Source organism: Sphingomonas sp. LM7, assembly GCF_002002925.1.
Classification (GTDB): Bacteria; Pseudomonadota; Alphaproteobacteria; order Sphingomonadales; family Sphingomonadaceae; genus Sphingomonas.
In genome coordinates this window covers 1,302,478-1,533,163 of record NZ_CP019511.1, presented here as the reverse complement: position 1 = coordinate 1,533,163, position 230,686 = coordinate 1,302,478, and the positions used below count along the sequence as shown (strand labels likewise).

Genomic DNA, 230,686 nt, shown 5'->3' with positions numbered 1-230,686 from the left:
ATGCCGGCGAACTCGTCGCGCAGGGCGCGATCGGCAAGGTGATCCAGACGGTCAATCTCGCCCCCCACCGGGTCAGTGCGCCCAGCCGCCCCGACTGGTTCTGGGACAAGGCCCGATATGGCGGCATCCTCACCGATATCGGCAGCCACCAGGCCGATCAGTTCCTGTTCTACACCGGCTCGACTTCGGCGCAGGTCGTCGCCGCGCAGACCGGCAATCTCCACTGGCCCGACAAGCCGAAGTTCGAGGATTTCGGCGACATGATCGCCACCGGTAACGGGGGCACCGGCTATATCCGCGTCGACTGGTTCACCCCCGATGGCCTCCCCACCTGGGGCGATGGCCGCCTGTTCCTCGTCGGCACCGAAGGCTCGATCGAGCTGCGCAAATATGTCGATGTCGCCGGGCGCCCGGGCGGCAACCACCTGTTCATCACTGACAAGAAGGGCGTGCGCTATATCGATTGCTCGAAAGTACCGCTGCCCTTCGGCCCGCAATTCGTGACCGACATCGTCGAGCGCACGTCGATCGCACAGGACCAGGCCCAGGCGCTCCTCGCTGCCCAACTGGTCCTCACCGCCCAGAAAAACGCCACCCGGCCGAAGCTGACGTGACGGCGCAGCTGAAGCTCCGCTCCCTGCTCGCAGGGAGGGGCTGGGGGTGGGTGCGCGCGTCTGCGCCCCAAAAGAACTCTCCCGCATCTCGTCAAAACAGCCACGGTCGAGGCATCGAGCTTCGCCCGCGGCTACCCACCCCTAACCCCTCCCTTGCCGGGATGGGGACACTGAATGTCCATACGGTATCGGGAGACAGGCAATGACCCTCAAAACTACCCGACGCGGCATCCTCAAGACCACCGCAGCAATAGCTGCCCCGATGATCGTCCCCGCCAGCGTGTTCGGCAAATACGCCCCCTCCAACCGCGTGGTGATCGGCGCGATCGGCGTCGGGCGCATCTCGCGCATCCACGACATGAAGGAAGTCCATAAGCACGCCGACGCGCAGATCGTCGCGGTGTGCGATGTCGATACCGTCCGCCTGGGTGCGGGCAAGGAGCTGGTCGATGCGCGCTACGCCGCGAGCACCGGCAAGCCCTATTCCGGCACCAGGATGTACCATGATTATCGCGAGCTCCTCGGCAACAGGGAGATCGACGCGGTCATCATCTCCACCCCCGATCACCAGCACGCCCCGCAGGCGGTCCACGCCGTCCGCGCCGGCAAGCACGTCTACCTCCAGAAGCCCGCTGCGCTGACCATCGCCGAGGGCCGCATGATGGCCGATGCAGTCAAGGCGAGCGGCAAGGTCCTCCAGATCGGCTCGCAGCAGCGCGGGCAGGATCCCTGGCCGCAATTCCACCGTGCCTGCGAGCTCGTCCGCAACGGCCGCATCGGCAAGATCCGCCATGTCGAGGTCGGGTTGCCCGGGGATCCCTCGGGGCCCGAGGCGCCGCCGATGCCGGTGCCGTCGAACCTCAATTACGACGCGTGGCTCGGCACCACGCCGGAGATTCCGTATACCGAGATCGGCGTCCATCCGCAGGATTCGTTCGAGAACCGTCCCGGCTGGCTGCGGATCGAGCAATTCGGCGCCGGGATGATCACCGGCTGGGGCTCGCATCATATCGACACCGCCCATTGGGGCATGGGCATGGAGCATAGCGGCCCGGTCGAGATCTGGGGCAAGGGCGCGTTCCCCACCAGCGGCCTGTGGGACGTCCATGGCGCGTTCGAGACGCATGCGCGCTACGCCAACGGTACGACGATGACGGTGTCGGGCGCCTTGCCCAACGGAGTGAAGTTCATCGGCGACAAGGGCTGGATCTTCGTCACGCGCAGCGGATCGGTGACGCCGTCGGACCCGAGCGGCCCGCAGATCGATCCGCTCCAGGCGAGCGATCCCAAGATCCTGACCAGCGTGATCGGCTCGAACGAGATCCATCTGCTCAAGGTCCCCGAACAGCACCGCAACTGGCTCGACGCGATCCTCACCGGGGTGCCGGTCAGCGCGCCGGCCGAGATCGGCCATCGCGGCTGCTCGACCTGTCTGCTCCACTGGACCGCGATGAAGACCGGGCGGCGCTTGAAATGGGACCCGAAGGCCGAGCGTTTCATCGGTGACGACGCTGCAAATGCGATGCTCAGTCGTCCACAGCGCGCGAAGTACGCGATCTAGCCGCGTCCGTCCGGTCGACATTACCCGTAGCGAAGGAAGACTCGCCGGCCCGGCGCGTGGCAACTTCGGCATGCACATGTTCCCCGTTTTCTCTAAGCGCCCCGGACAACGTGTAAAAAGGGAACGCCCATGATCCGCACCGGAATTATCGGCTACGGCCTCGGCGGCATGGCGTTCCACGCGCCGCTGGTTGCGGCCGTGCCCGAGCTCGATCTCGCCGCGATCGTGACCTCACGCCCGGACGCGGTCCACGCCCGCCATCCCGCGGTGCAGGTCGTGCCCGATGCCGCCATCTTGCTCGCCGATCCGGCGATCGAACTGGTCGTGGTCTCGACGCCCAACGACACCCATTTCGCGCTGGCCAAGGCAGCGCTCGAAGCCGGCAAGCACGTCGTGGTCGACAAGCCTTTCGCGAACACCGTGGCCGAGGCTGAGACTCTGCGTGCGCTGGCCGAAGCGCAGGGGAGAATGCTCAGTGTCTTCCATAACCGCCGCTGGGACAGCGATTTTCTGACCGTCCGAAAGCTGCTCGACGAAGGCGCGATCGGCGACGTCACGCTCTATGAAGCACGCTGGGACCGCTTCCGCCCCGCGCTGCGCGAGAGCTGGCACGAGACCGCGGGTCCCGGCGGCGGGGTGCTGATCGACTTGGGGCCGCACCTGATCGATCAGGCGCTCGCGCTGTTCGGCCCGCCGCAATCGATCACCGCCGACATCGCCGCGCAGCGCGAAGGTTCGCTGGTCGACGATTATTTCGAGCTGACGCTACACTATGGCCGGATGCGGGCGATCCTCTCCTCGGCAGCGATCGTCCCGTCGCCACGCCCGCGCTTCGCGATGCACGGGACCCGGGCCAGCTTCGTCAAGCACGGCCTGGACCCGCAGGAAACTCAGCTACGTGGTGGCGGCCGCGCCGGCGATCCCGGCCACGGCATCGAAGACCCGGCCAATCACGGCGCGCTGGTTGCGGGCGACGGGACCGGCAGGGCGATCAAATCCGAGCGCGGCGACTATCGCCTCTTCTATGCCGGCATCGCCCGGGCGATCGCGGATGGCGCACCGCCGCCGGTGACGCCTGCCGATGCGATCGCAGTCATCAGGATCGTCGAACTCGCCCGCCAGAGCGCTCGCGATGGAAGAACGTTACCGTTCTGATATACCCTCGCTCTGGCATTTTACGTAGGTCTCACAGTGCGCTAACTGGTCTATACGGGGACGTTTCCGCGGTCGTGGCCGCAGCTTAGGATTCTTTCATGCTGAGCCTTCTGGTTGCGTTGTCGACCGGCAGCTATGCCCCGCATGGCGCATCCATGGCGTGGCGATCCGACCTGCTTTGGGGAAATACCGCCGCCGATGCGGTCCTCGCGCTTGCTTATTTCTCGATCTCGCTGGGGCTTGCGGTACTGATCCGGCGACGCCGTGATTTCGCTTTTGGCTGGATGTTCTGGTGCTTCGCGCTGTTTTTGATGGCGGGCGGTTTCGTACATCTCATGAGCATCTTGACTTTGTGGCGCCCTTTCTATGCTTTAGAGCTAGTCATTAAAGGCGTGACCGCTGCCGCGTCTATCGCGACGGCGATCGCGTTGTGGCCGCTCGTCTCGAGGGTGATTTCAATGCCTTCCCGCACTCAACTCGCTGCTGCGAATGCCGAACTCGAGTCGCTGGTCCGCGAGCGCGACGCCGCGCTCGCCGAATTGCGCGACCATATCGACCAGCGCGGCGAGCTCGAGGCAGCGCTTCTCCAATCCCAGCGGCTGGAGGCAGTGGGTCATCTCACCGGCGGCGTCGCGCACGACTTCAACAATCTGCTCCAGGCAGTTGCCGGCAATCTCGAACTCATCGCGCGCAAGCCCGACGACATCGATCGCGTGGTCGGGTGGAGCGCGAGCGCACTCAACGCCGTCGAGCGCGGCCGCTCGCTCACCAGCCAGCTGCTCGCCTTTTCGAGCAAGCAGCGCATGGACATCGACTCGGTGCGGCTCGGCGAACTGGTGAGCGGGGTTAAGGACCTCATCGAGCGCGCGGTCGCGCCGCTGGGCCAGGTGCGGATCGAGCGGATCGATCCCGGCCTCAATGTCGAAGTCGACTCGCTGCAGCTCGAACTCGCTCTGCTCAACCTCGCGTTCAATGCCCGCGACGCGATGCCTGAGGGCGGGATCCTGACGATTGCCGTCGAGCGGCGAAGCGGCGCGATTGCTCCTGATCTGCCGGCGGGCGACTATGTCGCGTTGACGTTGTCCGACACCGGCGTCGGCATGTCGCCGGACGTGCGTGCCCGCGCAGCCGAGCCGTTCTTCACGACCAAGGGCCCCGGCAAAGGCACCGGTATGGGACTCGCCATGGCCTCGACCGTCGTACGGCGGTCAGGCGGATCGCTAGCGATCGAGAGCGAGGAAGGACAGGGCACCTCGATCACGCTGTTCCTGCGGATCGCCACCAGCCAGCCCCGGCGCATCGTCGGTGACGACGCCAAGTCCGACGTGCGGATCGATTTGACGGGCTACACGATTGCGCTGGTGGATGACGATGCTCAGGTCCGCGGTTCCCTTCGCGATACCCTGATTTCGGCGGGCGCGACGGTTGAGGAAGCGGCTGAGGGCAATGCCGGGATCGAGCTTGTTCGCCGCGTGAAGCCCGATTTGCTCGTAGTCGATTTCGCCATGCCCGGGATGACCGGCGTCAATGTCGTGCACAAGGTGCGCGAAGAATATCCCGACATGCCCGTGGTGCTGGTCACCGGCTATGCGGACTCGGAGAAGCTCGATTCGCTTCCCAGCCCTCAGGTTGTGGTGTTGTGGAAGCCGTTCGAGGCGCAGGAATTGCTACGCAAAGTCGCCGGACTCTTGGGCCGCTAAGGCAGCGCGCGGCGCAGTTCCTCGATCCACGCCGTCGCCACGCTGTCCGACGGCGCACGCCAGTCGCCGCGTGGGCTGAGCGCACCACCCGCCGAAACCTTGGGACCGTTGGGCATCGCCGAACGCTTGAACTGGCTGGTCTGGAAGAAGCGGAACAGGAAGCGCTCGAGCCACTGCGCGATGGTCGCGAGATCATATTCGTTGCGTTCCCTCTCAGGGAAGCCGACCGGCCACAGCCCTGCGTCCCGGTCCCGCCAGGCATGCCAGGCGAGGAACGCGATCTTCGATGGCCGCAGGCCGTGGCGCACCACATAATGGAGGAAGAAGTCGTTGAGTTCATAGGGCCCGATGCGTTCCTGCGTGCTCTGCATCCTGCCATCGGCATCGGCGGGGACGAGTTCGGGCGAAATCTCGGTATTCAGGATCGCGGTCAATATCTCGGCTGCCTCGCCCGCGAACTGACCGCTGCTCACGCTCCAGCGGATCAGATACTGGATCAGCGTCTTCGGGACGCCGGCATTGACGCCGTAGTGGCTCATCTGGTCGCCGACGCCGTAGGTGCACCAGCCGAGTGCCAGCTCGGAGAGGTCACCGGTTCCGATGACGAAGCCGTTGCGCTGGTTTGCCAAGCGGAACAGGTAGTCGGTGCGCAGCCCCGCTTGGACGTTCTCAAAGGTCACGTCATAGACCGGTTCGCCGTCGGCGAAAGGATGGCCGATATCGTCGAGCATCTGGCGCGCAGTCGGCCGGATGTCGATTTCCTCGCCGCTGACGCCCAGTGCGTGCATCAATGCCCAGGCATTGGCCTTCGTCGCGTCGCCGGTGGCGAAGCCGGGCATGGTGTAGCCGAGAATCTCCGAACGCGGGCGGCCCAGCCGGTCCATCGCCTTGCACGCAACGATCAGCGCGTGCGTCGAATCGAGCCCGCCGGAGACTCCGATGACGAGGTGCTTGCTGCCCGTCGCGTCGAGCCGCTTGCGCAGCCCCTCGACCTGGATGTTGAAGGCCTCGTAGCAATCCTCTTCGAGCTGCGCCGGCGTGTTCGGCACGAAGGGAAAGCGGCGGAGCGGGCGGACCAGCCCGCGATCGGCCATGTCGGGCTGGTGGGTAAAGGCAATGCGGCGGAAGCGCGTCTCGGGATGGCCGGCATAGCGAGCGCTGTCGTTGAACGTGCCATTGCGCATCCGCTCGAGCCGCAGACGCTCGAGGTCGAGATCGGCGCAGACGACTTCGGTGGTCAGTTCGAACCGTTCCGAGCGGGCGAGCAACTCACCGAACTCGTAGATGAGCCCCTGGCCGTCCCAGGCCAGATCGGTGGTGCTCTCGCCGGGGCCCGACGCTGAATAGAGATAGGCGGACAGCGTCCGCGCCGATTGCGCGGCACACAGCAATTCGCGCTCGCGCCCCTTGCCGATGACGATGTTCGAGGCCGAGAGGTTGCACAGCACCAGCGCGCCGGCCAGTGCGCCGTCGGTGGAGGGTGGGGTGGGCGCCCAATAATCCTCGCAAATCTCGATATGGAAGACGAAGTCCTCCAGGTCGGACGCGGCGAAGACCAGATCGGCGCCGAACGGCACTGTCTGTCCCGCAACGGTGATGTCGAGCCCGGTCAGCCCCTGTCCTGAAGCAAACCAGCGCTTTTCGTAATATTCGCGGTAGTTTGGCAGGAACTGCTTGGGAACGACGCCGAGGATACGACCGCGCGCAATCGCGAGCGCACAATTATACAACCTACCGTTGCGGCGCAGCGCCGCGCCGACGAGCAGCACGGGCCGAAGCTTCGTGCTCGCCTCGACGATCGCCGCAATCCCCGCTTCGGTCGCGTCGAGCAGCGCGTCCTGCAGGTGCAGATCGTCGATCGCATAGCTGGTGACGTTGAGTTCTGGGAAGACAAGCAGGTCGGCACCCTCCGCATCGCCTTGCTGCGCCAGCGCGACCGCGGATGCGGCATTGGCGGCCGGATCGGCGACCGTCACCGAAGGCGTGCACACGCCAGCGCGGATCATCCCCTGGCGGGGGAGTGCATAGAAGGGGTGAGTCTTCGTCATCGCCGCGCCTCCGCAAGCATTTCGAGCCCGACGCGCAGGCATTCGATGCGGGGGAGCGTTTCGGTCATGAAAGGGTCCTAGTCCGGGGCGTGGCCGAGTGCCAAGCCCATCGGACTCGCTTTCGATCCGGGTCAGACCTTGGCGGAATAGATCATCCGGCCGGGCCCGAGCCGTTCGAACACCTTGGCGAGCTCGTTCTCGCCCACGGCGAAGCAGCCCTGGCTGCGGCCAAGCTTGCCGTGCTTCGCGATCATGTCGTTGTTCGAATACCAGGCCGAATGGACCACGATCGCGCGATCAAAGGCATTGTTGTTGGTCGGATCGAGCCCAAGCAGCCGCTGCGAATCGCCGTGCTTGCCGACATAATAATCGGCGGTCAGGAAGGCGCCTTCGCTGGTAGCTTCCGAATTGATCATATTCGAGAAGCTGTGGAGCAGGCCGGTATGCTCGGGATCCGAACCGATGCCGTGCGCGACGAGGAAGCTCTGCACTTCGCCGCTACCGAGGTTCACGATGTGAAAACGCGGGCGATAGGACGGCGTCGCGAAATCGGCGATGGCGATGCGATCGTGCGAAGGCACGCGGATCGAGTGCCGGTCGAGCGCAGCGACTGCGCGCTTGAACAGTTCGGGACGAATATTGCCCGGCGCCTTGGGATTGGCCTTTACCACCTGCGGCGCGGCCGGGATCGGCGCGACTGTCGGCACCGGCACGATGGGTGCCGGCCCGCTCGCAAGATTCAATGTCCGCGTAGCGCAGGCCGAAACCACTGCGCCGCTGGCCATAACAAGCGCTGACTTCATCAGCGCGCGGCGCGTCTGCGCCGAATCGAGATTTTCCGTCACTGGTTACCCGCTACCCGCTTATTGTGCCCTGGTTGTACCAGAGCCTAGTTTCATATGGGGTGAACATCCGCCCTGAGTGGTGCAACTCACCGCAATCGCTACCCATTTCACCGAGTTGGAACCGCGGATGTTGAAACAAATCCGAGCTTCGACGCAGCGAGCCGACGATTCGCCCGGACAGCCGAAATGGGTTAATAAAACTTTAAGATCGTGAGAGCGGGCTGCCGCCAGCAGAGGAAAGACGAGCATGACCCTTGGCGCGCGCGCCCTGTTTATGCTGGCGGTGCTGGCACTGGTTCTTGCGGTGCCGGCAGCGGCCCAGCCGCTCGCCACCGCCAGCCAGACTCCGCTCCCAAGCCTGAAACCGGGCCAGTCGATATGGTTCGAGACGCCCGAGCTGATGAAGGCGAGCACGAGCGCACGCGCGCCCGTGCGGATCGTCATCGCGATCCGGCAGCAACAGGCGCTGGTCTATCGCGGCGACAGGCTGGCAGGGATGACTACCGTATCGACCGGTGCGCCGGGCTATGAGACGCCGCTTGGCGAATTCACCATCCTAGAGAAGAAGGTGTTCCACCGCTCCAACCTCTACAGCAATGCGCCGATGCCTCATATGCAGCGGCTCACCTGGGGCGGGGTAGCGCTCCACGCCGGACCCTTACCGGGCTACCCCGCGTCGCACGGCTGCATTCGCCTGCCCAAGGCGTTCGCGCGCGAGTTGTTCGACCTGACGTCGAAGGGCGGCGCCGTGCTGGTGGTGGACGATGTGAGCGACGCTCCACTGTATCTGCCGCTGACGCCGTTGCTGACTGTCGATACCCACAGCCTCGGCACCTCTGCGACCAGCTATACGCCGCAGGCCGCGCCACTGCTCGTCGCGGACACGCGAAATTTGGGCGGGGAAGCCTATAACGTCCTCACGATGAGTGGCGATGTGGCGGCGGACGAACCTCGTTCGCGGGCCGCATCATGGGTTACGGGACCCGAGCAGGCGATCGAGGGAGCTGCACGGCGCGGCGCGCGGTAGCTTGAGGACTTATCAATTGCGAGTGCGCGTATAATGAACCGGCGTCCCGGGCGCGGGACATCAACGGTCACACCAAGTCAGACTATCTTGGATGTTTTCGCGGGATTGCCTGCGATGTCAAAGAACCTGCGGCTAGGCCACGCTTCACGCAAACAGAGCGAATCCTACATCGCAAGCGCTGGACGACTTGAGCCGGCGGTTCGCCGCCGGAGGCAGCGGGACCCCGGCTCAAGGCCTGGTGACGAGGAAGAATAGAAGTACTCAACAAGGCTCGTCATCCGGTAGTGTCGCAGTTTGAAATTAGCGCCTGAAATGAAAAGCCCCGCCGAAGCGGGGCTTCTTTAAAAGGCGGCCACTTTCTCTCTGACGCGCTCGTGAAGGCTGGTCCGAAAATCCCTGCCGTCACATTCCAGTATATCATTGGCCACGCTTACGACGGCGGCACCAATCGCAATCTCTTTAGAGATTTTATCATGCTTGTAGAGCCAGAGAGATACGTCAGACCAATCCCATAAGGGGCTCGCCGTAGTAACACGGGCTCTAGGTGCCGGAAAACCTTCGCTTCTGTGGCCCTTGAAATAGTTGGTCATTGCAGCCCGGCTCATATCTGACCGCGCCGCTATCTCGGACAAACTGACGAGAGGATCAGGCTCCACGCGCTCAACGACGGCGCCAGCCGTACGGCAATTATCCACCGCCGACCCGATAGCCTCCTCTAAAGACTCCGCCTCGCGGCAGAAATCGACCAGAATGTGCCCTTTCTGAAACGAAACTAGCGCGTCGTCACAGCCTGCATCGTAAAACTTGGCTTCAAAAGCCTCATCTTGCGGATCAAGGCCGGTGGCAATGACTGTAAATTCATATGTTTCCATCATCTGCCTCCTCGTTCGCGTTCTGGTGCGGGCATCGATCTACGGCCCGCGAAATTTGTTTCGCATGGGTCCCGCCGTTTCGCGGCGAACCGTTTATTCCGAATTGACACCCGTCACGATCGGCCTGAGCGCAACATGCGGCCCCAGTGGCCTTGCATGCGTATCGTCCAACCTAAGCCTTCCGCGTACTGGACCGCGCCCTCGACCTCTTTGTCGGGATGCTTCGGCCTAGCCAGCGTCGCCTCCTAAAAGTAGTGCACTGTGAACATCTGTCAACACCTTTCGGTTCCCCCTTTAGGACGCGACGGTGAAGCGGAGGTTAATGGCCCATCACTCCCCCGCGTTTTTTATACGGCCCGCGCGGTTTAATTGCGGGTGCGAGCGCGTCAATCTTTTCCACAATATCCTCGATCGACCAAAGTCGATCGGTGATCCCCGCCGCCATCGCGGGCGACATGCGTAGCGTTTTATGGATGCGGCAGAAGTTGTAGAAGGCGAAGTAGAGCGCCAGCGCGTGAATGTGGTTCTCCAGCTTCTTCGAGAAGGCGTTGGTCAGGCGCGTAAACCGGCGCATGCCCATCCGCATATTGAGGTTCTGGCGCTCAACGTAGCTGGTCGAGATGTGCTTTTCGTCCGGATTTCCCTCGCGGCGAACCTTCTTCGCTCCAATGCACTCAGCCGGGCTGTAACGGCCCGGTGCGCTGATTGTCGGGCCGTAGAGCTTCACAAGCTGCGCGTAGTCCACGTCGCCGCCGAATGCGCCTTCAACGGCTTCCAGATATGCGCGGTGGCCATCGGTGGTCAGCTGGACGCGGTTGGCGAGGCGGGCGCGAAGATCGTCCATCAGCTCGATCGCAGCGCCGCCCGAACGATCGCCCACATAGTAGGAGACAATCAGCTTTGTGTCAGCGTCCAGCGCTGTCCACGTCCATACGTCGCCAGCGCCTTCCGGCTTGTCCTTGAACAGCTTGGCAGTCTTCTCTTTGGCGTAGCAGAACGACCAAATCTCATCGCACTGGACGCGGCTCGCCTTCACGTTGCGAACCGTCTCATCGTGGATCGCCAAGCAAGCTTCCCCGGCCTCAACGAGCAGCTTCGACACCGTGTTGATCGACACGTCGGCCACGCGGCTGATTGAGCGCATGGACGAGCCTTCGCAGAGCATCGCGAGGATTTGAGTGCGCTTGGCGAGAGGGAGCTTGTTCACACGCATTTGATATGAACTTTTATGCTTAGGGTCAAGCGCAATCGTCATGCTTGCATCTCCAATGCAGCAAGCATATATGCTTGCGACAGAATGGCAGCAAGCAGGAAACACCATGGCTAGCAAAACGCCTCAATCCGCAGGTGGCATCGCGAGAAAGAACAGTCTCACCCCGGCGGAGCGCAGCGCCATCGCGCGGCGCGCGGCGCTGTCGCGTCATAACCACGGCCTGCCGAAGGCGATCGCGGAAGGCGAGTTGGTTATTGGGGGCGTGGTTCTCTCGTGCGCGGTCCTTGACGACGAACACAACACTCGCGTGCTGACACAAAACGCCTTTCTCAAGGCGATCGGACGCCACCCCTTCGCATCGGGCGGGACTGGATCAGCGATCGACGAAACAGCCCCATTTCTGAGAGCAAACAACCTAAAACCCTTTATTTCCGAAGAGTTAGAGCGATCGACAACTCCGATGCTTTATCTGCCTCGCAACCCCACTTCTGGTGCCGGAGGCATTGGCTACGGTTACTCCGCCACCCTCCTTCCTGAAGTGTGTTGGGTTTATCAGGACGCCCTTACGGCTGGTAAATTGCTCAAGAGCCAGGTTCACATTGGGGAGGCGGCGCGGAAATTCCTGAAGGCGCTGACTAACTATGCGATCGAGGACTTGGTGGACGAGGCCACCGGCTTCGCGGACCAAAAGAAGAGGCGAGCCCTCGACAAGATCATCGAAAAATACGTCCGTCAGGACGCGCAGCGGTGGGCGCTGATGTTCGACATCGAGTTTTACCGGCAGATCTACAGGTTGAATAACTGGGTCTTTGACCCGGCCAAGACCGCCCGGCCCGGAGTGATCGGTACATGGACAAACGATATCTACGATCGGCTAGCCCCCGGCGTACGCCCGGAGCTTCAACGGCGGGTGCGGCGGAATGCCAAGGGCAAGCCCACACAGAAGCTAACCCAATATCTGACCGACGAGGACGGCAAGCCTGAGATGAAACGGCTTCTGGAGGGCGTGATTGTCGCGATGAAGCTTTCGTCCGACTGGGACGATTTCAAGCTCAAGCTCGACATGCTTTATCCAAAGTTCGGAACCACGCTCCAGTTGCCGTACGATCCGATTAAGAGCCTTCCGGCTTCTTAGACCACCGCTTAGCCGCCGCCGCTTGAGCAATCTCGCGGCGGCGCTCCGGCGCCATATTTTCCGCCCGCTTCTTCCCGCCCAAGCTGCCAAGCTGTGCGGCGGCGCTGGATAGCTCTTCCCGCTCGTCCTCGATCTCGCCAGTGGCGATCTTACCGATCATCACAGCGAGGCCGATGGCGTCGGCTGGGCGCTTCTCTCCCCGAGGGCCTTTAGGCATCGAATGCACCCCGCTGATTGCAGTAGTGGCAGCGACCAGTATCGTAGCCCTGAAGGTCGCTCATGTGCGCCTCAGCCTCAGCTAGGGTGATGCCGGGGCTTGGATGCGCTGGATACCAGCGCGTTGGGCCGCTGCCCTTGTCTTGGTTCTCTTGCCCTTGCCCAAACCGGCAATGGTCGCACTCACCAGAATGAACACGAGCGCGCTTGCCGGGCGGTATGATCTTGACGAAAAATGCCACGCTTGCCTCCATGCTTTCCGCTAAGCATACAGGGAGCAAGCCGGGGAAACCACCGGGGAATTGGGTTCGCTATTTCCCGCTAAATTCAAACTGCGACACTACCCGTCATCCATTGCGCTTGACTGCCTAATATGCTGAGGATCTCGCGACCATCCGTATGTGCTGAGCGTCTCGTTTTCCAGGCAATTGATGCAGCCGACGGATACGCAACGCCGACGCGGCGCGAGCCACATGGAGCCGTCGAAGGCGTTTACTGAAAGTGCGCCTAGATCGATCCGACATTGTCAAAGAGCGGACGGCAAGGCCGGCCGCCCGAAGCAAACAGACGAATCCTGCATTGCAATGGCGCAATTTGGGCGAGCGCGGTCAGCGGTTGCGCATAACGCGAGCAAAAGGGCCCGCTAAAGAAGTGGGCCCTTTTGCTCGACCGGCGCGAGGTCGGACCCGTACCGCCGGACTGGCGATCGCGCGATCCGACCTCGACAAAGCCTAGTTGTTCGCCTTGGTCTCGACGGTGGTCGTCGTCGTAGTGCGCGGTGCGGCGGCGGTGCCGGGTTTGCGCGTCGTGCGCTTCACCGTGGTCTTCTTGCTCGAATAGGAGCGCGCGGCCGGCGCACTCGTCGTGGTGGTAATCGTCGTGCTCGATTCGCGCGCTGCAGCGGCTTCGGCTGCAGCTAGCGTGGCTGCCTGCTGCGCGGTCGCGGCCTGCTGGCTCGCGGCAGCTGCCTGGTTTTGGGCCTGCACGGCTGCATTTTCGGCAGCGGCGCGTTGCTCGCGCTCGGCTGCTGCATCCTGCGCCGCAGCGCTTGCTGCCGCTTCGGCGGCGAGGCGCTGTTCACGCTCGTTTGACGCCTGTGCGGTCTTGTTGCTTTCGGCCTGGTCGAGCGCCTGATCGGCGAGCGCCGACGCGCGGCGTGCCTCGTTGATCGTCGAATCGCGGTGATCGCGCGCAAGCTGGTCGCGCGCCACGCGCAGCGACTCCTGCGCGCGCGCCATCGTATCGGAGGCGTGGGTGGTCGCGCCGGCCCGTTCGGCAGCCTCGACCTTTGCGGTGGCTTCGGCCACGGCGGTGCGGGCCCGGTCGATCCGGCTCTGTGCCAGCGACGGGGTGGCGGTCAGCAGCGCGGCGATACCGGCGCCCTGCATCATCATTTTCATCATTCGCATTTTTGCAACTCCTCGTTGCCCCGGCCCGCGAACGGACCCGCCGGGCAAGGGTTGCTCACACGACGACGAACCGGGGCGTGCTACCGACGAAGCGTGCTTTGGGCTGCGATAATGCGTGCGATTGCCGCGTCGAGCGTGGTGTCTTCCTTGACGAAGCAGAAGCGGACAACCTTGGTCACCGGCGCTTCGGCGTAGAAGGCCGAGACCGGGATCGCGACGACGCCCGCGTCGATTAGCCGCTCGCAAAAACTGCTGTCGTCGAGGGCGATTCCCGATGCTGCGAGATCCACCGACAGAAAATAGGTCGCGGCGCTCGGCAGCACGTGCAGCCCCGCTTCGGCGAGCCCGGCAGCGAGCCGGTCGCGACTGCGCTGGAACCGATGCCGCGCCGCCTCGACCCACGCATCCTGCGTCGCGAGGCCCTCGGCCACCGCCCATTGCAGATTGGGCGGGGTGGTGAAGGTGAGGAACTGATGTGCCCGGGCGATTACGCGGGCGAGCGGCGGCGCTGCACACACCCAGCCGACCTTGAAGCCGGTCAGCGCGAAGACCTTGCCGGCGCTGCCAATCTTGACCGTGCGCTCGCGCATCCCCGGAAAATCGATCAGCGGCAGATGGCGTGCGCCGTCGAAGGTAACATGCTCCCAGACTTCGTCGCACACTGCTACCAGATCGTGCGCGACGCAGAACTCGGCGAGCTTCGCCAGATCGGCGGCGCTGGACATCGTCGCCGCGGGATTGAGCGGGTTGTTGAGCAGCAGCAGTCGCGTGCACGGCGTGACGGCGGCCTCGAGCGCGGCGAAATCGATGCGCCAGTGCGGCGGTTCGAGCCGGACGAAACGCGGGATGCCGCCGGCCTGACGGACCAGCGGCACATAGGCATCGTACAGCGGCTGGAAGAGCAGGACCTCGTCGCCGGGCCGGATCAGCGCGAACAAAGCTGCGGCCAGCGCCTCGGTCGCCCCAGAGGTGACGATCACTTCCTCCGGCGTCAGGTCCAGCCCCTGATGCCGGGCATAGTGATCGGCGACCGCGCTGCGCAGCTCGGGCAACCCGGCCATCGGCGGATATTGGTTGGGCTTTTCTAGGACGGCGCGCGCCGCAGCGTGCAGCACGGCTTCGGGGCCGCGGCCGTCGGCGAAGCCTTGACCGAGGTTGATCGCGCCGGTCTCACGCGCCCGCGCCGACATCGCCTCGAAGATCGTCGTGCCCATCTGCGCATAGAGCGGGTTCATGTCGGGCTTCTGACGGCTTGCAACCAACCACGCAACCGCCGCATTAGCGGCTCGTTGACGCATGGTGAATCAGAAGGAAGACCATGACCAGTACCCCGCCGATACCCGCCGAAAACAAGTCTCCCTATCCGATCGAGGAAGCGTCTCACGATCACGCACAGGATAATGAGACTGTCGCCATCGTGCGCGAAATGGCCGCGGCGAAGCAGCGCCGCGCTTCCGGACCCAATGCGCGCCAGCTGGGAATCGGTGCCGCCGTCGGCATCGGATCGGCTGCGATCGTCGCCGGCCTGCTGTATTGGCGCGGGAACCGCAAGGACGGCAAATAAGGCGTATCCCAAGGCATAGGTGACGCCGGCGCGCGCGGCGCCTAGGCTCGCGCTTGCACGATGGAGGCATGCCGAATGTCCGAGGATCAGCCGCCCGACGATAGCAAGCTCACCCGTTCGAAGCGGGGTTGGGCCGAACAGGGCAAGTTCCTCACCGGCCATGCCGTTTCGACGCAGGTCGACCGGCTGCCGCCCGGCCAGCATGTGGTGGGCGACTGGCCGGTGCTCGATCTCGGCCGCCAGCCCGATGTGGCGACGGCGCGCTGGCAGCTGAAGATCGACGGGCTGGTCGAGCGCCCACTGACGCTCGACTGGGCGGCGTTTCAGGCCATCCCCCAGCGCGAGCGCATCAGCGACATCCACTGCGTCACGACCTGGTCGCGCTACGACAATCGCTGGCAGGGCGTTTCGACGCGCGACCTGCTCGATCTGGTCCAGCCCAAGGACGAGGCGGCGGCGGTGATGCTCCACGCCTATGACGGCTATACCACCAATCTGCCGCTCGCCGATTTCGCCGCGAAGGACGCGCTGCTGGCGCACCACTGGGAGGGCCAGCCACTGGCGCGTGCGCATGGCGGGCCGGTGCGACTGGTGGTGCCGCATCTCTATTTCTGGAAAAGTGCCAAGTGGATTTCGCGGATTGAATTGCTTGGCCGCGACCGTCCCGGCTTCTGGGAGGTCAACGGTTACCACATGCGCGGCGATCCCTGGACCGAGCAGCGCTATTCGGGCGCCTAGAGGCGCTGCGAGTTGGTCGCGGACAATTTGCCGCTGGGCCTATCGCCCGGGGGGAAGGTGCCGCGCTAGCCGCCCGGGCGAGCGGTGCGGGCCCGCATCTCGCGCAGGTTGACCGATTTCGGGCTGGGCTGGGCGTCGAGTATCGCATCGAGCTGCGCTTTCACCGCGGGTTGCTCCGCCACGATGTTGTGCGTCTCGAGCGGGTCGGCGAGCAGATCGTACAGTTCATAGTCGCGCGCGCCGGTCTGCTCCTGCGTCCAGCGGACGAGACGATAGCGCTCGGTGCGGATCGCCTGGCCGATCCGGTTGGAGCGGTTATACGCGTGATAGGCGTAGTTGCGCACGCGGGCGGCGGGATCGTGCAGCACCGGCGTCAGATCGGCCCCGTCCATCGGCTGCGGCCCCGTTGGACGCGCCAGTCCGGCAAGTGCGGCTAGGGTGGGATAGATGTCCACTGTCTCGGCCAACTGCGTGGTCGCTTTGCCTGCGCCGATGCCGGGGCCTGCGAACAATAGCGGCAGGTGTGTCGCCTGCTCGTAATTGGTGTGCTTGGTCCAGATCGCGTGGTCGCCGAGATGATAGCCATGATCGCCCCACAGCACGACGATGGTGTTCTTCGACAGGCCGGTGCGATCCAGTTCGGCCATCAGCTTGCCGATCTGCGCATCGACATAGCTGACACCGGCATAATAGCCGTGGATCAGCGTGCGCTTGAGGCTTTCGGGATACTGCGCCTCGCGGGTCTGGTCGTCGATCGGGGCATAGGCGTTGATCTCGCCGCCGACCTTGCCGGCAAAGGCGGGCGCGCCCTCAGGCATGCGCTCGAATGCCGGTAGCGGCAGCTTCGCGCGATCGTACAGGTCCCAATAGCGCTTGGGCACCGAGAAGGGCAGATGCGGGCGGGCAAACCCCACCGCGAGGAAGAAGGGCTGGCCCGCGTTGCGCAGTTCGCCCAGTCGCGCGACCGTCTTCGACGCGACGCGGCCGTCACCATAGGCATCGTCGGGCACATCGGGAGATTCCCAGGCGATGCCGCGCTTGAGGCTGCGGGCATATTCCCAGACGTCGCCCTTCGGGATTTCGAACTCATTGAACAGCGCAGCCTCGCGCGTCCTGCCGAGGGCCTTGCCTTCGGGGGAGGCATATTCAATTACATGGTCCTTATACGGTGGGGCGGACCAGCTCTGCGGATCGCCGATCGTGTTGTGGCCGATATGGAAGGTCTTGCCGATGCTCTCGGCGCGGTAGCCATGGGCCATGAAATATTGCGGCAGCGTCACCGTGTCGGGCAGGTAATCGCGCAGATTCTGGCCGAAGTCATAAATGCCGGTGGTGGTCGAGCGCGCGCCGGTCATCAGGTTGATCCGGCTCGGCGCGCACACCGCCTGGTTGGCATAAGCGAGCAGGAACCGCGTGCCGCGTGCCGCAAGCCGATCGATATTGGGGGTGACCGCAACCGGATCGCCAAAGGCATGGATCGCCGGCTTGAGATCGTCCACGAGGATCAGCAGGACGTTGGGGCGTTCCGCGGCGACGGGCGCGGCTGACACCGGCCGCGGCGCCGCATCGCGCGCGACCGTGCAGCCCGCGGACAGCAGCATCGACGCAACCGCGCAGGCCGCGCCGAGCCGGCGGGCGGCGCCGGAAAACCCCCATGCGGTGCCATGAAGCGAAGCCTTGGTAATGCGCAGTCGCATGGACTCTCCCTTTCCCGGTGCGAAAAGGCAGTGCATTGCCTGCGCGGCCGCCTCCCACAATTGGAACCACTCAGGCTCGTGAATATGCGCCATCGAGCGATGGTTATTTAGCATATAAATACACGATCCATTTGATAGATAAATCATTTTAAATAACCGCATGCGGATTAGGCCATGCGAGCCCATGACGGCTATTTCCGCGATCGAACCGATGGCCGCTGCCCTGGCTGCACAGTTCGGATCGACGGAAGACCATGCCGCAACCGCTGCCGCCTGTGACGGCCTTTCGCGCTCCGGACAGCCTCTGTCGATCGGGTGCGATGCGGCGACGGCCTTCCATCACGTCGTGATCGCAGCTTCGGGCAACATATTCTATCGCGGCATCGGCGACGCTGTCGGCGCCGCGCATCGGGTGCTGGCGCGGCACACCGTATCGGCCGCCCCAGCTGGCCTTATCCGATACCCTCGGGCCGTGACCGGCGCGATCGAGATGCGCACGCCCGAACGCGCGTCAGGAGATGTCAGCTGGAGCGGGTGTTCGAACCGATCGCGGGGCGGCCGGCCGCGGCGTGATCAGTCCCGGGCGGGGGACCTGTCGATATAGTCGAGCACGTCGCCGATGAGCTTCGCCATGGCGTCGCTCGCGGCCTCCGGCTTTCCCGCGGCGATCGCATTGTAGACCGCCGCATGGTCGTCGATGCACGCCTTGCCACCCGCCTGGCGGTTGGTGATGCGGATCGAAGTGCGCAGCGCGGTGGTGACGATGTCGCGAAACTGCGACAGGAACGGATTGCCCGAGGCGCGCAGGACCGCGACATGAAAGTCGATATCCGCCGACAGCGGATCGCCATTGCCCTCGGCCGCTTCGCGCATCCGGGTGAGGCCCGACAGGATCGCCGTGACCTGGGCCGGCGTTGCGCGGCGCGCGGCATAGGCGGCCGCCTGTGGCTCGACGGTATAGCGCAGTTCGTTGAACTGTCGGAGCAGCGCGCCCGAAAGCTTCTGTTCCATCAGCCAGCGCAGCACATCGATGTCGAACAGGTTCCAGCTCTCTTCGGGCTGGACGAAGGTCCCGATCTTCGGACGCGCACCCAGCAGCCCCTTCGCAGTGATCATCTTGATCGCCTCGCGCGTGACCGAGCGGCTGATGCCGTGTTCCTTGCTCAAATCGGCTTCGGTGGGGAAGGGGCGGCCTTCGAACTCGCCGCGCACGATCGCACTCCCGACGGCATCGACAAGATTCAACGTCAGCGTCCGACCGAACTGGTTGCCGCTGTCCAGTTCGTCTTTCGGCCTGGTCGCCATCGCCTTGCTTTTCCCTATTGGCGCCCACCCCGCCGGGCGCGTGGCCGGTGCTAGCGGAAAACGGTGGCAATGAACAACGCTGCGCTAGACAGGCGAACGCGCCGCCCTTTCGGGCGACGCGCTTTGCTCTTCATGGAATTGTTCCGCTGAGGTTGCAGGGGGCCATCTCCCTGGTCGCCCCGGCCCGCCTCAACCTAGAACCGGAAGCGCACGCCCAGGCGATATACGGTCTCGAGGAAACGCGTTTGCCATGGATAGGTGTCGCCCGCGGCGTTGAACTGGCGCGCATTCGTCGCGGCGGTTCCGAGGACGTTGGAGATGCCGAACGAGAGCGTGACGTTCTCGACCGGCGTGAGCGTGCTCGACAGATCCAGCACGCCACGGCCATCCTCCGTCACCGGCAGCGTCGGGATCGGTGCGCCGGTCGGCAGCGCCGGATCCGCGACCTGGCTGTAGACCGACGTGAAGCTCGAGCGATGGTTGTAGGCGACCCGCGCCGAGAAGAAGCGGTTCTCGTAGAATGCCGACAGATTGACGAGATGCTTCGAGACGCCCGCGATCGGCTGCATGCCGGGCAGCGTCACCGCCTGCGTCGGCGGGAGTTCGGATTCGTGATCGATATAGGTGTAGTTGGCGAGCACGCCGAAATCACGCGTCCAGCTGGGAAGCCAGGGCGCGCGGAGGAACGTGCGGAAACCCGCCTCGATTCCGCGGATGCGGCCCTTGCCGCCATTTTCGGGGCGCGTGATGTTCAGCCGGCCGAATTCGGGATCCTCGACCTGCGTGAGCGTGGTGTTGATGAAGCCGATCACGTCGCGGTTGAAGGCGCCCAGCGTGATCGAGCCGCTCCGGCTGAAATAATATTCGAGTGACGCGTCATAGTTCTTCGACTGGATCGGCTGGAGGTTCGGATTGCCGCCGGATGCAGTGCGGATGCAGTCGATGTCGGTCGGGTCGGTGGAGCAGATGCCGGGTGCCAGGCCCAGCGTTAGCGACGGATTGAGACTGCCGAAGCCCGGCCGGGTACGCGTCTCGGTGAAGGCAAGGCGCGCCTGGAGGTCCCGGGCCAGCTTGGCGCGCAGGCTGACGTTCGGCAGGAAATCGTCATAGACATTGTCGCGCGAGATCGGCGTGAGCACCACGGTGGATCCACCAGCGCCGTTCGAGATCGTCGAGCGGGCGATGCCGTTGATCGTGTTCTCGGTGCGCACTGCGCGCAGCCCGATCAGGCCGTCCACCGGCACGCCCAGACTGAAACTATAATGCGCCTGCGCGTACGCTGCGTAGCCCTTTTCGCTGCCGGTATAGATCGGATCGCCCCAGCCCGGGCGACCGATGGCCCTGCCGGTCAGCGTGCGCAGATAATCGGCATTGCCGAGGATGCTGTCGCGCGTCGGGGTCAGCCAGGTGCGGACCGAATCCGCCTCATCGTTCTTGAACCCGGCCTGGGCCGATTCAAAGTCGAGCGGAAGGACCGAGAAGAGCTGGTTGGCCGGGGCGTTGGTGACGCCGGTGGAATAACTGTAGGTGTCGGCGGTGCGGCGGTTGAAGCGAATTCCCGCCTGCAGCTTGTCAAAAACGAAGCCGGGCAGGGCATATTCGGCGTCGAGACGCGCCTGGATGTCGCGGCCATGATTGCGGTTACCGCTCTCCGAGGTGCTGGTCAGGCGATAGAGCGCGGGGTTGAACAGGTCGAAATTCGACAGGGTCACGGTCGCGCCGCCGACACCCATGCCGGTGTCGAAGTTGAAGGTCCGGGTCGGCTGGGTGGTGAAGGTGTAATTGAACGCGAAGGCGTTGAAGCTGTAGGTCGAGTCGGTCCAGGCGACATCACCGGTCACCTTCAGCCGGTCCGCCTTCCAGATGAAGCCGCCGCCGAACTGATAGGTGTCGGTCTTGGCGCGGGTCGCCTGCTGGGCGCCGGTCGGCAGGCCGCCGGCAGTTGCGGTCATGCTGCGGATCAGGTTGCTGTCGGGATAGAGCTCGATGTTGGTCAGCGTCGCGGCCTGGCCACTGGCGATGTTGAGGTTGCGTGACTGGCCCTCGCCGCGGAAGCCCTGGAACAGTCCGTCGAGGTAGAATTCCAGCCTGTCGCTGGGACGCCATTGCAGCGCCGAATGGACCGACGGACGCCAGCGATCGGCATTGGCATAGTCGATGTTGACGAACGACGGATAGCGCAGCGCCGTCCCGATATAGCCGGGAATGTTGTTGCGCGTGAGGATCGTCTGGCTGGCGTTGCGCGCGGAATCGAGGAAGTTGACGTCGGCATAGGAGCCTTCGACGAGGAAGCCGATCTCGCCGATTCCGGTCGACCAGCGCTTGCTGACGAGCAGGCTCGTATCGAGTCCGATCTTTTGCGACTGATACCAGTGGACTCCGTTGACCGCGCCGGCGATGCGGTCGCCATTGAAGTCGAGCGGCATGCGCGCGCGGACATCGACCAGGCCGGCCAGGCCCGCCTCGACGAGGTTGGCGCTGCCCGACTTGTAGACGTCGATCCGGGCGATGCTGTTCGACGGGAAGTCCTGCAGCGCGACCGAGCGGCCCTCGGCGGTGAAGATCTCGCGGCCGTTATAAGTGGTGGTGAGGTCCGGCAGGCCGCGCACGCGCACGCCGGCGGCTTCGCCGTTCGAGCGATCGACCTGGACGCCCGTGATGCGTGCGAGCGATTCCGCGGCCGTCACGTCGGGCAGCTTGCCGATGTCCTCGGCGACGATCGAGTCGATGATCTGATCGGAATCCTGCTTGATCGCCTGCGCGGTCTCGAGGCTGCGGCGGATCGCAGTGACGATGATGTCGTCGGATGCTTCGGTGCCGGATTCGACCAGCGCCGGCTCCGCTGCAGGCATCTCCTGGGCCGCGGCATTTGCCGTCACCATGATCAATCCAAACGCCGACGTCGTGGCCAGCAGCCTATATGCCTTACGATCCAACACCGGTTCCTCCCCATTATGTTATGACAATTGACGCATTTCAATTATCATATTAATCCGTGTTGACAAGAGGGTGTCGACGACTGGGTCGAGCGGTGCAAACCTCGATTGGGAGAGACAGGTGAAGGCTGCGTTCAGTCGCCGCGGGGCTCTGCTTGCAGGCGCGGCCGCGTTGGTCGCGCCCGGCGCATTCGCCATCGCTCAAGCTGTGCGCAAGCCCAATATCCTGATCCTCTATGCCGACGATCTCGGCTATGGCGATTTGAGCTGCTATGGTGCGACCCGGCTGCGAACTCCCAATCTCGATCGGCTTGCGGCGCGGGGCACGCGCTTCGAGAATGCGCACTCGCCATCGGCGACCTGCACCCCGTCGCGCTACGCGCTGCTCACCGGTGACTATGCATGGCGCGCATCGGGCACCCAGATCTTGCCGGGCGACGCCCCGGCGCTGATCCGGCCGGGCCGTTTCACGCTTCCCGCAATGCTCAAAAAGGCGGGCTATGCGACCGGGCTGGTCGGCAAATGGCATCTCGGACTCGGCAACGGCAAGGTCGACTGGAATGGCGAGATCACGCCGGGCCCGCTCGACATCGGTTTCGACTATGGCTTCTTCATGCCGGCGACGCTCGACCGCGTGCCCAATGTGCTGATCGAAAACCGGCGCGTGGTGAACCTCGATCCCGGCGATCCAATCCGAGTGGATTATCATATGAAGGTCGGCGACGAGCCGACCGGCGGCGAGCATACTGCATTGCTCAAATTCCGCGGCGATCCCGAGCATTCGAACACGATCGTCAACGGCATCGGCCGTATCGGCTATATGGCCGGCGGCCATGCCGCGCGCTGGAACGATGAAGAGCTCAGCGACGTCCTGCTAGGCAAGGCCGTCGACTTCGTCACCGCGCAGAAGAATGGTCCGTTCTTCCTCTATTACGCGCTCAACGAGCCGCATGTGCCGCGCGCGCCGCATCCGCGCTTTGCGGGAAAATCGGGACTGGGATCGCGCGGCGACGCCATTCTCCAGCTCGACTGGACCGTCGGCGAGCTGGTGCGCACGCTAGAGGGGCTGGGCATCGCCGACGACACCCTGATCGTGTTCAGCAGCGACAACGGCCCGATCCTGTTCGACGGCTATGAGGATCGCGCAGTCGAGCTGGCCGACGGCCACAAGCCCGCGGGCCCCTATCGCAGCGGTAAATACGCGATCTACGAGGGCGGTACGCGCGTGCCGATGATCACCTGTTGGCCGGGGCATGTGCGTGCGGGCCATGTTTCGCGTGCGATCGTCGATCATGTCGATCTCGTCGCTTCGTTCGCTGCGCTGACGGGGCAGGGCCTGCCGCACGACGGCGCGGTGGACAGCTTCGACATGCTCGCGCCGCTGCTCGGGCAGAGCGATCGCGGGCGCGACCATGTAGTCGAGGATACCAAGCTGATGGTCACCACGGGAACCACCGTGGCGAGCAGTGGCGCACGCATCCTCGCGCTGCGCGCCGGCGACTGGAAGCTGATCCGCGGCAGTGTCGGGCCGCATGCATTCCATGGCAACGCGATCGGCACCAGCCCGCGCGACCAGCTCTACAACCTGGCGAAGGATCCCGGCGAGCGGAACGATCTGGCAGCGACGCTGCCCGATCGCGCGCGAATCCTCGCTGCCAGGCTCGACAAGATCGAACGCGACGGCCGCAGCCGTCCCTGAACCCGAAGGAAGAATGATGCGGAAGCTTATCGGAGGATGTGCGGCGCTGGTCTGCGTGGCGGGGCCGGCGCTGGCGCAAGGCGCGCTCGGCGCGAACTATAACGAGCATTTCGAGGACATCGACTATCGCGATCTCGAAAAGGCCGATGCCGGCTGGGTCCGCCTGTTCTTGCCGATGCCGCAGCTCGATCGCGGCGCTGCCGCCGGGCATGGCGCAGTGAAGGCTATCCTCGATGCCGGCGATCGCGGCTACAAGACGATCCTGACGCTCAAATTCCCGTATAACCGCGGTGATTTTCCCAGGGCCGGCACCCCCGAGTTCGAGCGCGAGATCACGCGCGTCGACGCAGTGCTGCCTTTGGTGATGGGCAAGGTCGATATCCTGGTGATCGGCAACGAACCCTATATCGAAAGCCGCGAGCAGGACCGCGATCTCGACCTCAACGGCTTTTACGAGGCGATGGCGGCGCGGGTGATCGCGTACCGCACGGCGCATTGCGCCGGCGGCTGCAAGACGCATCTCTACATGGGCGCGCTCAACCGGCTCGACCTCAAGCAAAACCAGACCACATCCACCGAGCGCTGGATGGCGTTCGTCAAGGCGACCCCCGAGATCGACGGGGTCAACATCCACCCGCATATTCCCGCGATCCAGGCATCGAAGCCGTTCCTAGACTATATCCTGCCGCGGATGCGCCCCGAGCAGAAGTTCATCGTCACCGAATTCTCGCTGGTCTGGTGGTGGCAACAGAACATGAAGGGGCAGGTGCCCGCGGCCTTCGCGGAGAAATATGGCGCGCCGCGCACCGCGCAGAACTGGCAGATCATCAAGGCCGCGCTCGAAACGCCGTTCCCCAAGGCGCAATGGGACGAGTTCCTGGCGCAGAGCCCATGGTTCGAGGCGCGGAAACACTATCTGGCCAACCAGATGAAGATCTTCCGCGACACCGGCCGGCTCGCGGTCGCGACCTATGGCTTCAAGCAGGGCAGCTCGATGTCCGCCGCCTGGGGACCGGAGAAGACGCCGTGGCTGCTCAACAGCATCTTCGCGCCGTCCACGGTGCGAAAGAATGCCGACGGCACCGCCGCATTCAACTACGCCTGGATCGACGATTTCAAGGCTTTGCAGAAGAAGTGAACGCCATGCGCCTCTCGTTTCTCGCCCCCGTGCTCGCGTCGCTGCTCGCCATGCCCGCGGCGCAGGCACAGGCGCCTGCCAAGGGCGTTGCCGACGATATCTTCGCCGATCATCCCTCGATGGACCGCAATGCCGTGGTGATGCCGGGGGCGGACGCGAAACCGGTGACGCCGTTCTTCTCCGAGCGACCGATCGGCGACGCGTCGATCGCGCGGACGGCGGAGGGCGGATGGGTGCTCACCGGCACGACGCTGCGCAGCGGCGCGCGCCATGGTGTAGAAATCTGGACCTCCAGGGACGGCAAGACATGGAAGGGCTGGGGGCCGGCGAGGATTGCGGGCGACGGCATCGTGCCCGGCGACGTCTCGGAACGCTATCTCGCCCCGTCGGTGACGGTGGCGGGCGGCACGCTGTATCTCGCCTTTTCGGACAAGACCGGGTGCGCGCGCATCGCCATCGGCAAGGCGGCCGATCCCGGCGGGGCGTTCACGGCCTCACCATGCCTCGTCGAGGACGCGTCCGACGTTTCGCTGTTCATCGATCGGGACGGCGCCGGCTATCTGCTGTGGGGCGGCGGCACGATCGCGAAGCTGGGGGCGGGATTCCAGAAGCTCGCCGAAGCACCGCGCTTCCTGAAGCCCGACCAGACGCTGTTCGCCAACCACCCCCCGGTGGGCAAGGACTGGCCGGTGCGGACTCGCGTCGGCCGCACCGGCGCGACGATGTTTCGCGACGGCGACAGATATGTAATCGCGGCCAGCGAAGTCACCGGACGCATGCGCACCGCCACCGAAGACCTGTTCATGGCAGAGGGGCCGACGCCCTATGGCCCGTTCTCCATGCGCACGCTGGCGGTGCCGCACACCGGTCGTGGTTCGGTCGTCCGCCTCGACGATGGCACGCTCGCAGCGGCGTATAATCCCAAATGCGACGATGGTTTTGCGTTGTTCTGCGAGCAGATTGGCCTCGTCTCGCTCGATCGCGCGCCCGACGGACGGCTGCGCCAGGCGGCGTCGGTGATTACCGAGGACAGCGCGGTCGCGGCGCGCAAGCCGCTGATCGCCAGCGAGTCGATGCGCGATCCTTCGGTCACGCTCGGCGGAGACGGCTTTTACTACCTCGTCGGCACGCTCGATGGCTATGGCTATCACAAGCCCGATGGCGGCGTAAAATTGTGGCGCTCGGCCGACCTGAAGCAATGGGACGATCTCGGCTTCGTCTGGCGCTGGGAAGGCATGGGCTATGATTTCGGCAAGAACATCGCCGAACTCTGGGCGCCCGAGATCAAATGGGTCGCACGCGACAACACCTATTACCTCGCTTTTTCGGTGATGGAACGCGGCGTCGGCGGGAAGACCTGGCTATATCGCTCGACCAGCGGCAAGGCCCAGGGCCCCTACGCCAATGTGACCAAAAGCTATCTGGTCAAGGGCATCGACGGCTTCCCGTTCGAGGACGACGACGGCCTGTATTTCCTGTGGGGCGGCGGCAGCATCGCCAAGCTCAACGCGGCGCGCAACGGCTTCGAGGGCGACGTGCGCAAGCTGGTCGATATCGACGGCGATGCGGTGGGTTATGAAGGCAATGGCCTGATCAAGGTGAACGGGGTCTATTTCCTCACCGGCGCCGAATGGCACGGACCGCTGCGCACCCATGGCACCTATGACATGATGTACGGCACGTCGAAATCGCTGTTCGGCCCGTACAGCCAGCGCCGGATGGGAGCGCCGCATGGCGGCCACGGCACCGCCTTCGCCGACAAGCAGGGCCGCTATTGGTACACGATGTTCGGAAACGACCCGACTGCGCCGTGGCGGATGAAGTTCGGGCTGGTGCCGATCGATATCGGCGATCCGGCGTCGATCGGCGTTCCCCGGATCGGCGCGGCGCGATAGCGGACCCTCGTCAGCGCAACAGCGGCGACGCGGCCACCGCCTCCACCATGTGATCGATGAAGGCGCGGACCCGGCGTGGCACCGGGCCGCCGCCGACATGGACGGCGCTGATCCGTTCAACGTCGCGCGGCGTGAAGCGTTCGAGCAGCGGCACGAGGTCGCCGCGCGCGATATCATCCGCAACGTGCCAATGACCGAGCCGCGCGATCCCGACGCCGGCAAGGACGAGCTGGCGCAGCGTCTCGCCATTGTTGACCTGCACGCTGCCGCCGACGACGACTTCGCTGTCCTCGTCCTTTTCGCGGAACGGCCAGCCAATGCGCGAGCGCCGGAAATTGAAGGTCAGGCAATCATGATGACGCAGGTCGGCGGGCGATGCCGGCATGCCACGGCGGGCGAGATAGTCGGGTGACGCACAGACAATGCGCCGGCTCTCGCCCAGCTTGCGGCTGAGCAAGGCGCTGCTCGGCAGATCGCCGGTGCGGAAAGCAAGGTCGGCCTTTTGCGCGAGCAGATTGACGATGTCGTCGGTGAAGCTGAGATCGATCGTGACATCGGGATGGCGCGCAAGGAAAGCCGGGACGGCAGGCGCCACGAACCGCGTCCCGAACGGCACCGAGGCGTTGATCGAAAGCCGTCCGCGGATCGCGCCGCCACTCACGGCCTGTTCGGCGCTGTTCAGCTCCTGCAGCACGCGCGTCGCCGCATCCAGATAGGCCTGGCCTTCGTCGGTGAGCGTTAGCGCACGCGTCGTCCGGGTCAGCAGCCGGCTGCCCAGCCGCGCTTCGAGCCGGGCGATCAGCTTGCTCACTGCCGAGGGCGTAAGGTCGAGGCTGCGCGCGGCCGCCGAAAAGCCGCCTTCCTGCACCACGCGGACGAACACTTCCATCTCGCCCGAGCGCTCCATGGCAATGCGCGCCATTTGATCCTCATGTTCACAGATATTGTGCCGTTTTGATCCATAGTGGCGCACGCGCGCAATCCCTAATTGATCGTCATCGACATCAATGGAGGTTCGCCATGGACTTGAAGATCGCCACCAAGAAAGCGCTGGTCACCGGATCGACTGCGGGCATCGGGCTGGAGATTGCGCGCAAGCTCGCGACCGAAGGGGCGAGCGTGATCCTCTCCGGGCGGGACCAGGCGAAGCTTGACCAGGCAGTGGCGAGCGTGCGCGCTTCGGGCGCCCGCGATGTCGAGGGCGTGCTTGCCGACGTCACCACGGCCGAGGGTGCCGACCGGCTGGTCGCCGCGGTGCCCGCAGTCGATATCCTGGTCAACAATCTCGGCATCTACGAGAGCAAGCCTTTCGCCGAGATCGCGGATGCCGACTGGCAGCGCTATTTCGACGTCAACGTGATGAGCGGCGTGCGCCTCTCGCGGCATTATTTCCCGCAGATGCTGGCGAAGAATGACGGCCGCGTGATCTTCGTCTCCAGCGAGACCGGGCTCGCCGTCGATCCCGGCATGATCCACTATGCGATGACCAAGAGCGCGCAGCTTTCGATCGCACGCGGGCTTGCCGGACTGACGCGCGGCACCGCGGTCACGGTCAATTCGGTGATGCCGGGGCCGACGCGCTCGGACGGGGTTGTCGAGTTCCTCAAGAGCGTGGCGAGCAATCCTCAGGCGACTGCCGAGGAAGCCGAGGCGGAATTCTTTGCCGGTGCGCGCTCGGCTTCGCTGCTCCAGCGGATGATCGAGCCGGAAGAGATCGCCAACATGGTTGCCTTCCTCGCCAGCCCGTTGTCGTCCGCGACCAACGGCGCCGCGATCCGCGTCGAGGGCGGACTGATCAACACGATGGCGTAACCGCTATCGTGCAGGCGCGAGACCGGTTGCGTTCGCTCAGCTGCGCACGGTCTCGCGCACCGTTTCCATCGAGATATAGGTCGAGGTGCTCGCGACATGCGGCAGGCTCGAAATGCGCTCTCCCAGCACGATCCGGTATTTTCGGATGTCGGCGGTGCGGACCTTGAGCAGATAATCGAAATTGCTCGCGATCATGTGGCATTCCTCGACTTCGGGGATGCGGCGGACCGCGGCGTTGAATTCCTCCAGTGCCTTTTCGCGGGTGTCGGACAGCTTCACTTCGGTGAAGGCGACATGGTCGAGCGCGAGCTTGGCGGGGTCGATCAGCGCGGTGAAGCCGATGATGACGCGCGAATCGATCAACCGCTTTAGCCGCTGCTGGCAGGGCGTCTTGGACAGGCCAATGCGCTGGGCGAGTTCGGTCACGGTGATCCGCCCATCCTCGCGCAGCACCTGGAGGATCTTGCGGTCATATTCGTCCAGATCGACTGTCATATCGCGGCTTTCCAATACTATCGACTTTTAAACTGCCAAATTTCGACCGGATCGATAGCCCTTTCCGATAAACTAAGACAGATCGACTTTTGCAATTATGCTAGGACGGGGGCATGCCAAAGCACACTCCCTTCGCCGCGTTCGCGCCCTCTAACCTTCCCCAATCGCCGTTGCGCGTGGCAATCACCCAGGCGTATCGCCGGCCCGAGCCCGAATGCCTCGCGCCGCTGCTCGAAGCGGCGACGCTGCCGGCGGTGACTCGCGCCGACGCCGAGAGCACCGCGCGCGCACTGATCGCATCGCTGCGCAAGGAAGGCACCAAGAGCGGCGTCGAGGCGCTCGTGCAGGAATACACGCTATCGAGCGAAGAAGGCGTCGCGCTGATGTGCCTCGCCGAGGCGCTGTTGCGTATCCCCGACGACGCCACCCGCGATGCGCTGATCCGCGACAAGATCGCCGATGGCGACTGGCGCGCGCATCTGGGCGGTAGCCGCTCGCTGTTCGTCAACGCCGCGACCTGGGGGTTGGTGGTCACCGGCAAGCTGGTCGACAGCGCCGACGACAAGGGGCTCGGCGCCGCGCTCACCCGGTTGATTGCCCGCGCCGGCGAGCCGGTGATCCGCCGCGGCGTCGATCTCGCGATGCGGATGATGGGCGAGCAGTTCATCACCGGCGAGACGATCGCCGAGGCGCTCAAGCGCGCACGCAAGGAAGAGGCGCGTGGCTTCGGCTACAGCTACGACATGCTCGGCGAGTCTGCGGCGACCGCGAAGGACGCCGCAAGCTATTTCGACGATTATACCCAGGCGATCCACGCGATCGGCAAGGCAGCGGCGGGGCGTGGCATCTATGCCGGCCCCGGCATCTCGATCAAATTGTCGGCGCTGCATCCGCGCTATGCGCGCGCGCAGGCCGATCGGGTAATCGGCGAGCTGCTGCCACGCGTGCAGGCGCTGGCGGTGCTGGCGAAATCCTATGACATCGGCTTCAACATCGATGCCGAGGAGGCCGACCGGCTCGAACTCTCGCTCGACCTGCTCGAATCGCTGGCGACCGATCCGGCGCTCGCCGGGTGGAACGGGCTCGGCTTCGTCGTCCAGGCCTATGGCAAGCGCTGCCCGTTCGTGATCGACTGGATCGTCGATCTGGCGCGGCGCGCGGGGCGGCGGATCATGGTGCGGCTGGTCAAGGGCGCCTATTGGGATGCCGAGATCAAGCGCGCCCAGGTCGACGGGCTCGCCGACTTCCCGGTCTATACGAAGAAGGTTCATACCGACGTCGCCTATGTCGCCTGCGCGCAAAAGCTGCTCGCGGCCAAGGACGCGATCTTCCCGCAATTCGCGACTCACAACGCGCTGACGCTGGCGACGATTTACCAGATCGCCGGGCCTGACTTCGCGATCGGCGATTATGAGTTCCAGTGCCTCCACGGCATGGGCGAGCCGCTCTATCGCCAGGTAGTCGGCGCCGAGGGGCTGGGCCGGCCGTGCCGCATCTATGCGCCGGTGGGGACGCACGAGAAATTGCTCGCCTATCTGGTCCGCCGGCTGCTCGAGAACGGCGCGAACTCGTCCTTCGTCAACCGCGTCGCCGATCCGGACGTGTCGATCGACGAACTCGTCGTCGATCCGGTCGAGGCGGTGCGCGCGATGCCGCAGCCCGGCGCCAAGCACGACGCGATCGCGCTGCCCGCCGATCTCTATCCCGATCGCCGCAACTCGAAGGGCATCGACCTTTCGAACGAGATCGCGCTCGCCGCGCTCAGCGAGGCGCTACAGGAAAGCGCCGCAGTGAAGTGGCGCGCCGAGTCCGGCGACGGCACCGAACGCCAGGTGCGCAATCCCGCCGATCATCGCGATGTCGTCGGCAAGGTAGTCGAGGTCACGCCCGCGGCAGCCAATGCCGCGGTGGCGCGCGCTGCGGCTTCTGCCTGGCCTTCGGTGCCGGTGGAAGCGCGCGCGGCGATGCTCGAACGCGCTGCCGATGCGATGGAAGCGCGGATGCCGGTGCTGATCGGTTTGACGATCCGCGAGGCGGGCAAGTCGGCCGCCAATGCGATCGCCGAAGTGCGCGAGGCGGTGGACTTCCTGCGATACTATGCGGTGCAGGCGCGCGCGCTGGGCGCCAAGTCGCCGCTCGGCCCGGTGGTGTGCATCAGCCCGTGGAATTTCCCGCTGGCGATCTTCACCGGCCAGGTCGCCGCAGCCTTGGTCGCGGGCAATCCGGTGCTTGCCAAGCCGGCCGAGGAGACTCCGCTGATCGCTGCCGAGGCAGTGCGCCTGCTACATGAGGCGGGCGTCCCCGCCGATGCGCTCCAGCTCGTTCCCGGTGATGGCGCGATCGGTGCTGCCCTGGTCGGCGCGCCCGAGACCGCGGGCGTGATGTTCACCGGCTCGACCGAAGTCGCCCGGCTGATCCAGAAGCAGCTGTCCGAACGCCTCTCGGCCGAGGGCAAGCCGATCCCGCTGATCGCCGAGACCGGCGGGCAGAATGCGATGATCGTCGATTCGTCCGCGCTCGCCGAACAGGTCGTCGCCGACGTGATCGCTTCGGCGTTCGACAGCGCGGGCCAGCGCTGCTCGGCGTTGCGCATCCTCTGCCTCCAGGAGGAAGTCGCCGACCGTACGCTGGCGATGCTCAAGGGTGCGCTCGAGGAACTACGCGTCGGCAATACCGAGCGGCTCGCTGTCGATATCGGCCCGGTGATCACTGCCGAGGCCAAGGCCAATATCGACAAGCACATCGCGGCGATGCGCGCGCGCGGCCACCGCGTCGAGCAGCAGGGACTGCTGCCCGAGACCGCGCACGGCACCTTCGTGCCCCCGACGATCATCGAACTCAACAGCATCGCCGATCTGGAGCGCGAAGTGTTCGGCCCGGTGCTCCACGTCATCCGCTACAAGCGCGACAGGCTCGACGCGCTGATCGATGCGATCAACGCCACCGGCTATGGCCTGACCTTCGGGCTGCACACCCGACTCGACGAGACGATCGCGGAGGTGACCGGGCGGATCAAGGCGGGCAATCTCTACATCAACCGCAACGTCATCGGCGCGATCGTCGGGGTGCAGCCGTTCGGCGGGCGTGGGCTTTCGGGAACCGGACCCAAGGCGGGCGGGCCGCTCTATCTGCCGCGGCTGGTGCGTGAAGTTGCGAAGGCGCCGAAGGGCTCGGCGGTGGTCGATCCGGCGCTCGCGGACTTCGCCGCGTGGCTCGACAAGGCGGGTGAGAAGCACGCTGCGATGCTCGCGCTCCAGCTCGACGCGGCGTCGCCGCTCGGCAGCGAAGTCGAGCTTGCCGGGCCGGTCGGCGAGCGCAACCTCTATGCGCTCCACCCGCGCGGCACGATCCTGCTCGCGCCGGCGACCAAGGCGGGGCTGTTCCACCAGCTCGCTGCGGCGCTTGCGACGGGCAATGATGTAGTGATCGAAGGCGACGCCTCGGCACTGGCCGATGCGCCGGCGAGCGTGCGTGCACGAATCCGCAAGGATGCCGGGCATCTCTCGGGTGCACTGGCCGAAGGCGAGGGAGAGCAGGTCAAGGCGTTGCTCGGAAGGCTCGCGGTCCGGCCGGGTGCGGTAGTGCCGGTGCAGGCCGCATCCAGTGAGGCGCTTGCCCGGCCCGACGCCTACAGCCTCAGCCTGCTGGTCGAGGAAGTGTCGGTGTCGATCAACACTACGGCGGCGGGTGGCAATGCCAGCCTGATGATGCTGGGGTAAGGCCGGGTCGGCATTGCGGGTTAAGGACGAGTTTCAACAAATACCTCGTCACCCCGGCCTTGTGCCGGGGTCCACAGTGCCGCGCCGGCTGAACGAGAGCATCTAGGCTGGCGCTTGCCTCCCGGTGGACCCCGGCACAAGGCCGGGGTGACGGTGGGAGTGCGGCCTATTTCGCCCGGGGCAACAGCACGATCATCGCCGCCGCGATCAGCCCGCCGAGCCCCATGACCAGCGACACGGTGAGCAGTCCGCTGCCGCTCGCGAACAGCGCCCCCGCGACCAATGGGCCGGCAGCCGAGCCCCCGCGACCGATGCCAATGACGAAGCCGGTGCCGCTGGCGCGCAGGCTGGCGGGATAGGTCTGCGCCAGCAGCGGGTACATGCCGACCACCCCGGCGTTGACGAAGAAGCCGGCGCACGCAACCGCCAGCGACATCGCGGTCAGGTCGCGCATCCCCAGCCCGAACACGCCTATCGCGGCGAACCCAACCAGCATCGCCCCGCCGACCAGCGGGCGCAGCGGCAGGCGCTGGCTCGCCAGCCCGATGGCCAGCGCGCCCAGCAGGTTGCCGACATTGGCTGCGACCAGCACGCGCCCGGCCTGCGCCGCGTCGAACCCCATGTCGACGACGATCTTGGGCACCCATTTCTGGATGTAGTAGAACAGCGTGATCTGGGCGAAATAGGCGAGGGTCAGCAGGATCGTCGGGGTGCGGTAGTCGCCCGAGAACAGCGCCAGGATCGACGGCCGTGCCTGGACCGGCGGGGGCGCGGGGAGTTCGTCGATCGGCGCGCGGCCGATCCGGGCGAGGGTGCGATTGACCGCGGGCAGCGCGTTGGCCGGGCGCCGGGCGATCAGCGAATCGATCGATTCGGGGAGCAGGAACCAGGCAAGCGGCATTGCGACCACGGTCATCGCGCCCCCGAACAGGAACACCGATCGCCAGTCGCCGCTCGCCGCGAGCAGCGCCGACGCAACCAGTCCGCCGAGGATCGCCCCGGTCGAATAGCCGGCGATGTTGAGCACCGTATTGAGCCCGCGGCGCCGTTCGTTGGAGAATTCGGCGACCATCGCGCTGGTCGCGGAGAGCATGCCGCCGATCCCGAGCCCGGTGAGCAGCCGCACGACCGACAGCATTACCACCCCGGTCGCCTGCGAGGCGGCGAGCATGCCGACTGCCATCACGCACAGGCAGGCGAGGATCGTCGGGCGCCGCCCGATCCGATCGGCGACGTTGCCGATCAGCACCGATCCGGCGGCCATGCCGAATAGCTCCATCGACAGCACGACGCCGAGCATCGCCTTGTCGATCTGCCACTCGGCGGCGATCCCGGGGGCGGCGAAGCTGATCGCCAGCACGTCGAACCCGTCGAGTGCGTTGAGTGCGATGCACATCGCGACCACGGCGATCTGCGCCCAATGCATCGGCTGCGCGGCGAGCGTCGCGCGCACGTCGGTTTGCTCGGTCATGATGTTCCTCTCCGGAGGGACCCGTGCCTGCATGGGCCGGGCATTTTGGTGTTCAGGCTTTGAGTGCGTTCACATGCCGCGCAAGGATGGCGGCGAGGGCAGGGCGCTGCGCGAGGCAGCGCGAGGTCGGGCCGACCACGACGATCGACAGCCGCCGCGCGGGGAGCGTCAACGGCATCGCCACGCCGGCAAGGTCGGGCGTATATTCGGCGTTGCTCTGATGATAGCCGCGCGCCGCCGCCTGCGTGAGGTCGGCCTCGATCCGCTCGGGGGTCATCGGCGTCGTAACCGAGTAATCGGTGAAATCGATCTTCCGATAGAGGTTGGCGCGTTCCTCGCTCGGCATCTGTGCGAGCAATGCGCGGCCCGCCGAGCTGGCATGTATCGGCACGCGATCGCCGACCCGCGCGAAGTATCGCACCGGCTGGCGCGACTCGCGCACCGCCACGAACATCGCGAAGGTGCCCGCCGGCGCCGAGATCGCCACCGTCTCGCCGGTCTCCGCCGCGACGTCGCGGAGCAGCCGTTGGAGCTCGCCCGGCAGTGGATCGCCATGCGCGACCTTCTCGGCCAGCTCGAGCCAGCGCGGGCTCGGATAGTGCCCGCCGCGCGCATGCGGCTCGTAAAGATAGCCGAGCCCCGCCAGCGTGCTCACCAGCTTGAACGTGCTCGATCGCGGCCAGCCGAGATCGTCGGCGATCTCCGCCGCGGTCGCCGGCCGCTGCCGCTCGGCGAAATATTCGAGGATCTGCAGCGCATTCGCCGCCTGCCGAACGATCAGGTTGGTCATCGCCCATCTAGGCCACGGTCAACGCGCGGTGAAGCCGCCATCGACCGGCAGCGCCACCCCGGTGACGAAGCTCGCTTCGTCCGAGGCCAGCCACAGAGCCGCATCGGCGACTTCGCCGGGCTTGACCAGCCGCCCCATCGGCACCGCGCCGACCACCTTGGCCTCGTTCGCCGCAGCCTCGGCCGGATCGCCGTTGCGCCCGGTGAAGCCGAGCTTCATCGGCGTGTCGGCGAGGCCGGGGCACACTACGTTGACACGGATATTGTCCGCCGCCAGCGCCAGCGCGAGCGATTTGCCAAGCCCGACCACGCCGAACTTCGCCGCCGAATAGATCGGGCTCATCATCGACCCGACCAGCCCCGAGATCGACGAAGTGAAGATGATCGAGCCGCCGCCGCGCTTGCGCATGTGCGGCGCGACCCGGCCGGCGCCCAGGGCCGCCGACGTGATGTTGAGGTCGATCGCCTTGCGATAGGCAGTCATGTCGAGATCCTCGACCGACGCGGGGCCTGGCATCCCGGCATGCGCCCACAGGATATCCGCGCCGCCCAGCGCCGCGACCGCCTGGTCGATGCTGCCCAGCGCGCCTTCTTCGGTCGAAAGATCGGCGGCGAAGACATGGACGCGATCCCGCCCGAATTCTTTCGCCAGCGCGTCGAGTGCCTCCGGGTTGATATCGATCGCCGCCACTTGCGCGCCTTCGCGCACGAAGCGTTCGACGCCGGCGCGTCCCATCCCCGACGCGGCGGCGGTGACGATGGCGAGCTTGCCCTGCAGGCGCATGGTTCTGGTCCTCAGTTCGCGAAGGGATCGGCGAATTTGCCGGTGGTCGAGACGATCGTGGTCTTGGTCTCGAGATAGTCGTCGAGCGCATCCATGCCGTTCTCGCGGCCCCAGCCGCTCGACTTCACCCCGCCATAGGGGGTGGACCAGCGGATGTAGCGATAGGTGTTGACCCAGACCATGCCGGCCTCGATCCGCGCGGCGACGCGATGCGCGCGCCCGACATCGCCGGTCCACAGCCCCGCGGCGAGTCCGTAGGGCGTGCCGTTGGCGATCGCGACTGCCTCGTCCTCGCCGTCGAACGGGATGATCGCCGCGACGGGTCCGAAAATCTCCTCCTGCGCGATCCGCATATTCGCGCCGACGCCCGCGAACACGGTGGGCTCGACGAAATAGCCGTCGCGCTCCAGCCGCGTGCCGCCGGTAACCAGCTCTGCGCCCTCGTCGTGGCCGATCGCGACATAGGACAAGGTCTTGTCGAGCTGCTGCTGGTGCGCTTGCGGCCCCATATGCGTCGCCGGGTCCATCGGATCACCGACCCGCACCCGCCCGGCATTGCGCCGGAACCCCTCGACCACGCGGTCATAGATCGGCCGCTCGACCAGGATACGCGATCCCAGCGCGCAGCTCTGCCCGCACAGCGCCCAGGCCGAACCCGTCGCGGCGTTGAGCGCATTCTCGATATCGGCGTCGGCAAAGAGGATGTGCGGCGCCTTGCCGCCCAGCTCGAAGCTGAACTTCTTGAGGCTGTCCGCGCCGGTCTTGAGGATCGTCTTGGCGGTCTCCCCCTCGCCGGTGAACGCAATCTTGTTGACGCCCGGATGCGCCACCAGGTGTGCGCCCGCGGTCACCCCGTCGCCGGGGACGATGTTGACCACGCCGGGCGGGAACCCCGCTTCCTCGAACAGCCGGCCAAGCGCCAGCGACGAAGCCGGGGTCTGCTCGGCGGGTTTGAGCACCATGGTGCATCCTGCCGCCAGCGCCGGACCGAGCTTCCACGCCGCGGCCATCAGCGGCACGTTCCACGGGGTGATCGTCCCCACCACGCCCACCGCCGAGCGCGTGGTGAAGGCATGGACGCTGTCGTCCATCGGGATCGTGCGGCCACCCTGCTTGTCGGCGAGCGAGGCGAACCAGTGATAATATTGCGAGTGCATGCCGATATCGCCGCGCGATTCGCGGATGGCACGACCATTGTCCTGCGTCTCGATCGCCGCGAGCGCATCGACCTGCGTCGCATAGAGATCGGCGAACTTCCGGATCAGCGCGGCGCGCTCCCACGGCGCCATCCGGCCCCACCGTCCCTCGAACGCCTCGCGTGCCGCGGCGACTGCGCGGTCGATGTCCTGCGGCCCGCCATAAGCGACGTCGCCCCACGGCTTGCCGGTTGCCGGATCCACGCTCGGGCGCACCCCGCCGTCGATCGGCGCGACCCATTCGCCGCCGATGAACAGCCGGTCGAAACGATATTCCACGCCCACTCTCCGATTTCTATTTGTGGACATAAGTGTCCTCATATGGAAATCAGTGTCAACGAAAATCGGGAGGATCGCCGTGCTGCCGCTGTTGAAGGGTATCCGTGTCGTCGAAGTGGGCGCGGTGGTGCTCGGGCCCTATGCCGGGCAGATCCTTGCCGATCTCGGTGCCGAGGTGATCAAGGTCGAGCCGCTCGAAGGCGACATCGCCCGGCATGCGCATCCGCAGGGCGCCGGCGGCGGCGCGCTGTTCGTCAACAACAACCGCAACAAGCGGATGCTCGCGATCGACCTCAAGCGCCCCGAAGGGCAGGCGGCGCTGGCGAAACTGCTCGGCACCGCGGACGTCTTGTTTCACAATATGCGCCTCGACGCGGCCGAGCGGCTCGGGCTCGACCCGGAGGCGGTGGCGGCGATCAATCCGCGGATCATCCATTGCTCGGCGACCGGGTTTGGGCGCGGCGGGCGCTATCGCGATCGTCCGGCGTTCGACGACATCATCCAGGCCGCGAGCGGGCTCGCCGGACTCGGCGCGCTCCAGGGCGGGACGCCGCAGTTCGTCCCGACGATCGTCGCCGACAAGGTCGCGGCGCTTCACGTGGTCTACGGCATCCTCGCAGCCCTGGTGTCGCGCGAGCGGGGCGGGGAAGGGCCGTTCCGCGTCGAAGTGCCTATGTTCGAAGCGATGGTCGCGTTCGTGATGAACGAACACCTCGCCGCCGCGACCTTCGCCGAAGAGGGCGCGCCCGGCTATCCGCGCTTGCTCTCGCCCGATCGCCGGCCGTTCCGTACTGCCGATGGCTGGATCGCAGTGCTGCCCTATACCGAGGCGCAGTGGCGGCGCTTCTTCGAAGAGATCGGGCGCGGCGACGTGGTGGCGCAACCCTGGTTCGCCGCGCCACAGAACCGCCAGGCGCATATCGGCGAACTCTACGCGATCCTCGCCCAAAGCTTGGCCGCGCGCACCACCGGCGCATGGATCGAGGCGCTGGAGGCACGCGACATCCCGTGTTCGCGCATCGCGATGCCCGCCGATCTGCTGACCGATCCGCATCTGGCGGAGATCGGCTTCTTCGACGTGCCCGAGGGGTTCCCGGAAGGCGTGTACCGCGCGCTGCCGCAGCCGGTGTTGTTTCCGGGCATCGCGACGACGGGCGATGCGCCGCCGCATGCGCTCGGCGCGGACAGCCGCGCGGTGCTCGGCGACTGCGGCTATGACGAGGCGGCGATCGACGCGCTCGTCGCGGCGGGGGTGGTGGGCGGCTAGCTACCCGGAATCCGTTGCATCTTACCCGTCGCCCGAGTGGCGGGCCGGCGCGCAAGGCGATTGTATCGGTCTCGAACCACAAGGGGAGAATAGGATGTCCAGATTGCTCGCCACCAGCGCTCTTGCGCTCTGCCTGTTGGGCGCTTCGCCCGGGTTCGCCCAGGCGCAACCGCCGGCGCCCGGCTATGTCATGCCCGATACCGAGACTTGGGAGCTCAAGGGCGCGGACGGGTATCCCTACCAGATATTCGTGTCCAAGCCCGCAGGGCCGGCGCCTGAGGGCGGCTATCCGGTCCTCTATGTCCTCGACGGGAATGCGATGTTCGCGGGCTTCGCGGAAACGCGGCGGATGCACGAATATATGAAGGCCGATCCCGGCAAGACGATCGTCGTCGGCGTCGGCTACAAGACCGACAAGGCCTATGACATCCGCCGCCTCTACGACCTGACCGGCGGTCCGACCCCGCCGCCCTGGGATGTCGAGCTCGGCAAGGCGCCAACCGGCGGCTGGGACAAGTTCCTCGATTTCCTCACCGGCCCGTTGCGGTCCGAACTCGACCGCCGCTACACGATCCATCGCGGCCGCCAGTCGCTGTTCGGCCATTCGCTGGGCGGCCTGTTCGCGATCCACAGCCTGTTCACCCGGCCCGATGCGTTCCACACCGTCATCGCCGCCAGCCCGTCGCTGTTCTGGCACGACCGCCTGATGCAGAAGGAGGAGCGCGAGTTCGCGGCGCGGCTCCAGTCGGGCAAGATCGACAAGGTCGGCCGGCTGATGGTCGTGTGGGGCGAGCGCGAGGAGACCATCCTCGAGCGCTGGGACGCCGAGGCATTCGTCCGGCGGATGGAACCGCTCTCGGCTTATGGTCTTCGCACGCGCCACGAAGCCTATGATGATGAGGTCCACATCACCGTGCCGAGCCGCGCGGTGACCTCGACGCTGCGCTTCGCCTTTACCTGGCCTTGAGGGGGACGAAGCGCAGCGCGGCATAGGCCAACGCTGCGAACAAGGTCGCGTCGAGCGCCGGCACGCTGGTCAGGGTCAGGCCCTTATACGCGCCCAGCGCGCCGACCGCGATCGATGCGGCCCAGACACCCAGCGCGTCCCAGCGAAAGACCGGCAGCGCCAGCAGCGAGTCTGCGGCGTCGGCGCGGCGATAGCGCGTCCAGCTGTCGATTACATAGATCGCGGCGATCGGCGGGATGATCAGGCCTAGGAACAGCACGAACGGGATGAACGCATCGAGGATGCCCATCAGCGCGAAGATCGTGCCGAGCACCCCGCCGACCACGGTGAACACCCATTGGCGCACCCGCGGGAAGGTGGAGCTAAGCGACAGGCTCGACGAATAGAGGTTGAGCGCGTTGACCGTCCAGGTCGGCAGCACGAGCAGGAACAGCACCGGCGTGCCGAAGCCGAACTGGACGATCAGCTTCATGATGCTGGTTTCCTGCATCGCCAGCGCCGGGATCGCTGCGGCGGCCATCATCAACGGGATCGCCACCGGGAAGGAGAGCGCCATGCTCGCCACGGCGCCGCGCGGGGTACTGGTGAATCGCGAAAGGTCGGGCATCGTCGCCACCGCGAGCATATAGGCGCCGAGCAGCGCCGACAGCGCGATGCCGAAATGCATCGGCTCGGCGGCGGTGGCGGGCGGCGCCGTGACGAAGCCGCGCGCGTTGACCGAAGCGACCACCACTGCGATCAGGATCGCGCCGAGCACGGGCACTGCGACCATTGCCAGCCGATCGAGCGCGCGGAAGCCGATGATCGTGGAGCCCGTCATCAGCACTGCACCGAGGATGACGAACGCCGTGAAGTTGCCGGCCAGGCCATTGGCCGCGGCCGCCTCGACCAGCGCTTCGCCGAAAAACGAGGCGTTGACCCCGAACCAGCAGAAATGGATCAGCGCGATCACCGTGTTGATCGCCGCCGCGCCGCCGGTGCCGAACGAGCGGCGGACCAGCAGATAGGTCGAAAGCCGGGTGCGGACGCTGGTCACCGCGGTGAGCGATCCGGCGGCGCAGAGCAGGAGGCCGGCACAAAGCGCGGCGAGGACCGCCTTGGAGAAGCCGAGCGCCAGCGCATTGTGCGCGCCGTTGAGGAAATCGGGCAGCCCGATCGAGAAGCTCGCGACGATCAGTCCGACGCGCCAGCCGGGGATGGTGATCCCGTCCGGTACTGGGGAGTGGGCGTATTCGTCGTTCGCTTCGCTGCTGCTCACCCATTCCCCCAGTCATTGAGTGTTTCGATCGGCTGATAGGCTTCGGCAAGCCCGAAAGCGCCGGGGCCGACGATCGCCAGCGCGCGCTGCGTGCGCAGCTGTGCCGGTGCCGCGGCGCCGACGATCTTGACGCGCTGGCCGAAGCGCAGCCGTTCGGTGGTGATGCTGTCCGCTGTCTCGCGGTCCATCACGGTGATGAGATCGGGGACCATCGCGCGGACGACGCCATCGACCCGGGCGATGAGGTTCTCGTTCTGGAACTCCATCTCCATCCGGCCCTGGCCGTTGAACCCTTCGATGATCACCCGCCCGACCGAGAAGCCGCCGCGGGTCTCGCGCTCGAGGTCGACGATCTTGCCGTCGAACAGCGCGCCGGCATGCGGGTAGAGCCCGGTGTCGCGCAACGCGACGTAGAGCGCTACGAAAGGATCGTCGCCCGTCGCGCGTGCTTCGCGCACCGCCTTGCCGATCGCGATGGCCGCGGTGATGCTGCCGCCGATCGCGTGCTGCTTCGCCTGGCTGCCGCTGAGCGGATATTCGACCATGTGGGCAGTGCCCCCGAGTTCGACCGAGAGTTTCCGGGCCTGGCGCTCATGCTCGAGATTGTCGGACGTCTCGATCACCGAGAGCGAGCCGCAGGACGAGGTGACGACCGATGGGCAGGCTGAGAGCCCCTCGATGTTGAAGATCGCCATCTGCGATTCGGGGAAGGCGCGGCCCATGCCGTCGGCATCGACCACCGGAATGCCGAGCTCGGCTGCGGCGAGCAGCGGGGCGAGGCCGTTGCCGCCGCCGATCTCGATCGGCATTACTGCGTCGATCGGCTTGCCCATGATCTCGGCGAGCTTGCGCAGGCCGTTCAATGCCTCGCGGCCATTGGGCAGCTTCTCGACCGAGACGGTCGGCGCGCCGATCCAGCCGCAGGGGACGACGAGCGCATCGTTGGCTAGGCTATCGAGCGAAACGAGGTCGAAGGCGCCGCGCCGCGCGATCTCGGCTTCGCCGAGCAGCCGCGCATAATAGGGATCGCCGCCGCCGCCCGAGCCGAGGAACGCGGCGCCGGTGGCGAGATCGATCAGCGCTTCGCGGTCAATGCGATTGGGTTGCATAGGATTCCGTGTTTTCCTGGCGCAAAACATGCGCATTCTCGGCCAGATCGGCGACAACCCGCACCCGAACCTGCGCAGCGCGGCCGGGAAGATAGCTCAGAAAGACCTCTTCGAGCTCGACGATCTCGACGCTGTCGGGCACGCCGCCCGCCGCGATCACCTGCTCGCGCGCCTGCCCGCGCAGCCGGTCGAGCGCGGCATCGCGCGGCTCGCGGTCATAGGATACGACCTGCTCGATCTGCGCGCCCACCTGCGCGATCGCCGCGCCAACTGCGTTCGCAACTGCAGCATGCGGCGGCCGGATCACCTGCGCCGCACCCGGAATCGTATCGGGAATCAGGAAGTTGCCTCCGCCGACCGCGAGCAGAACCGCATCGCCGCGGCTGGTCTTCATCCGGTCGATCGCTTCCTCAATCATCGCCTGTCCGCGCGTCCAGACCGCGTCGATCACCGGCTGCGAGAGGGCAGGGAGCTTGGAAGGGTCACCGAACTGCGCGCGGTCGGCAGCGACGGCGATGTCGCTCGCGGTCAGCGTGTCGCCGCCGAACACCCGGGCCTGCTCGACGATGCGGAAGCCGACCGAGTCCGGGCCGACGCTGAAGCTGTCGTTGTCGAGTGCCTCGGCTTGGTACTGCGAAGGATCGAGATGGATGCGCGTGCCGCCGCCCAGCCCGATCGCGAGGATGTCGGGCATGCGGAAGTTGGTGCGCGCGCCGCCGATATCGACCGCGACCGAGGATTCGCGCGGGAAGCCATTGGCGAGCACGCCGACATCGGTGGTGGTCCCGCCGACATCGAGCACGATCGCGTCGCGCACCCCGGTGAGGAAGGCCGCGCCGCGCATGCTATTGGTCGGGCCCGATCCGATCGTCAGTACCGGATAGGCTGCGGCCTGCTGCGCCGAGATCAAGGTGCCGTCGTTCTGCGAGATGTAGAGTGGCGCCTGCACGCCGATCTCGACAAGCGCCCGCTCGAACGCCGAGACGACGCGCGCCGCAAGGCTGCCGAGCGCGGCGTTGAGGATCGCGGCATTCTCGCGCTCGATGAAGCCGATCCGGCCGATCGCATGCGACAGCGTGATTGCAGCTTCGGGATGCTCTTCGTGCACCAGCACTGCGGCGCGCTCTTCCATCGCCGAATTGACCGGTGCGAAGACGCTGCTGATCGCGATTGCGTTGACGCCCTTGGCGCGAAGTTCGCGGGCGGCGGCGCGGACTTTGGTTTCGTCGAGCGGCGCAATTTCGCGACCATCGACTTCATAGCCGCCGGGGAGGAGGTAGACATGGCTGCCGATGCGACCGGCGAGGTCGGTGGGCCAGCCGGTCATCGGCGGCAGCGCTTCGCCTGAGGGGCTGGCGAGCCGGAGGATGCCGACCTGATCGAGCTTGTTGCGCTCGACCAGCGCGTTCGTAAAATGCGTGGTGCCGACCATCACCGAGGCAATTGCGCCGGCTGCGACATCGGCCTGCGACAGGACTTCGGCGATCGCCGCGGCGACCCCCGAGCCGACATCGGCCGTAGTCGGCTGCTTGGTCCAGGCGAACACCGTCCCGCCGTCCATCAGGACGGCATCGGTATTCGTCCCCCCGACATCGACACCAATCCGCACGAACTCAGCCCCTTAGGATGCCCCCTGAATGTCGTGAGCTAAGGACCGGAAGCCCGGCCACGCAACCTGCCGAACGGGTAAGACGTGCCCATGGACGGGTAAGGTTGAGACACCCGCCTCCGGACCCTATAGCTTGACCGCAGCAGGGTAACTGGACCGGAAAGCAGGTTCGATTGAAGGGCAACTTCGTTTGGACGAACTGATCCCGACCAAAATTGCGCCACCGATCTGGATGGGCGACCAGATTCGCCGCGACGCCTTGCTCGCGCGGCTCGATGAGGCGCTCGCCCGCCGGCTGACGCTGATCCACGCCCCCGCCGGCTACGGCAAGACCAGTCTGCTCGCGCAGTGGCGGGCGCGCTTCGATGACGATGCGTTGCTCGTCGCATGGCTTTCGCTCGAACGCGACGATTCGGACCCCGATCGGCTTGCCCAATATATCGCGCTGGCGCTGAGCGGCGTAGAGCCCGGCGAGGCGGTGGAGGAAGGCGACCGGATCGCTGCCGGCGTGCCTTCGCGCGCGGCGCTTTCGGTGATCATCAACCGGATCGCGCGCGAGAAGCGCCCGGTGGTGTTGATCCTCGACGATCTCCATTCCGCCGAAAGCGCGGGCGTCACCGATTTCCTCCAGTCGCTGATCCGTCATGCGCCGCGCAACTGCCATTTCATCATTGCCTCGCGCGACTATCCCTGGCTCGGCCAGTCGGTGCTCGCGGCTGAAGAGCAATTGCTGGAATTCACGTCCGAAGACCTAAAATTCTCGATGAGCGAGGCCGAGGCGATGCTTGCCCGGCCCGACGGCGCACAGCTGGGCGGTGATGATGTCCGCAGCCTCATCGAGCGCACCGAAGGCTGGCCGATCGCGCTGCAGCTGACGTTCCTTTCCCTGAAGCGCGGGATGGACCGCCGCCGTTTCGTCGACGGGTTCAGCGGGTCGAGCACCGAGCTGGCGCGCTACCTGTCCGAACAGGTGCTGATGTCGCTGCCCGAGGACACGCAGGAAGTGGTGATCCGCACCGCGCTGCTCGACCGGGTGACCGGCGAGGCAGTGAACCTGCTGTGTGATCGGCAGGACGGCTGGCTGATGCTCGAACGGCTCGAGCATCAAGGCGTGCTGCTCACACCGCTGTCGCCCGAGCGCGAAGCCTATCGCTACCACCAGCTCTTCGCGGGCTATCTGCGCGAGCGGCTGGCGCGGCGCGATGCAACCGAGCTGCGCATGCTCCACCGCAGGCTGGCCGAGTGGTTCGCCGGGCGCGGCGAGGCGGCCGAGGCGGTGAGCCATGCGATCCAGGCCGATGACGACGCGATGCTTGCCGAGATCGTCGAGACTGCGGGCGGCTGGCGGCTGATCCCGCAGGGCGAGCAGGGGCTGATCGAGCGCGCGCTGGCCAAGCTTCCGGCGGCAACGGTCGATGCGCGTCCGCTGCTGGTGCTCGCCAGACTGTATCTCGACATCAAGTTCGGGCGGATGGAAGCGGCGCGGGCGGAATATGACCAGCTGGTCGAGCGCGCGGAGAGCGCGGACACGCCGCCCGACCTGCTGACCGAGATCCGCGTCGTCGGCGATGTGCTCGCCGAATATGAGAATGTGCCGATGACGTTCGAGGATCTGCTGGGGCGCGAGGCGTTGCTTCGCACGCTACCGGCGGACGATCACCTGGCACTCGCCAATGTCAGCGAGTCGCTTGGCGCCAAATACTATGAAGGCGGCTGGCTCGAACGCGCGATGGAGCCCACGCTGGCGGCGCGCGCGCATTATCAGGCGCTCGGCTCGCCCTATAGCGACATGTTTACACGCTTCCACGAAGCCCGCATCCGCTATGCGCAAGGCCGGCTGAAGGAGGCTGTCGCCGTGCTCGCAGTGGCCCGCGTCGAAATCGAGCGCAACTTCGGCGACCGCTCCGATCTCGCGGCCAATTGCGCGGCGTTCGAGGCAGAATTGCTCTACGATCTGGACCGGGCAGGGGAGGCGGGCGCGCTGCTCGAATGGGCCTTGCCGCACATGGAGCAGTTCGACGGTTGGGTAGATGTCTATGCCGCCGCCTATTTCACTGCTGCGCGCGCCGCCGCGAGCGCGGGGGCGCTTGACGAGGCGCGGGCGCTGCTGGTCCGTGCCGGGCAGGTGGCCGGGCGCCGGCGATTGCGCCAGCTGGAATTGCTGGCCGGGGTCTGCGAACTCGAATTGCTGCTGCTCCACGATGACGGCATCGAAGCGGCGCAGGCACTTGCCGAGCGAATCGGGCTCGACGCGCTGGCGGATACGATGGTGGAGGAGTCGCCGCTGTACCGTCCGGTCGCCGTCGCCGCGACCTTGTGCCGGGTTCGGCTCGCATTGATCGAGGGCAGGCAGGATGCCGCGCTCGCCGAGCTGGCCGCGATGGAACGTTGGGCGCGCGAGCATGGCGCCGGTAGGCTCTTGATCGAGCTCCATCTGCTCCAGAGCTATGGCTGCCGCGAGGCCGGCGACACCGCCCGGGCGCAGGCTTATTTCGACGAGGCTGTGGGCACTGCGATGTTCCAGGACATCGTCCGGCCGTTCATCGATGCGCAGCGCTTCGTCCGGCATGGATTGGAAGAGGCGCTGGCCGCGGCACCGCGGGTAGATCGTTTCCGCGCGCAGTTCCTCAGGAACCTCGCCCGGGCGCTGGCCGGCCGCCGCCCAGTCGCCGCAGCGCCTGCGCCGGACTGTCTCAGCCACGCGGAATCGGCGATCCTGCTGCATCTGAGCCAGGGCTATTCGAACAAGGAGATCGCGCGGCTGATCGGAATGTCGCCCGATACCGTGAAATATCGTCTCAAATCGGTGTTTCGTAAGATCGGTGTCACGAAACGGCGCGATGCGGTGCGCGTGTCGCATGAGCGCGGGCTGATCGCAGCCTCCGACACGGTGCCGGCAGCCTGAACGGCGCCGATTGCCCCGCGGTGCCCGCCGCCTTACCCATCTTTACCCGGCCCTTACCCTGAAAAGCGCGTGACGCTTTCCGCTCCCAGCATGTTCAATGGGGTGCAGGATTTTGGAACCATTTTCCGACGCCGAACCACCTACAGGGCAAACCCGGGGCAGGTGAGCGTCTTTTGGACAAAGCGGGGGTTTGCACATGGCACAGCGACTGGTTTCGGGAATTTCGAGGACGCGAAAGCTCAAGCGGGGGCTGCTCACTGCCTGCGCGCTGGTCGCATGGACCGGGACGGCGATGGCGCAGGACGCCGACGATGCCGAAGACATCATCGTCACCGGCGAGCGCGCGCTCTCGGGCACCAAGACCGATACGCCGGTGACGGAAATCCCGCAGTCGGTAAGCGTCATCACCGCAGAGGACTTCCACGATCGCGCCGCGGTCAATCTGCAGGACGTCATCCGCTACAGCGCGGGTGCCACCAGCGAACTCAACGGCGTCGATACCCGCGGCGACTTCCTCGCGGTGCGCGGCACCGGTGCCGAGCAGTACCTCGACGGCCTCAACCGCATGCCCGGCTTCATCTACGGCGGCCGGATCGAGATCTTCACCGTCGAGCGCGCCGAGCTGCTGCGCGGGCCTTCGTCGACGCTGTACGGCGGCGGCGGCGCGGGCGGCATCCTCAATTCGATCAGCAAGCGTCCGCAGGAGACCTTCGGCGGCGAGATGGGCATCATCTACGGCACCGACGACTACAAGCAGGCGCAGATCGACGTCACCGGCCCGATCGTCGATGGCGTCTCGGCCCGCCTTGTCGGCATGTACCGCGACGCGGACCTGCAGCAGCCGGGGCAGAAGAACGACCGCATCACCGTCATGCCCGCGATTACCCTGCGGCCCGGTCCGGACACCGAAGTGACGTTCATCGGCCTGTACCAGCGCGACAAGCTGGGCAGCCAGACCTATCTGCCGACCAGCAAGACCATCGACGGCAGCGGCGCGACCAAGATCTCCGATGATTTCTACCTCGGCGAGCCGGACTATAATCACACGAACTCCAGCCATTATGCGTTCTCGCTGCTGTTCTCGCATCGCTTCAGCGACAATCTGGCGTTCAACAGCCGCAACCGCGCGTTCGAGCAGGACACCGACTATCAGGAAGTGTTCGGCTATACCGGCTTCGGCGGCGCTTATGCCGATCCGGGCCGTACGATCGCCAACCGCGCCTGGTATCTGAACCGTGCGCAGTACACCGGCCTCAACAGCGACAATAACCTGGTGCTGAGCTTCGGCACCGGACCGCTGGAGCACCAGATCCTCGGCGGGTTCGACTATACCGAGTTCCGCGAGAACAAGCAGGAAGGCTTCGGCCAGGCGCCGGGGCTCAACCTCTACAACCCGGTGTATGGCGTGCCGTTCGCCTCCGGCGTGGGCTGGATGACTGACACCAAGAATTCGCAGACCGGCTTTTATTTCCAGGACCAGATCCGCGCCTGGGACCGCGTCTCGCTGGTGTTCGGCGCGCGACACGACAATGTGCAGTCGAACGTGAACAACGTGGAGCTGGAAGCCAACAAGGCTTGGACGTTCCGTGCCGGCATCATCGCCGACGTGGTCAAGGGCGTGTCGCCCTATTTCAACTATTCGGAATCGTTCCTGCCGGTGTTCGGATCGAACTTCTTCGGCGTGGCCTATGTGCCGCGGACCGGCCGCCAGTATGAAGCAGGCATCAAGTTCCAGCCTTCGTCGCGGATGCTGTTCACGCTCGCGGCGTACGACATCAAGGAACAGAATGTCCTGATCGCCGATCCGAACGAGCTGCAGAACTTCATCCAGGGCGGCTCGACTCGCTCGCGCGGCATCGAGGCGGAAGCAAATATCAAGCTGCCCGGGGATTTCGATGTGACCGCCGCGTACAGCTATACCCGCGCGGAATATCTGGTGGTCGATGGCCGCCTGCGTGGCGACCGGCGGGAGAACCTGCCCGAGCATCAGGCATCGGCTTGGGCATCGAAGCGGTTCGATCTGGGCGGTGATCTCGGACTCAAGCTTGGCGCCGGTGTACGCTACCAGAGCGACAAGGTCAGCTTCGACCAGACCTATCGAGTCGATCCGGTGACGCTGGCCGATGCGATGGCCGAGCTGAGCTATGGCAAATGGTCGCTGTCGGTGAACGGTGCCAACATCTTCAACGAACGAGTGTACACGAACTGCAGCTACGGCGGCGCTCCCGTGAACGAGGGCTATTGCTACCTCGGCAAGGACCGCACCGTCCTCGGCACGTTGCGCCGCCGCTTCTAGTCCGTATCTGAGCCGGGGCGCCGCATGGGTGCCCCGGCTTTTCTTTCTATCTGGCAGGACTGTCCCCACTTATGCTTACCCGACATGCTCGCACAGCAGCCCTCGGCCTGATCCTTGCCGCCACTGCGGGTTGCGCGACGGTCGGACGCGACGCGACGCCGGCGGTCACGGCGGACCTGATCCTCACCAACGCCCGTGTCTATACCGTCGAAGAGGGCCAGCCCTGGGCCGAGGCCGTGGCGATCAAGGACGGCAAGATTCTCGCGGTCGGATCGGCCGCCGATCTCGCAGCCCGCAAGGGTGAGGCCACCAAGATCGTCGATATGGGCGGCAAGTTCGTGATGCCGGCGTTCGGCGACGCGCACGCGCACCCGATCTTCGGCGGGATGAGCCATGCGCGCTGTTCGCTCCACGCCGGCAAGACAGTCGAGGACTATCAGCGCCTCATCAAGGCGTGCGTCGAAAAGGCACCGGGCAACGGCACGATCTTCGGCTCGGGTTGGAACCAGACTTTCTTTCCGCCCAAGGGCATCCCGAACAAGGCGATCCTCGACGCGGTCTCCAAGGATCGTCCGCTGATCTTCGAGTCCGACGGGCACACGCTGTGGGTGAACTCCAAGGCGCTCGAGCTCGCCAAGATCACCCGCGACACGCCGGATCCCAAGAACGGCACGATCGACCGCGACGAGAAGGGCGAGCCGATCGGCGCGCTCGAGGAATCGGCGATGGCGCTGGTCGAGCCGCTGATTCCCGCGCCGACACCCGCGGACCTCGAAGGGGCGATCGCCTATACCGCGCAGTTCTTCAACAGCCTGGGCATCACCTCATGGCATGACGCCGCCGTCGAGTGGGACAAGGACGGCACCAGCAAAGCGCTCGACGCCTATAAGGCGGTCAAGGACAGGGGCGGGCTCACCGTCCACACTGCGATGGACTGGCGCTGGAACAACGATCTCGGCTTCGACCAGCTGGCCAGCATCCTCAAGCTTTCCGCCCGCGCGAAAAATATCGGGCTCACCGCCAACGGCGTTAAGTTCTTCATCGACGGCGTCATCCCGCAGCAAACCGCCGCGATGCTCGCGCCCTATGAGGGCACCGACGTGAAGGGGGCAACGCAGATCGCCCCGGATACGCTGACCCAGGCCGTGGCGGCACTGGATGCCAAGGGCATGCAGTCTCATTTCCACGCGATCGGCGACGCCGGCGTGCGCCAGGCGCTTGATGCCGTCGAACAGGCCCGCAAGCATGACGGGGTGCGCGACACCCGGCCGATGATGTCGCACATGAACGTCATCGACCCGGCCGACCAGCTGCGCTTCGGCAAGCTTGGCGTTGCCGCGATCTTCCAGCCGCTCTGGGCATGCGACGAAGCCTATATGCGGCTGACGATGGAGCGGATCGGCCCCAAGCGCTCGAGCTACATCTATCCGGCCAACAGCATCCGCAAGGGCGGCGGGCTGATCGCTTATGGTGCCGACTGGTCGGTCGCTTCGGCCAATCCGCTGGAGGGCATCGAAGTGGCGGTGACCCGCGTCGCACCGGGCGGCAATCTGTCCCCGCTGAACGCCGGCGAAGCAGTGACGCTGGAACACGCCCTGCGCGCCTACACGCTCAACGTCGCCTATGTGAATCATCTCGAGACGCGGACTGGTTCGATCGCGGCGGGCAAGAGCGCCGACCTGATCGTGCTCGATCAGGATCTCTTCCGTATCCCGGTCACGAGGATCCACCGGACCAAGGTGCTGCTCACGCTGTTCCAGGGACGCACCGTCTTCGGAAGTCTCGACGGCACAGCACGGTGATCCGCACGCCAGCCGGTCCACTTTCCCGGATTTCGGTCGTAGGCTGGCGGGCTCGTAACTGGCGCGGGGAATGACGATGCTGAGCCGCAGGCAATTAATCGGCCAGGGCGCTGCGATGGTGCTGGCAGGGCCTGCGCTTGCCGCCGAGCGCAGCCTCGATCTCGCGCTGGTCAATGCCCGCGTCTGGACCGGGGAGGGCGCGTTCGCGACGCTGTCGGCAGTCGGGGTGATCGGCGACCGCATCGCGGCGATCGGGGCAGGGGCAGTGCGTGCGCGCAGCGGCAGCGGCACGCGCGTTGTCGATCTGCAGGGGGCATTTCTGATGCCTGCATTCATCGACAACCACAGCCACTTCCTCAAGGGCTCGCGGACGCTCACCCAGCCAGATCTGCTGTCGTCGAAGGATCGCGCCGATTTCGCTGCGCGCCTGGGCGCTGCAGCCAGGGCGCATCCGGACCGCTGGATCCTCGGGGGTGGCTGGGACGAGCAGCGGCTGGGCGGTGAACTGCCGACCAGAGAATGGATCGACGCGGCGACCGGGGACACGCCCGTCGCGGTGCCGCGTACCGATCTGCACATGTATCTGCTCAATTCGGCGGCGATCCGCGCGGCGGGGATCACCCGCCGCACCCCCGATCCCGCCGGCGGTGTCATCGGGCGCGACGCCAAGGGCGAACCCAGCGGCATCTTCAAGGACAATGCCAATCTCCTGTGGCAACGCGTGCTGCCGCCGCCCAGCGAAGCGGCGAACGAGGAGGCCCTGCGCCACGGCATCGCGCACGGACTTCGCCACGGCGTGGCCCAGGTACATATTCCCGAGATCGAATGGGAGACGCATGCCAGCCTTCAAAGCCTGCGTGCCAGAGGCGAGCCGGGCATGCGCTTCTATTCGCTCGTGCCGCTGGCCGATTGGGAGAAGATGGCAGCGATCGTCCGCGAGCAGGGCCGCGGCGACGACTGGCTGCGCTGGGGCGGCGTAAAGGCTTTGGCGGACGGCTCGCTCGGCTCGCGCACTGCGCTGTTCCGTCGGGACTATGCCGATGCTCCGGGCCAGCATGGCGTGCGCGTCACCAGCCTGGCGGACCTCCGCCGCTGGATTCTCGGCGCCGACAAGGCCGGGCTTCACGTCACCACGCACGCGATCGGGGACGAGGCGAATGACGACGTGCTCGACATCCTCGGCGAAGTGGCGCGGATCAATGGGCCACGCGATCGCCGTTTCCGGATAGAACATGCCCAGCATTGCCGACCTGCCACGATCCCGCGTTTCGCCAGGCAGAAGGTAATCGCCTCGGTTCAGCCCTATCACGCGATCGACGATGGCCGCTGGGCGGTCCAGCGGATCGGGCCGGAGCGGCTGGACGGCACCTATGCCTTCAAGTCCTTCCTTGACGCAGGCGCGACGGTGACCTTCGGGTCGGACTTTCCGGTCGCGCCCCTCGATCCGCTGACCGGCGTGTTCGCCGCGATTTCGCGCGAGACGATCGACGGCGCCAATCCGCGGGGCTGGTTGCCCGATCAAAAAGTGAGCATGATCCAGACGCTGACAGCCTATACTGGCGCCAATGCCTATGCGGGCTTTCAGGAGGACCGGCTTGGTGCGATCCGCCCGGGCTATATTGCCGACCTGACGGTGCTCGACGCCGATCTCTTCACGGTCGCGCCGGACGCCATCCCGAAGGTACAGGTCCTGCGCACCCTTGTCGGCGGACGCGAGAGGTTCGGTCCCGATGCCGTTTGAGTTTTCGTCGAAGAAGGTCACCCGATGAGCCGCTATGCACCCCGCCGTCCGGGCGACGTCGCCCGTTTCGTGCGCCGCGAGGTCCTCGGCCTCGTCACCACGCACGATGCGGATGGCTTTATCTCGACGCCGCTGCCGCTTCTCGTCGAAACGGACGATGCCGGCACGATCCACACGATCATCGGCCATTTCGCGAGGGCCAATCCGCATGTCCCCCGCGTCGAGGCTACCCCGCGGGCGCTGGTCAGCTTCATGGGGCCGCACGGTTATATCGGCCCGGCCGCGGTCTCCAAGCCGGGCTGGGCGCCGAGCTGGAACTACCAGCTCGCCCAGTTCGAAGTCGATATTACGCTGGAGCAGGACCAGGGCGACGCGGCGATCCGCGCGCTGGTCGAGGCGATGGAGGGCGGCGCCTGGGAGCCCGAACAGATGGGCGAACGCTATGCGCGCCTGGTGGCGCATGTCGTCGCGTTTCGCGCGCGGGTCGTGCACCAGATTGCCCGCTTCAAGCTCGGGCAGGACGAGGATCGCGCAACCTTCCACGAAATCGTCGGCGCGCTCGGCGACAGCCCGTTGGCGCGCGCCATGATCGAGCAGGCCGGGGACGTGGACGCGTTCGTAGCGGAAAGCTGACTCGTGTCGCCGGTTTCACTTCTGGAAGGGTAGCGCGGGCAACGCGATCGTCATGTCGCCAATCGGCTGACCTGCAAGGAAACCGCCGAGCAGCGCGCGCAGCTTCGGGCTACCGAACAGGCTGAATTGGTGCGCGGCGTTTTCCACGACGACGATCCGGGCATTGGGCAAAGTCGCCGCAATTTCCGTTGCGTTTGCAATCGGGGTTCTCACATCGAGATCGCCGACGAGAAGGAGGACCGGTATCGCGCTCCGCACCGGCGCGCGAAACGTCGTTGGCAGCGGTGCAATTTGCCACGCATCCGCCAAGTCGATGCCGGGAAAGTTGATCGCGTTGCCGAGCAGTGCGGACTCGGCTTGGTGGGCTATCCGCGCGCGCCGTTGGTCGCTGGCGCCGGATGCGAGGTCCATTGCCTGCTTCATCGCGGATTGAACGCCCATGGTGGCGCGTGCGGCATGGACGAGCTTGGCCATCGTCCGATAGTCGCCTGCAACCATTTGCCGAAATGCCGCGGGCATGCCGGCCAACGCGCGCGGATCGCCTATCGCCTGGGCGACGACCAGTTGCACGTCAAACTTGCCGATCTGGATCGTCCGCTCGGTGCGCGTCGCGGGGTTGGCGATTGCTACCGCTACGGGTGCGTGCGAGAGCGTATCCAGCACCTTGCGCATGTTGCCGATCAGGTCGGGGGCCGCGGCCCTGACGGCGATCCGGGCGAGCACCTCATCGACCTGCGCCGGCGATTTCCAAGTGTGGTCGGGACCTTCGGGACTGACGAGGACCATCCGCGCTACACCCTCCGGATGTCGCCGCAACATCACCAGCGCGAGGTGTGAGCCATAGCTGCGGCCCCAGACGATCATCTTGCCATATCCGAGCGCCTGGCGGACCGCATCGACATCGTCCGCGCTCTCTTCGCTGGTATACGCCTGAAGCGTGATGCCCTGCGCCTTCAGCCGGGCTGCTTCGCGGCGTGACGCTTCGCGAATCACGGGCAACCATGCTTCGGGCGATCCGGACTGGTCGAGCGGTAAATCGTACCGGACATCCGAAGCCAGGCTCGGGCGCGACGCGCCGGTCCCGCGTTGGTCGAAACCGACGACGTCGCCACCCATCAGCTCGAGCCACGCTGCCCCGCCTTGCCGGGCGAGGCTGAGCACTTCGTCCACGCCGGAGTCGCCCGGCCCGCCGGCAAGCAGCATATGCGCTTGTCCCGCGGCCTTGCTTGGCCGCCGCACGCGCACCACAGCGAGGTCGATAGCGCCCGATGGCTCGCGGCCGGTCCGCCGCTCCGGGACGTGTAGGATAGCGCGGGTGACGGCTAAGACAGTTCCATCGTTCGCTGCCATTGAACGTTCCTCGACGTCCCGCAATTGAGCGGCGGCGGGCATGGCGAGCGTGGCGAGCAGCAATGCCCCAAGGACAAGCAACTTCATCGCACAGCATGCCCGAGGCGCGCTTCGAGTTCCGAGCGGCGCAATTCGAGCGCCCGGAAATTTCGCTTCGCCCGCACCAGCAGGACAATCGCGACGAGGAGCAGGAAAACTCCGGATACGGTTGCAGCGTAGCTGGCCTGGCTCTGCAGGGTCGCGGCGACACATGCTGCGCCCACCGTGAATGCCGCTGCCGCAGCCGCTGCGATCCGGCCGGCGACCACGCGATGGTTCAAGAGCAGCGTGCGATGTGCCGCCAGCACCCACACGGCATACGCCCCCCAGGCGAGGTTGATGAGCAGCAGCCCGCCCAGAGCGGCGGTGGTCCGCATGGGCAGGCCGCTCTCGGTGGCGAGCAGCGAGCCAAGCACCACGCTCGCGCCGATCGCCACGAGCAGGAGCGCCAGATGCGCCGCTCGCGACCGGAACGAAATCTGCACCTGCGCGATCAGCAGGCCCGCGGCGACCGTCGCTTCAGTGTCATTCCTCATTGTGCATTCCTTCCGACATTGATTGGCGCAGCATTCCGCGCGCTCTGAACAGGCGTGATTTGACGGTTCCGACAGGCACGGCCTGAACCTCGGCGATCTGGAGAAGCGACAGGTCCTCGAGGTAAAAGAGGGTCAGCGTCTCGCGCTCGACTACCGGCAGGCTGCCCAACTGGGTTTCGAGAAGCTGGAGGCGTGTCTCAAAGGAGGCCAGCGCTTCCGGATCTGGCGCATCCGCCTCCTCATCGAGCACGTCGCGTTCGCCATATCGGACGCGCAGGCGATCCATCAGGACATGGTGCGCAACTCCGAAGAGCCAAGCACGCAGCTTTACCCCGTCGCGCAGGCGCATGATCCCGCGCAGCGCGCGCAGCCATACTTCCTGCGCCACGTCCTCTGCGATGTCGTGGCCGGCGACGCGCTGGACGTGCCGCAGCAACGGCCCCGACCAGTTCCGCACGAGTTCGTCGAATGCAGCGGGCTCGCCCAGCTGGCAGCGCACCACCAGCAGTTCGTCCCGCAGCCGGTCTTCACTATCGATCGTTTTGCCCACGATTCCTCCGTCTCTCCACGTTAGTCGAGGAAAGACGGAAAAGGTTCACGGACGGCGGCTTCAGTCCTGTAGCGTGACCGTGCGGCTGACTCGCTTGGTATCGGTGCTCCGCGTGCGCAGCTCCACCGGGCCCCGCACCGCTACCGGCCCGGCATAGATCTGCCATGCATCGCCGACGGCGCGATATTCGATGCGCAGGTCGGGATATTCGGTATTGGCCTCGAGCTTGCCATCGGCGATCCGCGCGCCTGGCGGCGTCACCCGCCACGCGATGCCTAGCCGGTCGAGCAGCGCGAACTGGACCGGCATACGCCCGGTGAACCCACGCCAGTCGGTCAGGATCGCGGCGCGATCGACGCTCGGATCTTCGAAGTTGTAGCTCTGGCCCGGACGATAGGCTGGCTCCCATGCCGGACGGTGCCACGCCCGCTCGGCAAAGGCGATCAGGCGCGGGAACAGCTGATAATCGACGCCGGTGTCGGTGCGCGTCGTCTCGCTCCACAGTTGCGCCTGGAGGCCGGTGATCGCGCGACCGTCGGCGCGGGGCGTCTTGTCCTCGATCGTCTGGGGCCGGGACTGCGTGTCGCGGATCAGCGCGGCATTGGCGGGAAGATTGTCGGTCATGAACCCGAAGACCTGGATCGTATCGACGGTGCGCGACGCCCAGTCATAGCCGCCCTCCTGCGCGTGCGGCACATAGGGCATGTCGAGATAGCCGATATCGGGCACCGACAGCACCACGTCCCAGCCGCGATTGGCCTGGACATGCGCTTCGGCCACGCCGCCGGTGAACAGCGTGCCCCAGATGTTGGTCTGCACTGCCTTTGGCATGTGCGCCGGATCGGTGTGGCCCAGTCCGTCGCTCCAGCCCGCGACCTTGAGACCCTTTGCAGCCAGCCCCTGCGAGACTCGCTCGATGAAATAGGCGCCGAGCCCTTTCGCGTCGCGGCCGGTGGAGGCCATCAGCGGCTTGCAGGCGGGGGATTCCGACCAGGCGCCGGCGGTTTCGTCCGCGCCGATGTGGAAGGTCTTGAGCGGCGCACCTGCGGTCTTGTGCATCGCTGCGATCTCGCCGACCGCGGTGTCGAGAAAGCGATAGGTCTGGTCGATGCAGACGTTCAGCGTGTTGTCGTCGTAATTCTGGATGCTGCGATAGCGCGTCGTGTCGCCGGGCTCGACGAGCCGATAGGCTTCGGCCTCCGCGCGCTTTCCGGCCGCGGCGAGCTTCTTGTAGCGCACTTCCATCGAACGGATCGCGGCGCGCGAATGGCCCGGCATGTCGAGCGACGGGATGACTTCGATCTGGCGCGCAGTGGCGGCGCGCACGATCTGGACATAGTCGGCCTGCGAGAAATAGCCGTTGACCGGTCCTTTGCCCTCGGGACCCGCGCCCAATTGCGGCAGCAGGCACGTCTGTTCCGCCGGGTCGTGGCAGCGTTTGGAGCCGATCTCGGTCAGTTCGGGCAGCGCCTTGATTTCCAGTCGCCAGCCTTCGTCGTCGGCGAGATGAAGGTGCAGCTTGTTGAACTTGTACGCTGCCATCGCGTCGATCAGCTTCAGCACCTCAGCCTTGCTGTGGAAATTGCGCGCGAGATCGATGTGCAGCCCGCGAAAGCCATAGCGCGGGGCATCCTCCACCGAGAGCGGCCGAAGCAGCCCCTTGTCGAAGAGCGCCTGCTGGGCGAGCGAATGGAGCGCATGGCTAGCACCGGCAGCGTCGGCCGAGACGATCGTAATGCCGCTACTGCTGGCGGACAGGCGATAGCCCTCCGCAGCGACGCCGGCCTTGGGATCGACGCGGATGTCGAGCCGCGGACCGGTCCCGAGATTCACGCCGGCGCGCGCCAGCCCGGCAAGCGCGGCGTTCACGTCCGCCCGCGCCACACCCGTCAGGCGCAGCGTCACGCCGCCGGTCAGGTCGATCGGCTTGCCCGACAGGATCTTGGCTTTCAGCGGCGTGGGCAGGATGGCGATGTCGGAAGGCGTGGCGGTGCCGCGCGCGGCAAAGGCGTCGAACGCACGCTCGGGTGTCTGCCACAGCGTCCGATCCTCAGGGCCGCGCGTGGCGAGCTTTGCTTCGTTCGTCATCGGCGCGACGAAGGGTAACCTCTGGAGCCCGGTCTCCGGGTCCAATACCGGTCGCGTCGCCTCGATCACGCGTGCCTGGACGCCGTTCCCGGCGATATAGAGGTTGGGCATCGGAAATGCCGTCGAGTGATGCCCGCCAATGCCCCATAGTTTTACCGTGTAGCGCTTGCCGGGCAGCAGCGCGGCGCCGGGCTTGAGCGTCAGGCGGTTGAGGTCGCCGTTGACCAGTTCGTTGCGGAAGACGTCGCTCTCTACGACCGGTAGCCGGTTTACGAAGCCAAAATAGAGCGCGAAGCCGCCGGATCCGAGATCCGCCGGCAGCTGAGCTGGCATGGTCAGCGTCAGGATGGTCAGGAAGCAGCCTTCGGCCCCGGGCGGGCAGGTAGCGGGCCGATTATCGACAATCTCGTATCGTAATCCGATGTCACGGGCGAACGCGTCGATTTCTGCCTGCGAGAGCGGAGTGGGGGTGCTGGGATCTGAGGCATGTGCCTGCGGCGCCAGCATCAACAGCGGGGCGCTCAGTAGCAGGCTCAGGAAGGCAGGTTTCCTTTTCGGCTGCATGCGGCAAACCCTCCGGGACGATTATGGACCTAATTGATCATATTTTTGTCATGACAAATCAAGCCGGTCAAGCGATGCTGTAGTTGCCCAGCTACGGAGGGGACAAGGAGATAACCATGCCACTATCGCGCATCGCCCACGTCATTGGACTTATATTGGTATTGTTGGCTCTTTCGCCGAATGCGCAATCTGCAACAAGGCCGGTAATGGTCGGCTATTTCCCCGCGTTCAAGGGGCTGGATGCACGATTGGCGACCACCCCGATCGACCACTACACGCATATCAACATCGCGTTCGCCAATCCCGACAATAGCGGCGCACTTGTACGGGATGGCAAGATGGCGTGCATGTCCGGCGGTTCCGACGGGAACGTCACGGTCGGGGCGCTGCGCGACGCGGCGAGCCGGTTGCGAGCCAAGGGCGCCAAGGTGCTGTTGTCGGTGGCCGGAGGCGTGATTCCGCAATGCTCTGGCAATTGGGCGGCGCTGCTGGGCCCGGGCAAGCGTGACGCGGTACAGGCGGCGTTGCTCGCGATCGTCGATGCCGCCAGGCTAGATGGCATCGATATCGATATCGAAGGCGAATTGCTGACGAAGATCGATCGCCAGCGTGATTATACGCCGTTCGTTGCCGCACTATCTGCCGCACTTCACACCAGAGGCAAGCTTCTGACCGTCGCTACCGCCTCTTACGAAGGCGGGATGATCCCGGTCGCCTCGATCCCCTATTTCGATCTCGTCATGCCGATGTCGTACGATGCGATCGGATCGAGCTGGGGCCAGCCGGGCACCGAGCATTCGACCAAGGCGCAGGCGGCGCGCGACGTCGCCCTATGGCTAGCGCGTGGGGTTCGGCCCGAACGGCTGGTGCTCGGCGTGCCCTTTTACGGCTATGGTTTCGGCAGCTATGCGCCCGGCAATGGATTTGCCGAATTGCTGGCCGCGCACGGCAAGGCCGCGCTGGCGGGCGATGTGATCGGCAAGGCGTGTGCGGGATGCGACTACATCACGTTCAACGCGCCCGACACCATCAGGCGCAAGTCCGAACTGGCCCGGGCGCGGGCAGGGGGCGTCATGGTCTGGGAAATGACGCAGGATACGCCGGACCAGTTGCTCGGGTCCACTATTGCGCAGGTCCTATTTAGGCGCGCGCAGCGGTCGCGAATTGACTAGGGTATACCAATATAACATCAGAGACGACGCATAGGAGAGGACCACCGGTGTCATTGATCGAGAGCATCGGCCGCCTGCAGAAGGACGATCCGACCCCGCTCTACCTCCAACTGCAAAAAGGGCTCCGCAACGCGATCGAAAATCGCTTGGTGAAGGCCGAAGCCGCCATCCCGACCGAACGCGACCTGGCCGAGGAATTCGACGTCTCGCGCATCACCGTGCGCAAGGCGGTCGACGGACTGGTGAGCGACGGACTCCTGTCGCGTCGCCGGGGCGCGGGCACGTTCGTGGTCGCGCCGCGCGTCGAGAAGAGCTTCTCGCGGCTGACCTCTTTCTCGGAAGACATGGTCTCGCGCGGACGGCGCCCGCACAGCGTATGGGTAAGCAAGACCGAAGGCGCCGTCACCCCGGAGGAGGCCCTGTCGCTCGGACTGTCCCCGGGAACCTCCGTCCACCGTTTCCACCGCATCCGCTATGCCGATGATCTGCCGATGGCGCTGGAATATTCGACGATCCCGGGCTATTGCCTGACCTCGCCTGACGCAGTGGGGGCGTCGCTCTACGAAGCGCTGGAGGCGGCGGGACATTTGCCGGTGCGCGCGTTGCAGCGGCTGCGCGCGGTCAACTTCACCGCCGAACAGGCAGAACTGCTCCATGTCGCTCGCGGCGATGCCGGGCTGTTCATCGAGCGTCGCGGTTTCCTGGTCGACGGCCGCGCCGCCGAATATACCCAGAGCTATTATCGCGGTGACGCCTACGACCTGGTCGCGGAGCTCAGTAGCCGCTGATCAGGACGCGCAATGGCCGGCGAGAAAGGCTGCGTGCGCGGGCATTTCCGCCAGCCCCTCGGCGAAGCGCTGGCGCAGCACGGTCAGGCGGCGGTCGAGTTCCTGGGCGGGCAATGCGTCGGCGATGGGGTGACGATCGCGGGGCCGCAGCCCCTGTCCCCACAGGATCGCGAACCAGTTGGTCTGACCGAAGAACTCCGCGGGCTCGTTGAGGATGTTTCCGCTGGTGCGGAACGCATCGAGGCGCGCGGACAGGCTGTCGGGCAATGGCGTCGCGCGGACATCGCGCCAGAATGGTGATTCCACACCTGACGAGACGGCGTAGTGCGCGAGCACGAAATCGCGCATCCGCTCATATTCGAGGATGCTGTCGGCATTGAACCGATCGACTACGGCCGGATCGATTCCGTTGCGGGGAAACAGCCCGAGCAGCCGGATGATCCCGGTCTGGATCAAGTGGATCGACGTCGATTCGAGTGGTTCGAGGAAGCCTCCGGCAAGCCCCAGCGCGACGACATTGCGGTGCCACAGCTTGTTGCGATGCCCCGCGGTGAAGCGCAGCTTGTTGGGGGAGGCGAGGGGTTCGCCATCGAGCCGCGACATCAGCAACTCCGCTGCCGCGTCGTCGTCGAGATACCGGCTGCAATAGACATAGCCGTTGCCGGTGCGGTGCTGTAGCGGGATGCGCCACTGCCACCCGGCCTCGCGCGCGGTAGCGCGGGTGTAGGGCGTGATCTGACCGGTGCTCGCACAGGGCATCGCGACTGCGCGATCGCAAGGCAACCAATGCGACCAGTCGCGATAGCCGGTTTCGAGCGCGCCTTCGATCAGCAGGCCGCGGAACCCCGAGCAATCGATGAACAAGTCTCCGTCGATGCGCGCACCGGACTTGAGCGCGATGCTGGTGACATGGCCGTTTTCGCTGTCGAGCGCGACATCGACGATTTCACCTTCGATCCGCGTGACGCCGCGGCCCTCCACGCGCTCGCGGAGGAACCGGGCATAGAGGCCTGCGTCAAAGTGGAAGGCGTGATTGACCGGCCCGTGGCGCGTTTCGCGGGCAAAGCGGCCCGCGCTGGCTGCCTGCGCTTCCATATTGTAGTGCCACGGATCCTCGATCCCGGCTTGCTCGATATGGCGCAGCCAATGGTGGTGGAAGCCGATGCCGGACATATCGACGCCGAAATAGCCGAAGGGGTGGAAATAGCGTTGGTCCGCGCCGTTCCAGCCGACGAATTCGATGCCAAGCTTGAAGCTGCCCTTGGTGGCGCGGAGGAACTCGTCTTCGTCGATCCGCAGCAGCCGATTGAATTCGCGGATCGAGGGCACGGTCGCCTCGCCGACGCCTACGATGCCGATCGCGTCGGATTCGATCAGCGTGATGCGATGGTCGGTGCCGCCCAGCGTGTGGGCGAGCGCCGCTGCGCACATCCAGCCCGCCGTTCCGCCGCCGACGATCACGATGTCTCGGATGCCGGGCACCGTCATTGCGACAGCGCCTTCGCCAGCGCGGCTTCGTGTGTGTCCATCGCGGTTACGTCCGCGCGGATCGCGAGGAGCTGATCGCGGAAGTCCGCCATTGCGTGCTGCTCGTCGACTCTGTCGATCTGGGAATCATAGGATCGCGGCATCAGGCCGTGACCAAGCAGGCAGGCCTGCCATTCGTCCGGCGCGAAGCTTTCCTGATTATATTCGCTGATCATGCCGCGGGCGCCAAACAGGCCGATCCTGGCATCGAGCTGGGCGGAGCGCGGACGGGCGCGAGCGGCGCCCCAGAAGGGCTCGTCGCGCAGGTTGAGCGCGTAACGCACGGCCTCGAAGTCCCGCAGCCGCGCGTGCCAGGCGGCGAGTTCCTCGTTGTAGATGTCCGCCTCGGGCATCGCATCGCTGCGGACCGGGAACAGCGCGACGAGGTGCGTGATCGCGATCTGGAGCCGGTGGAGACCGGTTGCTGCCAGCGGCTCGGAATCGCTGGCGAGCGCCACGACATTGCCTGCCCAAGGACGCAGGTTTTCGCTGGCAGTCAGCGGCAAGAACAGCGGTTCCGCAACGAGTGGCACGCCAAGCAGCGTCCTGGCTTCGTCGTCGGCCATCTCGGCGCTGTCATAGCAAACGACGACAGCGGTGCGATCCTGCAACGGCATAAGCGCCGACCAGCCAGCATGATGGGCGACGACGCGGCCGTAGAGCGGCAGCGGGCGAAGCGGGGGGCCCGACGCCAGCATCAGCCGGTTGCAGCTCGAAATCGAGGCATCGGCGAGACCGCTATCGCCGAACGCGGACCGCACTGCCTGCGCTTCGCTGGCATCAACATAGAGATCTCCCGCCACCGAACGACCGTCGGACAGCCGGATCGCGGAGACCGCCCTACGCCCGATGACCGCGGCCGGAGAGCGATCGGGGGTGATCGTCACGCCCGATCGCACAGCCTGCGCCCGCAGCAGCGCCGCATAACCCGCCGCGTCTAGGTGGTAGCCATAGGCCGTCGCCGATACCCCCGGCGCATCGGCGGTACGAATACGCCCGCTGCGCGCCGCGACGGCCTCGCGGCTGAAATGCTCGAACTGCGCCGGCAGACCCGCCTGCCGCGCCTTGATCCAGAATTGCATGAACGGTTGCGTGGCGACCGGGCGACCGACGGGACCGTAGCAGTGCAGGAAGTCGTTCTCACCGCCGCCAAAGCCGAGATATTGCCGGCCCAGCGTCAGCGTACCGCGACCGGCGCGCAGCACTTCGGCCTCGCTCAGGCCGAGCAGCGTATGGAAGGCGCGCAGGTTCGGCAGGGACGCCACGACCTGATGTGCCGCTACCTCGCCGGGAGTCTCGATCCACTCGACTTCCATCCCGTCGCTGCCAAAGGCGCGGCGCAGCGCGATCGCCGCCATTGCCGGCGCGATGCCATGGCCGATGACGACGACGCGGCGAAGCTTCATGCGGCGGGTCCGGCTGGGCAATAGCGCGTCACCATGGCGGTATGATCGGGCATCGCACCTGCCGCGGAGGCGATCACCGCGCGTAGTTCGTGCATGCGTTTGGCGAGCACTGCGTCGGGTATCAGGTCGGCGATGACGTCATGCGCTGCGGGCTCGACGCCCTGGCCGATGAACACCGCCTGCCAGCTCGGCGGTCCGAACAGCCCGTCTCGATATTCGCGGATGTGTCCGCGATGCCGGAAACGCTCGATCTTGTCGGCAAGGCTGTCCGGGATCGGCATAGCGCGGCAATATCGCCAGATTTCGGCATCGTCCCGCTCGGTGGCGTGATAGTGTAGAATGAGGAAGTCGCGGATGCGGTCATATTCGACATCCATCACGCGATTATACTCGGCTGCGAGCGCAGGATCGATGCCGCGCCGATCGGGCAGCAGCGTCAGCAGGAAGGCGACGGCCATCTGGACGAGATAGATGCTGGTGGACTCCAGCGGCTCGAGGAATCCACCGGCGAGGCCCATCGCGATAATATTATGGTTCCACGCCTTGCGCCGCTTGCATGCCTTGAACCTAAGCGGCCGCGGATCGGCCAGGGGCGCACCATCGAGCCGCGACAGCAGCAGCGTCGCTGCCTCGTCGTCGGACAGGAAGGCACTGGCATAGACATAGCCGTTGCCGGTGCGGTGCTGGAGCGGGATCCGCCATTGCCAGCCGGCTTCGACTGCAGTCGAGCGCGTATAGGGCGTCAGCGCACCGGCGCGCTCGCACGGCACCGCCATCGCCCGGTCGCAGGGGAGCCAATGCGACCAATCCTCGATCCCGGTTGCGAGCGTCTGTTCGATGAGCAGGCCGCGAAAGCCCGAGCAATCGACGAACAGGTCGCCCTGGACGACATCGCCCGCTTCGAGCGTCACCGATGCGATATCGCCGCTTTCGGGATGTTGCGCGACTTGGGTGATCTTGCCTTCGATCCGCTTGAGCCCGCGTGCCTCGGCCCAGCCGCGCAGATAACGCGCGTAGAGCGAGGCATCGAGATGATAGGCGTGCGAGAACGCGGATCTGGGATCCGCGGGGTCGCTCGCCGCGAAGCCGAAGCGGTTCTGCCATGCCATGACGATCGGCAGGCAATAGTCGGACAGCGGCCCGGCGGTCTCTCGCGCGCGCAGCCAATAGTGGAAGAACTCGGCTTCGCCGATCGGGCGGCCGAAATTGCCGAAGGGGTGGATATAGCGGTTGCCGATCTGTCCCCAGTCGACGAACTCGATGCCCAGCTTGAAGGTCGCCTGGGTCGCCGCCATGAATTCGGCTTCGTCGATGCCGAGGAAGTCGTTGAAGTCCTTCATCTGCGGCAGCGTCGCTTCGCCGACGCCTACCGTGCCGATCTCCTCGGATTCGATCTGCCGAACGTCGTACCGCGCGGGATCGAGCTTGCTGGCGCACGCCGCCGCGCACATCCAGCCCGCCGTGCCGCCGCCGACGATTACGATCCGGAAGGGTCCCGCCATTACCCGGTTCTAGCAAATGTGCCGGCGGGGGCCAGCCACGGCCGGCCCCCGGGGCGGATCACATCGTGAACCGGATGCCGGCCTGGATGCGCCGGTCGTTCTTGAACCAGGCATTGGGTTTGAGCAGCCCCGTATTGTCCACCTGCTGATACAGGATCGTGTCGGTGCCCAGCAGGTTGCTGCCCTGCAGGCTCAATTCGAACTGCGGGGTAAGCCGCCAGCGGATCGACGCATCGAGATACCCCGTGGCATCCTGCCAGATCGGCAGGCCGACGCAGCAATCGATCGCGGTCACCAGGTATTTCGAGCGCCAGTTATACGCGACGCGTGCCGAAATCGGCCCCTTTTCGTACATGCCGACAAGGTTGTAGCTGTGCTCGGAAATGCCTTCGAGTGCCTTGGCTTTCACGGCAGTGGCGTCATAGCTGACGCCGCCGCCCGCGGTTCCGCCTGCGGTCTCGTTGGTCAGGTTGATCGTCTCGATGCCGTTGTTCGAGACATAGGTGTAGTTCGCCTGGATGCCGAAGCCGCTGAGCAATCCCGGCAGGAAGTCGAAGAAGCTCTGGAAGGCGAATTCGGCACCCTTGATCGACGCGCCGTCGCCGTTCATCGGGCCGGTTACCAGCACATTTCGTGTCACGCCGTTATTCGTGACGCCGAGATTGTAGGTGCCCGACTGGATGTAGTTGTTGAACTTCTTGTAGAAACCGGTCGCAGTGAACGATCCGGCGCGCGCGAAGTAATATTCCAGAGTCAGGTCGAACTGATCGGCCTCGATCGGCTTGAGCCGCGGGTTGCCCGCCTGGCCGCGATAGCTCCAGTTATACCCCACGATCGTCTGGCCATCGGGACCGAAGACGATGTCCGGGTTCGAACGATCGGTGAGGCTCGGCGACAGCCGGGTGATCGTCGTGAAGTTGCGCAACAGGCCGACATCGGGCCGCGAGATCGCCCTGGAATATGCGACGCGGCTGAGCAGCTTGTCGGTCCAGTCGAGCTTGAGGTTGAAGCTCGGCAGGAAGTGGACATGGTCCTCACGCGCGGTGTTCGCGACGCTGCCGCCGGTGCTGAAGGCGATCTCGGCAGGTGTGGTGACGCATCCTGCACTGGCAGTGGGCAGGCCGGTATCCGGATTGGTGCCGCGCTCGCACAAGAGCTGGTTGGCAGTGAACGGCGTGGCATAGCTCAGCGAGCCCGCGGTCTCGTTCACCGTGAAGATCAGGCGACCTCCGACATTGCCCGAAACCCCGACGCCGCCGATCTGCGCCTCGCGGCCGCCGAATTTGAGCATCGCATAGCCCGCTGCAGTGGTCTCGCTCAGCTTGAGGATGTCGCCGGGCAGATAGCAGCCATAATCGCCTTCGATCGTCTCGCCGGCCCGGTAGCCCGCATTCGAGCAGACCGGATAATAATCGCCGACGCCGATGGTGGGACGGCCGAGCGCGGCGCCCAGCGTTTCGCGGTTCTCCAGCTTGTCCATGTTGAAGAACACGAATTCGCGACTGTCGATCTGATTGCCGTTGAAGAAGTCCGACCCGAAGGTGAAGTTCGTGGTATTGCCGGCGGGATATACCGGGCGGTCCGTGTTGAAATAGGGCGCCTGGGTATAGGTCCAGGTATTGGCGATGTTCGCCCAGTTATAGGCGCCCCAGCGCACCGTCTGGTCGCGATCGGCATAGCGGGCGCCGAGCTTGAGCGAGCTGAGCCAGGTCGAATCGATATCATATTCGACATCGGCGCGGAGCGCGAGTTCATGGCCGTCGCTATCCTCGGTGTGATCGGTGATCGCGTAGTAATAGTAGTTGTTGGGGTTGGTGATCCCGCCTGCCGACAGATTGATGTTGTCCGCCACCGCCGGATTGATCTGCAACGTCGGATACTTGCCTGTCGCATCGACGAAAGTGTTCGCATAGGTCCGAGCGGTGACCGAGGCATTGTAGTTGTGAACCTCTGAATCGACATATTGCGCATCGAAATTCAGGTGGATGCGCTCCGAGGCGTCCCATTTGAAGTTCAGTGCGAAATCCTGGGTGTACTGCTTGTTCTTCAGTGCGTTCGCGGCAGTGTCGAGCTGTGGCGCGCGCTGCGGATTGGTGCAGCCTTCCCAGGAATAGCAACGGTTGAAGAATGCCTGGCCGCTCGAATTGACGCCGAGCCCGAGATTCTCATTGCCTTCGCCGACATAGGGGCGCGGCGCGGACCACGAGCCCGAGGTGAAATTGCCGTCATCGTCGAAGGTGAAGGGGGCAGTCCCCTGGAGCGGCTGGATCAGGCTGGCATCGCTGAACACATAGTCCGTGGGACGGCCGTAGAGCTCGAGCGCGCTCGCGCCAGAGGAATAGATCGCATATTCGCGCCAGCTGTTCTTGTATTGCGAGCGCGTATATTGGGCGGTCAGCTCCTTCGAGCCGTCCTCCGAACGCCATTGCAGCGCCCCTGAGATGCCGATGCGCTTACGGTCGTACAAATTGTCGCGCATGTAGATGCCGTTGGGGATGTACGTCGTGTCGGTGCCGAACGTGCCCGGCGCGAAGATCGCGATGCGATCATATTGAATGCCCTGGCTCGCTGTCTTCACGTGACTGTAGGCAAGGTTGAGCATCGCGCCGAATTCGCCCGCGCCGGTGTTCCAGCGCTTGGTGATCACGCCCGAGAGTTCAGGGGTGATCTTGCCGGCGATGTCGCCGTAATTGCCGATTACGCCGAGTGAGATCACGTCCTTCTCGGAATCGAACGGAAGGCGCGTACGCAAATTGATCGATCCGGCGATGCCGCCTTCGATCAGGTCCGCCGTCTGGTTCTTATAGGTATCGATTCCGGTGAGCAGCTCGGGGGAGATGTCCTGCCAGCTGAGTCCGCGCGAGCTGTTTGCCGAGAAGGTGTCGCGGCCGTTGAACTCCGAGCGAACCTGGGGAAGGCCGCGGACGATGACGCCGGAGGGTTCGGCGGAGAAGTGCGAGGTGTCGTCGGTGCCGGCGAAGCGCACGACGGTGATGCCGGGAACGCGCTGGAGCGCCTCGGCGACCGACTTGTCGGGGAAGGAGCCGATGTCCTCGGCCGTGATCGAATCGACCACCGTGTCAGAGTTACGCTTGCGGTTCTGCGCCGAATCGAGGTTTTCGCGCAGGCCGGTGACGACGATGTCGTCTTCGGAGTCGGCAGTCTGTGCTTCCTGTGCCCAGGCCGGTGCGACCATCGCGGCGGATATCGCCGCGCAACAGGCGGTTTCGCGCAGTTTCTTGCTTACGAACGATCCAAGTGACCCCTTGCGTGCCATGCCCTGTTTCCCCTTGTCGCCGTCGTTTGCGGCTTGTCCCCTGGCGCCGTCGATAATACCAATCCGACTTAACGCATGACCAATAGACTACATATCTGCGACAGTGTCTATACGGGTCGACGAGGCAAACTGGAGGGGCGACGATGGGCGGGAAAGCGAACATATCGGGCACCGGGCGGCAGCGGTTGCTCTCGCTGGATGTCCTGCGCGGGCTTACCGTAGTCGGCATGATCCTGGTCAATTCGACTGCGGCGATGAAATATGGTGCGGAGGCGCAGGTGTTCCCGCTTCTGCTGCATGCGTCGTGGGATGGACTCGCGCTCGCCGACCTTGTCTTCCCCGGCTTCCTGATGATGGTCGGCGTCGCCATTCCGCTGGCGCTTGGCCGGACCAAGCAAGGGGGCGAGCCGGCGGACAAGAACGCGATCCTGTGGCGTGCGGCGCGGCTGTTCCTGCTCGGGTTCATCATCTCCAATCTGTACTGGTTCGCCGATTCGTCTTCGGGAACGTGGCGCCTGTTCGGCGTCCTCCAGCGGATCGGCATGGTCTATGCTGCCTGTGCGCTGCTGTTCCTCGCCTGCAGCCCCAAGGTGCGCCTGGCGATCCTTGCCGCGATCCTGGTGCTCTACTGGCCGTTGACGCTGCTGCCGGCGCTGGACGGCCTGCCCAATGACATCTGGGTGCGTGGACATAATTTCGTAGCGTCGTTCGATCGGGTGCTGCTGGGCGGCGGCGGCCATAATTATGTGAAGGGGCCCGAGGGCTATGATCCGGAAGGGCTGCTCGGCACGCTTCCGGCCATCGCGCACGGGCTGATCGGCGTCGCGATCGGCGAATATCTGCTGCGGCGTTCCGCCGGTTCGGCGCGGACACTGGCGCTGGCGGGCGGGGGTATGCTGGTCGGGGGAATCGCCTGGGGCTTCGTCTTCCCTGTCGTCAAGGACATCTGGTCGAGCAGCTTCGTATTAGTGACCTGCGGGCTCACTACGCTGGCGCTGGCGGGGCTCCATGCCTGGCTGGACCGCGACCGGGAACTGCGCGGCGCGACGCGGGCGTTCGTTATTTTCGGCACTGCGTTCGGCATCAATGCCATCGCCGCCTATGCCCTGCACGAATTCACTGCGATGGTGCCGACCTGGGACCTGATGCTGGTGCCGTTTCGGGCGCTGCGCGGACCGCTCGGTGATCCCGCTGCGGCGCTGGTGCCGGTGGTGTTGTACATCGCGCTGATTTTCGTCTGCGTCGATTATCTGCGGCGGCGGCAGTGGATCATCCGGATCTGATGCGAGGCTGATAGTACCTTTAAGATACCTATTGTGCCATTTTTAAATACATTCTACGCCATTCCATGGTTCGGGCGGGCTGAATGTCCGTACGGAAAGGGGCTCCGCCACGTGAGGATCGACAGCGCATGCAGGCCGCGCGGGGCAGCGGTCGACCCCGTTCCGGTCGCGCGGGCGCTTGATCGTGCAAAGAAGCCCTCCCTCAACAGAGTGACTTGCACGAAATGAAGATCAGCGTTGCTAACGGCAATGTGGTGGCCGGTCGTACCGTGCTGGATGCCGCGACCATCGCAATCGTTGATGGCAGGATTTCCGCGATCGAGCCGGGTGTGTCCGGCGAGCTCGATATCGATCTCGACGGCGGGTGGCTGGTCCCGGGCTTCATCGACGTTCAGGTCAATGGCGGCGGTGGCGTGTTGTTCAACGATGACATCAGCGTCGACGCGATCGCGGCGATCGGCGCCGCGCATGGCCGCTTCGGCACCACTGCCTTCCTGCCGACGCTGATCAGCGATTCTTCGGAGCGGATCGCGGCCGCGCTGGACGCCGCCGATGCCGCGATCGCGGCGGGCGTACCGGGCGTCGTCGGCGTCCATATCGAGGGCCCGTTCATCAATGCCGCCAAGCGCGGCATCCACGAGGCCGACCGGATCGTCCCGATCGACGCGGCCATGGTCGAACTGCTGTGCAGGCCGCGGGCAGGGCGCGTGGTGCTGACCGTCGCACCCGAGATGGTCGCGCCAGCGTTTCTGCGGACGCTGGTTCGCCACGGCGTCCTTGTCTGCGCGGGGCATACCAACGCCACCTACGACGAAGTGCGCACGGCGGTGGACGCAGGCGTGACCGGCTTCACCCATTTGTTCAACGCGATGTCGCCGCTCACGCACCGCGCGCCCGGCGCCGTCGGCGCGGCGCTCGACCTGCCGGGCACATGGTGCGGGCTGATCGTCGATAATGCGCATCTCCACCCTGCGACGGTGCGCATTGCGATCCGCGCCAAGGGGGTGGACCGCATCATGCTGGTGACCGACGCGATGCCCAGCGTCGGGACCGACCAGGCTGCTTTCGTGCTGCAAGGCAAGCGCATCCAAGTGCGCGACGGCGTGTGCACCTATGAGGACGGCACGCTCGCCGGCTCGGACCTCGACATGGCAGCGGCGTTCCGCAACACGGTTTCGATCACGGGGCTGGCGCCCGCCGAGGTTGTGCGCATGTCTAGCGAATCCGCGGCGGCATTCCTCGGCCTCTCCGCGACTCATGGTACGCTGGCGCCGGGCAAGCGTGCCGACTGGGTAGTCCTCGACGCGGACCTGGCGCCCTGCGTGACGTGGATCGGCGGCGTGCCGATGTTCGCCCCGGCGGAGCTGGGCGTAAAGGCGACGGCATAGTCTTCGAGCCAGCTTGCGACCTTGCCGTGATCTCCTGTGCTGGGCTGTCCCTTACAGCGCGTCGAGTTCGGCCAGCGTCACCACGCGCCTTTCGCGTGCGCTGATCTCGGCGGCGGTGCCGATCGCGACGGCGCGCAGCCCGTCCAGCGCAGTCACTTCGACCGGCCCGTCGCCCCGCACTGCACGGGCAAATGCTTCATGCTGGTGGAAGGTCGCGCCGTGGTGCGAGCCCGCCGCCATGGCGACTTCATCTACCGCTACGGGCGTGCGCTCGACTTGCTTGGCGGCGCGGAAGGGGACGCGCGGCGAGAAGATCAGGTCGCCCGGCGGGACCAGCACGTCGAGCCGCGCCTTGTCCCCCGTCACCGAGATTTCTTCCTGGTGCTCGACACCCTCGGCGAACATGCACAGATCGAGCATCGCGCGCGTGCCGTCGGCGAAATCGACCACGGTGAAGCTATTGTCGATGATATCGGGACTCTCGCCGCCATAGCGCTCGTCCCGGTGGTTCACGTCGATCGCGCCCGAACAATAGACGCGCACGGCCTCGCTCCGGGTGATAAGGCGCATCAGATCGAAGAAATGGCAGCATTTTTCGACCATCGTACCGCCAGTATTGCGCGCGAAGCGATTCCAGTCGCCGACCTTGGGCAGGAAGGGGAAGCGGTGCTCGCGCATCGACACCATGTGCAGCGCGCCAATGCGACCGCCATGCACCTGGCGGACGAACTCGGCGACCGGCGGCATGTAGCGATATTCCATGCCTGTCCAGAACGGCGCGGCGTGGCGTTCGGCCTGTTCGACGATCCAGCGCGCGTCCGGAAGCGTCGTCGCGAGCGGCTTTTCGCAAAGGATCGCAATGCCGCGTTCGAACAGCGGCGCGAGCACGTCGCGATGCGTGTTGTTGGGCGAGGCGATGATCACGGCGTCGATCTCGCCGCGTTCTGCCAGCTCCCCCGCGCTGCGGAAGCGCGCGGGCCGCTCGTCGCCCAGCGAGGCGTCCGCCCAGCCGAGCGACGCCTCGACCGGATCGGCGATCGCAGTGATGCGTGCGCCGGGGATCAGCCGGATGTTGCGGATATGCTCGCAGCCCATCATGCCGGTTCCGACCAGCCCGTAGCGGATTGTCTCAGTCATGCTGCCTGTGCCAAGGGAGAGGAGACCGGCCTGTCACCCGAACGCCCGGACCCCACAAGATCGAAAAGCTTGTGCGGCCCAAGCGTCCAACTTTGAACGAGGACGATTTGTCCCTGCCTCCTTGCGAAGTGAGCTGGTTTTCGGCGCTGTGCGACGACGACTATGAGTTTCTCGGTGTCCCCGATACGCGGCTGCAATCTAGCTGGGAGCATTGCCGCGACATCGTGCTCCAGGCCGATTCGCTGGGCTTCGACAATGTCCTGCTCCCGTCGGGCTATGCGCTGGGGATCGACACGACTGCCTTTGCTGCCGCGATCGCGACCTGGGTCAAGCGCATCCGGTTGCTGATGGCCGTGCGGATCGGCGAGAGCTGGCCACCTCAACTGGCGCGCCAGATCGCCACGATCGACCAGATGCTGGGCGGGCGGCTCGCCGTGAACATCATCTCCAGCGACTTGCCGGGCGAGGTGCTGGAGAGCGCGCCGCGATACGCGCGGACGGTCGAGGCAATGTCGATCCTGCGCACATTGCTGAACGGCGAGGCGCTTGATCACGAAGGCGAGTTCTGGAAGCTCAAGCTCAAGCCGCCGCGGATCGGCACCGTTTCGGGCCGCGCTCCGCAATTCTATTTCGGCGGATTGTCGGACCCGGCGCGCGATGCGGCCGCCAAAGGCGCCGACGTCTATCTGATGTGGCCCGATACGCTGCCCGGCATGCGCGCGATCATCGCCGACCTGCGCGAGCGGGCGGAGCGGGAAGGGCGCAGTCTGCGCTTCGGCTACCGCGTACATGTGGTCGTACGCGAGACGGAAGAGGCTGCGCGTGCCGCTGCCGACCGATTGATCTCGCGGCTGGACGGCGACACCGGCGCGAAGATCCGTGCCAACTCGCTCGACAGCGGGTCGGCAGGCGTGCGCCGCCAAGCCGAGCTGCGCGAAGCCTCGGGCGGCGAATATATCGAGGACAATCTGTGGACTGGTATCGGCCGCGCGCGATCGGGCTGCGGCGCGGCGATCGTCGGCGATCCAGATCAGGTACTCGCCAAGCTGGAAGCGTATCGCGCCGAGGGAATCGAGGCGTTTATCCTGTCGGGCTATCCCCATGCAGCCGAGGCCGATCTGTTCGCGCGTCACGTATTGCCGCGGCTCGATCACCGGCCGCTTGGCTGACGGCGCGCGCAGATCAATCTCCATCTATCTGGTGGGAGTTGATAGATTTTCTTGATTGGGCACGCGGGCCTGGGCCGCCTAGCATCGCGGGATGAGCTATCAGCGCCAGTCGTCCCAGTTCGCGGAGCAGGGATTTGCCGTTTTCGAGGGCGTCCTGACCGGCGATCTGCTCAATCTGCTGCGCGAGCAATGCGACGGCTTCGTCACGCGTGAGGATGCGCGGATGGACGCGGCGGGCGTCGATACGCTCGGGATAAGCCATCGCGGAAAGCGCTATTTCGCCAATGAATGCCAGCGCGAGCAGCCTGCGCTGCGCCGCATGCTGTTCAGCGAGGCAATGGCGAATATCTGCCGCGCGACGCTGGGCGACACCGCCTATTTCTTCTTCGATCAATATGTCGTGAAGGGGCCGGAGGGCGGGCTGCCGTTCAGCTGGCACCAGGATTCGGGCTATGTCGTCGGCAATGGCGGCCCGTCTGATCACTTGCCCTATCTCACCTGCTGGTGCCCCCTCGACGACGCCACGCTCGATAACGGCACGGTGCGCGTCGTCCCCGGCAGTCACCGCGCAGGAATCCTGCCCCATGCGCGGCGCGCGGCGAGCAACGATCTAGCGGTCGATGTCGACGAAGGCGATGCGGTCGCGATCGAGGCGCCCGCGGGCAGCGTCGTCGCCTTTTCCAGCCGCACGCTGCACGCGACCGGCGCCAACCGGACCGATCGCGCGCGGCGAGTCTATCTCGCCCAATATACCGCCGAGGCGATGCTCAATCCGGGCACGCGGCAGCTGCGCCGCAACGCCATCCCGCTCGTCCAGGGCGGACGCCAGGTGACGTTCGCATGAACCTGTCTCCCGCACGCCGCTGGGTGCTGTTTGGGCTGGTGCTCGTTGCCGGCATCCTCAATCTGGTCGATCGGCAGATCATCGCCGTGCTCAAGCCGGTGATCTCGGCGGACCTGGGCTGGAGCGACAATGACTATGGCACGCTCGCCGCCTGGTTTCAGGGATCGGCCGCGGTCGCGTTCCTGTTCACCGGTTGGATCGTCGACAAGGCCGGAGTGAAATGGGCCAACCCGCTGGGCGTCTTCACCTGGAGCCTCGCCGCGATCGGCCATGCCTGGGCAGTCACCATGGGCCAGTTCACCTTTGTCCGCGCCGCGCTGGGCGCGACCGAAGCGATGGGCACGCCGAGCGGGATCAAGACGATCGCCGCGGTGTTCCCGCCGCATCTGCGATCGACCGGATATGGCATCTCCAACGCAGTCGGCAGCATTGGCGGCATCGTCGCGCCATTGCTGATTCCGCTGCTGGCGGCAGTCTATGGCTGGCGCGCGGCGTTCGTGATCGCGGGACTGGTCGGCGTGATCTGGGCCGGGGTGTGGCTTATCGTCGTCCGCGGCGTGAAGTTCGCCGACGGCAGCGGCGAGCCGGCTGCGGCCGCCGACACGGTCTATGGCCCGATCCTGCGGGAACGCCGCACCTGGGCGATCGCGTTCGCCAAGGTGCTGTCGGATTCGACCTGGTGGCTGATGCTGTTCTGGATGCCTGATTTCTTCCATCGCCAGTTCGGGCTGACCGGCACCCAGCTGGGGCCGCCACTGGCGATCGCCTACACCGGCGCGGCGATCGGCGCGCTGATCGCGGGAACGTTGGCCAGCCGGTTGCTGGTCCGCGGGCGCAATCTCGACCGCGTCCGCAAGGGCACGATGCTGGTCGCCGGGCTGGTGGTGCTGCCGGTGCCGCTCGCGCTCTATTCCGGCGATCTGTGGAGCGCGACGCTGATCCTCGCGCTGACCATGGCCGGGCACCAGGCCTTTTCGACCACGCTGTTCGCAGTGATCGCCGACGTCACCCCGCGCGCGAAGGTCGGCCGGGTCACGGCGTTCGGCGCGTTCTGCGGCAACCTTGGCGGGATGGCGATCGCCAAGATCGCCGGCGCGGTGCTGGCGGCGGGGCTCGGCTACCTGCCGTTGTTCCTGTTCGCGAGCGTTTCCTATCTGCTCGCGCTCGGCTGGATTCAGCTGTTGTTGCCGCGCATCCGCCGCGCAGAGAACGCAGCGGATCCCATCGAAGTAATCGCGGCGCATTGAACGAAAGGCTGCACGCATGACCGACCCTATCGATCGCCGCGGCGTGCTGCTGGCAGGATCCGGCGGCGCCTTCAGTCTCTACAGCTGGGCCGCGGCTGCGCAGGACGTGCCCCGTCCCAAGGCGCTCAGGCGCACCGGCGCGCGCCCGCGCAACATCCTCGTCGTGCTCACCGACGATCATCGCTACGACGCGATGGGGTTCATGAAGGCACAGGATTTCGGCGAGACCCCGACGCTGGACCGGCTGGCGCGCGAAGGCGTGCATTTCCGCAATGCCTTCGTCACCACCGCGCTCTGCTCGCCCTCGCGCGCGTCGATCTTCACCGGGCTCTATGCGCATCAGCACCGCGTGGTCGATAACAACCATCCGATTCCACCGGGCCTGACTTTCTATCCCGAATATCTCCAGCGCGCCGGATACGACACGGCGTTCATCGGCAAATGGCATATGGGCGCCGAGACCGACAAGCCGCAGCCCGGCTTCGATCACTGGGTGAGTTTCAAGGGGCAGGGGACGTATCTGCCCGGCCCCGACGGGCTCAACGTCAATGGCCGGAACGTCCCGCAAAAGGGCTATATCACCGACGAGCTGACCGACTATGCGCTCGACTGGATCGGCAAGCGCGATCCGAAAAAGCCATGGATGATGCACCTTGCGCACAAGGCGGTGCATTCCGAATTCATCCCCGCCGAGCGCCACAAGGGCCGCTATGCAGACGCGACCTTCCGCTATCCGGAGTCGATGAAGCCGGGCGTCCCCGGCCGGCCGATATGGGTCGAGAACCAGCGCAACAGCTGGCACGGCGTCGATTATCCCTATCACGGCACGCTCGACGTCGCCGATTACTACAAGCGCTACATGGAGACGCTGCTCGCGGTCGATGAAGGCCTTGCACGAATCATGGATCTGCTCGCGGAGCGCGGCGAGCTGGACGACACGCTGATCCTCTACATGGGCGACAATGGCTTCATGTTCGGCGAGCACGGGCTGATCGACAAGCGCGCCGCCTATGAGGAATCGATGCGCGTGCCGATGATCGCGCGCTGCCCCGCGCTGTTCGGCGCCGGGACCGTCGAGCAGGTGGTCGCCAATATCGACGTCGCGCCGACGATGCTGGCCGCCGCCGGGCTCGCCGCGCCCGAGCATATGGAGGGCGCCTCGATGCTGCCGCTGGCGCAGGGCAAGCCCGTGCCGTGGCGCAAGGAGCTGCTCTACGAATATTATTGGGAGCGCAATTTCCCCCAGACCCCCACCGTCCACGCGCTGCGCGAGGACCGGTACAAATACATGCACTTCCACGGCATCTGGGATCTCGACGAGCTCTACGACCTTGCCGTCGATCCGCATGAGACCGACAATCTGCTCGCGCGTCCGGGGCACGAGGACCTTGCCGAGCGGATGAGCAAACGGCTGTTCGCACTGCTCCAGAATACCGACGGTATGGCGATCCCGCTCAGCGCCGACGCAGGCGAGCGCAACGCGCTGCGCGATCCCAAGGGGCCGCAGGGCGCGCCATTCCCGCCGCCGTTTCTGCGGCTGCCCAAGCGCTGACAAGCCACGGCACAGGCGGGGCGAAGCAAAAGTTGATTCTCCTATTAATCCGATAGGATATGTTGCTCCCGATCTCAGGGAGTGAACATGCTACAAGAATCGAAAGTCGCCTATCGTCCGCTGCGGCTGGCCCTGCTCGCCGGTGCCGCGCTCGCCGCCATTGCCCCTGCGCATGCGCAGGAAGCCCCCGCGGCCGCGACGGCGCAGAACAATGATGAGATCGTCGTCACGGCGCGTTTTCGCGAGGAATCGCTGACCGACGTGCCGATCGCGATCACTGCACTGGACGGCGATGCGCTGGCCGCGCGCAACCTCAACACGCTGCAGGACATCGCCCAGACCGTCCCGACGCTCGATTTCCGTTCGGGCTCTTCGAACAAGGACCGTTCGACCTTCATCCGCGGCATCGGCACGATCACCACGTCGCCCGGCGTCGAGCCCTCGGTCGCCACGGTGATCGACGGTGTCGTGCTTGCGCGCCCCGGCCAGTCGACGCTCGATCTGCTCGACATCGAGCGCGTCGAAGTGCTGCGCGGCCCGCAAGGCACATTGTTCGGCAAGAACGCGTCGGCCGGCGTGATCAACATCGTGTCGAAGGCGCCCGCGGCGGCGCTCGGCTTCAATGCCCAGCTCGGCTATTATGAAGGCGACGAATACCGCGTTCGACTGGGCGCCTCGGGTCCGCTCGGCGACGATTGGGGTTTTGCGGTCACCGGGCTGATCGGCGGCTACAAGGGCAATGTCCGCAACGTCACCACCGGCGACTGGGTCAATGGCTATGACCGGCAGGGGGTACGCGCCAAGCTGGTCTACGAGCCCGCGCAGAACCTCAAGTTCACCCTCGCGGGCGATTATGTCTTCACCTACGAGAACGTCCCGACCGGCGTGTTCGCCGCCACTTCGCGGGTCGCCTATCCGACGGGCGCGGTAACGACCAATCCCGGTCTCGCCGCGGTTCTCGCAGGATCGGGGATCGTCGCGGGCCCGAACAATACCGAAGTCGCGCCGAGCTTCGACGCCGATGTGCGCGACAAGAATTTCGGTGCGTCGTTCACTGCCGAGATCGGCCTGGGCGAGCACACGCTTACTTCGATCACCGGCTATCGCGGCTGGAAGAACCGCCAGCATCAGGACTGGGATTCGACCGGCACGCTCACGGCGGCGATCGCCCGCGGCGAGGATCTCGGCACGGTCGACTCCGACCAGTTCTCGCAGGAGCTTCGCCTGACTTCGCCCAAGGGCAAGCTGATCGACTATGTCGTCGGGGTTTATTACTTCAAGACGATCGCGCGCGAGCGTTATCAGCGTGACGTCACGCGGCTGGTTGCCGGCGCGCAGGTCTCCGATCAGGGCGTCGCCAATTATCGCACCGATCTGACCAATTACTCGGTGTTCGGCGAAGCCAATGTCAACTTCACGCCCGAGTTCCGCGCGATTCTCGGCGGCCGGCTGATCCATGACGATCTCGAATATCGCCATGCCCGGGTGGCGACCACCGCAACCGGCGTCGCCGGCATCCGCCCTAACTATGCGAGCAGCGGCAAGACCGACCGCACCGACTATAGCCTGCGCGCGGGGCTCCAGTACGACATCAGCGACCGGCTCAACCTCTACGCCACCTATTCGCGCGGCTATAAGGGGCCAGCCTACAACGTCTTCTTCAACATGCAGGCGTTCGACGTCGATCCGCTCGCTCCGGAGACGTCGAACAGCTACGAAGCCGGCCTGAAGGGCGCGACTGCCGATGGCGCGGTGAGCTTCAGCCTTGCGGCCTATGTCACCAAGTTCAGCGGGTTCCAGGCCAATTTCCAGGACACCTATCTCGGCACGCTGGTCACGCGCCTGATCAACGCAGGCGATGTGTCGTCGCGCGGAGTCGAGGGCGACCTGACAGTCCGGCCGATACCGGGGCTCAAGCTCACCAGCGCGATCGCCTATAACGACGCGCATATCGATCGCTTCCTCTGCCCGGCCTCGGCCGGGGGCGCCTGCGCCAATGTCGATGGCCAGCCTCTGCCCTTCGCGCCAAAGTGGAAGATCCATGTCGACGCCGCCTATCGCGTGCCGCTGACCGAGACGCTTGGGCTCGATCTTCAGACCGATTTCAGTGCCAAGGGCGAGACGCAATATGCGATCACCCAGACGCCCGATACCGTCCAGCCCACCTATGGCATCTGGAATGCGTCGATCGGGCTGGTGAGCGATACCGACAAGGGCTGGGAAATCCGCGCGGTGGTCAAGAACATCGCCAACAAGCATTATTCGCCGTTCATCGCCTACGGCGCGGTAGCCGGCGTCTCGCGCTTCGTGCCGCGCGACAATGACCGCTATTTCGGTGTGAACGCCAACCTCAACTTTTGAGTAAAGGGGGGCGGGTGGGTCTCGGCTCGCCCGCAACACCCGTAGGCGCTGGCTCGAAGTGAGCGCCCCCAGCGGGCCCCTCACGCTTCTCGCCCCGGAGACGGGAGCCCGACAGGGGCCGTGACCGTTCCTAACTAGGCCGGGCGATGCCGCAGCTTCGCTGCCGTCGCACGCGGACAGGCCTGCTTCGTCGAGCGGCGAACTTTACGCCTTCTTTATGCGGGGGCCGATCTTACCCGTGGAACCTTAATCGCCGTCCGCCCCACATCGCATGCCTCAACGACGAGGGAGTGCGACCGATGACGGCGATACTGCGCCGGCTTGAAAGCGGCGAACGCTGGTGGGCGGCCGGGGCTCTGTTGCGCAGCTTCGGGCTGGCGATGCTGGTCGCAGCCCTAACCGCGGGCTGCTGGGTTTGTCGTTCCGTCGGGCATTTGCCCGCGCATCCCGCCACTCCGTTCGAATTCGCCGGCGCGACGACCGTCGCGATCGGCCTGAGCCTGGGCTCGGCCTTCACCTTCGAGGGCGCGGGCCTGTTCCGCGCGATCCCGGTGCCGCCGCGTGCACGCGTATTTCCTGCATGACGAGGAGTTTTCCGTGACCGATCTGCTGTGGCTGGCGGTGCTGGCGGGCCTGAGCCTGCTGACCTTCGCCTATGTCCGCCTGTGCGACCTGGGCTGAGCGCCATGACGCTGCACCTCGCGCTCGCCGGGCTCACTGCGCTGGGCCTCCTCCTCTATCTCGTGGCCGTGCTCGTCCGGCCCGAGCGCTTCTGATCGGATCGGACCAATGACCATTCAGGGCTGGGCGATGATCGCCGCCTTCGTCGCCATTCTCGTCGCATCCGCCAAGCCGATGGGGGCGTGGCTGTTCGCGCTTTACGAAGGGCGGCGTACACCGCTGCATATCGTGCTCGGCCCGGTCGAGCGCGGTTTCTACCGGCTCTCGGGGATCGATCCGCAGGCCGAGATGGGCTGGCGCCGCTACGCGGTGCACCTGTTGTTCTTCCAGATCATGCTGCTGCTGTTCACCTATGCCGTGCTGCGGCTGCAGGGCGTCCTGCCGATGAATCCGCGCGGGCTGCCCGGACTGGCCGCCGACGGCGCAATGAACGTCGCGATCAGCTTCACCACCAACACCAACTGGCAGTGGTATTCGGGCGAAGTCGCGCTTTCGAACTTCAGCCAGATGTTCGGTCTTGTCATCCACAATTTCCTGAGCGCGGCGACCGGCATCGCCGTGGCCTTCGCGCTGTTCCGCGGCTTTGCGCGGCGTCAGGCGAGCGGCATCGGCAATTTCTGGGCGGATATGACCCGGGCGACGCTCTATCTGCTGCTGCCGATCTGCGGGGTCTATGCGGTCTTCCTGATCGCCAGCGGCGTGCCGCAGACGTTCTTGTCGTCGGTCGACGCGACCACGCTCGAGGGGGCGAAGCAGACCTTGGTGATGGGCCCGATCGCCAGCCAGGAAGCGATCAAGATGCTCGGCACCAATGGTGGCGGCTTCCTCAACGCCAACAGCGCACACCCGTTCGAGAACCCCAACGCGCTGACCAACTTCGTCCAGATGCTGTCGATATTCCTGATCGGCGTGGGCCTGACCAACACGTTCGGGCGCGCGGTGGGCAACCAGCGCCAGGGCTGGGCGATCCTCTCGGCGATGCTCGTCCTGTTCGTCGCAGGAACCACGATTGTCTATTGGCAGGAAGCTGCGGGAAATCCGGTGCTCCACCAGCTCGGCGTCGCCGGTGGCAATATGGAGGGCAAGGAGACCCGCTTCGGTATCGCTGCCTCGGCGCTGTTCGCATCGGTGACCACTGCGGCGTCGTGCGGCGCGGTCAATGCGATGCACGACAGCTTCACGGCGCTCGGCGGCATGATCCCGTTGTTCAACATGCAATTGGGCGAAGTCGTGATCGGCGGCGTCGGCGCGGGCATCTACGGCTTCCTGCTCTTCGCGATCCTTGCGGTGTTCGTCGCCGGGCTGATGGTCGGGCGCACCCCCGAATATGTCGGCAAGAAGATCGAGAGCCGCGAGGTCAAGTTCGCGGTGCTGGCGATCGCGGTGCTGCCGCTGTGCATCCTCGGCTTCACGGCGCTGGCATCGGTGTTACCTGCGGGGCTGACGGGGCCGCTCAACAAGGGGCCGCACGGCTTTACCGAGATCCTCTATGCCTTCACCTCGGCGACCGCGAACAACGGATCGGCGTTCGGCGGCATCACTTCGGGTACGCCCTTCTACAACGGCCTGCTCGGCGTCGCGATGTGGCTCGGACGGTTCTTCGTGATCGTGCCCGCGCTCGCCATCGCCGGGAGCCTCGCCGCCAAGAAGCACACCCCCGAATCCGCCGGATCCTTCCCGACCACCGGACCGCTGTGGATCGGCCTCCTCGTCGGGATCGTGCTGATCGTCGGCGGGCTCACCTTCCTCCCCAGCCTCGCGCTCGGACCGATCGCCGATCATCTCGCGATGATCCACGGCCAGCTCTTCTGAAGGCCCCTGACATGACCACTGCATCCTCGATGTTCTCGACCAGCCTCGTCGTCCCCGCGATCGGTGACGCCTTCAGGAAGCTGGCGCCACGCCAGCTGGGGAAGAACCCCGTGCTCTTCACCACCGCCGTAGTGGCGCTGCTACTCACCGTGCTGCTCGGGATCGGCGGAGAGGCGCTCTCCGTGCCGTTCCAGCTCCAGCTTATCGTCTGGCTGTGGCTGACGGTGCTGTTCGGCACCTTTGCCGAGGCGCTCGCCGAAGGGCGGGGCAGGGCGCAGGCGGCATCGCTGCGCGCGGCCAAGTCCGAGCTGACCGCCAAGCTGCCCGACGGCCGCGTCGTCCCCGCTGCACAGCTCCAGAAGGGCCAGGTCGTGCTGGTCGAAACCGGTGACTTGATCCCGGCCGACGGCGAAGTGATCGAAGGCGTCGCCTCGGTCAACGAAGCGGCAATCACCGGCGAGAGCGCGCCGGTGATTCGCGAGGGTGGCGGCGATCGTTCGGCGGTCACCGCGGGCACCCGTGTCATCTCGGACTGGATCAAGGTCCGCGTCACGCAGGAGCCGGGGCAGGGGTTCCTCGACCGGATGATTGCGTTGGTCGAAGGTGCCGAGCGGCAGAAGACCCCCAACGAGATCGCACTGACGATCCTGCTGGTCGGTCTGACGATCATCTTCCTCATCGCCGTCGCGACGATCCCGGGGTTCGCCAGCTATGCCGGCGGCAGTATTCCGATCGCGATTCTCGCGGCTTTGCTGATCACTTTGATCCCGACGACGATCGCCGCCTTGCTCTCGGCGATCGGGATTGCGGGGATGGACCGGCTGGTGCGTTTCAACGTGCTCGCCAAATCGGGCCGCGCAGTGGAAGCAGCGGGCGATATCGATGTGCTGCTGCTCGACAAGACCGGCACGATCACGATCGGCGACCGCGCAGCGAGCGAATTCCGCCCGCTGGCCGGCGTGACGATCGACGAACTCGCCGGTGCCGCCTTGCTCGCCAGCCTTGCCGACGAAACGCCCGAGGGCCGATCGGTGGTGACGCTCGCGCAGGGCAAGCATGCGGTTGCCATGCGGGCGCTGCCTGAAGGCGCCGAGATCATTCCGTTCACGGCTCAGACCCGCATCTCGGGCGTGCGCACCGGCGGCAGCCTGATCCAGAAGGGTGCCGTCGACGCGGTGCTGCGCGCCAATCCCGGCGCCGGTGTGAGCGCGGCGGCCGCCGAGTTGCGCAAGATCACCGATGAAATCGCACGCTCCGGCCAGACTCCGCTGGCGGTGGCACAAGACGGGCGGCTGCTCGGCGTGATCGCGCTCAAGGACGTGATCAAGGCCGGCGTGCGCGATCGCTTCGCCGAATTGCGCCGGATGGGGATCCGCACGGTGATGATCACCGGCGACAATCCGCTCACCGCCGCGTCGATCGCGGCCGAGGCGGGGGTCGACGACTTCCTCGCCGAGGCGACTCCCGAGGACAAGCTCGCCTTGATCCGCAAGGAGCAACAGGGCGGACGCCTCGTCGCGATGTGCGGCGACGGCACCAACGACGCGCCCGCGCTCGCCCAGGCCGATGTCGGCGTGGCGATGAACACCGGCACGCAGGCCGCGCGCGAGGCGGGCAACATGGTCGACCTCGACAGCGATCCGACCAAGCTCATCGAGATTGTCGGCCTCGGCAAGCAATTGCTGATGACGCGCGGCGCGCTGACCACCTTCTCGGTCGCCAACGATGTGGCGAAGTATTTCGCGATCATCCCGGCGATGTTCGTCGTGCTCTATCCTGGCCTCGGCGTGCTCAACGTGATGCGACTCTCCAGCCCCGAGAGCGCGATCCTCTCGGCGATCATCTTCAACGCGCTGATCATCCCGTGCCTCGTCCCGCTCGCGCTGCGGGGGGTGCAGTACAAGCCGATGGGCGCGGGGCCGCTGCTGGCACGCAACCTCGCCATCTACGGGCTCGGCGGTCTTATCGCGCCGTTCATCGGCATCAAGGCGATCGATCTCGTCGTCGCCGGCCTCCACCTCGCCTGAGGACAGACACATGCTCAAGGATTTCACCACCGCTCTCCGCCCGGCGATCGTCATGACGATCCTGTTCGCCGCCTTGCTCGGGCTCGCTTATCCGGCGGCGCTCACCGGGATCGGCCAGACGGTGTTCCCCGCCCAGGCCAATGGCAGCCTGATCCGCGAAGGCGACCGGGTGATCGGCTCCGAACTGATCGGGCAGGGCTTCACCGGCCCGGGATATTTCCACGGCCGGCTCTCCGCCGCCGGATCCGGCTACGACGCTTCGGCTTCCGCCGGCTCGAACCTCGGCCCGACCAGTCAGGCGCTCGCCGAGCGGGTCAAGGCCGACATCGCCGCAAACGCCACATCACCAGCGAATTCGGTCCCCGCCGATCTGGTGACGACCTCCGCCTCGGGGCTCGACCCCCATATCGGCCCCGAGGCGGCCTTTTATCAGGTCGGGCGCGTCGCCGCGGCGCGAGGACTGTCGGAAGTATCCGTGCGCGCGCTGGTGCAGGAACATGTCGAAGGCCGGCTGCTCGGCTTTCTGGGTGAGCCCCGCGTCAACATACTGCTTCTCAATCGCGCCCTCGACAGGCTGGCCCCGGGAGGCGCAAAAGCCGGCCGGTGAGTTCGCATCCCGATCCCGACAGGCGACCCGATCCCGAAGCCCTTCTGCGCACCGCCGCGCAGGAGGGCCGCGGGCGTTTGAAGGTATTGCTCGGCGCCGCCCCCGGTGTCGGCAAGACCTATGAGATGCTGACCGAGGGCGCGGCGCGGCGGCGCGGCGGTGCCGATGTCGTGATCGGCGTGGTCGAGACGCATGGGCGCGCCGAGACCGAGGCGCTGGTCCATGGCTTCGAGATCGTGCCCCGGCGCGGCGTCGAGTATCAGGGCCGCACGCTCGACGAGATGGACCTCGATGCGATCCTCGCCCGGCGGCCGCGGCTCGTGCTGGTTGACGAACTCGCCCACACCAATGCGCCGGGCAGCCGCCACGACAAGCGTTACCAGGATGTCGAGGAGCTGCTCGCGGCGGGGATCGACGTTTATGCGACGGTCAATATCCAGCATCTCGAAAGCCTCAACGACATCGTCGCCTCGTTCACCAAGGTGCGGGTGCGCGAGACCTTGCCCGATCGCGTGCTCGAAAATGCCGAGATCGAAGTCGTCGATATCCCGCCCGACGAGCTGATCGAGCGGCTCAAGGAGGGCAAGGTCTATTTGCCCGAAGAGGCGACGCGCGCACTCGGCCATTTCTTTTCCAAATCGAACCTGTCGGCACTCCGCGAACTGGCGCTGCGTCGCGCGGCGCAGGCCGTCGATGCGCAGATGCTCGATTATCTGCGCGCGCATGCGCTGGCGGGCACCTGGGCGGGCGGCGACCGGCTGGTCGTGGCAGTGAGCGAGCTGCCCGGCGCACCCGAACTGGTGCGCGCCGCCAAACGCATCGCCGATGCACTGCGCGCGCCGTGGACCGCAGTGCATATCGAAACGCCGCGTGCGAGCCGCTTCGGCGATGCCGAAAATGCCCGGCTCGCGGCAACCCTGCACCTCGCCAGCCAGCTCGGCGCGCAGGTCGCATCGGTGCCCGCCGAGACCGTGCTCGACGGGCTGACGCGGTTCGTTGCCGATGCGCGGGCGACGCAGCTGATCGTCGGGAAGTCGGCGCGTTCGCGCTGGTTCGAGTTTCTCCACGGGTCGGTGGTCGACCGGCTGGTGCGCGGAACGCCGGGGGTGGCGGTCCACGTCCTGCCGATGGCGGAAAATGACGCGCCGCGGTCCGTGCCGCGGCGAAAGCAGCGCAGTGGCTGGGGAAAGCCCGCGGGCTATCTGGTCTCGCTGGGGCTCACCGCGCTGGTCACCGTGATCGGTGCGAGCATCTTCGCGGCGGGCAGCATCACCAATATCGGCCTGCTCTATCTGCTGCCGGTGATGGTCGCGGCGACGCGCTACGGCGTGCGTACCGGCGTGGTGACCGGGTTGGCCTCTTCGCTGGCGTATAACTTCTTCTTCATTCCGCCGACGCGCACCTTCACGATCCAGGATCCGCAGAACATCCTGACGCTGCTGGTACTGATGGGCGTCGCAGTGGTGAGCAGCCAGCTCGCCGCGCGGGTGCGCGATCAGGCGATGCTGGCGCAGCGCAGCGCCGGGCAGAACAGTGCGCTCGCCGGCTTCGCGCGGTTGCTGACCGGGGTGAGCAAGCGCAGCGAACTCGGGCAGGTGCTGTGCGCCGAAGTGGGGCGCCTGCTCGACGCGAACACGGTCCTGCTGCTTCCGGTCGATGGCCAGCTCGTGCTGAGTGCGGCGTTCCCGCCCGAGGATCGTCTCGAGGTGATCGAGCAGGCCGCGGCGCGCTGGGCGTTCGACCACAACACCGCCGCGGGCCGCGGATCAGATACGCTAACGGCGTCCGAGTGGCTGTTCCAGCCGATCTCGGCGGGCGGCGCGGTGCTGGCGGTGATGGGCCTGGCACGACTGGATGCCGGCGCCCCGGTGCGTTCGGACCAGCTTCCGCTGCTGCTCAGCCTGCTCGACCAGGCATCGCTGGCGCTTGAACGGATCGGGCTGGAGGCCGAGATGGCCAGCGTCACCCAGCTCAAGGAGCGCGACCGGCTGCGGGCCGCGCTGCTCTCCTCGGTCAGCCACGACTTGCGCACGCCGCTAACGACCGTGCTTGGCATGCTTGCCGAGATGCGGCCCGCATCGGACGAGCAGGAAGCGCAGCTGATCGCGGCGCGCGGCGAGGCCGAGCGGCTCAGCCGCTTTGTTGCCAATCTGCTCGACATGGTCCGGATCGAATCGGGCGCGCTGCACCAGTCGATCGAACCGGTCGATCTTGCCGAGGCGGCGGCGAGCGCGGTCCATGATCTGCGCCGCATCCTCGACGGCCATCCGATCGGGCTCGACATCTCTCCCGATCTGCCCTTCGTCTCGGTCGATCCGCAACTCTTCCACCATTGCCTGATCAACCTCCTCGAGAACGCCGCGAAATATGGCGATCCGGGGGCGCCGATCATCATCGCCGCGCGGCGGGAGCCAGGCGGGCTGACGCTGCACGTGCTCGACGAAGGCCCGGGCCTGCCGCCGGGCGAGGAGGCACGGATCTTCGAGACCTTCACGCGGATCGAGGGCTCGGACCGCAAGGGCGGCACCGGGCTGGGCCTCGCGATCGTCAAAGGGTTTGCCGAGGCGATGGGGCTGTCAGTCTCCGCTTCGAACCGCAGCGATGTCTCGGGTGCCTGCTTCACCATCCGGGTGCCCGAAGCGCGCCTCAGCAAGGGATCGTCCGGCGAATGAGCCAGAATGCCAAATTGCTGGTCGTCGACGACGAGCCGGCGATCCGTCGGCTGCTGGCCACCAGCCTTGGCCGCGCAGGCTATCGGGTGGTCGAGGCCGGCACTGCGCGCGAGGCGATGACGGCGGTTCAGATAGACAAGCCCGAACTGGCGCTGCTCGACCTCGGCCTGCCTGATCGCGATGGGCTCGAACTCGTTCCTTTGATCAGGGCGGCAGGGATTGCGGTGATCGTTATCTCGGCGCGCGATGCGACCGACCAGAAGGTCACCGCACTCGATCTCGGCGCCGATGACTATGTGACCAAGCCGTTTGACACCGAGGAAGTGCTGGCCCGCGTTCGTACGGCGCTGCGCCATCGCCTGTCGGCGGAAGCCGAAGCGCCGGTGGTCCGCATCGGCGATGTCGAGATCGACCTCGCCGCGCGGTTCGTGCGCAAGAACGGCGTGGAAGTGCACCTCACCCCGAAGGAGTTCGGCTTCCTGTCGCTACTCGCGAAGCATCCGGGCCGGGTCGTCACGCATGTCCAGTTGCTGCGCAACGTCTGGGGACCGGGGCACGAAAAGGATGTCGAATATCTGCGCGTCGCCGCGCGCGGCGTTCGCAAGAAGCTGGGGGACGATGCGGCCGGCTTGTCGGCGATCCGCAACGAGCCCGGGGTGGGCTACAGGCTGATGCCGTAGGTCGCCGCCACTGTCCGGGTCCGCTTGCGCCGGATATTCAGGCTTTCCGCAGGCGCTCGTCCACGACGCGCTCCAGCACGGTCAGCGGCATTGCACCTTCTAGGAGAATGTCATGGAAGGCGCGCGGATCAAATGCCGCACCCTGCTTCGCCTTCACCTTGTCGCGCAGGCGGATCCACATGGTGTGCCCGATCTTGTAGCTGCATGCCTGGCCCGGCCACACCGTGTAGCGGTCGATCTCGCCCTGGCTGCGGCCGCGGGCGATGCCCGTGGTCGCCATGAAATAGTCTGTCGCCTGCTCGCGCGACCAGCGCTTGTGGTGCAGGCCCGAATCCACCACCAGCCGCGTCGCGCGAAACAGCAGCGACTGGAGATAGCCGACCTGTCCCAGCGGATCCCGGGCGTACATTCCCATCTCGTCGGCCAATTGCTCGGAATAAAGCGCCCAGCCTTCGGTATAGGCATTGAAGTCGGCACGGCGCCGGATCAGCGGGATGTTCGGCGATTCCAGCGCCAGGGTCACCTGCAAATGATGTCCCGGCACCGCTTCGTGATGCGTCAGCGTCGCCAGTCCGAATTTGGGCCGATCGAATGTGTCGCGCAGGTTGATGAAGTAGATCGCCGGCCGCGATCCATCCAGCGAGGCGTTCTGATAGTAGCCGCCGGGCGAGCCCGCCTGGATAGCTTCAGGGACGCGTCGCACCTCGACCGGCGCCTTGGGCAGCGAGCGGAACTGCTCGCCCAGCCGCGCCTGCATCGCCACGACTTGCGCACGGAGCGCCTCCAGCAGCGCCTCGCGGCCCGGATCGGTATTGGGGAAGAGCTGGTCGGGCCGTTTGTTGAGCGCCACTAGCCGCTCGCCGACCGTTCCATGCGCCATGCCCTGCGCCTTGAGGATGGTATCGATCCGCGCGCCGATCTCCGCGACCTGCTCCAGCCCGAGCTGGTGGATTTCGGCGCCGGTCAGGCTGGTGGTGGTCGCCGCCTGTGCCGCCGCGCTGTAATAGGCGTCGCCATCGGGCAACCGCCACACCCCGGCGTCGTGGCCAGCCTTGGCGCGCAACTCGGTGACCAGTGCGCGCTGTCGGTCGATCGCCGGGAAGATCTGCCCGGCGACTATCCGTTGCGCCCTGGCGAGGCGGTCAGCGGGCAACTTCGCCGCCGCGAGCTTGGCGGCGAGCGAAGTGACCATCACTGTGTTCGCAGCAGCCGGATCGCGCATCGCGGCGATCTGCTTGAGCGTGGTGTCGAGGATGTAGTCCGGGGCGAACACGCCGCGCGCCGCGTCGTCGCGCTGCCGCGCGGTGTCATTGTCGATCGCCTTCGGAAATGCTTCGAGCCGAGAAAGATAAGCATCGGCATCCGCAGCATTTTCCAGCCGGTGCTGCGAATCGAGGAAATCAGGAATGTCGCGATAGGCGCCGCCGAGCTGGCTCAGGACATAGGGCGAAAAACCGTCGCTGTTCGATCCATAGCGAAACCGTGCCGCCGCGGCGATGTTGCGTTCGAGCTGATAGGCGACGACTTCCTGGTCGAGCCGCGCCGCGGTGGACAGTGTTGCGGGCGCGATCGCGCGCAACTCGGTCAGCTCGCGCTTGGACCGTGCTGCCGCCCGCGCCATGCCCGCCGCCGAATTGTCGGCCAGCTTCGAGCGCAGCGCCGCGCGTGGACCGGTATCGAGCCCGAGCCGAGTTGCGCCTTCGGGATCGTCGTTCAGCCGATCGTAGAAGAAGCGATCGAGCAGTGCCGACAGTTCCTTGTCGGACGCAGCCTGGCTACGCGGCATGGCGGTGGCGGGCAGCGCTGCAGTTAGCGATGCCGCGCTCACCCCGTTCAGAAACGTCCGACGATCCACGATAGTCTCCCGGTTCCAGAGCCTAGCGGCCCTGCTTTTCCCACCAATAGGCGCCGCGCTTGGCAGTGCCGGTCGCGACTTCGTCCAGCGTGGCCGCGTCGTAGAGCCGCCCGCCGAGCATCACTCGCGACACCTTGTCGCTGTTGCGGATGTCCGCGGTGGGATCCGCGTCGAGCACCACGAGGTCGGCGAGCTTGCCCGGCTCCAGCGAACCGATATCGCGCGCCATTCCCAGCGACTGCGCAGAGACGATCGTGCCGGCACGCAGCGCTTCAAGCGGAGTCATGCCGCCGCGGACGAACGACCACAGTTCCCAATGCGCGCCAATGCCGGCCTGCTGGCCATGCGCGCCGATCGAGACCAGCACGCCGCGCTTGGCGAGCTTGTTGGCCTCGCGGGCATTGTCGTCGTCGACGAAATTGTCCTCGGGCGCCTTGATCCGCCGGGCATTGTCCGCGAGCAGAACTGTGGGCGGGGTATGCGCGCGCAGCAGCGGGTGGGCATAGACGTCGGTCGCCTGGCGCCAATAGGGATCGCCGGCGAGGCCGCCATAGCTCACCACCAACGTCGGCGTGTAGTTGGTCTTGGTCTGCGGGAAGAACTGCAGCACGTCCTCGTAGAAGATATCGAGCGGGACATTGTGCTCGAGCGTCGAGTTGCCGTCGGCGACGATCGTCATGTCCATGCCGAACAGCGATCCGCCCTCGGCAACCACCTGCATGTTCTCGCGCCGCGCCGCCTCGACCACCTGCTGGCGCTGCTCGCGGCGTGGCTGGTTGTAGTTCTTGACGCTGTGCGCTCCCTGCGCCTTGAGCCGGCGGACATGCGCGAGCGCATCGTCGAGGCTGTCGATCTGCGCATAGACGTCGGCCGCCTTCGCGCCATAGACGATCTCGCCAGTCGAGAAGATGCGGGGCCCGAGGATAAGCCCGGCGCGCTGCATCTCGGACGCCGCGAACACTTCGCTCGACCGATTCGACGGATCATGGATCGTCGTGGTGCCGAGCGCGAGATTCTGGTGCAGCGACCAGTTGTTCTGCGGAATCAACTCGTCGCTGCCCGCGGGGCCGTGGGCATGGGCATCAACCAGCCCGGGGATGATCGTCTTGCCGACGACGTCCACCTGGGTCGCGCCGGTGGGGATGGGCGTCGAGGCGCGCGGGCCGACCGCGACGATGCGGTCGCCGCGGATCACCACGACGCCGTCGTCGATAATCCCGCCCGCGGCATCGGCCATCGTCACCACGCGCGCGCCGGTGAGCGCCACCGTGCCGCTCGGTTTGGCCGCCGCCACCTCACGTGCCAGTGAGATACCGTTGGCCGGCGGCACGAACTTCGGCGCGTCCTCGCCGCGCGGCGCATTTGCGAAGAACTGCGCGGTGTCGGCAGTGTAGAGCGTCGGCCCCAGGCTCCAGTGGAGCCGCCTGCCGTCATTCGACCAATGGATGTAATCCGCGCCGCCTGCGCTCACCCGCGTGACCGGCATCGCACTGGCATCGCTCGCCAGCGCGACCGACTGGTTGCCCGGCATCAGCGGCGCGACGAAGGCGCCGTAATTCTGGCGGAAGGCGACATATTCGCCGGTGGGCGAAACGATATAGTCGGTGACCAGCTCACCGCTGGCATGGACGCGCTTGTCCTTGCCGCCCAGATCCGTGCTGACCAGCTCGCGCTCGCCCTTCTCGCCTTCGCCGATCATGAAGATGCGGTCGTTGGCAGTGCCGAACTGCGGCGCGGCCATCCCCTTGGCGACGCGGACTACATCGCCGCCCGTAGCCGCGACGCGGTACACGCCGGGATCCTGCGACCAATTGGGGCTGGTCAGGTTGCCGGCGCCGACCCGCTCGAACACGATCGTCTTGCCGTCGGGCGAGAAGCGCGGGCGGGCATAATGGCCCGGCTGGCTGGTGACGTCGTGCGGGGCGCCGCCGCTCGAAGCGACAGCGCGGATGCGGCCGAGACCGGCATCGCTCCAGCCGACGAACACGATGCTGCGCCCATCGCGCGACCAGCTCGGGAACAGCTCGAAGCCCTCACCACCGCTGGTCAGCCGTTTCGCCGCGCCGCCGGCCACCGGCTTGACCCACAGCTTGCCGAGACTCTCGAACACCACGCGATCGCCGCCGGGCGAGACCGATGCGAAACGCGGCATCGCAGTGGTGAAGCGATCGGGCGCTACGGCGATCTGCGGATGCGGCGCGTCGATCACACCGCGGGTGTCGTTGACCGTGAAGGGAATCTCGCGCGCATTCGATCCATCGGCATCGATGCGGCGGATCTTGCCCTTGGCCCAGAACACCACCGACTTGCCGTCGGGCGTCCAGGCCATGTTGGGATAGACGCCGGTTACGGCCCAGGTCTCCTGCACGTCCTGATCGAGATCGTCGTAGATCTTGCGCTCCTCGCCCGAGACGAGGTCCTTCACATAGAGCTTCGAGCGCGTTGCCTCGCGGCGGACAAAGGCGATCTTCTTGCCGTCAGGGGAAGGGGTAGGGCGCACTGCGCCGCCGGCGCCGGTCACTGCCTTGCTGACGTCGCCGGTGTCGAGATCGTAGCGTTCGATGTCGAACAGGTCGGTATTCGAATCCTGGGCGTATTCGAAGATCGGACCGGGGGTTACGTTGCGGGTGTAGAAGATCGACTTGCCGTCATGCGCGTAGATCGGCTCGCCCAGTTCCTTCTGGTGCGTTTCGTTGGGGCGCTTGACCAGCATCACTCCGCCGCCGCCCGAGACGTGGTAGAGCCAGACTTCACCGGTGCCGAGCGAGCGGCCGGTGGTGAAATGCTTCTTGGCAGCGATATAGCGGCCGTCGGGGCTCCAGCTTGGCTGGTTGAGGAGGCGAAACTCCTCCTTGGTCACCTGGCGCTTGTCCGAACCGTCGCGGTTCATCACCCAGATATTGTCGCCGCCGCCGCGATCCGAGGTGAAGGCGATCCGCCGGCCATCGGGCGAGAAGCGCGGCTGGACTTCCCAGGCGAGCCCCTCGGCGATGCGCGTCGGCGTGCCGCCGGTGATCGGCATCGTGTAGAGATCGCCCAGCAGCGCGAAGGCGATCATCGTGCCGTCGGGGCTGACGTCGAGGTCCATCCAGCTGCCTTCCGAGACGCGGATGGGAATCTCGCGGATGCTGGCGCCGGTGGGCGCGTTGACGTCCCATTTGGCCGGCTTGTCGGTCTTGGCTGCAACCGCGGGCGCGGCAACCGGGGTGGCGGCGGCAGGGGTGGGCTGCGGCTGCGGCGATTGCTGCTCGACCGGACGGACGATCGCATCCTCCGGCGCCTGGGTCTCCTGCACCGGCTTTTGCTGTGCGGGCGGAGCGATCTGCGCCGCCGCCTGATGAGCGGCAAGTGCAACCAGCGAGACGAGCGCGACCGCGTAATGCTTCATGAATTCCCCTGTTTCTCGAACTGCGGTCACTATCGGCGGGCAAGCCGCGCGGCGCAATCGGCAAGCGTCTTGATTTGCGACCGATACGGCTGCGCAACCACTGGAGAGAATATGCGTTGAGCGGCAAACGACATCAGGAGCGACCATGACTCACCAGCCGCCGGTGCCCGAAGCAAATACGTCGCCATATCCGCTTCACCCCGATCCGATTCCGGAGGAGCAGAAGGCCGCTACCGCTGCCGCGGAGGCTGCCGCCGAGGAAGAGCGCGAAAAGGCCGAGGCCGGCAGCGGGATTTCCGCAACGGCGATCGGGATCGGTGCGGCGATCGGCATCGGCGCCGCGGCGACGGTCACCGGCCTGCTCTATGCACGCCGCCGTTCGGCCAAATCGGCCCCGGTAGCGAAAGCGAAGCCGCGCACGAGCAATCGCAAGCCCGCCGCGCCCGCTCGTCGCGCGGCGGCGGCCGATGCGCCCTATGAAGCGCGGTACTTCGCGCGCAAGCACGGCATCAGCGTGGACGACGCGCGGGCGATCCTCAAGGAAGCCGGCCCGGACCGCGCCGCGTCCAACGCACTCGCGGCGAAGCGCAAGAAGGGCTGATCCTGCTACGCGATGTGCGGGATCAGCGATCCAGCATGTCGCGGACCTTGTTGCCCATGGCGCTCACCGCAAAAGGCTTGGTGATCACTTCCATACCGGGCGCGAGCAGGCCGTTACCGACCGCCGCATTTTCGGCATAGCCGGTGATGAACAGCACCTTCAGATCGGGACGCGTCACGCGCGCGGCATCGGCGACCTGCCGCCCGTTCAACCCGCCCGGCAGGCCGACATCGGTGATCAGCAAGTCGATGCGCCGTTGCGATCTAAGCACTTCGAGCCCGGTTGCGCCGTCGATCGCCTCGATCACCGAATAGCCGGCTTCTTCCAGGACCTCGACAATCAGCGCGCGAACCGGCGCCTCGTCGTCGATCACCAGCACGGTCTCGCCATGGCCTTCGGACGTATTGAGCGGATGATGAGCGTCGTCGGGACTGTCGAGTTCCCCGATGAAGCGCGGCAGATACAGGCACATGGTGGTGCCGTCGCCGATCTCGGAATAGATCCGCACCTGGCCGCCCGATTGCCGGACGAAGCCGTGGATCATCGACAGGCCAAGACCAGTGCCCTGTCCCAGCGGCTTGGTGGTGAAGAACGGATCGAACGCCTGGGCGATGACATCCGGCGTCATCCCCGTGCCGGTATCGGTGACGCAGAGCGAGATATATTGCCCCGGCGGCAACTCGCGCTCCTTTGCAGCGCGGTCGTCGAGCCATTTATTCGCAGTCTCGATCGTCAGGCGGCCATTGCCCGACATCGCATCTCGCGCATTGATCGCCAGGTTGAGCAGCGCATTTTCAAGCTGCGACGGATCGACTCGGGTGAGCCACAGACCGCCCGCGCCGACGACTTCGACTTCGATGCTCGGGCCGACGGTCCGGCGGATCAGGTCCTCCATGCCGCCGACCAGCGCATTGGCATCGACCGCCCGGGGATCGAGCGTCTGGCGGCGCGAGAAGGCGAGCAGGCGCTGGGTCAGTGCCGCCGCGCGGCGCGCGGCACCTTGCGCACTGGTGATATAGCGATCGAGACCTACCGTGCGCCCCTGGCCCAGGCGCAGTTCGAGAAGTTCGAGATTGCCGGCAATTCCAGCGAGCAGATTGTTGAAATCATGCGCGATTCCGCCGGTGAGCTGGCCTACTGCTTCCATCTTCTGCGACTGGCGAAGCGCCTCCTGCACGCCCAGCAGCTCCTGTTCGCGCGCCTTGTCCTCGGTGAGATCGCGGCCAACTGCGATGAAGTGGACGCCGCCGGGCTCGGGCGAGACGGTCCAGCCGACCGGTGTCCAGACGCCCTCCGACGACAATATCCGGTTTTCGAAGCGCGTCGGCTCGCCGGTCCGGCCCATCTCCTGAAGCGCTGCGAGTACCGTATCGACATTCTCGGGATGGATGATGTCGGCATAGGGATCGGTGAGCAGCTTCTGCTCGGACCAGCCCAGCAGCTTGGTCCAAGCCGGGTTCACCGCGAGCAGATTGCCGTCATAGTCGGCGCGTGCCAGCAGGTCCTCGGCGAGTGACCATAGCCGGTCGCGTTCGCCGGTGCGTGCCACAACTTCGGACGCGAGCTTCACGTTGAGTTCGCGAAGCGCTTCTGCCGCCTCCGCGCGCAGCCGGGCTGCCTCGGCGAGGCTTTCGGCGCGCCGGCGTGCCGCATGGTGCGATTCGGCGCTGTGCAGGCCAGAGCCGATCTGGCCGGCGAGCAGCCCAAGATATCCGAGATAGTCGTCGTCGGGCAGCAGATGGGGGTTTAGCCCGACCAGGATCGCGCCCCGGGCGTCGTCCGCGCCCTGGCCCTCAAGCGGCAGGATGGCGGCGTGTTCCGGCGGTTTCTTCCACGGGCCGGTTGGCAGCGCAGACACGCCCGCCAGCGAGACCACGCCGCCGTTGCGGAGCGGCCAGCGCGCTTCGGCGTCGAGTCGCATCGTTTCGGGTAAGGCGGGGTGCGGGCCTTCGAGACCGGTCCTGCCAATGATTTGAGCAGTGTCGCCGTCGAACAGCCAGGTGACGCTGAACGGAGCGTCCTGCGGGTTGCTAGCGAGGGCGGCATGCGCGGCGGCGAAGACTTCGGGCGGCGTCTCCGCTGTGGTCAGTTCGGTTGCCAGCAGGCGCAGCGATTCGAGCCTGCGGCCGGTGATGACTCGATCGGTTTCCTCGACCACGGCGCAGAGCAGTCCGCCGACCGTACCGGCATCGTCGAAGACCGGGCTGTACGAGAAGGTGTGATAGGTTTCCTCGGCATAGCCGTTGCGCTCCAGCAGCAGGAGCAGCGCTTCGCTCCACGTGGCTTCGCCCTGTTCGTAGACCTGGCGGATCAGCGGCTCGATATCCGGCCAGATCTCGGCCCAGAGCTCACGCGTCGGCTTGGCCAGCGACGCGGGGTGCTTGGACCCGAGCGTCGGCCGATAGGCGTCGTTGTAGAGAAACGCGACCTCGTCGCCCCAGCCAAGCCACATGTCGAAGCGGCTGGTTAGCAGGATGCGAATGGCAACCTTGAGGGCTTCGGGCCATCCCTCAACCGGGCCGAGCGTCGTCTTCGACCAGTCCGTTGCGCGCATCAGCGCAGCCATCTCACTGTCGCCGACGAATATCGCTGGAACGGCAGGACCCGGATTCATGCGTTCTTGCTCCGCGGATGGAGCGAGCCCGATAACAGGATTGCTCAGCGGTTCTAGCGGAAATTGGCCCTGTCGAACGACTTAGCACGGACTCTACGCGCCATCGCCACCCGGCACCGTTGCGTTCGGAAGGTGCGGGCTATCTGCCCCGCGTGCCCCGTAAGGTGTTCAATACCGCCAGCGCGGCGATGCCGACGAACGCGGCGCTGGCCCAGGGGCGCGCCTTGGCGAAGCTCTTCGCCTTTTCGGTGAGCGGAGCATCTCCGGAAAAATGCGTGCGAAAATCGTCGGTCAACGCAGTCTTGCCGTTCGATGTTTCGGTCCCGCTCGGGTCGCTCATGAACTATCTCCGCCGGGCGCGGAGTGCGCCGGTGGTCCATCAACGCGCGAAGGGCCGCACGGTGCCCATAGTATTCCGTCGGACTGCGCTAGGGACGACCCGGTTCCTCGATCGCGTTGGGCACCTCGGCGGTTGCACGCTGTTCGATCAGCGCGCGAAGCTGCTTACGAACGGTGGTCCCGCCCAGATGGGCATCGACATTGCTGAAATTCTCCGCCGTGAGCTTCCGGCGAATCTCCTCGATGTCCCGGCAGCTGCTCCCACGCGCAAGCTCGAAGGCGCGCTCCATAAGTGTTTTTCGTATCATCCGCGCATCCTAGGCGAGGCGAGGCTCGCCGTCACTGATGCATAATAAGGCCAGTCCGGGAAGCCCGGCGCAGTCCGCCCGCGCGCCATTAGGTCCGCCCCCTATCGAAGCATCTCGCTATATCGACGCGCCTGCCTGAGACGCTACGCTCCCCAGCGCATATAACATTCACTCATAAGAGAATTAGTATTGAAAGCCGTCCGGCTTTGCGTCATCTTCCCACCATCGTGCCGAAGAGCGCGTGCAAGGAGAGCGAGCTTGGGGAGGAATCCGATGACGAATAGTGCGTGGCGGCTGGGCGCTTCGGCGCTGGCATTGATGTGGTGCGGCGTGGCGCTCGCACAGACGGCGCCCGCCCAGGATGGGGCTGGCGAAACCGAGGCGGCGCAGGACGAAGGCGGCGAGATCGTCGTCACCGCGCAGCGCCGCAACGAAAACCTGATGACCACGCCGATGGCGGCATCGGTGCTGTCGGGCACCCAGCTCGATCATAAGGGCGTCGCCAATGTCGACGCGCTGCAGTTCGCAATGCCCAGCATCGTCGTCAACAATTTCGGCCAGGGCAACGACTTCAACGTCCGCGGCATCGGCAAGGCCGAGCACAACACCCAGACCACCACCGGTGTGATCACCTATCGCGACGGCGTGCCGACCTTCCCGGGCTATGTGCAGGGCGAGCCCTATTACGACGTCGCCAACATCCAGGTGCTGCGCGGACCGCAGGGCACGATCGTCGGCCAGAACGCCACCGGCGGCGCGGTGTTCGTCAATACCAACGATCCGGCGATCGGCGGCGGCTTCCACGGCTACGTCAATGTGAACTACGGCAATTACAACGATGCAGGCGTGCAGGGTGCGGTCAATCTGCCGCTCAGCGATACCTTTGCCGCGCGCGTCGCGCTCTATAGCCAGCGCCGCGATAGCTTCTACAACATCACCGGCCCGGGCGGCGCGCCATACCAGTTCGAGGAAGGCAAGGTCGGGATCATGGCGGGGCGGATCAGCTTCCTGTGGAAGCCGACCGACCGGCTCTCGCTGCTGTGGAAGACCGATGTCGGCCATCTCGACATGGGCGCCTATCCCGCAACGCCGTTCGCGACGCATTTCGAGACCCTGCCGGGCACCAACACGCCCAATCCGAACCATCGCGACTTGTTCGACGTCCAGTTCAACACCCCCCAGGCGGCGCGCGACGAATTCGTCCGCTCGATCCTGAAGGGCGAATATGAGTTCGGCGGCGGCGTGAAGCTCCGCACGGTGTCGAGCTATCAATGGGCTAACACGATGTACCGCGCCGATCTGGACGGCACGGCGACGGGGATCAGCACCTTCTACGACAGCGTCGACGAGCAGCAGATCACTCAGGAAGTGAATTTGATCTCGCCCGACAACCAGCGCTTCACCTGGCTGCTCGGCGCGTTCGGGCTGTGGAACGACTATTATTTCCGCAAGCCGTACCAGTTCATCATCGACACCGCCTATCCGTTCAACCTGCCGGCGGCGCAGTATAAGCTGCAGGGCACCAATCCGACGCGCTCGCTTGCGGCATTCGGCCAGATCGGTTTCAATCTCACACCCAATCTGAAGATCGAGGCGGGCGGCCGCTATACCGCAAGCCGCTCCACCAATCATATCGATGTGATGCAGTACGGCGCGTATATCCGCCAGGATCAGACGGTGAAGTCCGACAATTTCTCGTACAAGGTGTCGCTCGGCTGGAAGGCCGGCGAGGACCAGTATCTCTATGCCTTCGTCGCGACCGGCTTCCGTCCTGGCGGGCTCAACGTGCCGGTCGGCCTCGGACTTCCTGCGCCGTTTGAGCCGGAGGAAGTCACATCGTACGAAGCGGGGTGGAAGGCCAATTGGGCGGACGGCAAGGTGCGCACGACGCTCACCGGCTTCTACAACGACTACAAGAACTTCCAGGTAATCATCGGCTATCCGACCTTCCCGACCTTCGGGATCGAGCTCAACGTTCCAGGGAGCACCAAGATCTATGGCGGCGAAGCCGAAGTGGAATTGCGCTTCGGCGGGCTGACGCTGGATGGCGGCGTCAATGTGCTGCGCAGCGAACTCGGCACTTTCTTCGCGACCGATCCGCGCGCGGCGAGCGTGCTGCCGTGCAATCCCAATACGGGCCCGGCGAGCGTCTCGTGCCTCAACCTGGCGGGCCGGCGGCAGACCTACGCGCCGAACCTCACCTTCAATCTGGGCGCGACTTATGATCTCTTGCTCGGCGACGGCGACAAGATCACGCCGCGCGTCAATTTCGGCCATGTCGGCGATCAATGGGCGACCTTGTTCCAGAACCCCGCCCGCGGCGACCGGATAGAAGCCCGGAACATCCTCAACGCTCAGTTGGCCTGGCAGCACGATACTTGGACGGTGACGCTCTACGGCACCAACCTGACCGATCAGCATTACCCCGCCGCACTCAATAGTGGGCTCTACTTCGCCGGGCCGCCGCGCCAGTACGGCGTCAAGTTGCTCAAGCTTTTCTGAGTCTCCCTCGGCCGTCGGATGCTCCCTCGTCCGGCGGCCAGTTTGTATCCTCTCGTGACGATGGTTTCATGCAGCCCTACGGCCTGACGATAGACAAATTCCTCGATCATGCCGCCAAATGGTTCGGCGACCGCGAGATCGTCGAGGCCGATGCCGGGCGAGTAGTGGCGCGCTTCGGCTATGCCGAACTGCGCGACCGCAGCAATCGCATGTCGGGCGCGCTCGCCGCGCTCGGGCTGCAGTTCGGTGACCGGGTCGGCACGCTCGGCTGGAACACCCGGCACCATCTCGAACTCTATTACGCGGCGATGGGGGCGGGGCTGGTGTGCCACACGCTAAATCCGCGACTGACGCCCGCGCATCTCGCGGCGATGATCAACGAAGCGCAGAACCGCGTGCTCGCAGTCGCGGCGGACCTGCTGCCGCTTCTGCGCGAAGTCGCGCCGCTTTGCCCGACGATCGAAGCGGCCGTGGTGATGGATGCCCTGCCCCCCGATACGCAGCCCCTCGGGTCGCACCCTGCGCGTATCTGGGCCTATGAAGCGCTGCTCGCCGAGAAGGGCGCGCCATACGTCTGGGGTGCGTTCGACGAGAATGCGCCGGCAGGGCTCTGCTACACGTCCGGCACTACCGGCAGCCCGAAGGGCGTGATCTACACCCACCGCTCCAATTATCTGCACACGCTGCGTGTCCTCCAGGCCGATGCGATGGCGATCACCAGCCGCGACGCGGTGCTGGTCGCGGTGCCGATGTTCCACGCCAATGGCTGGGGCCTGCCCTTTGCCGGGGCGGCGGCGGGCGCCAAGCTGGTGCTGCCGGGCCGCACGCTCGACGGAGCGAGCCTCGCCGCGCTGATCCGCGACGAAGGTGTGACGATGGCGGTCGGGGTGCAAACGATATGGCTCGGCCTTGCCGATCACCTCGACGCCGCGGGGGGCACGCTGCCTTCGCTCGAGCGCGTATTGATCGGTGGATCGAGTTGCCCCGACGCGCTGCTCCGCAGGCTGGAGGAGCGCCTGGGCTGCAAGGTGCAGACCAGCTGGGGCATGACCGAGCTTTCCCCCACCGGCACGGTCGCGCCGCTGCACGCGCTGGGCGACTCGCGTGCCTCGGGCCGGCCGCCGATCGGGCTCGACCTCAAACTGGCAGACGCGGAGGGCAATGCGCTGGTCCCACAACGGGGTATTCTCGGCCATCTCAAGGTCAAGGGGCAGAGCGTGATCGAGCGCTATTTCCTGTCAGAAGATTCCGCGCTCGATGACGAGGGCTATTTCGACACCGGCGACCTCGCGATGATCGATGCGGAAGGAAACCTCACCATCTGCGGCCGCGCCAAGGACTTGATCAAGTCGGGCGGCGAATGGATCAACCCGACCGAGATCGAAGTCATCGTCGGCGCGCATCCGGCGGTGCGGCATGTCGCGGTGATAGGGCGCTCGGACGTTCGATGGGGCGAGCGCCCAGTGCTGATCGTCGAGACCGACGACGCGCAGGATCCCGGCGCGCTGCTCGGGCTGCTACGGGGCAGGGTGGCGGATTTCTGGATCCCGAGCGAAGTCGCCGAGATCGCCGCGATGCCGCTGGCGGCTTCGGGCAAGATCGACAAGCAGCGCCTGCGCGCGGACTATGCCGAGGGGCGCATCGCCGGAGTCAGGGTAGGGCGTTGAACCATTCCCCTCCCTGCAAACAGGGAGGGGAGCTTTGATCGCCAAGCGCTATTCGCAACCCGCCGCCTTCCCCGGCAGTTTCGGCGAGGCCAGCCCCACGTTCCAGTTCCAGGCAACGCCCGCAGCCCGCCGCCGGCACACTACCGCCTCATACTGGTCGTACATCCCCGGCATCAGCCCGGCCTTCGCCTGCGGAGTATGGGCAATGTGCAGGTAGTTGCGCTTGTCGCCATAGGCCGGCCAGCCCGGCCCGGCCGCGCCGCTCTTCGCGAAGTTCGCCCAATAGCGCATCATATTATCGGACAGCGACCGATCGCTGTCAGGCACTTGGGGCCAACGCGGTGGCGTGCCGTCGAACGTGCCGAACACGTACGGAATCTCGCTGGCGTGGAAGGCGTGGAGCCCGGCCTGATCCATCGCCGGATATCCGTGATCGAACAGATAGAGATAGGATGGCTGGCCCAATGCGGTCTGCTTGCGCGCCAGCCGCTCGGAGGTCCAGCCGTAGAGCGCGTCGCGCGTGGTCGCGAGGGTGCTCTCCCTATAGTCGGCCGCCGGATAGAGCTTCAGGAACGCATCGGCGAAGTCGCCATAGCGTTCGCGGATCGCCTTCTCATAGTCGGCCGCGCTCTCGGGCGCCTTGGGCGCGAGCATCATCAGCGAGCGGATCTCGCCCTGGTTGAACCCGGCGAGGACCGGCACCGGCGCCTGCTTGCCCTTGTCGAAACTGGTCACCATCTGTTCGGGCAGCACCAGCCCATCGACCGCGCCGAAGGGGAAGAAGCCGAGCTTGGCGGCGCTGTCGGTGATCTTCTGCGCGTCCATCCCGCGCAGTGCCGCCAGCGTCGGCGCTTGCACCCCGGCGGAGAGCATCTGCCCCACTGCCTCTGCCGAGGGCGCGCCGTACGCGCTCTTCTTGAGCTCGGGCATCGCAACCATGTACGCGCTCTGCGCGATCGCCTTCGCGAACATCCCGCGCGCGAGTGGCGATTCCATCAGGAACAGCACGCTCAGCCCGCCCGCGGATTCGCCCGCGATGGTCACATTGGCAGGATCGCCGCCGAACGCCGCGATATTGTGCTTCACCCAGGCGAGCGCGGCCATCTGGTCGAGCAGCCCATAATTGCCCGATACCTTTTGCGGCGACTCCAGGCTCAGCGCCGGATGCGCCAGCCAGCCGAGCACGCCAAGACGATAGTTGATCGACACCACGATCATGCCCTGCTCGGCGAGGCGCTTGCCGTCGTACATCGGCTCGCGGCTCGATCCCGTGACCAGCGCACCGCCATGGACCCAGAAGAACACTGGCGCCTTTTTCGCATTCGCAGGCGCCCAGACGTTGAGCGTCAGGCAGTCCTCGCTGACCGGCAGCGGCTCGGCGGGCGAATAGACTGACGGAGTCTTGCTTTGCGGCTGGACGCAGGCCGGACCGAAATCGGTGGCGGCGCGCACGCCTTTCCACGGCTGCATCGGTGCGGGCGGACGCCAGCGCATCCCGCCCACCGGCGGCACGGCATAGGGAATGCCCTTGAAGCTGCGGATGCTCCCGTCGAGCGTGCCCTGCACCGATCCCGAAGGCGCAGCGACGGTCGGCGCCTGGGCGAGGGCAGGGGATGCGCCCAGCGCCAGCGCGGCAAAGGCGGCGGATTGGAGCAGCTTCATGCGGGGACGACCTTTCCGGCGGGAGTCTCGGCGCGGAGGATGCGCGCGAGCCAGAGGAACAGTGCGATGGCGATCAGGTAGAAGGGCGTGAGCGTGAACAATGCGGTCTGGAGCGAGTGAGTCGAGCCCTGCGCCTTGAACCAGTCGCTCGCCGCGCCGACCCAAGTCGGGCCGAGACCCAGGCCGATGAAATTCATCACCAGCAGCAGCAACGCGCCCGAAAGCACGCGCTGATCGGGGCGAACCTCTTCCTGCACCAGCGCAACCGAGGCGGAGAGGTAGAAGTAATTGAAGAACATCACCACAGTCAGCAACGCCAGCGCGAGCTGCCAGCCCGGCGCCCAGACGAACGCGACATAAAAGGGCAGGGCGATGGCCAGCGATACCGCCGGTGCAATAGCATAGCCGGTGCGCGAAACGCCGGTCAGCCGGTCGATCACGCGGCCCGATACGACCATGCCGACACCCATGCCGAGCGCCACTGCCAGCGCGTACCAGAGCGCGATCTGCTCGAGCGTCATCCCCTTCTCGCGGATCAGGAACAGCACCGCGAAATTGCCGAGACCATAGGTGACGAACTGGGTCGCGCCGCTGCCCAATGCGGCGAGCATCAGCACGGGATGGGTGAAGAACATGCCCACCGTGCCCCAGAACGGCGCCTTGGCCTTGGTCAGCACAGGTCCGGTATCGGTGGCGCCGCGCTTGGGCTCGCGGACGATGAACGGCACGACGGCCGCGGTGATGATCCCGATCACGCCGATCGCGATGAACGCGTCGCGCCAGTCGAACGCTGCGGCGATCGAAGCGCCGAACGCGATGCCCAAAGCTGCGCCGATCGGCGGCCCGAGATTGTAAATGCCGAACGCCGTGCCACGCTTGCCCGGCGGGAAAGTGTCCGAGATGATCGCATAAGAAGGCGGCACGCCGCCTGCTTCCCCGAACCCGACCAGCATCCTCGCGACGACGAGCTGGGGGTAAGTCGCCGCGAACCCGCACGCCATCGTCGCGCCGCTCCAGATCGCGCAGGCGAGCGAAAGCACGCCGACGCGGTGCGTGCGATCGGCGAGCCAGCCGACCGGAATCGCGATGAAGCAATAGAAGAACGCGAAATACAGCCCGCCGATCAGCCCGAGCTGGCCATCGGTGACTTGGAGCGAATCCTGAATCGGCTTGGCGAGGATGCCGAGCAATTGCCGGTCGAGGAAATTGAGCACATAGACGAAGGTGAGCGTGACGAGCACGATCCATCGGCGATTGCCGGGGGCCTCAGGTTCCACGCATCCTCTCTCTCGGCGGTTATGTCCGCCGTTGCCGCCATCATGCGGGCGGGCCGGTCGCGCTGTCAACACACACTATCACGCGTGTGAATATCCCTGCCCGGGCTTGACGGTCGCCTCGTCACACCGGATGGAATGACGGGTGACGGAAGCAGCCAAACCCATTCGCCGGTCGCGCAAGGCCGAGCAGCGCGCCGAGACGATGGAGCTGATCTACGATGCTGCCGAGGAGCTGTTCTCGCAGCACGGTCTGTACGGGGTGACGCTCAAGGACGTCGCCAAGCAGGTCGGCGTCCACCACACGCTGCTCAATTACTATTTCGCCGACAAGAAGGCGCTGTTCGACGCGGTGTTCGCGCGCCGCGCGGTGGTGACCAGCGAACGGCGGATGCAGGCCCTCGAAGCATATGAGGCCGTGGCCGGCGACAACCCCACGGTCGAAGGCGCGCTCCGCGCATTCCTCGACACCGATCTCGACACCTATATCGAGGGCGGCGAGGGCTGGAAGAACTACGCCAAATTGGGTGCGCAAGTCGCCAACACGCCGGCCTGGGGCGCCGACCTGATGGACGCGCATTTCGATCCGGTGGTGCTGCGGCTGATCGCCCTGCTCAAAAAGGCGCTGCCCGGTTGCGCCGAGCAGGACATCTTCTGGGGCTATCACTTCGTCACCGGCGCGCTGATGCTCACGCTCGCCCGCACCGGCCGCATCGACAAGTTGTCGAATGGGCTGTGTCATTCGGACGATTTCGCGGCGGTGAAGGAGCGGATGGCTTCGTTCATGGCCGCGGGCTTCCTCACCATCTGCAAGAAATAGCCGCTTTTTTCAACGCCAAGCGCGCATCTGAAATATTAGCTATCTTGATAGTGAATGTATTTGCCGCTACGATTGGGGCATCAGAACAAAGGGGAGGGCAAGGATGTCGCTGGTGGGTCGGGTAGCGATCGTGACGGGATCCGGGGGCGGTTTGGGACGCGCGCATGCGCTGTATCTGGCGCGGCAGGGCGCGAAGCTGGTGGTCAACGACCTCTCGCAGGACAGCGCGGATACGGTTGCCGCGGAAATCGTCGCCGCCGGTGGCGAAGCAGTCGCGATCGCAGCATCGGTCACCGATGAGACCGCCATCGCCGCGATGGTCGAGCACGTGCTTCAGCGCTGGGGCCGCATCGACATCCTGGTCAACAATGCCGGCATCCTGCGCGATAGGAGCTTCACCAAGATGACGATCGACGACTTCCGGCTGGTGGTCGACGTCCATCTTATCGGCGCGGCGATCTGCACCAAGGCAGTGTGGGAGACGATGCGCGGCCAGCAATATGGCCGCATCGTCATGACCACTTCATCCTCGGGGCTCTACGGCAATTTCGGCCAGGCCAATTACGGCGCCGCCAAGATGGCGCTGGTGGGGCTGATGCAGACCCTCGCGATTGAAGGCGACAAATACGGCATCCGCGTCAATTGCCTCGCGCCCACTGCTGCGACGCAGATGACGCACGGCGTGCTCTCGGAAGAAAGCCTGATCCTGCTCGCGCCCGAACTGGTGAGCCCAGGCCTGCTGGCGCTGACCGGCGAGGATGCACCGACACGCGCGATCCTCTGCGCAGGGGCAGGTAATTTTGCGACGGCGCATGTCACGCTGACCGAGGGGCTGTACGCCGGCGCGGGCGACGATGCCGGCGCGCGGGTCGCGGCGAAGTGGGATACGGTCTCCGCGCGCAAGGACGAGATCGTCCCGGCCTATGGCTTCACCCAGGCCGAGCGTGAGATCGCCGCTGCGGGCGCGCCTAGCCTGGTTGCGGCGACGCTGCGATGACTGGCTGAGCCGAGCCGCCGCCGACCGGGCCGGTGCTTTCCCGGATGACCAACTCATGCGGCAGGGTGACTTGCCGCGTCGGGTGCTCGGTGCCGCGCAATATATCGACCAGCAATTCGACTGCCCGGCGCCCGATCAGCCCCTTAGGCTGGGCGACGGTGGTAAGCGCGGGCTGGAAGAACGAGGCAAAGGGAAGGTCATCGAAACCCACGACCGAGACGTCGCCCGGGCAGGAAAGTCCGGCACGGCTGATCGCGCTGAGCGCGCCCATCGCCATTTCGTCGCTGAAGCAGAATATCGCAGTGACGTTGCTGGCGAGCAGATCGACGGCCTGGTCGAAGGCCGCGCGCGCGGAATAGTCGCCGGTTCGCACCTCCAGGCGATCCTGAAGGCCGTGACGTGTCGCGGCGCCGAGTGCTCCGCCAAGGCGGTCGCGGCTGATCGGGCTGATTGGCGGTCCGGTAATGATGCCGATGTCGCGGTGGCCTAGCGCGATCAGATGCTCGACTGCGTCGTCGCTCGCCACGGCATTGTCGATATGCACGCTGGGGACGCCGATTTCCGGGCTGTATTCGCAGCCGTTGACGATCGGTGCCGCCGGGCCTTGCCGCGAGAGGAGCGCACCCAGGCTTTCCGGCAGGCGATGCCCGAGGAAAATCAGCCCGTCGACTTCCCGGCGCGACAGCATCTCGGCATATTGGTCCTCTACCTGCGGGTCGTGGCGGGTGTCGCCGACGACGACTGCATAGCCGGCGTCGCGCGCGGCTTCCTCCGCACCGCGGATCACGCTGGCGAAGAACGGGTTGGAGATGTCGGGCACGGTCAGCAGGATCTTGGCGGCGCGCAAGGTTCGCAATGTCCGCGCCGCGACGTTGGGCGCATAGCCCAGCGTCTGTACCACCTCGAGAACGCGCTGGCGGGTCGGTTCCGCCACGCGTTCGGGGCTGCTTAGCACGCGGGAAACCGTGGCGGTGGACACGCCGGCCATCGCGGCGACTTCGATGATCGTCGGCATTGCGCCTTCATGTAGCGTGTCGGAGAACGTGTCGACAGATATCCGATGTAATCCTTTACATCGGACTTTTACCTCGATAGCTTTCGAGTCGAAAAGCAGCGAAACTGCATAAAGGGAGGATGGCGCATGGCCATTGCGGAAGGCGCATCGACGGGCGCGGTACGCCCGGGATCGGCACTGCTGACGGGGCGTCTCAGCGCGCTGATGTTCATGCAGTTCTTCGTTTGGGGCGCCTGGGCGGTCACGCTCGGGCTGGTGATGCAGACCGTCGGGATCGGCAGCTTGATCGGCAATGCCTTCTCGGTCGGCCCGATCGCATCGATCGCCGGTTCCTTCCTGCTCGGCATGGTCGCTACGCGCTATCTAAGCCCGAAAATGCTGATGGTGATCCTGCACCTGATCGGCGGCGCGATCCTGTTCGCGCTGCCCTCGCTGATCACGCCGGAGGGCGGCGGCAGCTTCGTTTGGCTGCTGCTGGGCTATATGATCCTTTATATGCCGACGGTCGGGCTCGCCAATACGATCGCACTAAAGAGCTTCGGCGATCGCACGGACAAGTTCCCGTTCGTGCGTGCGTTCGGTACCCTGGGCTGGATCGTCGCAGGGCTGATCATCGGGTGGCTCGGACTGTCGGCCAGCCCGCAGATATTCACTGTCGCGGCAATCGTCTCGGTGGCGCTTGGCCTGTACAGCTTCACCTTGCCCAACGTCGCGCCGGACGCGCCGCGCGACGAAAGCGTGCTCCGTCAGGTATTTTGCGTCGAGGCGTTCGGCCTGTTGCGGCAGCGCTCGTTCCTCGTCTTCATCGTGTGCGCGACGCTGATCTCGATCCCGCTGGCGATGTATTATGCCTATGCGTCACCTTATGTAGGCGCGGCGGGGATCGAGAATGTCAGCGGCACGCTGGCGATCGGGCAGATGTCCGAGCTGGCGTTCATGTTCTCGATGCCCTGGCTGTACCGGCGCTTCGGGGTCAAGCCGCTGCTCCTCGTCGGCATGGCGGCGTGGGCGTTGCGCTACGCGCTGTTCGCGATCGGCGATGGCGGCGCTGGACTATGGGCGGTCTATCTCGGCGTCGCGCTGCACGGCATCTGCTACGACTTCTTCTTCGTCGCCGGCGCGATTTATACCGGCACGATCGCCACGCCGAAGGGCGTCAACGCGCAGGCGCAGGGTATGCTGACGCTGTTCACTTATGGCGTCGGCATGCTGCTCGGCTCGCAGATTGGTGCGTTGCTCTACGAGCAGTTGCCCGCGACGCCGACGATTACCGACTGGCAGGGCATGTGGTGGTATCCGGCGATTGCGGCGGGGGTGATTGCGTTGCTGTTCCAGCTCACCTTCCGCGACAACAGCAGGACGGAGGCCGCGGCATGAAGGCGATGAAGGGCCCGGGAATCTTCCTCGCGCAGTTCCTCGGCGATGCAGCGCCATTCGACACGCTTGAGAATCTCGCCCGATGGGCGGCCGGGCTTGGCTATACCGGCGTCCAGATCCCCTGCGATCCGCGGCTGATCGACCTTGCGCAAGCGGCGGAGAGCCAGGGCTATTGCGACGACCTCAAGGGCATGCTGGCCGGGCACGGCATTGAAGTCACCGAATTGTCGACGCATCTCCAGGGCCAGCTCGTCGCGGTCCACCCTGCCTATGACGAACTGTTCGACGGATTCGCTCCGGCCGAGCTGCACGGCAAGCCCGCCGAACGCCAGGCCTGGGCAGTCGAGCAGGTCAAGCTGGCCGCGCGGGCCAGCGCCAATCTCGGCCTGTCGGCGCACGCGACCTTCTCCGGTGCGCTGGCATGGCCCTATGTCTATCCGTGGCCGCAGCGCCCGGCCGGGCTGGTCGAAGAAGCGTTTGCTGAACTTGCGCGGCGCTGGCTACCGATCCTCGACGTATTCGAGGACGCCGGCGTCGATTGCGCCTTCGAGATTCATCCGGGCGAGGATATCCACGACGGCGCCACCTGGGAGCGGTTCCTTGCCGCGGTCGGCGCACATCCCCGTGCGCGGATACTGTTCGATCCGTCGCATTATGTGCTGCAGCAGCTCGATTATCTCGACTTCATCGACCGCTATCACGACCGCATCTCGTGCTTCCACGTCAAGGACGCCGAGTTCAATCCGAACGGGCGTACGGGCGTCTATGGCGGCTATGAGAGCTGGGTGGATCGCGCCGGGCGCTTCCGCTCGCTCGGCGACGGGCAGGTCGATTTCACGGCGATCTTCAGCAAGATGGCGCAATATGGCTATTCGGGCTGGGCAGTGCTCGAATGGGAGTGCGCGCTCAAGCGCTCCGAGGATGGCGCCCGCGAAGGCGCGCCGTTCATTCGCGACCATATCATCCGGCTGACCGAGCGGCCTTTCGACGATTTCGCGGCGAGCGGGGCCGATCGCCAGGCGGTCCGGGCGCTGCTCGGGCTTTCCTGATGACTGCGCGCGCGCTTCGGCTGGGCATGGTGGGTGGCGGGGAAGGTGCCTTTATAGGCGCCGTTCACCGCATGGCGGCCGCGCTGGACGGCGAGTGGCGGTTGGCGGCGGGCGCGTTCAGCACCGATGCCGGGCGCAACGCGCGGACCGGCGACGCACTCGGGCTCGACACCCGGCGCGTCTATGAATCGTTTGACGCGATGATCGCGGGTGAGCGCGCGCTGCCCGCCGATGCGCGGATCGATGCGCTCGCGATCGTCACGCCCAACCATCTTCATGCGCCGATGGCGATCGCTGCGCTCGAAGCCGGCTTCCATGTCTTCTGCGAAAAGCCGATGGCGATGAGCGTCGCGGAGGCGCGCGCAATTGCCGACGCCGCGCGGGCCAGCGGCCGCCGCTTCGCACTCGCCTTCACCTATAGCGGCTATCCCCTGATCGAAGAGGCGCGGGCACGCGTGGCGCGCGGCGACCTGGGCAAGATCCGTCTGATCCAGGCGGAGTATCTACAGGGCTGGCTCAGCGAGCCGATCGACAATGCCGGCAACAAGCAGGCCGAATGGCGGACCGATCCGGCGCGCGCCGGGCTCGGCGGTTGTCTGGGCGATATCGGTACGCACGCCTTCCAGCTTGCCGAGCATGTTTCGGGTCTGCAGGTCGAGTCGGTGTCCGCCGAACTCACCACCCATGTGCCAGGCCGCCGCCTGGACGACGACGTCAGCGCTCTGCTGCGCTTCGCGGGCGGCGCGCGCGGTTTGCTCAAGGCGAGCCAGGTTGCAGCAGGCGAGGAGAACGGCCTCAAGCTGCGCATCCACGGCGAGCGCGGCGGGCTCGAATGGTCGCAGATGGAGCCCAATACGCTCGTTTTGCGTTGGCTCGATCGTCCGGCCGAAATCGTTCGTGCTGGCGGACCCGGGCTGCAGGACGGCACAGCGAAGCTTTTGCGCACCCCCTCTGGCCATCCCGAAGGCTATATCGAAGCCTTCGCCAATCTTTACCGCGCCTTCGCCGCGGCGATCCATGGCGGCGACGAAGATCGCTGGTTCCCGAGGGTCACTGACGGACTTCGTACGATGCTGTTCATCGAGGCCGTGATAGCGAACGCAGAATCGGACCAGAAATGGACCATGGTTGATCCGGGAGAGAATGAATGAAGCTTCTCGCGTACCTGGGAGCGGGGACTGTCGCTGCGGCGACGCTTATGGTCGCCGGCGCACCCACAATCGCACAGACCGCGCCGGCAGCGCCGCCGCCGGCATTCGCCACCTGCAAGGCGTGTCATACCGTGCAGAAGGGCGGCAAGAACGGCCTGGGCCCCAATCTCCACGGCGTGGTCGGGCGTGTTGCTGCCTCGACGCCCGGCTTCAACTATTCGCCGGCGATGAAGGCGTCGAAGCTGCGCTGGGACGAGAAGACGCTCAGCGAATATCTCGCGGCACCCGGCAAGAAGGTCCCCGGCTCGCGCATGCCCATCGGCATGGCCGATCCGGCGAAGCGCGCGGCGATCATCGCCTATCTCAAGGCGGAAGGCGCGAAATGATCGTGGTGCGCGCTTGACGGTCTCGCGCCGAACCCTGCTGGCTGCGGGCGCCGCTTCGACGCTCGCGCCGGCGCTGGCGGGCGCGCAGGGCCGCGCGTCGAATGCGGCGCGCTTCTCGCTCGGCTATGCGCCGCACGAGGGCAGCTTCGCCAGCCGTGGCGGGCGGATCGAACAGATCGCCTTTGCCGCCGATCAGGGGTTCACTGCCTGGGAAGACAATGAGGCGCGCAGCCGCACTGTCGCCGAGCAGGAGCAGATGGCCAAAGCGCTGCGCGACCGCGGCATGAAGATGGGCGTGTTCGTCGCCAGCATGCCGAAATGGGCGCAGTCGCGGCCCTTGCTCGGTGCCAATGACGATGCCGATCGCGAGGCCTTTCTCGCCGACATCCGCAGCTCGATCGACGTCGCCAAGCGCCTCGACGCGAAGCACATGACCGTCGTCACCGGCTTCCTGGACCCGAAGGTGCCGCAGGACATACAGACCGCGCGCGTCATCGACGTAATGCGCCGTGCGGGCGACATCGTCGCGCCGCATGGGCTGGCAATGGTGATGGAGCCGCTCAACACGCGGACCAATCATCCCGGCGTATACATGCAGACGATCGCGCAGGGCTTCGCCATCGCGCGCGGCGCGAACAGCCCCGCGGTCAAGATTCTCGCAGACTTGTATCACGAGCAGATCCAGTCCGGGAATTTGATCCCCGCGCTGGAGATGTGCTGGAGCGAGATCGGCTATCTCCAGTTCGGCGACAATCCGGGCCGCAAGGAGCCGGGCACGGGCGAGATCCATTATGCCAACATCGTCAAATGGTTGCGCGCGCGCCGCTATGCCGGCGTGATCGGCATGGAGCATGGCAATTCGATAGCCGGACGCGCGGGCGAAGACCGCCTGATCGCCGCCTATCGCGCAATCGATACGCAATGAGGGGAGGGAGGATGACCGCCATCCGCACGAAATTGGGCCTGCTCGCAAGCGCCGCCGCCTTGGCCGCGCTTCCGGCTGGCGCACAGGATAAACCCGGGTTCAAGGACACGCCGGTGTTGCCTGACGGCAAATGGCGCGTCCATGATGCCGACCGCCCGGCGCCGGTAATGGTGACTCCGGCCGCAGCTCCCGGCGGCGCACCTGCCGACGCAGTCGTGTTGTTCGACGGAACATCGACCGACGCCTGGCGCGCCGACCGCGGCGCCTGGCCGGTTGCAGACGGCGCGATGACCATCCCGTCGCGTGCGGCAAGCGGCGGCGAAAGCAACCTCGTCTCGAAGCAGAGCTTCGGCGACGTCCAGCTCCATCTCGAATTCCGCTCGCCCAATCCGCCGACCAAGGCCTCCCAGGATCGCGGCAACAGCGGCATCTGGTTCATGCAGCGCTACGAAGTGCAGATCCTCGATGGCTATCAGAACCCGACCTATGCCGACGGCACCGTCGGCGCAGTCTATGGTTGGAGGCCGCCGCTGGCGAATGCCGCGCGCAAGCCCGGCGAATGGCAAAGCTATGACGTGGTGTTCGAACGGCCGCGCTTCGCCGCCGACGGCAAGCTGGTCCGTCCGGCCTATGTCACTGCGTTCCTGAACGGCGTGCTCGTCCAGAACCATCAGGCAATGCTCGGCACCACCGTGTGGCGGCAAGTCGCCGGCTACAAAGCGCATCCCGACGCCGCGCCGATCCAGTTGCAGGATCATGATTCGCCGGTGTCGTTCCGCAACATCTGGGTTCGTCCGCTCCCCGAAGCGGCGATCGATCTGGGAGGAGAGGGCAAGTGATCGACCGTAGAACCGCGCTGGCCGGCGTGGTCGGCATGTTCGGTGCCGGGCTGTTCGCGCCGATCGCGCGCGCCGCCGCCGCCGTGCAGGGATCGAACATACCGGTGATCAGCGAGGGGCCGCCGAGTGTGACGGTGTTCAACCCCGCCCAGCGCGCGTTGATGACCGCGCTCAGCGAGCGCGTCATCCCGACCACCGACACCCCCGGCGCGATCTCCGCGGGCGTGCCGGCCTATATCGAAAAGCTGCTCGCGGACTGGGCCAAGCCCGAAGACCGCGTGCCGATCGTTGCCGGGCTCGACGCGATCGAGGCGCGCAGTCAGCAGGATTATAAGGTCCCGGCCGCGAAGGCGACCGCGGCCCAGCAGGATGCACTGCTCACCCTCGCGATGAACGAGCAGCTGCCCTCAAGCGGGAAGTTTTTCGAGGCGTTCCGGCAGCTCGTCATCACCGGCTATTACACGTCGGAGATCGGCATTACCCAGGAGCGCGAATATCTGCCGGTGCCCGGCGAATATAACGGCGCCTTCCCCTATTCCCAGATCAACAAGGTGTATTCCGCATGATCCTCAGCCGCAGAAATCTGCTCGCCGGTGTGGGCGCGGGCACCGCGCTCGGCCTTGCCGGTTTTCCGATCCTGGCGGCTTCGGCCGCGCAGCTCAAGGCGATCGGGATCCAGCTCTACACGGTGCGCGACATCTTCGAGAAGGACCCGGTGGGCACGCTCGAGAAGATCGCCCGCATCGGCTATCGCGAAGTCGAATATGGCGGTGGCGGCTACGATGCCATGGACCACGCGTTGCTGCGCAAGACGATGGATCGGCTGGGGCTGCGCTCCCCCTCAGTCCATATCGGCTATGACGCGCTGCTCCAGAAGTTCGACCAGTCGGTGGCGATGGCCAAGACCCTCGGCGCCGACACCGTCGTGCTGCCGTATATGACTGACGAGCACCGCACCGAGGCTGGCTGGCAGGCGGCGCTTCCCAACTTCAATCGCTTCGCCGCGGACCTGAAGAAGGTCGGGCTGAGCTTCGCCTATCACAACCATGACTTCGAATTCACCGCCAAGCCGGGCGGCGTCAGCCTGTTCGACCGGTTCCTGAGGGAGACCGATCCGGCGCTCGTGAAGGTCGAGCTTGACCTATATTGGGCGATCTTCGCCGGCGAGAACCCTGCGGCGCTGATCGATCGGCTCGCCGGCCGGCTCTACGCCTATCACGTCAAGGACATGCGCGCCGACCGCAGCATGGCCGCCGTAGGGCAGGGCACGATCGATTTCGCATCGCTGTTCAGGCTGAAGGGCAGCACCGGGGTCCAGCATTTCTATGTCGAGAACGATCGGGCGCCTGCGCCCTATCTCCCCGACATCACCACCAGCTTCCACACGCTCCACGCACTGCGTTTCTGACCGGGCATCGAAAGGGAAAGATCATGGCTTCGACCAACAGGTTCGATGCGATCGTCATCGGTTCGGGCGTCAGCGGCGGTTTCGCCGCCAAGGAACTGACCGAAAAGGGACTGCGCGTGCTGATGCTAGACCGCGGCGTGATGGTCGAGCATGGCGAGGGCTATCCGTATGACGGTAAGCCGGCATATGAGATACCGGCGCGCAACATCATGCCCAAGCCACTGACCGACAGCGACTATTTCATTGCGCGCCACGGCTATGTCGCGCCGAGCAACCAGAAATTCTACAATGACGACCGCCTGAACCCTTATGCGTTCGACGAAGGCGACAAATTCTACTGGATCCGGCCCGGCGCGGTCGGCGGCAAGTCGCTGATCTGGGGGCGCTGGAGCTTCCGCTGGGCACCGGAGGACTTCGACGCCAACAAGCGCGACGGGATCGATGGCGAGTGGCCGATCGGCTATGACGACGTCGCGCCGTGGTACAGCTATGTCGAGAAATATATCGGCGTGTCGGGTTCGCGCGAAAACTTGCCGTATCTGCCCGACAGCGAGTTCCAGCCGCCCATTCCGATGAACGTTGCGGAGAAGTGGCTCAAGCAGAACCTGGAGAGCAAGTTCCCGGGCCGCAAGCTGATCAATACGCGCCTGTCCAACATGACCGAGGATAAGCCCGAGCAGAACCGTACCAAATGCCAGTTCCGCAACCAGTGCAGCAACGGCTGCTCGTTCGGCGCCTATTTCTCGACGCAGGCAGTGACGCTGCCCGCCGCGCGCGCGACGGGGCGGCTGACGCTGCGGTCCGACGCGGTGGTCACCAACCTCGAATATGATGCCGCCAAGAAGCGCGTCACCGGAGTCCGCTTCATCGACGCGAAGACGCGGCAGGCCGAAGTGATCAATGCCGACCTCGTCTTCCTGTGCGCGTCGGCGATGGCGTCGACTCAGATCCTGATGAACTCGCGCGCACCGGGCAGCGGCCGCAGCCATTTCGACGCGAGCGGGACGCTCGGCAAATATGTGATGGATCACATCTTCCGCGTCGGGATCCAGGGCGAGATCCCGGGGATGACCGACCTTATCGAATATGGCCGGCGCCCCGGGGGCGTTTACATCCCGCGTTTCCGCAACATCGGCGGCAACGAGGATGTCGGCTTCAAGCGCGGCTATGGTTATCAGGGCGGCGCGCGGCGCGATCCCGCATCGCCGGTCGGCTTCGGCGCGTCGATGAAGCACGGCATGCGCAAATATGGCGGTTGGAAATTCGGCATGGGCGCCTTCGGCGAATGCCTGCCCTACAAGGACAACAGCGTCTCGCTGCACGCCGGAAAAGTCGATCGCTTCGGCGTGCCGCTGATGCGCTTCGATGTGCGCTTCCGCGACAACGAGCTCAAGATGATGGCCGATGCCCGAACGCAGGGTGAGGCGATGCTCAAGGCCGCGGGGCTGCTCAACGTCACCAGCTCCGAGGACGAACATGTCCCCGGCGACGCCATCCACGAAATGGGCGGCGCGCGCATGGGCGTCGATCCGGGCAAGTCGGTGCTCAACGGCTGGAGCCAGGCGCACGACGCGCCGAACCTGTACGTGACCGACGGCGCGCAGATGGCATCGGTGTCGTGCGTGAACCCCTCGCTCACCTTCATGGCGCTGACCGCGCGCGCGGCCGATCATGCCGTGAAGGGGTTGCGCGGCGGCGCCGGATAAGCGGCTAGTCGAGCCCGAGCAGTTCTTCCGAAGCGCGTGCGATATTGTGGGTGGTGTAGGGCTTCTGCACCACCGCACGCACGCGATGCTCGTCCGGGAGATTGGCCTGCTCGCCATAGCCCGAGGCGAAGAAGAACGGCACGCCCAGGTCGCTCAGCCGATCGGCGATCCCGAAACTGGTCTGGTCGCCCAGATTGATGTCGAGGATGGCGAAGTCGGGCTTCCAGCCGTCCAGCATGTCATGGGCGGCTTCGGGCGTGGACGCGGTTTCGATGCTGGCGCCGAAGCGGACGAGGATGTCCTCGGCATCGAGTGCGATGATCAGGCTGTCTTCGACAAGCAGGACCGACAGGCCGGCGAGAAGGTCGGGCTTTGCCGGCGCCTGTGACGGGTGCGGCGGGTGGTTCTTACGCGGGAGCCGAACCTCCGGTCCCTTCACGACCCTCGGCTCGGAGACGTGGCGTGCGGGGATGCAGAAGCGCGCCTGGACGCCGGCAGGGTCGTAGTCGATCGCTGCGGATCCTCCGAGGTCATAGGGGACCGAGCGCTTGATGATCGTGGTGCCGAAGCCTTTGCGGGTCGGCGCCTTCACCGCCGGCCCACCGCTTTCGGACCAGGTCAGCGTGAGATCGCCATTCTCTTCCCGCGCCCATTTGAATTCGACGATGCCGTCGCCGGACAGGCTGCCATATTTGGTCGAGTTGGTGACCAGTTCGTGGACGACCAGCGCCATCGATGAATAGGCTTGCGGGTTTAGCAGGATCGGTGGCCCTTCCGAATAAATCGAGCTTTCCTTGTGCGCGGCGAACGCCGCCGCTTCGGCGTCGATCAGCGCCTGAAGCGGAGCAGGCCCCCAATGATCGTCGGTGATCTGGTTGTGCGCGCGCGCGAGCGAATGGATGCGGCCATCGACGACGCTGACGAACTCGCGCACGACGTCGTTATCCGGCTGCGATTGGCGGACCAGCCCGCGAATTACCCCCAGGATGTTGCGAACCCGGTGGTTGAGCTCCGCGATCAACAGCTCCTGACGGGCATTGGCGTGCTGACGTTGCGCGGCGGCTTCGTCCGCCAGCCTCAGGACGACTTCGATCAAAGTCGCGCGCAGCGTCTCGGCGACGCGCTGCTCCGATGCATTGAACGGTACGGACTTGCCCTCGACCAGTTCGTGCCACTCGGCGAAGCTTTCGCGCGGGGTGAGGCGCGGCCCGTTGGGGCCATAGTCGATCGGCTTGTGCGGGTCGCCGGCCCAGCGCACGCTTTCGCGCATTTCCGAGCGGAACAGGACGACATAGTCTCGAGGCGAGCGCGAGATCGGGATCGCCAGCAATCCCGACGCGGTCTTGGAGAAACTTTCCGCCTTGTCGACCAACGATCCGATATGGTCGGTGGCGAATACCTTGCCGGCCGCAGTCGCATTGAGCGCGCGGACGATGCGGCGGAAATCGTCGGTCGGCGGAGTCTGGCCGGAAAAGGCATAATTGCCGTTGATCCACACGGCGACGCCATCGGCGGGGATGGCGCTGGTCAGGATGTCCGCGAGCCAGTCCGGATCCTTGAGGAGCGTTTCGTCCGACGCGACTGCGCCGAGCAGCTGGTCGGAAATGTCGCGTGCCCTGCGCTCATACTCCACCAGTTCGCGGCGTTCGCGGCTCTCCAGCCGCATCGAGAACATCTGCGCGAAAAGCTCGGCGACCGAGCGGCGCTCGAACGTCGGCGAACGGGGGGAATAATGATGGCAGGCGAACAGGCCCCACAGCTCGCCATCGACGAGGATCGAGATCGACAGCGATGCCTCCACCCCCATGTTCTTCAGATACTCGATATGGATCGTGGACACCGATCGCAGCACCGACAGCGACAGGTCGAGCGGCTCGCGATTGGCGTCGAGCGCCGGGACAATCGCCACCGGCACCTGACTGACGTCGCGGATCAGCCGCAGCGGGTTGCGCTTGTAGAGCGCACGCGCCTGCCGGGGGATGTCGCTGGCCGGGTAATGCAGGCCCTTGAACGAACCGATCCCGGACTTGCACGCTTCGGCGACGACTTCGCCAGCGCCATCGGCCGCAAACCGATAGACCATGACGCGGTCGTAGCCGAGCAGCGCGCGTACCTGGCGAGCGCCTTCGCGGTAGAAGGCGGCGACGTCGGGCTGGGTGTCCAGCCGGGCGATCATCGCGCGGACTGAGCCGCTGGCGTCGCCGTTGGTCTCGACCCCCGGCTCGAACTCGAGGATGATCTGCGCGCCGGCGACATGAATCGCGGCGTCGAAACATGCGTCGCTCGCTGTCGGCTTGCACGCGAACAGCCGCTCAATGGCGTCGGGCGTGGACAGCAGCGCGACGCGGTTCCTGAGATCATGGATGAGCTGCGCGGGGACGAAATCGGATAGCGGATTTCCGATCATATCCTGTGGCTCGACCCCCAGGAACCCGCCGACATTTCCCGAAACGCGGGCGACCAGCCAATCCTTGCTCAGCGCAACCAGGAAACCCACCGGCTGGATGGCGCCGAGGAGGTGAATGGGCTCTCGATCGCAGTTGGTCAGATCGACGCGAGTATTGATTTCTGCCACCCTGGACCCTTGTGCAGCATCGAAGACGGATGCAAATGCGCGAAATTCGCGCGGATGTCACCTGAGACATTCGGCGTTTTGTCGGGCGCTCTCCGTAGCTTGATCCAGATCTATTAGAGCCCGCCTTTGGTCCGCAGTGGTTGCGCTTGTGCAGGCAGCTCTCCGCTCAGGCTTCAATGAGAGCGATCCGTGAATTGCCATATGCCCCGTACAGGTCCGCATAGGGGCCGCCCAGGCCGATCAATCGCTCATGGCTTCCCAGTTCAACGATCGCACCGTCGCGGATGACGGCGATGCGATCGGCGTCGCGGATCGTGGCGAGACGGTGCGCGATGATCAGCGCCGTGCGGCCATGGCAGAGACGGCGCAGCGCGGCCTGGATCCGCCGTTCGGTGCTGATATCGACTGCGGAGGTTGCTTCGTCGAGGACGAGGACGACCGGATCCGCGAGATAGGCGCGGACGAGGCAGACGAGCTGGCGCTGGCCCTGGCTGAGGTTCGCGCCGAGCGGGCCGACCGCGGTGTGATAGCCATGGGGGAGCGCGCGGAGCACTTCGTCGGCGCCGAGCTCGCCGGCAGCGCCGATGAGTTCGGTATCGCTGACGCCGGGCTTGGCGAGGCGGAGATTGTCGAGCACGGTGCCGCCGAACAGGACATTGTCCTGCAGCACGACGCCGACCTGCCGGCGCAGGCTGGCTTCGGAGACGGTGCGGATGTCGTGGCCGTCGAGCAGCACCGCGCCGGTATCGACATCGTAGAAGCGCGTCAGCAGCTGGACGAGCGTGCTCTTGCCGTGCCCGGTGGGGCCGACGATCGCGAGCACCTCGCCGGGGGCGATGTGTAGATCGAGGTCGCGGATCACCGGTCGGCCGGGATGATAGCCGAAGCCGACGTCGCGGAAGTGGATTTCGCCCTTGAGGCGCGGAAGATCGAGCGCGTCGGAGACGTCGCGTACCTCCGGTTCGGTATCGAGCAACAGGAAGATGCGCTGGGCGCAGGCTGAGCCATTGGCGAAACGCTCGAAAAGGTCACTGAATTCCTGGAGCGGGGCGAGGAACAAGAAGACGTAGAACAGGCTCTGGGTGAGCTCACCGAGGGTAAGCGTGCCGAGCGCGATGCCGCGGCCGCCGATGACGAGGGTGAGCGCGAGACCCGCTGTGGTAAGCAGCCCGGTGAATGGCGCGAACCAGCCTGAGCGTGCGCTGCCGGCGACCAGCGCGGTGTTGAAGTCGCGAAGGAGGCCGCGGTAGCGGGTCAGATTCTCCGCCTCGCGCCCGACCTGCTTGATCAGGCGGACGCCGGCAACGGTCTCTACGAGATGCGCAGTGAAGCGGCTGCGGTTTTCGGCGACGCGGCCCCAGCTGCGCTGCGCGAGCCGCTTGAACGCGACAGTCGCGAGCAGAAGTATGGGCACTACTGCTGCTAGGCCGATAAGCAGGGTGGGGGCGATCACCCAGAGCAGTATCGCCGCCAATACCAGCCGCAGCACCGCCGACAGGAATTGCGGCGGGCATTGGATGAGCATCGGTTCGAGCGTGTCGACGTCCCGGTCGGCGCGCGACATGATCCGGCCGGCCTTGGTGCGATCGAAATAGCTGACGCTGAGCGACTGGACATGGGCGAAGACGCGGCTGCGGATTGCGCCCAGCAATTCGGTGGCGGCGCTGCCAGCGAAATATTGCGAGAGGCCGCCGAGTGCGAAGCGCAGCGTCCAGGTGGCGGCGAGCCCGAAGCAGGCGAGCGCGACGAGGCGGGCGTCGAAAGGCTGGAGCGCGCTGTCGATCACCAGCCCGATCAGCAACGGGCGGGCGAAGATTGCGAGCACCTGCACCAGCTCGATTGCGATCACCGCGGTGACCAGCCGGCGGACCGGGTGGAGCAACGGCCACAGGCGACGGAGCATGCCGCGGTCGAGCGCCTTTTTGGCGAGCTTCTCTTCGAGCTCGAGATCGGAGAGCGGGCGATCGCCCGCGAGCGCGTTCATAGCCCCATCAGCCCGCGATAGGCCGGGCTGGACGCGACCAGTTCGGCGTGCATGCCCTCCGCGGCGATCCCGCCATCGGCGAGCATGACGACGCGGTCGGCGGCGAGGATCGTCGGCAGGCGGCTCGATACGATCAGCATCGTCACGGGTCGAGTGGCGGCGTTGCGGCGGTTGCGAATATTGGCGATCGCGCGGCGTTCGGTGGCGGCGTCGAGCGCGCTGGTCGCGTCGTCCAGGATCAGCAGGTCGGCATCGGCGAGCAAGGCGCGGGCGAGGCAGAGCCGCTGGCGCTGGCCGCCGGAAAGCGTGATGCCGCGGTCGCCGACCTTGGTTTGGAGGCCATCGGGCAGGCGATCGAGCAGTTCGCCCGCCGCGGCCGCTTCGAGCGCGGCTTCGAGTTCGGCGTCGCTGGCGTGGGGCGCGGTGACGCGGAGATTGGCGGCGAGCGTGTCCGAGAAGAGGAAGCATTCCTGCGGGAGGACGTGAACGCGGCGGCGCAGTTCGGTGAGGTCGAGGTCGCGCACGTCGCGCCAGCCCGCTTGGTTGGAGCCAACCTGCACTGTGCCGGCCGCTGCCTCGATCAGGCGCGGGAAGAGCGCAGTGAGGATGCTCTTTCCCGACCCGGTGGACCCTACCAGCGCGACGATCTCGCCAGGCTCGATGTTGAGCGAGAGGTTGTGCAGGACTGCGGCGCCGTCGCCGAGCGGGGCGACCGAGACATGGTCCAGGCGGCAGCCGAGCGTCCCGGCGGGCAGAGGCTGCGTGCCCGAGACGATTTCGGGTTCGGCATCGAGCACTTCCCAGATCCGCGCCGCCGAGGCGCGGGCGTCGGCGACGATCTGGAGCAACGCGGCAATGCCTTCGATGCGCAGCACCAGCGTGTTGACGACGAGCAGGGCGCCGACCAGCGCCCCGAGATCGAGCCGGCCGTGACCGACCAGCCAGGCGCCATAGCCGAGCACCCAGGCATGGCCGAGCGCGATGACGGCTTGTGGGAGCGGGACGCTGCGCGCGGCGTGGGCGATCGCCTTGCGGGTTTCGCGGCGGAAGGTAGCGATGTGCGTGTCGAAGCGGGCAATGCGGGCGCCTTGCAGCCCGAACGCCTTGATCACCCGGACGCCGTGGACGCCCTCCGACAGATCCTGGGTTACGGCGTCATAGGCCGCGCCGATCTTGCGATCGAGCAACACCAGCGCGTCGGCCTGCGCGGCTAGCGTCGCGATCCCGCCGAGCATCAAGGCGAGCGGTACGATGCCGAGCCACGGCGAGTACCAGGCGAGCAGCGAGACCGAGATGAGCACGACCACGCCGGTTTCGAACATCTGGCGCCAGAAGTTGATCAGCGCATCGCGAACCTTGTCGGCGTCGCGGGTCATCCGGGTGACCATTTCGCCGACGCCGTGGCGCCAGTGATAGGTGAGGTCGAGCCGCTGGACCTGGATCAGGATTCGCTCGCGCAGATGGGTGAGCAATTCCTGTCCGATTGCCAGCGACAGCAGCCCGGCGCCGTATTGGACCACCGCGCGCGCCGCCGAGAGTCCGAGCAGCAGCGCGACCCAGAACCACGCCCGGCTATAGTCGAGCCCGGCGGGGCCGACGACGACCAGCTTTCCGATCCCCGCCTCATGCACCGCCTGCCCGACCAGCCCCTGCTGCGCGATCAGCGCAAGGTTCACGGCGAACAGCATCGTAGCGGTAAGCGCGAAGCGGATCGGCATGCGGCGATAGATCGCGAGGCAGCGCAGCAAGGGCGCGCCGGAGGCGACCGTCTCCGGCGCGGTGGTCGTCATCAGCATGTGCCGAGGTCAGACGGCGATACGGGCGTTCTGTGCGGCTTCGAGCGGACGCGCATCGGCCCATTGCCGCACGTCGAAGCTTTCGGGAATGAACTTCCAGCGGTGGAGGAAGTCGGTGAAGTCCTGCAGCGCGTTGAGCGATTGCTCGGCGAGGTCGGTGCGCAGCCGGGTCTGCGCGTCGCTGCCATAGGCGACCGACACCCAATATTCGCTCGCATTGGTCTCGCGCGCCAGATAGCGGCGCACCTCGTCGGGATGATCCTGCGCCCAGGCCTCGGCGCGCAGCACCTGCTCGACGATCGTCACTGCCGCGTCGAAATGATGGTCGAGCAGATGCCCGTCGATCGCGAGCGTGCGGGGCGTGCCGTTATTGGCGCGGATCAGCGGCTCGGGATGCGCGCCGGTATCGATCACGGTAGTGAGGCCGAACTGGTGCGCGACCTGCGCGCCATGGGCGCCCTTCAGGAAGATCGCATCGACTTCGCCGCGTAGCAACGCGACGACTTCCTGGTTGTTGTTGCGGCCGCGGCGGCCGGCGAGCGTGCCGGCGACCCGGGCGGCGGGTTCGTCGCTGTAATGGCTCTCGATGTTCTGATCGATCAGCTCGACATCGCCGACGTTCAATCCTTCGAGGCTGAGTGCATTCTCGAGCCCGCGCAGCGCCTGGGCGCGCGTGAAGTCGATCTCGACATGCTTCCAGTTGGGCAGGCCGAAGCGGCGGCCCTTGAGATCGCGGACGTTTTCGATCCGCGATTCGGGGCTGGCGAGGATCAGCTGGGTCTCGTCGGCCCAGGAGAGGCCGAGCAATCGCGTGTCGCGGCCGAGCGCGCGGGCGCTGATCGCGGGGATGTTGCCGCCGTGGCGCACCGAATTGCGCACCTTGTGGCTGAAATGCGATTCGCGCGTTGCGAAATCGTTCGATTCGAGGATCGATTCGACCCTGGTGCCCTGCACCTTGAATGCGTCTTCCAGCCAGCCCTGCTGAATGGCGATGCCGAGCCCGGTGGGGACGGGGCAGCGCGTATACCAGAGCGTGTCGAGCGAATTGGCCATGGGGAGTTCCTTTCAGGCGGCGGAGAGGAGGCCCGTAGGGGCGGCGGCGGCGATTGCGGGGCGGGGCAGCGCAAGGTGATCACGCAGCGTGGTGCCGGCATATTCGGTGCGGAACAGCCCGCGGCGCTGGAGCTCGGGGACGACCTGGTCGACGAACTCGTCGAGCGAACTCGGCAGCAGCGGCGGGATCAGGTTGAACCCGTCGGCTGCGCCGCGCTCGAACCAGTCCTGGATCTGGTCGGCGATGTCGGTGGGCGTGCCGATCACCACGCGGTGGCCGCGCACCGCGTTGAAGCGCAGGAAGAGCTGGCGGATGCTTAGATTCTCGCGGCGGGCGAGCGCGGTGAGCTGGCGCCAGCGGCCCTTGCCGTTCTCGGGCTCGGGGAGGTCGGGAAGGGGACCGTCGAGCGGATAGCCGCTGACGTCCTGCCCCATCAGGTTGAGCTCGCCCGAGAAATCGACGGCGGCTTCGAGCGCGGCGAACTTGTCTTGCGCCTCCTGCTTGCTGGTGCCGATCGCGAAGGACAGGCCGGGCATCACCTTGAGCGTGTCCGGATCGCGGCCATAGCGCGCCATCCTGCGTTTCACATCGGCGTAGAAGCCCTGCGCATCCTCTATGAACTGGGCGGCGGCGTAGATCATCTCGGCATATTTGGCTGCGAACTCGCGGCCGACTTCCGAATTGCCCGCCTGCGCGAACACCGGGTGGCCCTGGATCGGGCGGGCGACGTCGAGGACGCTGCTGAGGTGGAAATAGCGGCCGTCATGCTTGACCGGATGGACGTCCTTGGGATCGAGATAGAGCCCGCTCTCGCGATCGGCATGGTCGAACGCATCGTCCTCCCAGCTGTCCCACAAAGCCCGCGCGACATCGACGAACTCGGCGGCGCGCTGGTAACGCTCTGCATGGCTCGGCGGCTGGTCGATCCCGAAGCTGCTCGCCGCGCCGTCGGCGAGCGAGGAGACGATGTTCCAGCCGATCCGCCCGCCGCTAATGTGGTCGAGCGAGGCGAAGCGCCGCGCGAGCGAATAGGGATGGTCGAAATTGGTGTTGACCGTCGCGACCAGCCCGATCCTGTCGGTGACCGCGGCGAGCGCCGCGGCGAGCGTCAGCGGCTCGAAGTCGAGGAACGCGTGGCGCCGCTCGATCCCCTTGGTGCTGTCACCCGCCTGGCCGACGAAATCGGCGAAGAAGGCGACGTCGAACTTGCCGCGCTCGGCGGTCTTGGCGAGCTCGGCCCAATAGCGGAAGTCGGGCCTTCCGCTGCTGGCCGCGCCGGGCTGACGCCACGCACCGGGATGGTGGCCATGGCGCGTGAGGAATACCCCGAGGGCGAGCTGGCGCTTGGTGCTGGACATCGCGCTTACTCGGCCGCGACGGCGTTGGCGTACTGGATGGTGCCGTCGTCCGAGACGCTGGCATCGGGGGGCACGAGCTTGCCCATCTTCCATTGCTGTTCGAGCACGCCCGGGCCGAAGGGCTGCGAGCCGCCGAGCGCCTGGCCGAGGATCTGGAACTGCGCGCCTTCCTCGAGCAGGACGATGTTGTCGACGAGGTCGCGCAGGCCCTTCCAGCTCCACACCGTCGCGCCGCCATTGGCCTCGACGATGCCGGGGACCTCACGATCGGCCTCGATCGAATCGAGGATGAAGTCGACTTCGGGCTGGCGGCGGTTGATGTAGACCGGCAGCTCGCTGGTGAAGCGGAAGCGGCGGTTGGGGACGTAGAGCAGGGGCAGCGTGGAATGCGCCTGCGAATAGGCGCCGAGATGCGGGGTGTGGACGTGGCTGACTGCCTGGACGCCCTCGTGCGTGCGGAACAATTTGGCGTAGCGCGCGGCGCCGCCGGGCTTGTTGTGCCAATAGCTGTTGCCATCGAAATCGATCACCGCGGTCTGCGGCGCGTCGGGATCGTCGGCCCAGAGGCCCTGATAGTTGAAGGTGATGATCTTGTCTTCGCCGGGGATGCGCACGGCGATGAACAGCGTGCCGCTCGCCGAGATGGTGCGCGTCTCGCGCAGCAGGCGGAAGGCGCGGCGCGCGTCCTGTTCCTGCTCGGCGATGAAGGCGATGGTTGCGGGCGAAAGACCGGATTGTTCGGACATGATGGCGTCTCCTCTCAGGCGGCTTCGGTAAGGGGTTGCGCGGCGAGCGCGCGGGCGGCTTCGAGCGGGCGCGGGTCGATCCAGTCGGCGAGCGCAAAATCGGCGTCGAGGAAGCCGTGGGTGAACAGGAACTTCTTCTGCTGCTCGAACAGGGCGAGCCGTTCGGCGTCGAGCGTCGGGTGCAGCCCTTCGTGCAGGTGGCGATAGGCATGGTCGACCGCCTGCGGGGTGCCTTCGGTCTCGAATTCGAGGATGCCGCGGAGTTTGTCGGGCTCGGCCCGGACCCAGTCGGCGGCGCGCAGCGTCACTGCGAGGAAGCGGACCAGCACGTCGAAATGCTGGTCGAGCAGGTGCTGGTGGACGGTGATCGGCCGCGGCGTGCCGTTGTTGACGCGGAAGCGGCGGTCGGGGAGGGCGTCGAGGTCGAGCGCGACCGTGAGCCCCGCCTCGCGCGCATCGTCGAGCGCGGCGGCGCCCTTGACGTAGATTGCATCGACCCGGCCCGAGACGAGCGCATCGATCGGCCATAGTCGGCCGAGCCCGAAGCGGCGCGGGGCGAGATCGCGCCCGCTGCCGCCGATGTTGCGGAGGCGATCGGGCACTTCGACCAGATCGATATCGTCGAGCGTCAGGCCCGCTGAGGCAAGCGCGCCCTTGTAGCCGGCGAGCGACATGCCGCGCGCGATGCTGGTGCCGCGGACGTGGCTGGGGATGTCGTTGTGCGTCCAGCCGGGGAGCGCGAGGCGGCGGCCCTTGAGGTCGGCGGCGCTCGCGATGCCGGTGTCGGGCCGGGTGAGGATGAGCTGGCTCTCCTCGATCCAGGTAAGCCCGACCAGCCTGGTCGGTTCGCCCTGCGCGCGCGCGGCGATCGAGAGCATGTTGCCGCCCTCGCGGATCAAGGTGGGCAGGCGGTGGTCGTAATGGTGGCGGCCGAGTTCGGAGCCCGATTCCTGCAAGGTGCGCAGCGCGATGCCGTCGGCGGCGAATTCGTCGGTCAGCCAGCCGAGCTTGTAGGCGATGCCGGTCGCGGTGGGCACCGGACAACGGGTGAACCAGAGTTCTTCGAGCGGGGTCTGTGTCGCCATTGGCTTGCTCCGGTTCGTGTTGCCGAAATAAGGAGCAAAGAGCATGCCAAGGTGGGGCTGGGAGAGGGATCTTTGCCGCTGCGGCCCGGAGCGGCTTCATAGTGCGTGATATTGATCAGGCGGCGTGTTGGGTTTTCACCGCCGGGTCAGATCAGCCCGAAATTCTTGAGGTGCGTGCGCACGACATTGCGCGTGACGCCGAGCGCGGCGGCGGTCTTGATCTGGTTCGACGCGCAGCGCTCGAACGTCTCGGTGACGACGGTGCTGACCAGCCGGTCGAGCAGCGCGTCGTGCTCGCCCTTGAGCAGGGTATCGACCAGCGGGCGGACAAGGTCTTCGAGATCCGCCAGATCGGGATCGACTGGCGAGAAGGACGCTACCGGATCGGCATAGACGAAACCCGACAGGCCCAGATCGGCAACCTGGATCACACCGTCCTGACAGACGAGCGTGGCGCGGTAGATCGCATTCTCCAACTCGCGGATATTGCCCGGCCAGTCATGGCGGTAGAGCGCTTCCTCGGCGGCGGGGCCGAGATCGAGCCGGCGCGGCTGGATCTTGTCGCCATAGGTCTGGAGGAAGTGGCGGGCGAGCGGCAGGATGTCGGCGCGGCGTTCGCGCAAGGGCAGCAGCGGCAGCGTCACCACCTGGAGGCGGTAATAGAGATCCGGACGGAAGCTGCCGTTCGCCACCGATTTGTGCAGATCGACATTGGTCGCGGCGACGACGCGGACGTCGAGCGGGATCGGCGTCCGCGAACCGAGGCGGACGACTTCGCGCTCCTGCAGCACGCGCAGCAACTTGACCTGGAGCGACAGCGGCATCTCGCCGATCTCGTCGAGGAACAGGGTGCCGCCATTGGCCGCTTCGAACCAGCCGGGGCGGGCGAGGTGCGCGCCGGTATAGGCGCCCTTCTCATAGCCGAAGAGCTCGCCCTCGATCAGCGATTCCGAGAACGCGCCGCAATTGACGGCGATGAAGGGCCCGTTGGCACGGTCGCTGAGCGAATGGACATAGCGTGCGACCAGTTCCTTGCCGGTGCCGGTCTCGCCGATGACGAGGATGTTGGCTTCGCTCGGCGCGGTGCGTTCGATCAGCGGGATCAGCGCGCGTGACTGCGGATCGGAGAAGATGAAGGCGCGCGCGCGCGGCCCCACCGAGTGATGCTTTTCCGAATCGAACGCCAGCAGCGGGCGGCCGCCCGGCTGCTTGCGCGACGACAGGCCGATGTCGGCGGTTTCGACCATATGCTTGTGCGGGGCTGCGACCATAGATCCCTCCAGATCCGTTGGTGCGCACGGTAACAGTAAAAATCCTATCGATTAAGTAGGAAATAACTGGCGGGCCGTAGCTGAGCTTTACACGGCTTCCAGAGGGGCGGATCGGCGCAGTAGGGCGGCTTCGAATGGTCGCGGGTCGATCCAGCGATCGACATCGACTGCTTCGTCAAGAAAACCGTGGTGCCAGAGGAAGTTGGCCTGGTTTCGCAGCATCTCGATCCGGTCGGGAGAAAGATCGGGATGGAGCGAACGGTGGAAATCGTTGCGATAGGCGGCATCGACGGCGGGGACGCCGGCCAAGGTCTCGTGCGCCAATATGTGCCGCAGTTGCGCCAGGTTGGTCGAGGCCCAGTCGGCGGCGCGCAGCGTCTGTTCGAGGAAGCGGACGACCAGGTCGAAATGCTGCTCGATCATGTGCTCGTGGACGGTGATCGGGCGCGGCGTGCCGTTGTTCACGCGCGCGAGGCGGCTGGGATAGGCATCGAGATCGACGCCGACGGTGAGGCCCAGCCGGGCGGCGGTCTCGGCAGCGGCGGCGCCCTTCACATAGACGGCATCGACGCGCCCGTCGGCGAGCCATTCGAGCCCGAGCCACAGCCGGCGCATGCCCGCCGCGGTGGGCTGCTCGACCGGTGGGGCGGGCAGGTCGACCAGAGCCACGTCGTCGAGATCGAGCCCGCCGAGCGTGAGCGCACCCTTGATCCCGTGCAGCGCCATGCCGCGCGCGATGCTCTCGCCGCGAGTGCGTGCGAAGCCGGGCAGGGCGAAGCGCAGCCCCTTCAGGTCGGCGGGCCCCATGATCCGGGTGTCGGGGCGGACCATGATCGCCTGGCGCTCGTCGATCCAGGTGAGGCCGATCACGCGGGTGGGAGCGCCGTCGGCGCGCGCGGCGAGTGCCTGGATGTTGCCGCCCTCGCGAAACAGCGCGCGCGCCTGTTGCTCGGGATCGGACGAGACGAGGTTGAGCCCGGTTTCGAGGACGCGCTTGACCCCGATGCCGTCGCGCCCGAACGCTTCGGTCATCCAGCCGAGCGACCATGCCACGCCCGATGCCGCGGGCACCGGGCAGCGGGTGATCCAGATACATGCGGGTTTGGAGGCGGCGGTGCCTGTCGACATTCTCGTACCTCTCCCAATCGTTGCGGTTTTCGATTTCGGGCTCAGCAAACGGCATGCCAATCCGTGCGGCAAGCCAGGCGGGGCGGAGCGATGCGCAAATCGCTGCATTTCGCGCAGCCGGGTGCCCGGGACTGCGCCGAATTGCGCAGCTTGAGGGGCCGGAACCGGCAGGCGGCCTGCACGCCTCTCGCGGGTGCCGTTTGGCACGTGAAGTGCATCATCCTCCGGTAAAAGGAGATGCGCAACGTGGCGATCCAGAAACCCAAATCGATCAAGGCGTGGGCAATCGGCGCGGTGGTGCTGGTCGCCGTGGTGGCGCTGGCCGCCTTCCAGTTCCGCGGCAGTGGGGGAGCGCAGTCGAAGACCGTAACGATCGCCGGGATCGCCTACCCGTTCGAGGGCAGGCAGGTCTATAACGGGCTGACTGGGGTGGTGATCCGCGACGGCTGGCTCAAGGCCGAGCTCGCCAAGCGCGGCGTCGAGCTGGCGCTGACCCCGGTGCCGACCGCGGTCGGCGGGCCGCTGATCAACGAAGGCTTTTCGGGCAAGCGGATCGACTTCGCCGCCTATGGCGACTTCCCGGCGATCATCGCGATTTCGGGCGGGGTGCCGCTCCGGCTCGTAGCGCCGACGGGGCAGGGGCTGCACAGCTATCTGGTGGTGCGCAACGGCCTGGCGGCCAAGAGCATCGGCGATCTCAAGGGCAAGCGCATCGCGCTCCACCGTGGCCGGCCGTGGGAGCTGCCCTTCTCCAAGCTGCTCGACGCAAACGGCCTCAAGCAGAGCGACTTCAAGATCGTCAATATCAACCCCGCCGCTACGCCTGCGGCTCTGGCATCGGGCAATATCGACGCGACTTTTCTGCTCTCTGACGGACTGCTGCTCGAGCAGAAGGGCGCGGGGCGGGTGATCTGGTCGACCAAACAGGGACCGGCCGATTGGCGGATGCGCGCCGAGCTGTTCGGCCGCGGCGATTTCGTCGACGACAATCCCGAGCTGACCCAGCTGGTGGTCAACGCCTATGTCCGCGCTGCGGCGTGGTCGGCGCAGGACTCCAATCGCGAGCGAGTGATCCGCGATTCCTCGCGCGGGTCGATGCCGGTCGAGATCATCGCGCGCGATTATGCCAATGACGGGATTCCGTGGCGCGAGCGCTTCTCGCCGACCTTTACCCCCGAGCTGGTCGCGCATTATCGTTCGGTCGCCGACTATGCCTTCGAGCGCGGGCTGGTGCGCAACAGGGTCGATGTCGACAAGCTGATCGACCGGCGCTTCGTCGCCCCGGCGCTGCGCGACGCCAAGCTCGAGGGATTCTGGAGCCCGACGGCGCCCGCCCCCGCCCAGGCGCAGGCCGTCGCGCCCAAGGCGTCCTGATGGCCAGCGCCGCGCTTCCTGCGCTTCCTGCGCCGCGTCGGCAGTCGCCGCTGGCGTCGCTGCTCGCGCCGGTCGTGCTGCTGGCATTGTGGCAGTTCGCCTGCCTGAGCGGGGTGTTTCCGCCGCAGGTGCTCGTCCCGCCGAGCGAAGTCGGGCGCACGCTCTGGCAGCTTGCGGAAACCGGGGAACTGCAGCGTCACATCGGCGAGAGCATGACCCGGCTGGCACTGGGCTTCGCGATCGGGGCGCTGGCGGGGCTGGCATTCGGCGCGGCGATCGCCTTGTCGCGGCTGGCCGAAGCGGCGTTCGGTCCGTTCTTCTTCGCGGTATGGCAGGTGCCGGTGATCGCGTTCGTACCGATGCTGGTGATCTTCCTGGGCATCGACGAGCAGTTCAAGGTCGCGATCGTCATCCTCGCTGCCTTCTTCCCGGTCGCGCTCGCCGCATTCGACGGGATCCGCGGCGTGCCCAAGGCGTGGTTCGAAGTCGCGCGGGTCTATCGCACCCGGCTTCCCGATCTGATCTGGCGCATCCTCGTGCCCGCTACGCTTCCCGCGGTCGTCACCGGACTGCGCGTGGCGCTGACTCGCGCCTGGGTGGTGCTGATCGCCGCCGAACTGCTCGCAGCGGACAGCGGCATCGGACAGATGATGGAGATGGGGCGGCAGATGTTCCGCATCGACGTCGTGCTCGCCGGCGTGGTTGTCAGCGGGGTGATCGGCTTCCTGCTCGATCGCGGGGCCAAGGCGATCGAGCGTCGCGCATCGCGCTGGAGGGCGGCATGAACGCGCTGCTCGCACGCGGCTGGGTCCGCGCGCTCATCGGGCTGATCGCCCCGGCGCTGTTCCTGATCTGGTGGCAGGTTCAGGCGCAGGCGGGTGGCGCGCATGCGCTGGCGTTTGCGCCGATCGAGTCGGTCGGCGCGACCTTTGTGGAGCTGGCAGTGCGGGGAAGCCTGTTCTCCGACATGGCGGCAACCTTGTGGCGAAGCCTCAGCGGTCTGGCCATCGGCGGCACGCTGGGGATCGCGCTCGGCGTGGCGATGGCGATCTGGCGGCCGCTCGATCGGCTGCTCAATCCGTTGCTTCAGGCGATCCGCCAGGTGCCGCTGATGGGCTGGCTGCCGCTGCTCGGGCTGTGGGTGGGCACGGGACAGGGGACCGAGCTGATCGTCGTCAGCCTCTCGGCCTTCTTTCCAACGCTGCTCAACAGCTTCGAAGGCGTTTCAGGCGTCGAACGGCGCTTCGTCGAGGTCGGGCAGATCTATGGCTTCACGCCGTGGCAGCGCTTCCGGCTGATCCTGCTGCCCGGCGCGATGCCACTGATTCTAACCGGGGTGACGCAGGGCCTGGCCTTTGCGTGGATCGCGTCGATCGCCAGCGAGATACTTCTCGGTGTCGGCGGGGGGCTGGGGGTGACGATGCAGCTCGCCCAGATGCAGCAGCGGATCGACATCATCCTCGTCGCGATCCTGGTCACCGCCGCGCTCGGCTTCACGATCAATCGCCTGTTCCTGCGTCTCCGCCAGCATCTGCTGCGCTGGCAGGCGCCCCTGCGCTGAAGGAGAATATCATGATCCACGAAGTGCTCGCGCGACCCGCGCCCCATAGCGGCCCTGCCGCCAGCGGCGCGCTCGCAATCCGCGATCTGCACAAGAGCTTCACGATCGCCGGCGCGCCGCGTGCGGTGCTGGCGGGAATCAACCTCGATATCCGTCCCGGGGAGTTCGTCAGCATCGTCGGCGCGTCGGGCTGCGGCAAATCGACCTTGTTGCGGCTGATCGTCGGGCTCGACGACGATTACCGCGGCGAGATCCGCCTCGACGGCGAGCGGGTGTCGACCACCAGCCTCGATCGCGGCATCGTGTTCCAGGATCACCGCCTGTTCCCGTGGATGACGCTCGAGCAGAATATCGAGCTGGCGCTGCTCAACACCGATGTGCCCAAGGCACGGCGCGCGCAGATCGTCGCCGAGCATATCGCGCTGGTGAACCTCACCGGGTTCGAGACTGCCTATCCGCATCAGCTGTCGGGCGGGATGGCGCAGCGCGCTGCGATCGCGCGCGCGCTGGTCACCGAGCCCAAGCTGCTGCTGCTCGACGAGCCGCTCGGCGCACTCGATGCGCTTACCCGGGTGCGGGTGCAGAACGAGCTGCAGCGCATCTGGATGGCGCAGCGATCGACGATGCTGATGGTTACGCACGATGTCGAGGAGGCGCTGTATCTCGGCGACCGCGTCGTGGTGATGGCGCCTGACCCTGGGCGCATCAAGCGGATCGTCGTGGTCGATCTGCCGCATCCGCGCGATCGCGCCGCGCCGCTGTTGCATCGGCTCAAGGACGAGATTCTCGCCGAACTGACCGCTGTCCCGAACGGCCCTTCGAACCTCGTCCATCTTCCTGGCCTGGAGGCACGCTGATGGCCCGCACCCCCGATCACCCCGTCGAGCCCCTGTTCGTCGATCGCTGGTCGCCGCGCAGCTTTACCGGCGAGTCCGTGCCGGATGCAGTGTTGGCAAGCGCATTCGAAGCGGCGCGCTGGGCGCCTTCAGCTTCGAACGCGCAGCCCTGGCGCTTCCTGGTCGCGCGGCATGGCGACGCGCATTGGCAGGACTTCGTGTCGTTGCTTGCGCCGCGCAACGCACTATGGGCGTCGCGGGCGTCGGCGCTGATCGTCGTGCTGTCGGAGCTGAAGGTCGAGCGCCGCGGCGCGCTGGTCGACAATGTCTCGCACAGCTTCGATGCCGGCGCGGCATGGACCAATTTCGCGCACCAGGCGCTGCTGCTCGGCTGGCATACGCACGGCATTGGCGGGTTCGATCGCGATGCAGCGCGGACGCTGCTGGCAGTACCCGAAGACTTCGCGATCGAGACGATCGTCGCGCTCGGCCGGCAGGGCGGGCTCGATACGCTCCCTGCCGATTTCCACGCCGGCGAGAGCCCGAGCAAGCGCCGGCCGATCGCCGAGAGCGTCTTCGCCGGGCGGCTCGGGGAGCCTGTCTTCGCCAGCGAAAGGGACGCGGCATGACGATCCAGACCTATTGGCAGCTCGATGTTGCGGAGGATGCCGGGCGATCCGAGCCGGGGGCGCGGCAATCCGGCCTGTTCCGCGACGTTCGTCCTGCCACGCTCAACCGCTATGACTATTACGCGCAGGTGGCGCAGGCGGCGGCGCAGACGGCGTTCGACGGCCTGTTCCTGCCGCACCGGCCGCAGTCCGACGACAGCGGAATCGTTGCCGCGGCAATCGCGCGCGAAGTGTCACGGCTGAAGCTGATTCCGGAATTCCCGGCATCGGCGGGTTCAGCGGTATATGCCGCCAAACAGGCAGTGAGCTTTCAGCGCCAGACGCAAGAACGGCTTGGCTGGGCAATCACCAATGCCGGCGAAAGTGCGGCGCGCGCCCGCGAAGGCGATCATGTGCCGGAGGACGAATTGCATGCGCGAGTCGACGAGTTCTTGACCGTCGCGCGCGGTGTCCATGCCGAACGGCCGTTCGACTTTGCCGGCAAACATTTCGAAGTGCAGGGCGGTGGCTTCCAGGAGCCGCTCAACCGCGTCGCTTTCCCCAAGGTGTTCCTTCAGGGCGAGAGCGAGGAAGCGCTCGCCCTTTCGGCACGCGTGGCGGATGTGCATCTGTTCGCTGCGGCGCCCTTGTCCAAGCTTCGCGTGTTCGTTGAGACGCTCGACGCGCTGGCGTTGCGAGCGGGCCGAGCGATCGAGTTCGGTCTTATCCAGCCGGTGCTGGCGCGCGACGATGCCGTGGATGCGCGACGCGACGCGGAGCGTGCCGGCTTCCCCGACGCGGCAATCGTCGGGACCTATGCCGACGTCGCCGAGCGGCTTGCCGATCTCGCGCGTGCCGGCTTCCGCCATTTCGTCCTCGCTGCGCCGTCCTCGCTCGAAGAGGCGTATCGCATCGGCCAGCATGTGCTTCCCCGCTTCCGCGCGCTTACCGAGCGCGTGACCGCCGCTGCCTGAGGTGCCCGCATGACCATCGATTTCTACTGGCGCCTGCCGAGCCACGGCTGTCACGGCAGCCTTCGCGACACGGCTTATGATCGCGGCGACTGGTCGCCGATCGGGCCGCGCAACGTCGCCCCCGGCCTCGATCGTAACGGCGAAGATGACGGCTTTCGCTATGTCGATCATCTCGGCGCGATCGCCAAGGCAGCGGAAAGCGTCGGCTTTATCGGTGGGTTGATCCCGTCCTTTCCCAATACCGACGATCCGTGGGTGATCTCGCCGCTGCTTGCGCGCGAGACCAAGGCGTTTCGCTTCATGATCGCGTTCCAGCCGGGGTTCCTCAACCCGGTGCACGCCGCGCGCATGTCGGCGAGCCTGCAGCGCGCGACCGGCGGGCGCACGGTGTTCAACATCATCACCGGGGGCGGCGGACCCTCGCAGCTCTGGTGGGGCGACAGCTTCAGCCATGACGACCGCTATGGCCGCACCACCGAGTTCCTCGACGTGTTCAAGGGAGTGTGGGGCGGAGAGGGTTTCTCCTATGACGGCCGCTTCTATCAGGTGCGCGATGGCGGGCTGTCGCCCTTGCTGGCGCGCGAAGAGATCCCGGAGATCTGGTTCTCGGGTTCGTCCGACGCGGCGTTGCAATCCGCGGCCAAGCACGCCGACTATTATCTCTCGTGGCTCGAGCCGTTCGACCAGCTCGCCGACAAGTTCGCGCGAGTGAAGGCGCGCACCGCGGCGCTGGGCGGCGAGCAGAAATGCGCGGTGCGCGTCGATCTGGTCGCGCGCCCGACCGAGGAGGAAGCCTGGGCCGAAGTCCGAGCCGGCTTCGAGAGCCTGAGCCCCGAGCGCCGGCAACGGGCGCGGGGTGGACCGACCGACTCCGTCGGTGCCGCGCGCCAGCAGGCGCTCAGGCCCAGCGACGCAACCCGCTATGACGAGTTGATCGTCGCACCGAACCTGTGGGGTGGGTTCAGCCTGCTGCGCGGCGGGCCGGCGCTCGGCATCGTTGGCAGCTACGAGCAATGCGCCGCGCGGCTCGACGAACTGATCGCACGCGGCACCGACGCTTTCATCCTCGCCGGCACGCCGCATCTCGAAGAGGCGTATCGCGTCGGCGAGGAAGTCCTGCCGCTGCTCGGGCGCAACGCGGGGGCATTGCTGCAAGCCGCCGAGTAACACTGGGGAATGCAAGAAGGGCGTCGGCGGCATTCCACCGGCGCCCTTTCTATGTCTGCGGGCGCGGGAGGGCGAACCCTCCCGCGCTGCTTTAGAACCGCGTGATGAACGACACGCCGTACGTCCGCGGATCGGCCCAGGCGACGGTGTCGCCGGTGATCGCCTGGGCAGCGTTGGCCGCGGGCAGCGAATGGTTGAGATACTCGGTATCGAGCAGATTGTTGACGAAGGCCGAGAGCGTGAAGCGTTCGTTCGGCGCGGTGTAGCTGATCCGCGCATTGGCGATCGTATAGCCCTTCTGGGTCAGCAGATAGCGGTTCACCGTGTCCTGCGGCGTGATGTAATAGAATTGGCGCGAGGTGTAACGTGCGTCGGCGGTGAGATCGATGCTGCCGCTGCTGGCGAGCGGGATGGTGTAAGTCGCGCTGCCGTTGAGTGTCAGCTTGGGCGCGCGGACGAAGCGCGCGCCCGACAGATCGGCGCCGCCGTTCACCACTTGCAGCTCGTCATATTTGGTGTCGAGGATGCCGACCGCGCCGGTCAGCCGCAGCCCGTCGACCGGCGTCGCTTCCAGCTCCAGTTCGGCGCCGTTGACGTGCGCCTTTTCCGCATTCTGGAGATAGGAAACGGTCGCACCTCCGACGGCGCCGGGGTTGGGGCCGACTACGTTGATTTGGACATTGTGGTAGTCATAGTGGAACAAGGTGGCGTTGAAGGTGAGGCGCCGATCGAACCATTGTGACTTATAGCCTAGCTCGAACGCATCGAGTTCCTCCGGCTCCACCGCAACCAGCGCGACGGGCAGTGTCGCGGCAGTGTTGAAACCGCCGGACTTAACGCCGTGCGAGTATTTGAAGTAGACCAAATTGTCGGGAGCGACGGTCCAGGACGGCGTCACGTCGTAGGTGAAGGCGTCCCAGGTTCTCCGCAGATCTCCGGAGAAGGTCCCGATCCCGCCAAAGCTGCCGGTATAGCTGTCCCACCAATGGGCGTAGTTGCTCCACGCAGTCGCGGCGGCGCCCGGCGAGGCGCTGCGATCGAAATCGAGCGTCTTGGTCTCGCGGGTCCAGCGCGCGCCGACCGTCAGCTTCGCCGCGTCGGTGAAGTCGAAGGTTGCGCTGCCGAACGCCGCGCCGCTCTTCGCCTTGTGGTCGTAGCGGGCCAGGCTGTACGCCGCGGGCGCAGTGCTGCCCGGCTGCGCGAGCACCGACCCCGCCGGCAGCGTCGCCGAATAGGCGTTCGAGACGATCTTCTCGTTGAAATAATAGGCGCCGAGGATCCAGTTGAGCCGGTCCGCCTGCGGGGAGGCAAGTCGAAGCTCCTGAGTCCATTGCTGGCTGCGCGCCTGGGTGTAGCTGCGTGAGATTTCGAGCGGGGTGTAGTCGCCGTCGCCGGCGCCGCGCGTCTTGAACCGCTCATAGCCGGTGATGGCGGTCAGCGAGAGCGCGCCGACGTCCCAGTCGAGATGCAGCGATCCGCCGAATTGCGAGGCGCGGGTGAATTCGCCGGCATTGGTGCTGATTTCATCCTTGTCGGTCGAGGGCGTGTAGCCGTTGCGGAACAGCCCGCTCGGTGCATAGCTCGCGGTGGTCCAATAAGTGCCGTCGGTCTGATAGTCGCGGTAATGGAGGCTCAATAGCGCCTCGAACCCCGGCGAAGGGGCAAGCGACAGCTGCCCTCGCACGACGCTGTCACGGATCGCGTTGGACTTCTCGCCGGTGAACAAATTGGTGAAGCGGCCCTCGCGGTCATCGATGCGCGCCGAGATACGGGTGGCCAGCACGCCCGGCACGATCGCAGCGCCCACGCCGGCCTCGGCGATCTTGTTATCGAAGCTGCCATATTCGAGCTTCACGTAATTCTGGTCGGCGCCGTCGGTAAGCGACGGGCGCTTCGAGATCACGTTGATCGCGCCGCCGGTGGTGTTCTTGCCCCATAAAGTGCCCTGCGGCCCGCGGAGCACTTCGACGCGCTCGATATCGAACAGCGGCAGGCCGGTGGCGCTGGCGTTGCTGATGTAGACGTCGTCGAGATAGAAACCGACCGGATTGGCGAGATCGAGTTGCTGCTGGCCGGCGCCGACTCCGCGGATCCACCAGCGTGGGCGGCCGTGCTGCTGGGTGCCTGCCGATGCGTTGGGCACGAGGTTGAGCACTTCGTTCGCCGAGCGGCCGATGCCGCCTTCGCTGAACAGCTCGGAGCTGAGCGCGGTTACCGTAGTCGGCACTTCCTGAAGGCGCTGCTCGCGGCGCTGCGCGGTGACGACGATGTCGTTGGTCCCGCGCGCAGTTTCGTTCTCGGGTTCCGGATCGCTGGTCTCCGCGGTGTCCGCCGTGACGCCCTCTTCGCGAGGCGCTGCGCCCGCGGGGGTCGCGCAGGCCAGCGTGAGCGCCAGCGCACTCGACGCTGACAGGAGAGACAGGGCAGCGCGACTGGACAGGCTGAGCAAGGTAAAATCCCCCGATTGTTGGCGCGAGAGCGCGCCGTGGTCGGGGGAGGGTTGAGCAAGCGACGTGCCACAAGGCGTAAGTATATGAAATGTATGAAATCGTGCTTTCTTCCGGGAAAAGTGGGACCCGGGCGGCTGGTGTTAACCCAACAGATTGCGTGACGCCCTGTTGCGTCTGCAACAGCGCCGTTCTCCTTGCGCCGAAGCGGCATCAGCGCGGTCGGGATTGCCGCCGCGCTGATGCTTGGGATCGAGTATCAGACGCGCTCGAGCGGAACGCGCTTTTCGCCCGGCGCGGCGCGATAGGTGGCGGCGACCTTGCGGGTGAAGGGCTTTTTCAGGATCGTCGATACGGTGACGAACTCCGCCGTTGCCGCTGCTGGTGTCAGCGTCACCAGCGTATAGCCCTTGCTGTCCTGATCGCAGAAAACGACTTCGCGGTTCGCCTCGGCTAGCGCGGTGCCGAGGCCGGGCAGTAGCGACCCATAGGACGGGCTGGTGATCGCCGTGGCGCCGAACTCCGAAGCCACCAGCGTACCGGCATCGTCGTACAGGTCGTTCGCCCAGCCGGCATGGCTGTCGCCCGCCAGCACGATCGGCTTGGAGCCCGCCCGACGGAAGGCGGCGTAGAGCCTCTCGCGCGCCGGGGGATAGCCGTCCCAAGCGTCGAAGTTGAACGGCAGGCCGGCCTTGTAGCCGGCGACAGCGGCCTGAAGCCGGTCGCGATAGACCGGCGGAAGCTTGTCGATGCGCGCCGCGAAGCCGGACAGGTCCGGGCCGGCGACGCGTGCCATCACCACCTGGTTGCCGAGCAGCTGCCATGGCTTGTTCGCGCGCGTCGAGGCGGCGAGCACGCCTTCGAGCCAGCGCTGCTGCTCGGCGCCGAGCATCTCGCGCTCGGGACGGTCGCGCTCGGCCATCACCGCGGCATATTCGCCGGGTCCCGGCGTGCCGCCTTTCACTTCGGCCTGCTGCGAACGCGCGAGCAGCCGCGTCTCGACCATGGCGAGCGTCGCCAGGTTGCCGAATTCGAAGCTGCGGTTGATCGCTTCCCAAGGCCGGCCGCGCTTGGGATCGCGGATCGGCATCCATTCGAAATAGGCCTGCATCGCCGCGGCCTTGCGCGTTTTCCAGTCGCCTTCCTTGGCGGGATCGTGGTTCTCGGCGCCGCCGATCCAGCCGTCGTTGGCGACCTCGTGATCGTCCCACACGCAGATGAACGCGGCGCGGGCGTGCGCGGCCTGCATATCGGCATCGGCCTTTACCTGGGCGTGACGGCGGCGATAATCGTCGAGCGTGACGATCTCGTGCGGCGGATCGGGCAGGCGCCCCAGCGCGCGGCCGACATCGGCGCCATATCCCTCGGCGCCATATTCGTAGATGTAATCACCAAGGTGGAGCACTGCGTCGAGACGTGGCAGTGCTGCCATGTCGGCATAGGCGTTGAACAGCCCGCCCGGATACAGCTGGCACGATGCGACGGCGAAGACGACCGTATCGACCGATCCGACCGGCAATGTGCGGAAGCGGCCGCTGGGCGAACGCTGGCCGGCGGTGACGAACCAGTACCAATAATCGCGCCCGGGTTTCAGCCGCGTGACTTCCACCTTTACCGTGTGATCGGCGGCGGCACGCGCCGTCGCCTTGCCGGTGGCGACCGGCTTGCCGTCCTGAGCCGTCGCGATGTGCCAGGTGACCGGCACGTCGCCGGACCCGGCATCCGCGGTGACGCGCGTCCAGATCACGGCGCCGTCCGCGGCGGGATCGCCGCTGGCCACGCCGTGCGCGAAGCGGCCGTCCACCGCTGCTGCCTGCGCAGCACCCGGAACCCCGAGTGCTGCGCCGCTGCCGAGCAGCGCGAGCGCGCTGCGTCGATTGATCGTCATCTTCCGATACCCTTCAGAAACGTGCGGTGAACTGCACGCCGTAGAAGCGCGGTTCGGCGGGGATGAAGGTCGGGATGCCGAAGCCGCCGCCGGTATTGCCTGCGTCGAGCAGATAGCGCTCGTTGGTGGCGTTGCGGACATAGGCGGCCACTTCGAACTGCTCCTCCATGAAGCTCACGCCGGCGCGCGCGTTGACCAGCGTCACCGGCCCCTGCGAGATCGCCATGTTGTTGGGCACTTCGAAGAAGATGCGGCTGCGATAGGTGACGCTCGGCGTTGCGAAGACGCGGGTGCCGCCGCCCAGCGGCGCATCGAAGGTGAAGCCGGCGGCCGCCTGCCATTCAGGCTGGAGGCGGAAACGCGCACCCGAAAAGGCCGGGGCGAAGCTGTTGTTCTTGTCGATGCCGCCGTCGATATAGCCGATATTGCCGAAGACGTTGAGCCACTTGGTCGGGCGCACGCTCAGCTCTGCCTCGACGCCGAGGTTGCTTGCCGCACCGGCGCTCTGGGCGAGCGAGGTGCCGTTGGGCTGGACCACGCTCACCTGGAAGCCGTCATATTTCTGGTAATAAACGCCGAGCGAACCCGATACTGGGCCGACGCTGCCCTTCAGGCCGGCTTCGTAGTTCCACACGACTTCCTCGGGCACGAGCTGGAGGTTGGCGACCGGGGCGCCGCTGGCCAAGCGGGCGTTGAGCTGGACCACCGGCGAGCGGCGGCCCTTCGAGACGGTGGCGAATACGTTCACCGCATCGCTCAGGCGATAGAGGATGTTGAAGCGCGGCAGCACTGCCGAGTAATTTTCTTCTGCTTCGAAGGTCTGGCCGCCGGTGTCGATCTGGCCGGGGATCAGCGATGTCGCGGTCGGGTTGAGCACCGGGCGCGGCACGCGGGCGAAATAGCCCGACTTGCGATCCTCGAGCAGCAGCCGGACGCCGGCGGTCAGCTCGAGCGCAGGGGTAGGGATCCAGGTCGCGTCGGCGAACACCGAATAGCTGGCGTTGCGGCCCTGATTCTCGAATTCCGAAGAATAGGGGATCGCAGTCGCTGCGCCGCCGGTAAGAATCGAGGTCGCCTGCGCCGCGCGGACCACGCCATTGGCGTCGATGCACGGCAGGCCCGGGATCACGCGGGCGGCGCACTGGAGGAAAGTGCCTTCTTCGGACGAGAAGGGCACGTTCTGGAAATTGTCTTCGACGAAGAAGTTCCAGCCCGCGGAAGCGCGCAGCGTATCGCTGGCATAGGCGAAGCGGCCCTCGTGGCTCGCCTGCCAGCCCTTCGAATATTCGCCGAATTCGAGATACCAGGCCGCCGAACCGTCGGCGTCGAAAATCTCGAGGCTGTCGAAGTTGCGATAGCCGTTGACCGTAGTGAAGGTGAAGTCGGGTGCGAACTCCCACGACGCAGTCAGGTTGATGTCGTAAACGTCGCGGTAGAGCCCGAGCTGGTCCTTGCCGAGCACTTGCTGCGAATAGGGCGAGCCGCCCAGATTAGCCTTGCCGAACGGGTTGCCCGGGCCTGCCTGAGTCGGCAGCGCGCGCGAGATGAACGGCGTGCCGCCATTGCGCTGGCGGTCATAGGTGCCGATCAGGTCGACGGTCAGCGCGTCGATCGGCGTGTAGCGAACCGAGGCGCGGATGCCGAGCTGGTCCTGCGCGTAGAGATCCTTGTGCTGGTTGGGCGACAGATTCTCGACGAATCCATCGCGCGTCTTCCATTCGAAGGCGAGGCGACCGGCGATCACGTCGGTGCCGGCGTTGACATAGCCCGACAATAGCGTGGTGTTGTAGTTGCCGTAGCCGCCGGTCAGCGCCGCCGAATAGCCTTCGCGCGGGCGCGCCGAGGTCATGCTGATCGCACCGACTGCAGATGCGGTGCCGAAAAGCGTCGCCTGCGGGCCCTTGATCACTTCGACGCGCTCGAGGTCGTAGACTGCCTGGTACGAGCCGCGCGAGCGCGCGATGTCGACGCCGTTGTAATAGAGGGTGACGCGCGGTCCCTGCTGCGCCGAGCCCGAGTCCGAGGTGATGCCGCGGATCACGATGCCGGGATTGTTGGCGCTCTGCTCCTGGATATTCAGCCCGGGGATGTAGTTCGACAGCTCGTCGAGATCGCTGACGCCGAGTTCGGCCATGCGCTCGCCGGTGAGCGCCGAGATGGTGATCGGCACATCGACGGCGCGCTGCTCGATCTTCTGCGCAGTGACGACGATGTCATTGTCGTCGCGGGCGGCGGCGCCGTCTTCGATCGCGCTCTGGGCGAACGCAGGCATGGCGATGAGCGAAGCGGTGGCGAGCAAAGCCGCGAACGAGATACGATTTGTCATTTTTATTCCCCGAGGTGGAGCGGGGCTGCTGGACACCGGATGTGAAGCGCTCGCGGCAGGTTCGTTACGGTTGCGCGCGACCAGGCGGGTTTTTGGTTGCAACTGTGTTGCAGCGGGGTGGCGCGCCGGTCGCGCAGAATATGCAAGCGAAGGTTACGGCTGCGTTCCAAGTTGAAAGCGCCAATCCAGACATTTTACTGCGCTCTCTTCGCCATTTTGGATTAAAACCTTAAGTAAGTTCTCTCGTTATCAGGCAAGCAACAGATGATCTCAAAATGAGCCTAAAATATTTCTGCCGGTTTGCAAGTTGACTCATCCGATATAGTGGCCAATCATGGATGTAGAGCACGCAGAGAACGCATTGGTAATGATTCTCGAAGCAGCGGGCGTGGTTCTGCTGTCAATGCAATATCCATGTATTGATAGCGCAACTTGTTGCGGGCAGTTGCATGAGGGAGTATTTTTCGATGAAGAAGATCTCTGTCCTTAAGGCCCAGAAGCTCAAGACCACTTCGGTGGCACTCTACCCGATTTGGGAATGCTGGCCTTTCCCGTTCTGGTTCTAATCAGTCGAGAGGGATGGACCGGCCCCGCGGCCGGTCCGTCCTTTTCCATCGTCGGTTGTGACGGTGCAGCGGCAAAGGCGCGCTCGATCGGCCCGGCGCGCGGGGGAGAAAAGCGGATGGGGTATGGGAAACTAGCATCGATTGCCGCGACGCTGCTCGTCGCGGGAGCGGCAATGCCGGTAGCGGCGGCTGTCGCTGCGGCGGAGGCTGCGCCGATCGGGCCGCCAGCCACGCACGCCCGGCAAGATCCCGCTGCGCAAGAGGCGCTCGTCCGCCTGGTCGGCGATTTCGTACGCGCCCAACAGAGCTTTGACGTGCCTCGCCTGACGGCACTGACTGCGCCTGACTATCTCGAGATTTCACCCGTCGGCGAAGTGGACAGCCGCGAAAAGATGCTCGGCTTCTACGCACCCGACAAGAAGTCGAATGCGCCTGCGGTCGAGATCGTAGAGCCGGTGGTGCGGATGTTCGGCGACACGGCGATCGTGATCGCCCGGCTCGCCTATACGGTGCAGGTGCCGGGCCAGTCGCCTCGCGTGATGGCGCTGCGTGCGAGCTTCGTGGCGCGGCGCGAGGGCGGCAGCTGGAAGCTGGTGTCGGCGCAGTACACCGGCATCCGGCCGGTGGCGAAGTGAGCCGCGCGGGCCCTGACGCGCTGGCGAATGGCATGGAAACGGCCATGGACGACGCGCAGTATTTCGTGGTTCCGCTGTCGATCCAGCCGGAGGGAGAAGACTTCCTCATCGGCAGCGCGGAAATGGATGAATTCTATCAAGTGCCGGCCGCTGGGCGTACCGTGGTGACGCTGCTGCAGGCGGGAAAGACGCCCGGCGAGATCAAGGCCATGCTCGCCGCGGAGGGCGGCGAGATGGTGGACGTTGATGACTTCGTCGCGATGCTGCGCGAAATCGGCTTCGTCTATCCCGTCAACGAGGCGCATCTGCACCAGGAACGGCTTGCCGGGCGGGACGAGGACAAGAGGATCCTGTTCCGCGCAGACCCCGGGATCGCCCGCGCCGTGTTCTCCGCGCCGGTGCTCGTCGGCTATCTCGCCGTGGTCGGCTATGCGGGGTATCTCGCCTTGTTCGATCCTGCCCTGCGGATCGATCGCCATGCCTTTTTCATCGAACGCGACCTTGCGCTGACGCTGGTGCTCCTGCTGGTCCTGTCGTCGCTGGCAGTCGCGCTGCACGAGCTTGGCCACATGCTGGCCGCTGCACGGCACGGGGTGAGCTCGCGGCTGGGGATCGGCAATCGCTTGTGGAACATCGTCGCCGAGGCCGATCTGTCGGGTATCTGGGCGCTGCCCAAGCGGCAACGCTATCTGCCGCTGATGGCCGGGATGATGGTCGATCTCCTGGTGATCGCGCTGGTGACGCTCGCCATCGCCGCCCTGCGGCGCGAGGGCGAGACCGGCTTCGCCATATTCCTCCTGCAGGCGCTGGTGCTGCAAGTCGTCGTGACGATCGTCTGGCAGTTCAATCTCTTCCTCAAGACCGACGTCTATTACGTGCTCAGCAATTACCTGAGCTATCCCAACCTCGATGCCGACGCGCGCGTCTATCTGCGCGATTGCCTGTATCGGGTCAGTGGCGGCCGGCTGGGAACTAGCGCGGAAGCGCCCGCCTATCGCAGCGTCCGCGTCCTCCGCGTGTTTTCGGTGCTGTGGATCGTGGGACGGATCGCCGCGCTCTCGTTGCTGCTGCTGGTCTTCCTGCCGACCCTGGCCCGGTATGCGGCCAAAAGCTACGAGGCGTATCGCGATCCGGCCGCATCGACCTACACGATGTACGACCTCGGCATCTTTGTCTTGTTGTCGGCGATCATCTTCGTCGGCGGAGTGTATATGTGGCTGCGGGGCCGGTGGGCCGCGCGGCGCGCATGAGGGAGCAGCCGCAATGATCGATGCCTTTATCTCTCCAGCCTCCCCTGCGACGGGCGATGCCCGCCCGGACGCAGCGGGCCGTGTCCTCGAAGTCGATGCCTGCTTCGCGCGCTGCGGCGCCTGGGCGGGCGTGGCGGACATCATCGAAGCGGCCTATGCCGACCTGCTCGCCAGGGGCCGGCGCGACATCCTCGACCGGCACAATTACGAATTGCACATGGTGCTGCCCAAGCGGCGTCCCGAAATCCCGCTCGCTTATGCGTCGTTGACCGACTCTTCGGTCGGCGTCGAGAAGACGCGCAACTTCCCGCTCGATCGCGCCTATCGCATCGTCCATGGGCTGGTCGGGCTGGTGCTGGAATGGCGCGCCACCGACGCCGGCCCCGCGCCGTGGACGATCCGCGTTTCTCGGCTCGACGAAGCGCAGCATCTCGCCGGCCATTTCTTCACCGAGCTGGCGCGGCGCGCGGCGGCACGCGGCGATATCCGCATCGAGACGACCGCCAACGACCAGCCCGCGGACGCGCCTCGGCTGGACGGCGGGCAAGCGGACGCGCTGGAGCGGCTGATCTCGGCATCGGGCCTGGAAGCGGCGGAGGAGCATTATTCGGCCCTGCTGGCGCATTATCGCGAGACGGGAAACGCGCTGGCCGCGGCGGAGATCGCGCTCAAGGCGCTCTGCCTGTACAATCATTACGGCTATTATCATGAATCCGGCAGCTTCGCCGACACCGTGCTGCCGCATGTCGCGGCGCTGGCACCGGACGAGAACACGCGCTGGAACTATATCGGCAACATCTTCCAGGGTCTGGTGATGATCGGCCGGCAGGACGAGGCGCTGCGCGTCGTCGAGACGCTGGCCGAGCCATATCTTACGCGGCCCGAGCTGCGCGCGAAGATGAGCTACCTGCTTTCGATGATCCACCTGCGCTACGCTGTGGTGCCCAATCTGCCGCTGGCGGAGAAGCATATCCTCGCAGCCGTCGATTATATCGACGCGGCCGAAGGCGATATCGAGCCGGACGACTTCCACTTCCTCAAGGTGTTCATCGACAACGGCCTGGCGTTCCTGCGCGTGCGGCAGAACCGCAAGGCGGAGGCGCTGGCGCTGTGCCAGTCGGGCTTCGAGCGCCTCACCGCGGCGCTGGGCGACGCGCGGCACCGGCTGCACCGCTCGGTGCTCCAATATAACGCGGCGCAGGTCTATGTGGCGCTGGACCAGCCGCAGGCGGCGCTGGACCATTACGCCAAGTCGATCGCGATGGACCCTTATTACTCGGAATATTACAACGAAAGCGCCAATCTGCTCCAGGGCCTGGGGCGATATGACGAGGCGCTGACGACCTATGACCAGGCGATCCGCTACAGCGCGCCTTATCCGGAAGTCTATTTCAACAAGGCGGTCTGCCACAGCCAGCTCGAGCAATGGGACGAGGCGCTGGCGAGCTTCGCGTACAGCTTCGAGCTCAATCCCGACCAGCCCGAGGCGTATCTGCTGCGCGCCGAGGTGCTCGGCGTGCTCGACCGCGACGAGGAGGCGCTTGCCGATCTCGACCGCGTGATCGCCGCGGACGAAGGCGCGGTGAGCGCCCGGGTCAATCGTGCGGTGCTGCGGTTCAACGAAGCCTCCTACGGCCTTGCGCTGGCCGACATGGACTGCGTGATCGCGCTGGAACCCGGCAACGCCGAGCATTACGAAAATCGCGCAGAAATCTTCAAGGCGATCGACGATGCCGAGCGGTGCGCACGGGACATGCGCCGCGCCGGGGAGCTGCGGACGGCGGAGGCGATCGCCGCCTAGGCCGACATTCGTGGCGCTGGCCATGATCGGGATAATCGCTACAGACCCGGCGCCATGTCCCTGCTCGGTGCGCATCACGACGATCTCGAACGGCTGAAGGCGAACGGACGCCTGCGAACGCTGAAGCCGCGCGCCGGGATCGATTTCGCCTCGAACGACTATCTCGCGCTCGGCGTGTCGCCGCGTCTCGGGATTGCAGTCCGGGCCGCCATCGCGCGCGGCGTGACGGTAGGTTCGGGCGGGTCGCGGCTCCTGCGCGGTAACGATCCGGAGCATCACCTGCTCGAAGCCGAAGCGGCGGCGTTGTTCGGAGCCGAGGCCGCCTTGTTCTTCTCGAGCGGCTATGCGGCCAATGTCGCGACCTTCGCGGCGCTTCCGCAGCGCGGCGATATCGTGGTCCATGATGCACTAATCCATGCCAGCGCCCATGACGGCATGCGGCTGGGCCGGGCCGAAACCGCCGCCGTCGCCCATAACGACGCCGGCGCTTTCGAGGATGTCATCCGGGCCTGGCGCGGGCGCGGTGGAACCGGACGCCCGTGGATCGCAGTAGAAAGCCTGTATTCGATGGAAGGCGACCGTGCGCCGCTTGGCGATCTTGCTGCGATCGCGGCGCGGCACGACGCCTTCCTGCTCATCGATGAGGCGCACGCGACCGGCATATTCGGCAGCGGTGGCACGGGACTGGCGAGCGATCTCCACGGCGCGGACAACCTCGTCACGCTCCATACCTGTGGCAAGGCACTGGGATGCGAAGGCGCATTGCTTTGCCTGCCGCGCACGCTTGCCGATTTCATGGTCAATCGTGCGCGCCCGTTCATCTTCTCCACCGCCCCATCGCCGCTGATGGCCGCCGCGGTGCGCGAGGGGCTTCGTTGCCTTGCCGACGAACCGGAGCGGCGCACGGCGCTCTGGTCACTCATAGCGCATGCGGAGCAGAGGTTGGCGGCCTGCGGCGTCGAGCCGACCGGCAGCCAGATCCTGCCGCTGATCGTGGGCGAGGACGTGCCGGCGATGGCGATGGCGGCCGCGTTGCAGGAACGGGGATTCGACATTCGCGGCATTCGTCCGCCTACCGTTCCGCCCGGCACCGCGCGGTTGCGCATCTCGCTGACGCTTCACGCCGGCCCGGACGATATCGACGCGCTCGCCGCGGCGATCCGGGCGGTTCGATGACCCGCGACCGCATCATCGTCGTCACCGGCACCGATACGGATGTCGGCAAGACCGTGTTCGCGGCGGGCCTCGCCGCCGTCACCGGCGCGAGCTATTGGAAGCCGATTCAGGCGGGGCTGGAGGCGGGAGGCGACAGCGCCAGCGTGCAGGCGCTCGGTGTTCGCCGCGTCCTCCCCGAGGCCTATCGCCTGACCACACCCTGTTCGCCGCACCGTGCCGCGGCGCTAGATGGCATCAGGATCGACGTGGAGCGGCTGGCGCTTCCGCCTGTCGCCGGGCCGCTTGTCGTCGAAGGGGCGGGGGGCGTCCTGGTGCCCGTCGACGGCGACCTGCTCTATGCCGACCTGCTCGCCAGATGGGGGGCGCAAACCGTGCTCGTCGCCCGGACTGCGCTGGGCACGATCAACCATAGCCTCCTCTCGCTGGAGGCATTGCGCGCGCGCGGCGTACCGATCCTCGGCATTGCCTTTGTCGGCCCCGAAATGCCCGACAGCGAGCAGACCATCGCGCGGCTTGGGCGCGTGCGGCGGCTGGGACGCCTGCCATGGCTCGATCCGCTCGACGCGGCATCGCTGGCGGCCGCGTTCCGCCAGGGCTTCGATGTCGAGGCGTTCAAGTGAACGATTCCCCGATCTGGCACCCCTTCACCCAGCACGGCCTTGGCGAGCCCGTGCCGCAGGTGCTGCGCGCCGAGGGGGCAGTCCTCCATACGGCTGACGGGCGCCGGATCGTCGACGCGATCTCGTCGTGGTGGGTGACGACCCACGGCCATTGCCACCCCGCCATCATGGCGGCGATCCGCACCTGCGCGGAGCAGCTCGACCAGATCATCTTCGCGGGCTGGACGCATGCGCCGGCCGAAGCCGTCGCCGCAGGGCTGCGCGCGTTGATGCCGCCGGCGCTCACCCGCGTGTTCTTCTCCGATTCCGGATCCACCAGCGTCGAAGTCGCGCTTAAGATGGCGCTCGGCTACTGGCTCCATCGCGGCGAGCCGCGCGACCGGATCATGGTCATGGAACACAGCTATCACGGCGACACGATCGGCGCGATGTCGGTCGGTGCGCGCGGCGTGTTCAACCGGGCCTATGCCCCCTTGCTGTTCGACGTCGCGACGATCCCGTTTCCTGCCGCCGGCGCCGAGCAGGCGACGCTGGACGCGCTCGAGAAGCATTGCCGCACCGCGCCGGCCGCGCTGATCGTCGAGCCGCTGGTGCTGGGCGCGGGCGGCATGCTGATCTACCCGCCCTGGGTTCTCGCCGAGATGCGTCGCATCTGTTCGCATCACGGCGTGCTGTTCATCGCCGACGAGGTGATGACCGGCTGGGGGCGGACCGGCACGCTGCTCGCATGCGAGCAGGCAGGCGTCGTGCCTGATATCCTGTGCCTCTCCAAGGGCCTGACCGGCGGGGCGGTGCCCCTAGCGGTGACGATGGCGATCGAGCCCATCTACGCGGCACATTATGCCAGCGACCGCGCGCGGATGTTCTTCCACTCCTCCAGCTACACCGCCAATCCAATCGCGTGTGCGGCCGCAGCCGCCAATATTGCGATCTGGCGCGAGGAGCCCGTACGCGAACGCGTGGCGGCGCTTGGCCTGCGGCAGGCGGCACGGCTGGAGGCCCTGACCTCCATCCCGGGCGTACACAATCCTCGTATCCTCGGCACGATCGCGGCGGTCGAGCTCGGGAGCGGAGAGGGCGCTTATCTCTCCGCGCTGGGGCCGCGGCTCCTCGATTTCTTCCGGGCGCGCGATGTGCTGCTCCGGCCGCTGGGCAACACCGTCTATGTGATGCCGCCATATTGCATCGACGATGCCGATCTCGACACGATTTACGAGGCGATCGCAGCTGCGGCGGAGAGCCTGTTCTAGGGGCCGGACTTGATTGGAAGCTCTGGCTGGGCGAGGCGAGGACCATTGCAGCGTCGAGCGCTGCGAATGCGAAGGCCACACCAGGGTTACACTGTCGCGCATGTTTCAGCGGTGGCAGGGCTCCGCGGAAAATCTGAAGGGTTCAGTCAACGCGCGTTTGCGTTCTGGCCGGAATCGACACTGTCAAACAGCGAGGCCGGGGCTCGAGCTCCGATCTCAGCAGGTGAAATCCTACCTTTCGGGCGATGTCAGGGCCGCTCCTTGAACGACACCGGATAGGCCGCGTTGCGGATCGACAGCATGGGGTCGGCCACGGCGATGCCGGGCGTGGTGGTTCCGGGCAGGAACAGCAGCGAGCGGTCGGCCAGCGGCGTGTTCGGGCCGAGGCGATCGATGGTGATCGTGCCGAGCTTCACCAGCCGGCGCGATTCCGGCCATGCGATGGCGGGATTGTCGATCGCGTCGCCTGCTTGGGCGATCTGCGCGAACCAGGTGAAGCGGATCGGCGCCTTCGCCACGCGGCCGGCGATCTCCTCGCCCAGATAATTCGGGCCGCGCCGGGCCAGTTCGGCGTCGGTGAGATAGTGTTCGCCTGCTTCCGGCACGAAGCGATAGCGGACGAAGTGTGCGGCCCCGGCGGGACGGGTGAACTGATAGGCGTTGACGCCGAAATAGGGTGTCGTCGCCCAGCTCGCCGGCGGTGGCGTCTGCGTCGTCAGGAACTGCCTGGCGATCGGATGGGTGGCCAGAAAGCCATCGAGCGGCGTGGGCTTGGCAACGCCGGGCCCGCTCGCGCCGATCGCGCGAAGCAACTCGCCGAATTCCCAGCCGGCACTCACCGGAAAGCCATTGAAGCTGTGGTTGACCAGGTCGAAATTGCTGCCGTCGGGCAGCAGGAACTTGACGGCGAGCCCGCGCGGCTGGGCGTTCTTCTCGGTATCGGGAATGTCGGGGATGCCGGTGAAGTCGGAGAAGCGGACGATCACCGGGATGCGGGAGCGAAATATAGCCGCGCTGGAGAGCGTCGCGCCGCCCGGGGCCGGATCGAACCAGCCTTGCAGGATCGTCCCCTTGGTGTGGACTGCGCGCGCCTGATGGGCGCCGAACGCCGCGTGCATGTCCTGCATGAGATGCCCCGGCGTGCGCTGGAGCAATTGCTCGGGATCGCTGACGGTTCGCCCTTCCCTGGGCGAGATCGGCTGGACCCCGGGCGGGAGCGTCGATTGCTGGGCGTTCGCGCCGGTGGCGAACAGGCACGCGGCAAGAACTGGAAAGCTGGACTTCGAGCGCAGGCGTCGCATGGTCGGTCTCCTGGGGGATCCGGGGAGAATGGCAGCACCTCCGGCTTTCGCATCGCCGGCACGGGGCGGGGATGCGTCACCTGACCGGGTGACGCTCAGCCGTTGAGGATGCCGCGGCGCATCGCAGTGGTCACCGCCAGCGTGCGATCGGCGACGCCCAGCTTCGCGAAGACGTTCTTGAGATGCGTCTTGATCGTGTCCTCGGCAAGGCCAAGCTCCCAGGCGATTTCCTTGTTTGCGAGCCCTTCGGCGACCAGCGCCAGGACCGATTGTTCGCGCTGGCTGAGCGCGTCGTCGCTGGCATGCAGCGCGATCTCCTGCGCGATCTCGGGCGGCACATAGCGCCGCCCGGCGTGGATCGCGCGGATCGTGTCGAGCAGCTCGCGGCGAAGCGTGGTCTTGAGAAGGAAGCCGGCCGCGCCCGCCCGAAGCGCCTCCGCCGCCTGCGCGTCGCCGTCATAGGTGGTAAGCACCAAAATGCGTGCGCGCGGCGCCTGTTCGCGTATCGCCCGGATCGCCGCGACGCCGCCCATTCCGGGCATCTGCAGATCCATCAGCGTGACGTCCGGGCGCAGCGCGGCGAACCGCCGGATCGCGTCGGCGCCGTCGCTCGCTTCGCCGACCAGCAGCATGTCCGGCTGGGTATCGAGCAGTGCCGCGACGCCATCGCGCAGCATCGGGTGATCGTCGGCGATCAGGATCCGGATCGGCTGCTTCGCGGTCATCGCCTGTTCCCCATCCGATTCGATCGCCGCGGGCACGGTCACCGCTCATCATGCGCCCGGGGCCCCGCCCGGTCCACACTCGAACGGGTGAGCGCGCGGTGACCTGCTCGGGGGTCGGATGCGAGCCCCATAGCGGCGATTGATCGGAATGGACTCCGACTCTTCGTCCTTCCCGGCGGGCTTTGCCGGCCAGGGACTGTTCCTGCTGCGAGGCGTCGTCGCGCTGGTTCTCGTCCTGTGTGTCGCCAGCAGAAGCAACGGTCCGGCGGTGCACGCGCTCCTCATCGGGGCATCGGCACTGATCCTGGTCGGCCTGTGCACCCGGTGGTCGGCGCTGGCGGCGCTGGCGACGATCCTGTTGATCGCCGAATGGCAATTGGGCCCCTTGCTGATCGCGGCGCTGACGCTTGCGCTTGCCCTGACCGGTCCCGGATCGCTCTCGCTGGATGCCCGGTTGTTCGGGCGCCGCAATATCAGGCTGCGTTCGCGCGATCGGGACGATGCATGAGGGGCGCCTGCCGGACCGGCATTGATCAGGGCATCCGCAATGCACGGCACGCTGGCTGAGCGGCTGGTGGAGGTGTACGCCTTGCGACGTCCATCATTCGGGGGTTGGTGCGCGATGCGATGGATCCTGCAGCTGGCGATGCTGGCGACGATGGCATGGGCATCGCCCGCCGCCGCCGGGCCGACCCTGCCGCTGATGCCGGGATATAAGCGCACTGCCTTCACCGTCGAGGATGGCGCGCCGAGCGCTGCCACTGCAATTGCGCAGACGCCCGACGGGTTCCTGTGGATCGGGACGTCGCAGGGTCTCTGGCGGTTCGACGGCGTCAGGTTCGAGCGGGTTGCTACGCTGGAGAAGGTCGGCGGATCGGGCGTACGCTCGCTGCTCGTCACGCGCGGTGGCGATCTGTGGATCGGCTACGGTTTCGGCGGCGTGGCGCTGGCTCGCGGAGGCCGCATTCTTTCCATTGACGCCGCGGACGCGCCGAAGGGTTGGGTCTACAGCCTGGCAGAGGCTCCGGACGGCGCGATATGGGCAGTGAGCGGCGGCGCGATGTATCGCTACGCCGCCGGGCGATGGACCAAGCGCAGCTATAGCCAGTTCGGACGCGCGCAGCGGGCGCTTGTCCGCCGCGACGGCTCGGTCTGGGTCTGCATTCGCGATGCGACCCGGAGCCGGCTGTTGCGGCTGGACGCGCGTTCGTTTTCGCCGACGGTCATCGCGGAACTCGGTAACGGCGCGTGCGCGATTGCCGAAGCTCCGGATGGCGCAATCGTCGTCGCGGATCAGACGCGGATACGCGTCGGCGCGGGCATGTCCGACGCATTGATACCGCGCGCGACCCTGCCGGCGCCCATGTCCGAGGCGGTGATCACGGTGGGTCGCAACGGCGACGCCTGGATCGCCGGCTTCTCGCGCCGGATCTTCCGAGTGGCGTTGCACGGCATCGGCCGGGCCGGGGTCGGTGAGACCGCCACGTTTGAGAGCCCCGGCGGCGCGGCGGGGTATGCGACGGGCGCCTTCGAGGATCGCGAGGGCAATTGGTGGGTCGGTACGGACCGTGGGATCGACCGCTTCCATCCCGTCGATGTGGTCCACAATAGCGCGACCGATCCCAGGCTGCTTGCACTGGTTCCCATCGAGGAGAACCCGTACCAGCTCCTCGTCGATGGGCAGAGGACGGTCTTCGTTCGCGTCGATCGCCGCCTGTTCCGCATCGCCCCGGACGGAAGCGCCATGCCACTGGCAATGGCGGGGCTCAGCGCGCAGGACGTTGAATGTGCCGCAAGGGATGCGGGCGTGTGGGTGCGCACGATGCGCGATACGGTGCGGCTTGTGGGCGGCGAACGCGCCCGGAGCGTGCGCCTGCCGGCAGGATTCGGCGCGGACTCGCGGTGCTTCGAAGACCGCGACGGGCGGCTGTGGGTCGGCATCGCGCCTTCCGGCCTGATCCGATACGATTCACAGGATCGCAACCCGCAGGCTGTGTCGTTCGACGACCGGCCGGGCACGATCCCCTATATGATCGCGCAGGGCGGCAGCGGCGTGGTCACCTATGTCGGCTATGGCTACACCGCGGCGTTCGGCGGCCGGGCATTCCGGATGATCCTGGGCTATCAGCCCAACCCGTTTACCTTCATCGGCACGATCCTCCAGCGGCCGGAAGGTTTGCTGATCGGCGGCGAGAGCGGCCTCGGCATGCTGCGCGACGGCCGCATCCGCATGATGCCGGCGGGTGAGAAGGGCGTGTTCGGCGACGTATCCGGGCTCGTGCAGAATGCTGCGGGCGAGACCTGGCTGTTGTCGCAGGCCGGGCTGGTGCGATTGTCCAGTGCCGCACTGTCGGCGCGGCTCAAGGAAGGATCGGGTGCGTTGCCGCTGCGCATTTTCGATCAGGACGACGGCGTGCTCGCGCGCAGCAGCATCCAGGGCTTCACCGATCTGGTGGAAGCGGCGGATGGCCGCCTGTGGTTCGCCAACCAGACCGGGATCTATTCGATCGACCCGCGCCGCCTCACGCGCAATTCGCTGCCGCCCGAGGTGGTGGTGCGCGCAGTCTCGGCGGACGGCAGGCCCATTGCGCCCGCGCCGCAACTTCGCCTGGCAGCGGGCACGCGCGGACTGCAGATCGACTTTACTGCGGCGAGCCTGGGCGTGCCGAAACGCGTGTCGTTCCGGTATCGCCTGGCCGGCGTCGATGCGGACTGGATCGATCCGGGCGCGCGCCGGCAGGCGATCTATACCGGGCTCGGCCCGGGCACCTATCGCTTCCAAGTCATCGCCAGCAACGACGACCATGTCTGGAACCGGACCGGTTTCATCATGGAGATCGTCATTCCGCCGACGTTCGTGGAGTCCCGCTGGTTCCTCCTGCTGTGCGTGGTGGCCGCGCTGACCGTCGGCTGGCTGCTCTATTCCCTGCGCATCCGACACCTGCGCCATCGCTTCAACGCGCTTTTGAGGGAGCGGCTCGACGAGCGCGAACGGATCGCGCGCGACCTTCACGATACGCTGCTCCAGGGATTTCAGGGCCTGATGCTGCGATTCCAGGTCGTCGCCAATCGATTGCTGCCCGATGACCCGCTCCGCAGCTCGGTCGATCAGGCGCTCGATCGTGCGGAAGCGGTGCTGGTCGAAAGCCGTGACAAGGTTTCCGATCTGCGCAACGAGGCAAATGGTCCGCCGCTGGAGGAGCGGATACGCCATATTCTCGAGGCCCTGACACAGGATGGCGGCACCCGAACCGCGCTGACCGTCGAGGGCACGCCCCGCCCGGTTTCCCGCCGGGCAGCGGAGGAGGCCGCGGCCATCGCCGAAGAGGCGTTGCGCAATGCACATCGGCACGCCGCGGCCGCGCACGTCCAGGTCGTGGTCACCTATGGTCATGATGCATTGACCGTGGTGGTCCGTGACGACGGCAGAGGGTTCGATCAGGAGGAAGCGGCGCATAAGCGCCAACAGGGGCATTTCGGTCTCATCGGCATGGACGAACGCGCTTTGCACGCCGGGGGCACGCTGAGCGTGTCTGCCCGCCGCGGCAGAGGCACCGAGATCATGCTGACCGTACCCGCATTGGCGGCCTATGGCCCGCAGCGCGCCCGCAAGAACCCGTTCTGGTAGTCGAGAACCATCTTCGATAACTGATCCGTCGGATGGCTTGTTCGGAGCCGTCGGCCCGCGCTTGATACGGCGATTTCCTTCAGCGCGGGGGAGTTGGAAGCGAAAGAATCATGCGGGTGCCGAGGGGTTCGGCAGCTTCGGCATGAAGGTTGCCGCCATGCGCCCGGGCGATCGAGCGGCATATCGCCAGACCCATTCCCAGCCCTCGCGGCTTGCTCGTCACAAAGGGTTCGAATGCAGAGTCCGGATCGTCGATGCCGATCCCGAAGTCGCGGACTTCCAGCGTGACCCAATCGGCATCGCGCCGTGTGTACAGATCGAGCCGCCGGGCTCCCTGCGCCGCCATCGTCTCCATCGCCTCGGCACCGTTGCGCATCAGGTTCACCAGCAATTGCTGGATCTGGACGCGGTCCAGCAGGAGCGGGGGCAGGTCGAAATTCAGCGAGCGCACGACCTCGACGCCCTGCGCACGCATCTCCTCGTCCAGGAGGGAGCATGCTTCCTCGACAACATGGTTGAGCTGCGTGGGCACATGCTGCTGGTCGGTCTCGCCGAACAGCGCGCGGATCCGGTCGAGCACCTGCGCGCCGGCATAGGCGTCGCGGACGATCCGGGTGACGGTCAGGCGTGCGCGATCGAGGTTGGGGGGCTCCACCGCCAGCCAGCGCTGGCACGCCTGGGCATTGGTGACGACCGCGGCGAGCGGCTGGTTCACTTCGTGCGCGATCGAGGCCGACAGTGCCGACAGGCTCGCTGCCTGCGTCGCGCGTGCCAGCCGCTCGCGCGCCTTGCGCAGTGCCTCGCGATCGCCGATCTCGTCCTCGATGTCGTGCGATACGCCGTACCAGCGGACGATCCGGCCGGCATCGTCGCGAAGCGGTTCGGCCTTGCCTTCCACCCATCGATAGCCGCCGTCGGCGTAGCGATGGCGATAGCGCATCGCGAACGGCGCGCCGGTTTCGAACGAGTGCTGCAACGCCGCGCCGACGATGGAGGCATCCTCGGGATGAACCGCTTGTGCGACCGCCGCCGCAAGCCGCGAGCGATCGGGATCGTCGAGATCCGCCAGCTCGATCCCGGCCCATTCGCACAGGCGGCGATTGATGAAGATCGGCTCGCCGCTGGCTGTGGTGATCCAGATCAGCACCGGCACGGTGTCCGCCAGCCGGACCAGCTCATGCTCGCGGTCGCGCAGGCGCGTTTCGGTCTGCTTGAACTCGTCGATGTCGATGATCGTGCCGTACCAGTCGGCGATCCTGCCGGCGGCATCGCGGACGGGCACGCCGTCGCACTGGCACCAGCGATACGAGCCGTCGGCACCGCGCATCCGGTGCTGCGAGAAATAGGGGACGCCGGTACGCAAGCTTTCCGCCCAGGCGCCCAGGGCCCGCGCAGCGTCTTCCGGGTGGACGGCATCGACATAGGCGAAGCTGCCGTCGGCGTTGACCTTGTGGTCTTCGATCCGGGCGCCTTGCCATTCGAGGAAGCGCGGATCGAGATGAAGGAAATTGCCAACGGCGTCGGTACGCCAGGCAAAGGCCGGCAAGGGCTCGGTGAACGCCTGCGCGCGCTGTCCGCCGCCATGCATGGTCAGCGGCTGTCCGCTGGTGCGTCGTCAGGCGGGAAGGGGGGCTTGGGTATCAGGGTCACAGTCGGTTCCAGGATGGAAACATTGGCCCGAGCATCATCGCAGACGGGATTGTGGCCGAAAGCCCGGACTCCGCGAGTGCATGATCCCCCGGCCGGGGGAGGCGCTGCTGCAACCACCTATGCTATCGTGGATGGATTCAGGTTGCTGGACGACGCGCCAGAGCGCTTGGTCTATGCCTTGGTCGAGGTGCGGCTGGTCGATGCTCGTCGATCTCCGCGAGGTAGACGAATATATCTCGCACGGCGCGCAAAGTGCGATCCGCGAGGCATTTGCCGCCAACTCCAGCGTGACGGTCTATTCCTATCCGAGCTGCAGCCACGCCTTCGCGCCACAGGGGCGACCATTGCGACGATGCCGCCGCGGCGCCTTGGGACTTGCTCGACGTCACGCTGACCTGGCGGGGGCGACCTCGACCTTGGTACAGGCTGCGTGATCCCATTGGCCCGCCCGCGCACATACCTCGTCTGATTGAGCGGAGCTGCGTCTCACCGGCATTGTCGAATCGATCCAGCGCCGAGGAGCATCGCATGCCGAACCAGGACCAACCCCAATCGACACAGCTGCTCCGTCGCGATTTCCTCGCGGCCGGGCTCGGCACGGTCGCCGCTGCGGCGCTGCCCTTCGAAGCGCTCGCCCGCAGTTCCGCCGGGCATTCCGTCTCTCCCACCAGAAGGACCCAAGCGATGAACTATGTCACCACCAAGGACGGCGTCGAGATCTTCTACAAGGACTGGGGGCCCAGGACTGCACAGCCGGTCGTGTTCCACCATGGCTGGCCGCTGAGCGCGGACGACTGGGACGTGCAGATGATGTTCTTCCTGGAAAAGGGCTTCCGCGTCGTCGCGCATGACCGGCGGGGGCACGGGCGGTCGAGCCAGGTCGATGGCGGGCACGACATGGATCATTATGCCGCCGATGCCGCGGCGGTGACCGAGCATCTCGATCTGCGCGGCGCAGTGCATATCGGCCATTCGACCGGGGGCGGCGAAGCCACGCGCTACGTCGCCCGGCACGGCGAGGGCCGCGTCGCCAGGCTGGTGCTTATCGCCGCGGTTCCGCCGCTGATGCTCAAGACCGCGGCCAATCCCGGCGGCCTGCCGCGCGAGGTGTTCGACGGCTTCCGCAAAGGCCTAGCCGACAATCGCGCGCAGAACTATCTCGATATTCCGAGCGGGCCGTTCTACGGCTTCAACCGGCCGGGCGTGAAGACTATTCCGGGCCTCGTCCAGAATTGGTGGCGCCAGGGCATGATGGGCGGCATCAAGGCGCATCATGACGGCGTGAAGGCGTTCTCCGAGACCGACTTCACCGAGGACCTCAAGAGCATCGACGTGCCGACCTTCGTGATGCACGGCAGCGACGATCAGGTGGTGCCGGTGGACGATAGCGCGCGCCTGTCGGTCAAGCTGCTCAGGAACGGCACGCTCAAGGTCTATGACGGCTTCCCGCACGGGATGATCACCACGCATGCAGACGTGGTGAACCGCGACATCCTGGCCTTTATCAGAGGCTGACCACCCGCCGGAGCCGCGGCGGACGAACGCCGGGGCTTCGGCGCCAGGCGGTCACTTGTCGTAATATAGCTCGACGCGGAGGTCGAAGGCGTTGAGCAGGTTCGCCTCGCCGGTTGCCATCGTGGTGCGGATCGCCTGCGCGAGATCGAGGATGCCGCCGGTCGATTTGTCGACCTGGCCCTGCGCGGCCTGGCGCTCGTGATCGACGAGCTTCTGCCACAGCGCATCGACGAAGCTTCCGCCTGCTTTCGTCGCGCCGCCGCGAACTTCGCCCTCGGGAATCTTGTCGGCAAGTTTGCCGATCAGCTTGTCGGTGACGATATCGGTGAACTGGCGGACAAAGGCGACCTTGGCCTCGGCCTTGCCCTCGGCATTGGCGATATAGTCGGCGCCGGCTTGCTCGAGCGAGCCCATCACTGCGCCAAGTGTGCTGGCGGCGCTTTCGCGCTGGTCCGGCGACAGGCTCTTGTCCCCGATCTGCAGCGCGAGCCGCGTCATCTCGCCGGTCAATGCGTCCTGAGACTGCGTGCTGCGGCCATAGTCCGAGTCGAGCAGGACGTTCCGGGTGAAATCCCGGGTGAGGCCGTTGTGGAAGTCGCCGGTATTGTCCATCCGCCAGTCCGTCTCGGCGAGGCGGGCGACATTGCGGTCGAAATAGCTGCCGAGATGGTCGAGCGCGGGGCCGCGATCCCCGCCTTCCTCCAGGCCGCCGACATAGCCCTCGCCGCCGGATCGGACGAGACCGGCGAACAGCTTGTCCTGCCCGGGCTGGTTGGCGGCATTCTGCGTGGCAGAGGTGAGCAGTCCCGAAAGCGCGTGGAAACCGTCTCGCGCATAGAGATTGTTCCACTGGCCGCCGCCCACCGTGGTCGCCATCATCGCCTGGGTCAGCGTCATGTCGCCGACGACCGGGCCGCTTGTCTCGACACGCGTCACCTCGGCGAGGACGGCGTTGGCTGCCGAGCGATTGCCGCCGGCCGCCGCCATGTTGGCGATGTCGGCGGCGGCCGTGAGCGTTTCCGGACCGGTCTGGTATTTGTTGATGTCGTAGCCTTGCGCGCGCGCATCATCGACCAGGCGGTTCGCGACCGACGCCAGCGCGGTGCCGTCCCGCACGCCGGTCAGCAACTGGCGGGCGCCATGCGTGCCGGGTTCCGAGACGAGGCCGTGGAGATCGTCGGCGTCGAGCCGACCATCGGCGACGCCGCGCGCGATGCCCGCAGTCACTTCGTCGCGAAGCGCGGGGGTGGCGGGATCGGTCCAGGCGGTGCCGATGTCGTTGAGACCGCGCAGCAGCTTGTCGGCCGTGCGATCGTCGACCGAACCGCAGAAGGTCGATTGCCCGCCCGCCATCTGCACGACTGCGGCGAGATATTCGTCCTTCTGATCCTGTGTCAGGTCGTCGCGCGCCAGTGTCTGCTGGATTTGATACGATGCCTGCGCGCCATCGGTAGGCTGGCCGAATTCAGTCGCCGCGACGGTCTGCTCGACGGCCGACTTGACCTGTGTGTCGCCCGCCACGCACGCCGGAGGCGCTGTGTTGGTGACCGAACCGCCGCCGCCCGCGTCTGAAACATACATGGCCAATACTCCTCGGACCTCAGTTCGAGGATAGGTCGCAGGTCACTTTGCGCCATACTCGAAGCGATTAGCCCGGGCCGGAACCACAATGTTCCGTTGCCGTTTTGAGAGGACGACGAGTGGCCGGGTAACGCGAGTACCGACATGTTGCATTCGATCCTCATCGTGACGGCGATTGGAGTTGCGAGCCCGCTTATGACCATCGATCAGGACGCACGCGCGGCGTTGCTCGAAGCAGCGCGCGCGCCGGTGCGGGCGGAACTCGGCAAGGCGCCGAAATTCCGGGTGGATCAGCTCCATCGCGAGGGCGACTGGGCGTTCCTGCTCGCGACGATGCAGGAGGCGGACGGCTCGCCGTTCGACTATTCCGGCACGCCGCTTGGCGATGCTGCGAAGCAGGGCTTCGTGTCGCGGACCTATGCCGCGTTGCTGCGCCACAAGGCGGGCGGATGGGAAGTGGTGGCCAAGGCGATCGGGCCGGGCGATGTCGCCTGGGAAGACTGGCCGAAGCGTTACGGCGCGCCTGCGCAGCTGTTCACTGCGCGCTGACTTCAATAGCTTCCGTGCGCGTCGCGCGGATACCACCAGGCGAAGCGCGTGCCGAGATCGTTCGTACTGAACACGATGTTGCCGCGGTTGCGCTCGAATCCCATTGCCGGCTTGCCGTTGAGCTGACCGGACCACCAGCCGCTATTCGAGCGGCCGACAAAGGTCACGCGCACGCCGGGGCCTGTGAAGGTCATCCGGTGCGTGCCGTTGCGCCCGGCCTGATCGGTGAAGCTGCAGGCGCGCTCGGGCCCGTCGTTGATCGAGCAGCGCACCGTTTCGCGCGATGCTGCACCTTGCGCGCCCACCGAGCCGGGGAGCAGCGTCGCCGCGCCGAGCGCGATCAGGATGGAAATCCGCATGCCTGGTCGAACGCCGCGCGCCGCTGGCCGTTCCGCGATCAGCGTGCCATCTGCGCCGCGAGATCGCCGCGGCGAGAGGCTTCGCCGGCAGTGTCGGCGGGCCGTTCGTAGAGCCGCGTGACGATCTCCGCGGCCGACCGCGCATCGGTCGCGCCGCGGAGCGCCCGGCCCGCGCCCGACTCGCTGTGCGTCAGCTCGTGCTGGATGAAGCGAAGCTGCTCGGCGAACGAGGAGCCGCGGATGTCGTGGCCGGCCCAGGCAGCGAAGTCGCGCTGGCGCGGACCCTCCCATTGCGCGAGTCCATAGCCGGGACCGCCGCCGATCTGGCGGATGCCCGGATCCATCTTGCTCTCGGCATCGAGGTTGGCGACCAGACCGATCGCCTGGGCGCGGGTCCAGCCCTGGCCCTCGAAGTAGCTGATCGCCTGGTCGATGCGATCCTGGCGGCTGCCCTGGCCGGTAGGGACCACTCCGCCGGTCGCCTGGGTGCCCTGGGTCTCGCCGCCGCCGGTGCCGCCCGGCGCGCGCAGGATCACCGCGCCCTTGGCCACCGCCCAGCTGAGGTTGTTGGTCGAGATGCGCTGGGTGCCGTCTGCATTGACGTTGTTCGATCCGATCATCTTGCCAGGTCCCGAGACGATCTCGGTATGCGAGACGCCGCCGCCCTGAATGATGACGACGTCGCCGCGCTTGGCCTCGGAGGCGGGAACCGCGGTCCAGCCCTGTGCGAGTAGATTGGTCTTGAGCTGGGCTACCGAATCGGTGTGGAGCCCGGCCGGGAGCCGGCCCGCCTCGGTCAGCACCGCCGAGACGAAGTTCGCGCAGCACACGTTCGACGGAACGCCGGCGTTCATCGGCAGATTGTCGTTCCTGTTGACCTTGAGCGACGAGGCGTTCTGGCCGAGATATTTCTCGGCGATCGCCGCGACGTCGCCCGATCCGCTGCCGGTGCCTCCGACCGGCGATCCGCCCTCGACGGCGCCGCTTCCCCCGGTAGCGCCGGTTCCATTGGGAATGGTCAGCGTCTGGTTGGGGAAGATCAGATTGGGGTTGGAGAGGTTGTTGGCTTGCGCCAGCGCCTGCCAGCTCGTGCCGAAGCGCCCGGCAATGGAAGAGAGCGTGTCGCCGGACTTGATCGTATATTCGCGCGGCGCCTCGCCAGCGCCCGAACCCGACGGAACGTTGAGATGCTGGCCCGGGCGGATCAGATCGGGATGGAGGATCTGCGGGTTGGCCTTGACCAGCGCCGAGAGCGAAACGCCCTTGTCGCGCGCGATCGCGCTCACGGTGTCGCCCGACTTGACGACATAGCCGCTGTCGCCGCTGCCGCTGCTCGAATTGCTTTGGGTCTGTTGAACCGAAGAGACGCCCGTCATGGCCCTTACTCCGCCAGAAACGATGGTGTTGCAGCGTGGTAGCGGAGGCGAACGGGCGGGTCGCTAATCGGAACGCTTAGGCTGTTGCTCGTGATTTGCGATGCGCTCGATACCTGATCCCCGGCGAAGGCCGGGGGTCCAGTTGCTGTCAGGTTAGAGAGGCGGGTATCAGCTCGCGGGGTTGGTCGAAACTGGCCCCGGCCTTCGCCGGGGAACGCCAGTCGCTCAAATCACCGGGTCGAGCGCGGCACGGTAGCGCATCTCTGCGGAGAAACTGCGCGTCACGGCTTTGAGATTGGCATCGGCTTCGGGATCGCGCTGGACCGATTCGAGCGCGGCGAAGGCGGCTTCGCGATGTTGCTTGCTGCGGAACAGCGGCGTTGCCAGCTCGGGCACGCGGCGCTCGCCGGCGGGCCAGCTCGCCATGCAGGCGAGATCGGTGGTCAGGCGGCGCAACTCGCCCTGTCCGAATGTGACCTTCTTGAGCGTACCCGTGCGGCGATAGGCCCTGGGAAAGTCGCGCTCGAACGAATCGATTGCGGCAGCCTGTGCCGCGGCGTCGAGCGAATGTGCGGGCCGGCAGACCGAGGCTGTTGCCGCCGGGCCGACGATGCCCGCGCCCTGGGTGAGCGCGGCCTGGCGCGCGTGCATCCGGCCATTGGCATAGTGATATTGGACCAGCGGGCCACCGGCCGTCGTCGCCGGCATCGCCACACTGAACACGCCACGGCGCAGCTGCGGCTTGGCCGCGGCGCTGCAGGTTCCGAACGCATCGGTGACGCGCGGCGCCTGGCCTGCCTGTGTGACGATCACGGCATAGCGTGCGGGGCAGTCCGACCCACTCTTGCCGCGGATCAGGTGCAGCCGTGCGCCTTGTACAGTATAGCTGCCGACCACCGCGAGGTGATCGACCAGTTCGACGCCGAACGGGCGTGAGATCACGGTGCTGCCAAGCTTGATTGCCTGCTCGCTCCCGGCCGAGACGACGGTCGCCTTCTGGTCGGCAGCCAGCGCCGTCCCGCCCGCCGACAGCAGCAGGGGAGCGGCGAGCAGCATCAACGGCCTTGGCATCGAGTACCTCTCAGGATTGGGAATTACGCGGGTAGCACGCGCGAAAGTGGGCGCGGGTTCCGCGTCAGGCGCGATTTTGTGCGGAAAGATCGGCGGTGGCGGTTTCGAAGCGCGCGATGACGCCGTCGAGTCCGGCAGGCGCATCCGCCCCTGCAGCGCTGTCGAGGGCAGCGCGAACGCCGCCGATCTGCTGGTCGCCGCTCGCGCCCGAAAGGCCGGCGATCTGGACCACCGCCTGGCGGGTGAAATCATCGAGCGCGCGGCGCAATTCGCCTTCCTGCGCGGGGCTGGCGCCGAAGCGCGCCGAGAGGTCGCGGGTGATATCGCCCAGGCCATAGACGTCGCCGCGCCGCGCGAGTTCGCCCATGTCCGGCGCGAAGCCGCTGCCATTGCCGGCAGTCTGGCTCCATGCCTGCGCGCCACTGCCGTTGCCCCGGCTCGCGGCATCGACCCAGGCGAGCACGCGGTGGCCGATTTCGCCCAACGTCTCGATCGCCGCGCCGCGCGCGTCGTTTGATCCGGCAAGGCCGGTGGGGGAAAGGGGCGAGAGGCCCGAAAGGCGGTCGATACTGGTCATGATCCTGTTTCCATGAGCTGCGTCCGGCGGGGCCGGCGGCATATCACTTCCTGGTCTCCGAAAGCCGGTCGAGCGGCGAAGGCGTATTGAGCAATTGCTCCAATGGCCCGACCTGCAGCAGCTGCGAGGGTTTCGCCGCATCGCGGATGACGTCGCCTGTCAGCTCCTGCGTCGCCGTCGCGGCATCGTTCTTCTGCTGCCGCGGCGAGACCAGCGTCGCACCCAGGCTCAAGTTACCGACTTTCGCGCCAATCTCGATCGACATGGCTATCTCCATTCCACGCCTATGTGGCGATACCGGCGCGCGCGCGCCATAATCGCAACGATTAGCCCTGGCGGTCGATGCCCGGCTTGCGGCCTCGGGCTAGCCAGATCCCGCCGATCAACCCCGCAGCCGCGGCCGCACCGACGGCGTAGACGATCGTATCGTCGCCGCTCTCCTCGCGCGCTGCTGCTACTTGCTCCTTGTCCGGCGCGACCGCCGGTTGCTCCACCGACTCATTGTCGACCGCGCCGACGCCGCCGCCGACAAAGCCGTCGTCGGTGAGCTCCATCCCGCCTAGATTCAGGCCCGACTCGCGCGCGCCCTGGCGAACCGCCGCGGCGATGCGGCGCAGCAGCGCGGGATCGTTCTTGGCGTGTTCGAGATAGGCGCCGATCAGCGCAGTCTGGACGAGATTGGCCTCGGCCATTTCCTGCTTCACTGCGTCGCTCGCCGTTGCCATCTGCGGCAGGGACGACATTGCGCGCGCGGCCTGGGCGCGCACTGCGGCAATCTGCCGTGCGGGCGGAGTGTCGGTCCGCTGGCGCGAGGCGAGCCAGGCATTGAGCCACCAGGCGGCATAGGCGTCGGCGACATTATCGGTGCGCATGCCATAGCCGGCGAGCGCGCGGCCCATCTTGCCGATCACATCGGACGAGGCGAGTTCCTTCTCGAGCAGCGCAGCGCCTTCGGGATCCTTCTTGCGCGTCTTGGCAACGAATTGCGCGAAATTGGCGCGTCGGCGCTCCATCGAAGGCTTGTATGTGAGTCGCACCGCGGGCGCAGGGGCTACACGTGTGCTGCGCGCACTCCCGCGCCGGTTGGAAGAGACCGATCCCTGCGCCGCCTCGTCCATCGCGCTGCCTTCGGCGATGCCCGACATCAGGCCGCCCCAATCGACGCCGTCCTGCGCGGCCGCAGGCGCTGCCAGCACGAAGGCCGATGCGATGGTGAGGATGCTGGCAAGGGGACCGGGGCGATGCATATGCGGCTCCTGAGTTACGCGTGCGAAGAACGAGTGACGCCCCGGAACCGAATGGTCCCGGGGCGCACCTGCGCCAGAGGCGAGAGGTTATTGCTTGCGGGCACCTTGTCCGAGTGCCTCGCCGAGGGTCTTGAGCACCGTGTTCGATGCCGAGAAGAACTGGTTGAACTCCTGCGACTTGGCGCTGAACTTGAGGTTTTCCGAAGCCTTGTTCTCGCCTTCGCCGAGATTCTGTGACATCTTGTCCATCTCGTTGGCGAGCTTGTCGGCAGTCTTGCCGAGCGCTTCGGCGATCGCCATCAGCCAGCTGCGGCCGCCGCTGGCCTTGGCGTCCTTGGCTTCCTGGCTCTCCGACGCGCGGGTCGCGATGTCGGCGATCTCGTCGTTGATGTTACGCTCGGCTTCGGCCGCCTCGAAGGGCGATGCGCCGGTGCGGTCGGCGATGCCGGAAATCACTTCGGACAGGTTCTGGGTTGCGCCGCGGGTGTCGCCTATCGACGCGCAGAACGCGCCCTGTGCCACATCGATCGTCTCTTGCGGCAGACCCAGCTTGTCGCCGATCTGCTGGATGATCTGCTGACCAACCGCGGACATCAGCGTCTTCGCCGCCAGCGCGGCCCAGCCGCCCGGGCCCATCGCCAGCATCGCCAGATTGGTCGGATTGACTACATTGTTCAGAATGCCACCAAACATCGCCGTACTCCTCACGAGGCGGTCCTGCCGCCGGATGGTCAGGTGCCGATGCTCCTGATCGACCATGACCTTGCAGCACTTTTCCTCGAGGCTTGCTCTCCGCGAAACGACTAGGAAGGGCTAGTCGATCCGATTATAGTTCAGTCCGAGGGGTAGAAAAGCAGCCCTGCCAGCGCCGCCAGTTCGCGCATTCCATCGAGCTCGAGCTTGCGCGCAACGTTCGACAAATGCACTCGCACGGTATTCTCCGCCATCAGCAGCAGCGTGGCGATGTCGCCGTTCGAGCGACCCCAGCCGAGGAAGCGGATACAGGTGATCTCGGTCGGCGTGAGCCGCAGCAGCGCCTCGCGGTGCCGCTTGGGCACGCGCGCCGCCTCGATCATGTGCTCGCCCAGCGCGACGCGCTCGGGCGCGCCGGGCATCGCATCGGCCTTGCGCAGCAGCTCGGCGATCGCGGCGAGGCGCTCGTCCTCGGCCATCGGCTGCGGGGCAGGGGCGGCGAGGGTCAATGAATCAGCCCCCGCAGGATGTTGAGGATCAAGTCCGGCCGGCTGAGGATGTCGCGGGTGATCGCCTCGACGAACGAGCCGACGAGCAGCAGGATGATCGCGGTGGCGGCGAATGCCTTGATCGACATCGACAGGGTGAAGACGTTGAGCTGCTGGGCGAAGCGATTGATCAGGCCCAGGCCAACGTCGATCAGGAACAGCACGGTCAGCACCGGCGCGGCGAACAGCGTGGCGAGCACCATCAGCCGCCCGAATTCGGCTTCGAACAGCGCCAGCCCGCGCGCGTCGAGCGTCGGCATCGGCGCGGCGACCGGCCACAGCGCATAGCTCTCCATCAGCACATGGACGAGCAGCGACAGGCCGCCCGAGAAGATGAAGACGATCCCGGCGAGACGGCCGAGGAATGCGCCGTTGAGCGAGGTCTGGTGTCCCGAGAGCGGATCGACGATCTGCGCCATCGTCGCGCCGATCTTGGTGTCGATGATCTGCCCCGCGGCTTCGAGCGCCCACAACACCGATCCGAAGAAAAAGCCGATGACCAGCCCGACGAACACTTCCTTGGCAAACATCGCGCCCCATTGGCCCGAGCCCATCATCGATACGTCGAGCGTGGGCTGGAGCGTGAGCGAGACGATGCCCAGCGAGACGAGGATCGAATTGCGCACCATCGCCGGGATCAGATCGGGCGAGAAGATCGGCATCAGCATGAACGCGACTGCGATCCGCGCAGTCGCGACGCCGAGCAGGAGCATCGGATCGCTCCAGTCGCTCACCGGCGGATCATCGCCGGGAATTCGCTGAAGATGCGGTCGGTGTAGCGATAGAGCGATGCGCCGATCAGCGATGCGGTGACGAACAGGGTAAGCACGATCGCGAAGAACTTGGCGGTATATTGCAGCGTCTGTTCCTGGATCTGCGTCGCCGCCTGGACGATCGCGACGAGCAGCCCGGCCACCGACGCGACGATGATCGGCGGCGCCGACAGGATCAGCACGAGCCACAGCGCATCGTTAGTGAGGCCGATGAAGTCGCCGTTCATGGGGCTCTCTCCTCAGGCATAGGACAGCACCAGCCCGTGGCTGAGCTTCACCCAGCCATCGACCAGCACGAACAGCAGCAGCTTGAACGGCAGCGATATCGTGGTGGGGGACAGCATCATCATCCCCATCGCGAGCAAGATGTTCGAGATGACGAGATCGATGACGAGGAACGGCAGGAAGATCAGGAAGCCGATCTGGAAGGCCAAACTCAGCTCCTTCACAACGAAGGCGGGGATGATGATGATCAGGTCGCGATCGGTCATTTCCTTGGCGTGTTCGGGATTGCCGACGCGCTGGGCGGTGCGCAGGAAGAAGGCGCGCTCATTGGGATCGCTGTGCTTGATGAGGAACTCGCGCAGCGGCTCCTTGCCAACATCGATCGCGGTGCTGATAGACGCAGTGGACTGCATCATGCTTCCCTCCACCTGCTGCGCCGCGATCCGGTCCTGGATCTGTTGGCCGACCGGGTACATGACGTACAGCGTCAGGATCAGCGCCAGGCCGTTTAGGACGATATTGGGCGGCACCTGCTGGAGGCCGAGCGCATTGCGCAGCAGGCTCAGCGTGACGACGATCTTGGTGAACGACGTGACCATCACCGCGAAGAACGGCGCCAGTGCCAGCGCGACGACGACAACGAGCGCCGAGCCGGGCGTGAAGCTGGAGAGTTCCATCAAGCGTCCCCGTCGGCGGTAACTCCGGTGACCAGCACGCCGAAGCCGTCGCCGACCGCGACGAGTTCGCCCTCGGCAACGCATTGCTCCCCGGCGATCACGCGCACCAGCAGGGTGCCGCCGGCGACGGGCAGGGGAAGCACGCTGCCCTTGCCCAGCGTGGCGAGTTCCGCCGCGGTCATCCCGGAGCCGATGATCTCGATCGTGGTCGGCAGTCGGACATCGGCCCAGCCGGTCTCGCCGCCCGCAGAGCTGGCGGCGAGTGCCTCATGCGGTACGTCCATTGCGGCATCATCCTGCAAAACGAGCACCCCATCGTTGAACGCGATTCGTGCGCGCGGCGCATCGTTGCGGCCGGGCAATGACAACTTCGCGACCGGTACGCCGGTTCCCAGCAGCAGCAGGTCCCCCGGTGCGATCGCGGCCAGGCTGGCGTCGCGTACCGCCGGCCCTTCGAACCGCGCAGTCCAGCGCAGCCGCAATCCGCCGATCGCCGTCGAGGCAAGCTCGATCTCGGCAAGCGGCTCGACGGCGATATCGGGCGGGACCGCGAGCAGCAGACGATGCTGGATCACGCCGTTGCCGGTGGTCGCGTCGAGCCGCAGCAACACCGGTTCGCCGGTATAGCTCTTGTGCAGGCCGGCGGGCTGAAGCTCGCAGCCGAGCACCAGCTCGAGGGCGCCGACCAAGGGCTCGATCCGGCCGAGCGTGGCCGCGGCGGCGGCGGCATCGACGCTGCCCTGCGCGCCCGAGACGCGGGCTAGAGCTCCATCGACCAGCAACGGCGCGATCTGCACCAGATGCTCGCCGCTGCGGAACTGGATCCACGCCACCGCGGCGCGGCGATCACGCTCGGTGGCGAGGCGAATGCTGGTCTGCAGTTCGTCGATCAGCCGGCGGTTGAGTGCGCCGATCAGCGTCGTCTGCAGATTCGCGCGCGGCTGGTCGATCGAGCGGAGATTGGCGCGGAGCTGTTCGGAGCGCGCGTTCATTGGATCGTCTCCGATGCGGGCGGCACGCCATCCTCGGTCGGCACCGGAGGGGCGCCGTTCCCCCAGTTGCGCAGCAGGGAGATCGATCCCGGCGTGACACCGACCAGCATGAGCTCACCCTCGGCCTCGATCAGCACCAGCCGCTCGCGCTGGCCGACCGGGAGCGCGCGGACGAAGCGGATCTGGCGTTCGGCCACCCCGTCGCGTCCGCCCAGGCCGCGGTCCTGCCATTTGCGCAATGCGCGCAGGCTGACCCAGGCCAGCCCGAGCACCACCGCGAGCGCGATGATCGTGCCCAGCAGTCCGGAAAGCGCAGTGCCGATCGTCGAATCCATCAATGGTGCCTCGTCAGTTCTGGTTCGGTGAGATCGGGGGCGGCCTGGCCGTCGCGGACGCGCTTTGCCCACAGGATGATCTGGGCAATCGCGTCGAACATGTCGCGCGGGATGAGTTCGTCGGGGGCGCCGTCTTCGTAGAGTTTCCGAGCCACCTGGACGTGGCGGATGATCGGGATGCCGGCTTCCTCGGCGGCGGCGCGCATCGCGGCGGCGAGCGGGCCTTCACCCTTGGCGGTCATCATCGGCACCGGGCAACTCGCTTCGTCATAGGCGATCGCAATCGCGATATGAGTCGGGTTGACGACCAGCACATTGGCGTCGCGGGTGGCGCCGACCGCGTTCTGGCTCGCCCATTCCTCATGGAGCTGGCGGCGGCTCGACTTGATCAGCGGGTTGCCTTCGTTTTCCTTGGTCTCCTCGCGGATGTCGCGCATGCTCATCCGCAGCTTCTTGGTGTAGCTGTGCTTCTGCCAGGCCATGTCGAGCACTGCGACGAGCAGGAAGACGCCGAAGGTCCACAGCAGCGCGGTGCGTACCAGCGAGCCGGTGAAGACGAGGATCGACGCGGCGGCGGCGCGGCCGTCGGTGTCGGCGACCGGCAGCAAGGTCGGGCCGGTGCGCTCGATGATGTCGGCTAGCGAGCCGCGCAGCACCAGCCAGACGACGAACACGATTAGCCCCGCCTTGGCCAGGGTCTTGGCGAGCTCGACGAGGTTGTCGATACTGAACATCCGCTTGAAGCCCTCGACTGGATTGAGCTTGTCGAGCGCGGGCTTCATCTTCTCGGTGGTGAACACGCCGCCGGCCTGGAGGAATTCGCTCAGCACGCCGGTGACGGCGGCGGGAATCAGCGCGACTGCCGTGATACCGAGCAGGGCCCAGATCGCGCTCCAGCCGAGTTGCGACAGCGCCGTATGAAATGGCGCGTTGCCGCCGATCAGGGTGAAGCCCTCGTCGAACAGCTCGACGATCTTGTTTCCGGCATAGCCCGCGCCGAACAGCAGCACGAGCAGCCAGACGAACAGCGTGGCGGTGGCAGTGATGTCGCGCGACTTGGCGATGTCGCCCTTCTTGCGCGCATCCTGCAGCCGCTTGGGTGTCGGCTTCTCTGTCTTGTCGCCGCCGTTGTTCTTCTCGGCCAAACGCACCTCCGGCAATACGCGTGCCTCGCCCGAACCACGGACGAGAGGAGAGCGCCAGATGCGCCTGCCGACCACGCCAATCGAGGCGTGGGAAGCAGGTTTCTAAGGTTGGAGCGCAGGACCCTGTTGCGTGCCAAACAGGGGCCTTTTCGTGGATGCGGCTGCGCAGGTCAACTCACGGGCGATGTGCAGAATTGTCACTAAAGCGAAGTAAATTCGTAATTAAATGGACTCGAATCACTTAAAATCACACGGCAATCCGGTGACCGTTTCGTACCCGGTACGAATGTTGCTGATACGTTGAAGCGCCATTTGGCCGGGATGGGTCGGTCAAAATCCGCGATGACTTGACGAAATCGGGGGGTGTCCAGGCGAAGCGATCGGCGTAGCCTTTACTGGCCGGATCAAAGTCCGGATCGCAGGACCCAATGCGAACCAAACGATCGTCAGCAACGCCCCAGCCAGGGGTTTGCAGGGAGATCGTGTATGCGCTTTTCAAGCACTGCCCCGTCGCTTCGCTTCGCGTTGAAGCTCGTTGCGTTCGGTGGCGTCGCCGTTGCCGCAATCCCCGCCCAGGCGGGTAATTGCAATGCCAGGGCGATCGGCACCCGGTATGTTGAGGCATTGCGCCTCTGCGGACCGCAGGACACCGAGGTCAGAACCCAGATCGAACCCGTCGTCCTCGCGGAACGCAATTCGGTGAGTGTGAGCATGCCGGGCTTCCAGAAGCGGCTTGCCCAGGCGACGCGTGCCGTGCGTGCCAAGGGTGGCGGCGGCAACGACGCGCTGATCGCGTCGGTCGCCTATCGCTATCGCATCAATCCGCATCTGCTCGCTTCGATGGTCAACGCCGAGTCCGCCGGGCGCCAGCGCGCCGTGTCGCACAAGGGTGCGCTCGGGCTGATGCAGGTGATGCCGGCGACGGCACGCGGGCTTGGCGTGCGCGATCCGAATGCGCTGCTCGACGATCCGGTGCTCGCGATGCACACCGGCGCCAAATATCTCAAACAGCTCCAGGGCCAGCTCGGCAACAACGTGCCGCTGGTCGTCGCCGCCTATAATGCCGGCCCCGGCGCGGTGATGAAGGCTGGGCGCAAAGTGCCGCGCTATCGCGAGACCCAAGCCTATGTGAAGAAGGTCGTCGGCCGCTATCAGGCCGCGCAAACCGGCAGGGCGCGCTGAGGCAGTCATGAGCGTCGAGCGCTATCTCGCCAGCAGCAATGCAGCCAAGCCGCTGCCGCTTTCGGCGCGCATTGCGGATCTGTTCCTGATCGTCGGCGTCGTCGCGATCGTCGGGCTGATGATCCTGCCGCTGCCGACATTGCTGATCGACATGCTGGTGGGCGTGAACATCACCTTTGGCGTGATGCTGCTGCTGACGACGCTCTACATCAAGGGCCCGCTCGACTTTTCGTCCTTCCCGTCGATCCTGCTGATCTCGACGCTGTTCCGGCTGGCGTTGTCGATCGCTACCACGCGCATGATCCTGGTCGAGGGGCATGCCGGCGATATCATCCACACCTTCGGCACGATGGTTGCGGGCGGCAACATCGTCGTCGGGCTGGTGGTGTTCCTGATCATCACGATCGTCCAGTTCATCGTCATCGCCAAGGGCGCCGAGCGCGTCGCCGAAGTCGCGGCCCGGTTCAGCCTCGATTCGATGCCGGGCAAGCAGCTGTCGATCGACAGCGACCTGCGTTCGGGGCTGATCGACAAGGACGAGGCGCGTCGCCGCCGCCGTACGCTTGAGCTCGAGAGCAAGCTCCACGGGAGCCTCGACGGCGCGATGAAGTTCGTGAAGGGCGACGCGATCGCCTCGGTCGTCATCGTCATCGTCAATCTGATCGGCGGACTCGCGATCGGCGTCATGCAGCAGGGCATGGAGATCGGCGCGGCAACGTCTAAATATTCGATCCTGACGATCGGCGAAGGCCTGGTCGCGCAGATCCCGGCGCTGCTCGGCGCGATGGCGGCGGGCCTGATGGTCACCCGCTCGACCGACGAGGAGACCGATTCCAATCTCGGCCAGGCGATGCACCGCCAACTGGTCGCCAATCCCCGCGTGCTGCTCGCAGTCGGTGCGATCTGCTTCCTGATGGCGCTGATCCCCGGCTTCCCCGCCGCGGTGTTCATCGGGCTCGGCTTCCTGTCGCTGTTCTCCGGCGCGGCGATGCATCCGCGCCTCAAGCCGCACATGGTTCGTCACTCGGGGCCGATGCGCAAATTGCTCAGCGGCGGGCGCGAGGCACCGCGCGCTGTGACGCTGCTGGCCGAGCCCGAGGCGCCCAAGGCCGTGGTGCCGCTGCTGCTCCAGCTCTCCGGCCCCCAGCCGAGCGTCGAGGACGAAGCCGAGCTGTCCAAGGGCCTGACTGCAATGCTCGAGCGGCTGCAATATCGCAGCGGCGTTCCGCTACCGCGGCTCGCGATCCATTTCCTTGCGCCCGATGGCCCGCGTGCCTGGCGGCTGCTCGCCTTCGAGCTTTCGGTCGGCGCGGGCGAGGGCAGCGATGCCGAGACCGTGGTCGCCGCAGTCGAGGGCTTGATCCGGCGCAATCTGTCGCGCTTCCTCGGCGTGCAGGAAGCGGTCGGGCTGCTGAACCGGGTCGGCGACGACTATCCCGAAGTGGTCAAGGAAGCCGTTCGCGCCGTTCCTGCCGCGCGCATCGCGGATGTGTTGCGCCGGCTCGCGGAGGAGGAAGTACCGCTGCGCAACATGCGCGATGTGCTCGAAGGTCTCACTGAGGCGGCGAACCAGGAGCGCGAGATTGCGCGGATCGCCGATCTCACGCGCATCTCGCTCAAGCGCTATCTGCTCGACGCAGTATCGCAGGGCGGCGGCATCCGCGCGCTGGTGGTGACGCCCGAGCTCGAGACTTTGGTGCGCGAGGCGACCCGGCTGGTCGACGGCGTCGAGCGGCTCGCGGTCAAGCCCGAAGTGGCGCGCGAACTGGTCGCGACGATCGGGCGGACCGCGGCGGAGACCGGCGCCGACGCGCTGGTCACTTCGTTCGAGGTCCGCCGTTCGGTGCGCAAGCTCATCGAGCCGGATCTATTCGAGCTGCCGGTGCTCGCCTTCAACGAACTCTCGCCGTCCACTTCGGTGGAAATGGTCGGCCAGATCGGACTGCCGCCAGGGGCTTTGGCGGAAGAGACGCAAGCCGCACTTGCGGCGGAATAACAACGGAGGGCTGATTGAAGCTGTATAAGAATCCGTCGATGCTGTTCGTGGCAATGGCCGCGCTGCCGGTGCCGTTAGCGGCGCATGCGCAGACAGCGCCTGCCACGCAGAGCGCCCAGGTGTCGATCGTCGCGCGTGACCAGCCGATCGCGGCATTCCTGCGCGATCTGTTCGGCAAGGCCGGGCGCCCGGTGGTGCCCAGCGCCAAGCTGACCGGCACGGTCAACGGCGTGTTCCAGGGGACCGTCGAGAAGATCTATGGCGACATCGCCAAGGCGTTCAGCCTGATCTCCTATTATGACGGCGCCGCGATCTATGTGTACGCGCCGACCGAGCTCGGCGTGCAGAATCTTCCGATGAGCAGCGCCGCTGCGGACCGCGTCGCACGCCAGGCGCGCGCGCAACGGCTGCCCGATCGGCGCAACATGCTGCGCGTTACCACCGATGGCCTCGTCGTCAGCGGCACGCCGCGCTTCATCGAGCAGGTGACGACGATGGCGCGCGGCGGCCAGGATCTCGCCGATGGCGCCCCGGCCGCGCCCGGCGGCGCGCTTGGCGGAGGCCGTGGCGGCTATTATGATGCGCCGCGCGGGCCGGTCAGCCAGCCGATCGAATTCCGCGTCTTCTATCTCCGCTACGCCCGCGCCGAGGATACCTTGGTCACTGCCGGCGGCCGCGAGACGCGCGTCCCCGGGCTCGCCTCGATCCTCCAGAACCTCGTGCTCGATCAGAAGCCCGGTGGCAGCGCGGTGGTGCCGTCGCTGGGCGCGCGGCTCGTCCGCCAGAGCCAGCCGCGGCTGAAGGGGCAGGGGCTCGACGGCGTCTCGCCCGATGCCTCGCAGGCCGGCAATTACGCTGCGACCGAAGTCCTCGGCGGTGGCGACGGCGGCATGGGGCTGGCGGCGCCGCTGACGCAGGACGTCGTCCGCATCGAGCCGAGCGCCTATCTCAACGCAATCGTCGTGCGCGACGTGCCCGAGCGGATGGCGGCGTACGACTCGCTGATCCGCGCGCTCGACGTCGAGCCGCAGATCGTCGAAATCGAAGCGACCATCATCGACATCAATGTCGACAAGCTCCAGCGCCTGGGCATCAACTGGCGCTTCGGCAGCGGCGGCTTCGGCGCGCTGTTCGGCGATGGCACCGCCAACGACACCCGGCTCTTCCCGATCCCCGGTTCGGACCGCCGCTCCAACGTCAACAACATCACGCCGTCGGGCGCTGGCGGCACGATCTCGACGATCATCGGCAGCCAGCGCGAGTTCCTCGGCCGGATCACCGCGCTCGAGAACAAGGGCGCGGCGCGGATCGTCTCGCGCCCGCAGATCATGACGCTGTCGAACGTCGAGGCGGTGTTCGATCGTACGCGGACCTTCTACGTCAAGGTCGCGGGCCGCGAGGAAGTCGATCTGTTCAACGTCACCGCCGGCACGGTGATGCGCGTCAACCCGCACGTCTTCCGCGACCACGACCAGACCCGCATCCGCGTGCTGGTCAACATCGAGGACGGCAGCATCAGCCCGGACTCGATGGTCGAGAACATCCCGGTGGTCGATCGCGCCAGCGTCGCGACGCAGGGCATGGTCGTCGATGGTGAGAGCCTGTTGCTCGGCGGGATGACGATCGACGCCGAGACCAACGACGAGACCAAGGTGCCGCTGCTCGGTGACATCCCGCTGCTGGGCGAGCTGTTCAAGTTCCGCAACAAGAGCCGCGGCCATACCGAGCGGCTGTTCCTGATCACTCCGCGGCTGGTGCCGCTCGCCTCGCGTGCGCCTCTGGCGGCCGCGGCGCCGATGCCGGCGGGGGCGCAATCCGCGACGATCCCGTCTACGACCAACGGGGAGCGTCCGGCGCAATGACCTTGCCTGCCGTTCTTCGCGTGCTCAACGGCCGGCTCGCCGGCACCGAGAAGCAATTGCCGACGAGCGGAACCGTGTCGATTGGCCATCAGTTCTGGCAGGATGTCGTCATCCGCGATCCCGCGACCAAGGGCATTGCCGTCGATCTGTTGGTCGATGGTGACGGCGGAGCGCAGATTACCGTGCTGACCGGGGAGGCGCTGCTGCTCGGCTCGCATGTGGGCGAGGGGCAGACGGCGATCCTTCCGGCATATGTTCCCTTCTCGATCGGCGGTGTCGCGCTCGCCTGGGGCGATCCCGAGAGCGCGCGCTGGGCCGAGGCAAGCGGCATCGCCGGCAGCACGCCCGCGCCGCCGCTGCCGCCGCCCTCGGCGCAGGACGAGGCGATGTTGCTGCTCGGCAAGGCCGGCGGGCATGTCAGCGGTTGGTTCACGCGCAAGCGGGCGATCGCGGTCGGCGCAGTCGCGACCTTGGCCGCGGGGGCGGCGCTGGCCGTGCCGACGATGGACGCGCTCGGGCTGCGCGGCGACGAGGCGATGCGCGCCGAGCATGTCCTGAACGGCGCCGGACTGTCGCCGCTCAAGACCACCCACGATCCGGCGACCGGCGGCGTGATCGTCAGCGGCGTCGTCGCCAACGATGCCGAGCGGCTGAAGGCGCAGGAGGCACTGCGCGACCGCGGCATCCATGCGACGGTCAATCTGCAGACCAGCGCCGAGCTGGCCCAGGCCGCCGCCGAAGTGGCGCGGATCCACGGCCTCCAGGCAGTCGGTCGGCCGATTTCGCGCACCGGCGTCGAGCTGCGGGTCACGCGGATGACCGAGGACCAGCGCGGCAAGCTCGCCTCGGCGATCCGCAGCGACGTCAAGCAATTGGGCCGGCTGGTCTTCCGCGACGACCTACCGCCGCGCGACGACACGCCGATCCGCACGATCGCCGACGCGACCAGGAAGGTCTCGACCGTCGTCGCTGGCGACCCGGCCTATATCCAGACCGTAGATGGCGCGCGCTATTTCGCCGGCGCGATCATGCCGAGCGGCCATCGCCTCATCACCATCCAAGGAGACACGGTGTTCTTCGAGAAGAACGGCCGGGAGACGCAATTGAAGTTCTGACCATTTGTTGTGTGAAGGAGTAGAGTCATGTCGAATTCGATCACGAACGGACTTACCAACATCTCGCTTTCGCCGTTGACCGGCAACAAGATGAACAAGGGCTCGGCGCCGGGAACCTGGTTCGAGGCACTGGCGGACAGCTGGGGTCAGACGCTCGACAAGCAGGCGACGCGGATCGAGGCGATGTCGAACGAGGTCGGCAACAACGGCAGCGACAATCCCTCGCAGATCACCAAGCTGACGGCCGAATCGATGCGGATGTCGTTCATGGCGAACAGCTCGTCGAGCTCGATCGACAGCGTCGGCAAGGCGCTCGAGACGATGGCCCGCAAGAACTAATCGGAGGCGATCATGTCGATCGAAGCCATTGCAGGGGCGATGGCGAGTTCCGCCTTCGCCCCCATGCCGGCCGACCTCGTTCAGGCAAGCCCGAACGCGTCGGTTTCGGATATCACCAGCTTCCAGGGCTCGCTCTCGGCGATGAGTCCTGGCGGCGGCGTCGGCGCGGACGCGCTGGGGCCGGCGATGCAGGCGATGTTCAGCCAGATCGAGCGCGTCAACGGCGAGGCGAAGAGCGTGTCCGAATACGCCAAGACCGCGCAGGCGAGCGGATCGGAAATGACCCCAGGCGAAGTGGTCGATCTGACCATGAAGTGCCACGAGTTCATGTTCCACTGCCAGCTGACCTCGAACATCGCCAACCGCACGTCGGACGGCATCCAGCAGCTATTCCGGCAGCAATCGTGAGGCCTGCATTGCCGGTCTCACGCATGGAGAACTGACATGGGCAAGTTTGCCCGAAACATGCGCCCGGCCCTGATCGGGCTCTGCCTTCTGCTTGCCGCGTGCGGCAGGGCGGAGCTCTATTCGAAGCTCACCGAGACCCAGGCCAACGAGATGATCGCGGTGCTACAGAGCGCCGGGATCAGCGCGACCAAGACCGAGGCCGGCGAGAAGGGCTGGACGCTGCAGACCGACAAAGGCGATTTCAGCCGTGCGGTCGAAGTGCTTCACAGCCAGGGCTATCCCCGCGAGGAATTCGCCTCGCTGGGGACAGTGTTCAAGCGCGAGGGGCTGGTCTCCTCGCCGACCGAGGAGAAGGCGCGGCTGGTCTATGGCATGAGCCAGGAACTGTCGCACACCATCTCGGAGATCGACGGCGTCGTGCAGGCGCGCGTCCATCTGGTGATGCCGGACGACAAGCCGCTGGCCGAGACCGGGCAGCCTTCCTCGGCGTCGGTGTTCATCAAATACCGCAACGGTGCCAATATCGAGACCCAGATCAGCAAGGTGAAGGCACTGGTGGTCAATTCGGTCCAGGGCCTCAAATACGAGAACGTCTCGGTCGAGACTTTCCCGGCCCAGCCGCTGCCGACGGTGGCACGCAAGGATGGCGGGGACGTGCTCAACGCCAATCTGGTCGGCGTCGCGATCGCGGGGCTCCTCCTGCTCATCGCCGCGCTCGGCTATCCGAGCCTGCGGCGCTGGCAGCAGCGGCGCAACGCGGTCGCCCGGCGTGAGGGTGGCGTATGAGAGCAGCCGAGCAACGCGCGACGCTGGCGGCGATCGGCAACGATCTCGTCGCGGTTGAGGGCGGGCCCGGCTCGCGCCGCGCCGCCTTGCTGCTCAAGCAATTGAACGGCTGCGAGGATCCGGCAGCGTGCTTCGCCGATCTGCCCAGTGCCCCGGCCTGGCTCCGGCTGCCTGCCGCCGCGCAGCGCAAGCTGGCGCTGCGCGTCGCATTGCTATGGATGGGCGATACGCTGGCCGGGTCGATCGACGGTGCCTGGCTCGGCAAGCTCGCCGAAGTTGCGGGCGAGGACCTGCTCGACTGGGCGATCGCGACGATCCCGACGATGCCGAAAGCGCCCGCGCGCTGGCTCGACGCGGACGAGCTCGAAATCTACGGCTTCTCGCTGCTGCGCGAGCAACTGCCGATGCCGTTGCGCGGTTATCTGCCGTGGCGCGCCGACCATCTGGCGCTGGCGTGCCCGCGCGATGCACTCGATGCCTTTGTCGACGCGGCAGTCGAGGCGGCACGCGAATGACTTTCCTCGTCCTCCATGCCGATCGGCTCGCGACTGCGCTGACCGACGAGCCGCTGGTTCCTGCGCGGGACGTCGGCCAGGTGCAGGACGCGCTCGCGCTGTTTGCCGAGGCCGGCCACCTGCGTAGCGGCGCCGAAGGCGCGATCGACGCCGCGCGCGAGGCCGCACATGCCGCAGGCTTCGCCGCCGGACGCGACGAAGGCCTCGCCGCCGCCGAGACCGAGCGCCAGGCCGAGCTGTTCCGCATCGCCATGCGCGACAGCGAATTGCAGCGCGAACGGCAGAAGGACATCGCCCGCCTCGCGCTCGAAGTGATCCGCCGTATCGCCGGCGACTTGGACGACGGCGTCATGGTGGCCGGCCTCGCAGAGCGCGCCGCCGCGCAGCTTGCGCCGGACAGCGTGGCGGTAGTCCGCGTCGCGCCCGGTGCGGTCGAGATGGTCCGGGTGCAACTCGACGGGCGAACCGGGCTCAGCGTCGAGGGCGATCCCGCGCTCGGCAACCAGGATTGCGTGATCGAGACTGCGCTCGGGCGCACCCATGCGGGGCTGGATACCCAACTCGCCCAGATCGAGCGGATGTGGGCCGAGACGCTGCATGGCTGACGGCCCCGTCACCACGGTCGACCAGCTGCTCGCCGGGCTTCAGCGCAGCCCGACGGTCGAACGGCGCGGGCGGCTGGTCGAGATATTGGGCACCACGCTCAAGGTGACCGGCATCGCCCCGCGGATCGGCGATTTCTGCGAAGTGATCGAGCCGTCGAGCGGGCGTGTCGTGCCCGTCGAAGTCGTCGGCATCGCGGGGCAGGCGACGATCCTGACGCCGCTCGGCGACGTGCGCGGGCTCTCGGTCGATGCCGAAGTGATCGTGCGCAGCGGCGAGGATCTGGTGCCCTGGGGCGAGGGGCTGCTCGGCCGCGTGCTCGACGGGCGTGGGCGACCGATCGACGGCAAGGGCGATCTCGCGCCCGATCTCCAGCGCAGGCCGCTGCACGCGCCCGCGCCCCAGCCGATGGAGCGCGCGCTGATCGATACGCCGCTGCCCACCGGCGTACGCGCGATCGATACGCTGCTCACCCTTGGCCGCGGCCAGCGGCTAGGCGTTTTCGCCGCGGCGGGCGGCGGCAAGTCGACCTTGCTCGGCATGTTGGCGCGCTTTGCCAAGGCCGATGTCATCGTCATCGCGCTGATCGGCGAGCGTGGTCGCGAAGTCCGCGAGTTCATCGAGGATGCGCTGGGCGAGGAGGGCCTCGCCCGCGCGGTGATCGTCTGCGCCACCTCGGATCGCGCGGCGATGGAGCGCGTCCGCGCCGCGCACCACGCCACGGCCATTGCCGAGGGCTTCCGCAGCGAAGGCCGCAACGTGCTGCTGCTGATGGACTCGGTCACGCGCTTCGCCCGCGCGCTCCGCGAGATCGGGCTCGCGGCGGGCGAGCCCGCGGTGCGCCGCGGCTTCCCGCCCTCGGTCTTCGCCGAGCTGCCCCGCCTGTTCGAGCGCGCCGGCAACGACAGCGTCGGATCGATCACGGGGATCTACACCGTGCTGGTCGAGGATGAGGAAGGCGACGATCCGATCGGCGAGGAAGTGCGCTCGATCCTCGACGGCCACGTCATCCTGTCGCGAAAGCTCGGCGCGGCGGGCCATTATCCCGCGATCGATGTGCTCGGCAGCCTCAGCCGCCTGTTCCCCCGGCTCGCCGATCCGGCGCATCGCGATGCGGCGACGCGGGTCCGCGCGCTGCTTGCCAAGCATGCCGAGATCGAGTTCCTCGTTCAGGTCGGCGAATACCGTGCGGGTGCCGATCCGCTCGCCGACCGAGCGATCGCAGCCAAGCCCGAGATCGACACGCTGCTGCGCCAGGACACCAACCGCTCCGAGGACTTCCAGACCTCGCTGATGCTATTGCGCGGCGTCGCCGGATGACGGCCGCGCGCGATCAACAGCGCCAGGCCAAGTCGCTGGTCCGGCTGCGCGCGGTGCGAATGCAGAGCGCCGCGGTCGCGCTGGCCGAAGCGCGCGCCGCCACCGCCGCGGCCGAGCGCGAGCGCGCCGATGCCGATGCTGCCGCCGAAATCGCCGACAGTGCGATGGCGCAGGCGCATGCCGATCTCGCCACCGATCCGGCCGAGGCCGAGCGGCTGCTCGCAATGGTCGATCGCAGCCATTTCCGCCGCTCGGTGGCGCGCAGCGCGCTCAACGACGCGCGCGAGGGCGAGCGGCTGTGCGGCGAGACCGAGGCCGATCGGCGCAAGGCAATGATTCTCGCGCGCGCGCGGCACGATCGGCTTGCCGACCATGCCGGGCAGGCGCTGCGGCGCTGGGAGCGCCGGCAGGAAGAGCGCGTCGCGCTCGACACACTCGAAGCAAGGAAGTCGTGATGACTCGCGTCAGTTCTTCGGAAGCCAAGCCGATCCGCCAGCTCGGTCGTGCGCCGATCCAGGGCGGCAACCAGCCGGCTCCCGACGATGTCCGCGCGATGAAGGATGCGCTCGGCAAGGCGCGCAGCCAGTTCCAGGCCAAGGAAGTGCCCGTGAAGGATCAGGGCACGCAAGCGCCCAAGCTCGGCAAGGGGCTGGCCCAGGCCGATCGCCGCGGCGAAGTGCCGGTCCAGCAGCGCGAGGCAGCGGGCGATTTCCGCGAGGCGTCGCTGCGCCAGGAGCGCGAGGCGCGCGAGCGGCAGGATGGGCTGTTCGGCTTTGCCGGCCACACCCAGCCCCAGGCGATGCCGATGCCCGTGATGCCCGCGGCGCATGTCGATCCCGGCGCCTTCGCGCAGATGCTTGCCGATCTGTGGACGCGCGAGAACGGCAAGGGCACCAAGGAAGTCACGGTGACCTTCGGCGACGGCGCCTGGCCCGCCACCGGCGCGCGGCTGGTCCGCAACGCCGCGGGCGCGCTCGACGTGTCGCTGCTGCTCGGCAACGGCGCGCCGCCCTATGACGGGACGATGCGCGAACTCGAAGCGCAGCTGCGCGAGGCGGGGGTGGCGCTGGGCAGCCTGTCGACCGAGGCGGCGTTTACCTAACCATCGTTCGCCTTGAGCTTGTCGAAGGGCCGTCCTTCCTTCTCCCGACGCAGGCAGAAAGAAAACGGTGCTTCGACAAGCTCAGCACGAACGGGGTTGGGACGTAGCTTAATTCGCCCGCTGCGCATTCGCCTTGAGGATCGCCAGCACTTCCGCCGGCACCGGCTTCGCACCCGTCCCTGCGGGCGGCCATTGCCCCGCCGCCGCGGCATTGCGCACTTCGCGGAACGACGGCACCGGCTCGGGCCAGCCGAGCTTCTTGAGCTGCGCCGCCAGCCGCTGCTGCGCTTGCGCTTCCTCGGCCGAATCGGTGAGCATCTTGGTGGTCGCGGCGGTGCCGAGATTGGCGCCGCCGCTGTCGATCGCCCAGGCATCTGCGCCGCGATCGAGCAGCAGTTCGGCGATGCGGAAATGCTCCATGTCGAGCGCGGTGTGGAGCGGGCGGTTGCCGGTCGCCTCCATCACCTCGGGGTCGGCGCGGAAATCGAGCAGCATCCGCACTGCGCCGAGCGAATTGAGCGTGATTGCGGTGCGCATCGGTCCGCTCGGCATGCCTGCCGGATTGGGGCTCGCCCCGGCCTTGAGCAGCCGACGCGCGAAATCGGGATCCTTGGCGCGCAGCGCGAGGCGCAGCGGCAGGCCCTTGTCTTCGACGCCGTTGAGCGGGGCGCCGCCGCGGATGACGAGATCGACCGCTTCGGCACGGCAAGTGGAGAGCGCGACCGACAGCATGTCGTAATGCGTGCCCACGCGTCGACGGGCGAGCCCGGGATCGCCGCGCAGCAATTGCCCGGCCCTGGCCAGATCGCCGTCGTACAGCGCTTCGGCAAAGTCGCGGGCGGCGGCTCCCAGCCGCTGGTCGGTGAGGGTATCGCGGCGCGACGGAAGCTCGGTGCCGGGCACGAAGCAATCGGCGCGCGCATCGCTTTCGCAGCCCATCGTCATGAGCGCGAGCGCGGGGCTGAGGAGGAATAGTTTTCGCACACGCCGCACCCTCGTCCTATCGCAGGTGGTGCGTCAACCGTTCAGCGGCCCGCTTGTGCCGCGGTGCCGGCGAGAACCCAGTCCATGCTGTGGCGATCGATCGGGTTGATCGAGTCCCACCACTGCGCGTCCTCGGGGCGGACATTGGGGAGATCGTGCTGCGCGCCATAGGCTTCGGGCAGGTCGACCACTGCGCCGCCGACGATCCCTCCGCCGATGCCGCCGGTGACCAGGCTGCCGAGCCCCGCGCCGACAGCGCGGTCGCCGCCCTCCTGGAACGAAGTCAGGATTTCGCCGGGTACGCGGTAATTGTTGATCGACGAAGTGCCGCGGCCGGCCGCTTCGGCGACGGCCTGTGCCTTTTCGATCGTGTTCTGGTGCAGCCCTGCGGCGTTGAACGTGTCGGCCGGGCGGCCCGAGGCGATCGCTGCCTCCGCCGCGAGCCCACCGCCGAGCGAATGCCCGACCAAGGTGACATCGGCATCGGTGCGCGCGAGCTTCTTCCCGATCTCCAGCGCGTTGGCGTAATGGGTCGAATCGAGACCGATGCCCTGCTGGGCGTTGCTCTTCCAGTCGTCCCCCGACTGGCTGCCGCGGAACACGACGGTGTAGCTTTCCTGCCCCGCTTCGCCGCTGACATAGACGCGGGCGCGGAAGCTGCTTTCGCCGGGCTGCTCGAGCATGTCCTTGGTCAGGCCCAGCCGGGCGAGATCGGCGTCGTTCGCGGCGCGATAGCCCGAGGGCGGGCTGGGCACGTCGTTATAGACGTCCTTGGCGAGCAGCGCGTTGGTGTGCACTTGCTGGAGGTCAGGCGCGTCGTTCGCGGCGAAATTCGGCGCCGAAGGTCCGGTCGCGCCGGTGACCGGCGACAGCGTGGCGAGATGCACCGGCTCGACTGCAGACGCGCTGCCCGTGCCAGCGGCGAAGGGAAGTGCGCCCTGATCATTGGCGGCGCGCTGCTGGAGGGAGTCGGCGCCATCGGTCCGGGGGGAGGATGCCGATGGCGCCGAATGCAGCGCCGGAGTTACGCGCGACGGCTGCCAGTCCGAACGATATGCCTCTGCGTCTTTCGACGTTGAGGGCGGGGTCGACGGGGGAGTCGACGCCGTGTTGGTTGGGGCTGCTCTGTTTACCTGCATCGCGCGCCGTCCTTCGATCGGATGCTGCACTAGATGCCGGGCGCGCACCCTGTGCGCCATAATCGATCCGATTATCGCCGGTGCTGCGCGCAGGGCGCATAGGTCGCGTGAAAGAATTGGGAGAGTCGGCATGCTCGAGGCCGCCGGAAGCATTGCAACCCGTTTCAACCTGGAGTCGCTGCTCGCAGGTTCGTCGGTGTCGGTGCCGGGATTCCGTATCCCGATCGACGGCGGCGGCAGCGGCACCAAGCCCGCCGAAGTCCGCTTCGACGCCGCCGATCTCTACGGCGCCCAAGGCCCGACCTCCGCCGACATCCGCCAGGATGCGCTGGGCGACTGCTATTTCGTCGCCACGCTGGGCGCGCTGGCGCAGCAGCAGCCCGATGCGGTCCGCAACATGATCAGCTTCGACGCGGGCACCGGCAATTTCACTGTCCAGCTCCATGACAGTAACGGCGATCCACAGTCGGTGACCGTCACCCAGGCCGAAGTTGAGGACAATCTCGCACGTTTGGGCGGATCGACTGCCGACAATAGCGGGCTCGACGGCCCGATCTGGCCCGCGGTCGCCGAGACTGCCTATGCCAAGATCCACGACAGCAACCCCGCCGACGGATTGACCGAGGGCTATACCGCGATCGCCAATGGCGGCTGGCCTCAGGACGCGATGCAGGCGATCACCGGCGATCGCGGCGACGAGATCCGCTATTCCGAGGGCTTTTTCGAAAGCGAGAATTCGGCACTCGACCGGATGGCCGGGCAAGTCGATGCAGCCTTGTCCAACCACCGCCCGGTGACCTTGTGGACCGTCCCCGAGAACCAGAGCCTGTGGGACAAGATCCGCGGCAATGAGGGCACGCAGGACGGGCTGGTCGACAATCATGTCTACACCGTCGAGGGCATCCACCAGAATGCCGAGGGCGAATGGATGGTGTCCGTGCGCAATCCGTGGAGCACCAACATGAACGTAGGCGAGGGGAAGGACACCGCATCGCCGACGATGGAAGTGCCGTTGCGCACCCTCGCCGATACCGGCGGCGCCGAGGCGTTCACCGTCGGGCCGGCACCGCGCTGAAGCTCATGCGTTCAGGGTTGAGCGGTTCGCGCAAAGCGGGCAAGCTCGGCGTGAAGGACATCCCTTGCTGAAAGCGGCGCTCTTGAGTCTGTTTGCCTTTCTGGGCCTTGTCCGCGGGTTCGACCTCGCGTCGCTGCCGGCACCGGCCGGCGCCGGACCCAGCACCGATCCAGCGGAGCGACGGGCATTGCACGGGCTGGCGCAGGACGTGTCCAAGGACGGCGTCACGATAGAAGGCGAGCGCCTTTTCGCGGTGCGGAAGGACATCCCCTGGGTCGCGATCGCGAAGCGCATCGACAATCTGGCGCGTCAGCGCGGTGCCACGGCGGTCGCGCTGCCCGGCGCGGATCCCGGCAAGAAACTCGCACAGGCGTGGCGCGGCCAGGATGGACGCGGCGTGCTGGTTGCGATGCTGGCCTCCCCGACCGGCGGGACCGTCGCGTATTTCGCAGTGCGGTTCGCGGATCGCTGATCCAGGCGATCGACTCGCGCGTGAACCGCACGAGCGGGGCCTGCTCCCCTATGATTGAGAAGTGAGCAAGCTGCCGATCGGGACCGCTCGGCCGGTGGTCACGAAAGTCCTGCGCTAGCCGCCCGACGCCACCAGCCGGGGCAGGCTGCGGATCGGCTCGACGGTGATCGCGCGGAACCAGGTCTCCGCGCCTTCGGACTGGAGCTGGATCTGCCCATGCGTCAGCGGCTGCCGCGTGCCGTCGGGCCCGATGACCGCCAGGTCGCGCACCTCGGCGACCGGAACGCCGTTGACGACATGGATCGCGCGATCGCCCAGGACGTACAGGTCGAGCGTGTTCCACTCGCCGGCCGGACGCTCGGCATCGGTGGCGGCTTCGACATTCCAAGTCAGGGTGCCGTTGACCATGTCGATTTCCCGGCCACCGGCGCGAAAGCGCAGGTGCGGCGCGATCAGCGACGGATCAAACGCGACGGTCGTCTTCGCGCGTACCCTGGTGCCGACGGTGACGATCATGCCCGTCGAGCCTTTCATGATCTCGAACTCGACCGACGGACGCCACGTCCCGAACACCTCTCCCGGTGCGCCATGGGTGTGATAGAGCAAGCCGTTGTTCTGCGGCTGCGTTTCGCGCGGCGTCCAGGTCTTCGCACCCCATTTATACTCGAGCCGGAGATGATAGTCGCGAAGGTCGGCCCGGTGGACGAGGCTGCCCCAGGTCTCGCCCTTGATCCAGATCGCGGGCGCGCCATCGACCTGGCGGACCGCGAAGTCGCCGCGCGTGTCGCGGCCGGTGCCGATCGCGGCGCTGTTCGGACTGGATTTGTAGGTCACCGCAGGGTCGGGATAGCCGAGCCATGGCTGCCAGTCGTCCAGGCTGCGCCCGTCGAACAGTGCGATCGGCTTTCCCGTCGGGTGCGGCAGATCGACGAGGGTCAGGCGCTGCGGCGCCGAAACGGGCTCGCCTGCGATCGCCCGCGCCTGCTCAGTCGCGCTCTGTGCCGATGCCGCCGCCGGCAGCAACAGCATCGCCCATAGTGTCCGGCGTACCTCCATGATCCCCTCCTTCGTACAATCGCGATTCTGTGCGTCTTTGCCCGATCTGTAGCGGAGGGCGTCGCGGCGTTGCTAGCCCGCCCCAAAAACGGCAGGAGATTCGCATTCGGCTGAAAACGCCCCGATGCGATAGGAGATTTTAATGCGTCCCGCTCTCTTTCTGATGCTGCTCCCCGTCGTGCCGCTCCTGCAGGCGGGCGCTCCGGCCACGGGGCAGGTGACGCAGGCGGAAACGCAGGATGCGGCGCTGCTCGAATTTCTCGACCAGGCCTATGACGCCCAGATCCGCCTCAGTCCCGAAGCGCAGACCCAATTGGGGTTCAAGACCGACTATGATCGGCTGGACGATTACACCGACGCGGCGGCGCGCCGTAAGCAGGACCTCGCCGCGCAACAACTGAAAGAGATGCGCGCGCGCTTCCGGCCCGAGCAACTGAGCGAAAGCGCCCGGGTCAGCTATCGCCTGTTCGAATATGAAGTCGAGCGGAGCCGGGAGTCGTTCCGCTTCCGCAAGCTGCGGTTTCCCGTCTCGACCAACGGCAGCCCGGCCGGGGCCATCCCGGTGCTGCTCATCAACAATCACAAGGTCGACAGCGTCGCCGATGCACAAGCCTATATCGCGCGCCTTCGCGATACCGAGCGGGTGATGCGCGAAGTCGCCGCGCTGATGCGCGAGCAGGCCGCCGCCGGGATCGTGCCCAACAAGGTCAATTTCGCCCCCGCGCGTGCCGATGCGCGCAAGGTCATCACCGGCGCCCCGTTCGACAATGGCCCGGATTCGACGCTGATGGCGGATTTCCGCACCAAGGTCGGCAAGCTGGACGCGCCGCAAGCGACCAAGGCCAAGTTGCTTGCCGACGCCCAGGCCGCGCTCACCGGGCCGTTCCAGCGAGGCTTTGCGTCGCTGTTCGCCGCGCTCGACGCAGTCGAGCCCAGGTCCAAGGGCAATTTCGGCGCCTGGAGCCTGCCGAATGGCGCAGCCTATTATGCCGATCGGCTGAAGAGCTCGACGACGACCAGCCTGAGCGCCGACCAGATCCATGCGCTCGGCCTCGGCCAAGTCGCCGCGATCCGCCGGGAGATGGAGGCGATCAAGCGCGAAGTCGGCTTCACCGGCACGCTCGAACAATTCTTCGATCAAATCCGGACGGATCCGAAGTTCAAATACCCCAACACCGAAGCGGGTCGCGAAGAGTATCTGCGCGATGCACGCGCCGTGATTGCGTCGGTGCTCGAAGTGGCGCCCCGCTATTTCCGCGTGCTGCCCAAGGCGCCGCTGGAGGTGCGCGCGGTGGAAAAGTGGCGCGAAGGCACGGCTTCCACTGCCTTCTACAACCGGCCCTCGGCCGACGGGTCACGGCCGGGCATCTACTATGTCAATCTCGTCGACATGAACCAGACGCAGAAGGTCCAGGTCGCCGGGATCGCCGCGCATGAGGGCGCGCCCGGGCATCATTTCCAGATCGCGCGCCAACAGGAACTCACCGGACTCCCCAAGTTCCGCAAGTTCGGCGGCTATGGCGCCTATACCGAGGGCTGGGGGCTCTATTCGGAGCGGCTGGCGAACGAGATGGGCGTCTACAAGGATCCCTATGCCCGGTTCGGGATGCTGTCGCTGCAAGTGTGGCGAGCGATCCGGCTGGTGCTCGACACCGGCATCCATTCCAAGCGCTGGACGCGCGACCAGGCGGTCGCCTATTTCCGTTCGAACAGCTCGGTTTCGGACACCGATATCGGCCGCGAAGTCGATCGCTATTTCAACTGGCCCGGCCAGGCGACGAGTTACATGGTCGGCCAGCTCAGGATCGCCGAACTCCGCGCGCGGGCAGAGCGGGAGCTGGGCGCACGCTTCGACATCCGCGATTTCCACGAAGCGGTGCTGGGGCAGGGCGCCTTGCCGCTCGACATCCTCGACGAGCAAGTCGCGCGATACATCGCGGCGCGGCGCGGGGCTCCCGCAAGTTAGGCGTTTGGCTTGCTACCGGTGATTCTGGGCAGAAGCACGAAGAAGCCCGCTGCGGAGAGCGCCAGCGCCACCGAGAGAAGGGCCATCGGCGCCAGGTTGCTGCCCGTCGCGTCGCGCACGGCGGGGACGGCGTTCTGCGCGACGAAACCGCCCAGATTGCCGACCGAGTTGATAGCGGCGAGGCCCGCGGCAGCATGCGCGCCCGTCAGCAGGCGCTGGGGCACGCTCCAGAACATCGGCTGTCCCGCGAAGACCGCCGCGGCGGCGAGGCACAGGCAGGCGAACTTCACTGCGGCGCCCGGAAGCAGCACGCTACCGAGCAGGGCGGCCGCGGCGACCAGCAAGGGAGCCACGATATGCCAGCGGCTTGCGCCGTACCGCGCGGCGTGGCGCGGTACTGCCCATAGCGCGAACGCGACGCAGACCCACGGGATCACGTTGATGACTCCGTTCTGCAGGTTCGAAGCGCCGAAGCCCTTGACGATCGTCGGCAGCCAATAGCTGAGCCCATAGGCACCGAGCGGCATTCCGAAATAGAGTCCGGCCAGTATCAGCACGCGCGGATCGAGCAGCGCACGCCATGCCGATCCTTCCAGCGCCTGTTTAGGCTCGGCGGCGAGTTCGGCCGCGAGCCAGGCCTTGTCCGTAGCGCTGAGGAAGCGTGCGTCCTGGGGCGTGCTGGGCAACGCCATCAGCACTACCGGGACCAGCAGCACGGCGGGTATGCCGGTGGCGATGAACACCCATTGCCAGCCGGCAAGGCCGGCGACACCGCCAAGCTCCAGCAGCGCGCCGCCGATCAGCGATCCGACTGCGTTGGCGACGGCGCTGGCGATCATGAACCAGCCGACCATCTGCGCGCGCCGTGCCTGGGGATACCAGAGTGTCAGCACATAGAGCACGCCGGGGAAGAAGCCCGCCTCCGCGACGCCCAGCAGGAAGCGCAGCACGTAGAACATCGTGGCGTCTTGGGTGAAGCCGAGCGCGAGCGTGATCAGCCCCCAGGTGCCCATGATCCGCGCGAACCACAGCCGCGCACCGACCCTGGCGAGGATCATGTTCGCCGGCGCCTCGAACAGGAAATAGCCGAGGAAGAACAGGCTGGCGCCCAGGCCATAGGCCGCTTCGGACAGGCCCAGCGCATCGACCATCTCCAGCTTTGCGTAGGAGACGTTCTGGCGATCGATATAGGCGATCAGATACAGGACGCAGAGCAGTGGCATCAGGCGGCGGCTGATCCGGCGGAGCGTGTCTTCGCCTTGCGGCGAGATCGGCGGCGCCCCGGCCATGGTCTGCTGGTCGTGCATGTTTTCGCCCCCTTGATGCAGGCCGCATTGTGGCGTTTCGACGCGCCGAATTACATTGAAATCGCGCGGACGGATTCGGTTACCGGTTGCGCGTGCCGGTCCTTGCCGGGAAGACCTTCAGGCTGCCGCGATCAGGCGACCAGCCGGAGCTGCCCGGCGGCGATTGCGGCCTGCGTGCGATTGCGGACATTGAGCTTTCGCATGACGGCGGTCATGTGAACCTTCACCGTCGCTTCGGCTATTCCGAGCTGGTAGGCGATCTGCTTGTTGAGCAGGCCGCTCCGCACGCAACGCAGCACTTCCATCTGGGTGGGGGTGAGTTGCGGCAAGGGCGGAGACGGGTGTGGAGTTCCGATCCCCGGATGGCCGAGATCGTCATGCAGATCGGTCGCGCCGTGCATCCTTGCCTCTCCCTTATGCCGATCCATCTGCAACGATACCGGTTCGCTTGCGCTACTCGGGTTGTGTGGATACGTTAACGCTACCATAAGCGAAGTTGTTGGACAGGTTCAAGCCATTATTTCGCGATCATACGCCCGCAAGGGACGAAATCTGGCGCTTGTTGTGATTTTGTCCCCGCGTGGCGATAAAACCTGTCCAACAGGTTTTGCGCCGAGGGGATTGCTTCAGGCGATGCGTTGCCGCTCTGCGAGCCGCGCAAGAACGCCATCCACCAGCCTGTTTGCCGGCTGTTCGGTCACGAGAACCAGCGCATCTTCCTCCGCGAGCGGCCGCTCCAGCGTGGCGAGTTGGCTGTCCAGCAGGCCGATCGGCATGAAATGCCCGGTGCGCGCCGTCAGGCGTTCGACCAGGCGCTCGCGGCTATTCTCGAGCAGGACCAGGTGCACCGGACATCCGATCGTCGCGCGCAGCCGGTCCCGGTGACGGCGACGCAGCGCCGAGCACGCGGTTACGGCGGTGCCATGTTCGGCGACGGCGTCGGCCGTCGCCGCGCCCAGCCGGTCGAGCCAGGGCCAGCGGTCCGCGTCCTCCAGCGGCTGTCCGCTGCGCATCTTCGCCACCGCCTCACGCGAATGATAGTCGTCGCCTTCGAGGAACCGGCACCCCAGCGCCTCGGCGAGCAGCGCGCCCAATGTCGATTTGCCGCACCCGCTCACGCCCATGACGATCACGGCGAAGGGCATGGCGGGGCGAGCAAAAGGCGGCAATCGGGCGTCCTCGAAAACTATGCCCAGCGGCTCCCACCGCAATCGGTGCGCATGCGTTTCTGGATCGGCGCTGTGGGATTGGGAACTACGACCTTGGTCGCAGATGCGGTCGGCGGGAGACCGGGCTAGCCAGCGGACCGATTGACGAGGGAGGTCCGACAATGCGTGGCATTCTGGTTGGCTTGCTCGGAGCGACGGCGCTCACGATGCCGGTGCAGGCATGGGCCCAGGGAAAATCGGTGTTTCCGACGGCCCCTGACGAACCGCGCGCCGTGACGGTGACTGCCAAGGGCGATGGCGTCGCCGACGACAGCGAGGCGCTCCAGCAGGCCTTCGATCGCGCGCGGGACGAGACCGGCCATGGCCTCGTGTTTCTGCCATCAGGCAAATATCGCATCACCCGCACGCTCGTCGTCCCGCCCGGGGTGCGCGTCTATGGCGTGGGCGCCACGCGTCCGGTGATCCGGCTCGGCGCCGCCACGCCCGGCTTCCAGCAGGGCGTCTCGACGATGATCGTGTTTGGCGGGGGCGACCAGTATAATGTCGGCCAGGTGCCCGTGCCCGTGCCCACGGTCGTGCCGCGCGACAAGATCGTCCGCGACGCCAATTCGGGCACGTTCTATTCGTCGATGCGCAATGTCGATATCGAGATCGCCGACGGCAATCCGGCTGCCGCGGGGGTGCGCTTCCGCATGGCGCAGCACGCATTCCTCAGCGACATGGAGTTTCGCCTCGGCACCGCCTTTGCCGGCGTCTACCAAGCAGGCAACGTCATCGAGAACGTCCATTTCAAGGGCGGGCGCTACGGCATCGTCTCCGAAAAGACCTCGCCTGCCTGGCAGTTCACGCTGCTCGATTCGACCTTCGAGGGACAGCGCGACGCCGCGATCCGCGAGCACGAGGCACGGCTCACCATGGTCAATGTCGCGATCCGCGACACGCCGGTCGGGATCGAGATCGATCGCGGCTACAGCGACTCGCTATGGGGCAAGGACGTCCGCTTCGAGAAGGTCAGCCGCGCCGCGGTGGTGATCTCCAACGAGGACAGAGTCTTCACCCAGATCGGCTTCGAGAATGCGCTGGCAGTCGATACGCCGGTGTTCGCGCGCTTCCGCGACAGCGGGCGGATGATCGAAGGCAAGGGCAGGGCCTATAAGGTCGCCTCGCTCAGCTATGGTCTCGCGGTGCCCGAGCTCGGCCAGAACGGCGTCTATGCGACCCAGGCGGACGTCCAGCCCCTGAAGCGGATGCCCGCCCGGCGCAAGCCGGCCATCCGCGCCTTGCCGCAAATGGCGAGCTGGGTGAACGTCCGCACGCTCGGCGTTATGGGCGACGGTCAGGCGGACGATACCGCCGCGATCCAGCGCGCGATCGATACGCGTCTCACCCTCTATTTCCCGACCGGCTTCTACAAGGTCACCGACCGATTGAAGCTCCGCCCCGATAGCGTTTTGATCGGGCTGCATCCCGCGCTGACCCAGCTCTACATTCCCGACAATAGCCCACGCCATGCCGGGGTCGGGCCGGTGGCACCGATCCTCGAGACGCCGCGCGGTGGCGACAATATCCTGTCCGGGCTCGGGCTGTTCACCGGTCGCGTCAATCCGCGCGCGTCCAATTTGCTATGGCGATCGGGCGCGAACAGCCTGGTCGAGGACGTCAAGATCATGGGCGGCGGCGGCACGCCCACGCCGGACGGCAAGCCGCTGGGGTCGCTGACCGCCCGCACCGGCGATCCGGTGACCGATGGCCGGATGGACGCGCAATATCCAAGCATCTGGGTCACCGACGGCGGCGGCGGCACCTTCGCCAATGTGTGGAGCCCCAACACGTTCGCATCGGCCGGCTTCACCGTCACCAACACCAGCACGCCCGGCCATGTCTATGAGATGTCGGTCGAGCACCACGCCCGCAACGAGTTCGTGCTCGACAATGTCGAGAACTGGGAGTTCCTCGCGCCGCAGACCGAGCAGGAAGTCGGCGACGGGCCCAACGCCGTGGGGCTGGAGATTCGCAACTCGCGCAACCTGCTGTTCGCCAATTATCACGGCTATCGCGTGACACGCAGCTACGCCCCGCAGCGCAGCGCCGTGAAGCTGTTCAATTCGAGCGACATCCGTTTCCGCAATGTCCACGTCAACGGTGAGAGCGGCTATGCGAGCTGCGACGACGAGGGCTGCGGGACCTTCCTGCGTGCGAGCAAATACCCGTTCGACAATGCGATCGAGGATGTGACGCGCGGGCTGACGGTGCGCGAGCGCGAGTTCGCCAGCCTCGATATCGGCGCGGCGGAGCGGAGCATCGCTGCGCCGACGCCGGGCACAGTGAAAGTCGACAAGGTCGCGGACGGCTTCTGGTCGATTTCGGGCGCGGCGGTCGATGCCAAGGGCGCGCTCTACTTCATAGACCGGCGCTTCCAGCGCATCCATCGCTGGACGCAAGCCAGGGGGCTGGAGATTGTCCGCGATCACGCGCTCGACCCGGTCAACCTGGCAATCGACAAGTCCGGACACCTGCTCGTGCTGTCGTCGCTCGGGCCAAAGGGCGCGGTCTATTCGCTGGACCCCGCCGGGCCGCCCGACGCGCTCACGCGGATCGAGCCGACGCCGGTGCGCGACGGGGCCAGGCGCGCGACGCTGCTTCCGGTCAATTGGTGGCACAATGGCGAGTTCCGCGACCAGCTCGACCACCAGAGCTACGAATTCACCACGCTTGCCGAGATGTTCGCGCGCGAAGCGGCCACGCCCAAGGCGCAAGAATATGTCTCGCCCGACGGCAGTCTCGCGCTTCCCGCGTTCCGCGTGTGGCAGCAGGGGCCGACCGACCATGTCGGCTGGCGCTGGTCGAACGGGCTCAACGCCAATGGGCTGGTGAGCGCGCGGCAGGGCGAGCGGCTGTTCGTCACCAATGGATCGGAAAACGTGACCTATAGCGGCGCGGTAGGAGCGGGCGGCACGATCGTCGACCTCAAGCCCTTCGCCAATCGCGGCGGCGAGAGCGTCGCAGTCGATGGCGACGGCCGGGTCTTCGTCGCGAACGGCCAGGTGTTCGTCTACGGCGCCGACGGCTCGGAAGCCGGGCGGATCGACGTGCCCGAACGCCCGCTGCAGATCCTGTTCGGCGGCCCGGACCGGCGGACACTGTTCATTCTCACCCACCATGCGCTCTACGCCGCCCGGCCCTGAGCCGGTTGCTACGACCTATGTCGTACGTGCGGCGGGGACGGGCTGAGGATAAACTTTGCGGGCGGCCATGATCGGCGAAGTCGACGCCGCCCAAGAACAAGACTGACAAGAAACAACGGAGGGGTAGGACCAATGAAGCGGATTTTCGCACTTCATCGCCAGCGCTGCGGCGTAAGCCTGACGGCGATCGTCGCCATGGCGCTAGCCGGGGCCGCGCATGCCCAGACCGCGCCGGTGCCGCAGGAGGCGGAGCCCGTGCCGCAGGTCGAAGCCACGCCCGACGCCGCGTCCGAGCGCGAAGGCGATATCATCGTCACCGGATCGCGCATCATCGCCAGCGGGTTCACGGCGCCTACGCCGACCACGGTGATCGGCGAGGAGCAAATCACTGCCAACGCACAGCCCAATATCTTCAATACGATCGCGCAGCTGCCGTCGTTGCAAGGTTCGACGGGCACTGCGACGGGCACGTTCAGCACGTCGAGCGGGCAGCAGGGCCTGAGCTCCTTCTCGCTGCGCGGCCTGGGCGCGATCCGGACGCTGACGCTGCTCGACGGCCAGCGTGTCGTCGGCGCGAACGTTACCGGCGTGCCCGACATCAGCCTGTTCCCGCAGCTGCTGATCAAGCGCGTCGACATCGTCAACGGCGGCGCCTCGGCATCCTATGGCTCGGACGCGGTCGGCGGCGTGGTGAACTTCATCACCGACACGCGCTTCGCGGGCTTCAAGGGCAATGTCCAGGGCGGCATGACCACCTATGGCGACAACGAGCAGATCCTCGCCCAGGCCGCTTGGGGCGGGTCCTTTGCCGATGACAAGCTCCATGTGATCGTGAGCGGCGAATATGCGCATGACGGCGGTGTCGGCCCGGGCAATTTCGGGATCGATCTCGCCGGCAAGCGCGACTGGCACCTCGCCTCGACCCTGCTCAACACCGGGCAGACCAACAACGGCCTGCCGCAATTCAACTATCGCGATTACGCGCAGCCCTATCAATATGCGCTCTACGGGCTGATCAACAACGGCCCGCTCCAGGGCATCGCCTTCGACGTCAACGGCGCGCCGTACAATTTCAATTACGGCTCGGGTGGCGCGCCACTCGGCAATGGCCGGGTGAGCAACTGCTTCCCCGGCAACAGCTTCTGCGTCGGCGGCGACTTGTCGGGGGCGGTCGGCTCGGGCGCGTCGCTGGCGTCGGAGCTCCAGCGCGTCACCGGCTTCTACCGGATCGGTTATGATTTTGCGCCGAACAACGAATTCTACGTCACCGTCAGCGCAGCGCAGGTGAAGACCAACAACCAGCCGAGCCCGGGCTACAACCGCCCCAACCTGACGGTCCAGTGCGCGAACCCCTATCTGCCGCAGCTTGTCCGCGATCGCTGCACCACCGCGGGGATCACCAACTTCAACTTCGGGTCGAGCAACGGCGCATTTCCTAGCCCCCACGTCTTTACCGACCGGCGCCAGTTTCGCTTCGTCGGCGGGCTCAAGGGTAAGTTCGGCGTGGGTGGCGGCGACTGGAATTATGACGCCTATTATGCGCACGGCGTCACCCTTTCCGACATCGACGTCAACGACATCGTCTTGCAGAACCGGTATGTCGCGGCGACCAACGCAGTCACGCTGAACGGCGCGATCGTCTGTGCCGATCCGGTGGCGCGCGCGGCGGGATGCCAGCCGATCAACATCTTTGGCGGGTTCGCGCCGTCTCAGGCGGCGCTCGCGTATGTCACGCCGGCCAATGGTCCGTTCCAGCACACCAGGCTCACTCAGGACGTCGCCAGCGTCAACCTCTCGGGCAATCTGTTCGATCTGTGGGCGGGCCCGCTGACGCTCGCGTTCGGCGGTGAATATCGCCACGAATTCTACGAGGTGAATGCCGACGCTTATGGCGCCGGGGTCAGCGCGCTCAGCCCGAACAACGCCGCCTATCCGGCAGACCCGCTGCTCAACGCGCCGCTGGGCAGCAACTGGGCGGCCGGCAACTACAAGAACGGCCGCGGCGCCTATGACGTGTACGAGGGCTTCGCCGAGCTCAACTTGCAGCTGTTCGATGGCGGCGGGATCGGCCGCGCGAACCTGAACGGTGCGGGCCGCGTGACGCATTACAGCACGTCGGGCACCGTCTGGGCATGGAAGATCGGCGGCACCTGGGATACGCCGCTCGACGGCTTCAGGCTGCGCGCGGTGACCTCGCGCGACGTGCGTGCGCCGAACCTGTCCGAGCTGTTCGCCGCGCCGACCGTGACGACGCTGCCGAACTTTGCCAATCCGTTCCCGCCCGCCGGCGCGGTGCAGGCGTTCCAGAACACGGTCGGCAATCCTGCGCTCAAGCCGGAGATCGCGCGCAACACCGAAATCGGCGCGGTCTATGCCAATCCGTCGTGGCTGCCCGGGCTCAGCCTGTCGTTCGACTATTACAGCATCAAGCTGGACGGCGTGGTCTCGACGCTGTCGGCGGACCAGATCGTTCGCTTCTGCTTCGAGGGCAACCAGGCGTTCTGCGGCGGATTCGTGCTCAACAGCCCGATCCAGGGCGGCAATTTCATCAACGTCCAGCCGTTCAATCTCGCCTCGTGGAAGACCAGCGGGTTCGATATCGAGGCGAGCTACCGGTGGAGCAGGCCGCTGGGCCTGCCCGGCGCCTTTACCGTACGCGCGCTCGGCACGCATATCCGCGAGTTTGTCGTCGACGCGGGCGTTGCCGGGGTCGATCGGGTCGATCAGGCCGGCGCCAATACCGGCAACACGCCCGACTGGAAGTGGCTGGCGATACAGACCTACGATAACGACGATTTCAGCTTCACCGTCCAGGAGCGCTGGTTCTCCGACGGCGTGTTCGGCAATCAATATGTCGTCTGCACCTCGGCGTGCCCTGCATCGACCGGCAACCACCCGACGATCGACCGCAACTTCATGAAGGGCGCCTTCTATGTCGATGTCGGCGGGACGTACAACGTGACCTCGAATGTCAAATTCTACTTCAAGGTCGATAATCTGTTCGATCACGATCCCGAACCGTCGCCGCAGACCAATACCGGGCTCGACGTCAATCCGGCGCTCTACGATACGCTGGGCCGGACTTATCGCGCCGGTATCCGCTTCAACTTCTGACCGAACCCCACCTCCCGTGGGAACTCGTCCCGGCCGCAAGGCCGGGACCCTTTTTTCGTCCGGAGCACGCGCACCATGTACCAGCGACTGATCGGGGCCTGTGCAGCGCTGCTCGCGCTCCTTGTGATCCAACCCGCGGCGTCGCAGTCGGTCTATGTCAGCCGGCCCGACGAGCCGAACGCGATCACGGTGGCGGGCGTCGGCAATGGCCGGGCGGATGACAGCGCGGCGCTCCAGCAGGCGATCGACAAGGCGGCGGACAAGGGCGGGGGCGGGATCGTCTTCCTGCCCGAAGGCACCTGGCGGATCACGCGTACGGTCTATCTCTGGCCCGGCGTGCGCATCTTCGGCGTCGGTGCGAAGCGTCCGGTCATCCTGCTCGGCGCCAATACCCCGGGGTTCCAGCGCGGTGTGGCGCATATGCTGATCTTCGCCGGCGCCCGGCCAGGCGGCAACCCGGCGCAGCGTGGTGCGGTCGCGTTCCCGCCGCCGGGCAGCGTACCGTTCAACAAGGACGTGCCGGACGCCAATTCGGGCACCTTCTATTCCGCGCTCGGCAACATCGATTTCCGCATCCTCGACGGCAATCCGGCGGCGACGGCGATCCGCTTCCATGCGGCCCAGCACAGCTTCGTCAGCCATGCCGTATTCGATATCGGCTCGGGTCTGGCGGGCCTGTACCACGTCGCCAACGAGGCCGAGGATTTGCATTTCCGCGGCGGGCGATACGGCATCCTTGCCGAGAAGACGTCACCCGCCTGGCCCTTCGCCCTGGTCGATTCGACTTTCGAGGGGCAGCACGACGCCGCGATCCGCGAGCATGAAGCAGGGCTGACACTGGTCAACGTTGCCTTCCGCAACGTCCCCGTCGGGATCGAGATCGACCGCGGCTATGGCGACTGGCTCTGGGGGCAGGATGTGCGTTTCGAGAATGTCTCGAAGGCCGGCGTGATCATCTCCAACGAGGACAATGTCTACACGCAGGTCGGCTTCCAGAATGTCCTTGCCGCCAACACGCCGGTGTTCGCGCGCTTCCGCGATAGCGGCAAGGCAGTGAAGGGCGTTGCCGCCGCCTATAAAGTCGCGTCGTTCACCTATGGACTGACGCTCCCCGGGGTCGGGCGCATGGGCAGTTTCAAGACCGAGATGCAGGCCGAGCCGCTTACGGCGCTGCCGGTGCGCCCGGCACCCGCGATCCGCGCGCTGCCGCCGGTTTCCGACTGGGTCAGCGTCCGCACGCTTGGCGCCAAGGGCGACGACAAGACCGACGATACCGCCGCGATCCAGAAGGCGATCGACAGCCACCGCGTCGTCTATCTGCCGACGGGCTTCTACCGGGTCAGCGATACGCTGCGCCTGCGCCCCGACACGGTGCTGCTCGGGCTGCATCCCAGCCTCACCCAGATCGTGCTGCCCGATGGGACGCCGGGCTATCAGGCGATCGGCGCGCCCCGGGCCCTGATCGAAAGCGCCCATGGCGGCGATGCGATCGTCGCCGGGATCGGCCTCGACACCAACGGCGCCAACCCGCGTGCCACCGCTTTGCTGTGGATGGCAGGCGCGAATTCGATGGTCAATGACGTCAAGTTCCAGGGCGGCCACGGCACCAACCGCTACGACGGCAGCCACGTAACCCCTTATAATAACAACGCGACTGCCGACCCAGATGCGGCGCGGCGCTGGGACGGCCAATATGCCAGCCTGTGGGTGACATCGGGCGGCGGCGGCACTTTCGCAAACATCTGGAGCCCGAGCACCTTCGCACATCCCGGCATCCTCATCTCCGATACCGAGACGCCCGGCCGGATCATCCAGGCCTCGGTCGAGCACCACGTCCGCACCGAGATCGGGCTCAACCGGGTCGCGAACTGGGAATTGCTCGCGGCGCAGACCGAAGGCGAGGCGGGCGAGAGCGGCGATGCCGTTGCCCTTGAGATACGCGACTCGCGCAACATCCTGATCGCCAATTTCCATGGCTATCGCGTCACCCGGACCCGCAAGCCGGCGCCTGCCGCAGTCACGCTCTACAACTCGCACGATATCCGCTTCCGCAACATGCATGTGAACGGCGAGAGCGGGCTCGGCACCTGCGACGAGAATGGCTGCGCGACATTCCTGCGGCTGACCAAATTCCCGTTCGACAATGCGCTCCGCGACGTTACCCACGGGCTGGACGTGCGCGAACGCGAATTCGCGGTGCTCGACGTCCCCGCCAGTCCCGATCGCGTGAAGCCGTCCACCTTGAACGGCGCTAAACCCGAGAAGCTCGCGGACGGCTTCCACTCCCTGGGCGGCGCCGCGGTCGACGGACAGGGGAAGCTTTATTTCATAGATCGCTTCTTTCGCCGCATCTGGCGCTGGTCCGGCGAAGGCGGTCTCGAAATCGTGCGCGACGCCGCGCTGGATCCGGTCAACCTGACCGTCGACCGGTCCGGAAATCTGCTTGTGCTGTCTTCCTATGGCCGCAACGGCACGGTCTACAGCGTCCGGCCGGACGCGCCCGAGCAGGAACTCACGGTGATCCCGGCAACGCCGGCCGCCGCCCGGCCCGATGCCGCGATGGTGTTGCCGGTCAATTGGTGGAACAACGGCGAGTTCCGCGACCAGCTGGATCCCCGCACCTATCAGTTCCCCACGCTGGCGGAGATGTTCGCGCGCGACGTGGCGGCGCCCAAGATCCGCGAATATGTCTCACCCGACGGCAGCGTCGTCCTGCCGGCATCGCGGGTGTTCCAGCAGGGGCCGCCGGACCATCGCGGCCTGCGCTTCTCGGACTCGCTCGACAGCTACGGCTTCGTCCAGGGCAAGCCGGGCGCGCGCGTCTTCGTGACCAACGGATCGGAGAACCGGACCTATAGCGGCATCGTCGGCGTGCGCGGCGAGATCACCGGGCTCGAGCCCTTCGCCGATCGCGGCGGGGGAGGGGTGGCGACCGACCGCAAGGGCCGGGTCTTCGTCGCGAACGGCCAGATATTCGTCTATGCGCGCGATGGCCGCCCGACCGGCCAGATCGACGTTCCGGAACGCCCGCTCCAGCTCGTGATCGGCGGCAAGGACGGCGATACCCTGTTCATCCTGACTCACCACGCAGTGTACAGGCTTGCGCTGGACTAAGGCCCCGCCTCAAGGTCTGGCATGGTGCCGTTGAAGGGAATCTGGTGACACGAAGCGCGAGGCCCCGGAGCGCCACGATCAAGGACGTCGCGGCAAAGGTCGGCGTGTCTCCGATGACCGTGTCGCGCGTGATAAACGGGCAATATGGCGTGGGCGCCGAAACGCGCGCCGCCGTGGAGGATGCGATCCGCGCGCTCGGCTACACGCCGAACGTCGCAGCCCGCAGTCTCGTGACGTCGGCCGAGCCCAAGATCGGCGTGATCTATTCCAATCCCAGCGCCGCGTTCATGAGCGACTTCCTGATCGGCGTGTTCGAGGAAGCGTCCGCACGCGGGGTCCGCTTGGTTCTCCTCAAGGGCGAAGGCGGAAAGCCTCCGGCCGAGCCGCAGTTGCGCGACCTTGCTGCTTCCGGCGTGTCGGGCTTCATCGTGACGCCGCCGCTCGGCGAGTCCCCGGCGATGCTGGACCTGCTTCGCGACACGGGCCTGCCGATGGCCGCGGTGGGCGCGCACGCCGTGGAGAATGCGATCTGCGTGCGGATCGACGATCGCCGCGCTGCCTATGAGATGACGCAGCATCTGATCGAGCTTGGGCACCGGCATCTGGGCTTCATCATCGGCAATCCGGACCAGGCGGCGAGCGCGGAGCGGCTCGCCGGCTTCCACGCCGCCGCGCGCGAAGCGGGAAATATCCGCACCGATGTTTCGCAAGGCGACTTCAGTTTCGCCTCGGGGCTCAATGCGGCCGAGCAACTCCTCGATGCCGGCGCGATGCCCTCCGCGATCTTCGCGAGCAACGACGACATGGCGGCGGCCGTCATCTCGGTCGCGCACCGCCGCCAGCTCGACGTGCCGCAGGCCCTGACCGTCGTCGGATTCGACGATACTCCGGCGGCGGTGATGCTGTGGCCGCCGCTGACCACGGTCCACCAGCCTGTCCGCCAACTGGCCTCGGAAGCACTCCGCATCCTGGTCGCCGAGATCGCCTCCGCCGATCGTTCGCCCGCCGGGCGTCCCGATCGCGTGCTGGAACATACGATCGTCAAACGGCAGTCCACTGCGGCGGTGCGCCCGCAATATGACGGCGCCCTTCCGTCGGCGGCGGAGTAGCGTCCCGCCGCGCCATTCCCGGCCATTGTTCCGCCCTTGCACTCGACCTGAAACGTTCCTTCGTTCAATCGGCTGCGGAGCGTCCGCCCTTGCATTGCGTTCGTGGCCGTGGAGAAAGGGTGCCGAATGCTTGAATTAATCTTTTGGACCCTTCGTCCGACATTCTTCCCGCTCGCGCTCTCCGCCGGATTGCTGGCGAGCGCGCATGCGTCCGCTCAGACCTATCCCGCGCGGGATGTGGGTGGCTGGACGGTGGCGTCCAGCAAGGACGGGCTGGGCTGCTTCGTGACCAGGACCTATCGCGGAGCGGGGGAGACGACGCTCCTCCTCGGCATCGATATCGATGGTGGCAATCATCTCTCGGTGCTCAACGCAAACTGGTCGATCAAGCCGAAGGATCGGTGGAAATTGACCTTCAAGCTCTCCAATGGCGGATACTCGAACCACCCCGTTGTCGGCATGGCGTCCGACGGCAAAAAGGGTTTCGTCACGAATTTCGACGCGAAATTTCCTACCCATTTCGCCGGGTCCAAGGCGCTCCACATTTATCGAGGCGACGTGCCGGTCGAGCAACTGACACTCGAAGGAAGCGGCGCGGCGGTTGCCGAACTGCGGCATTGTGTCGGCATCCAGGCGACGAAGCCCGCGACCGAGACGCGCGACAAGGCGCGGTCCGACCGGATACCCAGGGACCCGTTCGCACCTGACGCCAGGCGCAAGACCAGAGATTAGGTCCGGGACACAGATCAGATGACCGGAATTGGTGGGACGCGGTACATCCCATCCTCCGCCATGCCGAACTTGTTTCAGCATGCCCCCGCGCCACGCAACGTGGCCTGTGGAGATACGTACTTCGGGTAACGATGAGTGATCGCGGCCCCACGCTCGCACCTATCGTTGTACGCCTTGCCGCCATCCGCTGACCCGAGAAGATGCACAGCCCGACAGAATCGGATTGTTGGAACCCGGGCAGTGAGCTTGAGTTGTTGCGCTTGGTTAATAGTTGAAAGAAAAAACATGTCGCGTTCAGTGAGTAAGCTTCTCCCCCTGGCAGTTTTGGTTGGTGCGGTCGGCCTTGGCGGCTGCGCGTCCAAATCCTTCGTGCGCGAGCAGATTGCGCCGGTGAGCCAGCGCGTCGATGCCCTCGAGTCACGGCTGCAGGAAACCGACGGCACGGCAAAGGCGGCATTGGCAGAGGCGCAGGCTGCGTCCGGCCAGGCGCAGCAGAACGGCCAGCGGCTCGACCAGCTGAACGGTCGCGTCGACGGCGTGGACCAGCGCCTCTCGGTACAGGAGCGGCGCGTAAAGCGGCCGCGCAACTGAGGCGGCAGCCCGCAACTCCTTGATAGTCCCGGCGCTCGCTCCTCGGAGCGGGCGCCATTGCCGGTCGAGCGCTTGAATAGATGATCAACATGTTTCTGGCGCTCGTCGGTCTCGCGGGCGTTGCGGCGGGCGATGCGGGACAATTGACTGCGGCGCGGCCCACGTCCGAGCTCGTGCCTTCGGCGGAGACGGTCCGGGTTGCCGACTGGATCGCCGCGTCGGGTGACAACCGCGCCTTGCCCTACGTCATCGTCGACAAGGCGAATGCGTCGCTCTTCCTGTTCGATCGAAAGGGCAAGCCGCTCGGCACCGTGCCGGTGCTGATCGGCGTCGCCGTGGGGGATGATGCCACCCCGGGCATCGGCAGCAAAAATCTGGCCGAGATCGGCCCGGCGGAGAAGACCACCCCCGCCGGACGTTTCCTCGCCAGGTTCGGACTGGCGGTGGGCAAGGAAAGGGTGCTCTGGGTCGATTATGCCACGTCGGTGGCGCTCCACCCGATTCCCAAGGGTGCCAGCGCCAGGGAACGGCGGCGCCAGCGGATGCTGTCACCCACGCCGGACGACAACCGCATAACCTTTGGCTGTATCAACGTGCCCGTCGCCTTCTACGGCAAGACGATCCGCCCGCTGTTCCAGAAGAAAGGCGGCTATGTGTACATATTACCCGACACCAAGCCGCTGGAGGTGGTTTTCCCGCGCCTGCGCGTGCAGGCACCAATGAATGGCAACACAGGCCGATAGCAGGGTTCGCTGTTTCGGAACTCGATCGGAGGCGTCGTCGGTATGACAGTCGTCCGATCGTCAGCCGATCAATAATCGACATAATAGTCCTTCGGAAACTTCTGTCCGGCAAATGCCTTGCTCGATGTCCAGGGTAGTGCCGGTGCGGTCCAATACTCGTCACCGGGGGCAGTCCCAGGGCAATCATGCTTTCGGAGGCAATGTACATGCTGCCGGCATTTGAATAGATGTCGCCAAGGCTTGGCTGATGGCCGGTGAACCCGATCGTCAGATATCCATTTTTGTCGAAGTTCGACGGGTCGGCGAAGTCAGCTACCGGCCAAGCGCTACGCGGGGTGATGCGGCTATTTGGTCCCACGCCCAGGCAAGGGTCTTCGCATTGAGCTTCAACCTGGCCTAGTTACGTGTCGCGGTCGCGCTTGGGGCCGGAGTGAAACCTTGCACGGCGATCGCCGGCGTCACGCGCCACACTGTGTTCGACAAGTCGTCGGCGATAAGCAACGCCCCGCTTCTCGCATCGAACGTAACACCGACCGGCCGGCCGCGCGCCTTGCCCCCGGCAATGAAGCCGGTAACGATATCGCGCGGCTTGCCTGACGGACGCCCGTTGGCAAAGGGAATCCAGACGACCTTGTATCCGGCAAGATCCTGTCGGTTCCAGCTGCCATGTTCGCCGACGAACGCGCCGTCTCCCAGACCAGGAAAATTGCCTCCCGGTGCGAAGCTCAGGCCGAGTGCGGCGACGTGCGAGCCCAGCGCATAATCGGGAGCGACGGCGCGTGCCACCATATCGGACCGCTGGGGATGCACGCGCGGATCCAGGTTTTTGCCCCAATAGCTATAGGGCCAGCCGTAAAAGGCGCCGGGACGGACTGCGGTGAGGTAGTCGGGCACCAACTGCGCGCCGAGTTCGTCGCGCTCGTTCACGACGGACCACAGCTGGCGAGTCCAGGGATCGACGGCGAGGGCAGTTGGGTTGCGTATGCCTGACGCATACACGCTGTGCGCGCCGGTCATCGGGTCGATCTCCCAGATAACTGCCCGGTCTTCCTCGATTGCCATGCCGCGTTCGCCGACATTGCTGTTCGAGCCGATCCCGACATAGAGGCGCGTGCCGTCCGCATTCGCGGCCAAGGATTTGGTCCAATGATGGTTCACGCGGGACGGGAGCTTCGTCACCTCCCGCCCGGGCGTGGTGACGCTGGTCTCACCCTCGACATAGGGGAAGGCCAGCAACGCATCCTGATTGGCGACGTAGAGCGTGCTGCCGACGAGGGCGAGGCCATAGGGCGCGTTGAGGCCGTCGATGAACACGGTCTTGGTCTCGGCCCGACCGTCTCCATCCGCATCGCGCAACAGGCTGATGCGATTGCCGCCCTTTACCGGAGTCTTGCCCAAGCTCTTGATATAGCCGGCGATCACGTCCTTGGGGCGCAACGGCGACGCACTGGTGCCTGAGCCCTCTGCGACCAGAACGTCGCCATTGGGCAGGACCAGCATCTGGCGCGGCACCTTCAGGTCCGTGGCGAGCGCGGTTATCCGAAAGCCCGCAGGCACCGTAGGCAGCTGACCATCCCAACCTGTCGGCCGAGCGATGTTCATCGGCGGCAGGAGCGCCTGGTCGCGTGGGGGGAGGTCGGGATTGGGCCCGGTTTGGTCGCGCGGGGTGCCGGAACCGCATGCGGCGACCGCGACCAGGAGTGCCAAAGGCGCGAAGCGGGTGAACGCGCTCATGATCGCACCTCCGGAAAAGGGCGTCGCGAATATGCAAGATAGGCTGCAGCGATTGCGCAAATACTCGTCAAAAGCGAGAGAATGAGGCCAGCGGTGCCGACCGAGCTCCAGCCATCGGCGCTATGCTTAAAGGCATTGAGCAGGCCCAGCACCCACATCACCGCCAGGGCGACCAGATACGCCGTCGCCCGCCGTCCGACGGGGCTGCGTCGCCAGCGAATTGCGCTGAAGACAGCCCAGATCAGCACTGGCGCTGCAAACAGCAGTGCACCCGCGATCAGCCACGCCGCAAAATTGGACCACTGAATTTCGGCAGTCTTCAGATAGGCGATGTCGGCTGCCAGGCCGCTGGGAAACAGCGCGACGGGAAAGGCGAGCAGGATGGCATGCAGCGGATGTACGCCGGGCCTGGGTATGTTGTCGGTCGCCACGCGGCCTGGGCCTCCTGCACTCGATTGCTACCGAATGGGAATGTTCGCGCAGCGATATGGTTGCCGCCGCGCGCCTTTCTTCGTCGAGGGCAGGGCACAACTGCGCTTGTTGCAGGAGGACGCAATTTACTCGCGTGGCATGTTAACTATTTCGATTGTGCGCCGCGCGATTGCTTCTCGCGGATGGCGAGGAACTCCGATCCCGGTTTCCAGCTCGGCCACTTGTCGCCGCGCGCGAGTTCGCTGCCGATCTGTCTCGCGAGAGCGATGTCCTGCAATGCGCCATCGAGATTCCACTCCGGCGTCCAGGCATCGCATGCCTGGTGATAGCAATTGGCGGTGTAGGCATCGATCCAGGCCTGTCCCGCAGCGGTACCGCCCGCTTTCAAGTCGGAGGCGCCCGCGATGCCCATCAGCAACATGACCGGGACGCCTCGCTTGGCGAAGGAGAAATGGTCGGCGCGGTAGAACAGCCCGCGTTCCGGCAGGCCTTCGGGGGTGACTCTGCGGCCCTGTGTCGCGGCCACCCGCGCCATATCGTCTTCCAACGAGTTCTGCCCCTTGCCGACCAGCACCACATCATTGGCAAATCCTGCCGTCTGAAGGATGTCGATCGTCAGGTTGGCGACTGTCTTTTCCATCGGATAGACGGGGTTGGCGGCATAATATTCGGAGCCGAGCAGCCCGCGTTCCTCCGCCGTCCATGCGGCGAAAGCCACAGTACGGGCCGGCGGCGGGACGGCCTTCATCGACCGCGCAATCTCCAGCATGCCTGCGATGCCCAGCGCATCGTCATTGGCTCCGGCGCGATAGATGCGGCCCTGCGCATCGGGCTTGCCCTTGCCATAGGCATCCCAATGGGCACCGTACATCACGACCTCGTCGGGGCGCGTCGTTCCAGAGATTTGCGCGAGGACATTGTGACTGGTCAGCACTTGGTGCTCGACGGGAATATCGGCTTTGAACTTCACGCCCCTGAGTTCGATGGGACGAAAGCCCGGCTTTCGAGCGGCTGTTTTCATCACGTCCAGATCCAGCCCGGCCGAGGTGAACAACTGTCGCGCCGTGGCATCTGCCAGCCATCCCTGCAGGCGGACGCTGGTCAGCGCATCCGGCTTGCGCTCGATATCGTAATTCTCGCCGCCTGGGCTGACAACGACGTTCCAGCCATAGCCCGCGCCGACCGTGTCATGGACGATCAGCGCGCCGACAGCACCCTGGCGGGCAGCTTCCTCGAACTTGTAGGTCCAGCGGCCATAATAGGTCATCGTGCGTCCGCCAAATCGACCAGCGACGGCCTCGCCCGGCCGGGCCTCGAAATCCGGATCGTTGACCAGGAAGACGACGACCTTGCCCTTGAGATCCTCACCCTTGAAGTCGTCCCATTCGCGTTCCGGCGCTTTGACGCCATAGCCCACGAACACCACCGGCGCATCGACGAAGGCGCGATCATCGGGGCGGATGGATGACAAGTAGACGTCCTTGGCCATCTCGAGCGGTGTCATGCCTACGGGCATTTCGAACGAAAGCGCGACCGGCTTGCCCAGTTTGGTGTGCAACAGGGGCACACGCTGAACCCATTGCCCGTCCGGCCCAGCGGGTTGCAGACCCAGGCTCTGGAAGCGGGCGATCAAGTAGCCGACGGTCCGGTCCTCGCCCGCAGTGCCGGGCGCGCGCCCCTCGAACGTATCGGACGCCAGCGTGCGGACAGTTTCAGAAACGCGCGCGTCCGCGCCTTCCTGGGCCGAGGAAGGGCATGCGACGCTGGCAAGCAGCGCGGCGGCGAATGCGAGTCGAAAGGATGTCATCGCGTGGCTGTATACCGCAAGGCCCGCGGGGCAAGGCTTCGCGCGGCGCGGGATCTGCAGGACCCGACTTAATTGCTGATTTGATTTTGACACAAGAATGGTGGACGCACTTGGGCTCGAACCAAGGACCCGCTGATTAAGAGTCAGCTGCTCTACCAACTGAGCTATGCGTCCATTCCGAAGCTGCCTTGTGGCGCTCTTGGTGAGTGCGCCGCCGCGTTTGGAGGGGCGCGGTTAGCAAAGCTTTCGCGCATTGCAAACCCTAAAATGCAGCTTTCGTAAATTCCCTTACCAGCGTTGCTTGCGACGGCTCTCGCGATCGATCGACATCAGGATGCCGAAGCAGATCATGAACGTCATCTGCGCGGTACCGCCGAAGCTGATCAGCGGCAGCGGAATGCCGACCACCGGGGCCAGCCCCATCACCATCAGCATGTTGATCGAGGAATAGAAGAAGATCGTCGCTGAGAGTCCGGCGGCGGTCAGCCGGCCGAAGCGGCTCTTTGCGCGCATGCTCACGCTGATGCCCCATCCGATCAGGCAGGCGAAGGCGACGATCAGGAACAGTCCGCCCATCAGCCCCCATTCCTCCATCATGGTTGCGAGGGCGAAGTCGGTATGGCCTTCCGGTAGATAGTCCAGATGGCTCTGTGTGCCGTTGAGGAAGCCCTTGCCGAAAATGCCTCCGGATCCGATCGCGATCTTCGATTGGCTGATGTGATAGCCGGTGCCCAGCGGGTCGCTTTCGGGGCTCATGAAGGTGAGCACGCGGTTGCGCTGATAGTCGTGCAGCACGAAATTGACGATCAGCGGAATCGAGACCGCCATCGCCAGCCCGCCGCCGATGAACAGCCGCAGCGGAATGCCCGCAAGGAACATCACCGCGACGCCGCCGCCGGTGATCATCAGCGCCGTACCGAGATCGGGCTGAAGCATCACCAGCGCCGCAGGCAGGCCGATCAGCACCCCGGCGGGCCAGATCGCCCCGAACTTGCGGATCTCGCTGGCGGGCAGGATCTCGTAGAAGCGCGCCATGGTGAGGACGATGAACGGCTTCATCAGCTCCGAAGGCTGGAGCCGGATAATGCCGAGATCCAGCCAGCGCTGACTGCCGCCCGCCACAGCGCCCAGCGCCTCGACGCCGATGAGCATCAGCAGGATCACTGCATAGGCAGGGAAGGTCGCCGTCGCCCAGAGGCGCTCGGGCACGCGCGAAAGCGCGATCGCCATGCCGAAGAACACGAAGAAGCGCAGGCCCTGCGAGAAGGCCCAGGGATAGAGATTTCCGCCCGCAGCCGAATAGAGCACCACCAGCCCGAAACAGCCGATCGCGAGCACCAGTAGCAATATCTTCCACGGCAGCTGGGCGAGCGGGGCGGGGACCATGCCGGAACCGAGCATGCTCATTCGGGGCGATCCTCTGCGCGGCCGGCGACATCGCCGACCGGTACGGTGGCATTGGCAGCTTCGGAGACGACGTCGTTCGCCGCGGCCGCCGCATCTTCGGGGACGGGTGGGGGAGGGGCCGCCCGTGCCGCCGCCTGGGCCGCGTTGAACGCCTCTGCCTTCTTCGTCATGCGCTCGGCATAGGTGCCGCCCCAGCCCTTTTCGAGCTCGTGCAGCGAGGCCATCGCCTTTTCGCGATCGAACAGGAAGGTCATGATGTCGCGCGCGGTGGGCGACACGTCGGTGAGCGGATTGATATGGCCGTGATGCTCGAGCACGATCGAGGCGGCGTAGCGCGGATTGTCCCACGGCGCGAAGCAGACGAACAGCGTATGGTCGCGCAGGCGGAAGGGCAGCGACGCATTGCCCAGCACGCCCGAGCGGCGTTCGGCGGCAGTGATCGCGCGGACCTGCGCCGTGCCGGTCTTGCCGGCGAGCTCGATGCCGGGGATCGGCAGCCGCGCCTTGCCCGCGGTGCCGCCGCCATTGATCACTGCCCACATCGACTGGCGCACCGTCTGGATATGCGCGGGATCGATGCCGAGCAGCGGCGCGGGCTCATGCGGGCTATCCAGCAGCAGCCGCGGAACGATCGCGCGGCCCTGCGCCATCCGCGCGGCCATCACCGCCAATTGGAGCGGGTTGGCGAGCACATAGCCCTGTCCGATCGATGCGTTGACCGAATCCGCGATCGTCCAGGGTTGTTTGTACTTGCGCCGCTTCCACGCGCTGTCCGGCACGGTGCCGTAGCGCTGGCTGGGGTAGGGCAGGTCGTAACGCGCGCCGAGCCCCATCTCGCGCACCGTCGGCGCGAAGGCGTCGTAGCCGAGCTCGCGCGCCATCGAATAGAAATAGATGTCGCAGCTCTGCGCGACCGCGCGTTCCATGTTCACTGCGCCATGGCCGCGGCGGCTGTGGCAGTGGAAGGCGCGGCGGCCGATCTGTAGCGCGCCGCTGCAATGGACGGTCGCCTGCGGCGAGATGCCGGCGCGCAGGATCGCCAGCGCGTGCATCGGCTTGACCGTTGAGCCAGGCGGATAGAGGCCCTGCAGCACCTTGTTCATCAGCGGGATGTGATCGTCCTCGGCGAGCATCTTCCACTCGCTCTGGCTGATCCCGTCGGAGAAGCTGTTGGGATCATAGCCGGGCATCGAGACCATCGACAGCACGTCGCCGGTGATGCAGTCGAGCACGACGATCGACCCCGAATTGTCGGCGAGGCGGCGCGCACAATATTCCTGCAAGCCCGCATCGATGGTGAGCCTGACATTCTTGCCCGGCACGTCCTCGCGCGTCGCGAGCTCGCGCACCAGCTTGCCGCGCGCGGTCACTTCGACGCGCTTGGCACCGGGCTTGCCGCGCAGCCGGTCCTCGAGCGTCTTCTCGATCCCGTCCTTGCCCATCTTGAACCCGGGCGTGACCATCAACGGGTCCTTGGTCGCCTTATATTGTTCGGCCGAGGCGCCGCCGACATAGCCGATCAGATGGCCGACGCCGGCACCCAACGGGTAATTGCGCGCGAAGCCGCGGGTCGGGGCGACACCGGGAAGCTCGGGCAGGCGCACGCTGACTGCGGCGAAGCGCTCCCAGTCGAGATTCTCCCTGACAGAGACCGGCTGGAAACCGCGTGCGCGCTCCAGATCGGTGTTGATGCGTGCCATTTCCTCGGGCGTGAGCGCCAGGATCTGCTGGAGGGTGGCGAGTGTCTCCTCGCGCCGTTCGAGCCGATCGGGGATCAAGTCGACGCGGAAATCGGTGCGGTTGTTCGCCAGCGGCTGGCCGTTGCGATCGACGATCCAGCCACGCCGCGGCGGGCTGAGCGTCAGGTTGACGCGGTTGCTCTCCGCCATCAGCTTGTAACGCTCGTTCTCGAACACCGAGAGCCAGGTCATCCGCCCGGCGAGCACCAGCGCGACCGAACCCTGCAAGCCGCCCATCAACAGGGCGCGCCGCGAGAAGCTGTAGGTCTGCGAGGCTTCGGTGACCTTCAGCATCTCAATGCTTCCGCACGTCGCTGTCCAGCCAGGCGCAGAGCCGGTAGATCAACGGGAACAGGGCAGCGGAAGTGACGATCTGGAGCAGCAGAGCCGTATCGACATGCGTGCCGAGCGGCGAGGCGACCAGCCGCCCGGCGATGAGGCAGAAGCCGATCGCGCCGGAGGCGACCAGCCAGTCCTGCCAGAAATCGCGCCATACCAGCCGTGTATCCAGCACGTCGATCGCCAGCACGCACAAGGTCCATAGCAGCATCGCCGAGCCGAGCGGCTGGCCGCTGACCATGTCGTCGAAGAAGCCGAGCAGCACCGGCACCCAGACGCGCATCGAATCGCCGCGCACCATTCGCCAGCCGAGCAACACCATCAGCCCGAACGGCGGCAGGAACGGCACCACCGCGACGACCGGGAGCAAGGTCATCAGCGAGCCGAGCGCCACCGATAGCGGCGCGAGCCACACCGCGCGCGGGGGCTTTTCCGAATGCCCCATCGGGATGAATTCGATGGGGCTCACGGCGCCGCCTTGGGCTGCGCGGCCGGCGTTGCCGATGCCGACGGAGAGGGAGCGGGAACGGGTTCGGGCAGGAAGGTCTGCTGGACCAGGGCGAAGTCGAGCGCGTCGGGATTGACCGCCGGCTGGGCGATGGCGATGTCACCCTGTGTGCGGATCACGCGCGCCACCGGGATGTCGGGCGGAAACACGCCGCCCGTGCCCGATGTGACGAAGGTGTCGCCGGCCTGGAATCCCATCGTCGCGACGCTGGCCGAGCGTATGTCGATCTGGCCGTCGCCACGGCCCGATGCGATTGCCGGCAGCCCGTCGCGGACCCGGCGCACCGGCACGATGCTCTCGGGATCGGCGAGCAGCAGCACGCGCGCGCTGTTGGGGCTGGTTTCGATCACCTGGCCGATCAGCCCGCTCGGATCGCGTACCGGCTGGCCGCGCTTCACGCCCTGCCACGATCCGGCGTTGAGCGTCGCATAGCGCCGGGTGCTGGACGACGAGCTGTTGACCAGCCGCGCCGCGACGATTGCGTCGGTGGTCACGTCGCGCAGCTTGACCATCGCGCGCAGCCGGCGATTTTCCTGCTCGAGCGTCTGTGCCCGCGTCACGGTGAGCTTGTCGTCGGCGATCTGCTTGCGGAGCTCGGCATTCTCGCCATGCACGGCGAAATAGCTGCCGATCCCGTCGGGAATGCTTCCCAGGCCGCGGCGAATCCAGTCGAACCCCGAGGCGATCGGCGTAGTGATTTCGGCAAATACGCCCCGCACCGCGGCAAAAGCCGGCGGGTTGAAGGTCGACAGCAGCAGCAGCACCCCGCCGATCAGCGCACCGCCGATCGCGCCCACATAGCCGATGAAGAGCCCGTATTGCGCCCGCCGCGAAAATCCGGGGCGCCGGTTGCGTGGCGGCGCCATCCCTTGCGCTCCTTAGACCTGGATGAGCACGCCGCGGAACACGGGATCCTCGAGCGCGCGCCCGGTGCCCAGCGCCACGCAGGTCAGCGGATCCTCGGCCACGGTGACCGGCAGGCCGGTTTCGTCGCGGAGCACTTCGTCCAGACCCTGGAGCAGCGCGCCGCCGCCGGTGAGCACGATGCCCTGATCGACGATGTCGGCTGCCAGTTCGGGCGCGGTGTTCTCGAGCGCGATGCGCACGCCCTCGACGATCGTGCCGACCGGCTCGCTGAGCGCTTCGGCGATCTGGCCCTGGTTGATCTGGATTTCCTTGGGCACGCCGTTGACGAGATCGCGGCCCTTGATGTGGATCGTCGTGCCGATGCCGTCCGCAGGCGGCTTGGCGACGCCGACTTCCTGCTTGATCCGCTCGGCAGTGGCTTCGCCGATCAGCAGATTGTGATTGCGGCGGACGTACGAGACGATCGCCTCGTCCATCTTGTCGCCGCCGACGCGGACGCTGGTCGAATAGGCGAGGCCGCGCAGCGAGAGCACGGCGACTTCGGTGGTGCCGCCGCCGATATCGACGACCATCGATCCGATGGGCTCGGTAACGGGCATGTCGGCGCCGATCGCGGCCGCCATCGGCTCCTCGATCAGCCACACCTGGCTGGCGCCGGCGTTCGACGCGGCATCGCGGATCGCGCGGCGCTCGACCGACGTCGAGCCCGAGGGGACGCAGATCACGATCTGCGGCCAGCGCATGAAGCGGCGCTGGCCATGAACCTTCTGGATGAAGTGCTTGATCATCTGCTCGGCGACATCGATGTCGGCGATCACGCCGTCGCGGAGCGGGCGAATCGCCTCGATCGAGCCGGGCGTTTTGCCCATCATCAGCTTGGCGTCATCGCCGACGGCCTTGACCCGCTTGACGCCGTTCAGCGTCTCGACCGCCACCACCGACGGCTCATTGAGCACGACGCCGCGCCCGCGGAGATAAACGACAGTGTTCGCAGTGCCCAGATCGATCGCCATGTCGTGCGACATGAATTTGAAAAAGCGGGAAAAAGCCATTCGTTGTTCCGTCCTGCCGATCGGGCGCCCGCCGCCGGCTGTTACGCACCAGATTTTAGCCCGTACCCTTCCGGAACGGACAAAAATCCATCTCGGTGCATGCGCTTGCGGGTCGCGGGATGCCGCCCGTTGGGCTAGACAGACTGCCATGTCAATACGCCGTCTCCCCGAGCACCTTGTCAACCGAATTGCAGCCGGCGAAGTGGTCGAACGCCCTGCCAGCGCGCTGAAAGAACTGGTCGAAAACGCCATCGACGCCGGCGCGCTGCGGATCGCCGTCCGCCTTGCCGCGGGCGGTACCGAATTGATCGAGGTTATCGATGACGGGTGCGGCATGGCGCCGCCCGACATGGCGCTCGCGCTCGAGCGTCATGCCACGTCCAAGCTGCCCGACGATGCGATCGAAGCCGTCGCGACGTTGGGTTTTCGGGGCGAAGCGTTGCCCTCGATCGCCAGCGTCGCGCGGCTTACGATCGAAAGCCGCATCCGCGGCGCCGATGGCTGGGCGCTCACGGTCGACAATGGCGATCGCGTTGCCGAGGGACCTGCGGCGCTGCCGCCCGGCACCCGCGTCCGCGTCGAGCAATTGTTCGCCCGGGTGCCGGCGCGGCGGAAGTTCCTGCGCTCGGCGCGGGCCGAATATGGCGCCAGTATCGACGTCGTAAAGCGGCTGGCGATGGCGCGGCCCGATATCGGCTTTTCGGTCGAACATGACGGCCGGCGGACCTTGTCGGTTCAGGCCGGCGAGACGCGTCCCGAGCGCGTCGCGGGGCTCACCGACCGCGATCTCGCCGGCAATAGCGTGGCGATCGACTTTACGCGCGAGAGCCTGGTGCTTGGCGGGGTTGCCGGATTGCCGACCTTCAATCGCGGCGTCGCCGACCACCAATATCTGTTCGTCAACGGCCGGCCGGTGAAGGACCGGCTGCTGGTGGGCGCAGTGCGCGGGGCCTATGCCGAGATGCTCGCGCGCGACCGCCACCCGGTGGTGGCGCTGTTCCTCGAGATCCCGGCCGACCAGGTCGACGTCAACGTCCACCCCGCCAAGACCGAAGTCCGCTTCCGCGATCCGGCGCTGGTGCGTGGGATGATCGTCAGCGGCCTGCGCCGGGCGCTGGACGACGCCGGCCACCGCAGCGCGCAGCGGCCGAGCGAGGCCGCGCTCGGGATGTGGCAGCCGGGGCAAGTGAGCGCGCCCGATCCGGAGGCGTTCGCGTGGAGCGCACCCGCAGGCTCCGCGGCGCAGCAGGACGAGCTGCGGCACTATTCCGGCCTCGCGCTCCACGATCGCCGCCAGACCTTCCTGACTCCGCCGCCCTTGGCGCGCGCCGAGGCGGCCTATGCGCCGGTCCCGCAGACGATCGATTTCCCGCTGGGCGTCGCCCGGGGACAGGTCGCCAAGACCTATATCGTCGCCGAAGCCGAGGACGGGCTGGTCCTGGTCGACCAGCATGCCGCGCATGAGCGGCTCGTCCTCGAGCGGATGCGCCGCGCGATGCAGGGGGGCAGCATCGCCAGCCAGGCGCTGCTCCTCCCCGAAGTCGTCGAGCTCGACGAGCCGGCCTGCGACCGGCTGGAAGCGCGGATTGGGGAACTGACGCAGTTCGGTCTCGAGCTCGAGCGCTTCGGCCCGCGCGCGATGCTGGTCCGCGCGACGCCTGCGGCACTGGGGCAGGGCGATGTCCACGGCCTCGTCACCGACCTCGCCGACGAGCTCGCCAGCTTCGACGAAGCGCTGTCGCTGAAGGAGCGGCTCGATCATGTCGCGTCGACCATGGCCTGCCACGGTTCGGTCCGCGCCGGCCGCATCCTCTCGGTCACCGAGATGAACGCGCTGCTCCGGGAGATGGAAGTCACTCCGCATTCGGGGCAGTGCAACCATGGCCGCCCGACCTGGGTGAAACTGGCGCACGGCGATATCGAGAAGCTGTTCGGGAGGAAGTGAGAGCGAATGCAGCAGGTTGTATCTCAGCTATTGAGTGTCGCTCCAAAAATCACGACTGATATGGGGCAGCCTAAAATGGACGAGGCTGTCGCATTGCTTGATGCTTTGTCTCACCCGCTCCCGGCTGACGATATCGCTGCGCTGATGTCTCTGCTCCCCTCAGATGGAGATGACGCTTGCGGCTTGAATTGGACGATTCTCCATTCGGTTGAGGCATCACCGCATTGGCCGCCCTGGGATTTGCTGGGCGATAGAGAAAATGAGTGGGTGGATACCTTCCTCATTCGGCTGGAGAATGCGGGAATCCGGCGATCGTAGATCTGCCGCGCTAATGCTTGCACTTGGGTGAAGCTGGCGCACGGCGATATCGAGAAGCTGTTCGGGCGCAAATGAGCGGCCTGGATGTTGAGGAAGCTACGCTTATTCAGCGCTTAGCTGGGTCGTGCCTCTTCGACCGATCCGGTCAGGGAAAATGCGGGGACCGTATATTCCTGCCATTGACCGGAATGCGCTTCGAAACCCGCAAAGACTAAAGTGCGACTTTCCACCGCCCATTCGCAAATTTCGCGCAGCGTTCCCGCATCGTCGGGAGATAGCGGATGCCACATGTCATCGCTGTATCTCCGGCAGGATATCGCGTCGTTGCTTGCGCATCGAACCGCATAGAAGTTGTTCGCGAAGCCGACTCCATCGACGTGCACACCCTGCGCCACGAACTGAATGAGACGACGGCCGGCGCGAAAATGCATGATCGGGCAGTCGGGGAAGCTGATCTTTCCAGCACTGTCTGTCGAGATATCCAGTTCACTCATCGACATTCAGTAGCGCCCGTCGGGGTTGCGGGCGAATTCGGCGACGCACATCACGCGATAGGTTTTGTGCGGGCCGCATTGTACGCCGACGAAGCGCATCTCGGCGGCGAACACGGTGCGGCGGTGTCCGCGGCCGGGCACGTCGTCGTCGACGATCAGCTGGCGGACGACTTCCACTGCCGAGGGCGGGCCATAGGTGATCGTCTCCGCGACGTACTTGCCGCCGCCGCGGCGCTGGACGCGGTCGCGTGGATCTGCGCCGTCCTTCGAATGGTGTCCGGTCGCGCCGCGTGGGCCCTGTTCGGCGACATGGTCGCCTGCTGCCCGGGCGAGCAGCGGGGCGGGGGCGAGGGGGCCGGTCGGGCGCTGCCGCTCGAGAAACGCGATCGCTTCGTCCACCGCGGCGACGCCCTCGGCGGTGCGAAGCCCCTCGGGCTTGCCGGGATAGCGGACGATCCTGCCGCGGAAATAGCGGCGATAACTGCGCAGCCGCTCGGCGTAGCGTCTGGGCTCCGTCCGCGCGAAATTGAGCTCTGAGACGATTTGGCGTTCGAGGACTCCCGCCGGCGCGGCAAGTGCTGCGGCGAGGGGAAGGAGGACGGTGAGCATCGCTGCCGTCTTTTGAGCCGCCTCAGGCTGAACGCAAGCCGAACATCGCGTTTATACTAATGCAACCTTGTGGGGTACGGCTCGTTTAATGCTCGAACCGTCGCACAAGGCTTTCTTCGATGCTAAAGTTGATGCCCATTGTCCTTGCGTTGATTCCGCTTGCTGCGGTGATCGGCGCCTGTGTTTCGTGCCCGTAACGGCACGCATTTAGCAAGCCCCCGAAACCAACTGGGCTCGCGGCACTTTGTGCGGCGGGCCTTTTTCTTTGTCTGTCAGGCAGTGCCAAAGAAAAAGGCCGCCCCGGAACCCGGAACGGCCCTTTTTCTCTGTCCGGTGAAAGCCTCAGCCTTCGGCGTTCTCGTCCTCGGCAGGCGCCGACTGCACTTCGGCAGTCGCGCCCGGCTCGGCGTTGGGATCGTAATCCTCGGTGAAGCCGGCTTCGTCCTTCTCGAACATCGCCGTCATCACGTCGACGCCTTGCGACTGCATCTCGGCTTCTTCCGGCGAGCGGGCGACGTTGACCTTGACGGTCACCGACACCTCGGGGTGCAGCGCAACCTTGATCTCGTACACGCCGATCGACTTGATCGGGCGATCGAGAACGACCTGCGCCTTGGTGACCTTGTGGCCATCGGCGGTGATCGCGTCGACGAGATCGCGGGCTGCGACTGAGCCGTAGAGCTGGCCGGTGTTCGAAGCCTGACGGATCAGCGTGACCGAAACGTCGTTGAAGTTGCCGGCTTCCTTCTCGGCATCGCTGCGGCGCGAAGCGTTGTCGGCTTCGATGCGCGCGCGATTGGCCTCGAAGACCTTGCGGTTGGCGGCGTTCGAACGAAGCGCCTTCTTGTTGGGCAGAAGGTAGTTGCGGGCGAACCCGTCCTTGACCTTCACCACGTCGCCGATGGCGCCGAGCTTCTCGACGCGCTCAAGCAGGATGACTTCCATGTGCTCTGCTCCTTACTTGACGATGTAGGGCAGCAGGCCCAGGTGACGGGCGCGCTTGATGGCCTGGGCCAGCTCGCGCTGCTTCTTCGCGCTCACCGAGGTGATGCGCGAGGGAACGATCTTGCCGCGCTCGGACACGAAGCCTTGGAGCAGACGGACATCCTTATAGTCGATCCGGGGAGCGTCCTTCGCGGAGAAGGGGCAGCTCTTGCGACGACGGAAAAATGGGCGTGCCATGATCTATATGCTCCTTATTCGCCGCCGCCGAAACCGGTGTTGCCACCAGCATCGTCGCGATCACGACGGCCGCGGCCGCGCTCGCGGTCCTGGCCCTTGCGCATCATCACGGTCGGACCTTCTTCCAGCCCATCGACCTTGACGGTCATGTAGCGGATGACGTCTTCGTTGATCTGCGTCTGGCGCTCCAGCTCGGCAACCACGCCTGCAGGCGCGTCGATCTCGAGCATCACGTAATGCGCCTTGCGGTTCTTCGCGATGCGATAGGCGAGCGAACGAAGACCCCAGGTCTCGGTCTTGACGACCTTGCCCTTATTGTCCTCGACGATCTTGGTGGCGGCTTCCGCCAGTGCGTCCACTTGCGCCTGTGCCAGATCCTGGCGCGCAAGGAACACGTGCTCGTAAAGAGCCATGCGTTTCTTCTCACTGTTGGCCGATCGCTGACGTGCACCCCATGTGCAGCGCCCCTCCGGCTGTCGTCTCAAAGCAAGCGGGGCAGAGACACGTCTCCACCCGGCTGGCGCGCCTATGCGGGCAAAGCGGTGGAAAAGCAAGGGGGCAGCTGGGGTAGAGGCTAGCTCGTCACCCCGGCTAGTGCGGATGACGACTATACGGTGGTTGCCTGCCGCACGAAGCAATCGATGCCGCTGGCCAGCGCCCGCGCGCAGAGCTCTTCGGTCTCTGTGCGCAGCGCGGGCAGGCTCTGCAGCCGATGCAACGTGCCCTCGTGCCGGATCACTGCCGGCACGCCAGCCTCGACCAGCCGTCCGCGCTGGCGTTCTGCGGCATCGGCAGAGCTGAACGCACCCAGTTGCGCCTGCCATGCCTCGCCGGGCGGGAGCGCGGCAGCCTGCTGCTCCACCGTGGCCATCGCGTGGCGTTCTGCACGCGCGCGCCGCTGCGCCTCGATCAGCGCGCCCAGCGTGACGGTCGCCGGTCGATCGACGGGTTGGTGGTGCGTGGGAGGGGCGGCATCGGTTGATGTGGTGCGCGCAGGAGCGGGACTTTGCCGCGATGCCTGCGCGATGCCGAGCACCGGCAGCACGCCGAGCAGCGGCAGGCTTGTCAGCGCGGCCACCAGATAGGGGCGACGGCGCGGGCGCTTGCGAAGGGCAATCGGGAAAGGAGTGTCGAGGTGGTTCACGCGCGGCTCGTTACGGTTAATGCTCGTTAACGCGCGAGGGGGCGATAGATCCATCCCGTCCCGAAAAGAGACGCAGAAACGGCGGAGCCCGAGGGCCCCGCCGTCCTTCCTGCCGGTGACAGGCGGGCAGTTAGCGGATCATATTGGCGAACACTGCGCCGATGATCCCGCTGGTGATCGCGACCAGCACCGCATCGTTGCCCGACTGGACATAGCGGTAGCCGCGGGGCGGCGCGCGAAGGCCGCGATACTGACGGTAGTCGATCTGCCGGTAGTTGCTGGCGTAGCGGCTGTCGAAGCGCTGGCCGCGCTGCCAGCTGCGGTTCTGGTGACCGCGGTCGTTCCGATAGCCGCGGTCGCTGCGGTGGTCGCGGTCGTTCTGGTAGCCATAGCCGCGCTGTGCGGTCTGGTGGCGGGGAGCGTCATAGCCACCGCGATGCTGCTGGGGCGCAGCGGCCATTGCCGGGGTGGCAGCGATCGAAGCGGCGACCAGGCCGAGAATGAACTTCTTCATGATGGTACTCCTCTTGTCCGCGCCGTTGCTGGCGTTGAAACCTATTTAGGAGTCGGTTGTCGCAGCCCTGTCCCGGCGCGGTGGCAAAATGGTCGCATCTTGTCGCGGACCGGCCGGGTTCGTTCAGGTTCGAGGCTTGCCCGCATCTTCCAACGGTTCTAACCCGCGCCGCCTGAACTCAAGGAGAGGCAAATGCGGGCATTCATCTTCCCTGGCCAGGGTAGCCAGGCCGTGGGCATGGGCGTCGCGCTCGCCGCCGCCAGCCCGCATGCGCGTGAAGTCTTCCAGGAAGTCGACGAGGCGCTGGGCCAGAAGCTGTCGAAGATCATGGCGGAAGGCCCGGAGGACGAGCTCGTCCTTACCGCCAATGCCCAGCCGGCGATCATGGCCAATGCCATCGCGGTGCTGCGCGTGCTCGAAAAGGACGGCGGCATCCGCCTGGCAGAAAAGGCCGATTTTGTCGCTGGGCACTCTCTGGGCGAATATAGCGCGCTGTGCGCGGCGGGGGCATTCGACCTCGCCACCACTGCGCGGCTGCTGCGCACGCGGGGCAATGCGATGCAGGCGGCGGTGCCGGTCGGCGTCGGCGCGATGGCGGCGCTGCTCGGCGTCGATCTCGACAAGGCGCAGTCGATCGCCGATGCCGCCGCGCAGGGTGAGGTCTGCACCGTCGCGAACGACAATGATCCGGGCCAGGTCGTGATCTCCGGCCATCGCGACGCGATCGAGCGCGCGCTGCCGCTGGCCAAGGAAATGGGCGCCAAGCGCGCGCTGCTGCTGCCGGTCTCGGCGCCGTTCCACTGTCCGCTGATGCAGCCGGCGGCCGATGCGATGGAGCGGGCGCTTGCCGCAGTAACCGTGCAATCGCCCCTCGTCCCGCTCTACGCCAACGTCACGGCGTCGCCGGTTGTCGATCCTGCGACGATCCGCACGTTGCTGGTCGAGCAGGTTACCGGGATGGTGCGGTGGCGGGAATCGGTGCTGGCGATGCAGGAAGCGGGGGTCACCGAGTTCGTCGAGTTCGGCGGCAAGGTCCTCGCCGGCATGGTCAAGCGCATCGCCCCGGATTGCACCACGACCAGCCTAGTCACGATGGACGACATCGAGGCGCTGGCGAAGAGCCTTTGATTTTTTCACGCGAAGGCGCGAAGACGCTAAGATGGACGACATCGAGGCGACGGCGGCGGACATCATCGATGCGGCGCTGAAGCTGCACATGAAGCTCGGCCCGGGCCTTCTCGAAAGCGTTTACGAGACGATTCTGGCCGCGAAGCTTGTCGAGCGTGGACATTCTGTGGTCCAGCAGTGCCCGATTGATATCCAATATGACGGGCTCGTCTTTCAAGCAGCCTTTCGCGCCGATATCATCGTGAATGGCCAGGTGCTAGTTGAAGTGAAGTCGATCGAGCGGCTCAATGCCGTGCATGGGAAGCAAGTGCTGACCTATCTTCGCTTGCTCAAGCAGCCCCTTGGGCTGCTCATCAATTTCGGCGGCGCCACGCTCAAGGAAGGGCTGCGCCGCATCGTCAACAACTATGAACCCTTAGCGTCTTCGCGCCTTCGCGTGAATCAATAAAGAAGGACTACCCCATGTTCGACCTCACAGGCATGACTGCCCTTGTTACCGGCGCTTCGGGCGGGATTGGTTCGGCGATTGCCAAGGCGCTTGCCGCGCAGGGGGCGCGGCTTGCGGTTTCGGGGTCGAATGCCGAGAAGCTCGAGGCGTTTCGCGCCGAACTGGGCGGGGAGCATGTCGCGCTGGCGTGCAACCTGTCGGACGGCGCCGCGGTCGATGCGCTGGTGCCGCAGGCGGTGGAGGCGCTCGGCAAGCTCGATATCCTCGTCAACAATGCCGGGGTCACCCGTGACAATCTGGCGATGCGGATGAAGAATGAGGAGTGGGACACGGTGATCCGAGTCAACCTCGAAGCCGCATTCCGCCTGATGCGCGCCGCCGCCAAACCGATGATGAAAGCGCGCTATGGCCGGGTGATCTCGATCACGTCGGTGGTCGGCGCGACCGGCAATCCGGGCCAGGTCAATTACGCCGCGTCGAAGGCGGGGTTGGTCGGTATGTCCAAGGCGCTGGCGCAGGAACTCGCCAGCCGCAACATCACGGTCAATTGCGTCGCTCCCGGCTTCATCCGATCGGCGATGACCGAGGTGCTGCCCGAGGCGCAGAAGACGGCGCTGCTGACGCGTATTCCTGCGGGCGACCTCGGCAGCGGCGAGGATATCGGCGCCGCGGTGGTCTATCTCGCCAGCAAGGAAGCGGGTTATGTCACCGGCCAGACCTTGCATGTGAACGGCGGGATGGCGATGCTCTGAGCCCCGGGGCTGGAGTGACTGTCATGCGTATCATCGGACTGGCCGCCTTGTTCGTGCTCGCGGCACCTGCGCACGCCGCCGATCTCGCGACGATCGATTGCGTCGCGGGCAAGCTGAGCGCCGCGACCACGGCGAAGCTTCACGCCGATGTCTCGCGCAACATGGCCGAGAGCGGCAAGCGGCCGAGCTATGATCCGGCGGTCGGGGGGGGCCTCGCCAGTGCGTCGGCTGCCTGCGGGCTGGAGCATGACTGGTCCGAAGCGGCGATAAAGGCCGCGCGCGTCTATACGCTGGCGAAGCTCGGCCTGTCGGTTGCCGAGCGCGTGATCGGCGAGCGCGGCTTCGAGGCGGCGGCGCTGGAGGACCGTTTCCAGGTGCTGCCCGAGGAAACGCGCAATCGGCCGCTCACCTCCGCGGAGAGCCAGGAGCTGATCAAGGGCTCGGTGACCGAGGAAGCGAAGCAGACTCGCGAGAACGCCGAACTGCTCGCCGAATATTTCGCCTTCCTCAGCACGATCCAATATGCGAGCTTCGACTTTTCGCAGGGTTGAACGTTACGGCCATGAGGCGTGCCCCCTTGCAACGGCACCAGCGGCATTCTAGGTGCGTTCACAACGGAATTCAGAGCCCCAGACAAAGGAAAACAGGGACTATGGCCAACCAGGAAGAGATCACCCAGCGCGTTGCCGCGCTCGTCGTCGACCATCTCGGCGTAGACGCCGGCGAAGTGAAGCCCGAAGCGAGCTTCATCGACGATCTGGGTGCGGACAGCCTCGACATCGTCGAGCTGGTCATGGCTTTCGAGGAAGAGTTCGGCGTCGAGATCCCCGACGACGCAGCCGAGAAGATTACCACGGTCGGCGACGCGGTCTCGTACATCAGCGAGCACCAGGAAGGCTGATTGCCCTCCGGCGACCTGCCCAAATGGGCCGGCACTGCCATTCAGCGGCTTCCCGTCCGGGCTCGCAAGAGAGGGCGGGGAGCCGTTTCGTTTTGAGGGACCATCGTCCCGCCGATAGAAGTTGACGGAGAGAACGCCATGCGCCGTGTAGTCGTAACCGGCCTTGGGCTCGTCACCCCCTTGGGTGCCGATGTCGAGACGGCCTGGAAGAACATCATCGCCGCCAAATCCGGCGCGGCCACGATCACGCGCTTCGACGCGACCGATTTTCACACCAATTACGCGTGTGAAGTGAAGGCGCCGGACCATGAATATGGCTTCGATCCGGGCAAGCGCGTCGATCACAAGATCCAGCGCCAGGTCGATCCGTTCATCATCTACGGCATCGATGCCGCCGGCCAGGCGATCGAGGATGCCGGGCTGCTCGACATGGACGAGGAAACGCGGTTCCGCGCGGGCTGCTCGATCGGCGCCGGCATCGGCGGGCTTCCGGGCATCGAGAGCGAATCGCTCGTGCTCGCCGAAAAGGGCCCCAAGCGCGTCTCGCCGCACTTCGTCCACGGGCGGCTTATCAACCTGATCTCGGGCCAGGTCTCAATCAAATACGGGCTAATGGGTCCCAACCACGCCGTGGTCACTGCCTGCTCGACCGGCGCGCATTCGATCGGCGACGCCGCGCGGATGATCGCGATGGACGATGCCGATATCATGCTCGCAGGCGGCGCCGAGGGCGCGATCTGCCCGATCGGCATCGCCGGCTTCGGCCAGGCGCGCGCGCTGTCGACCAGCTTCCGCGATGATCCCACCCGCGCCAGCCGTCCCTGGGACCAGGACCGCGACGGCTTCGTCATGGGCGAGGGCGCCGGCGTGGTCGTGCTCGAGGAATATGAGCACGCCAAGAAGCGCGGCGCCAAGATCTACGCCGAAGTCATCGGCTATGGCCTGTCGGGCGACGCCTATCACGTCACTGCGCCGCATCCCGAGGGCTCGGGCGCGTTCCGCTCGATGCAGATGGCGATGAAGAAGTCGGGCCTCGACTTCAGCGACATCGATTACATCAATGCGCACGGCACTTCGACGCCGCTCGGCGACGAACTCGAGCTTGGCGGCGTGCGCCGCCTGTTTGGCAGCGCGATCGAGACGCTGTCGATGAGCTCGACCAAGTCGGCGATCGGCCACCTGCTCGGCGGCGCCGGCGCAGTCGAATCGATCTTCTGCATCCTGGCGCTGCGCGACCAGATCGTGCCCCCGACGCTCAATCTCGACAATCCGAGCGAGAATTGCGCGGGTGTCGACCTGGTCCCGTTCAAGGCCAAGGAGCGCAAGGTGAAGGCGGTGCTCAACAACAGCTTCGGCTTTGGCGGCACCAATGCCAGCCTGGTGATGAAGGCTGTCTGACCCCGTGCCTCCGCGTCGTCCGCGGAGGCGGGCAGGCGGCTGCGCGATCTTGCTTGTGCTGCTGCTGGCAGTGGCGGCGGGGTTCGGCGTGCTCCAGCTCTGGGCTGGCAGCGGGCCTTCGCGGGCCAACATGACCGTGCTGATCCCCGAAGGCGCCAGCCTCAGCCGCGCGGCGACCGAATTGGAGAAAGCCGGTGCGATCCGCTCGGCGGGGCAGTTCCTGCTGCTCTCGAAGGTACTGGGCGGCGGCAAGTCGATCAAGGCAGGCGAATATCGCGTGCCGGCCGGGCTCAGCCAGTCGGACCTGCTCAAGATGCTGCAGGGCGGACAGACGCTCCAGCGCTTCGTGCGGGTGCCCGAAGGCACGCCGTCGATCCTCGTCTACGAGACGCTGATGAAGGCGCCGCAACTGGGCGGTCCGGTTAGCGTGCCGGCCGAGGGATCGGTTCTGCCGGACAGCTATGCCTATAATCGCGGCGATACCCGCCAGGGCGTGCTCGCGCGCATGCAAAAGGCGATGGACGTTTATCTCGCCAAGGCGTGGGAGAAGCGCAAGCCGGGCATCGCAGTCAGCACGCCGCAGGAGGCGCTGGTCCTTGCCTCAATCGTCGAGAAGGAGACCGGCAAGCCCGAGGAGCGGCGGACCGTCGCGGCAGTCTATTCGAACCGGCTGCGCGTCGGCATGATGCTTCAAGCCGATCCGACGATCATCTACCCGATCACCAAGGGCAAGCCGCTGGGCCGCCGCATCCTCCAGTCGGAGCTTCGCGCCAAGACTGCGTACAACACCTATGCGATGACCGGCCTGCCGGCAGGGCCGATCGCCAATCCGGGCAAGGAATCGATCGACGCGGTGCTCGATCCGGCGCAGTCGAGCGCGCTGTACTTCGTGGCGGACGGCACCGGCGGACATGTGTTCGCCGACACGCTCGAACAGCACAATGCCAATGTACAGAAATGGTATGCCCTGCGGCGGGCGCGCGGGGAAATGTGACCGCCTGACTTGCTTGCTTTAACTCACGATACCTGCACATTCAGGAATATCTGCGCGAACGCGGACAGTGCAGGAGAGAAGGCATGATCATTCGCACCCTCGGGCTCGGCCTGTTCGTGATGGCCGCCACACCTCCGGCCATCGCGCAGGATGCGCCCAGCGCTGCCAAACCGGCCAGTTCGACGGCGACGGCACTAATCGTACAGAGTTGCCCAAGCAGCGTCGTCACTACCGCCTCGGACAGTTCGGCACAGCCTGCGACCGCCAAGCCCGCGCCGGGCGGCAAGGTCTCCGTTCAGGATCTGAGCCTCAGAACTGCGTCCGCCGCGCCGGCGCCGACCGGCAAGGTATCGGTGCAGGACATGCATCGCGCGGTGCCCAGCCAGTCATCAAGCAGTTCATCGACCTGCGCGGCGCCGGCAGCGCCGACGCCGTAGGCTAGAGATCAGCCGCGCAACCCGGCGGCTTCGCGCGCGAGCGTCTCGACTTGCTCGACGCTTGCGCCCTTGGGCGTGATCCAGCTGCCGCCGACGCACAGCACCGGATCGAACGCCAGCCAGTCCGGCGCGGTCGCCAGGCTGACGCCGCCGGTGGGGCAGAACTTCGCCTGATAGAAGGGCGCGGCCAACGCTTTGAGCGCCTTGAGCCCGCCCGACGTCTCGGCGGGGAAGAACTTGAAGTGCGTCAGCCCCAGATCGAGCCCGCGCATGATGTCACCGGCATTGGCGATGCCCGGCAGGAACGGCACGCCGCTGGCGATGATCGGCTGGGCGAGCTTCTCGGTCAGGCCCGGCGAGACGATGAACTCGACATCGGCGTCCATGACCTGCTTGAACTGATCGGTATTGACGACGGTGCCGGCGCCGACGATCGCGCCTTCGACCTTCTTCATCTCGGCGATCGCCTCGATCGCCGCGCCGGTGCGCAGCGTCACTTCGAGCACGCGCAGCCCGCCCTTGACCAGCGCCTCGGCGAGCGGACGCGCAGTCGCAGCGTCCTCGATCACCAGCACCGGGATGACCGGGGCAGTGCGCATGATATCGGCAATACTGGTCGTCACAGTGCGTGCTCCTGGGCGAAGGCCGCGGCGGCGCCATACAGGCCCGGCTGCGGATGCGTGATCAGCTTGACGGGGATCGACGCCATCAGGTTCCGGAACCGGCCCTTGGCAACGAAGCGCTCGCCAAAGCCCGATTGCAGCAAATGGTCCTTGAGACGCAAGCCCAGACCGCCCGCGATCACCACGCCGGTAGGGCCATGGGTCAGCGCCAGGTCGCCGGCGACGGCGCCGAGGCTGAGGCAGAAGCGATCGAGCGCAGCGACCGCCAGGCTGTCCCGCCCCTCGAATGCCAACTCCCAGATCTTCTTGTCGTCCAGCCGCGGCACCGGGCGCTTTTCAAGCTCGGCCAGCGTCTCGTAGATCGCGACGATCGCGGGACCCGCGACAATCCGCTCGGTCGAGACGCGATTATATTCCTTGCGCAGCCGCTTGACGAAGGCGTCCTCGATCGGATCGAGCGGTGCGAAATCGACATGCCCGCCCTCGGTGGCGATGATGTCGTAGCCACCCTTGTGACGGAACACCTGCGCGACGCCCAGGCCGGTGCCGGGGCCGCATACGGTGATCGATCCGCGATCTGGCAGCGATTTGTGGGGACCGCACAGATGCAGGAAGTCGCTGTCTTCCAGTTGCGCGACGGCGTGGCCGATCGCCGCGAAATCATTAACCATCGTCCAGGTCTCGGCGCCCAGCCGCTCGGGGATCAGGGCAGGGCGGATGATCCAAGGATTGTTGGTGAGCTTGATCACCTCGCCGCCCACGGGCGAGGCGACGGCGATCGCGGCTGCCTTTGGCAAGGGGCGGCCGAGCGTCTCGCCGAATGCCTGCCAGGCGAGCTGGAGGCTGGGATGCTCGGCGACTTTCTGAGTTACCGGCTCGCTGATCGAGACCACGCGACCCTCGGCCACTTCGGCAACCGCGAAGCGGGCGTGAGTCCCTCCGATATCGACCGTGACGACTTCCATGCCTTCTCCCTGAACCTCTCGAGCCCGCGGCCTGTCAACGTTGGCATACGGTGCGCCGCCCTTCTCTGCGCTGGGCGGCGCGTTGTAAAGCGGGTGCTAGAGCCCGGCCTCTGCGAGCATCGCCGAGCCGCCCATTTCGGCTTCGCTGGCATAATGGCGCATCATCGCGAACAGCTCGCGGCCCGTGCCGATGGCCGGCGGCGGCGCCACGCATTGCTCGCGTGCGTCCCACTCGGCGGGATCGACCAGGGCCTGGAGCACGCCTTCTTCGGCGCAAACGCGGACGATATCGCCGTCGCGCAGCTTGCCGATCGGCCCGCCGCCCAATGCCTCGGGCGACAAGTGGATCGCGCACGGGACCTTGCCGCTCGCACCCGACATGCGCCCGTCCGTGACCAAGGCGACTCGAAACCCGCGATTCTGGAGTACGCCCAGCGGCGGGGTGAGCTTGTGCAGTTCGGGCATGCCGTTGGCGCGAGGGCCTTGGAAGCGGACGACGACGACGATGTCGCGGTCGAGCTCGCCGGCCTTGAATGCGGTCTGGACCTCGCTCTGGTCGGCGAAGACGCGGCAGGGGGCCTCGATCGTCCAGCGGTCGCGCTCGACGGCCGAGACCTTGATGCACGCGCGCCCGAGATTGCCCTTGAGAATGCGGAAGCCGCCTTCGAGCGAGAAGGGTGCTTCGATCGTGCGAACGATCGTGTCGTCACCACTCTGGGCGGGATGATCGTGCCAGACGAGCGCCTCGTCCTCGATCCCCGGTTTGCGGCCATACGCAGCCATACCGTCCTTCGCGATGGTCAGCGTGTCGCCGTGCATCAGCCCGCCCTTGAGCAGTTCGCGAATCACGAAGCTCGGCCCGCCGGCATCCTCGAAGCCGTTCACGTCGGCCGAGCCGTTGGGATAGACCCGTGTCAACAACGGCACGGTGCGCGAGAGCCGGTCGAAATCGTCCCAGTCGATCAGGATCCCAGCCGCGCGGGCAAAAGCGGGGACGTGGATCAGGTGGTTGGTCGAGCCGCCGGTGGCGAGCAGCACGATCGCGGCGTTCACGATCGCCTTCTCGTCGACGACCTGGCCGACCGGGCGATAATCGTCGCCGTTCCAGCCGATCTCGACCAGCCGGCGTACGGCTTCGCGCGTCAGTTCCTGGCGCAGCTTGGTGCCGGGATTGGCGAAGGCGGCGCCGGGGACATGGAGGCCCATCGCTTCCATCATCATCTGGTTCGAGTTGGCGGTGCCGTAGAAGGTGCAGGTGCCCTTCGAGTGATAGGCGGCTATCTCCGCCTCCAGCAGTTCCTCACGGCCGACCTTGCCCTCGGCATAGGCCTCGCGCACCGCGGCCTTCGCCTTGTTGGCGAGGCCCGAGCGCATCGGGCCGCCGGGGATCATCACCATCGGCAGATGGCCGAAGCGCAACGCGCCGATCAGCAGGCCGGGCACGATCTTGTCGCAGATGCCGAGCAGGGCCGCACCTTCGAACACGCGGTGCGAGAGGGCGATGCCGGCCGACAGGGCGATCGTGTCGCGGCTGAACAGCGACAGCTCCATGCCCTGATAGCCCTGCGTCACCCCGTCGCACATCGCGGGCACGCCGCCCGCGACCTGCGCGGTGGCGCCGGCTTCGAGTGCCCAGATCTTCATCTGCTCGGGATAGCGGTAATAGACTGCGTGGGCCGAGAGCATGTCGTTGTACGAGGTGACGATGCCGATGTTCATCCGGTTCGCCGGGGTCATCAGGTCGCGCTGCTCGTCGGTGCCGGCATAGGCGTGCGCGAGATTGGCGCAGCCCAGCCGCGGTCGGTCCGCGCCGCTTTCGCGCTCGCGGCGGATCAAGTCGAGATAGGCCGCGCGGCCTGCCTTCGAGCGCTCGATCACGCGATCGGTGACCGCGGCGATTTCTGCGTGGAGACTCATCTCACAACTCCGTTCGCCCTGAGCTTGTCGAAGGGCGGTTCCTTCTTGATCCCGAAAGCGCTCCAAAAGAACGGTGCTTCGACAAGCTCAGCACGAACGGGGAGGGGTTAGGCCGCCCAGTGGATATCCACCGGCAGTTCGACGTCGGCGAGGATGCGGCCCACCGGGTAGTTCGAGGACGCACCCTGTTCGATCGCCTGCTCCAGCACGTCGCGCTTGGCCTGACCGGTGACCGCAATCATTAGCGCACGCGCCGAGACGATCGCCGCCTTGCTCAGCGTGACGCGCGCGACGGGGGCTTCGGGCGGCAACGGATCGGGCATCACGCCGACCGCGCGGCGCTCGTTGGGGCCGTTCAACGCCTCGTCGAAATCGGGGCCGGGGAAGATCGACGCGGCATGCCCGTCGCCGCCCACGCCGAGCAGGCACAGATCGAGCGGCCAGTGTAGATCCTGCAGGATCGCGTCGGCAGCGCGGCCGGCCGCCTTATAGTCGGCGACGGTGGCGCTGATCAGCGGGATCACGCGGGCGCCCCGGGGTATGAACACCTTGCCGATCGCAGTGACGTTGGACAGCGGATCGCCCAGCGGAACGAGGCGATCGTCGCCAGGCACGATTGTCACGCGCTTCCAGTCGAGCTTGGCCGCGGCCAGTTTCTCGTAGATCGGCAGCGGGGTCTTGCCGCCCGCCAGCGCGATCACGGCGGCGCCGCGCGCGTCGATCGCGCTTTCGATGATGAACTGCACGTCGCCCGCGACGGCCGCGGCCATCTCGTCGGCGTCGTCATAGTCCCACCATTCGATTTCGGTCGTCATGTAAGCTCCTGCGTATTCGGTGGGTTCGGATAGATATGGGGTGTGACGGTTATTCGTTCCACGTAACCCCGTCACGCTCGGTGAGCGCGACCGAGGCGGACGGGCCCCAGCTGCCCGAGGCATAGGGCTTGGGCTTGATGTCATTGGCTTCCCAGCCGGCGCGGATCGCATCGATCCACTCCCACTGCGCCTCGACTTCGTCGCGGCGGACGAACAGCGTGGGATCGCCTTCGATCAAGTCGAGCAGCAGCCGTTCATAGGCGATGCGACGGCGCGTGCCGGCGAATTCATTCTCGAGGCTGAGGTTCAGCGGCACTTCACGCAGCCGCACGCCCTCGCGGTCGAGCCCGGGCTGCTTGGCCATCACCAGCAAGCGGACATATTCCTCGGGCTGGAGCCGGATCACCAGCGTGTTGGGCTGAAGCGCGCCGCCGCGATCGGCGAAGATCGAGTGCGGCACCGGCTTGAACTGGATGACGATCTCGGAGCGCCGCTCGGCGAGGCGCTTGCCGGTGCGCAGGTAGAAGGGCACGCCGTGCCAGCGCCAATTGTCGATATGCGCCTTGATCGCGACGAAGGTCTCGGTGTTCGAAGGCTTTTCGAGATCGCTGGCATAATCGCGGACGATCTCGCCCTTCACGGCGCCGCCGCCATATTGGCCGGTGACAGTGAGTTGCGGGGCTTCCTGCGCGCTGATCTTGCGCAGCGAGCGGAATACCTTGACCTTCTCGTCGCGGATCGCCGTGCCGTCGAAGCGGGCAGGGGGCTCCATCGCGATCAGCGCGACCAGCTGGAGCATATGGTTCTGGACCATGTCGCGCAGCGCGCCGGTCTCGTCGTAAAAGCCCGCGCGCCCCTCCAGCCCGACCGTCTCGGAGATGGTGATCTGGACGCTCTCGATCCCCTGTGCGTTCCACACGGGCTCGAACAGCGAATTGCCGAAGCGCAGCGCGAGGATGTTCTGCACCGTCTCCTTGCCGAGATAGTGATCGATCCGGAAGGTCCGCTCCTCGGGGAAGACGCCTGCGACGAGATCGTTGATCTCGCGGCTCGATTGCAGGTCCTTGCCCAGCGGCTTTTCCAGGCTGATCCGGACATTGTCGCCGGCGAGGCCCGCGCTCTTTAGCCCCTCGATGGTCGGGCCGAACAGCCAGGGCGCAGTCGACAGGAAAATCGCCAGCCCGCCCGAAATGTCGCCGACCTTCTCGGCCAGCGCCGTGAAGCCGCTGAGGTCCGAGGCGTCGAGCGGCTGATAGGAGAGGCGTTCGAGAAAGCTCCCGACAGCGCTGTCATCCTTGCGGTCGGCGGGCAGGAATTCTTCGAGCGCGGTGCGGGCGAATTCGCGATACGATTGGTCGTCCTTTTCGGAACGCGCCGTGCCAGTGATCGTCAGTCCAGGCGGCAGCAATCCGTCGGCATGCAGAGCGTAGAGCGACGGCAGCAGCATGCGCTGCGCAAGATCGCCAGTGGCTCCGAACAACAGCAATTTGCCCACGGGTTGGTGCATCATTTGCCTCTCGTCGACGTGTTTGTCCCGCGAGACACCAAAGCCCGGCAAAGATCAAGCCGCCCCGCACGGCATAGGTATGCAGTTGGGCTAGAGAACCAGCCCTGCGGTTGGATCGAGCCCGGCCATGATGTTGAGGTTCTGCACCGCCGCGCCCGCCGCACCCTTGCCGAGATTGTCGAGCGTCGCCACCAGCCGCGCCTGGCCGCGCTCGGCATTGCCGAACACGCGGACGCTCAGCC

General features: G+C 66.1%; 193 protein-coding genes, 1 tRNA gene and 1 pseudogene (2 of these 195 running past the window's edge). 100 read left to right on the top strand and 95 right to left on the bottom strand.

The genetic code is table 11. From position 1 onward, the window contains the following. The 4 genes from BXU08_RS06965 to BXU08_RS06950 form a co-directional block, all read left to right on the top strand. Positions 1-614, top strand: partial view of a Gfo/Idh/MocA family protein gene (locus BXU08_RS06965; protein WP_077509398.1) — the 3' portion only. The gene continues 547 nt to the left of window position 1, outside the view; the window shows 614 of its 1,161 coding nt (coding positions 548-1,161); the start codon falls outside the window, past its left edge; the stop codon is at positions 612-614. 202 nt (positions 615-816) lie between these two features. After that, positions 817-2,175: a Gfo/Idh/MocA family protein gene (locus tag BXU08_RS06960; protein ID WP_077509397.1), complete on the top strand. Its 1,359-nt coding sequence runs from the start codon at positions 817-819 to the stop codon at positions 2,173-2,175. A 129-nt stretch (positions 2,176-2,304) separates the two neighbouring features. After that, the gene (locus BXU08_RS06955) at positions 2,305-3,330 is read left to right on the top strand and encodes an oxidoreductase (protein WP_077509396.1); all 1,026 of its coding nucleotides are present in this window, start codon (positions 2,305-2,307) and stop codon (positions 3,328-3,330) included. Positions 3,331-3,428: 98 nt separating this feature from the next. Beyond that, positions 3,429-5,030 (top strand): response regulator, encoded by a 1,602-nt coding sequence (locus BXU08_RS06950; RefSeq protein WP_077509395.1) that lies wholly within the window; start codon positions 3,429-3,431, stop codon positions 5,028-5,030. Here the strand turns inward: BXU08_RS06950 and BXU08_RS06945 are convergent. Further along, positions 5,027-7,078, bottom strand: coding sequence for an NAD(+) synthase (locus BXU08_RS06945; RefSeq protein WP_077509394.1), 2,052 nt, complete (start codon positions 7,076-7,078; stop codon positions 5,027-5,029). The genes BXU08_RS06950 and BXU08_RS06945 overlap by 4 nt on opposite strands. 131 nt (positions 7,079-7,209) lie before the next feature. Then, positions 7,210-7,863, bottom strand: coding sequence for a murein L,D-transpeptidase catalytic domain family protein (locus BXU08_RS06940; RefSeq protein ID WP_077512107.1), 654 nt, complete (start codon positions 7,861-7,863; stop codon positions 7,210-7,212). 307 nt (positions 7,864-8,170) lie between these two features. Here BXU08_RS06940 and BXU08_RS06935 point away from each other — a divergent pair, with 307 nt between their 5' ends. Beyond that, positions 8,171-8,950, top strand: a complete 780-nt coding sequence (locus BXU08_RS06935; RefSeq protein ID WP_077509393.1) for a L,D-transpeptidase family protein — start codon at positions 8,171-8,173, stop codon at positions 8,948-8,950. A 341-nt stretch (positions 8,951-9,291) separates the two neighbouring features. On the opposite strand, the gene BXU08_RS06930 is transcribed toward BXU08_RS06935, so the two are convergent. Both BXU08_RS06930 and BXU08_RS06925 read right to left on the bottom strand, forming a co-directional pair. Further along, a complete protein-coding gene (locus tag BXU08_RS06930) occupies positions 9,292-9,825 on the bottom strand; it encodes a hypothetical protein (RefSeq protein WP_150125450.1) in 534 nt (177 codons plus the stop codon). A 316-nt stretch (positions 9,826-10,141) separates the two neighbouring features. After that, the gene (locus tag BXU08_RS06925) at positions 10,142-11,029 is read right to left on the bottom strand and encodes an IS1 family transposase (RefSeq protein ID WP_216352927.1); all 888 of its coding nucleotides are present in this window, start codon (positions 11,027-11,029) and stop codon (positions 10,142-10,144) included. Positions 11,030-11,141: 112 nt separating this feature from the next. Between BXU08_RS06925 and BXU08_RS06920 the strand changes: the two genes are divergently transcribed. Further along, positions 11,142-12,170, top strand: a complete 1,029-nt coding sequence (locus tag BXU08_RS06920) for a P63C domain-containing protein (protein WP_171982451.1) — start codon at positions 11,142-11,144, stop codon at positions 12,168-12,170. Here BXU08_RS06920 and BXU08_RS06915 read toward each other — a convergent pair. The 3 genes from BXU08_RS06915 to BXU08_RS06905 all read right to left on the bottom strand — a co-directional run bounded on the left by BXU08_RS06915 (position 12,148) and on the right by BXU08_RS06905 (position 15,030). Beyond that, positions 12,148-12,330 (bottom strand): hypothetical protein, encoded by a 183-nt coding sequence (locus BXU08_RS06915; RefSeq protein WP_216352907.1) that lies wholly within the window; start codon positions 12,328-12,330, stop codon positions 12,148-12,150. The two genes, BXU08_RS06920 and BXU08_RS06915, sit on opposite strands and share 23 nt — an antisense overlap. A gap of 787 nt (positions 12,331-13,117) precedes the next feature. Then, a complete protein-coding gene (locus tag BXU08_RS06910; protein WP_150125449.1) occupies positions 13,118-13,795 on the bottom strand; it encodes a hypothetical protein in 678 nt (225 codons plus the stop codon). An 80-nt stretch (positions 13,796-13,875) separates the two neighbouring features. After that, positions 13,876-15,030 carry an aminotransferase gene (locus BXU08_RS06905; RefSeq protein WP_077509388.1) on the bottom strand — a complete coding sequence of 385 codons (1,155 nt, stop codon included), beginning with the start codon at positions 15,028-15,030 and terminating at the stop codon, positions 13,876-13,878. An 83-nt stretch (positions 15,031-15,113) separates the two neighbouring features. Here BXU08_RS06905 and BXU08_RS06900 point away from each other — a divergent pair, with 83 nt between their 5' ends. Together BXU08_RS06900 and BXU08_RS06895 are read left to right on the top strand one after the other, a co-directional pair. Beyond that, on the top strand, positions 15,114-15,359 hold the full coding sequence (locus BXU08_RS06900; protein WP_077509387.1) for a hypothetical protein: 246 nt from the start codon (positions 15,114-15,116) through the stop codon (positions 15,357-15,359). A gap of 75 nt (positions 15,360-15,434) precedes the next feature. After that, positions 15,435-16,097, top strand: a complete 663-nt coding sequence (locus BXU08_RS06895) for a sulfite oxidase-like oxidoreductase (RefSeq protein ID WP_077509386.1) — start codon at positions 15,435-15,437, stop codon at positions 16,095-16,097. 65 nt (positions 16,098-16,162) lie between these two features. On the opposite strand, the gene BXU08_RS06890 is transcribed toward BXU08_RS06895, so the two are convergent. Continuing rightward, positions 16,163-17,794 (bottom strand): sulfatase, encoded by a 1,632-nt coding sequence (locus BXU08_RS06890; RefSeq protein ID WP_077509385.1) that lies wholly within the window; start codon positions 17,792-17,794, stop codon positions 16,163-16,165. A gap of 160 nt (positions 17,795-17,954) precedes the next feature. Here BXU08_RS06890 and BXU08_RS20510 point away from each other — a divergent pair, with 160 nt between their 5' ends. Next, complete coding sequence (locus BXU08_RS20510; protein ID WP_077509384.1) at positions 17,955-18,398, top strand: FCD domain-containing protein; 444 nt, start codon at positions 17,955-17,957, stop codon at positions 18,396-18,398. Here the strand turns inward: BXU08_RS20510 and BXU08_RS06880 are convergent. Together BXU08_RS06880 and BXU08_RS06875 are read right to left on the bottom strand one after the other, a co-directional pair. After that, positions 18,368-19,099, bottom strand: a complete 732-nt coding sequence (locus BXU08_RS06880; RefSeq protein WP_077509383.1) for a FadR/GntR family transcriptional regulator — start codon at positions 19,097-19,099, stop codon at positions 18,368-18,370. The genes BXU08_RS20510 and BXU08_RS06880 overlap by 31 nt on opposite strands. A 194-nt stretch (positions 19,100-19,293) precedes the next feature. Then, positions 19,294-22,035 carry a TonB-dependent receptor gene (locus BXU08_RS06875; RefSeq protein ID WP_171982449.1) on the bottom strand — a complete coding sequence of 914 codons (2,742 nt, stop codon included), beginning with the start codon at positions 22,033-22,035 and terminating at the stop codon, positions 19,294-19,296. Positions 22,036-22,156: 121 nt separating this feature from the next. Here BXU08_RS06875 and BXU08_RS06870 point away from each other — a divergent pair, with 121 nt between their 5' ends. The 3 genes from BXU08_RS06870 to BXU08_RS06860 are packed head-to-tail and all read left to right on the top strand — an operon-like array spanning position 22,157 to position 26,767. Next, on the top strand, positions 22,157-23,734 hold the full coding sequence (locus BXU08_RS06870; RefSeq protein WP_077509381.1) for an arylsulfatase: 1,578 nt from the start codon (positions 22,157-22,159) through the stop codon (positions 23,732-23,734). 13 nt (positions 23,735-23,747) lie between these two features. Continuing rightward, positions 23,748-24,872: a hypothetical protein gene (locus tag BXU08_RS06865; RefSeq protein ID WP_077509380.1), complete on the top strand. Its 1,125-nt coding sequence runs from the start codon at positions 23,748-23,750 to the stop codon at positions 24,870-24,872. Positions 24,873-24,877: 5 nt separating this feature from the next. Beyond that, complete coding sequence (locus tag BXU08_RS06860; protein ID WP_077509379.1) at positions 24,878-26,767, top strand: family 43 glycosylhydrolase; 1,890 nt, start codon at positions 24,878-24,880, stop codon at positions 26,765-26,767. 10 nt (positions 26,768-26,777) lie between these two features. Here BXU08_RS06860 and BXU08_RS06855 read toward each other — a convergent pair whose 3' ends face one another. Further along, positions 26,778-27,689 carry a LysR family transcriptional regulator gene (locus BXU08_RS06855; RefSeq protein ID WP_077509378.1) on the bottom strand — a complete coding sequence of 304 codons (912 nt, stop codon included), beginning with the start codon at positions 27,687-27,689 and terminating at the stop codon, positions 26,778-26,780. Positions 27,690-27,787: 98 nt separating this feature from the next. Here BXU08_RS06855 and BXU08_RS06850 point away from each other — a divergent pair, with 98 nt between their 5' ends. Beyond that, entirely contained in the window at positions 27,788-28,579 is a 792-nt protein-coding gene (locus BXU08_RS06850; RefSeq protein WP_077509377.1) for an SDR family NAD(P)-dependent oxidoreductase, read from the top strand. A gap of 36 nt (positions 28,580-28,615) precedes the next feature. Here the strand turns inward: BXU08_RS06850 and BXU08_RS06845 are convergent, their stop codons facing one another. Beyond that, on the bottom strand, positions 28,616-29,074 hold the full coding sequence (locus BXU08_RS06845) for an Lrp/AsnC family transcriptional regulator (RefSeq protein WP_077512103.1): 459 nt from the start codon (positions 29,072-29,074) through the stop codon (positions 28,616-28,618). A 113-nt stretch (positions 29,075-29,187) separates the two neighbouring features. Here BXU08_RS06845 and putA point away from each other — a divergent pair, with 113 nt between their 5' ends. Then, positions 29,188-32,793, top strand: a complete 3,606-nt coding sequence (gene putA, locus BXU08_RS06840) for a trifunctional transcriptional regulator/proline dehydrogenase/L-glutamate gamma-semialdehyde dehydrogenase (protein WP_077509376.1) — start codon at positions 29,188-29,190, stop codon at positions 32,791-32,793. Between the two features lie 166 nt (positions 32,794-32,959). On the opposite strand, the gene BXU08_RS06835 is transcribed toward putA, so the two are convergent. Genes BXU08_RS06835 through BXU08_RS06820 form a run of 4 tightly spaced genes read right to left on the bottom strand, consistent with a single transcriptional unit; the run spans position 32,960 to position 37,312 of the window. Beyond that, a complete protein-coding gene (locus BXU08_RS06835; protein WP_077509375.1) occupies positions 32,960-34,264 on the bottom strand; it encodes an MFS transporter in 1,305 nt (434 codons plus the stop codon). Between the two features lie 52 nt (positions 34,265-34,316). Continuing rightward, positions 34,317-35,054 (bottom strand): IclR family transcriptional regulator, encoded by a 738-nt coding sequence (locus BXU08_RS06830; RefSeq protein WP_216352906.1) that lies wholly within the window; start codon positions 35,052-35,054, stop codon positions 34,317-34,319. Between the two features lie 18 nt (positions 35,055-35,072). Next, the gene (locus BXU08_RS06825; RefSeq protein WP_077509374.1) at positions 35,073-35,837 is read right to left on the bottom strand and encodes an SDR family NAD(P)-dependent oxidoreductase; all 765 of its coding nucleotides are present in this window, start codon (positions 35,835-35,837) and stop codon (positions 35,073-35,075) included. Positions 35,838-35,848: 11 nt separating this feature from the next. Beyond that, the gene (locus BXU08_RS06820; protein ID WP_253190533.1) at positions 35,849-37,312 is read right to left on the bottom strand and encodes an aldehyde dehydrogenase; all 1,464 of its coding nucleotides are present in this window, start codon (positions 37,310-37,312) and stop codon (positions 35,849-35,851) included. Between the two features lie 79 nt (positions 37,313-37,391). Here BXU08_RS06820 and BXU08_RS06815 point away from each other — a divergent pair, with 79 nt between their 5' ends. Further along, a complete protein-coding gene (locus BXU08_RS06815; protein ID WP_150125448.1) occupies positions 37,392-38,579 on the top strand; it encodes a CaiB/BaiF CoA-transferase family protein in 1,188 nt (395 codons plus the stop codon). 94 nt (positions 38,580-38,673) lie between these two features. Next, a complete protein-coding gene (locus tag BXU08_RS06810; protein ID WP_171982448.1) occupies positions 38,674-39,546 on the top strand; it encodes an alpha/beta hydrolase in 873 nt (290 codons plus the stop codon). On the opposite strand, the gene BXU08_RS06805 is transcribed toward BXU08_RS06810, so the two are convergent. From BXU08_RS06805 to BXU08_RS06795, 3 genes are read right to left on the bottom strand one after another with little or no spacing between them, the layout of a single operon-like run. Further along, a complete protein-coding gene (locus BXU08_RS06805; protein WP_077509370.1) occupies positions 39,533-40,804 on the bottom strand; it encodes a cytosine permease in 1,272 nt (423 codons plus the stop codon). The two genes, BXU08_RS06810 and BXU08_RS06805, sit on opposite strands and share 14 nt — an antisense overlap. Beyond that, a complete protein-coding gene (locus BXU08_RS06800) occupies positions 40,801-41,913 on the bottom strand; it encodes a DUF917 domain-containing protein (RefSeq protein WP_077509369.1) in 1,113 nt (370 codons plus the stop codon). The genes BXU08_RS06805 and BXU08_RS06800 overlap by 4 nt, the downstream gene beginning before the upstream one ends. Continuing rightward, on the bottom strand, positions 41,894-43,522 hold the full coding sequence (locus BXU08_RS06795) for a hydantoinase/oxoprolinase N-terminal domain-containing protein (protein ID WP_077509368.1): 1,629 nt from the start codon (positions 43,520-43,522) through the stop codon (positions 41,894-41,896). The genes BXU08_RS06800 and BXU08_RS06795 overlap by 20 nt, the downstream gene beginning before the upstream one ends. A 190-nt stretch (positions 43,523-43,712) precedes the next feature. Here BXU08_RS06795 and BXU08_RS06790 point away from each other — a divergent pair, with 190 nt between their 5' ends. The 5 genes from BXU08_RS06790 to BXU08_RS06770 all read left to right on the top strand — a co-directional run bounded on the left by BXU08_RS06790 (position 43,713) and on the right by BXU08_RS06770 (position 52,899). Then, positions 43,713-46,427 (top strand): LuxR C-terminal-related transcriptional regulator, encoded by a 2,715-nt coding sequence (locus tag BXU08_RS06790; RefSeq protein ID WP_077509367.1) that lies wholly within the window; start codon positions 43,713-43,715, stop codon positions 46,425-46,427. Positions 46,428-46,623: 196 nt separating this feature from the next. Continuing rightward, positions 46,624-48,723, top strand: a complete 2,100-nt coding sequence (locus BXU08_RS06785) for a TonB-dependent siderophore receptor (protein WP_077509366.1) — start codon at positions 46,624-46,626, stop codon at positions 48,721-48,723. Between the two features lie 71 nt (positions 48,724-48,794). Continuing rightward, complete coding sequence (locus BXU08_RS06780; protein WP_077509365.1) at positions 48,795-50,525, top strand: amidohydrolase; 1,731 nt, start codon at positions 48,795-48,797, stop codon at positions 50,523-50,525. A gap of 70 nt (positions 50,526-50,595) precedes the next feature. Further along, positions 50,596-52,266: an amidohydrolase gene (locus BXU08_RS06775; protein WP_253190532.1), complete on the top strand. Its 1,671-nt coding sequence runs from the start codon at positions 50,596-50,598 to the stop codon at positions 52,264-52,266. A 24-nt stretch (positions 52,267-52,290) separates the two neighbouring features. Then, the gene (locus tag BXU08_RS06770) at positions 52,291-52,899 is read left to right on the top strand and encodes an FMN-binding negative transcriptional regulator (RefSeq protein ID WP_077509364.1); all 609 of its coding nucleotides are present in this window, start codon (positions 52,291-52,293) and stop codon (positions 52,897-52,899) included. A 15-nt stretch (positions 52,900-52,914) separates the two neighbouring features. Here the strand turns inward: BXU08_RS06770 and BXU08_RS06765 are convergent, their stop codons facing one another. From BXU08_RS06765 to BXU08_RS06755, 4 genes are read right to left on the bottom strand one after another with little or no spacing between them, the layout of a single operon-like run. Further along, positions 52,915-54,336, bottom strand: a complete 1,422-nt coding sequence (locus BXU08_RS06765) for an alpha/beta fold hydrolase (protein ID WP_171982447.1) — start codon at positions 54,334-54,336, stop codon at positions 52,915-52,917. Continuing rightward, on the bottom strand, positions 54,333-54,824 hold the full coding sequence (locus BXU08_RS19990; RefSeq protein WP_171982446.1) for a hypothetical protein: 492 nt from the start codon (positions 54,822-54,824) through the stop codon (positions 54,333-54,335). Before BXU08_RS19990 ends, BXU08_RS06765 begins: the two co-directional genes overlap by 4 nt. Then, on the bottom strand, positions 54,814-55,374 hold the full coding sequence (locus tag BXU08_RS06760; protein ID WP_216352905.1) for an RNA polymerase sigma factor: 561 nt from the start codon (positions 55,372-55,374) through the stop codon (positions 54,814-54,816). Before BXU08_RS06760 ends, BXU08_RS19990 begins: the two co-directional genes overlap by 11 nt. 60 nt (positions 55,375-55,434) lie before the next feature. Next, entirely contained in the window at positions 55,435-58,026 is a 2,592-nt protein-coding gene (locus BXU08_RS06755) for a family 20 glycosylhydrolase (protein ID WP_077509362.1), read from the bottom strand. 116 nt (positions 58,027-58,142) lie between these two features. On the opposite strand from BXU08_RS06755, the gene BXU08_RS06750 reads away from it, so the two are divergent. Both BXU08_RS06750 and BXU08_RS06745 read left to right on the top strand, forming a co-directional pair. Then, on the top strand, positions 58,143-59,198 hold the full coding sequence (locus BXU08_RS06750; RefSeq protein ID WP_077509361.1) for a glycosyl hydrolase family 18 protein: 1,056 nt from the start codon (positions 58,143-58,145) through the stop codon (positions 59,196-59,198). 47 nt (positions 59,199-59,245) lie between these two features. Next, positions 59,246-59,986, top strand: coding sequence for a GntR family transcriptional regulator (locus BXU08_RS06745; RefSeq protein ID WP_077509360.1), 741 nt, complete (start codon positions 59,246-59,248; stop codon positions 59,984-59,986). On the opposite strand, the gene BXU08_RS06740 is transcribed toward BXU08_RS06745, so the two are convergent. Genes BXU08_RS06740 through BXU08_RS06725 form a run of 4 tightly spaced genes read right to left on the bottom strand, consistent with a single transcriptional unit; the run spans position 59,987 to position 67,698 of the window. Then, positions 59,987-61,474: a tryptophan halogenase family protein gene (locus BXU08_RS06740; protein ID WP_077509359.1), complete on the bottom strand. Its 1,488-nt coding sequence runs from the start codon at positions 61,472-61,474 to the stop codon at positions 59,987-59,989. Further along, positions 61,471-62,919: a tryptophan 7-halogenase gene (locus tag BXU08_RS06735; RefSeq protein WP_077509358.1), complete on the bottom strand. Its 1,449-nt coding sequence runs from the start codon at positions 62,917-62,919 to the stop codon at positions 61,471-61,473. The genes BXU08_RS06740 and BXU08_RS06735 overlap by 4 nt, the downstream gene beginning before the upstream one ends. Beyond that, complete coding sequence (locus BXU08_RS06730; RefSeq protein WP_077509357.1) at positions 62,916-64,421, bottom strand: tryptophan halogenase family protein; 1,506 nt, start codon at positions 64,419-64,421, stop codon at positions 62,916-62,918. Before BXU08_RS06730 ends, BXU08_RS06735 begins: the two co-directional genes overlap by 4 nt. A 58-nt stretch (positions 64,422-64,479) precedes the next feature. Continuing rightward, the gene (locus BXU08_RS06725) at positions 64,480-67,698 is read right to left on the bottom strand and encodes a TonB-dependent receptor (RefSeq protein ID WP_077509356.1); all 3,219 of its coding nucleotides are present in this window, start codon (positions 67,696-67,698) and stop codon (positions 64,480-64,482) included. 143 nt (positions 67,699-67,841) lie between these two features. Here BXU08_RS06725 and BXU08_RS06720 point away from each other — a divergent pair, with 143 nt between their 5' ends. Together BXU08_RS06720 and nagA are read left to right on the top strand one after the other, a co-directional pair. Next, on the top strand, positions 67,842-68,981 hold the full coding sequence (locus BXU08_RS06720) for an acyltransferase family protein (RefSeq protein WP_077509355.1): 1,140 nt from the start codon (positions 67,842-67,844) through the stop codon (positions 68,979-68,981). 224 nt (positions 68,982-69,205) lie between these two features. Then, complete coding sequence (gene nagA / locus BXU08_RS06715) at positions 69,206-70,369, top strand: N-acetylglucosamine-6-phosphate deacetylase (protein WP_077509354.1); 1,164 nt, start codon at positions 69,206-69,208, stop codon at positions 70,367-70,369. 51 nt (positions 70,370-70,420) lie between these two features. On the opposite strand, the gene BXU08_RS06710 is transcribed toward nagA, so the two are convergent. Beyond that, the gene (locus BXU08_RS06710; protein WP_171982445.1) at positions 70,421-71,506 is read right to left on the bottom strand and encodes a Gfo/Idh/MocA family protein; all 1,086 of its coding nucleotides are present in this window, start codon (positions 71,504-71,506) and stop codon (positions 70,421-70,423) included. Between the two features lie 107 nt (positions 71,507-71,613). Here BXU08_RS06710 and BXU08_RS06705 point away from each other — a divergent pair, with 107 nt between their 5' ends. From BXU08_RS06705 to BXU08_RS06650, 12 genes are all read left to right on the top strand, one after another. Next, positions 71,614-72,675 carry an LLM class flavin-dependent oxidoreductase gene (locus BXU08_RS06705; protein WP_077512093.1) on the top strand — a complete coding sequence of 354 codons (1,062 nt, stop codon included), beginning with the start codon at positions 71,614-71,616 and terminating at the stop codon, positions 72,673-72,675. Positions 72,676-72,766: 91 nt separating this feature from the next. Next, complete coding sequence (locus tag BXU08_RS06700) at positions 72,767-73,519, top strand: phytanoyl-CoA dioxygenase family protein (protein ID WP_077509353.1); 753 nt, start codon at positions 72,767-72,769, stop codon at positions 73,517-73,519. Further along, positions 73,516-74,766 (top strand): MFS transporter, encoded by a 1,251-nt coding sequence (locus tag BXU08_RS06695; protein ID WP_077509352.1) that lies wholly within the window; start codon positions 73,516-73,518, stop codon positions 74,764-74,766. Before BXU08_RS06700 ends, BXU08_RS06695 begins: the two co-directional genes overlap by 4 nt. 16 nt (positions 74,767-74,782) lie before the next feature. Next, positions 74,783-76,318 carry a sulfatase gene (locus tag BXU08_RS06690; protein ID WP_077509351.1) on the top strand — a complete coding sequence of 512 codons (1,536 nt, stop codon included), beginning with the start codon at positions 74,783-74,785 and terminating at the stop codon, positions 76,316-76,318. 87 nt (positions 76,319-76,405) lie between these two features. Further along, the gene (locus BXU08_RS06685) at positions 76,406-78,679 is read left to right on the top strand and encodes a TonB-dependent receptor (protein WP_077509350.1); all 2,274 of its coding nucleotides are present in this window, start codon (positions 76,406-76,408) and stop codon (positions 78,677-78,679) included. Positions 78,680-78,978: 299 nt separating this feature from the next. Further along, positions 78,979-79,263 carry a hypothetical protein gene (locus BXU08_RS06680; RefSeq protein ID WP_077509349.1) on the top strand — a complete coding sequence of 95 codons (285 nt, stop codon included), beginning with the start codon at positions 78,979-78,981 and terminating at the stop codon, positions 79,261-79,263. A 102-nt stretch (positions 79,264-79,365) separates the two neighbouring features. After that, entirely contained in the window at positions 79,366-79,455 is a 90-nt protein-coding gene (locus BXU08_RS06675; protein ID WP_135982904.1) for a potassium-transporting ATPase subunit F, read from the top strand. A 13-nt stretch (positions 79,456-79,468) separates the two neighbouring features. Continuing rightward, positions 79,469-81,172, top strand: coding sequence for a potassium-transporting ATPase subunit KdpA (gene kdpA, locus BXU08_RS06670; RefSeq protein ID WP_077509347.1), 1,704 nt, complete (start codon positions 79,469-79,471; stop codon positions 81,170-81,172). An 11-nt stretch (positions 81,173-81,183) separates the two neighbouring features. Next, entirely contained in the window at positions 81,184-83,199 is a 2,016-nt protein-coding gene (gene kdpB / locus BXU08_RS06665; protein ID WP_171982444.1) for a potassium-transporting ATPase subunit KdpB, read from the top strand. A 10-nt stretch (positions 83,200-83,209) separates the two neighbouring features. Continuing rightward, positions 83,210-83,806: a potassium-transporting ATPase subunit KdpC gene (gene kdpC, locus BXU08_RS06660; protein WP_077509346.1), complete on the top strand. Its 597-nt coding sequence runs from the start codon at positions 83,210-83,212 to the stop codon at positions 83,804-83,806. Next, positions 83,803-86,478, top strand: a complete 2,676-nt coding sequence (locus tag BXU08_RS06655) for a sensor histidine kinase KdpD (protein ID WP_077509345.1) — start codon at positions 83,803-83,805, stop codon at positions 86,476-86,478. Before kdpC ends, BXU08_RS06655 begins: the two co-directional genes overlap by 4 nt. Further along, positions 86,475-87,158 (top strand): response regulator, encoded by a 684-nt coding sequence (locus BXU08_RS06650; protein ID WP_077509344.1) that lies wholly within the window; start codon positions 86,475-86,477, stop codon positions 87,156-87,158. Before BXU08_RS06655 ends, BXU08_RS06650 begins: the two co-directional genes overlap by 4 nt. Positions 87,159-87,195: 37 nt before the next feature. On the opposite strand, the gene BXU08_RS06645 is transcribed toward BXU08_RS06650, so the two are convergent. Together BXU08_RS06645 and BXU08_RS06640 are read right to left on the bottom strand one after the other, a co-directional pair. Next, positions 87,196-89,013, bottom strand: coding sequence for a DUF885 family protein (locus BXU08_RS06645; protein ID WP_077509343.1), 1,818 nt, complete (start codon positions 89,011-89,013; stop codon positions 87,196-87,198). Positions 89,014-89,035: 22 nt separating this feature from the next. Continuing rightward, positions 89,036-92,401: an amidohydrolase family protein gene (locus tag BXU08_RS06640; protein ID WP_077509342.1), complete on the bottom strand. Its 3,366-nt coding sequence runs from the start codon at positions 92,399-92,401 to the stop codon at positions 89,036-89,038. Positions 92,402-92,546: 145 nt separating this feature from the next. On the opposite strand from BXU08_RS06640, the gene BXU08_RS20185 reads away from it, so the two are divergent. Further along, positions 92,547-93,002, top strand: a complete 456-nt coding sequence (locus tag BXU08_RS20185; RefSeq protein WP_216352904.1) for a hypothetical protein — start codon at positions 92,547-92,549, stop codon at positions 93,000-93,002. A gap of 22 nt (positions 93,003-93,024) precedes the next feature. On the opposite strand, the gene BXU08_RS06630 is transcribed toward BXU08_RS20185, so the two are convergent. The 3 genes from BXU08_RS06630 to BXU08_RS06620 all read right to left on the bottom strand — a co-directional run bounded on the left by BXU08_RS06630 (position 93,025) and on the right by BXU08_RS06620 (position 96,263). Then, on the bottom strand, positions 93,025-95,568 hold the full coding sequence (locus tag BXU08_RS06630) for an ATP-binding protein (protein ID WP_077512089.1): 2,544 nt from the start codon (positions 95,566-95,568) through the stop codon (positions 93,025-93,027). A 187-nt stretch (positions 95,569-95,755) separates the two neighbouring features. Continuing rightward, positions 95,756-95,956, bottom strand: coding sequence for a hypothetical protein (locus BXU08_RS06625; RefSeq protein WP_077509341.1), 201 nt, complete (start codon positions 95,954-95,956; stop codon positions 95,756-95,758). 88 nt (positions 95,957-96,044) lie between these two features. Further along, positions 96,045-96,263, bottom strand: coding sequence for a hypothetical protein (locus tag BXU08_RS06620; RefSeq protein WP_171982443.1), 219 nt, complete (start codon positions 96,261-96,263; stop codon positions 96,045-96,047). A gap of 273 nt (positions 96,264-96,536) precedes the next feature. Here BXU08_RS06620 and BXU08_RS06615 point away from each other — a divergent pair, with 273 nt between their 5' ends. Together BXU08_RS06615 and BXU08_RS06610 are read left to right on the top strand one after the other, a co-directional pair. Beyond that, complete coding sequence (locus tag BXU08_RS06615) at positions 96,537-98,765, top strand: TonB-dependent receptor (RefSeq protein WP_077509339.1); 2,229 nt, start codon at positions 96,537-96,539, stop codon at positions 98,763-98,765. Positions 98,766-98,833: 68 nt separating this feature from the next. After that, positions 98,834-100,432, top strand: coding sequence for an AMP-binding protein (locus tag BXU08_RS06610; RefSeq protein WP_077509338.1), 1,599 nt, complete (start codon positions 98,834-98,836; stop codon positions 100,430-100,432). Between the two features lie 48 nt (positions 100,433-100,480). Here the strand turns inward: BXU08_RS06610 and BXU08_RS06605 are convergent, their stop codons facing one another. Further along, positions 100,481-102,094, bottom strand: coding sequence for a carboxylesterase/lipase family protein (locus BXU08_RS06605; protein ID WP_077509337.1), 1,614 nt, complete (start codon positions 102,092-102,094; stop codon positions 100,481-100,483). After that, positions 102,091-103,371 carry an MFS transporter gene (locus tag BXU08_RS06600; protein WP_216352903.1) on the bottom strand — a complete coding sequence of 427 codons (1,281 nt, stop codon included), beginning with the start codon at positions 103,369-103,371 and terminating at the stop codon, positions 102,091-102,093. Before BXU08_RS06600 ends, BXU08_RS06605 begins: the two co-directional genes overlap by 4 nt. 142 nt (positions 103,372-103,513) lie before the next feature. Between BXU08_RS06600 and BXU08_RS06595 the strand changes: the two genes are divergently transcribed. Together BXU08_RS06595 and BXU08_RS06590 are read left to right on the top strand one after the other, a co-directional pair. After that, a complete protein-coding gene (locus tag BXU08_RS06595; RefSeq protein ID WP_253190531.1) occupies positions 103,514-104,188 on the top strand; it encodes a TetR/AcrR family transcriptional regulator in 675 nt (224 codons plus the stop codon). Positions 104,189-104,291: 103 nt separating this feature from the next. Beyond that, the gene (locus BXU08_RS06590; RefSeq protein WP_077509335.1) at positions 104,292-105,185 is read left to right on the top strand and encodes an SDR family NAD(P)-dependent oxidoreductase; all 894 of its coding nucleotides are present in this window, start codon (positions 104,292-104,294) and stop codon (positions 105,183-105,185) included. On the opposite strand, the gene BXU08_RS06585 is transcribed toward BXU08_RS06590, so the two are convergent. Further along, positions 105,157-106,200: a LacI family DNA-binding transcriptional regulator gene (locus tag BXU08_RS06585; protein WP_077509334.1), complete on the bottom strand. Its 1,044-nt coding sequence runs from the start codon at positions 106,198-106,200 to the stop codon at positions 105,157-105,159. The two genes, BXU08_RS06590 and BXU08_RS06585, sit on opposite strands and share 29 nt — an antisense overlap. A gap of 126 nt (positions 106,201-106,326) precedes the next feature. Here BXU08_RS06585 and BXU08_RS06580 point away from each other — a divergent pair, with 126 nt between their 5' ends. From BXU08_RS06580 to BXU08_RS06540, 9 genes are read left to right on the top strand one after another with little or no spacing between them, the layout of a single operon-like run. Further along, a complete protein-coding gene (locus BXU08_RS06580; protein WP_077509333.1) occupies positions 106,327-107,577 on the top strand; it encodes an MFS transporter in 1,251 nt (416 codons plus the stop codon). Further along, positions 107,574-108,626 (top strand): sugar phosphate isomerase/epimerase, encoded by a 1,053-nt coding sequence (locus BXU08_RS06575; RefSeq protein WP_077509332.1) that lies wholly within the window; start codon positions 107,574-107,576, stop codon positions 108,624-108,626. Before BXU08_RS06580 ends, BXU08_RS06575 begins: the two co-directional genes overlap by 4 nt. Next, positions 108,626-109,777: a Gfo/Idh/MocA family protein gene (locus BXU08_RS06570; protein WP_077509331.1), complete on the top strand. Its 1,152-nt coding sequence runs from the start codon at positions 108,626-108,628 to the stop codon at positions 109,775-109,777. The genes BXU08_RS06575 and BXU08_RS06570 overlap by 1 nt, the downstream gene beginning before the upstream one ends. Next, positions 109,774-110,163 carry a cytochrome c family protein gene (locus tag BXU08_RS06565; RefSeq protein ID WP_171982442.1) on the top strand — a complete coding sequence of 130 codons (390 nt, stop codon included), beginning with the start codon at positions 109,774-109,776 and terminating at the stop codon, positions 110,161-110,163. Before BXU08_RS06570 ends, BXU08_RS06565 begins: the two co-directional genes overlap by 4 nt. A 13-nt stretch (positions 110,164-110,176) precedes the next feature. Then, positions 110,177-111,088: a hydroxypyruvate isomerase family protein gene (locus BXU08_RS06560; protein ID WP_077509330.1), complete on the top strand. Its 912-nt coding sequence runs from the start codon at positions 110,177-110,179 to the stop codon at positions 111,086-111,088. A gap of 11 nt (positions 111,089-111,099) precedes the next feature. Beyond that, a complete protein-coding gene (locus BXU08_RS06555) occupies positions 111,100-111,927 on the top strand; it encodes a DUF1080 domain-containing protein (protein ID WP_077509329.1) in 828 nt (275 codons plus the stop codon). Continuing rightward, positions 111,924-112,493 (top strand): gluconate 2-dehydrogenase subunit 3 family protein, encoded by a 570-nt coding sequence (locus BXU08_RS06550; protein WP_077509328.1) that lies wholly within the window; start codon positions 111,924-111,926, stop codon positions 112,491-112,493. The genes BXU08_RS06555 and BXU08_RS06550 overlap by 4 nt, the downstream gene beginning before the upstream one ends. Beyond that, positions 112,490-113,335: a sugar phosphate isomerase/epimerase gene (locus tag BXU08_RS06545; protein ID WP_077509327.1), complete on the top strand. Its 846-nt coding sequence runs from the start codon at positions 112,490-112,492 to the stop codon at positions 113,333-113,335. Before BXU08_RS06550 ends, BXU08_RS06545 begins: the two co-directional genes overlap by 4 nt. A 23-nt stretch (positions 113,336-113,358) precedes the next feature. Next, the gene (locus tag BXU08_RS06540; protein WP_077509326.1) at positions 113,359-115,041 is read left to right on the top strand and encodes a GMC family oxidoreductase; all 1,683 of its coding nucleotides are present in this window, start codon (positions 113,359-113,361) and stop codon (positions 115,039-115,041) included. A 4-nt stretch (positions 115,042-115,045) separates the two neighbouring features. On the opposite strand, the gene BXU08_RS06535 is transcribed toward BXU08_RS06540, so the two are convergent. The 9 genes from BXU08_RS06535 to BXU08_RS06495 form a co-directional block, all read right to left on the bottom strand. Further along, the gene (locus BXU08_RS06535; protein ID WP_077509325.1) at positions 115,046-117,616 is read right to left on the bottom strand and encodes an HWE histidine kinase domain-containing protein; all 2,571 of its coding nucleotides are present in this window, start codon (positions 117,614-117,616) and stop codon (positions 115,046-115,048) included. Positions 117,617-117,782: 166 nt separating this feature from the next. Continuing rightward, on the bottom strand, positions 117,783-119,600 hold the full coding sequence (locus BXU08_RS06530; RefSeq protein WP_077509324.1) for an ABC transporter ATP-binding protein: 1,818 nt from the start codon (positions 119,598-119,600) through the stop codon (positions 117,783-117,785). Then, entirely contained in the window at positions 119,597-121,390 is a 1,794-nt protein-coding gene (locus BXU08_RS06525; RefSeq protein ID WP_150125447.1) for an ABC transporter ATP-binding protein, read from the bottom strand. The genes BXU08_RS06530 and BXU08_RS06525 overlap by 4 nt, the downstream gene beginning before the upstream one ends. 15 nt (positions 121,391-121,405) lie before the next feature. Beyond that, a complete protein-coding gene (locus BXU08_RS06520) occupies positions 121,406-122,449 on the bottom strand; it encodes an ABC transporter substrate-binding protein (protein WP_077509322.1) in 1,044 nt (347 codons plus the stop codon). Positions 122,450-122,461: 12 nt separating this feature from the next. Next, the gene (locus tag BXU08_RS06515; protein ID WP_077509321.1) at positions 122,462-123,808 is read right to left on the bottom strand and encodes an LLM class flavin-dependent oxidoreductase; all 1,347 of its coding nucleotides are present in this window, start codon (positions 123,806-123,808) and stop codon (positions 122,462-122,464) included. 5 nt (positions 123,809-123,813) lie between these two features. Then, positions 123,814-124,554, bottom strand: coding sequence for a class II aldolase/adducin family protein (locus BXU08_RS06510; RefSeq protein WP_077509320.1), 741 nt, complete (start codon positions 124,552-124,554; stop codon positions 123,814-123,816). Positions 124,555-124,568: 14 nt separating this feature from the next. After that, the gene (locus BXU08_RS06505) at positions 124,569-125,639 is read right to left on the bottom strand and encodes an ABC transporter substrate-binding protein (RefSeq protein ID WP_077509319.1); all 1,071 of its coding nucleotides are present in this window, start codon (positions 125,637-125,639) and stop codon (positions 124,569-124,571) included. A 146-nt stretch (positions 125,640-125,785) separates the two neighbouring features. Further along, positions 125,786-126,910 carry a sigma-54-dependent Fis family transcriptional regulator gene (locus BXU08_RS06500; RefSeq protein WP_253190530.1) on the bottom strand — a complete coding sequence of 375 codons (1,125 nt, stop codon included), beginning with the start codon at positions 126,908-126,910 and terminating at the stop codon, positions 125,786-125,788. A gap of 87 nt (positions 126,911-126,997) precedes the next feature. Next, positions 126,998-128,038 carry an ABC transporter substrate-binding protein gene (locus BXU08_RS06495; RefSeq protein WP_077509317.1) on the bottom strand — a complete coding sequence of 347 codons (1,041 nt, stop codon included), beginning with the start codon at positions 128,036-128,038 and terminating at the stop codon, positions 126,998-127,000. A 246-nt stretch (positions 128,039-128,284) separates the two neighbouring features. Here BXU08_RS06495 and BXU08_RS06490 point away from each other — a divergent pair, with 246 nt between their 5' ends. From BXU08_RS06490 to BXU08_RS06460, 7 genes are read left to right on the top strand one after another with little or no spacing between them, the layout of a single operon-like run. Beyond that, the gene (locus tag BXU08_RS06490; protein WP_253190529.1) at positions 128,285-129,412 is read left to right on the top strand and encodes an ABC transporter substrate-binding protein; all 1,128 of its coding nucleotides are present in this window, start codon (positions 128,285-128,287) and stop codon (positions 129,410-129,412) included. Continuing rightward, a complete protein-coding gene (locus BXU08_RS06485) occupies positions 129,412-130,197 on the top strand; it encodes an ABC transporter permease (protein ID WP_077509315.1) in 786 nt (261 codons plus the stop codon). Before BXU08_RS06490 ends, BXU08_RS06485 begins: the two co-directional genes overlap by 1 nt. Further along, complete coding sequence (locus tag BXU08_RS06480; protein ID WP_253190528.1) at positions 130,194-130,973, top strand: ABC transporter permease; 780 nt, start codon at positions 130,194-130,196, stop codon at positions 130,971-130,973. The genes BXU08_RS06485 and BXU08_RS06480 overlap by 4 nt, the downstream gene beginning before the upstream one ends. Positions 130,974-130,984: 11 nt before the next feature. Next, on the top strand, positions 130,985-131,830 hold the full coding sequence (locus BXU08_RS06475; RefSeq protein WP_077509314.1) for an ABC transporter ATP-binding protein: 846 nt from the start codon (positions 130,985-130,987) through the stop codon (positions 131,828-131,830). Then, complete coding sequence (locus tag BXU08_RS06470) at positions 131,830-132,438, top strand: nitroreductase family protein (protein WP_077509313.1); 609 nt, start codon at positions 131,830-131,832, stop codon at positions 132,436-132,438. Before BXU08_RS06475 ends, BXU08_RS06470 begins: the two co-directional genes overlap by 1 nt. Continuing rightward, on the top strand, positions 132,435-133,391 hold the full coding sequence (locus BXU08_RS06465) for an LLM class flavin-dependent oxidoreductase (RefSeq protein WP_077509312.1): 957 nt from the start codon (positions 132,435-132,437) through the stop codon (positions 133,389-133,391). Before BXU08_RS06470 ends, BXU08_RS06465 begins: the two co-directional genes overlap by 4 nt. 9 nt (positions 133,392-133,400) lie before the next feature. After that, on the top strand, positions 133,401-134,558 hold the full coding sequence (locus BXU08_RS06460) for an LLM class flavin-dependent oxidoreductase (protein WP_077509311.1): 1,158 nt from the start codon (positions 133,401-133,403) through the stop codon (positions 134,556-134,558). Between the two features lie 91 nt (positions 134,559-134,649). On the opposite strand, the gene BXU08_RS06455 is transcribed toward BXU08_RS06460, so the two are convergent. The 3 genes from BXU08_RS06455 to BXU08_RS06445 all read right to left on the bottom strand — a co-directional run bounded on the left by BXU08_RS06455 (position 134,650) and on the right by BXU08_RS06445 (position 141,219). After that, the gene (locus BXU08_RS06455; RefSeq protein ID WP_253190527.1) at positions 134,650-137,007 is read right to left on the bottom strand and encodes a TonB-dependent receptor; all 2,358 of its coding nucleotides are present in this window, start codon (positions 137,005-137,007) and stop codon (positions 134,650-134,652) included. 257 nt (positions 137,008-137,264) lie between these two features. Beyond that, the gene (locus BXU08_RS06450) at positions 137,265-138,893 is read right to left on the bottom strand and encodes an alkaline phosphatase (protein WP_077509310.1); all 1,629 of its coding nucleotides are present in this window, start codon (positions 138,891-138,893) and stop codon (positions 137,265-137,267) included. 13 nt (positions 138,894-138,906) lie between these two features. Further along, on the bottom strand, positions 138,907-141,219 hold the full coding sequence (locus BXU08_RS06445; protein ID WP_077509309.1) for a TonB-dependent receptor: 2,313 nt from the start codon (positions 141,217-141,219) through the stop codon (positions 138,907-138,909). A 682-nt stretch (positions 141,220-141,901) separates the two neighbouring features. Between BXU08_RS06445 and BXU08_RS06440 the strand changes: the two genes are divergently transcribed. From BXU08_RS06440 to BXU08_RS06415, 6 genes are read left to right on the top strand one after another with little or no spacing between them, the layout of a single operon-like run. Beyond that, entirely contained in the window at positions 141,902-142,420 is a 519-nt protein-coding gene (locus BXU08_RS06440; protein ID WP_171982441.1) for a nuclear transport factor 2 family protein, read from the top strand. Positions 142,421-142,464: 44 nt separating this feature from the next. Beyond that, positions 142,465-143,670 (top strand): hypothetical protein, encoded by a 1,206-nt coding sequence (locus BXU08_RS06435; protein WP_150125446.1) that lies wholly within the window; start codon positions 142,465-142,467, stop codon positions 143,668-143,670. Positions 143,671-143,683: 13 nt separating this feature from the next. Further along, positions 143,684-145,471, top strand: coding sequence for a tetratricopeptide repeat protein (locus BXU08_RS06430; RefSeq protein WP_077509306.1), 1,788 nt, complete (start codon positions 143,684-143,686; stop codon positions 145,469-145,471). Between the two features lie 54 nt (positions 145,472-145,525). Next, positions 145,526-146,647, top strand: coding sequence for an 8-amino-7-oxononanoate synthase (locus BXU08_RS06425; protein WP_077509305.1), 1,122 nt, complete (start codon positions 145,526-145,528; stop codon positions 146,645-146,647). Next, on the top strand, positions 146,644-147,267 hold the full coding sequence (gene bioD / locus BXU08_RS06420; protein ID WP_077509304.1) for a dethiobiotin synthase: 624 nt from the start codon (positions 146,644-146,646) through the stop codon (positions 147,265-147,267). Before BXU08_RS06425 ends, bioD begins: the two co-directional genes overlap by 4 nt. Beyond that, entirely contained in the window at positions 147,264-148,517 is a 1,254-nt protein-coding gene (locus tag BXU08_RS06415; RefSeq protein WP_150125445.1) for an adenosylmethionine--8-amino-7-oxononanoate transaminase, read from the top strand. Before bioD ends, BXU08_RS06415 begins: the two co-directional genes overlap by 4 nt. 248 nt (positions 148,518-148,765) lie before the next feature. On the opposite strand, the gene BXU08_RS06410 is transcribed toward BXU08_RS06415, so the two are convergent. After that, complete coding sequence (locus BXU08_RS06410; RefSeq protein ID WP_253190526.1) at positions 148,766-149,818, bottom strand: catalase family peroxidase; 1,053 nt, start codon at positions 149,816-149,818, stop codon at positions 148,766-148,768. 95 nt (positions 149,819-149,913) lie between these two features. Then, positions 149,914-150,543, bottom strand: a complete 630-nt coding sequence (locus BXU08_RS06405) for a response regulator transcription factor (RefSeq protein WP_077512077.1) — start codon at positions 150,541-150,543, stop codon at positions 149,914-149,916. Between the two features lie 148 nt (positions 150,544-150,691). Here BXU08_RS06405 and BXU08_RS06400 point away from each other — a divergent pair, with 148 nt between their 5' ends. Continuing rightward, the gene (locus tag BXU08_RS06400) at positions 150,692-151,051 is read left to right on the top strand and encodes a hypothetical protein (protein WP_077509302.1); all 360 of its coding nucleotides are present in this window, start codon (positions 150,692-150,694) and stop codon (positions 151,049-151,051) included. Positions 151,052-151,165: 114 nt separating this feature from the next. Further along, positions 151,166-154,171: a sensor histidine kinase gene (locus BXU08_RS06395; protein ID WP_171982440.1), complete on the top strand. Its 3,006-nt coding sequence runs from the start codon at positions 151,166-151,168 to the stop codon at positions 154,169-154,171. Between the two features lie 79 nt (positions 154,172-154,250). On the opposite strand, the gene BXU08_RS06390 is transcribed toward BXU08_RS06395, so the two are convergent. Continuing rightward, entirely contained in the window at positions 154,251-155,759 is a 1,509-nt protein-coding gene (locus BXU08_RS06390) for a PAS domain-containing protein (protein WP_077509300.1), read from the bottom strand. Positions 155,760-156,505: 746 nt separating this feature from the next. Here BXU08_RS06390 and BXU08_RS06385 point away from each other — a divergent pair. After that, complete coding sequence (locus BXU08_RS06385; protein ID WP_216352925.1) at positions 156,506-157,336, top strand: alpha/beta fold hydrolase; 831 nt, start codon at positions 156,506-156,508, stop codon at positions 157,334-157,336. Between the two features lie 51 nt (positions 157,337-157,387). On the opposite strand, the gene BXU08_RS06380 is transcribed toward BXU08_RS06385, so the two are convergent. Further along, a complete protein-coding gene (locus BXU08_RS06380; RefSeq protein WP_077509298.1) occupies positions 157,388-158,917 on the bottom strand; it encodes a hypothetical protein in 1,530 nt (509 codons plus the stop codon). 195 nt (positions 158,918-159,112) lie between these two features. On the opposite strand from BXU08_RS06380, the gene BXU08_RS06375 reads away from it, so the two are divergent. Then, positions 159,113-159,466 (top strand): hypothetical protein, encoded by a 354-nt coding sequence (locus tag BXU08_RS06375; RefSeq protein ID WP_150125444.1) that lies wholly within the window; start codon positions 159,113-159,115, stop codon positions 159,464-159,466. 2 nt (positions 159,467-159,468) lie between these two features. Here BXU08_RS06375 and BXU08_RS06370 read toward each other — a convergent pair whose 3' ends face one another. From BXU08_RS06370 to BXU08_RS06305, 14 genes are all read right to left on the bottom strand, one after another. Next, entirely contained in the window at positions 159,469-159,825 is a 357-nt protein-coding gene (locus BXU08_RS06370; RefSeq protein WP_077509296.1) for a hypothetical protein, read from the bottom strand. A gap of 38 nt (positions 159,826-159,863) precedes the next feature. Beyond that, a complete protein-coding gene (locus tag BXU08_RS06365) occupies positions 159,864-161,201 on the bottom strand; it encodes a phage tail tip lysozyme (protein ID WP_077509295.1) in 1,338 nt (445 codons plus the stop codon). Between the two features lie 225 nt (positions 161,202-161,426). Continuing rightward, positions 161,427-162,272 carry a hypothetical protein gene (locus BXU08_RS06360; protein ID WP_171982439.1) on the bottom strand — a complete coding sequence of 282 codons (846 nt, stop codon included), beginning with the start codon at positions 162,270-162,272 and terminating at the stop codon, positions 161,427-161,429. 64 nt (positions 162,273-162,336) lie between these two features. Then, complete coding sequence (locus BXU08_RS06355) at positions 162,337-162,849, bottom strand: hypothetical protein (RefSeq protein ID WP_150125443.1); 513 nt, start codon at positions 162,847-162,849, stop codon at positions 162,337-162,339. A 43-nt stretch (positions 162,850-162,892) separates the two neighbouring features. After that, positions 162,893-163,114, bottom strand: a complete 222-nt coding sequence (locus tag BXU08_RS06350; protein WP_077509292.1) for a hypothetical protein — start codon at positions 163,112-163,114, stop codon at positions 162,893-162,895. A gap of 61 nt (positions 163,115-163,175) precedes the next feature. Next, a complete protein-coding gene (locus BXU08_RS20180; protein ID WP_077509291.1) occupies positions 163,176-164,096 on the bottom strand; it encodes a DUF6683 family protein in 921 nt (306 codons plus the stop codon). An 87-nt stretch (positions 164,097-164,183) separates the two neighbouring features. Continuing rightward, on the bottom strand, positions 164,184-164,789 hold the full coding sequence (locus tag BXU08_RS06340; RefSeq protein WP_150125441.1) for a hypothetical protein: 606 nt from the start codon (positions 164,787-164,789) through the stop codon (positions 164,184-164,186). Between the two features lie 140 nt (positions 164,790-164,929). Further along, the gene (locus BXU08_RS06335; protein ID WP_253190525.1) at positions 164,930-165,298 is read right to left on the bottom strand and encodes a helix-turn-helix transcriptional regulator; all 369 of its coding nucleotides are present in this window, start codon (positions 165,296-165,298) and stop codon (positions 164,930-164,932) included. Next, on the bottom strand, positions 165,295-166,071 hold the full coding sequence (sctT, locus tag BXU08_RS06330) for a type III secretion system export apparatus subunit SctT (protein ID WP_253190524.1): 777 nt from the start codon (positions 166,069-166,071) through the stop codon (positions 165,295-165,297). Before sctT ends, BXU08_RS06335 begins: the two co-directional genes overlap by 4 nt. Then, on the bottom strand, positions 166,068-166,337 hold the full coding sequence (gene sctS / locus BXU08_RS06325) for a type III secretion system export apparatus subunit SctS (protein ID WP_077509288.1): 270 nt from the start codon (positions 166,335-166,337) through the stop codon (positions 166,068-166,070). The genes sctT and sctS overlap by 4 nt, the downstream gene beginning before the upstream one ends. A 12-nt stretch (positions 166,338-166,349) precedes the next feature. Beyond that, a complete protein-coding gene (sctR, locus tag BXU08_RS06320; RefSeq protein ID WP_077509287.1) occupies positions 166,350-167,012 on the bottom strand; it encodes a type III secretion system export apparatus subunit SctR in 663 nt (220 codons plus the stop codon). Beyond that, positions 167,012-168,004: a FliM/FliN family flagellar motor switch protein gene (locus BXU08_RS06315; RefSeq protein WP_077509286.1), complete on the bottom strand. Its 993-nt coding sequence runs from the start codon at positions 168,002-168,004 to the stop codon at positions 167,012-167,014. Before BXU08_RS06315 ends, sctR begins: the two co-directional genes overlap by 1 nt. Then, positions 168,001-168,339 (bottom strand): flagellar biosynthetic protein FliO, encoded by a 339-nt coding sequence (locus BXU08_RS06310; protein WP_077509285.1) that lies wholly within the window; start codon positions 168,337-168,339, stop codon positions 168,001-168,003. Before BXU08_RS06310 ends, BXU08_RS06315 begins: the two co-directional genes overlap by 4 nt. After that, entirely contained in the window at positions 168,339-169,484 is a 1,146-nt protein-coding gene (locus tag BXU08_RS06305; protein ID WP_077509284.1) for a flagellar biosynthesis protein FlhB, read from the bottom strand. Before BXU08_RS06305 ends, BXU08_RS06310 begins: the two co-directional genes overlap by 1 nt. A 486-nt stretch (positions 169,485-169,970) precedes the next feature. On the opposite strand from BXU08_RS06305, the gene BXU08_RS06300 reads away from it, so the two are divergent. The 12 genes from BXU08_RS06300 to BXU08_RS06250 are packed head-to-tail and all read left to right on the top strand — an operon-like array spanning position 169,971 to position 180,712. Then, the gene (locus tag BXU08_RS06300) at positions 169,971-170,666 is read left to right on the top strand and encodes a lytic transglycosylase domain-containing protein (RefSeq protein ID WP_077509283.1); all 696 of its coding nucleotides are present in this window, start codon (positions 169,971-169,973) and stop codon (positions 170,664-170,666) included. A 7-nt stretch (positions 170,667-170,673) separates the two neighbouring features. Then, positions 170,674-172,662 (top strand): flagellar biosynthesis protein FlhA, encoded by a 1,989-nt coding sequence (locus BXU08_RS06295; RefSeq protein WP_077509282.1) that lies wholly within the window; start codon positions 170,674-170,676, stop codon positions 172,660-172,662. 14 nt (positions 172,663-172,676) lie between these two features. Then, complete coding sequence (gene sctC, locus BXU08_RS06290; RefSeq protein WP_077509281.1) at positions 172,677-174,524, top strand: type III secretion system outer membrane ring subunit SctC; 1,848 nt, start codon at positions 172,677-172,679, stop codon at positions 174,522-174,524. After that, positions 174,521-175,639, top strand: a complete 1,119-nt coding sequence (locus BXU08_RS06285; protein WP_077509280.1) for a hypothetical protein — start codon at positions 174,521-174,523, stop codon at positions 175,637-175,639. Before sctC ends, BXU08_RS06285 begins: the two co-directional genes overlap by 4 nt. Before the next feature lie 27 nt (positions 175,640-175,666). Then, positions 175,667-175,978: a hypothetical protein gene (locus BXU08_RS06280; protein WP_077509279.1), complete on the top strand. Its 312-nt coding sequence runs from the start codon at positions 175,667-175,669 to the stop codon at positions 175,976-175,978. 12 nt (positions 175,979-175,990) lie between these two features. Next, complete coding sequence (locus BXU08_RS06275; RefSeq protein WP_150125440.1) at positions 175,991-176,386, top strand: hypothetical protein; 396 nt, start codon at positions 175,991-175,993, stop codon at positions 176,384-176,386. A 36-nt stretch (positions 176,387-176,422) separates the two neighbouring features. Next, the gene (gene sctJ, locus BXU08_RS06270) at positions 176,423-177,172 is read left to right on the top strand and encodes a type III secretion system inner membrane ring lipoprotein SctJ (RefSeq protein ID WP_150125439.1); all 750 of its coding nucleotides are present in this window, start codon (positions 176,423-176,425) and stop codon (positions 177,170-177,172) included. Beyond that, positions 177,169-177,687, top strand: coding sequence for a hypothetical protein (locus BXU08_RS19985; RefSeq protein ID WP_171982437.1), 519 nt, complete (start codon positions 177,169-177,171; stop codon positions 177,685-177,687). The genes sctJ and BXU08_RS19985 overlap by 4 nt, the downstream gene beginning before the upstream one ends. Then, the gene (locus BXU08_RS06265; RefSeq protein WP_171982436.1) at positions 177,684-178,292 is read left to right on the top strand and encodes a FliH/SctL family protein; all 609 of its coding nucleotides are present in this window, start codon (positions 177,684-177,686) and stop codon (positions 178,290-178,292) included. The genes BXU08_RS19985 and BXU08_RS06265 overlap by 4 nt, the downstream gene beginning before the upstream one ends. After that, positions 178,285-179,610, top strand: coding sequence for a FliI/YscN family ATPase (locus tag BXU08_RS06260; RefSeq protein WP_077509276.1), 1,326 nt, complete (start codon positions 178,285-178,287; stop codon positions 179,608-179,610). Before BXU08_RS06265 ends, BXU08_RS06260 begins: the two co-directional genes overlap by 8 nt. Then, positions 179,607-180,065, top strand: a complete 459-nt coding sequence (locus BXU08_RS06255) for a hypothetical protein (RefSeq protein ID WP_077509275.1) — start codon at positions 179,607-179,609, stop codon at positions 180,063-180,065. The genes BXU08_RS06260 and BXU08_RS06255 overlap by 4 nt, the downstream gene beginning before the upstream one ends. Continuing rightward, entirely contained in the window at positions 180,065-180,712 is a 648-nt protein-coding gene (locus tag BXU08_RS06250) for a hypothetical protein (protein ID WP_077509274.1), read from the top strand. The genes BXU08_RS06255 and BXU08_RS06250 overlap by 1 nt, the downstream gene beginning before the upstream one ends. Before the next feature lie 108 nt (positions 180,713-180,820). Here BXU08_RS06250 and BXU08_RS06245 read toward each other — a convergent pair whose 3' ends face one another. After that, complete coding sequence (locus BXU08_RS06245) at positions 180,821-181,696, bottom strand: ankyrin repeat domain-containing protein (RefSeq protein WP_150125438.1); 876 nt, start codon at positions 181,694-181,696, stop codon at positions 180,821-180,823. 41 nt (positions 181,697-181,737) lie between these two features. Beyond that, positions 181,738-182,835, bottom strand: coding sequence for a DUF2974 domain-containing protein (locus BXU08_RS20175; RefSeq protein ID WP_216352902.1), 1,098 nt, complete (start codon positions 182,833-182,835; stop codon positions 181,738-181,740). 130 nt (positions 182,836-182,965) lie between these two features. On the opposite strand from BXU08_RS20175, the gene BXU08_RS06235 reads away from it, so the two are divergent. Further along, a complete protein-coding gene (locus BXU08_RS06235) occupies positions 182,966-183,910 on the top strand; it encodes a C2 family cysteine protease (protein ID WP_077509271.1) in 945 nt (314 codons plus the stop codon). Positions 183,911-183,974: 64 nt separating this feature from the next. Further along, positions 183,975-184,382 (top strand): hypothetical protein, encoded by a 408-nt coding sequence (locus BXU08_RS06230; protein WP_150125436.1) that lies wholly within the window; start codon positions 183,975-183,977, stop codon positions 184,380-184,382. A 114-nt stretch (positions 184,383-184,496) separates the two neighbouring features. Here BXU08_RS06230 and BXU08_RS06225 read toward each other — a convergent pair whose 3' ends face one another. After that, the gene (locus BXU08_RS06225; RefSeq protein ID WP_150125435.1) at positions 184,497-185,438 is read right to left on the bottom strand and encodes a DUF1080 domain-containing protein; all 942 of its coding nucleotides are present in this window, start codon (positions 185,436-185,438) and stop codon (positions 184,497-184,499) included. A 142-nt stretch (positions 185,439-185,580) separates the two neighbouring features. On the opposite strand from BXU08_RS06225, the gene BXU08_RS06220 reads away from it, so the two are divergent. Continuing rightward, positions 185,581-187,404 carry a DUF885 family protein gene (locus tag BXU08_RS06220; RefSeq protein WP_077509268.1) on the top strand — a complete coding sequence of 608 codons (1,824 nt, stop codon included), beginning with the start codon at positions 185,581-185,583 and terminating at the stop codon, positions 187,402-187,404. Here the strand turns inward: BXU08_RS06220 and BXU08_RS06215 are convergent. The 3 genes from BXU08_RS06215 to BXU08_RS06205 form a co-directional block, all read right to left on the bottom strand. After that, the gene (locus tag BXU08_RS06215) at positions 187,401-188,711 is read right to left on the bottom strand and encodes an MFS transporter (RefSeq protein WP_253190523.1); all 1,311 of its coding nucleotides are present in this window, start codon (positions 188,709-188,711) and stop codon (positions 187,401-187,403) included. The genes BXU08_RS06220 and BXU08_RS06215 overlap by 4 nt on opposite strands. A gap of 131 nt (positions 188,712-188,842) precedes the next feature. Next, positions 188,843-189,112, bottom strand: coding sequence for a helix-turn-helix transcriptional regulator (locus BXU08_RS06210; RefSeq protein WP_077509267.1), 270 nt, complete (start codon positions 189,110-189,112; stop codon positions 188,843-188,845). A 225-nt stretch (positions 189,113-189,337) separates the two neighbouring features. Beyond that, the gene (locus BXU08_RS06205) at positions 189,338-189,835 is read right to left on the bottom strand and encodes a gluconokinase, GntK/IdnK-type (RefSeq protein ID WP_077512069.1); all 498 of its coding nucleotides are present in this window, start codon (positions 189,833-189,835) and stop codon (positions 189,338-189,340) included. 206 nt (positions 189,836-190,041) lie between these two features. On the opposite strand from BXU08_RS06205, the gene BXU08_RS06200 reads away from it, so the two are divergent. The 7 genes from BXU08_RS06200 (at position 190,042) to BXU08_RS06170 (ending at position 202,468) form a co-directional block, all read left to right on the top strand. Beyond that, positions 190,042-193,065, top strand: a complete 3,024-nt coding sequence (locus BXU08_RS06200) for a glycosyl hydrolase family 28-related protein (protein WP_077509266.1) — start codon at positions 190,042-190,044, stop codon at positions 193,063-193,065. A 132-nt stretch (positions 193,066-193,197) separates the two neighbouring features. After that, a complete protein-coding gene (locus BXU08_RS06195; protein ID WP_077509265.1) occupies positions 193,198-196,179 on the top strand; it encodes a TonB-dependent siderophore receptor in 2,982 nt (993 codons plus the stop codon). Between the two features lie 75 nt (positions 196,180-196,254). Continuing rightward, positions 196,255-199,293, top strand: a complete 3,039-nt coding sequence (locus tag BXU08_RS06190) for a glycosyl hydrolase family 28-related protein (RefSeq protein ID WP_077509264.1) — start codon at positions 196,255-196,257, stop codon at positions 199,291-199,293. A gap of 44 nt (positions 199,294-199,337) precedes the next feature. Next, positions 199,338-200,402 carry a LacI family DNA-binding transcriptional regulator gene (locus BXU08_RS06185; protein WP_077509263.1) on the top strand — a complete coding sequence of 355 codons (1,065 nt, stop codon included), beginning with the start codon at positions 199,338-199,340 and terminating at the stop codon, positions 200,400-200,402. Between the two features lie 102 nt (positions 200,403-200,504). After that, positions 200,505-201,134, top strand: a complete 630-nt coding sequence (locus BXU08_RS06180; protein ID WP_253190521.1) for a hypothetical protein — start codon at positions 200,505-200,507, stop codon at positions 201,132-201,134. Positions 201,135-201,419: 285 nt separating this feature from the next. Continuing rightward, entirely contained in the window at positions 201,420-201,725 is a 306-nt protein-coding gene (locus tag BXU08_RS06175) for a hypothetical protein (RefSeq protein WP_077509261.1), read from the top strand. 80 nt (positions 201,726-201,805) lie between these two features. Beyond that, on the top strand, positions 201,806-202,468 hold the full coding sequence (locus BXU08_RS06170; RefSeq protein WP_150125434.1) for a murein L,D-transpeptidase: 663 nt from the start codon (positions 201,806-201,808) through the stop codon (positions 202,466-202,468). 223 nt (positions 202,469-202,691) lie between these two features. Here the strand turns inward: BXU08_RS06170 and BXU08_RS20295 are convergent. The 10 genes and pseudogenes from BXU08_RS20295 to BXU08_RS06120 form a co-directional block, all read right to left on the bottom strand. After that, positions 202,692-202,826: pseudogene (locus BXU08_RS20295) on the bottom strand (hypothetical protein); the annotation flags it as partial. Between the two features lie 38 nt (positions 202,827-202,864). Then, positions 202,865-204,202 carry a sorbosone dehydrogenase family protein gene (locus tag BXU08_RS06160; protein ID WP_077509260.1) on the bottom strand — a complete coding sequence of 446 codons (1,338 nt, stop codon included), beginning with the start codon at positions 204,200-204,202 and terminating at the stop codon, positions 202,865-202,867. Further along, a complete protein-coding gene (locus BXU08_RS06155) occupies positions 204,199-204,633 on the bottom strand; it encodes a DUF2231 domain-containing protein (RefSeq protein ID WP_077509259.1) in 435 nt (144 codons plus the stop codon). Before BXU08_RS06155 ends, BXU08_RS06160 begins: the two co-directional genes overlap by 4 nt. Before the next feature lie 146 nt (positions 204,634-204,779). Beyond that, complete coding sequence (locus BXU08_RS06150; RefSeq protein ID WP_077509258.1) at positions 204,780-206,441, bottom strand: M28 family metallopeptidase; 1,662 nt, start codon at positions 206,439-206,441, stop codon at positions 204,780-204,782. 98 nt (positions 206,442-206,539) lie between these two features. Further along, positions 206,540-206,615: transfer RNA gene (locus BXU08_RS06145), tRNA-Lys, on the bottom strand. A 114-nt stretch (positions 206,616-206,729) separates the two neighbouring features. After that, on the bottom strand, positions 206,730-207,842 hold the full coding sequence (gene rodA, locus BXU08_RS06140) for a rod shape-determining protein RodA (RefSeq protein ID WP_077509257.1): 1,113 nt from the start codon (positions 207,840-207,842) through the stop codon (positions 206,730-206,732). Between the two features lie 2 nt (positions 207,843-207,844). Continuing rightward, entirely contained in the window at positions 207,845-209,881 is a 2,037-nt protein-coding gene (mrdA, locus tag BXU08_RS06135) for a penicillin-binding protein 2 (RefSeq protein ID WP_077509256.1), read from the bottom strand. A 1-nt stretch (position 209,882) separates the two neighbouring features. Then, entirely contained in the window at positions 209,883-210,371 is a 489-nt protein-coding gene (gene mreD, locus BXU08_RS06130; RefSeq protein ID WP_077512065.1) for a rod shape-determining protein MreD, read from the bottom strand. Between the two features lie 20 nt (positions 210,372-210,391). Next, a complete protein-coding gene (mreC, locus tag BXU08_RS06125; RefSeq protein WP_077509255.1) occupies positions 210,392-211,300 on the bottom strand; it encodes a rod shape-determining protein MreC in 909 nt (302 codons plus the stop codon). A 12-nt stretch (positions 211,301-211,312) separates the two neighbouring features. Continuing rightward, positions 211,313-212,353, bottom strand: a complete 1,041-nt coding sequence (locus BXU08_RS06120; RefSeq protein ID WP_077509254.1) for a rod shape-determining protein — start codon at positions 212,351-212,353, stop codon at positions 211,313-211,315. Positions 212,354-212,501: 148 nt separating this feature from the next. On the opposite strand from BXU08_RS06120, the gene mutL reads away from it, so the two are divergent. Both mutL and BXU08_RS19510 read left to right on the top strand, forming a co-directional pair. Then, the gene (gene mutL, locus BXU08_RS06115; protein WP_077509253.1) at positions 212,502-214,298 is read left to right on the top strand and encodes a DNA mismatch repair endonuclease MutL; all 1,797 of its coding nucleotides are present in this window, start codon (positions 212,502-212,504) and stop codon (positions 214,296-214,298) included. Positions 214,299-214,304: 6 nt separating this feature from the next. Next, positions 214,305-214,616 (top strand): hypothetical protein, encoded by a 312-nt coding sequence (locus BXU08_RS19510; RefSeq protein WP_150125432.1) that lies wholly within the window; start codon positions 214,305-214,307, stop codon positions 214,614-214,616. Between the two features lie 113 nt (positions 214,617-214,729). On the opposite strand, the gene BXU08_RS06110 is transcribed toward BXU08_RS19510, so the two are convergent. From BXU08_RS06110 to BXU08_RS06080, 7 genes are all read right to left on the bottom strand, one after another. Beyond that, the gene (locus BXU08_RS06110; protein WP_077509252.1) at positions 214,730-215,116 is read right to left on the bottom strand and encodes a hypothetical protein; all 387 of its coding nucleotides are present in this window, start codon (positions 215,114-215,116) and stop codon (positions 214,730-214,732) included. Next, positions 215,117-215,719: a CAP domain-containing protein gene (locus tag BXU08_RS06105; RefSeq protein ID WP_077509251.1), complete on the bottom strand. Its 603-nt coding sequence runs from the start codon at positions 215,717-215,719 to the stop codon at positions 215,117-215,119. Between the two features lie 342 nt (positions 215,720-216,061). Then, positions 216,062-216,664 (bottom strand): 50S ribosomal protein L9, encoded by a 603-nt coding sequence (rplI, locus tag BXU08_RS06100; protein WP_077509250.1) that lies wholly within the window; start codon positions 216,662-216,664, stop codon positions 216,062-216,064. A 12-nt stretch (positions 216,665-216,676) separates the two neighbouring features. Continuing rightward, positions 216,677-216,901 carry a 30S ribosomal protein S18 gene (gene rpsR / locus BXU08_RS06095; RefSeq protein ID WP_010543816.1) on the bottom strand — a complete coding sequence of 75 codons (225 nt, stop codon included), beginning with the start codon at positions 216,899-216,901 and terminating at the stop codon, positions 216,677-216,679. A 14-nt stretch (positions 216,902-216,915) separates the two neighbouring features. After that, positions 216,916-217,314: a 30S ribosomal protein S6 gene (gene rpsF, locus BXU08_RS06090; protein ID WP_077509249.1), complete on the bottom strand. Its 399-nt coding sequence runs from the start codon at positions 217,312-217,314 to the stop codon at positions 216,916-216,918. Between the two features lie 194 nt (positions 217,315-217,508). After that, a complete protein-coding gene (locus tag BXU08_RS06085) occupies positions 217,509-218,045 on the bottom strand; it encodes an SPOR domain-containing protein (RefSeq protein WP_171982435.1) in 537 nt (178 codons plus the stop codon). Between the two features lie 130 nt (positions 218,046-218,175). Next, positions 218,176-218,562: an RcnB family protein gene (locus tag BXU08_RS06080; RefSeq protein ID WP_077509247.1), complete on the bottom strand. Its 387-nt coding sequence runs from the start codon at positions 218,560-218,562 to the stop codon at positions 218,176-218,178. Between the two features lie 189 nt (positions 218,563-218,751). Between BXU08_RS06080 and fabD the strand changes: the two genes are divergently transcribed. From fabD to BXU08_RS06040, 8 genes are all read left to right on the top strand, one after another. After that, positions 218,752-219,687, top strand: a complete 936-nt coding sequence (fabD, locus tag BXU08_RS06075; protein ID WP_077509246.1) for an ACP S-malonyltransferase — start codon at positions 218,752-218,754, stop codon at positions 219,685-219,687. A 31-nt stretch (positions 219,688-219,718) separates the two neighbouring features. Next, complete coding sequence (locus tag BXU08_RS06070) at positions 219,719-220,135, top strand: GxxExxY protein (protein WP_077509245.1); 417 nt, start codon at positions 219,719-219,721, stop codon at positions 220,133-220,135. 14 nt (positions 220,136-220,149) lie between these two features. Further along, complete coding sequence (gene fabG / locus BXU08_RS06065) at positions 220,150-220,887, top strand: 3-oxoacyl-[acyl-carrier-protein] reductase (protein ID WP_077509244.1); 738 nt, start codon at positions 220,150-220,152, stop codon at positions 220,885-220,887. A 23-nt stretch (positions 220,888-220,910) separates the two neighbouring features. Then, positions 220,911-221,438, top strand: coding sequence for a hypothetical protein (locus tag BXU08_RS06060; protein ID WP_077509243.1), 528 nt, complete (start codon positions 220,911-220,913; stop codon positions 221,436-221,438). A 101-nt stretch (positions 221,439-221,539) separates the two neighbouring features. Further along, positions 221,540-221,788: an acyl carrier protein gene (locus BXU08_RS06055; protein WP_056612581.1), complete on the top strand. Its 249-nt coding sequence runs from the start codon at positions 221,540-221,542 to the stop codon at positions 221,786-221,788. 138 nt (positions 221,789-221,926) lie between these two features. Further along, on the top strand, positions 221,927-223,186 hold the full coding sequence (gene fabF, locus BXU08_RS06050; RefSeq protein WP_077509242.1) for a beta-ketoacyl-ACP synthase II: 1,260 nt from the start codon (positions 221,927-221,929) through the stop codon (positions 223,184-223,186). 46 nt (positions 223,187-223,232) lie between these two features. Then, a complete protein-coding gene (mltG, locus tag BXU08_RS06045) occupies positions 223,233-224,180 on the top strand; it encodes an endolytic transglycosylase MltG (protein ID WP_376787777.1) in 948 nt (315 codons plus the stop codon). An 83-nt stretch (positions 224,181-224,263) separates the two neighbouring features. Then, on the top strand, positions 224,264-224,617 hold the full coding sequence (locus BXU08_RS06040; RefSeq protein WP_077509241.1) for a hypothetical protein: 354 nt from the start codon (positions 224,264-224,266) through the stop codon (positions 224,615-224,617). A gap of 8 nt (positions 224,618-224,625) precedes the next feature. Here BXU08_RS06040 and eda read toward each other — a convergent pair whose 3' ends face one another. From eda to argC, 6 genes are all read right to left on the bottom strand, one after another. Next, entirely contained in the window at positions 224,626-225,216 is a 591-nt protein-coding gene (gene eda / locus BXU08_RS06035) for a bifunctional 4-hydroxy-2-oxoglutarate aldolase/2-dehydro-3-deoxy-phosphogluconate aldolase (protein WP_171982598.1), read from the bottom strand. A 20-nt stretch (positions 225,217-225,236) separates the two neighbouring features. Further along, positions 225,237-226,205 carry a glucokinase gene (gene glk, locus BXU08_RS06030; RefSeq protein ID WP_077509239.1) on the bottom strand — a complete coding sequence of 323 codons (969 nt, stop codon included), beginning with the start codon at positions 226,203-226,205 and terminating at the stop codon, positions 225,237-225,239. A gap of 96 nt (positions 226,206-226,301) precedes the next feature. Then, a complete protein-coding gene (edd, locus tag BXU08_RS06025) occupies positions 226,302-228,122 on the bottom strand; it encodes a phosphogluconate dehydratase (protein ID WP_077509238.1) in 1,821 nt (606 codons plus the stop codon). Between the two features lie 107 nt (positions 228,123-228,229). Beyond that, on the bottom strand, positions 228,230-228,937 hold the full coding sequence (gene pgl, locus BXU08_RS06020) for a 6-phosphogluconolactonase (protein ID WP_077509237.1): 708 nt from the start codon (positions 228,935-228,937) through the stop codon (positions 228,230-228,232). Between the two features lie 49 nt (positions 228,938-228,986). Further along, complete coding sequence (gene zwf, locus BXU08_RS06015; protein ID WP_077509236.1) at positions 228,987-230,447, bottom strand: glucose-6-phosphate dehydrogenase; 1,461 nt, start codon at positions 230,445-230,447, stop codon at positions 228,987-228,989. Between the two features lie 87 nt (positions 230,448-230,534). After that, on the bottom strand, positions 230,535-230,686 hold the end of the coding sequence (gene argC, locus BXU08_RS06010; RefSeq protein WP_077509235.1) for an N-acetyl-gamma-glutamyl-phosphate reductase. Its footprint extends 790 nt past the window's final position; the window shows 152 of its 942 coding nt (coding positions 791-942); the start codon falls outside the window, past its right edge; the stop codon is at positions 230,535-230,537.

Bases quoted from the DNA above. Each gene is read 5' to 3' on its own strand.
- BXU08_RS06960 (WP_077509397.1), top strand. From the start codon at position 817: ATGACCCTCAAAACTACCCGACGCGGCATCCTCAAGACCACCGCAGCA.
- BXU08_RS06955 (WP_077509396.1), top strand. From the start codon at position 2,305: ATGATCCGCACCGGAATTATCGGCTACGGCCTCGGCGGCATGGCGTTC.
- BXU08_RS06950 (WP_077509395.1), top strand. From the start codon at position 3,429: ATGCTGAGCCTTCTGGTTGCGTTGTCGACCGGCAGCTATGCCCCGCAT.
- BXU08_RS06945 (WP_077509394.1), bottom strand. From the start codon at position 7,078: ATGACGAAGACTCACCCCTTCTATGCACTCCCCCGCCAGGGGATGATC.
- BXU08_RS06940 (WP_077512107.1), bottom strand. From the start codon at position 7,863: ATGGCCAGCGGCGCAGTGGTTTCGGCCTGCGCTACGCGGACATTGAAT.
- BXU08_RS06935 (WP_077509393.1), top strand. From the start codon at position 8,171: ATGACCCTTGGCGCGCGCGCCCTGTTTATGCTGGCGGTGCTGGCACTG.
- BXU08_RS06930 (WP_150125450.1), bottom strand. From the start codon at position 9,825: ATGATGGAAACATATGAATTTACAGTCATTGCCACCGGCCTTGATCCG.
- BXU08_RS06920 (WP_171982451.1), top strand. From the start codon at position 11,142: ATGGCTAGCAAAACGCCTCAATCCGCAGGTGGCATCGCGAGAAAGAAC.
- BXU08_RS06915 (WP_216352907.1), bottom strand. From the start codon at position 12,330: ATGATCGGTAAGATCGCCACTGGCGAGATCGAGGACGAGCGGGAAGAG.
- BXU08_RS06910 (WP_150125449.1), bottom strand. From the start codon at position 13,795: ATGCGAATGATGAAAATGATGATGCAGGGCGCCGGTATCGCCGCGCTG.
- BXU08_RS06905 (WP_077509388.1), bottom strand. From the start codon at position 15,030: ATGAACCCGCTCTATGCGCAGATGGGCACGACGATCTTCGAGGCGATG.
- BXU08_RS06900 (WP_077509387.1), top strand. From the start codon at position 15,114: ATGACCAGTACCCCGCCGATACCCGCCGAAAACAAGTCTCCCTATCCG.
- BXU08_RS06895 (WP_077509386.1), top strand. From the start codon at position 15,435: ATGTCCGAGGATCAGCCGCCCGACGATAGCAAGCTCACCCGTTCGAAG.
- BXU08_RS06890 (WP_077509385.1), bottom strand. From the start codon at position 17,794: ATGCGACTGCGCATTACCAAGGCTTCGCTTCATGGCACCGCATGGGGG.
- BXU08_RS20510 (WP_077509384.1), top strand. From the start codon at position 17,955: ATGCGGATTAGGCCATGCGAGCCCATGACGGCTATTTCCGCGATCGAA.
- BXU08_RS06880 (WP_077509383.1), bottom strand. From the start codon at position 19,099: ATGGCGACCAGGCCGAAAGACGAACTGGACAGCGGCAACCAGTTCGGT.
- BXU08_RS06865 (WP_077509380.1), top strand. From the start codon at position 23,748: ATGATGCGGAAGCTTATCGGAGGATGTGCGGCGCTGGTCTGCGTGGCG.
- BXU08_RS06860 (WP_077509379.1), top strand. From the start codon at position 24,878: ATGCGCCTCTCGTTTCTCGCCCCCGTGCTCGCGTCGCTGCTCGCCATG.
- BXU08_RS06855 (WP_077509378.1), bottom strand. From the start codon at position 27,689: ATGGCGCGCATTGCCATGGAGCGCTCGGGCGAGATGGAAGTGTTCGTC.
- BXU08_RS06850 (WP_077509377.1), top strand. From the start codon at position 27,788: ATGGACTTGAAGATCGCCACCAAGAAAGCGCTGGTCACCGGATCGACT.
- BXU08_RS06845 (WP_077512103.1), bottom strand. From the start codon at position 29,074: ATGACAGTCGATCTGGACGAATATGACCGCAAGATCCTCCAGGTGCTG.
- putA (WP_077509376.1), top strand. From the start codon at position 29,188: ATGCCAAAGCACACTCCCTTCGCCGCGTTCGCGCCCTCTAACCTTCCC.
- BXU08_RS06835 (WP_077509375.1), bottom strand. From the start codon at position 34,264: ATGACCGAGCAAACCGACGTGCGCGCGACGCTCGCCGCGCAGCCGATG.
- BXU08_RS06830 (WP_216352906.1), bottom strand. From the start codon at position 35,054: ATGACCAACCTGATCGTTCGGCAGGCGGCGAATGCGCTGCAGATCCTC.
- BXU08_RS06825 (WP_077509374.1), bottom strand. From the start codon at position 35,837: ATGCGCCTGCAGGGCAAGCTCGCCATCGTCACCGCCGCCGCGTCGGGG.
- BXU08_RS06810 (WP_171982448.1), top strand. From the start codon at position 38,674: ATGTCCAGATTGCTCGCCACCAGCGCTCTTGCGCTCTGCCTGTTGGGC.
- BXU08_RS06800 (WP_077509369.1), bottom strand. From the start codon at position 41,913: ATGCAACCCAATCGCATTGACCGCGAAGCGCTGATCGATCTCGCCACC.
- BXU08_RS06785 (WP_077509366.1), top strand. From the start codon at position 46,624: ATGGCACAGCGACTGGTTTCGGGAATTTCGAGGACGCGAAAGCTCAAG.
- BXU08_RS06780 (WP_077509365.1), top strand. From the start codon at position 48,795: ATGCTTACCCGACATGCTCGCACAGCAGCCCTCGGCCTGATCCTTGCC.
- BXU08_RS06775 (WP_253190532.1), top strand. From the start codon at position 50,596: ATGACGATGCTGAGCCGCAGGCAATTAATCGGCCAGGGCGCTGCGATG.
- BXU08_RS06770 (WP_077509364.1), top strand. From the start codon at position 52,291: ATGAGCCGCTATGCACCCCGCCGTCCGGGCGACGTCGCCCGTTTCGTG.
- BXU08_RS06765 (WP_171982447.1), bottom strand. From the start codon at position 54,336: ATGAAGTTGCTTGTCCTTGGGGCATTGCTGCTCGCCACGCTCGCCATG.
- BXU08_RS19990 (WP_171982446.1), bottom strand. From the start codon at position 54,824: ATGAGGAATGACACTGAAGCGACGGTCGCCGCGGGCCTGCTGATCGCG.
- BXU08_RS06755 (WP_077509362.1), bottom strand. From the start codon at position 58,026: ATGCAGCCGAAAAGGAAACCTGCCTTCCTGAGCCTGCTACTGAGCGCC.
- BXU08_RS06750 (WP_077509361.1), top strand. From the start codon at position 58,143: ATGCCACTATCGCGCATCGCCCACGTCATTGGACTTATATTGGTATTG.
- BXU08_RS06740 (WP_077509359.1), bottom strand. From the start codon at position 61,474: ATGACGGTGCCCGGCATCCGAGACATCGTGATCGTCGGCGGCGGAACG.
- BXU08_RS06735 (WP_077509358.1), bottom strand. From the start codon at position 62,919: ATGAAGCTTCGCCGCGTCGTCGTCATCGGCCATGGCATCGCGCCGGCA.
- BXU08_RS06730 (WP_077509357.1), bottom strand. From the start codon at position 64,421: ATGGCGGGACCCTTCCGGATCGTAATCGTCGGCGGCGGCACGGCGGGC.
- BXU08_RS06725 (WP_077509356.1), bottom strand. From the start codon at position 67,698: ATGGCACGCAAGGGGTCACTTGGATCGTTCGTAAGCAAGAAACTGCGC.
- BXU08_RS06720 (WP_077509355.1), top strand. From the start codon at position 67,842: ATGGGCGGGAAAGCGAACATATCGGGCACCGGGCGGCAGCGGTTGCTC.
- nagA (WP_077509354.1), top strand. From the start codon at position 69,206: ATGAAGATCAGCGTTGCTAACGGCAATGTGGTGGCCGGTCGTACCGTG.
- BXU08_RS06710 (WP_171982445.1), bottom strand. From the start codon at position 71,506: ATGACTGAGACAATCCGCTACGGGCTGGTCGGAACCGGCATGATGGGC.
- BXU08_RS06700 (WP_077509353.1), top strand. From the start codon at position 72,767: ATGAGCTATCAGCGCCAGTCGTCCCAGTTCGCGGAGCAGGGATTTGCC.
- BXU08_RS06695 (WP_077509352.1), top strand. From the start codon at position 73,516: ATGAACCTGTCTCCCGCACGCCGCTGGGTGCTGTTTGGGCTGGTGCTC.
- BXU08_RS06690 (WP_077509351.1), top strand. From the start codon at position 74,783: ATGACCGACCCTATCGATCGCCGCGGCGTGCTGCTGGCAGGATCCGGC.
- BXU08_RS06685 (WP_077509350.1), top strand. From the start codon at position 76,406: ATGCTACAAGAATCGAAAGTCGCCTATCGTCCGCTGCGGCTGGCCCTG.
- BXU08_RS06680 (WP_077509349.1), top strand. From the start codon at position 78,979: ATGACGGCGATACTGCGCCGGCTTGAAAGCGGCGAACGCTGGTGGGCG.
- BXU08_RS06675 (WP_135982904.1), top strand. From the start codon at position 79,366: ATGACGCTGCACCTCGCGCTCGCCGGGCTCACTGCGCTGGGCCTCCTC.
- kdpA (WP_077509347.1), top strand. From the start codon at position 79,469: ATGACCATTCAGGGCTGGGCGATGATCGCCGCCTTCGTCGCCATTCTC.
- kdpB (WP_171982444.1), top strand. From the start codon at position 81,184: ATGACCACTGCATCCTCGATGTTCTCGACCAGCCTCGTCGTCCCCGCG.
- kdpC (WP_077509346.1), top strand. From the start codon at position 83,210: ATGCTCAAGGATTTCACCACCGCTCTCCGCCCGGCGATCGTCATGACG.
- BXU08_RS06650 (WP_077509344.1), top strand. From the start codon at position 86,475: ATGAGCCAGAATGCCAAATTGCTGGTCGTCGACGACGAGCCGGCGATC.
- BXU08_RS06640 (WP_077509342.1), bottom strand. From the start codon at position 92,401: ATGAAGCATTACGCGGTCGCGCTCGTCTCGCTGGTTGCACTTGCCGCT.
- BXU08_RS20185 (WP_216352904.1), top strand. From the start codon at position 92,547: ATGACTCACCAGCCGCCGGTGCCCGAAGCAAATACGTCGCCATATCCG.
- BXU08_RS06630 (WP_077512089.1), bottom strand. From the start codon at position 95,568: ATGGCTGCGCTGATGCGCGCAACGGACTGGTCGAAGACGACGCTCGGC.
- BXU08_RS06625 (WP_077509341.1), bottom strand. From the start codon at position 95,956: ATGAGCGACCCGAGCGGGACCGAAACATCGAACGGCAAGACTGCGTTG.
- BXU08_RS06620 (WP_171982443.1), bottom strand. From the start codon at position 96,263: ATGATACGAAAAACACTTATGGAGCGCGCCTTCGAGCTTGCGCGTGGG.
- BXU08_RS06615 (WP_077509339.1), top strand. From the start codon at position 96,537: ATGACGAATAGTGCGTGGCGGCTGGGCGCTTCGGCGCTGGCATTGATG.
- BXU08_RS06610 (WP_077509338.1), top strand. From the start codon at position 98,834: ATGCAGCCCTACGGCCTGACGATAGACAAATTCCTCGATCATGCCGCC.
- BXU08_RS06605 (WP_077509337.1), bottom strand. From the start codon at position 102,094: ATGAAGCTGCTCCAATCCGCCGCCTTTGCCGCGCTGGCGCTGGGCGCA.
- BXU08_RS06590 (WP_077509335.1), top strand. From the start codon at position 104,292: ATGTCGCTGGTGGGTCGGGTAGCGATCGTGACGGGATCCGGGGGCGGT.
- BXU08_RS06585 (WP_077509334.1), bottom strand. From the start codon at position 106,200: ATGCCGACGATCATCGAAGTCGCCGCGATGGCCGGCGTGTCCACCGCC.
- BXU08_RS06580 (WP_077509333.1), top strand. From the start codon at position 106,327: ATGGCCATTGCGGAAGGCGCATCGACGGGCGCGGTACGCCCGGGATCG.
- BXU08_RS06575 (WP_077509332.1), top strand. From the start codon at position 107,574: ATGAAGGCGATGAAGGGCCCGGGAATCTTCCTCGCGCAGTTCCTCGGC.
- BXU08_RS06570 (WP_077509331.1), top strand. From the start codon at position 108,626: ATGACTGCGCGCGCGCTTCGGCTGGGCATGGTGGGTGGCGGGGAAGGT.
- BXU08_RS06565 (WP_171982442.1), top strand. From the start codon at position 109,774: ATGAAGCTTCTCGCGTACCTGGGAGCGGGGACTGTCGCTGCGGCGACG.
- BXU08_RS06555 (WP_077509329.1), top strand. From the start codon at position 111,100: ATGACCGCCATCCGCACGAAATTGGGCCTGCTCGCAAGCGCCGCCGCC.
- BXU08_RS06545 (WP_077509327.1), top strand. From the start codon at position 112,490: ATGATCCTCAGCCGCAGAAATCTGCTCGCCGGTGTGGGCGCGGGCACC.
- BXU08_RS06540 (WP_077509326.1), top strand. From the start codon at position 113,359: ATGGCTTCGACCAACAGGTTCGATGCGATCGTCATCGGTTCGGGCGTC.
- BXU08_RS06530 (WP_077509324.1), bottom strand. From the start codon at position 119,600: ATGAACGCGCTCGCGGGCGATCGCCCGCTCTCCGATCTCGAGCTCGAA.
- BXU08_RS06525 (WP_150125447.1), bottom strand. From the start codon at position 121,390: ATGACGACCACCGCGCCGGAGACGGTCGCCTCCGGCGCGCCCTTGCTG.
- BXU08_RS06520 (WP_077509322.1), bottom strand. From the start codon at position 122,449: ATGGCCAATTCGCTCGACACGCTCTGGTATACGCGCTGCCCCGTCCCC.
- BXU08_RS06515 (WP_077509321.1), bottom strand. From the start codon at position 123,808: ATGTCCAGCACCAAGCGCCAGCTCGCCCTCGGGGTATTCCTCACGCGC.
- BXU08_RS06510 (WP_077509320.1), bottom strand. From the start codon at position 124,554: ATGTCCGAACAATCCGGTCTTTCGCCCGCAACCATCGCCTTCATCGCC.
- BXU08_RS06505 (WP_077509319.1), bottom strand. From the start codon at position 125,639: ATGGCGACACAGACCCCGCTCGAAGAACTCTGGTTCACCCGTTGTCCG.
- BXU08_RS06500 (WP_253190530.1), bottom strand. From the start codon at position 126,910: ATGGTCGCAGCCCCGCACAAGCATATGGTCGAAACCGCCGACATCGGC.
- BXU08_RS06495 (WP_077509317.1), bottom strand. From the start codon at position 128,038: ATGTCGACAGGCACCGCCGCCTCCAAACCCGCATGTATCTGGATCACC.
- BXU08_RS06485 (WP_077509315.1), top strand. From the start codon at position 129,412: ATGGCCAGCGCCGCGCTTCCTGCGCTTCCTGCGCCGCGTCGGCAGTCG.
- BXU08_RS06480 (WP_253190528.1), top strand. From the start codon at position 130,194: ATGAACGCGCTGCTCGCACGCGGCTGGGTCCGCGCGCTCATCGGGCTG.
- BXU08_RS06475 (WP_077509314.1), top strand. From the start codon at position 130,985: ATGATCCACGAAGTGCTCGCGCGACCCGCGCCCCATAGCGGCCCTGCC.
- BXU08_RS06470 (WP_077509313.1), top strand. From the start codon at position 131,830: ATGGCCCGCACCCCCGATCACCCCGTCGAGCCCCTGTTCGTCGATCGC.
- BXU08_RS06465 (WP_077509312.1), top strand. From the start codon at position 132,435: ATGACGATCCAGACCTATTGGCAGCTCGATGTTGCGGAGGATGCCGGG.
- BXU08_RS06460 (WP_077509311.1), top strand. From the start codon at position 133,401: ATGACCATCGATTTCTACTGGCGCCTGCCGAGCCACGGCTGTCACGGC.
- BXU08_RS06450 (WP_077509310.1), bottom strand. From the start codon at position 138,893: ATGACGATCAATCGACGCAGCGCGCTCGCGCTGCTCGGCAGCGGCGCA.
- BXU08_RS06445 (WP_077509309.1), bottom strand. From the start codon at position 141,219: ATGACAAATCGTATCTCGTTCGCGGCTTTGCTCGCCACCGCTTCGCTC.
- BXU08_RS06440 (WP_171982441.1), top strand. From the start codon at position 141,902: ATGGGGTATGGGAAACTAGCATCGATTGCCGCGACGCTGCTCGTCGCG.
- BXU08_RS06435 (WP_150125446.1), top strand. From the start codon at position 142,465: ATGGACGACGCGCAGTATTTCGTGGTTCCGCTGTCGATCCAGCCGGAG.
- BXU08_RS06430 (WP_077509306.1), top strand. From the start codon at position 143,684: ATGATCGATGCCTTTATCTCTCCAGCCTCCCCTGCGACGGGCGATGCC.
- BXU08_RS06425 (WP_077509305.1), top strand. From the start codon at position 145,526: ATGTCCCTGCTCGGTGCGCATCACGACGATCTCGAACGGCTGAAGGCG.
- bioD (WP_077509304.1), top strand. From the start codon at position 146,644: ATGACCCGCGACCGCATCATCGTCGTCACCGGCACCGATACGGATGTC.
- BXU08_RS06410 (WP_253190526.1), bottom strand. From the start codon at position 149,818: ATGCGACGCCTGCGCTCGAAGTCCAGCTTTCCAGTTCTTGCCGCGTGC.
- BXU08_RS06405 (WP_077512077.1), bottom strand. From the start codon at position 150,543: ATGACCGCGAAGCAGCCGATCCGGATCCTGATCGCCGACGATCACCCG.
- BXU08_RS06400 (WP_077509302.1), top strand. From the start codon at position 150,692: ATGGACTCCGACTCTTCGTCCTTCCCGGCGGGCTTTGCCGGCCAGGGA.
- BXU08_RS06395 (WP_171982440.1), top strand. From the start codon at position 151,166: ATGCGATGGATCCTGCAGCTGGCGATGCTGGCGACGATGGCATGGGCA.
- BXU08_RS06390 (WP_077509300.1), bottom strand. From the start codon at position 155,759: ATGCATGGCGGCGGACAGCGCGCGCAGGCGTTCACCGAGCCCTTGCCG.
- BXU08_RS06385 (WP_216352925.1), top strand. From the start codon at position 156,506: ATGAACTATGTCACCACCAAGGACGGCGTCGAGATCTTCTACAAGGAC.
- BXU08_RS06380 (WP_077509298.1), bottom strand. From the start codon at position 158,917: ATGTATGTTTCAGACGCGGGCGGCGGCGGTTCGGTCACCAACACAGCG.
- BXU08_RS06375 (WP_150125444.1), top strand. From the start codon at position 159,113: ATGACCATCGATCAGGACGCACGCGCGGCGTTGCTCGAAGCAGCGCGC.
- BXU08_RS06370 (WP_077509296.1), bottom strand. From the start codon at position 159,825: ATGCGGATTTCCATCCTGATCGCGCTCGGCGCGGCGACGCTGCTCCCC.
- BXU08_RS06365 (WP_077509295.1), bottom strand. From the start codon at position 161,201: ATGACGGGCGTCTCTTCGGTTCAACAGACCCAAAGCAATTCGAGCAGC.
- BXU08_RS06360 (WP_171982439.1), bottom strand. From the start codon at position 162,272: ATGCCAAGGCCGTTGATGCTGCTCGCCGCTCCCCTGCTGCTGTCGGCG.
- BXU08_RS06355 (WP_150125443.1), bottom strand. From the start codon at position 162,849: ATGACCAGTATCGACCGCCTTTCGGGCCTCTCGCCCCTTTCCCCCACC.
- BXU08_RS06350 (WP_077509292.1), bottom strand. From the start codon at position 163,114: ATGTCGATCGAGATTGGCGCGAAAGTCGGTAACTTGAGCCTGGGTGCG.
- BXU08_RS20180 (WP_077509291.1), bottom strand. From the start codon at position 164,096: ATGCATCGCCCCGGTCCCCTTGCCAGCATCCTCACCATCGCATCGGCC.
- BXU08_RS06340 (WP_150125441.1), bottom strand. From the start codon at position 164,789: ATGTTTGGTGGCATTCTGAACAATGTAGTCAATCCGACCAATCTGGCG.
- sctS (WP_077509288.1), bottom strand. From the start codon at position 166,337: ATGAACGGCGACTTCATCGGCCTCACTAACGATGCGCTGTGGCTCGTG.
- sctR (WP_077509287.1), bottom strand. From the start codon at position 167,012: ATGGAACTCTCCAGCTTCACGCCCGGCTCGGCGCTCGTTGTCGTCGTC.
- BXU08_RS06315 (WP_077509286.1), bottom strand. From the start codon at position 168,004: ATGAACGCGCGCTCCGAACAGCTCCGCGCCAATCTCCGCTCGATCGAC.
- BXU08_RS06310 (WP_077509285.1), bottom strand. From the start codon at position 168,339: ATGGATTCGACGATCGGCACTGCGCTTTCCGGACTGCTGGGCACGATC.
- BXU08_RS06300 (WP_077509283.1), top strand. From the start codon at position 169,971: ATGCGCTTTTCAAGCACTGCCCCGTCGCTTCGCTTCGCGTTGAAGCTC.
- BXU08_RS06295 (WP_077509282.1), top strand. From the start codon at position 170,674: ATGAGCGTCGAGCGCTATCTCGCCAGCAGCAATGCAGCCAAGCCGCTG.
- BXU08_RS06285 (WP_077509280.1), top strand. From the start codon at position 174,521: ATGACCTTGCCTGCCGTTCTTCGCGTGCTCAACGGCCGGCTCGCCGGC.
- BXU08_RS06280 (WP_077509279.1), top strand. From the start codon at position 175,667: ATGTCGAATTCGATCACGAACGGACTTACCAACATCTCGCTTTCGCCG.
- BXU08_RS06275 (WP_150125440.1), top strand. From the start codon at position 175,991: ATGTCGATCGAAGCCATTGCAGGGGCGATGGCGAGTTCCGCCTTCGCC.
- sctJ (WP_150125439.1), top strand. From the start codon at position 176,423: ATGGGCAAGTTTGCCCGAAACATGCGCCCGGCCCTGATCGGGCTCTGC.
- BXU08_RS19985 (WP_171982437.1), top strand. From the start codon at position 177,169: ATGAGAGCAGCCGAGCAACGCGCGACGCTGGCGGCGATCGGCAACGAT.
- BXU08_RS06265 (WP_171982436.1), top strand. From the start codon at position 177,684: ATGACTTTCCTCGTCCTCCATGCCGATCGGCTCGCGACTGCGCTGACC.
- BXU08_RS06260 (WP_077509276.1), top strand. From the start codon at position 178,285: ATGGCTGACGGCCCCGTCACCACGGTCGACCAGCTGCTCGCCGGGCTT.
- BXU08_RS06255 (WP_077509275.1), top strand. From the start codon at position 179,607: ATGACGGCCGCGCGCGATCAACAGCGCCAGGCCAAGTCGCTGGTCCGG.
- BXU08_RS06250 (WP_077509274.1), top strand. From the start codon at position 180,065: ATGACTCGCGTCAGTTCTTCGGAAGCCAAGCCGATCCGCCAGCTCGGT.
- BXU08_RS20175 (WP_216352902.1), bottom strand. From the start codon at position 182,835: ATGCAGGTAAACAGAGCAGCCCCAACCAACACGGCGTCGACTCCCCCG.
- BXU08_RS06235 (WP_077509271.1), top strand. From the start codon at position 182,966: ATGCTCGAGGCCGCCGGAAGCATTGCAACCCGTTTCAACCTGGAGTCG.
- BXU08_RS06225 (WP_150125435.1), bottom strand. From the start codon at position 185,438: ATGGAGGTACGCCGGACACTATGGGCGATGCTGTTGCTGCCGGCGGCG.
- BXU08_RS06220 (WP_077509268.1), top strand. From the start codon at position 185,581: ATGCGTCCCGCTCTCTTTCTGATGCTGCTCCCCGTCGTGCCGCTCCTG.
- BXU08_RS06215 (WP_253190523.1), bottom strand. From the start codon at position 188,711: ATGCACGACCAGCAGACCATGGCCGGGGCGCCGCCGATCTCGCCGCAA.
- BXU08_RS06210 (WP_077509267.1), bottom strand. From the start codon at position 189,112: ATGCACGGCGCGACCGATCTGCATGACGATCTCGGCCATCCGGGGATC.
- BXU08_RS06205 (WP_077512069.1), bottom strand. From the start codon at position 189,835: ATGGGCGTGAGCGGGTGCGGCAAATCGACATTGGGCGCGCTGCTCGCC.
- BXU08_RS06200 (WP_077509266.1), top strand. From the start codon at position 190,042: ATGCGTGGCATTCTGGTTGGCTTGCTCGGAGCGACGGCGCTCACGATG.
- BXU08_RS06195 (WP_077509265.1), top strand. From the start codon at position 193,198: ATGAAGCGGATTTTCGCACTTCATCGCCAGCGCTGCGGCGTAAGCCTG.
- BXU08_RS06190 (WP_077509264.1), top strand. From the start codon at position 196,255: ATGTACCAGCGACTGATCGGGGCCTGTGCAGCGCTGCTCGCGCTCCTT.
- BXU08_RS06175 (WP_077509261.1), top strand. From the start codon at position 201,420: ATGTCGCGTTCAGTGAGTAAGCTTCTCCCCCTGGCAGTTTTGGTTGGT.
- BXU08_RS06170 (WP_150125434.1), top strand. From the start codon at position 201,806: ATGATCAACATGTTTCTGGCGCTCGTCGGTCTCGCGGGCGTTGCGGCG.
- BXU08_RS06160 (WP_077509260.1), bottom strand. From the start codon at position 204,202: ATGAGCGCGTTCACCCGCTTCGCGCCTTTGGCACTCCTGGTCGCGGTC.
- BXU08_RS06150 (WP_077509258.1), bottom strand. From the start codon at position 206,441: ATGACATCCTTTCGACTCGCATTCGCCGCCGCGCTGCTTGCCAGCGTC.
- rodA (WP_077509257.1), bottom strand. From the start codon at position 207,842: ATGCTCGGTTCCGGCATGGTCCCCGCCCCGCTCGCCCAGCTGCCGTGG.
- mrdA (WP_077509256.1), bottom strand. From the start codon at position 209,881: ATGCTGAAGGTCACCGAAGCCTCGCAGACCTACAGCTTCTCGCGGCGC.
- mreD (WP_077512065.1), bottom strand. From the start codon at position 210,371: ATGGGGCATTCGGAAAAGCCCCCGCGCGCGGTGTGGCTCGCGCCGCTA.
- mreC (WP_077509255.1), bottom strand. From the start codon at position 211,300: ATGGCGCCGCCACGCAACCGGCGCCCCGGATTTTCGCGGCGGGCGCAA.
- BXU08_RS06120 (WP_077509254.1), bottom strand. From the start codon at position 212,353: ATGGCTTTTTCCCGCTTTTTCAAATTCATGTCGCACGACATGGCGATC.
- mutL (WP_077509253.1), top strand. From the start codon at position 212,502: ATGTCAATACGCCGTCTCCCCGAGCACCTTGTCAACCGAATTGCAGCC.
- BXU08_RS19510 (WP_150125432.1), top strand. From the start codon at position 214,305: ATGCAGCAGGTTGTATCTCAGCTATTGAGTGTCGCTCCAAAAATCACG.
- BXU08_RS06110 (WP_077509252.1), bottom strand. From the start codon at position 215,116: ATGTCGATGAGTGAACTGGATATCTCGACAGACAGTGCTGGAAAGATC.
- BXU08_RS06105 (WP_077509251.1), bottom strand. From the start codon at position 215,719: ATGCTCACCGTCCTCCTTCCCCTCGCCGCAGCACTTGCCGCGCCGGCG.
- rplI (WP_077509250.1), bottom strand. From the start codon at position 216,664: ATGGAAGTCATCCTGCTTGAGCGCGTCGAGAAGCTCGGCGCCATCGGC.
- rpsR (WP_010543816.1), bottom strand. From the start codon at position 216,901: ATGGCACGCCCATTTTTCCGTCGTCGCAAGAGCTGCCCCTTCTCCGCG.
- rpsF (WP_077509249.1), bottom strand. From the start codon at position 217,314: ATGGCTCTTTACGAGCACGTGTTCCTTGCGCGCCAGGATCTGGCACAG.
- fabD (WP_077509246.1), top strand. From the start codon at position 218,752: ATGCGGGCATTCATCTTCCCTGGCCAGGGTAGCCAGGCCGTGGGCATG.
- BXU08_RS06070 (WP_077509245.1), top strand. From the start codon at position 219,719: ATGGACGACATCGAGGCGACGGCGGCGGACATCATCGATGCGGCGCTG.
- fabG (WP_077509244.1), top strand. From the start codon at position 220,150: ATGTTCGACCTCACAGGCATGACTGCCCTTGTTACCGGCGCTTCGGGC.
- BXU08_RS06060 (WP_077509243.1), top strand. From the start codon at position 220,911: ATGCGTATCATCGGACTGGCCGCCTTGTTCGTGCTCGCGGCACCTGCG.
- BXU08_RS06055 (WP_056612581.1), top strand. From the start codon at position 221,540: ATGGCCAACCAGGAAGAGATCACCCAGCGCGTTGCCGCGCTCGTCGTC.
- fabF (WP_077509242.1), top strand. From the start codon at position 221,927: ATGCGCCGTGTAGTCGTAACCGGCCTTGGGCTCGTCACCCCCTTGGGT.
- BXU08_RS06040 (WP_077509241.1), top strand. From the start codon at position 224,264: ATGATCATTCGCACCCTCGGGCTCGGCCTGTTCGTGATGGCCGCCACA.
- eda (WP_171982598.1), bottom strand. From the start codon at position 225,216: ATGCGCACTGCCCCGGTCATCCCGGTGCTGGTGATCGAGGACGCTGCG.
- glk (WP_077509239.1), bottom strand. From the start codon at position 226,205: ATGGAAGTCGTCACGGTCGATATCGGAGGGACTCACGCCCGCTTCGCG.
- edd (WP_077509238.1), bottom strand. From the start codon at position 228,122: ATGAGTCTCCACGCAGAAATCGCCGCGGTCACCGATCGCGTGATCGAG.
- pgl (WP_077509237.1), bottom strand. From the start codon at position 228,937: ATGACGACCGAAATCGAATGGTGGGACTATGACGACGCCGACGAGATG.
- zwf (WP_077509236.1), bottom strand. From the start codon at position 230,447: ATGATGCACCAACCCGTGGGCAAATTGCTGTTGTTCGGAGCCACTGGC.